Source organism: Prauserella sp. PE36 (genome assembly GCF_003311655.1).
Lineage (GTDB): Bacteria > Actinomycetota > Actinomycetes > Mycobacteriales > Pseudonocardiaceae > Prauserella_A > Prauserella_A endophytica.
This window is the reverse complement of the sequence record NZ_QEQT01000034.1, coordinates 1-191,434: the sequence shown is the minus strand read 5'-3', so window position 1 is coordinate 191,434 and position 191,434 is coordinate 1. Positions and strand designations below refer to the sequence as shown.

The following is a 191,434-nucleotide window of genomic DNA, read 5'->3' as shown; positions in this document are numbered from 1 at the left end:
TGATGATCGCGTGGTTCCAGTACAGGACCTTTTCCTGTGACTCGGTGTACCAGCGGCGGGCGTTGCCGGCGAAGGGCTCGTAGAAGTCGGCGTTGGCGCCGAGCGTGCCGAGGAAGGCGGCCTTGTAGTCGGGGCTGCGGCCCATCCAGCCGTAGGTCATCTTCGCCCACTCGGCGATCGCGTCGCGGTCGGCGAACAGGTCGGCACTGGTGTGTGGCGTGCGGAAGAACGGGTGGGTGAACCCGCTGCTGCCGGTGTCGGTGGGCGCGGTGAGCACCGACTGCCTGTCCGGGTCGTGCAGCGCGTCGTAAAGCCGAGCGGTCATCCGCACCGAGTTGCGGAACGCCGGGTGGGTGGTGACGTCGGCGACCCTGTCGCCGTAGATGAAGATCTCCCGGCCGTCACGCAGGCTCTCGATGTACTCGTCACCTGTCATCGGGCGCGTCGTGCGCGGGCCTTCGGTGCCGGTGGAGGTTTCCTGCTGTGCCGTCACTTTCTGCTCCTTTGCATGGTTCACGGCAGCTAAGCGAGCCCGGTTCAGCCTGCGGGGAACCAGGACAGGCTGGGGCAGTCGCCGGACTCCAGCCACGGGACGGTGCCGACGGCCTTGCCGAGGTGGCGAAACTTTCCGGCGTAGAACACGAGCGGATCACCGTCGCTGAACGAGATCTCGCGGATTTCGCCGAGGTAGAGCACGTGGTCGCCGCCGTCGTAGCTGCGCCACGGCGCGCAGGCGACCGTGGCGAGCGCGCCCGCGAGCCGAGGGGCGAGGTCGCCACCGGGGTGCTCCCACTCGGGCTCGTCGGCCATCGGTTTGCCCGCGAAGTGCAGCGCGAGGTCCTGTTGCCGCTCGCGCAGGACGTTGATCGTGAAGGGTTTGCCGTCGAGGTACTTGCACGCCTTCGTGTTGCGGTCGAGGGACACGAGGACGAGCGGAGGTTCGAGTGACACGGCGGTGAAGGAGTTCACGGTCGCGCCGTGTGCCGTGCCGTCGCCCTCGCACGTCACCACCGTGACCCCGGTCGCGAAGTGGCCGAGGCACGTCCGCAGCGTTCGCGGGTCTGTTCGCACGGCGCCTCCTCATCGAGTGCAGTCGAACGTGTACGCATTGCGTACGCTTTGGCCGCTATCCGGTTGTACGGCTAACTGTGACCCTCGACACACTCGCCTGTCAACCGCCGGCGTGCTACGCACACGGGGCAGTGCCGCTGCCCGGTCAGGTGCCAGGGGCAGCGGCACGCCGTCTGTGGGTTTTTCAGGGGTGGACGAGGATCTTGACGTTGGTCTCCTTGTGGTCGATGAGTTCGCGGAAGCCGTGTTCGACGATGTCGTCGAGGGCGATGCGGCCGGTGATGAACTGTTCGACGTCGACCACGCCGTCCTGGACGAGCCGGATGGTTTCCGGGTGGCGGTTGGCGTAGGCGAGCGAGCCGATGAGGCTGATCTCCGACAGCACGAGCGAGTTGACGTCGAGCGTCGCGGGGTGTCCCCAGATCGACACGTTGACGCACGTGCCGCCCGGTTTCGTCGAGGCGATGGCCGAGGCCAGCACCGCGTCGATGCCCGCGCACTCGAACGTCACGTCCGCGCCGGCGCCGCCCGTGAGCTCGCGGATCGCTTCCGCGACATCCACTTCGGACGGATCGAGCACCGTGTGGGCACCGGCTCCCGGCGCCTTGGCCTTCCGCGCGGCGGCCGGTTCCACCACGATCACCTGCCCCGCGCCGACCGCCCTGAGCGCGGCGGCGGTGACCAGACCGATCGGGCCGGACCCGAACACCGCCGCCGTCTCCCCCTCGCGCAGGCCCGAGAGCTTCGCCGCGTGGTAGCCCACCGAGAGCGGCTCGATGAGCGCGCCCTGCTCTGTGGTCAGGTCGCCGATGGGATGCACCCACCGCTGGTCGACCACGGCCTTCTCCGCGAAGCCGCCCTGGTCGCCGTCGAGCCCGATGAACCCGAGCGAGCGGCAAATGTTGTACCGCCCCGCCTTGCACGCGACGCAGTGCCCGCACACGTCGTAGGGCTCCACCACCACGCGGTCGCCCTCCTTCAGCCCGGTGACACCGTCTCCGAGTTCCGCCACGACCCCGGAGAACTCGTGCCCGAGCGTGATCGGCACCGCCCCGCCCGTGAGCGGGTGTGGCGACTCCGGCGTCGGCGCGAAGATCGGGCCGTCCAGGTACTCGTGCAGGTCGGTGCCGCAGATGCCGCACCACTCCACCGCGATCTGCACCTGACCCGGCCCCGGATGCGGCTCGGGCAGGTCGTCGACGCGGACGTCGCCCCGTCCGTGGAACCGTGCTGCCTTCACGGGTTTCCTCCTCAGGACGTGTGATGGGAGGGCTGCAGGCCGTAGACCGGCGTCGGGATGCCCTCGGCGCGGGCCTTGAGCTGCAGCGCGAGGTACAGCGAGTAGTGCCGCGACTGGTGCAGGTTGCCGCCGTGGAACCACAGCGCCTGCTGCTGCGTGGGCTTCCACATGTTGCGCTGCTCGCCCTCCCACGGGCCAGGGTCCTTGGTGGTGCCGGAGCCGAGGCCCCACACCTTGCCGACGCGGTCGGCCATCTCCTGCCCGACGATGTCGGCGGCGAGGCCGTTCATTGACCCGAAGCCCGTGGCGTAGACGACGAGATCCGCCTCGAGGCGCGTGCCGTCGTCGAGCACCACCTCGCGCTCGGTCAGCTCGGCCACCTGGCCCTTCGCGAGCTTCACGCTGCCGTCGGCGACGAGCTGGGCGGCGCCGACATCGATGTAGTAGCCCGATCCCCGGCGCAGGTACTTCATGAACAAGCCCGAGTCGTCGTCGCCGAAGTCGAGCTCGAACCCGGCTCGCTCCAGCTTCTCGTAGAAGTCGGCGTCCTGCTCGCGAATGGTGTCGTAGACCGGCTTCTGGAACTGCGCCATGATGCGGTACGGCAGCGAGGCGAAGATCAGGTCCGCGGTGCGAGTGTCCACACCGGACGCCACGGCCTGCTCGGAGTACAGCGGGCCGAGACCGTGCTCCATCAGCGAGTCGGACTTGATCACACACGTCGAGGACCGCTGCACCATCGTGACGTCGGCCCCGGCCTCCCACAGCGCACCGCAGATGTCGTGCGCCGAGTTGTTCGAGCCGATCACCACGGCCTTCTTGCCCGCGTACGCGTCGGCGCCGGGGTGCTGTGACGAGTGGTGCTGTTCGCCGAGGAAGCGGTCCTGGCCCGGGAACACCGGCACGTTCGGCTTGCCCGAAACCCCGAGGGCGAACACGAGCTGGCGGGGCCGCAGCGTCACCTCCTCGCCCGCGCGGTCGACCACGACCTCCCACTGTTGTGCGCGCTCGTCGTAGGTGGCGCTGCGGGCGGTGGTGGAGCTCCAGTAGTTGAGCTCCATGACCTTCGTGTACATCTCCAGCCAGTCGCCGATCTTGTCCTTCGGCGCGAAGACCGGCCAGTTGTCCGGGAACGGCAGGTACGGCAGGTGGTCGTACCAGACGGGATCGTGCAGGGCGAGCGACTTGTACCGCTTGCGCCAGGAGTCGCCTGGCCGCTCGTTGCGCTCGACGATGATAGTGGGCACGCCGAGCTGACGCAGCCGCGCACCGAGTGCGATCCCGCCCTGGCCGCCGCCGATCACCACCACCTCGGGCTGCCGGGTGTAGCCGAGCTCGGCCTGCTCCGCCTCGCGCTGTTCCAGCCAGGTCACGCGGTCGCGGTTGGCGCCGTGCTCGGTGCCCTTCGGCCGGTTGAGTTTGCGCGGCTCCTCGTGCCCCTTGAGCTCGTCGAGGGTGGTCAACAGAGTCCAGGCCTTGCCGTCGACGAGGCGCACGTGCCCGGTGCCACGACCGGTGGCGGTCTCGAAGCTCAGCCACGCCTCGGTGACGCCGTCGGCCTCGGAGGGTTCGCCGGTGATGGTGAAGCCCCGCGGGTCGGTGTGCTCGAGAGTGCCCCTGAGCAGGTCGGCGACGCCGTCCCGGCCTTCGACCGTCAGCAGGTTCCACGTGAACGAGACGAGGTCGCGCCAGTAGCACTCGTCGGCGAAGAGCGAGGCGGCTCGCTCGACGTCGCGGGCGCTGAGTGCGTCCTGGAAAGCGGTGAGCCAGGTGTCCGCGCGGGTGGTGGCCTCGGCGGGGTGGTCGATCGTCAACGGAGCCTCCGATCCAGCAATTCGCCACATTGCGAGCTGTGCGGGCTCCACTGTCGGCGCGCCCCGGCGCGCGCGACAAGGGTTGCAGGGGGTTGCAGCCCCTACTTCTCCAGCAAATGAGGGGCTTCGGCGCCCACCAGAGCCAGCAGCTCCTTCATGCTGGGGTTGACGAGCGCGTGCTCCCCGACGAACACGGTCGGCACCGTCTCGTTGCCGTTCGCGACCGACCGCACGCGGGCCGCGGCGTCCGGCTCCTCCCAGATGTTCACGGCACGCACCGGCAGTCCGCTGCCGTCCAGCTGCCGGCGCAGCATCGCGCAGAATCCGCAGCCTGGCCGCCAGTAGAACTCGATCTCCGTCACTCCCACGTCACCCACCCTAATCGCCGTTTCGCGCCGCCACGGCCGCCACGAAGGGGCAGGCTGGAGGGCATGGATTTCGAGTCGGTCGCCGATGAGCTGTACGAGCTGGACCGGGACGAGTTCACCCCGGCTCGCGACCGCCGGGCAGCCGAGGCCCGCAAGGCGGGTGACAAGGACCTCGCGACCAGGATCAAGGGCCTGCGCAAGCCGACGAGCGCGGCGTGGCTGGTCAACCGGCTCGCGAGGAGCCGCCCCGAGGACGTCGCCGAGCTGGCCGAGCTCGGCGACGCGCTGCGCCGGGCGCACTCCGAGCTGGCCGGCGAGGACCTGCGGGCCCTTTCACGGCGCAGGCACGAGCTTGTGCAGACGCTCACCGACCGCGCCGCGAAGCTGGGCGACGGCAAGCCCGGCGAGTCCGTGGTCAGGGAGGTCTACGACACCCTCGACGCCGCGCTCACCGATCCCGAGTCGGCCAGGGCGGTCACCGAGGGCAGGCTCACGTCCGCACTGCGGCCGGGCGACGCCTTCGCAGGCGACTGGATGGCCCTCGGCCCCGCACCGGCCAGGCCAGAACGGAAGCCGGAACCGAAGCCCCAGCCGAAGAGACCGGAACCGGAGAGGTCCGAGTCGAAGAGACCGAAACCGAAGGGGTCCGAGCAGAAGCGAGCGGAGCCGAAGAAGCGGCCGGAGCCGGAACGGGCCGAGCCCGAGAAGCCCGCGCCCAAGCGAGCCGAGCCGAAACAGAAGCAGCCGGAGCCCAAGGAACCCGAGCAGGAGGAACCGCGGGGCGACGACGACGCCCGCCGCCTGCGGGAGGAGCGCCACCGCGCCCGCGAGGCCCTCTCGAAGGCTCGCGCCGCCCGCAACGACGCCGCGCGCGAGCTGCGCCTCGCGGAGGAAGCGGAAGCCAAGGCACGCAAGCGAACCATGGAGGCCCGCAAGCGGTTCGCGGCCGCGGACGAACGCGTGGACGAGGCCGAGGCGGTGCTGTCCGAGCTGCTCTAGGACGCTCCGACGGCCACCGCCAGGTACTTCGTGTCGAGGTACTCGTCGATGCCCTCGTGCCCGCCCTCGCGGCCGAAACCGGACGCCTTCACCCCGCCGAACGGCGCGGCCGGGTTGGACACGAGGCCGGTGTTGATTCCGACCATGCCGGTCGGCAGGGCCTCGCCGACCCGGATCGCGCGGTCGAGATCCCGCGTGAACAGGTAGCCGACGAGCCCGAACTCGGTGTCGCCCGCCAGCGCGACGGCCTCGTCCTCGTCGGTGAACGTGGTGACCGGCGCGACCGGGCCGAAGACCTCCTCCCGCAGGATCCGCGCGCCCTCCGGTACGCCGGAGAGAACCGTGGGGCGGTAGAAGAACCCCTTTCCTTCCAGCGGCTCGCCACCGGTGGTCGCGGTGGCGCCGCGGCCGAGCGCGTCGTCGACCAGCTCGATCACCTTGTCCCGCTGACCCTGGTTGATCAGCGGCCCCACCGACACGCCCTCCTCGGTTCCGTGACCGATCCGCAGCTGTCCCAGCTTCTCGGTGAGCCGCCGCGTGAACTCCTCGGCGACCGGCTCGGCGACGTGGAACCGGTTCGCGGCCACGCACGACTCGCCGTTGTTGCGCATCTTCGCCGTGACGGCCCCCTGCACCGCGGCGCCGAGGTCGGCGTCGGCGAACACCAGAAACGGCGCGTTGCCGCCGAGCTCCATCGACATCCGCTGGAGGTTCGGCGCGCACTGCTCCACGAGCTTGCGCCCGACTTCCGTCGAGCCGGTGAACGACATCTTCCGCACCCGCGCGTCGCCGAGCACCGGGTTGACGATCCGCGTCGCCGAGGTGCTGGGCACGACGTTCAGCACGCCGTCGGGTAGCCCGGCCTCGGTGAGCAGCGCGGCCAGGTTCAGCATCGACAACGGCGTCAGCTGCGGTGGCTTGACGATCATCGTGCAGCCCGCGGCCACCGCCGGACCGATCTTGCGCGTACCCATCGCCAGCGGGAAGTTCCACGGCGTCACCAGCAGGCACGGGCCCACCGGCTGCCGGGTGACGATCGTCCGCCCACCACCCGCCGGGTTCGGCGAGTACCGGCCGTCGATGCGCACCGCCTCCTCCGAGAACCACCGGAAGAACTCGGCCGCGTAGGTCGCCTCGGCCCGCGACTCCGTGAGGCTCTTGCCCATCTCGAGCGTCATGAGCAGAGCCAGCTCGTCGGCGCGTTCCGTCATCAGCTCGAAGGCCCGGCGCAGGATCTCGCCGCGCTCGCGCGGTGGCGTGCGCGCCCAGCTCTCCTGCGCGGTGACCGCGGCCTCGACCGCCGCCTCCGCGTCGGCGGCCTGTCCGTCGGCGATCTCGCACAGACGCCGCTCGTTGCCCGGATCGTCGACGCCGAACGTGCTCGCGTCGGCCGAGTCCTGCCACTTGCCGTCGATGAGCAGCTGTTTGGGAATGCGTCCGATCACGTCGTCCATACAGCTGGGCTACCCCGGTGACGTCACCGTGACACGCGCGTTCCTGGCGCCCCGGAACGGTGCCAGCGTCTCGGCTTCCCTGGTTATCGCCTCCCTCACCTCGTCGTCGAGCGGGCCGAACCCCTCGACACCGATCGTCACCGTGTTCCCCTTCTTGCTGGGCCGCCAGAGCGCGACGACCTCGCCATCGGCGAGCACCACGCCCGGGTTGCCCTGGCTGCGCCAGACCTGCCTGCGAGCCCGGTCGCCGGCGACCAGCGCCGCGCGGTCCCTGGTCGCGAGCAGCGGATCGTGCGGCGGCAGTAGGCGCACACCCTGGGCCGCGGGCGGTTCCCGCAGCGTCGGCAGGTCCTCGGTGAGCACCCACGCCGAGCCGTCTCGGTAACCCACCTCGGTGAGCTCACCGGCCACCAGCTCCCACGACGCCGCCGCGAACGCGGGCGCCGTGCCCGACCACGTCGCGAACTCCGCCGAGGTGGACGGACCGTGGCAGCGCAGATACCGCCGCACCAGCTCCGCTCGCGCCCGGCCCGCTTCCCATGACGGCAACCGCCTGCCCAGCCACTGCTCGGTCAGCGCGAACCGCGCGTTGCCCCTGGGCTGGGAGGCAATGCACAGCACGCCGTGCAGGGACACCACGTACAGCGCGTACCGCACGACGCTCTGCCCGTAGGTGTTGGAGCCCAGCCCGTCCGGCTCCGTCCACGCCCCGCGCAGCCGCGGTGGCAGGTGCTCGCCCACCTTCTCGGCGAGCGCGGCGCCCAGCTCGTCCTTGCTCAGGTGCCGCCCGTCGAGCACCCCGGGCAGCGCCTCGCACGTGTACTCCACGGCGTCGGTCGCGCCGAGTCCGAACCGGGCGAGGTGGTCGGTCGCACCCTGGATGAAGTGCAGACACGACTCCTCGCCGTCGGGAAGCAACCCGGTGGTGTACACCGCCGCGTCCTCGACCGGCACCAGATGCGGCGCGCCACGCATCGCCCATAGCTGCACGAGCGTCCTGCCGGTCTCCACCTCCGCCTGGAGCCCGCGCGGGGTGAGCCCGGTGAGCCGGGCGTGCAACGCCTGCCCCGCCGAGCCGGGCGGTGTGTTCTGCACGGCCACCGCACCGGCGACGGCTCCCAGCTCGCTCTTCGGTGACCGCCGGCCGAGCGACTGCCCGGCGAGCCGGAACCGGAGTGCTCGCGGCCGATCCGTGGTCTCCATCCGAAAACGGTAGCCAGACGTGCAACCGGAGGCCGGGCTTCGACCGTCTTCGCGGCATGCGAAGACTTTCCCTGCTCGCGCTCCTGCTCGTCGCCGGATGCGGTACCTCGGCGGGCACCGGTGGTGGTCAGGTCGCGTGCACCGAGATCGGCGCCCCTCGCGGCGTGAGCGTCGACCTCGCACCGGGCCCGGCCGCCGCGGCGGCGAGCACGGCGGCACTCGAAGTCTGCTGGGCCGGGAAGTGCCGGACCTACCCGCTGGAGCTGTCCCCCTCGACGGAGGCGATCGACACCGGCTGCGGCGGCGACCAGCCGGACGCCGTCTGTTCCGCCGAGGTGCGGGAGACCGGAGGGAAGCACGGTTTCGCGACCGTCGACGACCTGCCCGAGCTGCCGGTGCGAGTGACGCTCACGATCACCGGTGACGACGGCGCGGAGACATCCCGTCAGACGTTGGACATCACCCCCGAACCGGTGTATCCGAACGGGCCGCACTGCCCGGCGATGGGACCGCAGGCGAAGCTCACCGTGGGCGCCGACGGCACCGTCCGCGACGGCACGTGAGCGCTCATGGTTCCAGCAGCTCGGCGGGATCGAGCTCGACCGGGAACGGCTCGGTGAACCGGAGCCGCTCGCCGGAGCCCGCTGCCACCCGCTCCTCGTAGTGCCCGTCGACGAGGCCGCTCAGCCGCACGTAGACCGATCTGGCCGGGTAGTCGATCTCGACCCACAGGTACCACGGGACACCGGCGTGGGCGCACAACTCCGGCTTGTCGATCCGGTGCTGCCCGTGCCGCTCGCCCTCCGCGAACTCGACGAGCAGCAGCACCTGTTCCGGCGACACCCACGTGACCCCGCCGGCGGGCTCGCGCAGCACCGCCAGCTCCGGCTGGATCCACGTGTCGTCGGCGAACCGCAGGTTCACGGTGCCGTACGGCACGAACCCGGCCGCGCGGACCGGCCCGTCCAGCAACGCCGCGAGCCGGAACTCCCCGTAGGAGTTGGCGGAACCGGCATGTGGGCTGGTGGTCAGGTAGCCCCCCAGGCATTCGTACTTGGCCGCACGAGCCAGGGGGAGCGGCAGGCAGTCCTCGGCACGCCCGGTGTTCCATCGGCCGTAGAACTCGACCAGCGGGTCGAGCCGCGACGGAAGGCTCATCGGCGCGGACATCGCACTCCTCCTCTCCGAATACTGGGGAACGTGCTTCTGAGTGTGCCCCGCGAACCCGTGACAAGGCCAGCGATCTGCGCGAACGGAGCCCTCACACCCACGTGTGCGACCGTCCACACGCGAGTCGAGCCCGGGCCCCCCGACGGAACCCGGGCTCGACTCACCCCAGCCGCTAACCGATGTCGCGACGGCGGAACCCGGCCAGACCCGCGCCGACGAGAACCACCGCGAGCCCGGTCAGCCACAGAAGCGGCGTCGCCGTGAACTCCGCGCTCGGCAGCTTCGGGATGTGCTGGAACGGCGAGAGGTTGAGCACCGTCTGGCTCAGGTTGGCGACCGGGCCGAACATGCTGATGAGCAGGAACAGCGCCGCGACCGCCCACGCCGCGGTGGAAAGCTTGGGCAGCAGCCCGAACAGGGCCACGGCCACCCCGGCCACGAGCCACACGGCGGGGAGCTGGGCCATCGCCGCGCCGAACACGGCGGGGAGCTGGCCGCTGAGGTCCTCCACGCGCAACCCGTGCAACAGGCCGACGGCGAACCCGGCGACAGCCAGCAGCAGGGCGCTGCCCAAAAGCGGGAACACGAGGTGGCTCGCTGCCAAGCGGAACCTGCTCACCCGCGTCGCCAGCAGGGGTTCCACCCGCACGGCCGTCTCCTCGGCCCGCAGCCGCAGGGTGGCCTGCACCACGTAGAGCGAGGCGATCATCGCCATGATCCCGCCCATCGACGCGAGAAAGGCGTCGACCATGCTCTGCGAACCGCCCAGTCGCGCCATCATCTGCTGCGTTTGCGCGCTGTCGCCGAGCAGGTCGCCGACCCCCGCCGCGAGCGAGCCGAACAGCGCGCCGAAGACCGCGAACCCGATTCCCCAGCCGAGTAGCACCCCACGCTGCATCCGCCACGCGAGGGCGAACGGCGTGCCCAGCCCGGCAGCCGCGTGCGGCGGACCCGGCTGGGCCGGGATCAGGCTCATGCCCACGTCCCGCATGGGCAGCAGCCGGTAGCCGACCGCGGCGAGCAGTACGGCGGCGAAGGCCAGCAGCCCGAGCACCCACCACCGCTCGTCGGCGAACGCCCTCACCTGCGTGGCCCAGCCGATCGGCGAGAGCCAGGACAGCCAGCTCGCGTCGACCGCGGCGTCACCGACGGCGCGGATCAGGAACGTCACGCCGAGCACGGCGGAAGCGATGCCGTTCGCGGTGCGCGAGTACTCCGCAACCTGAGCGGTGATCGCGGCGACACCGGTGAACACGAGCCCGGCGAGCGCCATGCTCGCTCCGAACGCGAGCGAGCCGGTCGCGGGCAGGCCGACGCCGATCAGGCTGGCGGCCATGAGCCCGCCGGTGAGCACCGCCCCGAACGCGGCGACGAGCACAGCGGCGGTCAGAGCGGCGTAGCGGCCCACCACGGCCGAGGAGAGCAGCTCCTGCCTCCCGGTGTCCTCCTCCTGCCTTGTGTGGCGCGTGACCGTGAAGATGCAGGCCAGAGCGATGAACAGGGAGAGGATGGCGCCGTAGCGCCACGCGGCGAACCCGCCTGCCGTGCCCAGGTCGAACGCGGGACCGTAGAGCAGCGTCAGCGACGGGTTGGCACCCATCGTCGCGGTCAGCGCCTCCCGCTCCGCCTGCGTGGGGTAGAGCGTCTCGTACGCGCCGGCGCCCGCGGAGGCCATCACCCCGAGCACCACGACCCAGATGGGCAGCACGACGCGGTCCCGGCGCAGGGCCAGCCGCACGAGCTGCCACGTGCCCGCGAGGTGGTTGCCCCTTCCGGAGACCTCGTGCGCGGCGGCGGGGCGCTCCAACGTCCTGGTCATGATGTCGAGCCCGCCTTCGCATGCTCGGTGTAGTGCCGCAGGAAGAGCTCCTCGAGCGTCGGCGGCTGGCTGGTCAGGCTGCGCACCCCGATGCTGGTGAGGCTGCGCAGCGCCTCGTCGAGCGAGTGGGTCTCGACGTCGAACTGCACCCGATTGCCTTCGATCCGCAGGTCGTGGACGTTCTCGAGCTTGGAAAGCCCGTTGGGGTGCCCGGCCAGTTCGGCGGAGATCGATGTCCGGGTCAGGTGGCGCAGGTCGGCCAGCGTGCCGGTCTCCACGGTGCGCCCGTTGCGGATGATGCTGACCCGGTCGCACAGCGCCTCGACCTCGGCGAGGATGTGGCTGGACAGCAGCACCGTGCGGCCCTGCTCGCGTTCCTCCTGGATCGCGTACTGGAACGTGGCCTCCATGAGCGGGTCGAGGCCCGAGGTCGGCTCGTCCAGCAGCAGCAGTTCGACGTTGGACGCGAGCGCGGCGACGATGGCGACCTTCTGCCGGTTGCCCTTCGAGTAGGTGCGGCCCTTCTTCTTCGGGTCGAGGTCGAAGCGCTCGATGAGCTCGTTGCGGCGCCGCTGGTCGAGCCCGCCGCGCAGCCTGCCGAGCAGATCGATCACCTCGCCGCCGGAGAGGTTGGGCCACAGGTTGACGTCGCCGGGCACGTAGGCGAGCCGCCGGTGCAGGCTCGCCGCGTCGCGCCAGGGGTCGCCGTCGAGCAGGCGCACCGTGCCCCCGTCGGCGCGCAGGAGTCCCAGCAGCACGCGGATGGTGGTCGATTTGCCCGAGCCGTTCGGACCGAGAAAACCGTGAACCTCGCCGGTGGCGACGGAAAGGTCGAGTCCGTCGAGGGCCACGGTCGACCCGAACGACTTGCGCAGGCCACTGACGGAGATGGCGTTTTCCATGCGACCGAAGCTACACTCATTTCACAAAGTTGTGAAGTTAAGAAAACGTATGGATTGGGTGATCGACCAGACCTCGGGAAGGATGGTTCGCATGTCGAGCAGACCGCAGTCGCAACGTGATCCGGCCGCAGACCGTGACGAGGAGCGAGTTCGCGCCTACGTCGAGAACCTCGCGCTGACCCTGTCGCAGATCGGCTTCCCCCGGATGCCGGCCAGGGTCTTCGCCGCGCTGACGGTCTCGGACAGCGGCCGGATGAACGCCGCCGACCTGGCAGGCACGCTCTCCGTGAGCCCCGCCGCGATCTCGGGCGCCGTGCGTTACCTCGAACAGGTCGGCCTGATCAGCAAGGAACGTCAGCCCGGCGAACGCCGTGACCACTACCGGCTCTACGACGACTTCTGGTTCGCCTCGTTCCTCAAACGCGACCGCATGCTCCGGATGTGGCTGGACGCGACCCTCGAAGGTGTCGACGCCGTCGGCCCGGAGACCCCGGCCGGGGTGCGCCTGACCCGCATGGCCGACTTCCTCGACTTCATCGTCAAGGAGATCCCCGCGCTGTTCGACCGCTGGCACCGGGAGCGGGTCCGGCGCGAGCGCGACGCCGAAGGGTGAGGTAGCCCCCGCCTCCTCACCCTGCCGACGGCCTCGAGATGAAAAAAGTCTTACCCGGGGTGTATCTGAGAGGGGTCGAGCCGCGTCCTATGGGCGACGGCGCGTTCCACCGCTCTCTGGAGGACCCACATGAGCCCCGACCACCCATGCGTGGCCGAGATCGCGGGCATTCGCGACTCGCTCGCCGCGCTGGGCGACCCGTGGCGTTGCGGTGAGACCCGGCTGAGCAGGCTGTCGAAGCACGCGCGCAAGGCGAGGCTGGGCGTTCCACCGCCCGCCGCGGAGGAGATCAGGGCGAGGTCGGACCTGCCGGGCCGGATGGCCGAGGTCGCGCTGGCGGTGTCCCGCGAGCCCGCGGAAGTGCAGCACGAGCCCACGCCCCACCTCCCGAGGCGGTTCGACCTGCGCGACGTCGATGGACGCGCCTACGTCACCGACGTCAAAGACCAGGGGGAGATCGGTTCCTGCAGCGCGTTCGGCACCATCGCCGCACTGGAGACCACCGCGGCCTACACGCGCAGGGCGCCGGGGCTGCGGCTGAACCTCTCCGAGGCGCACCTGTTCTTCGGGCACGCCGCGGCACGCGAGGCGATCACGCCCGACGGTACGTGGCCGGACGAGCTGTTCGTCGACTGCGAGCGGATCGGGGTCACCTTCGACGACCACTACCCGTACTACGACGACGACTCAGGGGCGCTCAACCCCGGGTGGCGCGACCGGCTGGCGAAGGCCGAGGGCGTGGTGGACCTCAGCCAGGACCCGGCCGCCATCAAGCAGCATCTCTACACGTACGGAGCTGTCACGGCCTGCCTCGTCGTCTATGACGACCTGTTCCACTACACCGGCGGCGTTTACCGGCACACCACGGAAGAGACGAGCGGTGGACACTGCGTCGCGCTCATCGGGTGGGACGACGACGCGGGCTGCTGGATCGCGAAGAACTCCTGGGGCCCCGACTGGGGTGAGAACGGGTTCCTCCGCATCGCCTACGGCGAGGCCTATATCGAGGACTACCCCGAGCCGAGGCCGACCACTCTCGGCTGCACCGGGGTGAGCCTGCGCGCGTGGCTGCCCGCGCAGCGCGCACTCGGTCTGTTCGCCACCGCGCACGACGCCAACGGCTGGGCCTACCTGGAGAACCTGGGCTGGACCCGGCTCTCCGGCGGGCCGGACGGCACCATCGCCACGCTCGCCCTGCTCAGCACCGCCAGGGCCAGCGGAAGAGCGTTCGTGCCGTTCATCGACGACGACGAGCTCAGCATGATCCACCCCGCCCACTGACGAACCACGGAGAAGGCCGATGACCGATGACACGGTGACCGAGAACCCGCCGGCGCAGGAGCAGCCTGCCGAACCGGTCGAGGACACACCGACCCAGACGCCGCCGCCCGCGCCGCCCACCGGCTGGGACCCGTACGCCCCGCCCGCGGCCGCTCCGGCGCCGATGGGCTGGGATCCGTACAGCCCGCCGCGCCCGGCTCCCGCGCCGATGGGGTGGGATCCGTACAGCCCGCCGCGCCCCGCTCCGGCGCCGATGGGCTGGGATCCGTACAGCCCGCCGCGCCCCGCTCCCACCCCGATGGGGTGGGACCCGTATGCGCCGCCGCGCCCCGCTCCCGCGCCGATGGGGTGGGATCCGTACAGCCCGCCGCCCGCGCCAACGGGCTGGGATCCGTACACCCCGCCGCCCGCTCCGGTGCCGATGGGCTGGGACCCCTACACGCCGCCTGTCGACGGCTCCGGCCAGCAGCGGCCCGCGCCCGTGCAGAACGGGCAGAACCCGCCGACCGGCTGGGTCACCGGCAGGGCGGTGCTGAACCTCTGGTCGGCGAGCGGCTCGCCGGGGGTGTGGATCGCGGTGCAGGGCGTCGGCTGGAAGCGGCTCTCGCCGGCTTCGGAGTCCGGCCACAGCCACCTGACGTTGCTCGCACTCCTGGCGAAGAACTACCGGCTGCCGGTGTCCTACCACGAAGACGCTCGCGGGGAGATCGACCAGCTGGTCGTCTGAGTTCCACGCGAGGAAAGCAGGTGGTGGCCGACAGTCGAGGGGGCCGTCGGCCACCACCGTCGCAGGGGGAAGAGGAACGGGAGGAGCAGTGGCACTGGTCCGGCTCGCGCAGTCCGATGCGGGGAAAACAGCGGAACTGCGTGTCGGGGACACCGTGGAGCTTCGGCTCCCGGAGACCCGGACGTCGGGTTACCAGTGGTCACTGCGCCTGCCGGAGGGGGTCCGGCTGGTCGTCGACGAGTACGTCCGTGGGGGTGTCGACCATCCGGCCCGGGGGTCTCAGGGGGAGGGACCGCCGGGAAAAGGTGGGGTCCGTCGGCTGGCGTTCGACGTTGTCGACGCCGGCCGGCACCTCATAGAGGCCGAGTTGGCGCGGCCGTGGGAGGACAGACCGCGCCGCTCGGTCACTTTCGTCGTAACCGCTACTCCAAACGAGTGACCTCATGTATCTGACAGCCGTCACCCCTCTCCTCTGTTCTCACGAGACCGAGATACTGCCTGCGCCGACTTGAAGAGTGCGACAGCGAAGGGCGGGTGCGGTGACCGACGCGAGAACCGCCGAGGCGGACCCTCCGTGGGAGGGACTGCACGGCCACGAGCTCTACGCGGCGTGCATGCACGAGGCACGCGCAGGCAACCGGCTGGCCATGAACCGCCTGGTCACCGAGTTGACGCCGCTGGTGTGGCAGGTCGCGAGGGGCAACGGGCTCGACCGCCACACCGCCGAGGACGTGGTGCAGACGGTGTGGCTCGCCCTATTCCGCAACCTCGACCGGCTCGCCGATCCGCGCGCGCTCGCCGCGTGGCTGATCACCACGGCCCGGCGCGAGTCGCAGCGGGCCGGTGGCCGCAAGCCGTCGCCGGTGCCGCTCACCGACGAGCTCGCCGAGACCGTGCCGAGCACGCAGCCCGCCCCGGATGCCGAGGTGCTGCGGGCCGAACGCGATCGCGGGCTGTGGGCCGCGTTCGCCCAGCTTCCGCAGCGGTGCCAGGAACTGCTGCGGCTGACCGTGCTCGCGGGACGCGTCGAGTACCGGCTCGTCGCGGACGTGCTCCGCATGCCGCACGGCAGCATCGGGCCCACGCGGGGCCGGTGCCTGCAACGCATGCGGGGACTGCTTGACGCTCAAGGGGGCAGCGCATGAACGAAGGCAGCACCTTCCCGGACGACCAGACGCTGCTCATGGAGCTCGACCGGCTCGTGCACGAACTCGATCCCCCGCCTGAGGGCCTGGTCGAGCGGGTGCAGTTCGCACTGGAGCTGGAGGACCTCGACGTCGAGGTCGCCCGCTGGGAGCGTGCCGACGAGCTGGTCGGCGTCCGCAGCGTCGCACAGGGCACGATCACGTTCACGGTCAGCGATCTCACCGTGATGATCAACCTGACCAAGGTCGGCGCCCGGCACCGCATCGACGGCTGGCTGGTGCCCGAGGGCGAGTACGGAGTTGAGGTCCGCGTCGCCGGGCACGACTCCGTCTCGACGGTCGCGGACGACGGCGGGCGGTTCGTCCTGCACGATGTTCCCTGCGGAACCACCCAGATAGTGGTGTACATCGACGGAAATTCGTGCCGTCGAACCGTTGTCACTCCGGCGGTTGTGTTGTAAGGGATCCAGCTTGCGTCGCGACGCGGTGGATGTGCTCCCATAGACCCCGTGCGTGGCGATCGACAACAGAATCGAGCCCTCGCCGCCGTTCTCGACGTGCACCGGCGAGCCAACGACGCGGCGGGCAGCGCGCACAACATGGAGGCCATCCGGCTGCTGCGCAAGGCGCTGCGGGCGCTCGAGGACGGCGGCGAAGGGCCCGAGTGGATCGGCGCGCGCGTTCGCGTGCTGATCAGCCTCGCGCTGGCCACGGCCGAGGTCGGCTCCACCGCTGAGGGCTTCCGTGGCCTCAAACGCGCGCAGGCGCAGCTCGACCTGCTGCCCGACGGGGTGCGCAGGCAGGAGCTGCAGGCCGTGGTGTCCGGCCAGCGCGCGCTGCTGCTCTTCCGCGTCGGCCGCCTCGCCGAGTCGCTCGCCCTGTTCGACGCGATCATCCCCACGCTGGAGCGTCTCGACGACGGCGACGGCCTGCTGCTCGCACGCACCGTGCTCAACCGCGCGCAGATCCACGCCGAGATGAGCAACCTCGACGCCGCGTCGCGCGACTTCGACCGCGCCATCAAACTCGCCGCCGAGCACGACCACACCCGGCTGGAGGGCAAGGCTCGGCACGGGCTCGGCGACCTCGCCCAGCTCGCCGGCGACATCCCCGGCGCACTGCGGCACTACGACGAGGCCACGCGAATACTCGAGTCGGCCGCACCGGGCTGGCTGGCGAGGGTCCGCATCGACCAGGCCAGGGCACTGCTCGTCGCGGGACTGGCCGCGGAGGCCGCCCGCCACCTCGACGAGGCGCTGCCCGAGCTGCGCCGCAACCGCGTGATCCAGGACGTCGCCGAGGCCGAGGTCGCCAGGGCGGCCGCGGCGCTGCTGGAGGGCGACATCGCGCTGGCCCGCAAGCTCGCCGTCGCCGCGCGCCGCCGGTTCCTGCGCCGAGGCAACGTGCCGTGGGCGGAGGTCGCAGCGCTCACCCGGCACCGGGCCGACGCGATGGAGGCACTCGAGTCGGGCACGCGCCCTCCCGCACGCCTGCCCTCGGGTCTCGTCCGGCTCGCGGAACGGCTCGCCGAGCTGGGGCTGCGTGACGAGGCGGCCGCGGCCCGGCTGCTCGCCGTGCGTCTGCTGCTGCGCAGGGGTGAGGTCGACGCCGCGACCGCACAGCTCGCCAGGGTGCCCCGGCCCCGCCGTACGACGCCTGTCGACCACCGCATGCTGTTGCGGCTGTGCCGGGCGGAGCTGGCCGTCGCGACCGGGCGGACGCGCTCAGCGCTCGCGCAGGCGAGGGGCGGGCTGACCGAGCTGGGCTGGGCCCGTGACCGCATGGGCGGGCTGGATTTGTTGTGCGGCACCGCCGTGCACGGCCAGGAGCTCGGCGCCCTCGCCGTCGGGCTCGTGCTCGACACCGCCAATGGCGAAGCCGGGGCGCGCAGGCTCTTCGCGTGGCAGGAGCGCACGCGCGCGCAGGTCTACCGGTACGAGCCCATGCCAGCCATCGACGATCCCGTGCTGGCCAAGCACATCACCGAGATGCGGCACGTCCAGCGCACCGTGCAGCAGCACCGGCTCGCCGGCCGCTCCGTCGCCGCGCTCGAACAGCGCTACGCCTGGCTCCAGCGGGAGGCCAGCAGGCTCGGCTGGTACACGAGCCGCTGGGGCAGGCCCCGGCCCGTGAGCTCGCCGGAGGAGGTCGCGGACACGCTCGGGCAGCGGGTGCTGGTGAGCCTCGTCGGCCACGGCGACACGCTCGCGGCCGTGGTGGTGCGTGACGGGCGGTTCCGGCTCGTGCGGCTCGGCTCGCTGGGTGAGGCCGAGGAAACCGCGCAGCAGCTGCACGCCGACCTCGACGCGCTCGCGCCCGACCACCTGCCCGCCCCGCTGGCCACCGCCGTGACGGCGTCGGCGCGGCGCAGGGCGGCGGCGCTCGACGAGCTGCTGATCCGGCCGCTGCGCGGCGTGCTCGGCGATCGGGAACTGGTGATCGTCCCGACCGGCTCCCTGCACGCGCTGCCGTGGGGCGCGCTGCCGACGCTGCGCGGGCGGGCGCTGTCGATCGCTCCGTCGGCGACGGCGTGGGTGGCCGCGGCCAGCAACCCCGGTCCCGAGTCGGTGGTGCTCGTCGGTGGACCCGGCGTGCCGGGGGCCGTCGGCGAGGTGCGGCAGCTGCGCTCGGTGTACCCGAGCGCGAGCATCGTCGACGGCGAGCTGGCGACGAGCGCGAACGTGCTCGCCGCCCTGGACGGCTCCGGAGTCGCGCACCTGGTGGCGCACGGGGCGCACGAGCCGGCGAACGCGCTGTTCTCGCGGCTGGACCTCGTGGACGGCCCGCTGTTCGCCCACGAGGCCGCCCGCCTGGCCAACCCGCCGGAGCGCGTCGTGCTGGCGGCGTGCGAGCTGGCGCTCAGCCACATCCGGCCTGGCGAGGAGGCACTCGGCTTCGCGGGCGCGTTGCTGGCCAGCGGTTCGCGCACGGTGGTCGGCGCGGTCGCACGGGTCGGCGACGGCGCCGCGGCGGAGGCGATGGCCGACCTGCACCGGCAGCTCGCGGCGGGCACCTCACCCGCCGTCGCGCTCGCCGAGGCGACCGCCGCGGACCCCTTGCGCCGCCCGTTCCTCTGCCTCGGCGCCGGCTGACTCCGTACGTCCCCCAAGGCCACCTTTGTTGCGTTCAACGCAACAAAGGTGGCCTTGGGGGGCGGTCACTCGCGTTCGGCGGCGGCGATCAGGCGGGTGGCGAGGAAGCGGACCGCCGCGTGCAGGACGGTACGCAGCGGCAGGCCGGTGCCAGGGACGCGCTCGGTGAACGAGCCGCGCCAGGTGAGGTCCGTGCCGCCCGCGTCGTTCGGCGTGAACAGCACCTCGGCTCGGTAGTCGCGCACGGGCGCGCTCCCGTCGGCGAAGGTGTAGACGTGCCTGCGGTGCGGCTCGTAGACCACGGTCTGCTCACCGAGCAGCACCGGCCACAGCCCGACCCTGCGCACGGCGCCCACGCCGCCCGGCGCGTGCTCGCCGTGACGGGCCCAGCTCGACTGCAGCACCAGTGGCCGTGCCCAGCTCGACCATCGCTCGCCGTCGGTCTCCAGCGCGAACAGGGTCTCCGGCGCGGCGGTGCTGGTCCGCCGCACCTCGAACGTGAACGTCTTGCCGACCATCGCAGCGAACATACTGGAATGGGCGAAGATGACGGGGTGAGCTCGACCCGTGCCGACCTGCCCGCGCCGCGCTGGCTCGTTCACCTCCTCCGCTCATCCCCCGCGCCGATCCCATGGGCGAGAGCGGTGCGCGCGGCACTCGCGCTGGCGGTGCCGATCGCGGTCGGCTTCGCGTTCGACGAGCTCCAGCTCGGTGCGCTCGTCTCCAGCGGCGCGCTGCCGACCGTGCTCGCCGACGCCGCGGGCCCCTACCGCTACCGCGCGGTGCGGCTGTGCGGAGCGGCGTCCGCCGCGGTCATCGGGTTCGCGCTCGGCCTGTTCACCGGTGGCGAGCTGGCACTGTCGATCCCGCTCGTCGTGCTCGTGTCGGCCATCTCGGCGCTGATCAGCGCGGCAGGCAACAACGCGTCGATCGCCGCGCTGCAGCTGTTCGTGTTCACCGTGCTCGGCACCGGCCAGCACACGATGGGCACGGAGGCCGAGGCCGCGCTCGCCTGCTTCGTCGGCGGCGCGGCGTGGGGACTGGTCGTGGCGCTCGCAGGCTGGACGGTGCACGCCACGTCGCCAGAGCGGCACGCGGTCGCCCAGGTCTACATCGAGCTCGCCGCGCTGCACTCGGCGCAGGACGAGGCGACCTCGCTCGCGTCGCGCCAGCAGCTCACGGCCGCCATGAACACCGCCTACGACCGGCTGCTCAACGCCCGGTCGTGGCTGTCAGGGCGGGACGTCACCTACCGCAAGCTGCTCAACCTGCTCTCCGCCAGCACTCCCGCCGTCGAGGCATCGGTGGCGATGGTCAACGCGGGCGCACGCGCGCCGAGGGACGTCATCGAGCACTTCACCGACCTGGCCACGGCCGTGCTCGCCGGTGCGCCGCTGCCCGAGCCGCCGCGCCGCGACCACGACGACCCCGCCGTCGCCGCGCTGTACCACGCCCTCGGCAAGATCAGCACCGAGCAGGAGCGGCAGCGCAGGGACCGCGTGCCGGCGCGCACGCGCATGCGGGAGTGGCTGAGCCTCTTGGCCTCCGGACCGCTCACCTGGATCGCCGCGCTGCGGCTCACGCTTTGCGTCGCGCTCGCGGAGCTGGTCAGCCTCCTGGTGCCGGTGGAACGCTCCTACTGGATCACGCTGACCGTCGGCATCGTGCTGAAGCCCGACTTCGGCTCGGTTTTCGGCAGGGCGGTCCTGCGCGGGCTCGGCACGGTGGTCGGCGTCGGGATCGGCGCCGCGGTGCTGGGCATCGGCACGAGCGGGCTCGGGCTGGTCGTGCTCGTCGCGCTGTTCGCCGCGGGCGCGGCCATCGGCAAGGTCCGCAACTACGGCATCCTCAGCGCCTTCGTGACGCCGCTGATCATCGTCCAGATGGACCTGACGGCGGGTGGGGACTGGCCGCTCGTGCTCGCGAGGCTCGTCGACACCGTCATCGGCTGCGCGATCGTGCTCGTGTTCGGCTACCTGCTGTGGCCGGGCAGCAGGCAGCCACGGGTCGGCGGGCGGCTCGCGGAGGTGGCCGACACCGTCGCGCTCTACGTCGAGTACGGGCTAAGGGCGGCCGAGACGCCGCAGGACCGGACAGAGCGGTCCAGGCGGCGGCGCCGCGCGTATCGCGGGCTCGCCGATCTGCGGACGGCCTTCCAGCAGCTCGTGGTGGAGCCCTCGCCCGCGGGACGGCAGGCCGCGGCGTGGTGGCCCGCGATCGTGGCGCTGGAGCAGCTCACCGACGCCGTCACCGCGGTGGTGGTGACGATCGAGCACGGCGCCGAGCCGCCGGCCGAGGAGGACGTCCGCCTGCTCGTCGAAGGGCTCGCCGTGCTGGCCGCCGCGGTGCGCGAGCAGCGCGAGCCCGCCGACGTCGACCTGCCCGGAGGCGACGAGCTCTCCGGCGTCGCAGACCAGCTGGAAAACGCGCTCGACGCGGTCCGGGGCCCGGATTTCAGCAGGTCACGCTTCACTTTCCGGCGCCGAGGGTGACCACGAAGGGAGTCCTCCCGTTGCGCTCGGCCCTGGATGCTGGTGGATTGGGTACATGGGCATCAACTTCAACGAGCTCAAGAAGAAGGCTCAGGACGCGCTGAGCAAGAACAGCGACAAGGTCGAACAGGGTCTCGACAAGGCGAGCGGCTTCGCCAAGTCGAAGTTCGGCAACAAGTCCGACCAGATCGACAACGCGACCAAGAAGGCCAAGGACTTCCTGCACAAGAACGCGGGCGGCGAAGGTGGCGGCCAGCCGGGCCAGGGCGGTCCGCAGACCCCGCCCCCGAACCCGCCGCAGCCGCCGAACCCGCCGCAGAACCCGTAGCGGCGGGCGCTACCCCACCTCACCGGTCAGGACGTCGCCGTCCAGGCCGGTGATCCGGCCACCACGCTCGCCCAGCGCGAGCAGCCCGTCGCGAGCGTCGGGCGCACCGAGGTCGACGCGGACCCCGGTGCGTGGTGCCGTTCTGTGCTTGTCCAGCCTCTGCAGACCCTCGTGCCCGGCGTCGATGGTCGCCGCGAGCCCACCGGTCGAGGCGAGTGACCCGCGCGCGGCGCCGAGCTTGCCGAGCGCCTCGTCGAGCACCGGCAGCAACGCCGCGCGGTTGCCCTCGGTCATCGCCCGCACCAGCTCGGGCCGGGTGCCCGCGACCCGGGTGCCGTCGGCGAAGGAACCGGCGGCGAGCGCGGCCGCGAGCGGTCCGCCGTACGCGCCGACGGAGGCGAGCACCGCCGCGAGCAGGTGCGGCAGGTGCGAGATGCGGGCCACCACCTCGTCGTGCGCGGCCGCACGCAGCGGCACCACGTGCGCACCCGCGTCGAGCGCGAGCGCGGCGACTTCCCGCCACGCGCCGAGATCGGTGTCCTCCTCCGCGCACACCACCCACGCGGCACCCGAGAACAGCGCCGGTGTGCCCGCGGCCCACCCCGACAGCGCCGTCCCGGCCATGGGATGCCCTCCGCAGTACCGGGTTCGCGGCGCGTGCCGCCGGACAGCGTCGAGCACGGGCATCTTCACGCTCGTCACGTCGGTGAGCAGGCATTCCGGCGCGTGCTCGCCGACGAGTGCCAGTACGTCCTCGACGGCGGGCAACGGCACCGCGAGCACGACGAGCGCGTCCCGTTCCCCGGCTCTGCGCACCGCCCCGGCCACGTCGGTGGTCGCGTCGTAGCCGTCGGCCACCGCCGCCTCGGTGTCCACAGTGGACCGAGTCGCGCCCCACGCGGTCCTGCCCGCCGCCGAGGCGGCCCGCAGCACCGAACCGCCGATGAGCCCGAGTCCGATCACGCATACGTCACGCACGGCGCCCATCCTGCCGCATCAGCGCAAGGCGTCCAGTGCGAAGGCCGCGTACATCGCCACGCCGTTCGCCATCGCGGCCTCGTCGTAGTGGACCCGGTTCGAGTGGTTGGGCGCGGCCTCGTCCGGTGTGGTGTCCGGCGGGCACGCGCCGAGGAACGCGAACGCGCCCGGCACCCGTTGCAGCACGTAGGAGAAGTCCTCTGCCCCCATGATCGGGTCGGGCATCTCGACGGCGTTGTCCGCGCCGAGTACCTCTCCGGCGAGGGCGAGCACCCGCGACGCCTCCTCCGCGTCGTTGACGGTCGTGGGGTAGCCGGGCTCGATGTCGGGCAGGACGCGGCAGCCGTGCGCTGCCGCGACACCCTCGCACACCTTGTGCAGCTCGGCGTGCACGAGTGAGCGTGTGCGCTCCGACAGCGTGCGGATGGTGCCCTCCAGCACGGCCGTCTCCGGGATGACGTTGGTGGTGGTGCCCGCCTCGATCCTGGTCACCGACAGCACGGCGGGGTCGAAGACACCGATCCGGCGCGTGATCATCGTCTGCAGCGCGCCGACCATCGCGGCCGCCGCGGGCACCGGGTCCACGGCGTTCTGCGGCATCGAGCCGTGCCCGCCCCTGCCGGTGACCTTGACGTGGAAGCTGTCGGCCGAGGCCATGATCGGCCCCGGCCTGGTGGCGATCCGCCCGCTCGGCAGGTTCGCGAAGATGTGCAGCCCCAGCGCGCGTTCCACGCGCGACCCCGCGGCGTCGAGCACACCCTCGTGGATCATGTGCCTGGCTCCGTGATAGCCCTCTTCGCCGGGCTGGAACATGAACACCACCGAGCCGGCCAGCTCCTCGGTATGTCCCGCGAGCAGGCGCGCCGCCGAGGCGAGCATCGCGACGTGCGTGTCGTGGCCGCACGCGTGCATCGCACCGGCTACTTCGGACGCGAACTCCGCGCCGGTGTCCTCGGGCATCGGCAGCGCGTCCATGTCGCCGCGCAGCAGCACGGCGGGTCCCGGACGCGCACCACGCAGCACGGCCGTGACCGAGGTGGTCGAGCGACCGCGCGTGATCTCCAGCGGCAGGTCGTCGATGGCCGCCAGCACCGCTTCCTGCGACCGGGGCAGGCTCAGCCCGATCTCCGGATGCCGGTGCAGCCGCCTGCGCAGAGCGATCGTCGTCGGCTGAAGGGCCTCGGCTTCGGCACGCAGCCCGGCGAAGCGGGCGTCCGGCAGGGAGGGCAACTCGGTGGGTCCCGTCATGGCTCGATATTGACACGGACCCGGTTGTGGTTTCGGCGATCGGGGAGGGGGCCTGCGGGTATACGGTGGGCCCATGGCGGTGAAGGAGCCGATCACGGGGTTCGCGGTGGCCGTCGTGCGCGAGGACGGCAAGTGGCGGTGCAGTCCGCTCGACACGGCCGCTCTCAGCGAACTGGATGCCGCGATCACGGAGCTGCGGAAGTTGCGCTCGACCGGAGCGGTCTTCGGCCTGCTCGCCGTCGATGACGAGTTCTTCGTCATCGTCCGGCCGACGCCTGGAGGCGCGGCGCTGCTGCTCTCCGATGCCGCGGCGGCGCTGGACTACGACATCGCGGCCGACGTGCTGGACCTGTTGCGCGTCGACCCGCCCGACGAGGACGACGACGTGATCTGGCCGGAGGGCGACCTCGAGGTGCTGGCCGATCTCGGCATGCCCGGCCCCGAGCTTGAGGTCATCGTCAACGAGGTCGAGCTGTACCCGGACGAGCAGCTGCAGATGATCGCCCAGCGCTGCGGGTTCGCCGACGAGTTCGGCAAGCTGCTCGACGACCTGTGAGGCCCGAAGACACCGATGCCGTCCGGGCGGCCATCCGCGCGGCGCGGCGCGCGCGGGGCACGGAGGACGTCCCGATCGGGGCGGTGGTCCTCGCCCCCGACGGCACCGAGCTGGCCGGTGCGCACAACGCCCGAGAGGAGCTCGGCGACCCCACCGCGCACGCCGAAGTGCTGGCGCTGCGGGCGGCGGCGAGCCGCTTCGGCGACGGCTGGCGGCTGGAGGGCTGCACGCTCGCGGTGACGGTGGAGCCGTGCACGATGTGCGCCGGCGCGTTGGTGCTCGCACGCGTGGCTCGGCTCGTGTTCGGGGCGTGGGAGCCGAGGACGGGCGCGGTCGGCTCGCTGTGGGACGTGGTGCGCGACCGGCGGCTGAACCACCGGCCGGAGGTGGTCGGCGGGGTCCTCGCCGAGGAGTGTTCGGCGCTGCTGGAGGACTTCTTCGCAGGCAGGCGCGCACCCGGCGACCCATTCGAAGCGCGTTGAGCCGATGCAGTATCGTATCCGGCGGTAGCGTGTCCGAGCGGCCGAAGGAGCACGACTCGAAATCGTGTGACGGGTGACCCCCGTCCGTGGGTTCAAATCCCACCGCTACCGCTCTCGATCGGGGCGGGCATTCCCATGCGGATGCCCGCCCCGATCGCATTTCTATGGGCTACCTGTTGTGGTCACAGTCGAATTACTTCACCCAGTCAGGTGAAACATTCTCACTCGATCTAGCGAAAAGCGGGCATGTCGTCCGCATGGAAGCGTTCGTTCTCGCGCGCGTTTGCGCTGTTCGGGGTCACCCTCATGGCCGTCGGCTTGCTCGTCGGCTTCGCTCCTCGCCAGGCCGCGGCCGCGCCGGCGCTGCCCGACGGATTCGTGCTCAGGGACCAGCAGAGCGGCCAGGACGCCTTCGACCTGACCGATTTCGCCTACCTGCCCGACGGCAGCGTGCTGACCACCGGCAAGCGCGGCAAGCTCGCCTGGGTCTCCGCGGACGGCTCCCGCACGAGGACGGTCGCGACGCTCCCGGTGGAGCCCGTGCAGGACATGGGCCTTGTCGGCCTCGCCGTCGCGCCCGACTACGAGACCTCGCGCAGGATCTACCTCGCGCGCTCGGTGCCCACCGGCGGCGGCGCCTACAACATCCGCCTCGCCGCCTGGACCGTCACGGGCTCCGGTGAGCCGACGGGCATCACCGGCGAGACCACGCTGCTGCAGGTGCCGGGCGACGCCACCGTGCACGGCATCACGGGCATCATCGCCGCCGCCGACGGCACGCTCTGGGTGTCGATCGGCGACGTCGCCCACTTCGTCGGCACCGACACCAGAGCGCTGCGCGCGCTCGACGTCAACGCCGTGCAGGGAAAGATCCTGCACATCCTCCCCAACGGCAACGGCGTGCCGGGCAACCCGTACTACGACGCCGCGAACCCCGGCTCGGCCAGGAGCAAAGTGTTCGCCAGCGGTTTCCGCAGCCCGTTCCGGTTCTCGCTCGACCCTCGCACCGGACACCCCGTGGTCGGCGACGTCGGCTATCAGACGTGGGAAGAGGTCGACCTCGTGAAGCCCGGCGCGAGCTACGGCTGGCCGTGCTGGGAGGGCAACTCGCGCACGCCCGGCTACAGCAGCCTCGCCGCGTGCACGGGCGTCGGCAACACACCGCCGCTCGTGGCCTACCGCCACGGCAGCGCCATCGACCAGGGCAACAGCGTCACCGGCGGCGTCTTCTACACCGGCACCTCCTACCCCGAGCAGTACCGGAACACGTACTTCTTCGGCGACTACGTCGGCAAGAAGCTGTGGACGATGCAGTTCACGCCGCAGGGCACCGTGACGAGGCCGATTGAGAACCCGCCGTTCGGCCTCGACATCGGCGGCCCGGTGAAGTTCGCGACCGGACCGGGCGGTGACATCGTCTACGCCGACATCCTCTCGGGCCAGCTGCGCAGGCTGAGCTACGTGCCGGGCAACTCCGAGCCGGTGGCGAAGGCGTCCACCAGCACCGACCCGGCCACCCGCACGGTGACCTTCGACGCCTCCGAGTCGATCGACTACGACGGCGACCGGCTCACGTACAGATGGGACTTCGGCGACGGCACCACCGGCACCGGCGTGCGGGCCACGCACACCTACCCGTCGACGCCGGACAGGTTCACCGCTCGGCTGACCGTGACCGACCAGCTGGGGCTGGCCGCGAGCCTCGACATCACCGTGGTGCCCGGCAACTACGCCCCCGTGATCACACCCGTGACCCCGGAGGGGCTCGATTTCGCCGTCGGCGAGCAGGTCCGGGTGACGGTGAACGCGACGGACGCCGAGGACGGCCCCCTCGACGTGGAATGGACCAGTGCCGTCGTGCACTGCGCGGAGGAGGACACCTGCCACGTGCACAGCGGCCCCGCGGCTGCGGGTCCGACGATCACCATGCCGTTCACCGACCATCCGGACTCGCGGATGGAGTTCACGGCCAAGGCGACCGACAGCGACGGAGTGTCCACGACATACACCTACGTCGCCGCGCCGAGGGAACACCGCGTGACGCTCACCAGCAACGTGCCGACCGCGCTGCAGATGCCCGACGAGGGGGTCGGCGGCAGCACCGCGATGGTCACCGAGGGCGCGCTGCTGAAGATCGAGGCCGCGGTCACGGCGAGCGACGGGCTCTCGAAGTTCGCGAGGTGGACCGACGGCCCGGCCACAGCGAGTCGCACGATCACCATGGGCGACAGTGATCTGACGCTCAACGCCGAGTACACGACCCCGGTGCAGCAGCGCTACGACTCTGATCCCGGGCTGCGCTCGGTGCTCGGCTCCCCCGTGGGACCCGAGGTGATCGAGGGCGGTGTGTACTACCAGCCGTACGCCAACGGGCGCCTCTACTGGTCGGCGTCGACGGGCACGAAGGCCGTCATCGGCGCGATCCACGACAAGTACGTCGCGCTCGGCGCGCACCGGACGCTCGGCCCGCCGATGACCGACGAGACGGCGACCCCGGACCGCGTCGGCCGGTACAACCACTTCGCCGGCCTGCCCGGCGGTGGCCCGGCGTCCGTCTACTGGACACCGAGCACCGGTGCCCACGGCATCTGGGGCGAGATCCGCAAGAAGTGGGCCTCGCTCGGGTGGGAGAACGGGCCGCTGGGCTACCCGACCACCGACGAGACGGCGACGCCGGACGGTCGTGGGCGGTACAACCACTTCTCCAAGACCGGGTCGATCTACTGGACCGCGGCCACGGGTGCGCACGGCATCTGGGGCGAGATCCGCAAGCGTTGGGCGGCGCTGGGCTGGGAGAACGGGCCGCTTGGCTACCCGACCACGGACGAGCGCGTGACGCCGGACGGTCGTGGGCGGTACAACCACTTCTCCAAGACCGGGTCGATCTACTGGACCGCGGGCACCGGTGCCCGCGACATCTACGGTGCGATCCGGACCCGCTGGGCCGCGCTCGGGTGGGAACGTTCCTACCTCGGTTACCCGACGAGCGGCGAGTTCGCCGTCACGGGCGGGCGCAGGAACAACTTCCAGCACGGCTACATCCAGTGGACCGCCTCGACGGGAGCCGTGATCGACCGGAGGTACTAGCCGACTGCAGTGAAGGCCACCTTCACTGCGTTCAACGCAGGCATGGTGGCCTTCACTGCGGGCGAGAGGCGAGCAGGGCGCGGAGCTGGGCCAGCAGGTCGCTGCGGCTCGTGGCGCCGAGGCGCTGGCGCATGCGGGCCATGTGGTGTTCGACGGTCTTCGCCGAGATGAACAGCTGGTCGCCGACCTGCTTGTACGTCATGCCGGACACGACGAGCTCGGCGACCTGGGCCTCGCGCTCGCTCAGCTTCGGGGCGCCGCCCGCGTCGGTCACCGCCTCGCCGGGCTCGCGGCCCCGCAGTTCACGGGCACAGTCCAACAGCGACACCATCGCGGAGCGGTCCGTGGTGCGGATCGCGGCCTGGCCCGCCAGTCGCGCCGCGTCCCAGCGGAGCCCGTTGTCGTAAAGCCCCCGCGCCGCCGACTCGACCCGGTCGGCGTCGACCTCGCCCGCCACCACGTGCAGCCAGCAGTCCGCGGCCGCGGCCACCACGGCGTGAAACGGGCTGTGCCCCGCGGCCGAGGTCAGCGCGGTGACATGCTCGCGGGCCTCGTCGGACTGCTCGGCCATGATCGCCGCGTGCAGACCGCTCCAGTGCAGCGGCGCTGTCCACAGTGCAGGGTTGCCCAGCGAGTCGAGCAGCCGCCACGCCTGGCGCAGGTGGTGGGCGAGCCGCTCGCGGTCGCCGAGCCGCGCGGCCGCCACCGCGAGCTCACCGAAGGGCAGCAGTGTGAACAGGTCGACGGGATGCCGGATGACGGCGTCGCACGCCTCGCCCCAGACGGTGCGCAGGCCGGCGAGGTCGCTCGTCCGGCGCGCGAGCGCGGCCCGCAGGCCGGCGGCGAACAGCCAGTCGCGCGGCGACAGATCGGTGCCCGCCGCGGCGAGACGCTCCGCCGCGAGCTCGGTGTTGCCGCGCAGCACGGAGATCCAGCCGAGCAGCAGCCGGTGGCGCGGGGCCAGCGCGGCGCCGCCGGACTCCGCCGCGACGGCCCGCTCCAGCAGTGTCTCGGCTACCCCCAGCTCGCCACAGTGGATGCCGACGAGCGCACCCAGTGCGGACGGGCTGTCGGGCAGCAGGGCCGATCGGCCCACGGGCTCCAGCATCTCCGCCGAGCTGACCAAGGTGGACAACGCGGCGGCCGGGGGGCCCGACACCGACTCGAGCACGCCCTGCGCCGCGGCGGTCATCGAGCCGGAGAGCAGCGTCGGCGGCTCGTCGGAGTCGGCAGGCGGGTCGAGTGCCCGCTCCGCTTCGGCGAGCCGCCCGTTGCCGAGCAATCCGATGGCGGCGTACACAGTGCACAGCCGGGTGCCGGACCAGCGGAACAACTCCGCGCTGCGGGCCAGCTGACCGAGGTGCACGAGCGCGATGCCCGCCACGCGTGCGCCGTCCCTGCGGTCGCGCGCCTCCGGATCGGCGATCACCTGGTCGGCCAGTCGCGCCGCCGTGGTGAGGTCACCCGCCCGCGCGGCGGCCTCCGCCCAGCGGGTGCCGACGCCGGTCAGGGGCAGGCCAGCGGCCACGGCGGCGTCGAAGAGGCGCGCGGCCAGCGCCGGGTCGGTCCCGGCGGCCTCGTCGGCCGCCGCCTCGAACGCCGCGGCGGGTTCCGGCCCGGTGAGCCCACTGCCGAGCAGCGGCCGCACGAGCGAGAGCACGGGGCCGCGCCGGTCGAGCTGGAGCCGCACGAGCCGCTGGTAGACGGCGAGCCGCCGGTCGGAGGGAACGAGCGCGGCGAGCGCGCGCCTCGCGATGGGCAGCAGCGTGCCGTCGGGGCCGAGGAGCCCGGTCGAGCGCGCGGCGTCGACGGCGCCGGCGACCTCGTTCTCGGCCTTGCCGAGCAGGCCCGAGAGCAGCCCGGTGTCGAGCCCGGCGCCGGCCTCGGCGGCGAGCAGGACCAGGAGCGTGTCGGGCGCGAGCCTGTCGAACTCGGGGCGGAACTCCGCGAGCGCGGCCGAGGGCACCTCCGCCTCCGGCTCGAGAACACCGGCGAGGCGGCTGACGAACCCCGGCACGCCGGCGGTCTCCGCCTGCACGAACTCCGCGAGCCCGGCGTGCGCCCTTCCGAGCAGGGCCGCGATCCGGCGCCGGTCCAGCGGGCGCAGGACGATCTGACCCCGCAGCCGCGTGAGCGCGGTGTCGAGCGCGGGGGGCCTTGGCCATGGCCGGGCCGCGATCACGAGCCCGGTGCGGTCGTCGGCCGCCAGCTCACTCAGCTTGGCGAGCCCGGTGTCGCCCAGTTCGTGGGCGTCGTCCACCAGCACCAGCTCCGAGCCGCCGGTGTGCTCGCCGAAGCGGGCGACCGGCAGGTCCGAGCGGGTTCGGGCACTGGCGAGGTGGTCGAGCAACGCGGTCTTGCCATAGCCGCCGGGCGCGACGATCGCCAGCCGCGCGGGGGCGAGCCGCCCGCTCGCGACGGCCGCGCACAGCTCGCGCGTCGGCTCGTCGAGCAGCAGCTCGGTCCTGATCCCGGTAAGGCTCACCGTTCCTCGTCTCGATCGGTGGTCGAAGCCGCCTTGCGGGCCAGCGAGAACCGGCGCCGCGGCGGCTCGAGCGGCGTGATCTCCACCGGCGGTCGCTCCGGTGGCGGTTCGATGTCGTCCAGGTCGTCGCCGCGGTACACCACGGGCAGCTCGTACGAGCCCGAGACGAGCGACGTCGACGTGCTCTCCCGGGTGGGCTCCGGCTCGGGCACGGGGCGGGCGGCGAGCGCCGCGCCCCGGCACAGGGCAGTGCCGGGGTCGTGGTCGACCGCGACCGGGCACGACAGCATCGTCTCCGCGAGCTGCGCCGCGAGCGGGGTGCGCGCCGTGCCACCCACCAGCACCGCCGCGGCGAGATCCCCGGACGGCACGGTGGAGGCCAGCCGCTCGAGCGACGAGATCGCCGAGGCCAGCACGGGCCGCGCCAGCTCGTCGAACTCGCTGCGGGTGAGGGGCACGTCGTCGAGCACCGTCGTCTCGGGCACCTGTGAGAGCCGCTCCTTGGCCGCGGTGCACGCGGCGCGCAGCCGTGCCATCGCCGCCGGGTCCTTCTCGTCCGCCCCGGCGGCGCGAACCAGGTGCCGGACGAGCAGGTCGTCCAGGTGCGTGCCCGCGGCGTGCTCGGGGCCCTCGGCGTGGGCGAGCAGCTCGAAGCCGCGTGGGCCCCTGCGCAGCAGCGCGGCGTCGGTGCCCTCCCCGCCGATGCGGCAGACCGCCAGCGTCGCGCCCACGTCCACGTGCTCACGGGCGTGGTGACTCTCCGCGGCTGCGATCGGGCTCGGCAACGCCAGCACAGCGGGCAGCTGGGCGGCGTCGAGCGCCTCGTGCAGGGCCCCGCGCCGGTGCCCTGACCAGCCGGGCGGGTGGGTCACCACGATCCGCTCCGGATCGGTGCCCTCGGCGTCGGCGACGCGGTCGGCGACCCAGCCGATCAGCGCCGCGGCCAGTGTCTCGGCCGGGTACGACATGTCGCCGAGCACGAACGGGACGGCGTCGCCGGTGCGGCGCAGCGGCCCGCGGGCGATCCGGTCTGGCTCCGTGGCCGCGCGCCGGAGCGCCGCCTGACCGGTGAGGACGTCGCCGTTCGGGCCGACGTGCAACACCGAGTCGAGCCATGGGAACCCACCCCCGAGGGGGACCGTCTCGGGCCGTCCCCAGTGGGGCCCACCGGATCGGCAGACGGCCGCGGTCGTGCGCGTGGTGCCGAGATGGACACCCAGGACATAGCGCATTTTTCCGCGGTTTCCTCACTTCTTCTCTGGTGGCCGGGCCTGATGTGCGTCCTTTCGTACCAAAGGCTTGCGGCCGGATGACAGCCCCCGCCCGGCCGGAGGCCGATCCCCTAACCCCCTAACGAATCCCCCAAGGTGCGGCGCCCACAACAGGGAGTGATCCCCGATGACCGCCTCGTAGCGGAGGCATAACTTGCTCGGGTCGGCGTCCCCGAGCGCCCAGATGATCCCCCCACGAAATGGAGATTTAGTTGTCCATCCACGAGGAGCAGACGCTGCACGACTTCGTGCTCGGCCTGCTGAACGACCCCGCCTCGCGGCTCGAGTTCACCCAGGACCCGACTCACGTGCTCGAGTGCGCGGGCCTCGGTGACATCACCGCGCAGGACGTGCAGGAAGTCGTCCCGCTCGTCATGGACTACAGCGGCCAGCTGCCCGGCGCCGACGCGCTCGGTGGCGACCTCCCCGCCGACGTCGCGGGCCTGGACGGCGCCATCGCGCAGCTGCGCACCGTCGCTGACGCCGCGGGCCAGGGCCGTTCCGACGACAGCCTCGACCTCGGCGGCTTCGACGCCGAGCTCGGCGGCACCGCCGAGGGCATCGCCGGTGCGGGCGAGCTTTTCACCGACCACCTCGACGCCGTTGGCGCCGCCACCGCTTCCACCGAAGGTGGCGCGGTCGCCTCGGCCATCGACTCCGACGCCGGTTCCGGCGAGTTCGCCGGTGAGGCGAGCGAGGACGGCGCCAGCTTCGCCTCCAGCGGCGACTCGCTCCTCGGCCACTTCGCCGGCATCGGCGGCGCCGGGCTGGAGAGCTCGGGCGGCGCGCTGGCCTACGAGGGCGACGCGGCGACCGGCAGCGGCATGCTCGACGCGAGCCTCGACGGCGTGACCGGCGACCTGTCGTTCGTCACCGAGCAGGGCGGCGTCGCGGGCTTCGCCGACGGCAGCGCCGACGGTGCCGCGGGCGGCGTGGCGCTGGAGAGCGAGGCCGTCGAGGCCGAGGGCATCGCAGGCGGTTCGACCGAAGAGTTCGCCGCCGGTGGTGAGCTGGAGTCGCCGCTGGGCACCTACGGTGTCGAGTTCGCCGGCGAGCCCGCCGACGCCCCGCTGCCGGACTTCGCCACCACGGGTGACCTCGCCGGCGCCCTTGACTCGGAGAGCCTGACCCGCGGCGCCGAGCCGGCCGCCAGCACGCTCGCCACCTACGTGACCTCGGACGGTGCCGCTCTCGGTGGTCTCGCCCCGGTGCAGCTGCCCGCCGCCGAGCAGCTCCCCGCCGAGCTGCCCGCCGCCCGCGGGGACCTGCCGGCCGACATCCCGGCCGACATCCCGGCCGGTGCGGGTGACCTGCCTGTCGACCTGCCCGCCGCTCCGGCGCCGGGACTGCCGGACGTCGGCTCCGTGCCGGTGGACGTCCCCGCGGACGTGCCCGCCGAGCTGCCGACGGACCTGCCCGCAGGGCTCCCGGCCGAGCTGCCCACCGAGCTGCCGGAGCTGCCGGTGGCCAACCCGCTGCCCGCCGCCCGCGGCGACCTGCCGGCCGACACCTGCGACCCGGCCGGCACCGTCACGGACAGCGTCGGCTCGAGCCCGCTGGGTGACGTGCCGAACGCCACCGAGGCGCTGCCGACCGACGTGCCGAACACGGGTGACCTGGGCCTCGGCCTCTGAGGGCAAACTGATATCGGAGTGGTAACGAGCTGGGCTCGGGCGAATCACGGGCCCAGCTTCCACTGCGGAGAGTGACCGAGGCACACTCTTCGTCCGATGATGGCTTCGCCCTGGCTCGGCGTCCTGGATGACACCATCCAGGCGTGCGGAGCGCACGCGCGACCAGACCTGGTCGAACGCCTTCGGGCCCGCCGCGCAGAGCTGGCGGGACCGAAGGTGCGCGTGCTCGTGCTCGGCGAGTCGGGCCAGGGCAAAAGCCAGCTGATCAACGGCCTCGTCAACGCTCCGGTGTGCGCGGTCGGCGACGACGTCACCACCTCGGTGCCCGCCATCGTCCAGCACGCCGAGGCCCCGGCGGGCGCGATCGTGACCGGCGACGACGCCCGCAACCTCGAAGGCCCCGGCCGCGTCCCGACTCCCGTCGAATCGGTGACCGCGCGGGCCAACCGCGACACCGGCGCCGTGCGGGCCGAGATCGGCCTGCCGCGCAAGCTCCTCGAAACGGGCCTCGCGCTCGTCGACTCCCCGCCCATCGGTTCCCCGGCCTCGCAGCACACCCACCGCACACTCGCGGTGCTCCCGCAGGCGGACGCGGCGCTGCTCGTCTCCGACGCGACGAAGGAGCTCACCACCTCGGAGCTCGACCTGATCGGCAGGGTGCAGCGGTTCTGCCCGACCGTTGCCGTCGTGCTCACCAAGACGGACCTGGTGCCCGGCTGGCGCCGCGTCGCCGAGCGCAACCGCGCCCGCCTCCAACAGGACGGCCTGCCCGCGACCGTGATCCCGGTGTCGGCGTCCCTCCGCCTCGCCGCTGCCCGCAGCGGCGACAAGGCCCTCAACGAGGAATCCGGCTACGGCGCGCTCGTCCGGTACCTGCACCAGGACCTGATGGGCCACGTCGACCTGTTGCGCAGGCGCTCTGTCGCAGCCCTCATCCACATGACCGTCGAACAGCTCGGCGCCCCGTTGCGGGAACGGCTCGCCGAACTGCGCGAGGGCGGGACCGACGAGCTGACGGCGCGCTGGCGGGCAGCGGGCCACCGGCTGGAGGAGCTGCAGCGTGAGTCGGCGCGCTGGCAGACGGTGCTCTCCGACGAGGTCGCCGATCTCATCGCAGACCTCGACTTCGACCTGCGCGAGCGCACGCGCCGGATCCTGCGGGAGGCCGAGGAGTACTTCGAGGTCGCTGATCCGGCGAAGGACTGGCCCGAGTTCGAGGGCTGGCTGCGCGAGAACCTGCGATCGGTCGCGGAGACGAACTCGGACTGGCTGCTCGACCGGTTCGAGTGGATCGCCCGCAAGATCGCGCGGCAGGTTGCTCCCCGCAGCGGTGACGTGCTGCCGGAGGCCCTGCTGGACGCGGAGTCCCGCGACCACATCGGTGACCTGCGGATGCCGAACGTCGAACGGTTCAGCCTCGGGCAGAAGCTGTTCGTCGGCATGCGCGGCTCCTACAGCGGCCTGCTCATGTTCGGGCTGGCCACGACGTTGGCGGGCATGCCGCTCATCAACCCGATCTCGATCGGCGCCGGTGCCGCGTTCGGTGCCAAGAGTGTCTTCGAGGAGCGCGGCGCCCGGCTCAAACGGCGGCAGGCCGCCGCGAAGACGGCCGCGCACCGCCACGTGGACGACTTCTTCCTCACCTACGGCAAGCAGAGCAAGGACACGGTCCGCCTCATCCACCGCGAGCTGCGGGACCGCTGCACCGCCGTCGCACACGAGCTGCGTGCCGAGATCGCCGACACGGCCAAGCGCATCAAACAGGTCATCGACGCCGAGACCGCCGAGCGCGGCGCGAGCGCGCGTGAGCTGACCCGCGCGATCGAGCAGCTGAACCTGCTGTACCGGCGAGGGCACGCGCTCGCGACCACGCAAGCCGCCCGCGGGTTGACGGCGTGAACCTGCCGGAGCTGACCTGGTCGCTGCTCAGCCGGGCACTGGACGCGTACGCGGACAGCCCGAGGGCGACGAACTGGCTGCGCGGGCACCTCGCGCGGTTCACGGAGCCGTTGCGGCTGGCCGTGACGGGGCCGCACGGATCCGGCCGGTCGACGCTGGTGAACGCGCTCGCCGGCGAGGTCGTGGCGAACGGGCCGGAGCCCACGCGCCACCACGTGCCGGCGAGCCGTTCGCAACCGGAACTGACGTTGATCGACACCCCGCCCGTCGACGCGGAGGGCGCCGACCCGGGATCGCTCGAGCGGATCTGCCTGGAAGCCGACGCGGTGCTGCACCTGATGGGGCACCCGCACAACGCCGACCTGTCGTTCCTGCGGACGGTGCAGGACCACCCGGTGGCGAGGGCCGCGCCCGTGAACGCGCTCGTGGTCCTCTCCCGCGCCGACGAGCTCGGCGGCGGCCGGGTCGACGCGCTGATCTCGGCGCGGCAGGTGGCGCGCCGCTACCGCAGGGAGACCGAGCTGGCCGGCCTGTGCCAGGACATCGTGCCGGTGGCCGGTCTGGCGGCGCAGGCCGGCCGGACGATCACCGAGGCCGAGTTCGAGACGATCGCGGCGCTCGCCGCGGTCCCGAAAGCCGAGCTGGAGCCGCTGTTGCTGTCCGCCGACCGGTTCGCCGCCGACGAGGCTCGCGCTGCGTTGCTGTCCCGGTTCGGGCTGTTCGGCGTCCGGCTCGCGACGACCCTGGTGCGAGGTGGCGTCGACAGTCAGGCGGCGCTCGCCGCGCAGCTGCTCCAGCGCGCCGGGCTCTCCGAACTGCGCGACGCGATCACCCGGTACTTCACCGACCGCGCGAGGGTCCTCAAGGCGAGGTCGGCGCTGATCGGGCTCGATGTGGTGCTGCGGATGGAGCCCCGGCCCGCCGCGGCGCCGCTGGTGACGGAGCTGGAGCGGCTGCTGGCGGGGGCGCACGAATTCGCCGAGCTGCGGATGCTCGCGGCGCTGAACACCGGTCGAGCGCGGTTGCCCGACGGGCTCAAGGACGAAGCGCTGCGGCTGATCGGAGGCTATGGCGACGACCCGCCGTCCCGGCTGGGAGTCGCGGGCCCGGAGCCGCAACTGCGGCAGGCGGCACTCGGTGCTCTGCGGCTGTGGCAGGAGTACGCCGAGAACCCGGTGCTCGGCGCGGCGGAGCGCAGGGCGGCCCTGACCGTCGTCCGGAGCTGCGAAGCGATGGCGATGGCACCGGGCCTGTAACCGGACGGCGTGCCGCTTCCTCGAAGACGCCGGCGACGTTGCTCGTCTCGAACGTGGTCGAGACCCATTCCCGATCTGTACCCGGGAATCCTTCCTTCGTTCACCCGACTGGGTAAAGATCTCCCGGTGACCACACTCTTCCGCCGTGCGACGGTCGTCGCCACCGTGGCCGGCCTGGCCGTGATCGCCGCGCCCGCCACCGCAGCCCCCAGCTCAGGCCCGGTGATCGCCGAGGTCTACGGCGGGGGCGGCAATTCCGGTGCCACCCTGACCAACGACTTCGTGGAGCTGGCGACCGTGGGAACGGCGCCGGCGAGCCTCGACGGGCTGAGCGTGCAGTACCTGCCGGGTTCGCCGAGTCCTTCGAGTCGCTGGCAGTCGACCGCGCTGAAGGGCAGCGTCGAGCCGGGCGGGAGCTACCTGGTGGCCCAGGCCAAGGGCTCTGGCGGCACGGTCGCCCTGCCGGAGGCCGACGCGGTGGGCTCCATTTCGATGGCCGCCGGGTCGGGCACCGTCGCGCTCGTGGCGGGAACGACGCCGCTGACGTGCCTGACCGCCGCCGACTGCGCGGCCGACTCCCGGATCGTCGACCTCGTCGGTTACGGCAGCGCGGTGGTGCGGGAGACGAGGCCCGCGCCCTCGGCGAGCAACACGACGTCCGTCGCGCGCGCGGCCCTGACCGACACCGACGACAACTCGGCCGACTTCGCCGCAGGCGACCTGACGCCGGTCAACGCGGCTGGCGAGGAACCCGGCGGTGGCGCGCCCGAGCCCACCGACGCCCGCATCCACGACGTGCAGGGCACCACGCGGCTGTCACCGCTGACCGGCGAGACCGTGCGGGTGCCAGGCATCGTCACGGCAACGCGGGCCTTCGGGTCCGCGCGCGGTTTCTGGTTGCAGGACCCCGAACCCGACGACGACCCCCGTACCAGCGAGGGGATCTTCGTCTTCACCGGTTCGAGCACACCCTCGGTGGCGCCCGGCGACGCGGTGACGGCCACCGGCCGGGTCGCGGAGTACTACCCGGCCTCGGGTGCGCAGTCGCTCACCCAGCTGACGGGTGCCACGTGGACGGTCGAGTCCCGCGGCAACGCGGTCCCCGAGCCGCGGGCCGTCACCGAGGACACGCTTCCCGGCGAGCTGGCACCGCAACCGGGCGGCAACATCGAGGGGCTGCCGCTGGAGCCGGAGAAGTACTCGCTGGACTTCTGGGAGGCGCACGAGGGTGAGCTCGTGAGCGTCACCGACGTGCGCGCGGTGAGCCGCAGCACCGACTACAACGAGCTGTACGTGACGACCAAGCCGGACCAGAACCCGAGCGCGCGCGGCGGTGCGGTCTACCTCGGCTATGACCGGCCCAACACGGGAATCGTCAAGATCGAGTCGCTGATCCCGTTCTCCCAGCGGCCGTTTCCGCAGGCCAACACCGGCGACACGCTCGCGGGCGTGACGTCGGGCCCGGTCGAGTACGACAGCTTCGGCGGCTACACGCTCATGGCCAACGTGCTGGGCGAGGTCAAGGACAACGGGCTCGAGCGAGAGGTCACGCGCAAGCAGCGGGCCGGTGAGCTCGCCGTGGCGACCTACAACGTCGAGAACCTGTCCGCCGTCGACGACCAGGTCAAGTTCGACGCGCTCGCCCGCGGTGTCGTGGAGAACCTGGCGGCGCCCGACATCGTGACGCTGGAGGAGATCCAGGACAACAACGGAGCCGAGGGTGTCGAAGACGGTGTGGTCGCGGCGGACCGGACGCTCGACCGGTTCGTGGACGCGATCGTGGCGGCCGGCGGTCCCCGGTACGAGTGGCGGCAGATCGATCCCCAGGACCTGACCGACGGCGGCGAGCCCGGTGGCAACATCAGGGTGGGCTTCCTGTTCAACCCCAAGCGCGTGTCCTTTGTGGATCGCCCAGGTGGTGACGCCACGACGCCCGTCGAGGTCGTTCGCAAGGCCGGCAAGGCGCGGCTGTCGATCTCGCCCGGCCGGGTCGACCCTGGCAACGACGCGTGGGAGGACAGCCGCAAGCCGCTGGCCGGCGAGTTCCGGTTCCACGGCCGGACGGTGTTCGTGGTCGCGAACCACTTCGCGTCCAAGGGCGGCGACCAGCCGACGCACGGCGTCAACCAGCCGCCGGTCCGCGGCTCCGAGGTGCAGCGACTGCGGCAGGCCGAGGTGCTGCGCGGGTTCGTGGACGAGCTGCTGGCCGCCGACCGCGGGGCCAACGTCGTGGTGGCGGGCGATCTGAACGACTTCCAGTTCTCGCCGACGATCGGCAAGCTCCGCGGTCCGCTGGAGGTCCTCGTCGACACCCTGCCGGAGCGGGAGCGCTACGGCTACGTCTTCGACGGCAACTCCCAGGTGCTCGACCACATGCTGATCTCGCGGGCGCCCTACGGCGTCGACTACGACGTGGTGCACATCAACGCCGAGTTCGCCGAACAGGCCAGCGACCACGACCCGCAGGTGGTGCGCTTCCGGCCGGGCGGCTGGTGGTCGTGGTGGTGGCTGTGAGTTACCGCGCGCGCCAGCCGAGCTTGAGGATGGCCTGCGTCAGCTCGTGGTAGGCGGGTCGGACGTCCTCGGCGTAGCGGTGGAGCCATTCGCCGCGCGCCGAGGCCGCCGGCTCCGGCGGAGCCCCCACTTCCAGCCAGGACAGCCGGGACACGTTGTCCTTCGCCATGCGCCACCAGCGGTTCGCCCGGTCGGTCATGGCTCGTTCGCGTTCCTCGGCGGCCGTGACGGCCTCCGCCCTGGCCGCGATCTCGCCGTTCAGCTGCTCCGCCCTGGCGAGCTCCCAGGTGCGGAGATCCTCGGCCGCTTTGCGGGCAAGGCCGATGATCTCCTTGTACCGCATCGCGGCGGTCGGTTCGTCAATCATCGGACGGCTCCGTGCGGTGGAAGGGGATGATCACTTCGGGCGACGAGTGGGTTGTCCGGTCGAAGAACAGCGCCCGATCCTGCCGCGGCGACCAGTGCACCACCTGGCCGGCGCAGAACGGCGCGAGCTCGTTGCCCTGCACGTCCAGCGCGGCCCACGCGCCGATGTCGTCGGTGCCCGCGAAACCGAGGGTGTCCTTGAGCCGGGCGACACCACGCCACCAGCCGAGGACGTGCAAACCTCGGCCGGGCCCCTGCTTGAGCAGCGTGCGCAGGTGGTCGAGGCCGCTCTGTTTGCCCGGCTCCTTGTGCTCCAGCGCGGGCAGGGCGGCATCCACGCCGTAGAGCACCAGGATGCGCGGCGTGTCCAGGTCGGCCAGCGCGGCTGCGGAGGTGGTCACCACCTCGGTGAGGTCGTCGGCGGCGATGAGGCCGGCCTTGTGCCCCTCCGCGACGAGCCGGTCGGTCAGTTCCCTGACCGCGGGCAGGCACCGGTCCACCAGGCAACACAGCACGAACTCCACGTCGCCCTGCCGGTACTGCCGGGCCAGTGAACGGGTCGCGGAGTCCAGGATCGACAGTGCCTCCTTGGCGCTCGTGCCCAGCACGGCGAGGTTGCGGCCGGGCGAAGCGGACAGCTCCACGCTGTGCGCCGTGTCGGCGACGTCGATGGACTGACCCACGAGCGCGCGCGGCCGCTCCGCTGGAGCGAGCGAGGTGAACGCGGCCGACTCCTCAAGTGCCGGAGCGTGCGCGCCGTCGAACAGCCTGGGCTGCCCGTGCCCGGCGTAGGCCTGCCACAGTTCCCGTTGCAGCGCGGGGAACACGCCCTTGCCGCTGGCGTCGGGCACGTGTGCGAGCTGGTTGCCGTGCGCGATGCCCGAGTCGTGGTTGACCACCGCGTGCCATTTGGGCGCGGTGACGGCGGCCTGGTTGGTCTCTGCGAGCACGCGGCGAGCCTTCGGCATCGCGATGCGCAGGGTGCACTGCTCGAACACCGCCGGTTTGCCCCAGAACGCATCGATGCCGGCGATGTCCTGGCTGGCCAGGATCAAGTGGATCCCCTGCGAGCGGCCCCGGCGGGCGAGGTCCTCCAGCAGCGAGGTGGCGAGCGAGGTGACCGTGTCCCGCTCGGCGAAGAGGTACTGGAACTCGTCGATCACGGCCACGATGCGCGGCCAGTGGCCCCCGGGGTCCTGTTCCCGCAGCTCGGCGAGGTTGGTCACCTCGTGGTCCTTGGCCGCGGCCGAGCGCCTCCGCAGTTCGTCGGCGAGGAACCGCAGCAGCGCGAGCCCGAACTCGCGGTCGGTGTTGACGTTGACACCCACCAGCCGGGCGTGCGGCAGCCAGCTCTCGTCCTTGCGCCCCGGCGCCAGGCCCGCGAACGACACGCCTTCCTTGAAGTCCAGCAGGTACAGTGCGAGCTCGTCCGGCGAGTAGCGGGCGGTGAGGCTGCCGAGCAGCGCGTAAAGGAAGTTCGTCTTGCCGGATCCGCTCGGTCCGCCGATCAGCGCGTGCGGGGTGGCGTCGCCGATCACCACCTCCACCGGCTCGCCCTCGAAGAAGCCGACGGGGGCGCGGAGCTCACGGGCCGAACTCTCGCGGCCGTACTCGGTCGGGAGCAGGTCGGCGAAGGAGCGCGGGCCGCCCTGCTTGGCCACGAGCGCCTCGGCGATGCGACCGGCGGCCGTGGTGACCTGGCCGGACGGCAGCGGCGGATCGAGCGTGACCACGAGGTCGGAGCCCGTCATGCTCGTGAGCGCGTGCCGTTCGCCGAGCATGCTGATCGTTTCCACGGAGCCACCGAGAACGGTGGGAACGTCCACCAGAATGAGTGAGATCCCGGCGTCCAGCGCGCCGCTCGCGACCCGTTTGAGGTCGCGGATCTGCTCGGGATGCAGGTCCTCGCCGTTGCCGTAGAGCACGGCGATGCGCCACGGCTCCGCCCGCTTGCCGGTCGCCGTGCGCAGTGCACGCAGTGACGGGAAACCGGCCTGCATGGTGTGGCTGTGGATGCGGCGGATATGCCCGGCGAACTCGTCGAGCAGGTCGACGAGCCGGGTGGGGTCGTGCACCGTGACCGCGCTGGTGCGGCTCAGCGCGTAGAAGCTCGGCAGCACGGCGGTGAGCTGGCCGACGTCCCACAGGTGGATCTTCACAGCGCCGGGCTCGAACGTGCTGAGCACCCGCATCAGGAGGTTCTCCACGATCGCGTCGACGGCGGGCCTGGTGTTCGGTGCCGACGTGATCGCGAGGTGGGACTCGTCCAGCAGCGGAACAGCGACGTCGAACGTCAGCTCCGTGCCCGGGGTGCGCCCGGCGGCCGAACCGTCCACTGTGGAAGTTCCGATGCGCCAGAGCTGCGGCGCGGAGACGCCCGGCGACGATCCGACACGACCGAGCCAGTCACCGGGTGGCCGACCGGCCGGGCCGGGGGCGCTGGCGGCGACGAGTTCGCGCAACCGGTTCGGTCCGTCAGCCCACTCCCGGTAGAACTCGCTGCGAACGCTGCGTAGCCAGGACAGGACCTCCGCCATGGCGGGGTCGTTGGCGCGCTCGGCGATCTGGGGGTCGTGGGCGGCCCGCTCGAACCCGGTGCGCACGACGAGCTGCTCGAGCTGGAGCCTGGCCAGCTCGTACTCCGCCGTCTCCCGGGCGTTGCGGGCCGCTCCGAGGGCCAGTCCGATCTGCTGCCGCAGGTGATCGAGCGCCGTCGTCACCCGCGCGCGTTGCTCGCCGGCCTTCCTGCCCATGTGTCGCCTACAGCCTCGCCTCGTAGTTGCTCAGCAGCTCGCCGGCGCCGGCGAGCCGTCCGGTCTCGGTATCGAGTTGCTCGAGCGCGCGGCCCAGCTGGGGCGGAAGCCACGGCTGGGCCTGAACCTGCGCGTCGACCATGACCCTGCGGTATTCCTCCAGCAGTTCCTTCGCTCGATCGGTGTGCGCGCGGGCATCGGAGAGCCCGCTGTGGACCTCGGCGAGCGACTGGCGCAGCTGGTCGAAGGACATCGCTAGAGCCGGGCGGAATAGTTCTCGGCGGACGAGATGCAGGCCTGGATGGTGCTCTGGGTGCCGTTGATGCCCTGCAGCGCTTCGGCCAGCAGGCCGTGAGCCTGGTTCACCTCCTGCTGGGTGCTGCCGGACGTCGCCATCGCCAGCGTCTGCTGGGCTTCTTCGAGAGACTGGGCGGCCTGCTGCAGTGCGGCAATGCCAGCGGAAGCCTTCTCGTTCGCGAGGGCGATCCCCGCGCGGATCTCTTCCACACCGGGCATGGGGCGGACTCCTTGATGAAGTCGGGTCTATCGGTAACAAACTTAGCGTGACCGATCGACTCCGGACAGATGAAGGTGGGGGACGTGCTGGTTACTCTGTGCGCCCGCCTACGAGAGAACGCCGGAGCCCAGAAGGGGTTCCGGCGTTCTGCTCAGCGCGCGGAGGATGCGGGATTCGAGCCCGTGAGGGGCGTTACACCCGACACGATCTCCAGTTCCGCATCCAGATGTCCACACCGACTCTGGCTTCGCTGAGCCGGAGTCCGTGCGACGGCAGAGACACTAGTAGACAGGTGGTACGGGCATGAACTGAGCCCCGAACTGAGCGCCGTCCCGCAAGGTCTGTTGCGATCGGGCTCGACCCATGGCTCCGGGGCGCTCAAGGTGTGATCGTTACCACAGGTTCTGAGGCGAAGCCAGACTTCTGTTGGATCGGCGTACAGCGCACTGCCCGTCCTGAAGGGCTCGGGCGGGGCACCGGCGGTTCAGGCCAGCAGGGCGGGGTGCGCCAGGAGGACGATCGCCGTGACGATGAGCAGGCCGCCAACCACCCGACTGACCAGCTCGCCATGTCGGGTGACCTTCTCCAGTGCGACGACGACCGCGAGCACGGCCATCCAGACCAGGTTCATCATTCCGGCGGCGAGCAGCACCGCCATCAGCGCCCAGCAGCATCCCAGGCAGTACGCGCCATGGCTGAGCCCGACCCGAAGGACACCGAAGCGGCCGTGCACCGCCGTCTTGCTGTGTTCGAGCAGCAGCGCCATCGGCGATCGACAATGTCGCAGGCACACCCGCTTCAACGGGGTCAACTGATAGACCCCGGCGACCAGCACCACCATTCCGCCGGCCCGCACGGCGGTCAGGCTGGGGCCGGTCACGACCGTCTCCAGCCCCCGCACGAACGCGAACGCCGCGATCCCCACTGCGGCCCACACGATGAAGTAGCCGACGAACAGGCCGTCGCCGCGCACGCCGCGGCTGCGGAGGAGTCGGCGCATGCCCAGGCTGAACGGCACGATGCTCGGCAGCATCATGGCCGCCATCATCACGACCCACACTGCGAGGAACAGTGCCGCTTCCCAGGGCCACGGCCGCATCGCGACGTCCATCTCGTTCATCGTGGGCCCGCCGGTCAGGACCCCGATGCGCATGTCCGCGGTCGCGAGCCGGCTCGTGAGTACCCAGGCGGCGGCCGCGAGCGCCAGTAGCACGACCACCAGCAGGGCCTCGGCGCGTGACCATTGCCGCATCAAGTCCGCACGCGACGTGCCACCGTGCGCCGCACCATCCGGGCCCGGTCGCGCGGTCATGCCGCGTCCGGTCCGCTCCACTCGAACGGGATGAGCTTGCTGGAGTTGCCGCTGCGCTCCCAGCGGAAGCCGAACGCGTCCGCGAATTCCTCGGTGACCCGGCCCCACACCGCTGGCGGTTGCCCAGGGCCCACCTCGGCGCCCGGAAGGTTGTGGACCTCCACTCGTGTGCCCGGCCCGCTCGTGGGTCCGGTCAGCGCCGCGACCCGCGCGGTCGCCTTACCGGGGATGCTGACGCTCCAGTCGGAATAGTCATCGGCGATCGACGCCTCGATGGCGGCGAACTCCATGCCGCGCATCTCACCGCCGAACATCTCGTTGAACTGAGCGGGCCAGCCCCCGGCCTGGCCGCCGAAGATCGTCTGCAGGGCGCCGCGCTGCGCCTCGTCGGCGCGCTCATCCAGGAATATCGCGCCGTAGGCGTCGCTGTGTTCGCCCCACACGTTGCCGACGAAGGACGCAAGCATCACGACGTTCAATCCGTCGAGTCGTGCCTCGCCGTAATTGCCGTCGCGAACATGCCACAAAAGGACACCGTCGCAATCGCCGTAGGTCGGCGGCTGGGCGAATGAACACGGGCACGGAATCGCGCATTTGCAGGCGTCAAACCACACCCCACGCAAGCGCCACGGCTGTACGGACAGATCAGTCATCGCCACACCCTCCCTTCGGGAATCAACCTACGTCGCATCAGTGTCCCTCCCGCCCCTCGCCCGAACAAGCGACGGACCGTCCGCGAAAACTATTCGCCAGGCGCATGTCAGATCGATTGTTTTTGACACGCAGAACAATTCGACCATTACTGGCGAGCGACCAATCAAGATTGTTGCCAGCGTGACCGTCGTCCGTTCGGCCGCGAAGCGACGGCCCAGTCTCGCAATACCTGTGGAGGGGTCGCTCCCTGTCTACCGCATGAGGGTGGCACGGGTGTTCCTACGCAGGGCACACCTGGGAAATCGTGTCTCTGGATGGCTTTCTGGGCCGGTTCCAGTATGGAAGCCGATCAGGTTTGGCGCGCCGGGACAACCGGTTCGTGCCGCGACCCTGTTCCTGTCAACGAAAGTTGGTTAGTCATCGTGCGTGAGCATAATGAGCTGTATCTAGACGGCGCTTGGCGTGCCCCGCTTGACCCGACGGTCATGGAGCTCGCAGACCCGGCCACTGGAAATCTCAACGCCCGGGTGGTGCTAGGTGGTGAGGCAGATGTCGACGCCGCCGTCGCCGCTGCAGAGCGAGCGTTCGTCTCGTACTCGCAGACGACTCCGCAGGAGCGGATCGCGCTGCTGGAGCGGGTGCTGGTCGAGTACGATGCGCGGTCTGAGGATCTGGCGCAGGCAGTCACCGAGGAACTGGGCGCGCCACTGGCGCTGGCTCGGGGCGCGCATGTGCCCTCCGGCCGGGTGCAGATCGCCACAGCGATCGAGGTTCTGAAGTCCTACGAGTTCACCGAGATGCGTGGAGAGACCTGCATCCGCAAAGAAGCACTCGGCGTCGCCGGGCTGATCACTCCGTGGAACTTCCCGGTTCTTCAGCCGGTCGGCAAGACCATGTCCGCCCTGGCCGCCGGGTGCACGGTAGTGCTCAAACCGGCTCAGCTGACACCGTACTCCGCGATCATCCTGGCGGAGATCATGGAAGCGGCCGGTGTCCCGGCTGGGGTGTTCAACCTTGTCAACGGTCGCGGTTCGGTAATCGGCGCGAGCTTGAGCTCACACCCGGGTGTCGGCATCGTATCGTTCACCGGTTCACTCGCGGCGGCCACTCAGGTGGCGATCGCTGCGGCACCGACGGTCAAGCGCGTCACCTCCGAGCTGGGTGGGAAGTCCCCGCACATCCTGCTGCCCGATGCCGATCTGGACGTGGCCGTGGATACTGCGATGACCTGGCTGATGGCCGTGACGGGTCAGCTGTGCAGCGCCCCGAGCCGCACCCTGGTGCCCCGGGCGCGGCTCGAGGAGTTCCTCTCCGTCTTGGTTCCGGTGGTCGAGAACATCGTCGTCGGCGACCCGCGCGCCGAGGACACCACCATGGGTCCGCTGATCTCCGCCGAGCAATGGAACACCGTCCAGGGCTACATCCGCCAGGGCCTGGACGAAGGTGCCCGCTTGGTGACCGGCGGGCTGGGCAAACCGGCCGGGCTGGAAGCAGGTCATTTCGCCAAACCGACCGTGTTCGCAGACGTCGAGAACTCCATGACCATCGCCCGGGAGGAGATCTTCGGCCCGGTGATGTCAGTGATCGCCTACGACACCGTCGACGAAGCGATCGAGATCGCCAACGACACCCCCTTCGGACTCGCCGCCTACGTCACCGGCGAGGATCTGCAGGCGGCCCGCGCGGTGGCGGAGCAGATCAGGGTCGGCTACGTCATGATCAACGACGCCGAGTTCGACTGGTCAGCACCCTGGGGCGGCTACAAGCAGTCCGGTAACGGACGCGAATTCGGGCTCGACGGCATGACCGAGTACCTGGAGACCAAGGTCATCCGCGGCGGTTGACCATCGCAGCCGCCGATCTCAGGGCTCTCCCAGGCCAGACACCATGGCTCGTCCCGTCAGCAAACCGGACGGTGGCGGGCCATGGGCGTCCGGCCGTTCCTATGGAAATCCTTCCCTGGCTGAGTCGATCGGAAGCGACCAGCCTGAGAAAACCACCACGCATGGTCCCTCGTTTTTCTAGGAGTAGTTCATGACTACTTGGTTCATCACTGGCGCTTCGCGCGGCTTCGGCCTCGAGATCGCCCGTCAGGCACTGGATCGCGGCGACAACGTCGTGGCCACTGCCCGTGATCCCGAGCCCGTGAAGGAAGCACTGCCCGGGTACGGTGCCCGCCTGCTTGCGGCCGGACTCGATGTCACTGACGAAGCACAGGCACGTGCGGCGGTCACCGCCGCGGTCGAGGCCTTCGGTTCGATTGATGTTCTGGTCAACAACGCCGGACGCGGCCTGCTGGGCGCGGTGGAAGAGTCCTCCGATGCCGCGGTCCGCGCGATCTACGACATCAACGTCTTCGGCCTGCTCAATGTTACCCGCGCAGTGCTGCCCGTCATGCGCGCTCAGCGCTCGGGCCGAATCCTCAACGTCAGCTCCCTGGGCGGCTTCAGCAGCTCGGCAGGCTTCGGGATCTACTGCTCCACCAAGTTCGCTGTGGAGGGGATCTCTGAGGCCATGCACGCCGAACTGGCGGGGCTGGGCATCGCGGTGACAGTGGTCGAACCGGGCTACTTCCGCACCGACTTCCTCGACGACCGGAGCCTGCACACCGAGGACACCGTGATCGATGACTACGCGAGCACCGCTGGTGTGGTTCGCGGGGCGGTCCCCGGCCTCAACCACGCCCAGCCCGGTGACCCCGTCAAAGGCGCCACCGCCTTCCTGACTCTCGCCGATGCGGCTGCTCCGCCGTTGCGTGCCCAGCTGGGCAGCGACTGCCTGGAGGAGCTAGACCGCAAGATCACCCAGCTGCGCACAGAATCGCAGGCCTGGCGGGACTTGGCGCTCTCTACCGACCACGACGACGCACTGGTCTGAGCGGAAGGACGGCAGGTGTTCCTCCGGAGGTGGCGACTCCTCCGTGATCGTCGCCTCCGGATGGAAGTAAACGCAGGATGGGCACGTTGGGGGAAGAAGAGTCCAGGAGAAGGGGAGGCCGTGACCGAACTGGGTGATTATCTGCGCTCGTGCCGGGCCCAGGTGAGCCCCGAGGCCGCCGGAATACCGAGTTCCGGGCATCGCCGGGTACCAGGGCTGCGGCGCGAAGAGCTGGCCATGCTGGCAGGGGTCAGTGTGGACTACATCGTGCGCCTCGAGCAGGGCAGAGCGAAAACCGCATCACCGGAAATTCTCCTGGCCCTGGCACGCGCACTCGACCTGCGCGCCGACGAACAGGAGTATCTGCTGCGGTGCGCGGCCGAGGCCACCAGCTCGTCGGCTACGCGGGCGGACACGGCGGCGCCTGCCGCGCAGCGTGTGTCCACCGCCATCCGCGTCCTGCTGGACAGCATGACCGGCGTGCCCGCGCTGGTGTTGGGGCGGCGGATGGACATCATCGGGTGGAATGCCTTGGGGGCGGCGCTCATCACGGACTTCGGTGCACTGGCGCCGCAGAATCGTAACCACATCTGGTTGACGTTCCTGGACCCGCGAGTCCGCGGGCTCTACCGCGATTGGGAGAAGGTTGCCCAGGAGTGCGTCGCTTACCTCAGGATGGATGCCGGCCGCTACCCCGAGGACCCGGCGCTGGCCCGCCTCATCGGAGAGCTGTCCATTAAGGACGAGGACTTCCGCCGCTGGTGGTCTACCCACCGTGTCCGCGCCCAACGCTCCGGCCGCAAGGAGTTCCTCCACCCCACCGCAGGGGAACTCTCCTTGGACTTCCAAGTCCTCGACGTCCGCGGTACAGCCGACCAAACTCTACTCATCTACACGGCTGAACCGCACTCACGCTCCGCACAGGCCCTCACCTTCCTCAGCGGATGGGCCGAGACCAATCACGAACCCTCAGCAAACACTGCCAGGCAATACACCAGGAGCTGACGGGGAACCCCGCGCAGCGGACAGGCAGTGCAGTTGCTCGACTGTGGTGACCGGCTCGCAGCGGCAAGCACTCGCGCTCACTGGGGCGCATCGGTCGACCTGACAGTATCGGCACCAGCCCCGGCCAGCTGTCACACTGCCGATACCCCAGGCCGAGCGAGCCTGCCCGCCACGGATCAGTGCTGAACCGCGACGGGTTTGATGGGGGCTCGGCCGGAATCGCATCGACTCGGCGGCGACGGCCCGAGCGCAACAACTCCAGAAGGCAGGCCACCGGCAGGTCTGGACAAGAAGCGTCGCTTGACAGCACCACCTAATCGCGGTTGCGGCGCGTGTGCCATGCACCTGGTGCGGCAATCCGCTGTCACGCCGTTCGGCGCGCGACAGGAGCCGAGGCGTAGCGGATTCCTCCGGGCCTTCGACGTAGAGCACGAACCAACCGCAGTCGTCGCGCTCGCGCGGCAGGCCTTCGGACACCGGGGAATGACTGTGACTGGACGTTTACGACCCTCCGGGGCCGGCCGATTGACCCAACTGACGACCACAAAGCCTGGAAGGCACTGTTCCGCACTGCGGGAGTCAGCGAGATTGCACGACGCCCGCCACGCGGCTGCGACGGTCCTCTCCTCGTCCTGAGGGTGCCGTTGCCGGCTGTGATGGAGCTCATGGGCTCGTCGGACGCTGCCGTGGCAAAGCGGTGTATGCGCGTGAATGACGAGGTGGTCAGGGTGTCGCCCACGAGGTTGGCGGCCACATCTGGGTAACGGCGGTGACGACGATGATCACGAAGCCGCAGGATGGTGCCGCCCCCGGCCTGATGTGCTCGTGGCGGCGTTGCCGCCGTCCCGTCGCGCAACAGGCACGACTTGAGCGCCAAACTGAGCCCCATGCGAAACGCCGGGCGACCCGACTCTGGCGGGTGACCCGGCGTTTCGCCTGTTCAGCTGGCGGAGGATACGGGATTCGAACCCGTGAGGGCTGTTACACCCAACACGATTTCCAATCGTGCGCCTTAGGCCGCTCGGCCAATCCTCCGTGGACGAGGGTAGCAGGGGCGCCGTTGACCAGCGGTTACGGGGTCTGAGCTGCGGTGATCCCGAGTAGCGGTAGGCAGGGCTCCAGTCCCTCCACGCTCACCGGCACCCGCCTGTGCAGCTCCCAGTCCGTCCGGGACAGGCGCATCCTGTGCTCGACCGACAGCTTGCCTCGGATGGTGTGCCGCTTCCTGCCGTCGGGCCGGTATCCCAGCTTGCGGGAGACCGTCAGCGACGAGAGGTTGTGCTCGAACGCGCCCGAAGCCGCCTCCGCGGCGCCCAGCCCGGCGAACGCCAGGTGCAGAACCGCTGCCCGCATCTCGGTGCCGATTCCTTTGCCCTGGTGTGCTTTCCCGAGCCAGGATCCGGTGCTCACCTCACGGGTGACGCCGAAGTCGTGACCGTTTATCGTCTGCTGGCCGACCGGGACCCCGTCCCGGAACACGACGAGGTTCAAGGACCAGCTCTGTGGCAGCCAGTCGCCGAGCCGCAGCCAGTGATACTGGATGACCGAGCGCGCCACCGCTTCGGGCGTCTGGTCGGTCCAGGGGACCACGAACGGCATCACGCTGGGGTCGTGCACGCCCTTGGCCGCGAGCTCGCCCAGTTCGGCAAGCTCCTCCTGCGACGGCAGCCGCAGTCCGAGCCGCGGCGTTGTCAGTCGCAGCCCGACAAGCGGGAAATGCTCGGCCAGCATGCGGCCATTCTCGACGTGACCTGATGCTGCGTCATGCCTTTTTTCGCTCTGTAGTTGTCCGGCCGGCCTTGCCCGCGGCCTTGTGCTTCGTTGACGCGCGCTGGTGGCACCTGATCCGCCGCGATGGCCCCGCCCGTCTGGTCGACACGCGGTGAGCGGTGTTGCGCATGGGACGTCGTCGTGAGTCTCGCCAGGCGGGCGGGACGAACTCCGGCAACCCGTCACCTCTGTTGATGCGCACCTGCCAGTCGGTGTGGTGGAGCATGCGGTGATGTCGACCGCAGACCAGCACCATCGTGTCGATATCGGTCGGGGCGTCGCCGCGCGGCCACCAGTCGACGTGGTGGGGCGCGCACCATTTCGGGCTACGGGTGCACCCGGGGAAGGCGCACCCTCCGTCTCGCAGGGCCAGCGCTCGCCGCTGTGCCTTGGTGGCGTGCGGGCTGGAGCGACCGAGGTAGAGCACCTCTCCCGGTGCGCCGAAGATCGCCGGAACGACGTGTGACTCACAGGCCAGGCGGCGGAGCTCGTCGAGTGAGGTGATCCCTGGTACGTCGAAGATCGCCCGGAAGGTACGGTCCTCGAGGTCGTGCAGCGAGATGGTGGCGGTGAGCACAGCCCGTTCGCCGCCCTGAACGGTCAGCTCGTCGGCGCGTGACGCGGCCTCGATGATCTCGGCAAGTGCATCACCCCGGCGGCGGCTCGCACTCCGGGGATCACGGTTGCCGTGCTCGTCTCGCGGCCGAGGTTTGGCAAGCGGCGCCAACAAGCTTTGGAGGGTTGCCGCGGTCTCCCTGTCGAGGGATCCGGAGAACTCCATGTGGCCCGCACCCGAGTAGCGGTAGCGGAACTCGCGTCGTGGTGATGCCAGGTCTTCCGGCGAGGGCAACTCGGTTCGCGTCGTCCAGGAGGCGAGCAGTTCGCGCCCGGCCTTCCGGACCGTCTCCGGTGCCGCCTGCGCCGCGAGAGCGAGCAGGCTCCGTTCGGCCTCGATGCGCTCGCCGACGGTCAGTTCGGCGGGTGCCCGCGAGAAGACGGTCGTGATGTCCCGCAGGTGTTCCCGGCTGATCCGCGCGGTGGCCAGAGCGGCGCCGGTGGCGGCGAGTGGCGCCGGACGAACCTCGCCGGTGATCGTGCGGACCGGCTCGGTCGCCGCGACCTCGCGAAGCCTGGCATGAGAGTCTCGTGTGGACAGACGAAGCTCCTCCTTGAGAAAGGCGAACAGGCCGCGATAGCCGAGCTTGCGCGCCATGTCCCTGCGCTCCGCTTCGCCGAGCATCGTCAACATTCGTGAGTACTGACGGCGAAGCGTGGCTTCGCACTCGACGAGTTCCGTCGCGAGCTCGGCGTCTGTGAGCCGGCTCGGTGCGGTGAGGGTGGTTGTCGTGTCCACGTGTCTGACGATAGCGGAATGGATCGAACATGTGTTCGACACGATCGAGTGAAAGGCTCATTCGAGCACGGCGAGGTCGAGGCTCTGCAGGCGGTCCGGGTCCGCGATCACGTCGATCTCCGTGACTTTCCCGTTCGCGACGGTGAAAGCGAGGACCAGCGAGAGGCGGCCACCGGGAGCCATCACGAGGCCGACAGCGCCGTTCACCAGCGCGGGCTCGGAAGACTTGGCTCGTTCGGAGGCAAGCCGCGCGCCCCTGGCGACGTGGTGGGCGCCCCGGATGACGATGGGCTCCGGGGTCGGACCCGCCTGCCGATCGGCGTGAAGCACCACATCCGGGTCGAGCACCGCCACCAAGGCTTCCAGGTCACCGCTTCGGGAGGCGGCCAGGAACGCCTCGACCACGCTCCGCTGCCGGGCTACGTCGGCCTCGCGCGCGGTGGTGCCACCCTTCACCCGGCGGCGTGCGCGGCTCGCGAGCTGTCTTGCGGCCGTCGGAGTGCGATGGATCATGGGGCCGATCTCGTCGAAGGGCACGGCGAACATGTCGTGCAGTACGAACGCCAGCCGTTCGGCAGGAGACAGGGTGTCGAGCACGACCAGCATGGCCGTACCGACCGAGTCGGCCAGCACCGCCTCCTGTTCGGGGTCGCCTACCTCGTCGGGTTGCGCGACCTGGTCCGATGTCTGCAGCTCGAGGCTCTCCTCGCGACGCGTCCGGCGGCTGCGCAGCATGTTGAGGCATACGCGCGTGATCACGGTGGTCAACCACGCGTCGAGATTCTGGAGACCCTCGGAGTTCGTCCGGTCGAGGCGCAGCCACGTCTCCTGAACGGCGTCTTCGGCCTCGCTGAGGGAGCCGAGCATGCGGAAGGCCACGCCTCGCAGCCGACCCCGCTGCGCGTCGAATCGCTCCGCCAGCCAGGTGCCCTCGTTCATCGCTCACGATCCTCGTCCGCAGGGGTGTCACAGTGGTAGACCCCGCGGTGCGCTCAGATGTGACCGGCGACGGGATCCGGCTGCTCAGGCACCTTCGACGCGCTTGCGAGCAATCCTTCCACGAGGTGTCGTCCGTATCCTTCCGGGATGGGCAGGTCGAATAGTGTGCGCAGCGTCAGCGGTGCCAGGATCCGGTCGAGTACCTGATCGGGTGTAGGCGGGTTCTCCTGTCGCTGGCCGGCGCGGTCGAGCACGGTCGTGATGTCACCGAAATGCCGCAGAACGTCCCGCGCGTGACCGGGGCTGTCGTCGGCGGTCGTGAGGGTGCGAAGCAGGGCGCGGCCCTCCGGTGTGCCCAGGTTGTGTTCGACGTCCGCGATCCAGTCCAGCAGGTCGCCGCGGAGCGAGCCCGTGTCCGGGGTTGACGAGTTTCTGCGCAGGTGAGCCGCCGTGGCGTCCAGTACGAGCTGGTCGCGAGTGCCCCACCTCCGATAGATGCTGGTGGGATTCACACCTGCCTCGTGTGCCACGGCGCTGATCGTGATGTCCAGATCGCCGCGGGAGATCAGGTCGACCACGGCCCGATGAACCGAAGCGACCACTCGTGCGCTGCGTCCACCTGGGCGTGGGGTCGACATGTGGGCAGCTTAAAGCAATAGGTGTTGCCTTTGCCGTGGCGGCACGCTAGCCTCCCCTTAAAGCAAGAGTCATTGCTTTAAGGGGAGGCGAAGATGACTCACTGGGAAGTAGGCGACGGCTCGTGCCCGTGTCGTGTTCCGATGTCGCCCGGGTGCTGCGAGCGAATCGTTCCTCCCTGAGTTCGTGGTCAGCGGAAGCAGTAGGAGTCTGACGACGCGTCGCCGCCCTGTAGCCGCACCTGATGTGCGCGCAGGCCGCGGAACTCGTTGCCGTGTGGGAAGAACCGGTCATCGATGGTCAAGCCACCGCCGCTGTCCGGATCGGTGTCGATCTTGGCGAACCAGGCGCCGACACCATCCGGGTAGAACTGGTCATCCCACGAGCCATACAGCGAGTTGGTCACGTAGATCCGCTGTCCGTCACGGCTGACCTCCACCATCTGTGGACCGCCCGCGAGCGACTCGTCCTTTGCGGACGGATGCGGAACGCGTCCGACGATGCCGCCGAGCCGGACGGACCCGGCCTCGCGCGGGTTCGTGGGGTCGCTGACGTCGTACTGCTTCAGCTCGCCCGTGCCCCAGCACGACACGTAGAGGAAGCGGTCGTCCACGGACAGGTTGATGTCCGAGACGAGCGGTGGCACTGCGCCGAAGGGCTTCAGCGCCGGCGGGAGCAGTTCGGGGTCAGCCGGTTCCGCCGGGATTGTGATCACCTTGTCGGCACGCCAGGTGGCGCCGTCGAGGTACCACCGCCAGACGGATGCCGATAGGTCTTCGGTACTGACGACCACGCCGACGAAGCCCCACGTCGCCTCGGGATCGTGCGAGGGACGCAGCTCCAGCACCATCTGGTGTTGCGCGCCGAGGTCGACCTGCTGGATATGACTGCCCTTGGCGAGGTCCCAGAAATGCAGACAGTGGCCGTACTTGTTGCCCAGCAGCAGATCCGGGTTGATGCCGTCTTCGATCATCGACGGCGTGCCCCATTCGGAGGTGATGGCGATGTTCTGATTGAGATGCCACCATGCGTCGTAGGCCAGGTACTGAGGGCCGCGATCCGTTTCCCAGGCGCGCAACACATCGAAGGTGTCGTGGTCGAGCAGCGCGATCCCGCCGGGGCCGTCGGCCCCGTTGGCGCCACCAAGGCATGACAGGAAGATGCCGTCGGGGCCGCAGTGCAGGGTGTGCGGCCGGGAATAGCCGGCCTTGTTGGCGAGCTCGCCGGCTTCAACCGTGCGTACGAGTGCCGGTTGCCGGGGGTCGGGTTTCGTGTCGAAAACGTGGATGTTGGACGAGCGGAGACCGGGAAGGAGGAGATAGCGGCGTTCCAGTCCGTCCGTATGGTGGCCTGCGTGCGCGAACGCACTGCTGCAGGCATTCCAGCCGAAGTGGTGTAGCTCGTCACCCCGTGTGGGCAGGTCGGCCCAGCCGACGATTTCGCCGTACGTATCGGAGTGCGGGTCGGTGTCCACCACGGTGAGTGCGTCCGGTCGTTCCGCCGTTCGGTCGAACGCGACGACGTAGGCGAGGCGCTCGGGCGGTGCCGCGATGGCGTCAGCTGGGCTGCGGTAGAAGGTCGGGTCGATGTCGTGACCGTTGGCGTGAGGCATGGCTCGTCTCCTCGCTGAGACGTCGGAAGCTTCAGCCTCTCCGTGAGGAGGGCTGCTGTCTAGGCCGGTGCAAAACTTGGCCCGGCTCCGGTGGCGTTTTCGCTCCGTCGGCTCGGGTACTCGCGGGCCATGGCGGCGACGACCCTCGACGTGGAGCAGTTGACTGAGCTCGGCCGGCAACTTCGCGTGGACGCGGTGAGGGCCGCTGCGGCGGCCGGCTCCGGGCATCCCACGTCGTCGATGTCGGCGGCGGACCTGATGGCGGTGCTGCTGGGCAGACACCTGCGGTACGACTTCGCGGAAACCCAGAATCCGGGAAATGATCATCTGATCTTCTCGAAGGGGCATGCGTCCCCGCTGTTGTACGCGATGTACGTCGCGGCGGGGGCCGTCTCCGACGACGAGCTGCTGACTTACCGCAGGGCGGGCAGCAGGCTGGAAGGGCATCCGACTCCGCAGTTGCCGTGGGTCGACGTGGCGACCGGGTCGCTTGGTCAGGGACTGCCCATCGGCGTCGGCCTCGCCATCTCGGGCCGGCACCTCGAACGGCGGGACTTTCGTGTGTGGGTGCTGTGCGGAGACAGCGAGCTCGCCGAGGGATCGATGTGGGAGGCGTTCGAGCACGCCGGCCACGCCGGGCTCGGCAACCTCGTCGCGATCGTGGACGTCAACCGGCTCGGGCAACGCGGGCCGACCCGCCACGGCTGGGACACGCAAGCCTATGCGCGAAGGATCGGGTCGTTCGGCTGGCACACGATCGAGATCGATGGCCACGACATCGACCAGATCGATCGTGCCTACGCCGAGGCGATCGGCACCACCTCCCGGCCCACGGCGATCCTTGCCCGTACGCGAAAGGGCAGCGGTGTCGCGGCAGTCGAGGACAGGGAAGGGCAGCACGGGAAACCGGTGCCGGACGCCGAGGCGGCGATCGCGGAGCTCGGTGGCAGGCGGTCGATGCGGGTCGAGGTGACGGCACCGAACGGGGAGCGCGAACGGCTGAGGCCGGACACGGGGTCGCTGCGGCTGCCGGAGTACGAGCAAGGTGACGAGGTGGCCACCCGGACCGCGTTCGGCGAAACCCTCGCGGCGCTCGGCAAGGCCCGCTCCGATGTCGTGGCTTTGGACGGCGAGGTCGGGGATTCCACTCGCAGCAGGTACTTCGAGGAGGTGCGACCGGAGAGATTCATCCAGTGCTACATCGCCGAACAGCAGATGGTCGCGGCGGCGGTCGGACTGCAGGTGCGGGGATGGACGCCGTACGTGGCGACATTCGCTGCGTTCCTGAGCCGGGCCGCGGACTTCCTGCGCATGGCGACGGTCAGCGGAGCGAGGCTGTGCGTGGTGGGTTCGCACGCCGGGGTCTCGATCGGGCCCGACGGCCCATCGCAGATGGGCCTCGAGGACTTGGCGTTCTTCCGCGCGTTGTGGCGGAGCACGGTGCTGTACCCGTGCGATGCGAACCAGACTGCACACCTGACGGCGGCGATGGCGGACCTCTCCGGGGTCAGCTATCTCCGCACCACCCGCGGGGAGACGCCGGTGCTGTACGGGCCGGCCGAATCGTTCCCGGTCGGTGGCAGCAAGGTCTTGAGGTCGTCGCCGGGTGATCGACTGACGATCGTGGCCGCAGGGGTCACGGTGCACGAGGCGCTGCTCGCCGCAGACCGGCTCGCCGACCTCGGCGTCGCGGTGCGGGTGATCGACCTGTACTCCGTCAAACCGGTCGATGTCGCCACGTTGCAGCAGGCGGCGGCGGACACGGGCCGCGTTCTGACCGTGGAGGACCACTGGCCGCAGGGCGGGCTGGGTGATGCGGTCTTCGACGCGTTCACCCGGGTCACCTGCGTGCCCCGGCTGGCGAAGCTCGGCGTGCTGGCGATGCCGGGGTCGGCGTCGCCGGTGGAGCAGCGGCAGCACGCGGGCATCGACTCGACGGCGATCGTCGAGGCGGCGCACGAACTGCTGCTGGACAGCTGACGGGGGCCTACTCCGTGGCAGAGCTGACGGGTGTGGGTGCCTACTCCGTGGCGCGGAAGGTGGCCGCGGTGACGAGGCCGTAGGCCACGTGTGGGACCACGTCGCTGAGCCAGTCGTCGGCGCTCCACCGGCGAGGGTCCGTGATGCCGAGGACAGTCATGGGCCCGGCCCCCGCGACCATGGCCGCCCCTGTGGCGGCGAGCGCGCCGACCAGCAGCGGGGGTCGCCAGCCGAGCCCGCGCAGGGCGCCGTAGGCCGCACCGACCGTCGTACCGGTCAGCGCACCCAGCAGGGAGCCCAGGCCCGACAACCGGCTCTGTCGTGTCTCGCCCCTGCCGGGCACCTGTACGCCGACGGTCGCCGCGAGCTTCTCGACGGATCGCTCGGGTGTGCTGCTGGCCTGCCTGCCGCGTACCGCCATGTCCAGGTAGGTGGTGGCGTTGAGCGCGGTGACCCCGGCGGCGCCTGCGGCGAGTCCGCGCGCGATGGACCTCAACATGTGAGCCGGATACCCGAGGTGGGCCCCGGGTAACAGGACATCGGGAGGTGGTTTCAGACATATAGTTGCCTCGTGGCTGCGGAGCAGCGGAACGCGAGGGAGCGGGTCGTCGAGCAGAGCAATGCGCTCGACGGGCTCCTTCGCGAGCGCGACGGCCTGCTCACCGTGCTCGACCGCGTGGTCGCCCTGCACGGCACCGCCCGGCTCATCCGGGAGCGGCTCGGCGCGGACTTCGGGTTCGTCGCCGACCTGGACGGGCCCGACCAGGCCGTCATCCGGTGGCTCGCCGGAAACCGGACCGACCAGCTGCACAACCTGATCGTGCCGGTGGGCCAGGGCATCGGTGGTCGCGTGCTCGCGCTCGGCCAGCCCGTGCGCGTGAGCGACTACGTCAGCTCGCCCACGATCACACACCAGTTCGACGCCCAGGTCCGCGGGGAAGGGCTCGGCGGGATGCTCGCGGTGCCGATCATCAGCAGGTTCGGGGACAAGGAGAAGACGGTCGCCGTCGCCTACGCCGCGATGCGCAAGGCCGCCGACTTCGGGGACGCGGCCGTGCTCAAGCTGGAAGGCATCGCCGACCGGGCCGCCACGGCGCTGCACCTCGCGGGGCTGGCCGAGTCGAGCACGGCGGACGCGGTCACGGCCGAGCGGCAGCGGATGCAGAGCGCGCTGCACGACTCCGTCGGTGCCCTGCTGTTCTCGATCGGGGTGCAGGTCAGGGACCTGCACGAGGCGATCCGGGACAACCCGGCCCTCGACGTGCGGCTGCAGCGGCTGGAGTCCGACGTCTCCGCCGCGTCGAGCGCATTGCGTGAGTCGCTGCTCGCTCTCGCCGACACCACGCCCGAACGGGCCTTGCCGGTCGAGCTCGCCGAGTACACCCGGTCGTTCGAGGCGCGTACCGGTGTGCCGGCGCGGTTCGTCCAGCTGGCGCCCGTGCCGCCAATGGACGCCGAGCGCACCGCGCTGCTCGTCGCCGTGGTGCGGGAGGGCCTGCTCAACGTGGAGAAACACGCCAGGGCGTTCTCGGTGGTGGTGAGTCTGGGCCCGTGCGACGGCGGTGTGCAGGTGGTGGTCGCCGACGACGGCACCGGAGAACCCGCCGAGCCCGGTGCCAGCACCGGCATGGGTGTGCGGTCGCTCGCGGAGCGGGCCGTGCGTGCGGGCGGCCGGGTGAGCCTCGTCCGGGACGAGGACGGTGGGTGCACTCTGCGCGCCTGGCTGCCGGACGTGGAGGCACGGTGAGCGACCATTGCGAAGCCCCGCGCGCCGGTGCCGGCCGGGAACGGGTGTCCCGCGGGGCACGGGAGGTGCGGTGAGTTCCACGGTCCTGGTGGTCGACGACCACCCCGTCGTGCGCGACGGCGTCACAATGCTGCTGCGCTCGGATCCGTCGCTCGCGATCGTCGGCTCCGCGGAGTCCGGGCATGCGGCGATCGAGCGCGTCGCCGAGCTGTGCCCGGACCTCGTGCTGCTCGACCTGCGGTTGCCCGACATGCTCGCGCCAGAGGTGATCGCGGGGCTGCGGCGCGAGCACCCGCGCGCCAAGATCGTGGTCTTCACCGCACACGGCGATCACCAGGGTGTGGTCGCCGCCCTGGAGGCCGGCGCGAACGGCGGGTTGCTCAAGGACGTCGCGGGCACCGATCTCACCGCGGCGTTGCGCAGGGTGCTGCACGGCGAGCGGGTGGTCGACCCCCGGATCATGCCCGACGACGGCGAGCGGTCCAACGCGCTCGCCCGCAGCGGGCTCACTCGCCGTGAGTACGAGGTGCTCCGCCTGGCCGCCCAGGGCAAGACCAACCCGGAGATCGCACAGGCGACCGGGCTGACGCGCAACACCGTCAAGACCTACCTGCAGTCCGCGCTGCACAAGCTCGGTGCGCGCAACCGTGTCGAGGCGATCGGGAAGGCAAGCGAAGCTGGCCTGTTGTGACCAGGCCGTATCCGGTTCGTTGCTGTTTACCTCTCCAAGTGGGGGTGTGCGTTTCAAACCGGCCCACGCAGGATAGCCGCCACTGGTAGTGACCTGAGTCACACGACCGGAGGTCCTGATGGGCAACGACGCCCCGAAGCGGGAGACGCCGTGTTAACCGTGCGTGACCTCACGGTCCGTTACGGCCGTTCGGTTGCCGCGCTGCACGGTGTCGACCTCGACGTTCCAGACGACGGCGTGCTGGCCGTGCTCGGCGGCAACGGCGCCGGGAAGTCCACCCTCCTGCGGACCATCTCCGGCACGCTGCGGATGCACCGTGGCACCGTCGCCGGGGGCGAGGTGCGCTACGGCAACCGCCGCATCGATCAGCTGGATCCCGCCGCGATCGTCGGCCTCGGCGTGGTCGGCGTCCCCGAGGGCAGGCAGGTCTTCGCCAGGATGACCGTCGCCGAGAACCTGCGTGCCGGGGCGATCGGTGCTCCCGCGTCAAAGCGGGCGGAGGCCCAGCGGCGCGTGCACGACCTGTTCCCCGTGCTCGCCGAACGCGCGAGCCAGCGCGCGGGCCTGCTTTCCGGCGGCGAGCAGCAGATGCTCGCCATCGGCAGGGCGCTGATGTCCGGTCCCCGCCTGCTGCTGCTCGACGAGCCCTCGCTCGGGCTCGCGCCCCGGATCGTCCAACGCATCGGCGCGACCATCCGCGAGATCCACGAGCAGGGCACCGCTGTGGTCCTCGTCGAGCAGAACGCCGTGATGGCGCTCGACGTCTCCGACCACGCCGTGGTGCTCGAGGTGGGCGGTATCGCCCTCGCGGGCACCGCCGCCGAGCTGTCGGCGAGCGAGGACGTACAGCGGCTTTACCTGGGCGGGCACGCCGAATCGGATGCCGCGGCCGAGCGGCAGGTCGCGGAGGCACGCAGGCAACGCGCGGGCGTTCGCCGGTTGTCGAGGTGGGGCGGATGACCGCGCCGGAACTCCTCGTGCGGGACGTGACGCTCCGCTTCGGCGGGCTCTACGCACTCGACGACGTGTCCCTCACCGTCGAGCCGGGCTCGCTGCACGCGCTCATCGGACCGAACGGCGCCGGGAAGTCCAGCTGCTTCAACGTCATCAGCGGGCTCTACCGCGCCAACGAGGGCAGCGTGACCTTCGGCGAGCACGACCTTTCCCACACTCGCCCGCACCGGCTGGCCCGCCTGGGCATCGGCAGGTCGTTCCAGAACGCCGCGCTGTCGCCGCACTCCACGGTGCTCGACAACGTGATGCTCGGCCGGTTCGCCCTCACCCACGGCGGCTTCCTCTCCTGCGGGCTTCGCCTGCCCTGGACGCGTCGTGAGGAGCGCAAGCACGCCGAGCGTGCCGCCGAGATCTGCGCCTTCCTGGGCATCGGCGCGGAACTGCACCAGCCCGTCGGCTCCCTGCCCTACGGCATCGTGAAACGGGTCGACCTCGCGCGAGCTCTGGCCGTCGAGCCGTCCTTGCTGTTGCTCGACGAACCGGCCGCCGGGACGAACGCGGCTGAGACCGCCGAACTGGCCAGCACGATCCACGACATCCGCGACGAGCTGGGCATCTCGATCCTTCTCGTCGAGCACGACATGGGCCTGGTGATGGGCATCGCCGACCGCGTGACCGTGCTCGACTTCGGCCGGGTCATCGCGGACGGCACTCCCGCCGAGGTGCAGGCCGATCCCGAAGTCATCAGGGCCTACCTGGGCAGCGAGAACGCGGAGGCCGGCTAGTGGAGACATTCGTCCAGCTCATCGTGAACGGCCTCGGCAAGGGCGCCGTGTTCGCGCTGCTCGCCCTCGGCTTCGTGATCATCTTCAAGGCGACCGAGGTGGTCAACTTCGCGCACGGCTCCCTCGTGCTGTTCGGCGGCTACCTCGTCGTGACCCTGCGCGAGAGCATCGGCTGGGCCGGAGCCGCGATCGTCGGCGTTGTCGGCGCCGGGCTGCTCGCCCTGGCGGTCGAGCGGCTGCTGCTGTCGCGCTCGAAACTCGCCGACCCGTTCAGCCTCGCCCTGCTGACCATCGGCGTCGACGTGATCGTCACCGAGGAGATCGTGCGAAGGCTCGGGGTCTCGTTGCCGTTCATCGGCGACGCCTGGGACGCCCAGCCGGTCCAGGTCGGCGGCATCACGCTCTTCCGCACGCACCTCGTGGCACTCGTCGTGGCGACCGTGCTGATCACGCTCTTCTTCCTCGCGTTCCGGTACTCGAACTGGGGCATCGCGATGCGCGCCCAGGCGGAGAACAAGGAGGCCGCCGCGCTCGTGGGCATCCGCAGCGGGAGGGTGACGGCGACCGCGTGGCTCGTCGCCGGGCTGCTTGCCGGTGTCGCCGTGCTGTTCATCGCCACGCAGGACTTCTCGGGAGCCGGCCTCTCCAGGGGCACGCACTCGATCGCGCTCGCCGCTTTCCCCGCGGCCATCCTCGGTGGGCTCGACTCCACGGCCGGCGCCGTGGTCGGCGGCATCACCGTCGGGCTGGTCGACGCGCTCGCGACCCACTACGTGTCCTTCGCCTTCGCCAAGAGCGCCGTGTTCCTGGTGATGCTCGTCGTGCTCGTGGTGCGACCGTCCGGCCTCTTCGGGACGAGGGAGACCATCCGTGTCTGACATCGCGACCAAAACGCCGCCCGAGGCGCCCGAGCGGGCACCGAGCCCGAAGCCGCGCCGCGACGCGCTGTGGTGGGTCCGGAAGGCGCTGTGGCTCGCGGTCCTGCTCCTGGCGCTCGCTCTGCCGCTCTACCTCGAGGCCGAATGGCTGAAGGCCGGCCAGTACATGATGGTCGGCGCCGTCGGCGCGATCGGGCTGACGCTGCTCACCGGCCAGGCGGGTCAGCTGTCGCTCGCGCACGCGTTCTTCCTGCTCGCCGGTGGCACGGCGTACACGGTGCTGGCGGGGCCGACCGGAGATCCGGAACTGGTGGGCTTCGGCCTCGACCCGCTGCTGGCCCTCCTCGGCGCGATCGCGATCTGCGCGTTGCTCGGCCTCGCCTTCGCTCCCGTCGCGGGCCGGTTGCGCGGCATCTACCTCGGCGTGGCCTCTCTCGCACTGGTGTTCCTCGGGCTGTACTTCGGGCAGGCCGCCGAGAACCTCACCGGCGGCACCTCCACGGGCCGCCCGCCCGCCGAGTTCTCACTGTTCGGCTTCCCGTTCTCCAACGAAGGCGACCTGGAGATCCTCGGTGTGCCCATCCGCGCGACCGAACGGGTCTGGTACCTGTTCCTCGCCCTCACCGTCATCGCGTTCCTGCTGGCGCGCGGCGCGGTCGGCGGCCGCGTCGGTCGCGCGTGGCGCGCGGTGCGGGACAACGAGCCCTCGGCCGCGGTGATGGGCGTGAGCGTCTGGCGGGCCAAAGCGGGTGCGTTCGCGGTGTCCTCCGCCTACGCCGGGCTCGCCGGCGTGATGACGGTGCTCTGGTTCGACCTGCTCAAGCCCGACGAGAGCGAGTTCGGCACCTACGGGATCAACGTGTCGATCGCCTACCTCGCCATGATCATCATCGGCGGCCTCGGCTCCGTTCCCGGCGCGCTCGTCGGCGCGCTGCTCGTGAACGGCCTGCCGCAGGTGCTCGCCCTCTACTCGACCGAGCTCGGCTGGTCCACGGGTACCGGCGAGCACGCGTTCACGCCCATCTTGATCAGTTCTTTCGTCTACGGCGCGGCGATCATCCTCGTCGTGCTCTTCGAGCCCGGGGGACTCGCCGCGATCGGCCGCAGGATCGCCGGTCGCCTGAGTGGGAAACAGCGGGAAAGGAAAGGCACATGAAGCGAATACTCGCGTTGGCGTGCGCCTCGGCGCTGGCAGTGGCCGCCTGCGGCACCAAGGGCGGCGGATCGGAGGAGACCGGAGAGGGCGCGGGCGGTGTGCAGGCCGGGGTCGGCGTGACCGACTCCGAGATCACGCTCGGCGTCATGACCGACCAGACAGGTCCGTTCAAGAACCTCTCGACGGGCATCACGCACGGCAACGAGCTGTGGGTGAAGGACGTCAACGCCTCCGGCGGCGTGTGCGGTAGGCAGATCAAACTGGAGATCGTCGACCACGGGTACAAGGCCGACACCGCGAAGACCCTCTACCCGCAGATCGAGCCCAAGGTCGCCGGGTTCGTCCAGGTCGTCGGCTCGCCGATCATGGCGGCGCTGAGCAGCGACCTCGAGTCCGACGAGGCGACCGTGACGCCCGCGTCCTGGTCGTCAGAGCTGCTCGGCAACCCCTACGTGATGGTGGTGGGCACGACGTACGACGTCGAGATGATCGACGGCCTCTCCTACCTGGAGGAGCAGGGCAAGATCAAGGACGGCGACACGGTCGGGCACATCTACATCGACGGCGAGTACGGCGCCAACGGCCTGCGCGGCGCGCGGCACTACGCGCAGCAGCACGACCTGAACCTGCGCGAGGTCAAGATCACCTCCAGCGACAACGACCTCACCAACATCGTCACCGGATTCAAGGGTGAGGGGGTTAAGGCGATCCTGCTGACCACCACGCCGACCCAGACCGGTTCGGTCGCCGCAGCGAACGAGGCGCTCGGGCTCAACGTGCCGATCCTGGGCAACAACCCGACGTTCGACCCGCTGCTGCACGACAGCCCCGCCGCGGGCGCGCTCGACAAGCTGTACGTGGTGGCGAGCAGCGTGCCCTTCTCCGCCGACATCCCGAAGATGAAGGAGGTCGCGGGCAAGTACGAGAAGGCTGGCTACAGCGAGCCGCCGAACGCGGGCGTGCCGTACGGCTACGCCGTTGCCGAGGTGTGGGGTGCGGTGCTGCGCAAGGCCTGTGAGAACAAGGACCTCACGCGGGCCGGCATCCACAAGGCGCTGCAGGAGACCACGTCCGCCGACACGGGCGACCTCGTGGCGAAGCTGGACTTCTCGCAGCCGGGCGCACCGGCGACGAGGCAGGTGTACGTCGCGCAGCCGGACGCGTCGGTGCCGGGCGGCATGAAGTACGTCAAGCCGCTCTTCGAGTCTCCGGAGGCCAAGGACTACCAGGCTCCCCACCAGGGAGGCTGACCTGATGCGGTGAAGGCCACCTTCGCTGCGCCCGCCGCTGCGTTCGATCCCACGCAGCACGGGTGGCCTTCACCGCGGGCGGGATTCCATCTGCCGGAAAGGGGGCTGTTCGGCTGTTGATGGGGTCGGCACGACGTGTGAGGATTCGGCAATGAGTCAGCGTTCGACACCTCCGTTTCGCGCCGACCACGTAGGCAGCCTGTTGCGGCCCGCCGAGTTGCACCGCGCTCGCGAACAGGCCGCGCGGGGCGCCATCACTCGCGACGAGCTCAAGGCCGTCGAGGACGACGCCATCCGCCGCGTCGTCGACCTCCAGCGCAAGGTGGGCCTGCGGTCCGCCACCGACGGGGAGTTCCGGCGCGCCTCGTGGCACATGGACTTCATCTACCAGCTCGACGGCATCTCGCAGAGCGACGAGCGCCTGCACGTCAAGTTCCACAACGCCGCGGGGGACCTGGAGTTCAGCCCGCCTGGCCTGCAGGTGGACGGCAAGGTCGGCCTGAGCGGGACGATCTTCGGCAAGCACTTCTCGTACCTGAAGTCCATTGTGGACCCCGGGGTGACGCCGAAGCTGACCATCCCCTCGCCCAGCATGGTCTACTACCGCGGCGGCAGGCACGCCGTCGACGAGCACGTCTACCCCGACCTGGAGGACTTCTTCGCCGACCTCGGCAACGCCTACGCGGCACAGGTCAAAGGCGTCGGCGAGCTCGGCTGCACCTACCTCCAGCTCGACGACACCAGCCTCGCCTACCTCAACGACCCCAAGCAGCGTGAGCTGGTCGCGCGCATGGGCGGCGACCCGGAAACCCTGCACCTGCGCAACATCAAGACGATGAACGCGGCCATCGCGGGCAAACCGGAGGGCATGACGATCACGACGCACCTGTGTCGGGGCAACTTCCGCTCGTCGTGGGCGGCGGAGGGCAGCTACGACTTCGTCGCCGAGGCGCTGTTCAACGAGCTGAACGTGGACGGCTACTTCCTGGAGTTCGACGACGAGCGCTCCGGCGGCTTCGAGCCGTTGCGGTTCGTGCCGAAGGGCAAGTACGTGGTGCTGGGCCTGGTGACCACCAAACGCGGCGAGCTGGAGCCGATGGAGTCGCTGGAGCGGCGCATCGAGCAGGCGGCGAAGTTCGTCGACATCGACCAGCTGTGCCTCTCGCCGCAGTGCGGGTTCTCCTCCACGGAGGAGGGCAACGACCTCACGGAGGAGCAGGAGATCCGCAAGCTGGAGCGGATCGTGGAGACGGCCGCGAAGGTGTGGGGGTAGCCATCAGGTCAGGTCCGCGAACGTCTCCACCTCGTCGCGACGGCCCGCGACCACGAGGATGTCGTGCGGGTGGATGACCGTCTCCGGCGTGGCGTAGGTGAACTCGCTGCCGGGCCGCTTGATTCCGACCACGGTGACGCCGTACTTGCTGCGCAGCCTTGTCTCCCCGAGCGGTTTGCCGAGCGCCTCCGCCGGAGCGGTCGTCTTCACGATCGCGTAGTCGTCCTCGAACTCGATGTAGTCCAGCATCCGCCCGGTCACCAGGTGCGCGACGCGCTCGCCCATGTCGTGCTCCGGCAGCACGACATGGTGGGCGCCGACGCGTTCGAGGATGCGCCCGTGCTGGCGGCTGACCGCCTTGGCCCAGATGTGCGGGATGCCGAAGTCCGCGAGCAGTGACGTCGTGAGGATGCTCGCCTCGACCTCGGTGCCGATGCCCACCACGGCGCGCTCGAACTCGGGCACGCCGAGCTGCGTCATGGCGTCGACGTCGGTGGTGTCGGCCACGGCGGCGTGGGTGAGCTCGTCGGCGTGCTTCTGCACCAGCTTGGGGTCGCTGTCGATGCCGAGCACCTCGCAGCCGCCCCTGACGAGCTCCATCGCCAGCGAGCTGCCGAACCGGCCGAGCCCGATGACGACGACGCGGCGACCCTGGTTGCGGTTAGCCAACGATCGGCCTCTCTTCCGGTAGTTCGTAGCGCCGCGACCGTTCGCGCAGGGCGAGTGCCGAGGCGAGGGTGATCGGCCCCACGCGGCCGAGGAACATCAGCAGCACGAGCACCAGATGGCCTGCCGAGCCCACGTCCGCGGTGATTCCGGTCGACATCCCCACGGTGGCGAACGCCGAGATCACCTCGAAGAGTACGACTTCCAGCCGGTACTGGGTGAGCGTGAGCAGGACCAGCGTGCCCGCCACGACGGCGCCGACGCTGAGCAGCGCGACGGCGAGCGCCTGCCGCTGCGTGCTGGCCGCGAGCCTGCGGCCCATGACGTGAACGGAGGGCTCACCGCGGATCTCGGCGTAGATCACGAACGCCAGCAACGCGAACGTGGTCACCTTGATGCCGCCGGCGGTGCCCGCGCTGCCGCCACCGATGAACATGAGAATGCTGTTGACGAGCAGTGTTCCGGACTCCAGCTGGCCGACATCGACGCTGTTGAAGCCGGCCGTCCGCGGCATGACGCCGTGGAAGAAGCCCGCGATCAGTTTGCCACCGGGGCCGAACCGGCCGAGTGTCTCCGGGTTGTTCCATTCGGCGATCGTGATCACGACGAACCCGACGAGTAGCAGCAGCCCCGAGGTGAGCACCGTGATCTTGGTGTGCAGCGACCAGCGCCGCCTGCCTGGCTCCCGGCGCCGGTGTCGCCAGATCTCCAGCCACACCGGGAAGCCCAGTCCACCGGCCAGCACCGCGATCGAGATCGGTACGCAGATCCACGCGTCGGTGGCGAACCGGGTGAGGCTGTCGGTGTAGAGCGCGAACCCGGCGTTGTTGAACGCCGACACCGCGTGGAAGACGCCGTGGTAGAGCGCCCTGCCCGGGCCGTAGTCGTAGCCGATCGCGAACCGCGCGGCGAGCACGAGGCTGGTCACGAGCTCGAACGTCAGGCTCACGAGCACGACGCCGCGCACGACGCGCCGCACATCGCCGAGGTCGAGCGCCTTCGTCTCGGCCTGCGCCGTGAGCTGCATCCGCAGCCCGAACCGGCGCGAAACCAGCAGACCGAGCAGCGAGGCGATGGTCATGATGCCGAGGCCACCCGCCTGGATGAGGCCGAGGATCACCAGCTCGCCGAACGCCGACCAGTAGGTGGGCGTGTCCACGACGGCGAGGCCCGTCACGCAGGTCGCGGAGGTGGCGGTGAACAGCGCTGTGACGAAATCCGTGCGCGTGCCGTTCTCAGCCGCTGCGGGCAGCATGAGCAGCACGGTGCCCAACGCCACCACGCCCGCGAACGCCAGCACCACGATCCGCGCGGGGTGCCGCCAAGTGGATAGGAACCGGCGAACCCGCCGCCGGCCCGAGACTCCGGCCACCGGACACTCCGTTCATTGATCACCCTCGGCGCCAAGCTAACCAGTTCCGGCCCCTGCCGCGCGGTTGCATCGGCGAGCCCGACGAAGTTGGCTGAGGGTGTGCGGCACAACGCAGGGGTCTCACCGACAGTGGTCGGTCGTGTGCTCGGCGTGCTCGACGCCTTCAGTGCCGAGCACCCAGTCCTCACCCTGTCCGAGTTGAGCCGCCGTGCGGGGCTGCCGCTGTCGACCACACACCGGCTGGTGCGCGAGCTGACCGAGCGCGGTGCCCTCGAACGCGACGCCGACGGCCGGTACCGCATCGGCCTGTGGCTGTGGGAGGTCGCCTCGCTCGCCCCGCACGGGGCGGGGCTGCGGGAGAGCGCGATGCCGTTCCTCGAGGACCTCTACGAGGCCACCCACCAGCATGTGCAACTCGCGGTGCTCGACGGGTCCGAGGTCGTGTACGTGGAGCGGATCTCCGGCCGCAACGCGGTCAGGATCCAGTCGCGGGTCGGGGGCAGGCTGCCCGTGCACGCCACGGGTGTCGGGCTGGTGCTGCTCGCCTTCGCCGTGCCGGAGTGGCAGGAACGGGTGCTCGCCTCGCCGCTCAAGCGCTTCTCGCCGAGGACGATCGCGTCGCCGGCCGAGCTGCGCCGCGTGCTCGCCAACGTCCGCCGCGACGGTTATGCGATCAGCGACGGGCAGATCGAGCCGGAGGTGCTGTCGGTCGCGGCTCCCGTCTACGGCGAGCAGGACACCGTGGTGGCCGCGTTGTCGATCGTCGTGCCGTCGGAGGGCACCGATCCGCGCACGCTCGTGCCCGCCGTCCGGGCGGCGGCGAGGGGCATCTCGCGGGCGCTCGGGGCGCCGAGGGCGGTTCGGGTCTCGGACGGCGCGCACTGGGAGACCCTCTGAAAGGCTTCCGCTCAATGGAAGCCCTGGTGGTTCCGAGCCGGGTGCACGGCGCACGCTTGGTCGCGGCAACGGCAATGACGACGTGGAGGCATCGGTGACGGACACCCAGGTGGGCATCATCGGAGCGGGACCGGCCGGCCTGGTCCTGTCGTACCTGCTGCACCTCGAGGGCATCGACGCGGTGGTGCTCGAGGCGCGCAGCCGCGAGTACGTGGAGAAGCGGGTGCGGGCAGGCGTGTGCGAGCAACCGACCGTCGAGCTGCTGCGCGAGCTCGGCGTCGGCGATCGGATGGCGGCCGAGGGGCTTCCGCACCACGGGCTGTCGCTGCGCTTCGACGGCGCCGACCACCGCATCGACCTCACCGCGCTCACCGGCAAGGCGATCACCGTCTACGGCCAGCAGGAGATCGTCAAGGACCTCATCGCGGCGCACGTCGGCAAGGGGCTGCCCATCGAGTTCGAGGTGTCCGATGTGGAACTGCACGACCTCGACACCGAGTCGCCGCGCGTGACCTACCGCGACGCCGATGGCAACGCGCGCGAACTGAACTGCGCCGTGATCGCGGGCTGCGACGGCTTCCACGGCGTGTCGAGGCCGTCGATCCCGGCCGCCGAGCTGACCGGCTACGACCACCAGTACCCGTTCGCCTGGCTCGGCGTGCTCGCGCGGACGCCGCCCTCGCACGAGGAGCTGATCTACACCCACCACGAGCGCGGGTTCGCTCTGCACAGCATGCGCTCGCCGGAGATCACCCGGCTCTACCTCCAGGTCGATCCCGCCGAGCGGATCGAGAACTGGTCCGACGACCGGATCTGGGCAGAGCTGGAACAGCGGCTGGAGACGAACGAGGGCTTCTCGCTGCGCGAGGGACCGGTGCTGGAGAAGAGCATCACGCCGATGCGCAGCTTCGTGGTGGAGCCCATGCAGTACGGCAGGTTGTTCCTCGCGGGCGACGCCGCGCACATCGTGCCGCCGACCGGCGCCAAGGGCATGAACCTCGCGATCGCCGACGTACGCAACCTCTCCCGTGCGCTTAAGGCACTGTTGCGGGACAAGGACGGCGAGCTCGCGTTGTCCTACTCGGACCGCTGCCTGCGCCGTGTCTGGCGGGCCGAGCACTTCTCCTGGTACATGACGTCGATGCTGCACACCGACCCGAACGCCGACGCGTTCCAGCGCCGGCTCCAGCTGTCGCAGCTGCGGTACACGGCGTCGTCCACCGCAGCCGCGACCAGCCTGGCCGAGAACTACGTGGGCCTGCCCTTCGAATGAGCCACCCCCTCGGCCCCGGCTGCAGTGAAGGCCACCTTCCCTGCGTTCAACGCAGGGAAGGTGGCCTTCACTGCGGTTGGGGGAGGATCAGGCCGGGCGCTCCGGGCGGGCTTCGGTGGCCCACTCGGTGTGGAAGGAGCCCTCACGATCGACTCGGCGGTAGGTGTGGGCGCCGAAGTAGTCCCGCTGGCCCTGGACGAGCGCGGCGGGCAGGCGGTCGGCCCGCAGCCCGTCGTAGTACGCCAGCGCCGTGGAGAAGCCCGGCGTCGGGATGCCGAGACGCACCGCGGTCGAGACCACCGAGCGCCACGCGTCCTGCGCGTCCTCGACGGCCTTGCGGAAGTCGCCGCTCGTGAGCAGCGTCGGCAGTCCGGGCTCGGCCTCGAAGGCGGCGCGGATGTCGTCGAGGAACTTCGCGCGGATGATGCAGCCGCCTCGCCACAGCGAGGCGACCGAGCCGAGGTCGACGTTCCAGCCGTACTCGGCGCTGCCCGCCTGGATCTGGTTGAAGCCCTGCGCGTAGGCGACGACCTTCGACGCGTACAGCGCCTGCTCCACGTCGTCGGCGAAGCGCTCGGCGTCGCTGCCCGACAGCGGCGTGCGCGACGGCCCGGCGAGCCCCTTGGTCGCGGCGCGCAGGTTCGCGTGGCCGGAAAGGGAACGCGCGAACGTCGCCTCCGCGATGCCGGTGATCGGGATGCCGAGGTCGAGTCCGATTTGGACCGTCCAGCGGCCGGTTCCCTTCTGCTCGGCCTGGTCGAGCACCACGTCGACGAACGGCTTGCCGGTGGCGGCGTCGGTGTGGGCGAGCACCTCGGCGGTGATCTCGATGAGGTACGAGTCGAGCCGCCCGGTGTTCCAGGTGCGGAAGATCTCCGCGATCTGTGCGGGTTCGTAGCCGAGCGCGCCGCGCAGGAGGTCGAAGGACTCGGCGATCAGCTGCATGTCGGCGTACTCGATGCCGTTGTGCACCATCTTCACGAAGTGCCCGGCGCCGTCGGGTCCGATGTGGGCGCAGCACGGCGTGCCGTCGACCTTGGCCGCGATGTCCTCCAGCAGCGGGCCCAGCGACTCGTAGGACTCCTTCGAGCCGCCCGGCATGATGCTCGGCCCGTGCAGCGCGCCCTCCTCGCCGCCGGAGACGCCGGTGCCGACGAAGTGCAGCCCGCGCTCACGCAGCGCCGCCTCGCGCCTGCGGGTGTCGGCGAAGTGCGCGTTGCCGGCGTCGACGATCACGTCACCGGGCTCCAGCAGCTCGGCGAACTCGTCGATCACGGCGTCCGTGGGGGCACCGGCCTTGACCATCACGACCACCTGCCGTGGCCGCTCCAGCGCGTCGACGAACTCCCTCGCCGAGTGCGCCGGGATGAATTCACCCTCGGAGCCGAACTGCTCCACCAGCTCGCGGGTGCGTTGCTCCGAACGGTTGTGCAGCGCGACGGTGTGCCCGTGCCGGGCCAGGTTCCGTGCCAGGTTCCGGCCCATCACCGCGAGGCCGGTGACGCCGATGCTCGCCTTCTTGGTCATGACCTGCACCCTACGCCGGAGAGGCGATTTCGAGTTGGGCGCCGAAAACGGTAACGTCGAGGCGCCATGGCCAGTACCGTCACCTCCCGAAGAAAGCAGCTCGGCAACGAGCTGCGGCACGCGCGCAACGCCGCGGGCCTCACGCAGCAGCGCGTGGCCGAGATCCTCGGTTGTACCCAGGGCAAGGTCAACAAGATCGAGTCGGGAGCCGTCGGGGTCAAGCTCGGCGACGTCCGGGCGATGCTCGACGCGTTCGGCATCGCGGGCGAGGAGGCCGACACCCTGCTCAACCTCGCGCGGGCCGCGGCCGGGCAGCGCGGGCACTGGTCCGGTTACCGATCCGTTGTGCCGCACTGGTTCCGCACGTTCACGGACCTGGAGCCCGCCGCCGCGGAGATCATGACGTGGCACGGCGAGCGCATTCCCGGGCCGCTGCAGTCCGAGCACTACATGCTCAAGCAGTTCACCGAGTTCGGAGCGACGGACGTCACATCACTGGTTCGCAACCGGCTCGACCGCAAGGCAGTCTTCGACCAGCAGCAGCCGCCGTACTACCGCTTCATCCTCAGCGAGTCGGCGCTGCGCAGGGCTCCCGGCGGCCGGTCACCGGCCGTGATGCTGGACCAGCTGGAGCACATGCTCGAGCTGGAGAAGCGGGCGAGGGTCTACCTACACGTGCTGCCGTTCGACGCGAAGCTGGCCTCGGTGCCCAACGACTTCACGATCATGCGGTTCCCCGACCGCACCCGGGACTTCGTCTACATCGAGCACTCGGCCGGCGGGATCTACCTCGACGACGTCAAGGACTTCCAGATCTTCGTGGACTCGTGGGACCGCCTGCGCGGCGCGGCGTTGGAGCGGCAGGAGACGCGGCAGTTCTTCAAGGAGCTGGCCGAGCACTACCGCGAGGAGCTGAACCGTCAGACGCGGCAGTAGCGCACCGAAAAGTTCGGTTCGAGGAGCCGGAGCGGGCGGGGCGGCCACACGCGGACGAAGCCGAGATCGAACCGGCGGGCGGGCTGTTCCGAGGGGGGCAGGTCGTCGTCTTTCGCAGGACCGGCCCGCTCGACACCCCTCGGTTCCAGGTCCAGTCGTACGGCCATGTCGTGCTCCATCCCCGGTCTTGCCTGTGTTGCCGATCTCTCATGAGACGGCCCCCGGATTGCGCCGGGCGCGGCCCCTATGGATAGTAATAATCCTAGTCTCAGATTAATCACGCTGTCGACCAGCTCGGCCGAACATCGCACGAATGGCGGCATCGGCCGGTGGGGATCGACTCTGGGGCATCGAGGAAGGTGTGACCCTGCGCACTCCTTCGCCGATGTCCTTCGACCGGGCACGGAGGTAACGCCATGGCCGATTACGCCGCTCAAGCGGATTATTACGACCCCGCCACGGCCGTGAGCATGTTCGACGCCGCCGGCTGGCAGAAGTCGTTCGCGAGCGAGCCCAACGGCGGCAGCTGTGTCGAGGTCAACCTGGGAGCGGACAAGGTCGGAGTGCGGGACACCAAGCTCGCCGACAGCCCGGTGTTCGTCTTCAACACGCGCGAGTGGGAGGCCTTCCTGATCGCCGTCAAGGCCGGCCAGTTCGACCTCCCGGCGTAGACCCACTCGGTTCGGCCCGGCGGGGCCACGGTCGGTCCGGCCCGCCGGGCGCGCCGGTGTCCCGGCGGAGAACCCCGCATCCCGCCGGGCTCGCGATCGTCGCCCCGTGGTGGCCGCCCCACCACGGGAACGTGGGCGTGAGCAGCGAGCCGGGAGCCACCGGGTTCACGGCGGCACTCCCCGTGTCGGCGTCCAGCGGAGGCGTCGCCTAGACTGGGCGACGGACCCCCGCGGCGTCCACCCTGTGAACCTCCCCAGGGCCGGAAGGCAGCAAGGATAAGCAGGCTCTGACGGGTGCGGGGGTCCCCTTTTGTCCCCGGACGGCCGGGCGGCCCCGGTGTCGGAGACTGCCGGTACCCTCGCCTCGTGGCTCTCGCGCTGTACCGCAAGTACCGGCCGGCAACCTTCGCCGAGGTGGTCGGGCAGGACCACGTCACCGAGCCCCTGCGCACCGCGCTCGCGGCAGGCCGGATCAACCACGCCTACCTGTTCTCGGGGCCGCGTGGCTGCGGGAAGACCTCCAGCGCGCGCATCATGGCGCGCTCGCTCAACTGCGTCGAGGGCCCGACACCGGACCCGTGCGGCAAGTGCGGCCCGTGCCTCGCGCTCGCCCCGGAGGGGCCGGGCAGTGTCGACGTCACCGAGCTCGACGCCGCCAGCCACGGTGGTGTGGACGACGCGCGTGAGCTGCGCGACCGTGCGTTCTACGCGCCCGCGGAGTCCCGCTACCGGGTGTTCATCATCGACGAGGCGCACATGGTCACCACGCAGGGCTTCAACGCCCTGCTGAAGATCGTGGAGGAGCCGCCGGAGCACCTGATCTTCATCTTCGCGACCACCGAGCCGGACAAGGTGCTGCCCACCATCCGCTCGCGGACGCACCACTACCCGTTCCGGCTCATCCCGCCGAGCTCGATGCGTGAGCTGCTGGAGCGCAACGTCGCGGCCGAGGGCGTGCAGGTGGAACCCGCCGTCTACCCGCTGGTGATCAGGGCCGGTGGCGGCTCCGCTCGAGACACCCAGTCGGTGCTCGACCAGCTGCTCGCCGGTGCGGGACCCGAGGGCGTCACCTACGCGCGCGCGGTGTCGCTGCTCGGCGTCACCGACGTCGCGCTCATCGACGCGATGGTGGACGCGCTGTCAGCCGACGACCACAAGGCCGTGTTCAACACGGTCGACCAGCTCGCCGAGGCCGGCCACGACCCGCGCCGGTTCGCGACCGACCTGCTCGACCGGCTGCGCGACCTCATTCTGCTGCGCTCGGTGCCCGACGCGGCGAGCGCGGGCATGGTGTCGGCGCCGGAGGAGCAGCTGAACCGGATGGTCGCGCAGGCTGAGCGCATGCAGCCCGGCACGCTCACGCGGTACGCCGAGATCATCCACAATGGACTTCTCGAGATGCGGGGGGCCACGGCGCCCCGGCTGCTGCTCGAGCTGCTGTGCGCGCGGATGCTGCTTCCGGAGGTCGCCGGGGACGAGGCCGCCATGCTGCAGCGGCTCGAACGGCTGGAGCGCCGGTTCACCGCGGGTGGCCCCGCCCCGGCCGCTGAGCCCGCCGCCGCTCCGCCTCCGGAACGGACCTTCGAGCGGCCGTCGCAGCGTGCCGTGTCCCCCGCTCCGGCCGGCGAGTCCCCCGCTCCGGCCGGCGAGTCCCCCGCTCCGGTCGGCGAGTCCCCCGTTCGGGCCCGCGAAGTGCCCGCTCCCGCGCCGAAACCGGCGTCGGCGCCCGCCGCGCGGGCGGAACCGGTCGCCGAGGCCGCGCCCGTCGCCGGGTCGGAGCCGGGTCAGATCGACGCCGCCGCGCTGCGCCAGTACTGGCCGCAGCTGCTTGCCGCGGTCCGCAAGCTCAGCCGCAGCACGGAGGCCATGCTCACCAACGCCACGGTGCACAGCGTCGAGGGCTCCACCGTGGTGCTCACCCACTCCGCGGAGCCGCTCGCCCGGCGCCTTTCGGAGCCCCGCAACGCCGACTGCATCGCGACCGCGCTCGGTCAGGTGATGTCGGGCCAGTGGACGGTGCGCTGTGTCCACGCCGGTGCCGTGCAGGCGAGCGCGGCGGCCGCACCGGCCAGGCAGGCGCCGGCCGCGCCCGCGCGCCAGGCGCCGCAACCCCCTCAGCCCCCTCAGCCCTCTCAGCGGCAGACCTCGGCGGAGCAGCAGCGCTCCTTCCAGCGGCCGCCTGCGGCGGAGCCGCCGCGCCGGGCGGTTCCTGCCACGACCGAGCCGGACATCCCGCTGCCGCCGGAGCCGGAAGACGAGGACGACCCCTACCCGGCGGGCCCCGACGCGGGCGGCCCCCCGGCCGCTCCCGCCCCGGAACCGGCGGACCCGGAAGCCATCGCCCACAAGCTCCTCTCCGACCACCTCGGCGCCCGCCCGATCGACTGACGAGGCTCCACCAGCCGCAGTGAAGGCCACCTTCACTGCGTTCAACGCAGTGAAGGTGGCCTTCACTGCGGTCGGCTACCGCCGCAGGTAGGTCAGGATTCCCGCCGTGATCGCGTCGGCGTAGCGCTGGCGGCCCTCCGGGGTCGACATCACCGCTGCCTCGTTCGCGTTGCGCATGTTGCCGCATTCGACGAGCACGGCGGGCCGCTCGGAGAGGTTCAGCCCGGCCAGGTCGTCCCGGCCGGAGAGGCCGCCCTCGCCGATGTAGTCGGCCACGGGGAACTCCGCCGCCAGGCTCGCGAGCACCGCACCGGCCAGGCGTTGCGCAGGCTCGCCCTGCGCCTCGTTGAGCGGCGGATCCGAGTAGGCGACGTGGAAGCCGCTGCCCTGTGCCGACGAGCCGTCCGCGTGGACCGACACCACGGCGTCCGCGAGCGCCTCGTTGCCGATCGCAGCGCGCCGGTCGACGCACGGGCCGACGCCGTCGTCGTCCTCGCGCGTGTAGACCACCCGCACGGCCTGCGCCGAGAGCGCGTCGCCCACCCGCCTCGCGACGTCGAGGTTGAACGCGTGCTCGGGGTAGCCGCTGTCGGTGGCGGTGCCGGTGGTGTTGCACGGCTTCATCCGCCCTCGCCCCGCCGGTACCTGCCGGTTGATCTCGGCGAGTGCCGTCGCGTTGCCGCCGTTGTGGCCGGGGTCGAGGACCACCACCGGAGCCTCGGGCTGGGGAGTGGTCCTCGTGGGCGCGGCGGACCGGCTCTGCGAGGTCTCGGGGCCGGGCGAGTTCCGGGTGGGCGAGGCGGTGACCCCACCGTCTCCGCCGCCCCCGCAAGCGCTCAGCACCAGGCCCACCACCAGTAGGACGACACCGCGACAACACACGGCTCACACGGTGCCACAGCCGCTGCGACTAGGCTGGAGACCACGTCACGCAAGCTACGAAAGCGGGAATCCGAATCATGGTGCAGCCCGGCGGCGGAATGCCCGACATGCAGCAGATCCTGCAGCAGGCCCAGAAGATGCAGGAACAGCTGGTCACGGCTCAGCAGGAACTGGCGGCGGCCGAGGTCACCGGCACCTCCGGCGGGGGCCTGGTGACGGCCACGGTCACCGGCGGCATGGAGCTCAAGAACCTCGTGATCGACCCGAAGATCGTGGATCCCGAGGACACGGAGACCCTCGCGGACCTCGTGGTCGCCGCGGTGCGCGACGCGACCCACAACGCGCAGAAGCTCACCGAGGAGAAGCTCGGCCCGCTCGCGGGCGGCTTCGGTGGTGGCGGCATGCCCGACCTCGGCGGGCTCGGCAACCTCGGTCTGCCCGGACAGTAACTTTGTACGAAGGCGTAGTTCAGGACCTCATCGACGAGCTGGGCCGCCTGCCCGGCATCGGTCCCAAGAGCGCGCAGCGCATCGCCTTCCACCTGCTGGCCTGCGATCCCGTCGACATCGGCAGGCTGCAGGACGTGCTGGGCAAGGTCAAGGAAGGCGTGCGGTTCTGCGACGTCTGCGGCAACGTCTCCGAGGAGGAGCGCTGCCGCATCTGCCGGGACGCCCGGCGCGACCCGGCACTGATCTGCGTGGTCGAGGAGCCCAAGGACGTGCTCGCCGTCGAGCGCACGCGGGAGTTCCGCGGCCGCTACCACGTGCTCGGCGGCGCGCTCGATCCGCTCTCCGGCATCGGCCCCGACCAGCTCCGCATCAAGGAGCTGCTCGCCAGAATCGGTGCGGAGGAGGTGAGCGAGGTGATCATCGCGACCGACCCCAACACCGAGGGCGAGGCCACGGCGACCTACCTCGTCCGGATGCTGCGTGACTTCCCCGGCCTCACCGTCACCCGGCTCGCCTCGGGTCTGCCGATGGGCGGCGACCTCGAGTTCGCCGACGAGCTGACGCTCGGCCGGGCCCTCTCCGGCCGCCGCGCGCTCTGACGCGTCCCGTGCCTGACGTCGCGGAGCTGGGGCGGGCCGTCGCGGAACGGGTGCTGCGTGCCGAGCCGAGGCTCGGCGACGTGCGGGTGCTCGCGATCGACGGCCCCTCCGGGTCCGGCAAGTCGACGCTCGCGGCGGCCGTCGTCGCTGCCCTGCGCGAACGCGGCGTGCCCACGGCGCTCGTCAGCACCGACGACTTCGCCACGTGGGACGACCCTGTCTCGTGGTGGCCACGCCTGCGGGAGGGCGTTCTCGACCGGCTGGCCCTCGGCCTGCCCGGTCGCTACCGGCGCATGGACTGGACCACTGGCGTGCCGGAGCTCGGCCCCGTCGTGGACGTCCCGGTGCCGAGCGTGCTCGTGCTCGAGGGGGTGTCGGCGGGCCGCGCGTCGGTGCGGCCGAAGCTGTCATACCTGTGCTGGGTGGAGGATCCGGATTCCACCGCCAGGCTCGAAAGGGCCGTCGCCCGTGACGGCGAGACGTCCAGACCACACCTCATCGCCTGGCAGAGCTTCGAGCGCGGGTGGTTCTCCGTCGACCGCACACAGCCGCACGCCGATGCGGCGGTAGGGCTCCACCCCGCCTGACAGAAGCCGACCAAAGCAGGTAGCGCGTAGTCGATTGGTCACCCAGCGTGGTGATTTCTCGACTGTTCGGAACTTTTTCACCTTCTGCGTAGCCCGATCGTAACCTCAGGACCTTAAGTAACCGCCCTCACACCCGCTAGGGTCAGCGACCATCGCGGACACGAGATTCGTGCCCGCGAACCGAACTGATGTTTCCTCAAGGGGTGCCAAAATGCTCCAACTGCGGGTGGCCCGAACGCGACGCACAGCCCTGATCGGGCTGGCCGCCGCGCTCGCGGTGTCCTTGACCGCCTGTGCCGAGTCCGAACGTGATACCGGCGGTGGCCAGGAAGGAGGCACGCTGGTCTTCGGGGCCACTGGCGCCCCGTCGAACTTCGACCCGTTCTACGCCTCCGACGGCGAGACCTTCCGCGTGACCCGGCAGATGTTCGAGAACCTCGTCGGCATCAAGCCCGGCACCGCCGAGCTGGAGCCCGAGCTCGCCACCAAGTGGGAGTCGAGCCCCGACGGCAAGACCTGGACGTTCACCCTGCGCGAGGGCGTGAACTTCCACGACGGCACCCCGTTCAACGCCGACGCCGTGTGCAAGAACTTCGAGCGCATGTACGGCCAGACCGGCGCCGGCGCCACCGCGGCTCTCTCCTACTACTGGATCGAGAACTTCGGCGGCTTCAGCGACGGGGCCAACCCCTCGCTCTACCAGGGCTGCACCGCCGAGAACCCCACCACCGTCAAGCTGGAGCTCACCCGCTTCACGGCGACGTTCCCGACGATGCTGTCCCAGGACTCGTTCGCCATGCAGAGCCCCAAGGCGATGGACGAGTTCCAGGCCAACAACGTCAAGGCGCAGGGAGACAGCTTCGTCTTCTCCGAGTACGCGCGCTCGCACCCGACGGGCACCGGGCCGTTCAAGTTCACCTCCTACGACGAGGCGAACGGCACCATCGAACTCGCCCGCAACGACCAGTACTGGGGCGACAAGGCCAAGCTCAACAAGCTGATCTTCCGCGTGATCGAGGACGAGACCGCCCGTAAGCAGGCGCTCGAGGCCGGCGACATCGACGGCTACGACTTCCCGGCCCCCGCCGACTGGGACTCGCTGAAGGCAGGCGGCTACAACCTCCAGATCCGGGACCCGTTCAACATCCTGTATCTGGGCATCACGCAGAAGAACAACCCTGCGCTCAAGGACCTCAAGGTGCGCCAGGCACTGGCCTACGCGATCGACCGCGAAAGCCTCGTCAAGTCGGTGATGCCGGAGAACTCCGAGGTCGCCACGCAGTTCTACCCGTCGTCGGTCGACGGATACGCCGACGACGTGCAGAAGTACTCGTACGATCCGGATCGCGCCAAGCAGCTGCTGCGCGAGGCCGGCCATCCCAACCTGACTGTCGAGCTGTGGTGGCCGAGCCAGGTCACGCGGCCCTACATGCCGAACCCGCAGGCGATCTTCGGTGCCATCAAGGAGGACCTGGAGGGCGCCGGCATCACGGTGAAGCCGATCAGCAAGCCGTGGGCCGGTGGGTACCTCGACCAGGTCGAGGTCGCCGACGCGCAGCTGTTCCTGCTCGGCTGGACGGGTGACTACAACTCGCCGGAGAACTTCATCGGCACCTTCTTCGGCACCACGGAGAACCAGTTCTGGACCTCGGGCTCGCCGTGGGGCCAGCAGCTGGCCACCGCGATCGAGGACGCCGACTCCACTGTGGACGCCGCCGAGCGCGAAGCGAAGTACCAGCAGATCAACCGGGACCTGATGTCGAAGTACATCCCGGCGATCCCGCTGTCGCACTCCCCGCCCGCGATCGTCGTCTCCCCCGAGGTGCAGGGGCTGGTGCCCAGCCCGCTGACCAAGGAAGAGTTCGCCGCGGTCTCGGTCTCGTCTCCCGAATAAGCGAGAACGGTGCTCCGATACACGATTCGGCGCGTGCTGCAACTCGCACTCGTCGTGGTAGTGCTCTCGGTGCTGATCTTCGGCTGGCTGCGGTTACTCCCGGGAGGGCCGGTCTCGGCCCTCCTGGGGGACCGCGGCACAGCCGAGAGCCGCGCCGAACTGACCGACGCCCTCGGGCTGAACGACCCGATCTTCGTCCAGTACTTCGCGTTCCTCGGCCGGGCGATCACCGGTGACTTCGGCACCTCCACCGGGGTCTCGCCGGGCAAGCCGGCGATGGAGCTGTTCCTGGAACGGTTCCCCGCGACCATCGAGCTCAGCATCGCGGCGATCCTCATCGCCCTGATCGGTGCGATCCCGCTCGGTTACCTCGCGGCCCGCCGCCGGGGCGGCTGGCTGGACAACGCCGGTGTGGTCGGCTCGATGATCGGCATCTCGATCCCGATCTTCTTCCTCGCGTTCCTGCTCAAGTACATCCTGTCGATCAAACTCGGCTGGCTGCCGACCGGCGGCAGGCAGAGCGCGGACATCGAGGCCACGCGCGTCACCGGCTTCTTCGTGCTCGACGGCCTGCTGACGCGCGAGTGGGACGCGGCGTGGGACGCGCTGGAGCACCTGCTGCTTCCTGCGCTGGCGCTGGCGTCGATCCCATTCGCGGTGATCTTCCGCATCACCAGGGCGTCCGTGCTGGACGTCATGGACGAGGACTATGTGCGCACGGCCCGGTCGAAGGGGCTGACCCGGCGGATCATCCGGGACCGGCACATCCTCCGCAACGCGATGCTCCCGGTGGTGACGACGGTCGGCCTGCAGACCGGCGCGCTGCTGTCGGGCGCCGTGCTCACCGAGACGGTGTTCTCGTGGCAGGGGGTCGGGCAGGCGCTGGCGATCGGGTTCGAGCGCAAGGACTACCCCGTGCTGCAGGTGGTGATCATCGCGGCCGCGATGGCCTACGTACTGGTCAACCTCCTGGTCGACCTGTCGTACGCGGTGATCGACCCGCGCATCCGCACGGCGCAGAAAGTGAGCTAGCTATGGCGTCGTCTCGTGCGACGAAAATCGACCGGCTCGCCAGTGTGGCCGCGCGGGGTCCGGAGTTCGAGGTCGGTCCCGACGGACAGGGCTCGCCGAACGGTCACGACGCCGGCGTCAGCCTCGCCGTGTCCGCGTGGCGGCGGCTGCGGCGCAACCCGGTGTTCATCGTCGGCGCCGTGATGATCGGCCTGTTCGTGCTACTGGCCGTGCTGGCACCGTTCATCGCGCCACACGATCCCGCGCTGCGGCTGCTGGAGGACCAGGTCTCCCGCGCCAACAACGAGATCCCGCCGCCGCAGGACGGCTACCCGCTCGGCGGCGACCAGTACGGTCGCGACCTCTTCTCCCGGATGCTGCTCGGCTCGCAGCAGACGCTGCTCGTGGCCGCGCTCGCCACGGTGATCGGGCTCGGCGGCGGGCTGGTGCTCGGCACGCTGGCCGGCGCGTTCGGCGGCTGGGTCGACTCGGTCGTCATGCGGATCGTGGACGTGCTGCTCTCGATCCCCTCGCTGCTGCTGGCGGTGTCGATCGGCGCGCTGTTCGCGGAACAGTCGCAGTTCACGGTGATCCTCGCGGTCGCGATCGTGCAGATCCCGATCTTCGCGCGGCTGCTGCGCGGAACGATGCTGAGCGTGCGCGAGAGCGACCACGTGCTCGCCGCGAAGGCGCTCGGCGTGAAGAGAAGGGCCATCGTGTTCCGGCACATCCTGCCGAACTCGCTCGGCCCGGTGATCGTGCAGTCGACGCTCGTGCTCGCCATCGCGGTGCTCGACGCGGCCGCACTGTCGTTCCTCGGCCTCGGCGCCGCGGACGACTCGACTCCGGAATGGGGCCAGATGCTCGGCAACGCACAGGACTTCTTCGACAGCCAGCCGCACCTCGCGTTCTGGCCGGCCGGGTGCATCATCGTGGTGGCACTGGGCTTCACGCTCGTCGGCGAGTCGATGCGCGAGGCACTCGACCCACGGCAACGGCGGTGATGGGGATGGCTCTGCTGGAAGTTCGCGACCTCTCGGTGGTGTTCCGCCGCAGGGGCGAGGAGCCGACCATCGCGGTCGACAACATCAGCTTTGACGTCGAACCGGGCCAGACGGTGGGTCTCGTCGGCGAGTCGGGCTGCGGCAAGTCGGTGACCTCGCTGGCGATCATGGGCCTGCTGCCGTCGCGGGGCGCCGAGGTGTCGGGATCGGTGACGTTCGAGGGCGAACAGCTGCTCGGGCTCTCCCAGCGGCAGCTCGACGAGCGGCGAGGGCGGGACCTCGGCATGGTCTTCCAGGATCCGCTGTCCTCGCTCAACCCGGTGGTGCCCATCGGCCTGCAGATCACGGAAGTGCTGGAGCGGCACCGGAAAATGTCGCGCAAAGAGGCCAAAGTGGAGGGCGAGCACCTGCTCAACCGGGTGGGCATCCCCGACCCGAACCGGCGGCTCGACGAGTACCCGCACCAGCTCTCCGGAGGAATGCGCCAGCGCGCGCTGATCGCCATCGCGCTGGCGTGCAGGCCGAGGCTGCTCATCGCCGACGAACCGACCACCGCGCTCGACGTGACCATCCAGGCCCAGATCCTGAGCCTGCTCTCGGAGCTCGTGTCCGGCACCGACACGGCGCTCATCATGATCACGCACGACCTCGGCGTGGTCGCCGGACTCTGCGACGAGGTGAACGTGATGTACGGCGGCCGGATCGTGGAGCGCGCGCAGCGGCACGCGCTGTTCGCCGAGCCGAGGCACCCGTACACGCACGGCCTGCTGGCCTCCATCCCCCGTCTCGATGCGCCGCGCGGCGAGAAGCTCGTGCCGATCCGGGGGTCCGTTGTGGACAACATCGCGTGGTCGCGCGGGTGCGCGTTCGCGCCGAGGTGCCCCAACCAGCTGGAACAGTGCTGGAGCGATCCGCCGGAGCTGGTCGAGGATCGCGGCGGGATGCTGCGTTGCCACAATCCGGTGGAGGTCGCACCACTGGCGGCGGAGGGAACACGATGAGCGACGACCCACTGGTCACGATCGATGACCTCAAGGTGCATTTCCCGATCAAGCGGGGCATCGTGCTCGACCGCACGATCGGCTACGTCTACGCCGTCGACGGCGTTGGCCTGCGGATCGAACGCGGCGAGACCTACGGTCTCGTCGGCGAGTCGGGGTGCGGCAAGACCACGCTCGGTCGAGGGCTGCTGCGGCTCGTGGAGCCGACGGGCGGGCGCGTGGTGTTCGACGGCACCGACCTCCGCAGCCTCAAGGGCGAGCAACTGCGCACCATGCGACGCCGCATGCAGATGGTGTTCCAGGACCCGCTGTCCAGTTTGGACCCACGGCAGTCGGTGGAGTCACTGCTCGTGGAGGGCATGCGCGCGCACGGGCTCGACAAGGGCAAGCAACAGACGCACCAGCGGCTCAAGGAGCTGCTCGCCGCGGTCGGTTTGCCCGAGAACGCGCTGCGCAAGTACCCGCACGAGTTCTCAGGAGGGCAGCGCCAGCGCATCGGCATCGCGAGAGCGCTCGCGGTGGAGCCGGACCTGATCGTGGCCGACGAGCCGGTGTCGGCGCTGGACGTCTCGGTGCAGGCGCAGGTGCTCAACCTCCTGGAGGAACTGCAGGACGAGTTCGGCCTCACCTACCTCGTCATCGCCCACGACCTCGCGGTGGTGCGGCACATCTCCGACCGGATCGGCGTGATGTACCTCGGCTCACTGGTCGAGGAGGCGAGCTCCGACGAGCTGTACCAGGACCCGCTGCACCCGTACACGAAGGCGTTGCTCTCGGCGATCCCGGTGCCGGACCCGGTGGTGGAGGACAGCCGGGAGCAGATTCTGCTCGCCGGAGACCTGCCCTCACCCGCCGCGCCGCCGAGCGGGTGCCGGTTCCACACGCGTTGCCCGTGGCGGCAGGAGACGCTGTGCGACACCGACCGGCCCGCGCTGCGGGAGATCGGTGAGGGCCACCGCGTGGCCTGCCACTACGCGGAGGACATCCGCGCCGGGCGGATCTCTCCGCACGAGGTGGAGGTGGAGCTGGTGCAGCCCGACGTCGTGGTGTCCTGACGCCCGCGGCGGCGCACCGAGCCGAGCAGCACGCCGCCGACCACGACGGCGCTCGCGACGATCTCGACCACGGTCGGGCGCTCGTCAAGCAGCACGAACGCCAGCGTCAGGCCGACGACTGGCACCAGCATGGAGAACGGTGCCACCGTGCTGGCCGGGTTGCGGCGCATGAGCGCGCTCCAGATGCCGGAGCCGACCACGGTGCCGAGCACGGCCGTGTAGGCCATCCCGGCCAGCGCGGGCAGGTGGAAAGTGCTCAGGCTCTCCCACTGCGCGGCGGTTCCCTCGAAGACCAGCGAGAGGCCCCACATGGGCAGCGGTGGCACCACCGACATCCAGAGCGTGAAGCGCAGCGGGTGCTCCGGTTCGGCCTTGCGGAGGCAGAGGTTGCCGCACGCCCAGCTCAGCGCGCCGAGCAGCGTCAGCAGCAGCGGAAGGAGCGCGGCGTACTCGGCGCGCTGCCAGCCGATGGCGCTCATCCCCGCGACCGCGAGCAAGATGCCCGCGACCTGCCACGCCGTGAGGCGCTCGCGCAGGAAGACGGCACTGAGCACCACCGTGAAGGGTGCCGACGCCTGGAGCACGAGCGAGGCGAGACCGGTCGGCATGCCGGCCTTCATGCCGACGAAGAGGAAGGCGAACTGGAGCGTGCCGAAGCCGATGCCGTAACCGATCAGCCAGCGCAGCTTCACCTTCGGCCACGGCACGAGCAGCATCGTCGGGATCGCGATCACCACGAACCGCAGCGCGCCGGCGAACAGCGGCGGGAAGTGCGTGAGGGTGGCGTGGATCGCGAGGAAGTTGCAGCCCCAGAGCAGGGCGGTGAACGCGGCGAGAAAGCGGTCACGTCCAGGCACACTCCAAGCTTGCGCCCGCTAACAATGAAGGACCAGCGAGTTTAATTTCAATGACCTTGTAGCTGTGCTTCACTGTGCTGGTGGACCTGGGCAGACTGCGGACGCTGCGAGAGTTCGCCGATCGGGGCAGTGTGACCGCGGCCGCACGGGCACTGCACTGCACGCCGTCGGCGGTGTCGCAGCAGCTGCGGGCCCTGCAGGCCGAGGTCGGGCTCGCGCTGACCGAACCGGCGGGGCGGGGGCTGCGGCTCACCGACGCGGGCAGGGCGCTCGTGGCCAGGGCCGACGAGGTGCTTTCCGCGCTCGACCGGGCCGAGGCCGAGCTGGACACCTACCGTCGCTCGCCGCGTGGCCGTGTGCGGTTGGCGATCTTCCCGTCGGCGGGGCTGCTGTTGCTGCCCGGCCTGCTGCCGCGGTTCGCCGCGAGGGACGGGCTCGACGTGGACGTCCGCGACGTCGACATGACCCCGCCCGAGGTGCCGGGGCTGCTCGCCGACCACGACGTGGTGGTGACCCACCGCGACGAGCACGCGCCGCCGTTCGCCGGTGAGCGCATCGACGTGGTGCCCCTGCTGAGGGAGCCGCTCGACGTGGCACTGCCGCCGGGGCACCCGCTCGGCGACCGGGCCCACGTCGAGCTGACCGATCTGGCGACGGAGCAGTGGATCAGCGTCGACGTGGGGTTCCCCGTCGACGACGTCCTGCTCTCGCTGGCGACGCGAACGGGCGTGCGACCGCGTGTGGCGTACCGCTTCAACGACTTCCGGATCACCGAGGCCCTGGTCGCCTCCGGACACGGCATCGCATTGCTGCCCAGGTACACGATGGACACCCGCCGGGTGCTCCGCAGGCCCTTGGCGGGGATCCGGGCGGCGCGGGTCGTGGAGGCGGTGTTGCGAGCGGGCACCCGGCGTCCCGCCGTGACGGCGGTCCTCGACGCCCTGCGCACCGAAGCCGCCGAGGTGGGCGCCGACCCACCCGCCTGACGCCCCGTCCGCGAGTCCCCCGTTCCTGCCCGCGAGTCCCCCGTTCCTGTCCGCGAGTCCCCCGTTCCTGCCCGCGAGTTCTGCGCTCCCGTTCGCGAGTCGTGCGTTCCCACGCCGAGTTGTGCGTTCGGAACAGGGACGGCTCCGACCTGAGCGGGCAACTCGGCGGCCCGAGCGGGGGACTCGCGAACCGGAGCGGGGGACTCGCGAACCGGAGCGGGGGACTCGCGAGACAACCGGTTCCAACCATGACGGGAACTGACAGGGTTCGGCGGCATCGTCGGGTGCATGGGTAACGAACTGGCAGGGAAGGTGGCCGTCGTCGCGGGAGGAACCCGCGGGGCGAGCAGGGGGATCGCGATCGAGCTGGGCAGGCGCGGTGCGTTCGTCTACGTCACGGGAAGGACGTCGGGACAAGAGCGGTCTGAAGTGGACCGGCCGGAGACCATCGAGGGCACCGTCGAGAAGATCGCCGAGGCGGGCGGCGAGGGAGTCGCCGTGCGGGTGGACCACCTCGATTCCGCGCAGGTCGCCGCACTCGCCGAACGTATCGACCGCGAGCACGGCCGGATCGACGTCCTCGTCGACGGCATCTGGGGCGGTGACGAGTACATCGGCTGGGGCAAGCCGGTGTGGGAGATGCCGCTCCACGACACACTGCGCATGATCCGCCTCGGCATCGACGCGCACGTGATCACCAGCCACCACCTCCTCCCGCTGGTGATCCGGCAGCAGGGCGGCCTGGTGGTGGAGATGACCGACGGAACGGCCGAGTACAACGCCAAGTTCCGGGTGGGCACGTCGCTCGGGTTCTACGTCGCGAAGGCCGCCTCGCACAACGTCGCGCGAGCCGAGGCGCACGAGCTGCGCGAGTACGGCTGCACCGCGGTCGCCATGACCCCCGGCTGGCTGCGTTCCGAGGCCATGCTCGAGCACTACGGCGTCACCGAGCAGAACTGGCGCGACGCGCTGGTGAGGGAACCGCATTTCTGCATCTCGGAGTCGCCCGTCTTCGTCGGCCGCGCCGTCGCCGAGCTCGCCGCCGACCCGGACCGGCACCGCTTCACCGGGCAGACCCTCAACAGCGGGCAGCTCGCGAGGATCTACGACTTCGACGACGTCGACGGCAGCAGGCCCGACGCCTGGCGTTACGTCGACGAGGTGCAGGACCCCGGCAAGCCCGCGGACGCCACCGGCTACCGGTGACGGTCGGCCATCCGCTGTGCGGCGTCGGCGAACGCCGCCCGCACGGCGGGTGGTGCCAGCACCTCCACCCCGGTGCCGAGGCCGAGCAGCTGGCCGGCCGCGATGTCCCCTTCCTCCAGCGGCAGCTCCACCTCGGTCCAGCCGTCGGCGTCGGGAGGGCCCGCGGCCTCCAGCGCGGCGAGCGCGACATCGGGCTCGATGTACCTCGGCAGCGCGCGCCGACCGCCCCTGCTCAGCCGCACCCGCACGCGTTGCCGTCGCAGGGAGCGCTCGAACTCCGCCGACGACCGGTGCCACCAGCCGGCCAGGTCGAAATCGGCAGGCCGCTCGAACGTCTCGTCCAGCGGTTCCGACTCGGCGATCCGGCTGACGCGGTAGGTGCGAACGGCGTCGCCGACCCGCGCGACGAGGTACCAGACGCCGGCCTTGAGCACGAGGCCGAGCGGGTCCAGCAACCGGTCGATCACGTCGTCGCCGCGCCGGTAGCTGACCCTGGTCCGGCGCTGCTCCCACACGGCCTGCGCGATCGTCGCGAGGTGCTCGGTGTCGTCCTCCTCGCGGAACCAGCCCGGCGCGTCGAGGTGGAACCGCTGGGCGAGATGCTGGGCCTGCTCGCGCAGCGGGGCGGGCAGGGTAGCCGACACCTTCGCGTGCGCCGCCGAGACGGCGGTGCCAAGGCCCAGCTCGGCGAGCGCGCGCGGCACGCCCATCGCGAAGATCGCCACCGCCTCGCGGGAGGTGAGGCCGTCGAGCCTGGTCCGCCAGCCCTCGACGAGGCGAACCCCGCCGTAGCGGCCGGGTTCGGTCCACAGCGGAACCCCCGACGCCTGCAGCGTGGCGATGTCGCGGTGCATGGTCCGCTCGGAGACGCCGAGCGCCTCGGCCAGTTCGGGGACCGTGGCGCTACGCCTGCTCTGCAGGGTGAACAGCAGTGCCACCAGACGTTCCGCGCGCATAGTCCAGATGATGCCCGGTCCGGCGCCGCCACACCGCGGCGACCAGTGCTGTGAGCACGGCGGCGACAGCGAGCGACAGCAGCAGGCTCGTGAGTGACTCGTCGACCATCGTGCCGCCGAGGTAGCCGAGCAGGACGGCGTAGGTCGACCAGAGGATCACCCCGATGACGGACGCGGTGAGGAACGCCGCGCGTGGCCAGCGCAGCGATCCTGCGAGCAGCGAGCCCGCCGTGCCGCCCGCGGGCAGCCAGCGCGCGATCACGAGGACCGCGACGGGCCGCCGTTCCAGCCGGGCGGTGAGCCAGCGGATGGTCGTGTCGGCGCTGCGCCGCCTTCGCACGCGCGCCAGCGCGCGCGAACCGCCTCGCCTGCCCGTGACGTAGAGCAGGTAGTCGCAGAGCAGGCAACCCGCGGAGGCCACGAGGATGGTCGGCGCGATCGGCCCGTCCTTGGCCGCGGCGACGACGCCCATGCCGATCAGCGTCACCTCGGTCGGGGCCAGCGGCACCGCCGCGATGACGAACAGCGCCAGCAGCGAGAGCGTCGAGACGTCCACGTACCGCTCAACGCAGCCACCACTGAGAACCCCTCAGGGTTGCTCCCTGCTGCCGGACGCACCGAAGGCCACCTTTGTTGCGTTGAGCGCAGCAAAGGTGGCCTTGGGGGCCGACGGCCGGAAGGGTCAGCGGTGCGCGCGGTTCACGGCGGAGACGACGGCGCGCAGGGAGGCGGTGACGATCGACGGGTCGATGCCGACTCCCCAGTACACCTTGTCGTCGATGGCGCACTCGATGTACGAGGCGGCCTTCGCGTCGTCGCCCGGGGTCAGCGTGTGCTCGCTGTAGTCCATCAGCCGCAGGTCGTAACCGACCGTGCTCAGGGCGTCGAAGAACGCGGCGATCGGGCCGTTGCCGCGTCCGGTGATCTCCTGCTCCTCGCCGTCGACGCGAACCGTGGCGGTGAGGTCGTACTCACCGTTCGCGGTCACGTGCTGGCGGACCAGCTCCAGCGGCGTGCGTGGCTCGAGGTACTCGGCCGAGAAGGCGCTCCACATCGTCTCCGGGTCCACCTCGCCGCCCTCGGAGTCGGTGTGCCGCTGGACGGTCTGCGAGAACTCGATCTGCAGCCTGCGCGGCAGGTCCAGCTGGTGCTCGGTCTTCATGATGTAGGCGATGCCGCCCTTGCCCGACTGCGAGTTCACGCGGATCACGGCCTCGTAGGTGCGGCCGATGTCCTTCGGGTCGATCGGCAGGTACGGGACCTCCCACGGGAACTCCTCCACTGGCACGCCCGCCTTCTCGGCCGCGGCGTTCAGCGCGTCGAAGCCCTTGTTGATCGCGTCCTGGTGGGAGCCGGAGAACGCGGTGAACACCAGGTCGCCCGCCCACGGGCTGCGCTCGTGCACCGGCAGCTGGTTGCAGTACTCGACGGTCCGCTTGATCTCGTCCATGTCGGAGAAGTCGATCTGCGGGTCGATGCCCTGGCTGAACAGGTTCATACCCAGCGCCACCAGGTCGACGTTGCCGGTGCGCTCACCGTTTCCGAACAGGCAGCCTTCGATGCGGTCGGCGCCGGCCTGGTAGCCCAGCTCGGCGGCGGCGACGCCGGTGCCCCGGTCGTTGTGCGGGTGCAGGGAGAGGATCACGCCGTCGCGGCGGTCCAGGTTGCGGTTCATCCACTCGATCGAGTCGGCGTAGACGTTGGGGGTCGCCATCTCCACGGTCGCTGGCAGGTTCATGATCACCGGCCGCTCCGGCGTCGGCTGCCAGATGTCGGAGACGGCGTTGCACACCTCGGCGGCGTAGGACAGCTCCGTGCCGGTGTACGACTCGGGCGAGTACTGGAACCGGAAGTCGGTGTCGGAGTACTTCGAGGCGTACTCCACCACCAGGTCGGCGGCCTGCAGCGCGATCTTCTTGATGCCCTCGCGCTCCTCGCGGAACACCACCCGCCGCTGCAGGATCGACGTCGAGTTGTAGATGTGCACGATCGCCCTCGGGGCGCCCTCCAGCGAGGCGAAGGTGCGCTCGATCAGCTCGGGGCGGCACTGCGTCAGCACCTGGATGCGGACATCGTCCGGGATCGCGCCGTCCTCGATGATCTCGCGGACGAAGTCGAAGTCGGTCTGACTCGCGGCCGGGAAGCCGACCTCGATCTCCTTGAAACCCATGCGCACCAGCAGGTCGAAGAACTTGCGCTTGCGGGCGGGCGACATCGGGTCGATCAGGGCCTGGTTGCCGTCGCGCAGGTCGACCGCGCACCACAGCGGGGCGCGGTCGATGCGCTTGTCCGGCCACGTCCGGTCGGGCAGCTGGATGTCCTCGACCAGGCGGTACCACGGCTGGTAGCGGTGGACCGGCATCGACGAGCCGCGCTGGGTGTTCCACACCGGCTGGCCGTCAGGCGCGGGCCGGGACGGCGTGCGGATACGGCTGGCGGGCGATACCGAAGGTTCGGGGGTGCTCATGTCTGGAAATGCTCCTGCTCGGTTGTGGGCTCGGTTACGACCGGCGGCACCACAAAGCCCCGCGACGGGGAGCCGGTCTGATCAGGCCCCGTCGCGGCAGCGAAGCAGGAGAGCACGTGCCACGTCGGCCAGCTTAACCACGGCGTGATCGCGTTGAAAAGCCGGGGCGAGGCCGAACCGTTATCGCCCGGTCGTTCCGTCGAGTTACTGGCGCGTAGCTTTTCGCCGGGAGCCGTGGGAAACTGCGGGGCATGGCTGAGCACGCCGAGAAAAAAGCGCAGGGCAGTGACGCCAGCGACGCCGAGGCCACGCAGGCGCTCCCGCCCAGCCCTTCCGTGTCGACCTTCCGCAACTCCCCCGAGGAGCAGGAGCCGGCGCCGAAGCGCAAGACGGACTGGAAGGCTGTCCGCGACCAGGTCGTCGGCCTGCTGGCCGGCGTGGCCCGCTGGGTCGGCCTGCTGTTCGCGCTGGTGCTGGTCCTGCACGTGATCTTCGTGATCGGCGAGGCCAACCCCGACAACGGCATCGTGTCGTGGGTCGCCGACTGGTCCGAGGGCCTCTCGCTGGGCTTCAAGGACCTCTTCACACCCGACGACCCGAAGCTCTCGGTGCTGGTGAACTACGGCATCGCCGCGATCTTCTGGCTCGTGGTGTCCTCGATCGTGGCCCGCATCATCCGCAGGGTGGGCGGCGCCTCCTGAGCGGAAAACCGGTCCGTGCTCGCGCGGCCTTGTCATAATCGGGCGGCGCATTCGCCCGAATGACGCCCAGCCGCGCACCGCATGGGGTACCGATGTCCGCCCACATGGATCAGCTGATCGCCCAGTTCGAGAACTTCCGGAGCAAGATCCGTCAGGCCGAGGCCAACTTCGCCGGCGTAGGAGAGATGCAGGCGCGGATCGCCGAGATCGAGAGCACCGCGACCTCGCCGGACGGCGGTGTCACGGTGGTCGCGGGCGCCGGAGGCGCCGTCACCGACCTGCGGCTGACCCCCGGCGCGCTGCGTCAGGACCCGGGCCAGCTCTCCGCCACGATCATGAGCACCATGCGGCAGGCGGTCGCGGGTGCGGTCCAGCGGCAGGCCGGGATCGTGGACGACGCGTTCGGTGACACGTTCGGTGTCAACACCTCGGAGCAGGTTCGCCAGGCTCAGGCAGAGGCGTTCGGAACCGCCGAGGAGGAACCTGCGTCGCAGCAAACGCCGCCGCCGACCCGGAGGTCCCGCCCTTCGGACGACGACAACGACGACTACTTCGACCAAGGTTCGATCCTGCGCTGACCGATCCCGACCGAGGGGGCCCGATGCCCGACGGCATACAGACCAACATCGAGGCGATCTCCGCTTACGCCAGGCAACTCCCGCACTACGAGGGGGAGGCCGACAAGTTCGGCAACCTCATCGACGCCGCCGACGTGACAAACGAGGCCTGGGGCGTCATCGGGATCTTCGCCAAGCAGGGTTACACCGATCGCCTCGCGGAGCTGCGGTCCCTGCTGAACGACATGAAGGACGGCGTCGACGGGTTCATCACCAAGCTGAACAGGGCCGCCGAGATGTACCAGGAGGCCGAGGACGCGGGGACGATCACCTTCGGGCGGCACCAGGGGCAGATCGACGCGGCGGGAGGGCACGGCTCATGACCGAGCGGGAGAGCATCGCCGACACGCTCGACGTCCAGGCGTACGACGAGAGCACGGGCGCCAACATCGACCGCGCGATGGGCCACGTGCCGGTGTTCGGCACGGCCTACGACTCCGGCAAGTCGATCGCCGCGCACGCCCAGCAGGCGGCGCAGGCGGACAATCCGCAGGAGCTGGCCTCCGCGGGCGCCGCGCTGGTCGGTGACGGCGCGGCGTTCGTCGGCGCCGCGGCCGGGGACATCGTCACCTTCGCCATGGACCCCATCGGCTGGCTGGTCAGCCACGGGCTCAACATGCTGCTGGAGCTGGTTCAGCCGCTGCAGGACGCACTGCACCAGGTCACCGGCGACGGCCCCGCCATCGGGCACGCCTCCGACAACTTCGTCACCATCGCGCAGGGCTTCGTCGCGCTCGCCGACGACTTCGAGCAGGCGGGCGACACCGCGCTGGCCGAATGGGTCGACGAGGCGGGCAACGCGGCGAAGGAGGCGCTCGGCGACTTCTCCTCCGGCATCCGCGGCATCGGCTCGGCGGCCGGTTCGGTGGCCGAGGTGCTGCAGATGTGGTCGATGGTCATGCAGGTCATCGAAGAGGTGATCAAGGCGATCATCACCGAGCTGGTGTCGTGGCTGATCACCATCTGGCTGCCCGCCCTGGCCGCGTCGGTCATCAGCTTCGGCAGCTCGGTCGCCGCCGCGATGACCGCCTCGATCGCCAAGGCCGCTAGCGTGCTCAAGAAGGTCACCGGCTACCTCGGCAGGTTCGGCAAGCTGCTCGACACCTTCATCGACTTCCTGGCGAAGTACTCGACGAAGGTCATGGAGATGACCAGGAAGTTCCGCCTCGGGACCTACGCCGGTGAGTCGAAGTTCTCGCTCGAGGTTCTCGAGCACACCGCCGGGGTGCCGTTCAACCCGAGCAACCGGGCGCTCACCACGATGTTCCAGACCTCGGCCGGTGTTCAGCCGTTGGTCGCCGGTGCCGGAGCCAAGGCCGGTGTAGCGGCGGGGCGGACCGCCTACAGCGAGGGCACGGAAGACGTCAGCGTCGGAGGGGACGAGCCGTGGTTCGACAAGAGCGAGATCGGCGGGGACCAGAGCGCGGAGGAGACCCGAGGGAACCTCGACATCTAGCCGGCACGCCGGAGGAGCTGATCGCCCAGGCGCCCACCGAGGCCAGGCGGCGGGCGGCGGAGAAGATCTTCGCTCACGAGGAGCGGCTCGACGCGAAGCGCGACAAGACGCTGGTCCGCCCCGGTTTCCGGGAACGGGTCGAGGAGCTGCTTCGCGGTCAGTGGCGCGAGCCGGTGATCGTGCTGCGCCTGAGCGACGACGGACTCGGGTTCGAGGTGCCCGGCAGGCGCATGGACGGCACGGTCAAGGGCAAGAAGCTGATCCGTCGCTTCTGCTGGAACATCGTGCGCGGCATCGGCGTCTCGGTGCTCTCCGTCTTCGCCTTCGTCAACGGCGCGGGCAGCGGCGGAGGCAAGTGGGGGAACCCGTTCAAACGGCAGATCCGCGTGAAGGGCCCCGAGAACGCGATGGTGCTCGACCTGGTGGACCGGCTCCGCGGGGCGAAGGGACCGTGGCTGGCCTGCTCGCCGTCGTGGCTGGCGATCGTTGACACCGGATCGACCTTCACCGACCCGGCCGACGCGCCCCCGCCGCGGATCCTCTGGCAGGCGCGGCGGCCGCAGGCGCCGGAGGTCGACCTCCGCGGGCGGACCATCACCTGGCCGGACGGGTCGACGTTCGAGTTCCCCCTGCACGGCCGCGCCGAGGACCGGCACCTCCGGACGTTCCTCGGCCCGGGGGGCGCGATCAACTGGCCTTAGAACGCGGGGGTGCCCCAGCTGCCCGTGAAAGCGAAGTCCTCCAGCGGCACGCGTTTGCGCGGTGCGCTTTCCCTCGTGATGTCGCGCTCCTCGCCGAGCACCTCCGGCTCGGCGAGGCCGCCGACGGCGATCGCGACGAGTGGCCGGACCTCGTCGGGCAGGCCGAACTCGCGGCTCACGGCCTCGTGGTCGAAGCCGGCCATCTGGTGCGCGACGAGCCCCTCGGCCACGGCCTGCAGCACGAGGTTCTCCGCCGCGAGCCCGGCGCCGTACTCGGCGTAGGGGATCGCACCCTTCTCGTTGTGTGTGAGCGCGAGCACCACGAGCAGCGCCCCCGCGCGGTGAGCCCAGGACTGGTTGCGGCGCGTGAGCGTGCCGAGGATGCGGTCGTAGGTGTCCGCGCCCCTCCTGCCGACCAGGAAGCGGGCGGGCTGGGTGTTGCCGAACGACGGCGCCCACCGCGCGGCCTCCAGCAGCGCGCGGAGCTGGTCGGCTGTGACATCGGCCATGTCGTCGAGGGCCCTCGGGCTCCATCGCCGCGCGATCAGCTCGTGCACCGGGGCGCTCGTCTCGGCTTCCTTGTCACTCATGGGCTCACTGTAGGTCAGCGGTGTGGTACGCGTGGCGCTCGGCGAGTGGCCGGGGCCACAAAGCGAGATGTCCTCGGTGCACACCCCCGGTACTCTGTCCCGAAGGTATGGAGCGGGCCCTTCGCAACAGAACCGTGAGGTGTGCTCGCTCCGGCGAGGAGGTTCGGCAAGTGGCGCTCGTGGTCCAGAAGTACGGCGGTTCGTCGTTGGAGAGCGCAGACCGGATCAAGCGCGTTGCCGAGCGGATCGTTGCCACCAAGAAGGCGGGCAACGAGGTCGTGGTGGTGTGCTCGGCGATGGGTGACACCACCGACGAACTGCTCGATCTCGCGGAACAGGTGAACCCGGTTCCCCCGGAACGCGAGATGGACATGCTGCTGACGGCAGGAGAGCGGATCTCCAACGCGCTTGTCGCGATGGCGATCTCGGCGCAGGGTGCCGAGGCGTGGTCGTTCACCGGTTCGCAGGCGGGGGTCGTCACCACGTCGGTGCACGGCAACGCGCGCATCATCGATGTCACGCCCAGTCGCGTGACCGACGCGCTGGAGCAGGGCTACATCGCACTGGTGGCCGGGTTCCAGGGCGTCGCGCAGGACACCAAGGACATCACCACGCTCGGCCGGGGTGGCTCCGACACCACCGCGGTGGCGCTCGCCGCCGCGCTCAACGCCGATGTGTGCGAGATCTACTCCGATGTGGACGGTGTGTACACCGCCGACCCGCGGATCGTGCCGAACGCGCGCAAGCTCGACACGGTGCCCTATGAGGAGATGCTCGAACTCGCCGCCAGCGGCTCGAAGATCCTGCACCTGCGCTCGGTGGAGTACGCCCGCCGCTACGGCGTGCCGATCCGGGTTCGTTCTTCCTACAGTGACAAGCCGGGCACGACCGTGGCCGGTTCGATTGAGGAGCTCCCCGTGGAACAAGCGTTGATCACCGGTGTGGCCCACGACCGCTCGGAGGCCAAGATCACGGTCACCGGGGTCCCGGACCACGCGGGCGCGGCAGCGAGGATCTTCCGCACCGTCGCGGACGCGGAGATCGACATCGACATGGTGCTGCAGAACATCTCCAACACCACCGGCCGCACTGACATCACCTTCACGCTGTCGAAGGCGAACGGCCCCAAGGCCGTGAGCGAGCTCGAGAAGATCAAGGCGGAGCTGGACTTCTCGGCCGTGCTCTACGACGACCACGTCGGCAAGGTCTCGCTCGTCGGCGCGGGCATGCGCTCGCACCCCGGTGTCACGGCGTCCTTCTGCGAGGCGCTCGCGAAGTCGGGCGTGAACATCGAGATCATCAACACCTCGGAGATCCGGATCTCGGTGTTGATCAGGGACGCGCAGCTCGACGACGCGGTGCGCGCGATTCACGAGGCATTCGAGCTCGGCGGCGACGAAGAGGCCGTCGTTTACGCAGGGAGTGGACGCTAGATGACTGCACAGGGCCCCACGCTGGCTCTGGTCGGCGCGACCGGAGCGGTCGGCACCGTCATGATCGACATCATCAACGGGCGCGAGAGCGTGCCGTGGGGTGAGATCCGGCTGATCGCCTCCGCGCGGTCGGCGGGCAAGAAGATCGTGGTGCGCGGTGAGGAGCTGACGGTCGTCGAGCTGAAGCCCGAGGCGTTCGACGGCGTCGACGTCGCGATGTTCGACGTGCCCGACGAGGTCTCCGCCGAATGGGCTCCGGTCGCCGCCGCGCGCGGCGCCGTGGCCGTCGACAACTCCGGCGCGTTCCGCATGGACGACGAGGTGCCGCTCGTGGTGCCCGAGGTCAACGCGGACAAGGTCGCGCAGCGACCCAAGGGCATCATCGCCAACCCCAACTGCACCACGCTGTCGATGATGGCCGCGCTCGGCGCGCTGCACCGCGAGTTCGGGCTCACCGAGCTGGTGGTGGCGTCCTACCAGGCCGCTTCCGGTGCCGGGCAGGGCGGCATCGACCGGCTGTACGCCGAGCTGGAGGCCGTGGCGGGCAAGGGACTCGGCTCGAAGGCCGGCGACGTCCGCGCCGCGCTCGAGTCGGCCGGACTGTCCATGGCGGACACTCCGTTCGCCGGAACTCCGTTGGCGCTCAACGTGATCCCGTCTGCTGGCTCCTACAAGGGCGACGGCTGGTTCTCCGAGGAGCTGAAGGTGCGCAACGAGTCACGCAAGATCCTCGGCATCCCGGACCTGAAGGTGTCGGCCACCTGCGTGCGCGTACCCGTGGTCACCACGCACTCGCTCGCGGTTCACGCCACGTTCTCCCGTGAGGTGACCGTCGAGGCCGCGCACAAGGTGTTCGAGCAGCAGCCTTCGATCGTGCTCGTCGACGACCCGGAGAAGGGCGAGTTCCCGTCGCCCGCCGACGTGGTGGGTGGCGACCCGACCTACGTCGGCCGGGTCCGCCAGGCGCTGGACTTCCCGAACACGCTCGACTTCTTCGTGTGCGGCGACAACCTCCGCAAGGGTGCCGCCCTGAACACGTACGAGATCGCCGAGGAGCTCGCGCAGACCCTCGCCTGAGTCACCTACTGCAGTGAAGGCCACCTTGCCTGCGTTCAACGCAGGCAAGGTGGCCTTCACTGCAGCTGGGCACGGCTGACCTCGCCGTGCGGTCAGTGCGCCGTCGCGTCCACGCGCTCGCGGGATCGTTGCGGCGCCTGGTAAGCCCAGTGCCACACCTGCTCCAGCGGGCCGCGCGAGAACCGGGACAGCCACCACGACGCCAGCAGCATCAGCAGCGCGCACACGCTGACGAAGAGCGCGGCGACCCACCACGGGCGGGCGTCGGCGAACATGGCCGCGAGGCCGAACCCCCAGCCGTAGCACAGGATCGAGCACACGACGTTCTGCCCGACGTAGCACGACAGCGCCGAGCGCCCCACGGCCGTCAGGCCACGCCGCAGCGGTCCGGCCTCGTCGCGCATCCGGTGCAGCAGCCACGGCACCAGGCCGAGCAGGCCGAACGCCACGAGCGGAGCGGCGAGGTATCGGTCGGCCAGGAACCACTCCGTCCCGGCGAACGACGTGAGCAGGTTCAGCGGGACGCCGACGCCGAGCCCGATCCGCATCAGCCGCACCTGGACAGCACGCCCTGACGACGTCAGCGCCCCCGCCCGCCACAGCCGCACCCCGGCCAGGAACAGCACCGTGCTGAGCGGGATCGCGAACAGCGCCTCGGCGCGGTACGTGGCGAAGTCGGAAAGCCGCGTGCTCACCTGCTCGGGCCAGCTGTCGGTGCTCGTGGCGGCGCCGCCGGAGACCGTCGCGTCGGAGAGCACGAGAGCAGCCGTGAGCAGGCCGATGACCGTGACGTGCAGCGCGGCCACGCCGATGAGCCAGCCGCGCTGCACCCGGGCACTCCGGCCGACGAGGAACGCCACGAGCACCGATACCACGGCGTAGTACATGAGGACGTCGAACTCGAAGATCAGGACGTAGTGCAGAAGGCCCTCGACCAGCAGCAGTGCCGAACGCCACAGATACCAGCCGGGCCAGCGCCTACCGCGCCGCATCGCCGCGCGGTACTGCAGTTCGAGCCCGATCCCGAACAGCAGCGACAGCAGTGCCAGGAACTTGCCGTTGGTGAGGAAGCGCAGCACCGTCTCGGTGAACCCGGCGACCGAGTCCGGTGCGGGACCGGTGAGGAATCCCGCTGCCCCCAGCGGGTCGGTGAAGATCCAGATGTTGGTGCCCAGCGTGCCGAGGATCGCGATGCCCCGGATCACGTCCAGGGCGGTGACGCGCCCACTACCTGCCATGATTCCCTCCCGCGACGAAACTAGGGCCGCGGGGCGCCGAGGGCGTCGTCCTGAAGTCGGAGGCCGGGTGGGCAAAAGGGAGGAACCCGGTAGGTTCTGCGGCATGCTGAAAAGGTGCGCGCCGGTCGCGCTGGGACTGTTGCTGCTCACGGGCTGCTCCGAGGTGAACGAGGCCGTCGACCAGGTGAACTCGGCGACGAGCAAGGCGAGCGTGTGCAGCCAGGCTCTGGGCATCGTCGACCTGAACCCGAACGTGGACCCGCAGGAGGTGCAGGCGCGCGCCGAGGAGAAGGCGAACCAGCTGCAGGACCTGGCCAACCAGGTCGCCGAACAGGACGTCAAGCAGACGCTCGGCGCGATGGCCGACGGCTACCTCGAGCTCGAACAGCAGAAGCTGGACAACATGAACGCGTTCAACCAGTGGTTGCAACGGAATCTGAACAACCTGGAGCAGTTGCGCCAGGCCTGCCTGTAACCGACGGCCGCGCTGGGCGGCGCTGCAGCAGCCAGCCTGCGAGGGCGAACAGCAGCCCGCCCAGCCCCGCGGCCACGAACCCCCAGCCTGGCTGGGAGTGATCGATCACGAAGCCCACCACCGGCGCGCCGATCGCCATCCCGATCCGGGTCGCCGAGTCCTGCAGGCCCATCGCCTCGCCGCGTACGGACACCGGTGCGAGCCTGCTCACCGACTCCGTCGTCGCGGCCAGCGTCGGCGCGCACGCCAGGTTCGTCGGCACGAGTGCGAGCGCCAGCAGCCACCACGGATCGGTCACCAGCGCGACCGGAATCACCAGCACGGCGAGCAGAACCATCAGCGGTAGCTGGGAGAGCGACCTCGGCACCGCGCCGTGGATGAGCCCGCCCGTCAGCGACGCGACGCACATCACGGCAATCACGACACCGGTCCAGCCGACCTCGCCGGACTCGCGAAGGGCCGCGAGTGCCGCGAGCTCCGTGCCCATGAGCACGAACAGGGCGCCCATGGCGACCAGCAGCGTGCCGATCAGCGGCGCGCCGAGCCACGCGCGGATCCTCGGCCGCGTGCCCGGTGTCGCGCCGCGCTCCTCCTCGGTGCGGATGGGCGGATCCACCAGGTACAGCGCCGCGGCGCACGCCCCGAACACGATGCCGATGCCCGTGAGCGCCACGGTGGACGAGAGCTGCGTGCTCGCCGCGATGCCGAGCGCGGGGCCGATCATGAAAGTGGTCTCGAGCGAGATGGTGTCGAGCGAGTAGGCCGCGCGCCGCCGGGGCTCGGGCACGAGTGCGGTGATCACCTGGCGGGCGATCGAACCGGCCGGCAGCACGAGCGCCCCGGCGGGCAGGGCCACGACGAGCAGCGCCTGGTACGGCAGGTACGGCACGCTCACCCAGAACGCCGTCGACGCGAGCCCGCACACCGCGACCACGGGGCGCAGGCCGTGCCGGTCGATCAGCCTGCCGATCAGCGGCGCCGCGAGTGCCGTGCCGGCCGTGGTGGCCGTGCCGACGAGCCCGGCCGCGCCGTAGCCGTGCCCAAGCTCGCTGACGATGTGCAGCGTCAGCGTGATGCTTGTCGCCGTCATCGGCAGCCGGGCCAGTGTCATCAGCAGGAAGGACGTTTTCGTCCCTGGCAGGCGGAGGACGTCGAGGTAGGGCTGCAGCGGCACAACGTCCAGACAAGCGCAACCTGGTACGCCCGTGCAACTTCTTTTCGGTGGCGCCGGACGAAAAATGGTAGCTACTATCAAAAGGTAGTTACTGTCGAAAGGTGGTCGCCATGGCTGCTCCCGATCCACGCCGCTGGTGGGCCCTCGGTGCGCTGGTGTTCGCGGTACTCGCGTTCGGCCTGGACGTCACGGTGCTCAATGTCGCGCTGCCGACGCTGGCCGTGGACCTGCAGGCCTCGACGAGCGAGCTGCAGTGGTTCGCGAACTCGTACACGCTCGTGCTCGCCGCAGGGCTCCTTCCCGCCGGCCTGCTCGGCGACCGGTTCGGACCCAAACGGCTGCTCGTCGTGGCACTCGTGGTCTTCGGTGTGGCGTCGGTGGCGTGCGCCTACGCGGGCACGCCCGAGCTGCTGATCGCCGCCCGCGCGCTGCTCGGCGTCGGTGGCGCGCTGCTGGTCCCGCTGTCGATGTCGGTGCTGACCGTGCTGTTCCCCGGTGAGGAGCGGGCGCGTGCGATCGGCGTGTGGTCGGCGGCGATCGCACTCGGCATCCCGCTCGGTCCGGTGGTCGGTGGCTGGCTGCTCGACAACTTCTGGTGGGGCTCCGTCTTCCTGATCAACGTGCCGTTCGTCGTGGTCGGGGTCGTCGCGGTCGCGTTCCTCGTGCCGCGCCTGCCCGGGAGGCCGGATCAGGGCATCGACGGTGTCGGCATCGCGCTCTCCAGCGCAGGCCTCGTGTCGCTCACCTACGGGCTGACCGAGGCGGGCGAGCGCGGCTGGAGCTCTGCCGTCGCGCTCGTCCCGCTGGTCGCCGGCGTGGTGCTGCTCGTGGGGTTCGTGCTGTGGCTGCGGCGAGCGACGCACCCGCTCGTGGACCGGGAATTGTTCCGTTCGGCGGGGTTCACGTGGGGTGCGGTGCTGGCGACACTCGCGTCGTTCGCCCTCATGGGCGCGATGTTCGTGCTGCCCCAGCTCTTCCAGGCCGTGAACGGCGCCGACGCGCTCGGCACCGGGCTGCGGCTGCTGCCCATTGTCGGCGGCCTGCTGGTCGGCGTGCAGGTGGCAGAGCGGCTGCGCGAACGGCTCGGCGCGAAGGTCGTGGTCGCCGCGGGATTCGCGATCATGGCGGTGGGCGGGGTGCTGGGTACCGCGACGGATGCCGCCGACGGCTACGGCTTCATCGCGACGTGGATCACCGTGCTCGGGCTTGGCCTCGGGTTCGCCCTGCCGCCAGCCATGGACATCGCGATGGGCTCGCTGGACACCGAGCGCAGCGGGGTCGGCTCGGGCCTGCTCCAGGCGATGCGGCAGGTTGGGGGCACGCTCGGGGTCGCGATCCTCGGGACCGTGCTGAACGCGGGCTACACCTCCGCCGTCGACGTCACCGGGCTGCCGCCCACCGCGGCCGACGCCGTGCGTGACAGCGCCGCCGCTGGGGTGCAGGTCGCCAGGGAGGCGCCGGGTCTGCTGGGCTCCGTGCGCGACGCGTTCGTCAGCGGCATGACCGCGACCCTGTGGGTGAGCGCGGCGTTCGCGGTGGCCGGCGTTGTGCTCACATTGAGGTTCCTGCCGAGGCGGCCAGAGGATGTCGTGCGGGCAGAATCAGGGCATGACTACGTCGCCAGCTGACAAGCCGGTCGGGCTCCGGGAACGCAAGAAGGCCAGGACGCGCGCGGCGATCCAGGACCACGCGCTCCGGCTGTTCACCGAGCAGGGCTACGCGGCGACGACCGTCGAGCAGATCGCCGAGGCCGCCGAGGTCTCGCAGAGCACCTTCTTCCGGTACTTCCCGACCAAGGAGGACACGGTCCTCTACGACCGGCTCGACCCGGTGCTGATCGAGCATTTCGTGAACCAGCCCGCCGACGTCGGGCCGATCGCGGCGATCAAGGCGGCGGTGCACGCCGTCTTCCGCGGCCTCTCTGCGGAGGAGGCCGAGCTGGAGGCCGTGCGGCAGCGGCTCGTCATCTCGGTGCCCGACCTGCGGGCCAAGCTCTTCGAGCAGTTCACCGAGGGCATGCGGATGCTGCACGACGCGATCCTGCGGCGGCTCGGGCGCGAACGTGACGACTTCGCGGTCCGGATGTGGACGGGTGCGCTCACTGGCGTGATCCTGGCTGCCTATGTCACGTCGATCGAGGAGGGCGGGGACTTCCTCGAGTACATCGACCGGGGCCTGACCCAGTTCGAGCGGGGCCTGCCGCTGTGAGGTGAGGGCCGTTCGTGTGTGTCCGTTAGGCCCTCCGTGGTCCACGCGACACGCACGCACCACGGGGTGATGGGTGAGTGGGGCACCCGAATGCGCCCGCACGGATGACCTGCCCGTACCACCGGGTGACGCGACTGCGGAGCGTGGTTTTCATGCTGATCTTCCGGATGAAGCGCAACAGTTCAAGGTTCATCAGTTGCGGGCGACTATCGCTCGGCGAATTCGGCACGTGAGGGTTGGAAACTGTCGTGTCCTCGGATCGGCTGGTGGATCACTGACCCGGTTGGTATCCATGGTCCCGTCGGGCTTTCAGGAGGGCCGGGAGGTTTTACGAAATGAAAAGCAAATTCGCTCGCGTGGTGGCCGCCGTCGCGACAGGTGCGATGCTCGCGCTGACCACGGCAGGGGTGGCCGCGGCGAGCAATTCAGGCGGGGGTAAGGGCTCCACGTCGACCGAGGCGGCCGGGGCGCAGGTCCTCGAACTACGGGACCAGCTCGCCAAGGTGGCCTACTCCGGGGACGTGCGGGGGACGCAGGACACGCTCGCGGACCTCGATCCGCTGCTCGCCGACCTGGCGGCAGGCCAGATCTACACGATCCAGGCCGACGCGCAGAACCAGGCCGGCACCGCGAAGTCGCAGAACAGCGAGGTCAGCGAGGTGCTGGCCGACCCGGCCGCCGAGCCGAGGGCCTACACCCAGCAGGTGCCGGGGCTGCCGCCGCTGCCCGACCCGCTGAGCATGGTCAACGGCTTGCTGCAGGGTCTGCTGGAGAGCCTGCAGGCGCTGCTGAACTCGCTGCTCGGCTCCGTTCCGCCGCTGCCGGCGGTTCCCGAGGTCCCCGGGGTGCCCGTGCCGGTGCCATGATCCTCACCAAATGAGGGGGACCGGAATCCGGCGTGGAATTGCTTCCACGCCGGATTCCGCTATTTCGGGGAAAGAAGCCTCACGGCTTGAGGCTGAGGCCCATTCTCAGTGCGCCCGCCGCTTCCGCCGTCGCCTCGCGGAATCGCTTGCCGACGCCGAGGAAATTGACGTAACCGTGGATGAGATCGGCCTGCCTGCTGAGCGCGACGGGCACGCCGGCGGCGGACAGCTTGGCGGCGTAGGCCTCGCCCTCGTCCCGCAGCGGGTCGAACCCGGCGGTCGCGATGTAGGCGGGTGGCAGCCCGGAGAGGTCCTCGGTGAGCAGCGGCGAGAGCTTCCGGTCGGTGCGGTCGACGCCCTCGGGCGCGTAGTGGTCGAGGAACCACGTCATGTGCTCGTCGGTGAGGAAGAAGCCATTGCCGAACAACTCGCGCGAGCGGCGGCGCACGCTCGCGTCGACACCTGGATAGAGCAGTAGCTGGAACGCGGGCGCCGGGCCGCCGCGCTGCGTGGCGACCTGTGCCGTCACGGCCGAGAGGTTGCCGCCCGCGCTGTCGCCGCCCACCGCGATGCGGTCGGGGTCGGCGTCGAGATCGGCGGCCTTGGCGTGGGCGAAGTCGAACGCCGTGAGCGCGTCCTGCTGGGCGGCGGGGAACGGGTGCTCGGGCGCGAGCCGGTACTCCACCGACAGCACGCGCACACCCGCGTGCTTGGCGAAGAAGCGCGCGGTGTTGTCGTGGCTCGCTCGGGTGCCGATCACCCAGCCGCCGCCGTGATAGAAGACCAGCAGCCCGGAGCCGGGGGCGAGGCCCTCCGGGGTGTAGAGGGTCGCGGGGATCTCGCCGTGCTCGGCCGGGATCGAGACGTCGCGCGTGGTGACGGGTTGGATGGGCTTGCCGCTGACGAGCTGCCGCGAGACGTCCAGCGCCGCCCTCGACTGCTCCACGGTGGCGTCCCTGCTGACCAGTGCCGCGCCGGAGAGCTGCTGCATGCGGAGCAGGAGCTGGGCGTCGAGCGCGAGCTCCTGGCCGTCGAGCCGGATCGGTCTGCCCGCGACGGCCCGGCGCAGCGGGCGGGGAAGCGCGTAGAGCAGCTGTGCGGCCGCGGCCTGCACCCGGATCTGGAGCGGAATCGCCATTCTTCCTCCCGTCAGCGATGACGGGACCGAGGCTACTGATCGGTAGCTTCGGGCGCCAGATGTGACCGATGTCCCGGCCGTTCGGGCTGGCCCTCGACCTAAGTCGAAGGTCTAGCCTCGGAGGCGTGACTTCCACGCGTGCGATCAAGGTGCTCGGAATCGGCGGCTCTCTTCGGGACGGCTCCCAGTCCGAACGCGCCTTACGCATCGCACTGGCCGGGGCGGAGGAGGTAGGCGCCGAGGTCTCGGCCATCACCGGCAGTGCCCTGATGCTGCCCTTCTACGACGCCGGCATCGACGAGCGCACGCCCGAGGCACTCGAGCTGGTCGAGGAGGTCCGCGCCGCCGACGGCATCGTGGTCGTGTCGCCCGGCTACCACGGCGCGCTGTCCGGCCTGGTGAAGAACGCGCTCGACTACGTGGAGGACCTGCGCTCCGACACCCGCCCCTACCTCGACGGCCGTGGCGTCGGTCTCATCGCGGTCGCGTACGGCTGGCAGGCGGCCGTGACCACACTCAACCAGCTCCGCACGATCGCGCACGCGCTGCGCGGCTGGCCGACCCCGCTCGGCGGTGCGGTGAACACGGCGGAGGTCAAGTTCGACGAGGCCGGCGGGGCGTCCGAAGAGAAGGTGGTGGCCAACCTCCGCCTGATCGGGCGGCAAGTTGCCGAGTTCGGCCTTGCCCGGCGCACACTGGGGTAGGGGTTTCGCCCTGACCTGGAACGGGTAGCCGTCGGCCGGACGCCGTGCGCCACGTTGACGCTCCCACCACAGTGCGAAGAGAGGACATGAAGATGGCCAACTCGCCGGTCACGAGCCCGCTCAAAGAGAGCGACAAGGAGCATACGGCGAACGCTCTGCAATCCACCCTCGTTGACCTCGTCGACCTTTCGCTGATCGCCAAGCAGGCGCACTGGAACGTCGTCGGTCAGCACTTCCGCAGCGTGCATCTCCAGCTCGATGAGCTGGTCGACGCCGCGCGTGGGTTCACCGACGACGTCGCCGAGCGTGCCAACGCGATCGGGGTCTCGCCCAACGGCAAGGCTAAGACCGTGGTCGAGAGTTCCGGGCTGCCCGAGTACCCGGACAACTGGCAGACCACAGAGGCCACGGTCAACGCGATCGTGGAGATCCTCGGCAAGATCATCGAGCGGCTGCGAGCGCGCATCGACGAGACCGACAAGAGCGACCTGGTGACCCAGGACCTGCTGATCGAGATCGCCGCCGAGCTGGAGAAGCAGCACTGGATGTGGCAGGCCCAGCAGGCGTCCTGACCCACTGAGCCCCAAACTGGGAGCAAGGGAGCTTTACTACCGGAAAACGGTAGTAAAGCTCCCTTGCTCCCTTCTCACGTCAGGTTCAGGGCGCGGCGGGCGAAGTCGACCTCGATGGCGACCTGCTTGATCGTCTCCGCGATCACGAGCGAGCCGTGGCCCGCGTCGTAGCGGTAGAACTCGTACGGCACCTCGCGCGCGGCGAGGCGATCCAGGTAGTTCTCGATCTGCCGGATCGGGCAGCGCGGGTCGTTGTCGCCCGCCAGCACCAGCACCGGGACGTCGACGTTCTCGATGTAGCTGATCGGCGAGCACTCGTCGTAGACGGCTGGCACGTCGGTGGGTGACCCGCCGAAGAGCGCGCGGTCGAACGCTCGCAGCTGCTCCATCTCGTCCTCGTAGGCGGCCACGTAGTCGGCCACGGGCACACCGGCGACACCCGCCGCCCACCGGCCGGGCTGGGTGCCGAGCGCGAGCAAGGTCAGGTAGCCGCCCCAGGAGGCCCCGGCCACCACGCACCTCGCGGGGTCCGACAGTCCACTGCGGACCGCCCAGTCGTGCACCGCGGCGACGTCCTCCAACTCGGTGAGCCCTGGACGGCCCTCGATGGCGTCGCGCCACGCCGAGCCGTAGCCGGTCGAGCCCCGGTAGTTCACCTCCACCACGGCGAACCCGGCGTCGAGCCACACCGCGCGGTACGCGGAAAACCGGTCCTCGTCGGCGGCGTGCGGTCCCCCGTGCAGCAGGAAAACCGTCGGCTGCGGACCCTCCGCGCCCGGTGGGCGGGAGACGAGCGCGTGGATGCGGCCGCCGGGACCGTCGACGAACGCGTCGGTCACCGGCTCCGAACCGGGTGCCTTTTCGCCGGGCGGTTCGAGCAGCACGCCGTCCGAGCCGTCGGCGGCACGCACCCGCACCACGGGCGGTTCCGCCGCACTCGACCACGAGTATTCGATGGTGCCGTCGGGGCGCACGCCCGCGCCGCCGATACGGCCCGGCGGCGTTTCCACCGCCGTCAGCTCACCGGAGGCGAGATCGTAACGGTGGAGCGAGCTGCGGCCCTCGTGGAAGTGCACGATCAGCAGCGCGCTCGCGTCCGGGTACCAGTCGCCGACCACCTCGCCGGGCAGCCCGAGGTCGATCTCCTGCTCGGCGCCGCTCTCGACGTCCCAGATCAGCAGTTCCTCGCGGCCGTGCCGCTCGTGCAGCAGGAGCAGCCGGGTGTCGCCGTGCTTCGGCGAGAACGCCAGCGCGGACAAACCCTTGCCCTCTCCGTCCCACTTGTCGGCGACGGTGGTGAAGTCGTCGCTCGCGAGCACGCGAACGGCTGGGTGCCGGGAGTCGCCGTGCTCGGAGTGCGAGATCGCCAGCAACCGCTCGTCCCGGGACAACGCGGACACGCCGGCGTCGTCCTCGCTGCTGTAGAAGCGCATGGTCTCGCCGTCGCGGTGGGCGTAGAGGGTGGAGCCGTCGTCGGTCGAGACGCCGACGGCCACCAGCCGGTGACCGATCTCCAGGCCCGCCGGGTAGCCGTCGGGCACGTCGGTGAGCGCCTTGGCCGCCGCGCCGCCGCCCGCGTACGGCTCCCTGACCCAGGAGCCGAACTCGTCGCCGTCGGTGTCGTCGAACCACCAGATCCACTGGCCGTCGGGCGAGGGCGTCGCGTGCAGGGTTCCGTTGGGCCGGTCGGTGACCTGGCGATGGGTGTCCGCCGCGCGGTCCCACGCGTAGACCTCCCAGACGCCGCTCGCGTTCGACACGTACAGGCTGGCGTCCGGGGCGTCGAGGGCCCATTCGGGCACCGAAACCCTCGGCGCCTTGAAGCGCGCGCGCCAGCGTTCCTCTGCGGCCGGGTCGGCGAAGAGCTGGTCGGGGACCTGAGCTGCCGGATGCTGTGTGGTCACACGTGAGATCCTGCCAGGTCCGTACTGTTGTGGGCGTGCTGGAGGGTTACGCGGGCTTCGCCCTGCCGAGGCTGGAGCCGGGCATGCGGGTGGTCGATGTCGGCTGCGGGCGTGGCGCGATCACGCTGAGTCTCGGCACGGCTGCGCATCCGATAAGCGTGCTGGGTGTCGACGCCGACGTCGCCGAAGTCGCGCTGGCGCGCAAGTCGGCCGAGCGGGCCCGTGTATCCACAGTGGACTTCATCGCGGCGTGCCCCGAAGGGCTGCCCCTTCCATCGTCCTCAGTGGACTTGGTCTTCTCGCACGCGCTGCTCGAGCACGTGCCGCAGCCGCAGGCCGTGCTCGCGGAGTGTGCACGCGTCCTGCGGCCCGGTGGCACCCTCGCGGTGTCCACATCGGACTGGAGCAAGGCGAAGCTGCGGCCGAAGACGGCGAACGTCGACGCGGCGCTACGGGGACGGCACCTGCTGCACCGCAGGGCGGGAGGCGATCCGTTCGCGGGCAGGCACGTGGCCGACTGGGTGGTGCGAGCCGGTTTCCGCGACGTCCGGGCGAAGGCGCGATTTCACGCGGAGATCGGCTACCGCGAGCTGGCGGAGCGGGTGGAGGCCGAACTGGCCGAGGCCATCCACATCCGGCAGGACCAGCAGCTCGCGAGCGCGGCCCGCTCGGCGTGGATGTGGGTCCGCAACGGAAACGGCGAGTTCGCCCAATGCTGGATGGAGGTCCTGGCCACCAGGTGACCCCACCCGCAGTGAAGGCCACCATGCCTGCGCCCGCCCGTCTCCCACCACCACCCAAACGGAGGCGCGCCGCGCCGCTGTGTTCGATCAACGCAGTGAAGGCCACCATGCCTGCGTTCAACGCAGTGAAGGTGGCCTTCACTGCATCCGGCAACCCCACTCCCCAAAGGTCTACCTACGGGGGGTCCGGGGGGCGAAGCCCCTCCGGGTGGGGCGTGGGGGCTCCGCCCCCACAAGACACAAAGGAAGAGCCGTGTCCGCGCTTTCCGCGGACACGGCTCTTCCAGATCTTCCGTCGGGGTGGCGGGATTTGAACCCACGACCTCCTCGACCCGAACGAGGCACGCTACCAAGCTGCGCCACACCCCGATGTACTGCTCAATGGGTCGGGAGACAGTCTAGCGGACGTCGCTGGCGGCCTTTCGCCGGGCTGCCTTCCTCGCCTTCGCGGGCGCCTCGTCGCGCGGGACGAGCGTCAACAGGCTCGCCTCCGGTGGGCACGCGAAGCGCACCGGCGCGTACGGCGATGTGCCGAGGCCTGCCGAGACGTGCAGCCACATGTCGGCGCCCCAGCGCGAGGCGCCGCGGGCGCGGGAGCGGTCGAGCTCGCAGTTGGTCACCAGTGCGCCGTAGCCGGGGATCCGGAGTTGCCCGCCGTGGGTGTGGCCGGCGAGCACGAGGTCGTAGCCGTCGGACGTGAACGGGTCGAGCACGCGCGGTTCCGGCGAGTGCGTGATACCGAGCCGGAGCACGGCGTCCCGATCGGGTCGGCCAGAGATGTCGACATATCGATCTCGGTGCAGGTGCGGGTCGTCCACGCCTGCCGCGAAGATCCGCTGGCCCCCGACCGTGATCGTGCGCCGGACGTGGGTCAGGTCGTGCCAGCCGTGCTCGAGGAACGCCGCGCGCAGGTCGCGCCACGGCAGATGCCTGCCGTGGATGCGCTTCTTGCGGCCCCTCGGCATCAGGTACCTGGCGGGGTTCTTCGGCTTGGGCGCGTAGTAGTCGTTGCTGCCGAACACGAACAGGCCGGGCCGGTCGAGCAGCGGGCCGAACGCACGCAGCACCGAGGGCACCGCCCGCCGGTGGGCGAGGTTGTCGCCCGTGTTGACGACCAGGTCGGGCTCCAGCCGGTCGAGCTCGGCGACCCAGCGCTGCTTGGAGACCTGGCCGGGCAGCATGTGCAGGTCGGAGACGTGCAGGATTCTGATCGGCCGGGCTCCGCTGGCCAGTACGGGCAGCTCCGCCGTGCGCAGTGTCCAGTGCCGCCGCTCGATGCCGACGGCGTAACCGAGGGTTGCGGCGCCGAGTGCCGCCGTACCCGTCACGAGACGTTTCATCATCATCCTTGAGCGTGCCTGTGTTACCCAGCGTACACGCGTGATGCAGAAAACGTGTTCGTCCGTGGCAACGATTCAGCCGATCGTCGCCGATGTGCTCAGCCGGGCTTCAGTTGACCCGCTCGTACTTCGGGTCGGCCGGGGGCAACGGCGGGGCCGGCTGCCCCTCGAGGATCTTGCTCACGGCTCCGAACCACGTCCTGGCCGGCGTCTTGCCGCCGAACATGTTGCCGCTGTCGCCGTCGACCGCGATCACGTTGCCGGGCCCGCCGTCGACCAGACCGCCGTTGGGCAGGTCGGGCCGGAACACCATCGACGCGCCCGCGATCTGCGGGGTCGCGCCGATGAAGGCGGCCGAGCCGTTGTTCTGGGTGGTGCCGGTCTTACCGATCATCGGCCGGCTCCAGCCGACGCCCTGGGCCGCGGCCGCCGCGGTTCCGCCTGGCAGATCGTCCTTGCTCAGCCCCACCACCATCGTGTTGGCGAGCCCCTCCGGCACGGCCTGCTCGCAGGGCTCCTCCTTGATCGGCACCGGGTTGCCGCTGCGATCCCGGATCTCGCCGATCGGCGTCGGCGGGCACCACACGCCGCCGCTCATCAACGTCGCCGCGACGTTGGCCAGCTCCAGGCCGCTCGTCGGGCTCACCCCGAGCGTGAACGAGCCCTTGCCCGGGGACCGTTCGCTCGGTCCGAAGAACTGGGTCTGGCTGAGCCTGACCTCCTGGCTCTCCGCGTTCGGGTCGGGCGGGCCGCCGGTCGCGGCGTTGGACGCCATCGTCTTGCGCAGCCCCAGTTTGCTGGCCATCTCGACGATCGGCCCCATGCCGGTCTGCTCCTCGAGGATCACGAAGGCCGTGTTCGGCGAGGTCTGCAACGCCGTCTGCAACGACATGCTGCCGCTGTAGCCCTCGCTCGCGTTCACCACGCAGTAGCCGCGCGTGTAGGGCGCGATGTAGGGACACGGCGGAGGGCTGCCGCTGAAGATCTGCGACACGTGCGACGGCGGCGACTGGACGGTGTCGTAGATGCCGACCACACCGCGTTCCACGGCGGCCGCGGCAGTGAACATCTTGTAGCTCGATCCCGCGCCGGTCACGTTCGAGATGGCCGAGGGCAGCGCGTACTCCGTCTGCCCCGCCTCCGCGTCGGGCCCGTAGTCGCGGTTGGCGGCCAGCGCCACCACCTCGTGCCGGTCCTTGCCCGGCTTGACCAGCGACAACGTGTTGGCGACGTTGTCCTCCATCTTGTCCACCTGCTCCTCGGCCGACTGCTTGGCGAGGTGGTTGGACCTGGGGTCCATGGTGGTGCGGATGGTGTAGCCGCCGGTGTAGAGATCTTCCTTGGTCATCCCGTGCTCGAGCAGGTAGTCCTCGACGTACTGGCAGAAGAAGCCGTGTTCGGGGCCCGCGCCGACGCAGTTGGCGGCCGGCTTGTTGGGTCCCTCGGGGACCACGCCGAGCGGTTCGGCCTTGATGCGTTCGGCGTCCTGCGGCGAGAGCTTGCGGTTCTCCACCATCTTGTCGAGCACGAAGTTGCGCCGCTCCGTGGCGCGCTCGGGGTTGTTCCACGGGTCGTAGGCGGGCGGGTTGTTGGCCATGCCCGCGAGCAGCGCGCCCTGCGCGACCGTGAGCTTGTCCGGCGTGGTGTTGAAGTAGGCGCGCGCGGCACCACCGACCCCGTAGATCTCGCGCGAGAACTCCACGACGTTGAGGTAGCCGGCGAGGATCTGCTCCTTGCCCATCTTCGTCTCGAGCTGGATGGCGATCCGGGCCTCGTTGAGCTTGCGGGCGATGGTGACCTCCTGCGCCCGCTGCTGGCCCAGCTTGTCGCCCCGGTAGATGACGTTGATGAGGTAGTTCTTGACGTACTGCTGCGTGAGCGTGGACGCGCCCTGCGTGTCGCCGCCCGAGGTGTTGCTGATCGCCGCTCGGATGGTGCCCTTCCAGTCGACTCCGTGGTGCTCGTAGAAGCGGCGGTCCTCCACCGAGATCAGCGCCCATTTCATGGCGTCCGAGATCTGGTCGGGGGCGGTGGGTATGCGGTACTGGTCGTACAGCGTCGCGATCGGTTGGCCGTCCCGGTCGGTAATGGTGCTGACCAGCGGCGGCGGCTCGTCGGCCAGGCCAGTGGACATGGCCTCGACGGTGTCGCTGGCCTGGTTGGAGAGCACCCCCATGCCCCCGACGACCGGGAAGAGGATCCCCGCGACCAGCACCCCCGCGAGCAGGCAGAGGCCGAGCATCTTCAGCAGACCGTCCCTCATGCGCACCCATATCAGGGTAGCCACGAGTGGCGTATCTCACCTGATTCGTTCACTGGGCCGAGCGGGTTGCGTTCTCCGGATACCGCATTGACAGGAAAGTGACATCTGGTAACAAAACGCGGTTTGGGGGTTGGCGGACGGAACCGAGGCCCCCTACAGTCCGTCAACATCTCACGAATACGGCGCCTGGGGAGGCGCTACTGGAGGGACGTGAGCACAGGAGACCTGCTCGCGGGGGGCGAGGCCGAGGAACTTCGCTGCCTGCCTGCGGTCACAACAGGGTAGGAGCTGGGGGTATGGAGACCAACCAGTCGGACTGGCGGATCTATGCGTACTGCAGGGACACCGACCCCGACGGCCTGTTCGTCAGGGGCGCGGAGCAGAACCGGGCCAAGGTCGTCTGCATGGGGTGCCCGGTGCGCACCGAATGCCTGGCCGAGGCGCTGGACAACCGGATCGATTTCGGTGTCTGGGGCGGGATGACCGAGCGCGAGCGGCGCGCGCTCCTGCGCAGGCGGCCCGAGGTGGGCAGCTGGCGCGACCTGCTGGAGTCGGCCAAACGCGAGTACGAGCCCGCCGCGGGAGCCTGAACGCTGAAGGGGGCCGCCTCAGCTTCCGGCCAGGCGGTCCCCGATTTCCCTCAACCCGGCGAGGTCGTGCACGTCGCTGGGCAACGCCGGAACCCGCACGACCGACACCCCTGGGTGAGCCCGGGTGAAGCGCGCGAGCAGGCGCTTCTCCCGTTCGGCCAGCGCGACGCGGTCGGCGTGCAGGCGCAGGACCGCGGCGGCGAGCGGAGCGCTCTTGCCTCCGCGGTCGAGCGCGTCGGCCGCGGCCAGCGCGTCGATGGCCGAGAGATCGGCGAGCACCGGATGGGTCCGGTTCGCGACGAGCCCGGCCAGCGGCATGGACTCCTCGGACAGCCGCTCCACGAAGTAGCTCGCCTCCCGCAGCGCGTCCGGTTCGGGCGCCGCCACCACCAGGAACGCCGTGCCCTTCGAGCGCAACAGCTCCGCGGTCTTGCGGGCCCGCTCGCGGAACCCGCCGAACGTCGTGTCGAACGCCTGCATGAACGCCGACGCGTCGGCGAGCAGCTGCCCGCCGAGGATGGTCGACACGGCCTTCGCGAACATCGAGAATCCGGCGCTGACGACCTTGCGAAGGCCCCAGCCGCCCGCCTTCGCCGGTCCGGTGAGCAGGCGGATCATCCGGCCGTCGAGCGCGGCGGAGAGCCGGGTCGGCGCGTCGAGGAAGTCCAGCGCCGACCGGCTCGGCGGTGTGTCGACGATGATCAGCTCCCAGTCGCCCGCAGCCGCGAGCTGGCCGAGCTTCTCCATCGCCATGTACTCCTGCGTGCCGGAGAACGACGTGGAGATCGTCTGGTAGAAGCGGTTGGCCAGCAGCTGCTCGGAGCGTTCCGGCCCGGCGTGGCGGCGCACCATGTCGTCGAAGGTGCGGCGCATGTCGAGCATCATCGCCCACAGCTCACCCTTCGGCTCGAAGCCGGCGACCGAGACCTTGCGCGGGTGGTTGCCCAGTTCCCGCAGGCCCAGCGCCTGTGCGAGCCTGCGGGCCGGGTCGATCGTCAGCACCACGGTCTGCCTGCCGCGTTCCGCCGCGCGCAGGGCGAGCGCCGCCGCCGTCGTGGTCTTGCCGACCCCACCGGAGCCGCAGCACACGATCACGCGCGTCTCGGGGTCGTCGATCAGTGTGTCCACGTCCAGGCTCGAGGTCGGGAAGGTCATCGAACCCCCTGTTCGACCAGTGCCTCGGCGAGTTCGTAAAGAGCGGCGACGTCGACGCCACCGTTGAGGTCGGCCAGCTCGAGCGTAGGCAGGTCGCTCTCTGAGAGCTGCTCGCGCGCGCGTTGCTCGGCGGCCAGCCGGATCGCGTGCTCCACGGTCTCCTCGACGAGCCCGTCCAGGGTCGCCTCGGGCAGCTCCAGCCCCGCTGACGCGAGCCCGCCGCGGACGCGGGAGGCGTCGACCCTGCCGTCCGCGGCGGCGGGCACCGACCGCGCGGGCAGCCTCGGCGGGCGAACCCGGTTGATCAGCACCGCTCCCGGCCGCAGGTCGGCGCCGTCGAGCTCGGCGACCGCGTCGAGGGTCTCCCGTACCGGCATCTCCTCCAGCAACGTCACGAGATGCACGGCCGTCTCGCCGGAGTGCAGCAGCCGCACCACCCCTTCGGCCTGCGCGCGGATCGGACCGGTCTTGGCCAGGTCGGTGAGGGCCTTGGTGACGTCGAGGAACTTCACCACGCGGCCGGTCGGCGGCGCGTCGACCACGACGGCGTCGTAGGTGTGCCTGCCGTCGGACTCGGTCCGCCCGACGCACTCCTTGATCTTGCCGGTCAGCAGCACGTCACGAAGACCCGGCGCGAGGGTGGTCGCGAACTCGATGGCGCCCATGCGGCGCAGGGTCCGGCCGGCGAAGCCGAGGTTGTAGAACATCTCGAAGTACTCGAGCAGAGCGGCCTCGACGTCGATGTGCAGAGCCCGCACCTCACCGCCGCCGGGCGCGGCGGCGATGCGCTGCTCGGCGTAGGGCAGGGGCTCGGTGTCGAAGACCTGGGCGAAGCCCTGTCTGCCCTCCACCTCGATGAGCAGCACGCGTCTGCCGTGGCTGGCCAGCGCGAGTCCGAGGGAGGCGGCGAGGGTGGTCTTGCCGGTCCCGCCCTTGCCTGTGACGAAGTGGAGCCGGGTCCGTGTGAGCTCGTCGGTCCAGCCAGCCGGTGTGGTCACCTAGGCAGGGTAAGCCAGAAATCCCGATCATCGCGGCTCAGGAGGCGAGTGTGAGGACGGTGACGACCAGCGTGACGAGCCCGGCGACACCCCAGGCCACGGCACCGGGCAGCACCGTGAGTGTGAGCACGCACAGCACGGCCACCGTGGTGAAGGACACGAGGCCGGCGACGGCGACGGTCGGCGAGCTGTCGGTGCTGTCGCGCGCCTTGGCCATGATGATCAGCACGCCTGCCACGCCGGCCACGGCCAGCAGGATCGTCGCGAGGATGCGCCATGTCTCCACGCGCTCAGACGGTACTGGCTAGGGTGTGCCGCATGAGTGCCACGAAGTGGGAGTACGCCACGGTTCCACTGCTGATCCACGCGACCAAGCAGATCCTCGACCAGTGGGGTGAGGACGGCTGGGAGTTGGTGACCGTGCTGCCCAACCCCAGCGGCGAGCAGCACGTCGCCTACCTGAAGCGACCGAAGGGCTGAGCCCGTGAGCTGGAGCGCGAGGCTCGCCGACCTCGGCATCGAGCTGCCCGGCGTCGCCGCACCGGTCGCCGCCTACATTCCCGCCATCCGCAGCGGCTCGCTCGTGTTCACGTCGGGCCAGCTGCCGTTCGTCGAGGGCTCGCTCGCCGCGACCGGCAAGGTCGGCGGCGAGGTGAGCCCCGAGGAAGCCAAGCAGCACGCACGCACCGCCGTGCTCAACGCGCTCGCGGCCGTGCACGATCTGGTGGGCATCGACTCGGTGGTCCGGGTGGTCAAGGTGACCGGTTTCGTGGCCTCCAGCGAGGGATTCACCGGTCAGCCCGCCGTGATCAACGGTGCGTCCGAGCTGCTCGGAGAGGTTTTCGGCGACGAGGGCAGGCATGCCCGGTCCGCCGTGGGCGTCGCGGAACTGCCGCTCGGAGCCCCAGTCGAAGTCGAGCTGACCGTGGAGGTTTCCTGATGGACCCCGACATCGAGTACGCGTGCCACGAGCTGCTGCTGCGGCTGGCCGGGCGCATGCCCGACCAGATGCTGTGGCGGTTCCGGGACTGGCTGGGTGAGGGCGCGATGGGCACGCTCTCCCGCACTCTCCCGAAGTCTTTGCTTAAGCACAGGATCGATCTCGACCAGGCGGAGTACCGCCTGTTGGTCGCCGGTCTGATCCCCCACGGTGCCGATTGGCATCAGGTGAGTTCGACGCTTGGGGTAGACGCCTCCGCCGAGAACCGGTACACATTCACGACGGGTGCACCCGATTGGGTGAACACCGTCGATTCGGTGTCCGTGGTGGTTCACGCAACGTTGCGTGGTCGCCCGGATGTGGGAGAGGTTCGGGAGAGCTGGCGGCACGACCGTGGGTCCGAAGACGAGGCGAAGCGGATCCTGCTGGTCACCGCGGTTTCCGGCCTCCCACGACTTACTGGGGAGCTACAACGAGTCCTCCGGGTGCTCGGTGACGAGGCGCCGAGCGTGGAGGTCTTGCCGGTGCAGTTCGACGTGCCCGCCTACCACCGGGCGGCGCTCGAGAACTCACGGTTCGTGTGCGTGGGCTCCGTGGACGCCGGTCACCACAAACTCGTACCCGCGTAACGCTCGCTCGGCCAGCGGGCTGGAGGGAGATCGGCGATGGTGGATGTCCACGATGGCCTGCCGAAGGACGGCTTCGCGGTCCCGCTGCGACTGCACAACGTCCTGCTGGCGCTGGCGGGCCGACTGGACGACAGCGCGCTGTCGGAGGCACGTGAGCTCGTCGCTCGTTCGCACCTGGACGACGCGGCCGAACTCGCCGTCGGCGCGCTGATCTCCGGCCGGATCATGGTCCGGCCTGCCGAGCAGCGTGAGCTGGCGCTCGTGCTGGAGATGAGCAGGTCGGACGCGACGCTGGCCGATCAGCTCACCGTCGGCGACGCCATCCCCGGCTACGCCCACCGGTTCAGCCGCGAGAACGAGCCCGAGCGCGGCATCTCCGAGGCGCTCGACCGCACCCTGCAGGTGCTGCCGGATCTGCGCTCCGTGCACGCCGTGTGGCGCAACACGCCCGCGGGCAGCGTGCCGGGCCCGCTGCCGCAGCGCGTGGTGCTCGTCGAGATCGGCCCCGAGGCGCACCCGCCCGCGGTCGCGTTCCGCGTCGACGACGCGCTGCGCAAGGGCGGCATCCGCTCGGTCGTCGAGGTCACCGGACCCGGAGCCGAGCGCACCGAGTACCACGAGGCGGCGCTGGCCGCGGCGACGCCGGTGTGGCTGGCCACGGGCCAGTCGGCAGGCGGCTCGGCCTCGTGGAGCGCACGCGGGCCGCGTCCGGTCGGGGGCGCCCACACGGTCGCCGAGGCGCCGACGCCGCGCGAGCCGTCCCATGCGGCTCCCGACTTCGAGGAGCCTGCCGTAAAGGTCTCCACCGAGGAGAAGGACACCGGCGAGGCGCCCGAGAAGGAGCCGGAGCCCACCCCGGCGGAGCGGGAGAACCGCGCCGCGGCGACCACCGAGATGACCAAGGAGGAGGTCGCGCAGCTGCGCGCCGCTATCGCCGAGGACCCCGAGAAGGGGCGCGCGATCGCCGCCGTCAACCTGCGTTCCGACGAGATCGTCGAGCTGCCCGAACTCGACCTCGACGACCCGCAGCTGTCCGACCGCGACCGCCAGCTGCTGCGTGAGCTGCACGCCGAGCTGGCCGAACGCGAGCGCGCTGAGGCCGCGAAGAGCGCCAAGAGCAGGACGAACGGCAGCGAGCACCGCTGGGCGGACGGCTTCTCCGGCGGCTGAAGGTATGTTTCGGGGCGTGCCAGCGAACTTCCACGTGCCGAAGCAGTCTGTGCTGTCGTTGCCGGCCGAGCCGCCGGAGCGGCCCGCCGCCGCCAAGGACGCGGCGACGGTTTTGCTCCTTCGCGACGCGGGTGACGGCGTCGAGGTCTTCCTCCAGCGCCGTGTCACGGCGATGGCCTTCGCGGGCGGGATGACCGTCTTCCCAGGCGGGGGTGTCGACCAGCGCGACGCCGACGCGTCGGTGAGCTGGGCAGGTCCGCCGCCCGCGCGGTGGGCGGAGTGGTTCGGCTGCTCCGAGTCGGTGGCGAGGGCGCTGGTGTGCGCGGCCGTCCGCGAGACGTTCGAGGAGTCGGGCGTGCTGCTGGCGGGCTCCGAGTCGAGCACGGTCACCGACACCTCGCAATACGCGGCCGCCCGTGAACAGCTCGTCTCGCGGGAGCTCTCGCTCGCCGGCTTCCTCGCAGGCGAGGGCCTGACCCTGCGCGCGGACCTGCTGCGGCCGTGGGCGAACTGGGTGACCCCAGAGCAGGAGCCGCGCCGCTACGACGCGCGGTTCTTCCTCGCCGCACTGCCAGAGGGCCAGCACGCCGACGGCAGGACCACCGAGGCCGAGTCGTCCGGCTGGAGCAGGCCCGCCGACGCCATCGCCGACGCCAAGGCGGGCCGGAGCACGCTCATGCCCCCCACGTGGTTCCTGCTGGACGAGCTCATCTCGTGCGCGTCGGTCGCCGAGGCGCTGGCGCAGGAGCGGTCGGTGCGCAAGATCACGCCTCGGCTCGTGCCCGACGGTGACGCGGTGAGGGTGGAGTTGCCATGACCCATCCCGCGTACGGCAAGCTGCGCGAGGTCTCGACCGCCGCCTCGGTGCTGCTGGAGAACAACCCCTCGATGATGACGCTCGAGGGCACCAACACGTGGGTGCTGCGGGCGCCCGGCTCCCGCTCGTGCGTGGTGGTGGACCCCGGTTACGAGGACGTCGAGCACCTGGAGCGGGTCGCCGCCGTCGAGCCCGTCGAGCTGATTCTGCTCACCCACCACCACCCCGACCACTCCGAGGGCGCTCCGTGGCTCGCCGAGCGCGTCGGCGCGCCGGTGCGCGCGTTCCAGGCCGACCTGTGCCTCGGCGCGGAGCCGATCGCGGACGACGACGTCGTGACCGCCGCCGGGCTGGAGATCGCCGTGCTGCACACCCCCGGCCACACCGACGACTCGGTGAGCCTGCGGTTCGACGCGGCAGGGCGCACCCACGTGCTCACGGGCGACACCGTGCTCGGCCGGGGCACCACTGTGCTGACCGATCTCGGACACTACCTGCGCTCGCTGAAACTGCTCTGCGCGTTGCCGGAGGGGGCACTCGGGCTGCCCGGTCACGGGCCGGAGCTGGCCGACCTCACGGCCACCGCGCGCGAGTACTCCGCACACCGGGAACAGCGGCTCGACCAGGTGCGAACCGCGCTGCGGCAGCTCGGCCCCGAGGCGACGCCGCGGCAGGTCGTCGAGATCGTCTACGCCGACGTCGACCCCTCGCTGTGGGGTCCGGCCGAGTCCAGCGTGGTGGCTCAGTTGGAGTATCTGCGGTCCGAGGGATAGCGCTTTCAGCGCGAATCCCGTTACCGTGGTGGCGTTTTCATCGACATCCCAATGGAGGGAGGCGCACCGTGGTCGAGTCGGGCGAGCTGGAGGTCTGGACCACCCCGGACTTCGAGGAGTACGAGACGCCGATGGAGGTCACCGCGTACTTCGGCCGTATGGAGTGACGAGTGTTTCGGCGTGGCCGATGGGAAAGCGCTTACAGCCGTTCCGTCGGCCACGCCCCACCGACCCGGGAGGACGGCAGTGCGGCCGATCGAGCCGAAGCCACCGATGACCGAGCAGGCCTTCGTCGCCGCGCTCAAGGGACTCTCGCACCGCTACTGGGGCACCCATCCGTTCCACCACCGGATGCACGCCGGTGAGCTGACCGAGCACGAGCTGCGGGTCTGGGCCGCCAATCGCTGGTACTACCAGCGCATGCTGCCGCAGAAGGACGCGGCGATCATCAGCAACTGCCCGCTGCCGGAGGTGCGCAGGCAGTGGCTCGACCGCATCGTCTACCACGACGGCCGGGCCGAGGGCGAGGGCGGAGCCGAGCGCTGGCTGCGCCTGTGCTCGGCGGTCGGCCTCGACCGTGAGGAGGTGCTGGACGAGCGCCACGTCGCGCCGGGCGTGCGGTTCGCCGTCGACGCGTACGTGAACTTCGCGCGCACCAGGCCGTGGGCCGAGGCGGTCGCCTCCGGGCTCACCGAGATGTTCTCCGGGCACCTCATGCGCCGCCGGGTCGGCGACATGCTGGCGCGGTACGAGTGGATCCGCAGCGAGGACCTGGCCTACTTCACGAACCGGATCGACGCCGTGAGCGGCGAGGGCGAGGAGACGCTCGCGATCGTCGTGGCCCACTGTGTCACCCGCGAGCAGCAGGAGGCGGCCGTGGCGGCACTGTCGTTCAAGTGCGACGTGCTGTGGTCGATGCTCACCGCCATCGAGCACGCGGCGGCGAAGCAGTGACGCCCCGGCTGCGCCGCGGCGTGCGGCTGACCTACGACCGCACCAGGCAGACCCACGTGCTGCTGTTCCCCGAGGGCGTGCTGGTGCCCAACGCGACCGCGGCCGCCGTGCTCGAGCTGTGCGACGGCGAGCGGACGGTGCCCGACATCGCCGCAGCGCTCGGCGAGCGCTACGCGGGTGTGCGCGAAGGCGACGTCGGCGACGTGCTCGCCAGGCTCGTCGACCGGCAGGTGGTCGAATGGGCGTGACGGAGGAGGCGCAGGGGGTGCGGCCGCCGCTGGGCATGCTCGCCGAGCTGACCCACCGCTGCCCGCTGCACTGTCCGTACTGCTCGAACCCTGTCGAACTGGTCACGCGCGAGCGGGAACTGGGCACCGTGGAGTGGTGCTCGGTGCTCGACCAGGCCCGCGACCTCGGCGTCCTGCAGGTGCACCTCTCCGGCGGTGAGCCGCTGGCCAGGCCGGACCTGCCGGAGCTGGTCACCCGCGCTTCCGGTCTCGGCTGCTACGTCAGCCTCGTGACCAGCGGGCTCGGGCTCACCGAGGCGCGCCTTGCCGACCTCGTGGACCGGGGACTCGCACACGTCCAGCTGTCCGTGCAGGGTGCCGACGCCGCGCGGGCGAACCTGCTCGCGGGCGCGAAGGCCCACGACCACAAGCTCACCGCCGCGGCGCTGGTGAAGAGGTTCGAGCTGCCGCTGAGCGTCAACGTCGTGCTGCACCGGGCCAACCACGACCAGCTGGAAGGCATGATCGCGGTCGCCGAGCGGATGGGCGCCGACCGGCTGGAGCTGGCCAACACGCAGTTCTACGGCTGGGCGCTGCGCAACCGCGACGCGCTTCTGCCGACCCGCGAGCAGCTCGCGGCGGCGGAGCCGGTGGTGCGGGCGGCGATCGAGCGGCTCAAGGGCTCGATGCAGGTCGTCTACGTGCTCTCCGACTACTACGAGCAGTACCCCAAGCCGTGTATGTCCGGCTGGGGCGCGCAGCAGCTGACCGTGGCTCCGGACGGCACCGTGCTGCCCTGCCCCGCGGCCACGGCGATCACGACGTTGCCGCTGGAGAACGTGCGAGAGCGGCCGCTGGCGGAGATCTGGTACGACTCGGAGTCGTTCAACGCCTACCGTGGCGAGGACTGGATGCGCGAGCCGTGCCGGACTTGCGAGCGGCGGACCGTCGACTTCGGCGGTTGCCGCTGCCAGGCGTTCCAGCTCACCGGCGACGCCGCCGCGACCGACCCGGTGTGCCGTCGCTCGCCCGACCGGGGATTGGTGGACGTGCTGCTGGAGCCGCCGCACGGCTCCGGCGAGTTCGTGATGCGGGGTGTGCGGTGAGGGTGATTCTGCTCGGCACGGCCGCGGGCGGCGGGGTGCCTCAGTGGAACTGCGCGTGCGCGAACTGCGAGGCCGTACGCGACGGGAGTGCTCCCGCGCGGACGCAGGACTGCCTCGCGGTGAGCGCGGACGGCCGGGCCTGGTACCTGCTCAACGCTTCGCCGGACGTTCGCACGCAGCTGACGTCCTGCGCGGCCCTCGCGCCGGGTCCGGGCCCGAGGGAGACGCCGCTGCGGGGTGTGTTGCTCACCGACGGCGAGCTCGACCACACGCTGGGACTGTTCCAGCTCAAGGAGGCCGCAGGCCTGCGCGTGTGGGCTCCCGGCGCGGTGGCGGCGACCGTGCCGGCGCGGGAGATCGCGGGGCGCTACCACGGCTGGGAGTGGCCACGGCTGAGGGAGAGGTTCGAGCTCGACGGCCTGGTGGTCACCGTGTTCCCGGTGAGCGGCAAGCGCCCGAAGTACGCCGGGGACTCGACCCTCGACGGTCCGTGGGTCGTGGCGTACCGGATCGAGGACCCGGCGACCGGCGGCTCGCTCGTGTACGCGCCGTGCGTCGCGCAGTGGCCCGCCGGGTTCGACGAATTCTGCGCGGGGGCGAGCTGCGTGCTGCTGGACGGCTCCTTCTTCGCGCCGGACGAGATGGCGGGCGCGACGGCCGGGGGCGTCGGCTCCGGCGCCCAGCTCGCGATGGGTCACCTGCCGATGGCGGGCGAGCACGGCAGCCTCGCGCGCATCCGGCGTTCGCGGGGCACTCGCTGGCTGTACACGCATGTCAACAACACGAACCCGGTGCTGAACCCGGCGTCGCCAGAGCACGCCGCCCTTCTCGAAGCCGGTGCCGAACTCCCGCCGGACGCCACGGAACTGCTCCTCTAACGGCCCCCAAGGCCACCTTTGTAGCGTTCAACGCTACAAAGGTGGCCTTGGGGGCAGGCGGGGTCAGGTGAGTGCGGGTGCGGTGGGAGTGGGTTTGACGGGCCGCGGTGGGCGGATGGTGTGGCGGAGGAGCCAGACCACGGCCGCCAGGGCCAGCGCACACGCCGCCGCGGCCAGGAACGCGGCGGGCGGGCCGCTGTGCTCCACCAGGTAACCGCTCACGGACTGGCCGAAGGCGAGACCCAGCGTCACCGCCGTGAGCACCCAGCCGAACGCCTCGGCCGCGGTGCCCTTCGGCGCGACGATCTCGATCGCCGTCGAGTGCGCCGTCGACTGCGGTGTGATGAGGGCACCGGCGCCGAGCATCGCGATCGCCAGTGCCCACAGCGTCGTCGGCAGCGCGAGCAGCGCCACCAGCGCGCCGAACAGGGCGAGCAGCACGGGCAGGCGGAGCCGCATCGGCCGGGGCCACGGGCGCAGGCTGTAGGCGACGCCGAAGCCGACCGAGCTCACCGACCACGCCGAGAGCAGCAGCCCGCCGAGCGCGAGGTGGCCCGCCTCCTCGGCCGCCGCGGGCACCGCGACCTCGACGAACCCGATCACCATGCCGAAGCCCAGCGCCGCGAGTGCGAGTGTGCGCATGCCGGGGCTCGCGAGCGCGCCGAGCAGCCGCCCCCCGGTGCGCTCCTCGGCGGGCCCCCACGCCCGGACCGCCGGGCTCAGCGCGAACAGCACCGCACCGGTGACCATGCACGCGGCGCCCAGCACCATGCCGGTGCCAGGCCATGGCGCGGCGATCAGCAGTCCGGCCAGGCCGGGGCCGAGAATGAAGAACGTCTCCATGCTGATGGCCTCGTAGGAGAACGCCGCGTCCCGCGCGGGACCCTCGGGCACGAGCCGCGCCCACAGCGCCCGTGACGCCGAGCCGGTCATCGGCTCGGTCAGGCCGATGCCAACGGCGAGCGTCACCAGCAACGGCGTGGGGGCATGCGCCTCGATCGCGAGCACGAGAATGGTCATCGCGACCGAGAACAGCGCCGCCACCAGTAGCAACGGCCGCGTGGGGCCGAACCGGTCGATGATTCGGCCCTGGACCACCGAGCCCGCCGAGACGCCGACGAGCGCCCCGGCCGACACGAGCCCCGCCGCGGCGAACGACCCCGTCTCCCGCTGCACGAACAGCAGCGCGGAGATACCGATCATGGCGATGGGCAGCCGTGCGAACAGGGAGGCCACCATGGGCCTGCGGGCGCCCGGCGTGCTCAGCGCGATGCGGTAGTCGGCCAGCGTCGTGCGGCCGTGGGACTCGGACTGGGACACGCGTACCAGTATGCCTCGCAGTGGTACGCGAGTACCACTTGTATACCGGAAAAGCGACACGCCGACTCGAAGAGGTGTGAGATCCGTCCCGGATGGGTACTTCTGTCTCAGTTGGGTAACAGAGTGCGGATTCCGGGCATCAAACCATCACATTGGGCGTCCTTGAGAGTGAACGGCCTTGAGTTGGTGGGTAGGGGTCGTGGATCGTGGAAGTTACGAATAGCGCCGCAGTCTCCCTCCGGGAATCGGGTCGGGGCCTACAACCGGAGGGCGGGGAGCGCGGACTGTCGGGGGATGGTCCGCGCACAGCAAGGGGCCGGTGCGCCACGTCGGGGGTGGCGCCCGGCCCCTTGTTATGTCTGGAGCTGCGTGCTCAGCGAGCCCGGCGGGCGAGCCGCTCGGGGTCGAGGATCAGCACGCTCTTGCCTTCGAGTCGCAGCCAGCCACGGTGCGCGAAGTCGGCGAGCGCCTTGTTGACGGTCTCGCGCGACGCGCCGACGTACTGGGCGATCTCCTCCTGCGTCAGGTCGTGAGTGACCCGCAGCAGGCCGGCCTCCTGGCTGCCGAAGCGCTGTGCGAGCTGCAACAGCGCCCTGGCGACGCGGCCGGGAACGTCGGTGAAGATCAGTTCCGCGACCATGTTGTTCGTGCGGCGCAGCCTGCGCGCGACCACGCGCAGTAACTGCTCGGCGATCTCCGGACGCGTCGAAATCCACTGCCGCAGGGCAGGCCGGTCCATCGTCACGGCGCTGACCTCGGTCACGGTCGTCGCGGTCGAGGTGCGGGGGCCGGGGTCGAAGATCGACAGCTCACCGAACATGTCGGAAGGGCCCATGATCTGGAACAGGTTCTCGCGGCCGTCCGCGGACTTGCGCCCGATCTTCACCTTGCCCGACTTGATGATGTACAGCTTGTCGCCCGGCTCGCCCTCGTTGAAGATCACGTGGCCGCGGGGAAACTCCACAGTCTCCAAGGTCTGCGCAAGCGCCTCGGCTGCTGCCGGTTCCACACCCTGAAAAATGCCCGCGCGGGCCAGGGTCTCGTCCACCTCGTGCCTCCTTTGAGAAGCGACCGCGATCCTCGAACTCAAGGAGCGTGTCGCCGATCACTACGTGCAGTGTAGGGCGTGCTCCCGAGATCGCCTCCCGGCTCGCCGTGCCGAGGTGAACCCGCCCTGCGCGGGTGATACCTCAGCGCATTCGCGCCAATACCGCCTGTCAGAGCGGTGTGGAATCGATCTCGTCCGATCGGCCAGTGTAACCGTGACGCGCGGCGTCTCCGCTTGGGCGGTGGTGGGAGAACGCGCGGGACCGGCTCACTGTCAACCGCGGACGCGGCGCGGCTTCAGTTTGGCGGTCTTCCCGCCGAGCCTGCGCAGCCGGAAAAGCTCGAGCGCACGGCCGATTCCGTGCCCGTACAAGGCCCTGACCTCGTCGGGCTGGGCCTGCTCGAGGAACTCCTCGACGTCCTCACCGCGGACGGACACGTGCCGGAGCCTGTTCTCGACGCGCTCCATGCCGAGCGCGAACAGCATGACCACGAGGGGCACCGCGATGACGAACCATACGGTCATGAGTCTCCTCATCCTCGCTCGTGGCTGGCCACGGGGCCGACCTTAGCCAAGCACGTATCCGTCTGCTCGGACGGCGCACGTAGGCTAGCGGTGTGTCGTCAGCCGTCGGTCGCGCCCCCCGGAAGCGGCGCTCGTTCGCTGAAGAGAGCCGATTGTCGTTGGTAAGACGCGCCCGGCGTATGAAACGTTGCCTCGACGAGGCATATCCAAACGCCCACTGCGAGCTGGATTTCACGACGCCGCTGGAACTTCTCGTCGCGGTGATCCTTTCCGCACAGTGCACCGACCAGCGCGTCAACCTGACCACGCCCGCGCTGTTCGCCCGCTACCGCACCGCCGCCGACTACGCGGGAGCCGACCGCACGGAGCTGGAGGAGCTGATCCGGCCGACCGGGTTCTACCGCAACAAGGCGACGTCGTTGCTGGGGCTCGGCGCCGCGCTCGTCGAGCGGCACGGCGGTGACGTGCCTGGCAAGCTCGACCAGCTCGTGAAGCTGCCCGGCGTCGGGCGCAAGACCGCGAACGTCGTGCTGGGCGAGGCGTTCGGCGTTCCCGGGATCACTGTGGACACCCACTTCGGCAGGCTCGTGCGCCGCTGGGGCTGGACCGGCGACGAGGATCCCGTCCGCGTCGAGCACGAGATCGGCGAGCTGATCCCGCGCAAGGAGTGGACGATGCTCTCCCACCGCGTGATCTTCCACGGCAGGCGGGTGTGCCACGCTCGCAAGCCCGCCTGCGGCGCCTGCCCGCTCGCGAACGACTGCCCTTCCTACGGAGCGGGTCCGACCGAGTTCGACGTCGCGGCGAAGCTCGTGAAGGGTCCCGAGCGCGACCATCTGCTTTCACTGGTGACGAAGTTTTGACCACTGCGACCAAATGGGCGCTGGCCGTGGGCGTGCTCGCCCTCGCCGTGCTGGTGGCCGTGCTGCCGAACATCGGTGACGATCCGGCGCCGCCGCGGGCGGGTGAGGACCTCGGACCCGCCCGCTCGGCCGCCGCGCTGGAGCCGTGCCCGAAGGGCAGCGGCACCGTCCAGCGGCTCGCCGGCGTGGAGGCCTCGTGCCTCGGCGACGGCTCGCGGGTCGACCTCGGCAGTGCGCTGGCCGGCGAGACGACGCTGGTGAACGTGTGGGCCACCTGGTGCCAGCCGTGCCGCGAGGAGTTGCCGCTGCTCCAGTCCTACGCCGCGGAGCCGGGTGCCGCGCGCGTGCTCGCCGTGCAGGTGCAGAGCGACGCGGAGGACGGCCTGGAACTGCTGGCCGAGCTCGGCGTGCACCTGCCGTCCGTGCACGACGGCGAAGGCCCGACCGGGCCGGTGCGGGAGGCGCTGAGGGTGCCGAGGGCGCTGCCCGCGTCGTACCTGGTCACCGAGGACGGGCAGGTCCGGTTCGTCGACGATCCGCGCCTGTTCACCTCCGTGGCGCAGATCCGCGAGACCGTGGAGGCGGCCAGGTGACCGGTCCGCTCGTCGACCCTGGCGACGTCCCGGAGTGGCTGCGCGGCCTCGTCGAGGTCAGCGGCGAGCTGGACGCGAAGACGTTCACGCGCTTCGCCGCGCCGTCCGGCACCAGGACGAGGTCCGCGGCCGTGCTGATCCTCTTCGGCGACGGGGGCGAACGGGGCCCCGACGTGCTGCTGCTGCGCAGGGCCGACACGCTCGGCTCGCACGCGGGCCAGGTGGCGTTCCCCGGCGGAGGCGCCGAGGACGGAGACGACGGGCCGGTCGGCACGGCCCTGCGCGAGGCCGAGGAGGAGACCGGGGTCGTCCCGTCGGGCGTGCGCCCGCTCGCCGTACTGCCGGAGCTGTACGTCCCCGTGTCCGGTTTCGCCGTCACGCCCGTGCTCGCCCACTGGCGCGAGCCGTGCCCGGTGCACGCCGTCGACCCGGCCGAGACGGCCGCCGTCGCGCGGGTGCCGGTGGCGGAGCTCACCGACCCCGCCAACCGCTTTCTGGTACGCAGGTCCGGTGCCGACTGGAAGGGCCCGGCCTTCGAGGTCGGCGAGATGTTCGTGTGGGGCTTCACCGCGGGCCTGCTCTCCGTGCTGCTCACCCTCGGCGGCTGGGAGCGGGAGTGGGACCACACGGACGTACGAGACCTTGACGTAGCGTTGGCGCGACACGAGGCCCGCGTCAGGCGCGCGGAGGCCGGCTCGCGCGAGTAGGGAGAGACGTTGAACTGGGTCGACGTGCTGGTGATTCTGCTGGCATTGCTGGCGGCGGTCTCCGGCGCTCGCCAGGGGGTCGTGATCGCGCTGCCCGCCTTCCTCGGGGTGATCGCGGGCGCGGTGGTCGGGATCCAGCTGGCGCCGATGGTCGTCGACTTCTTCGACCATCCCGCCGCGCGCGTCGCGTTCGCGGTGGGCACCGTGGTCTTTCTCGTCGCGCTGGGCGAGACGCTCGGCGTGTGGCTCGGCAACAAGCTCAAGAGCAGGATCCGCTCGCCGAAGCTGTCCGGCGTGGACAGTTCGCTCGGCGCGGTCGTCCAGGGCGTCGTCGTGTTCGTGGTGGCGTGGCTCATCGCGTTGCCGCTCACCAGCGTCGCCGCGTTGCCGGGGCTGGCCAGGGCGATCAACAACTCGGTTGTGCTCGGCGGAGTCAACTCGATGATGCCCGACGCCGCGCAGGGGCTGCCCGGTGAGCTGCGCCAGCTCCTCGACGCCTCCGGCTTCCCGTCCATTGTGGACCCGTTCCAGAAGGCGCCGGTGCGTGAGACCGGCCCGCCCGACGCGGCGTTGCAGAACAGCGCCGTCGTGCAGGACCTGCGGCCGAGCGTGCTGAAGATCCGCGGCATCGCGCCGTCGTGCTCGCGTTCACTGGAGGGCAGCGGCTTCGTGGTCTCGCCGGAGCGGGTGATGACCAACGCGCACGTGGTGGCCGGCACCGAGGAGGTGGCGGTCGAGACCGACGCCGGACGCCTCGACGCCAGGGTCGTGTACTACGACCCGGAGACCGACCTCGCGATCCTCGCTGTGCCCGGGCTCACCGCCGCGCCGCTGGCGCTCGACCCGCAGCCTGCGCAGGAGGGCGACGACGCGATCGCGCTGGGCTACCCGCTCGACGGCCCCTACACCGCGTCCGCCCTGCGCGTGCGCCAGCGCATCAACCTGCGCGGCCCCGACATCTACGACGCCAACACCGTGGAGCGTGACGTCTTCACGGTGCGCGGTCAGGTCCGTAGCGGGAACTCCGGCGGGCCGATGGTGGATCCCGACGGCGACGTGATCGGCGTGGTCTTCGGCGCGTCGGTGGAGGACCCCGAGACCGGGTTCGTGCTCACCGCCGACGAGGTGCGTGCCGAGGTGGAGGCGGCTCCGGGGCTGGGCGCCCAGGTCAGCACCGGCCCCTGCACGTCCTGACCGGATCCTCGCCCTGCAGTGAAGGCCACCCTCACTGCGTTCAACGCAGTGAGGGTGGCCTTCACTGCGGTTGCCCGCTCCCGCGCAGGAAGCTCACGAGCGCCTTCGCCGTGTTCTCCGGCTCCTCCAGTTGCGGGTAGTGCCCCACGCGCGGCATCGTCTCGAAGCGCGAGCGGGGGCCGAGCCACGGCGCGGAGTCATGCGCGGTGCCGGGGAGCACGACGGGGTCGGCGGCGCCGTGCAGCTGCAGCACCGGCATCCGCAGCCGTGCGTCGACGGCGTCGGCGAACCGCCTGCCCTCGCCCCGGAACTGCGCGCGGAAGGCCCACCGGTAGTACTCGAGCGCGCTGTGCGCGACGCCGGGGACGAGCATCGCGTTGCGGAACGCCCTCGCGGTCTCGGCGAAGCCGGGCCCGCGCCGCCACGTCTCGCCCGACCAGTCGTGGAGCAGCCGTTCGACGGCGGCGGCGTCTTCCTTCACGAGCCAGCGTTCCGGCCGCATCGGCACCTGGAACCGCAGCAGGTGGGACATCGCGCGGGCCTGGCTGCGCCGCCTGCGCAGGGCGGAGCGCCCGAACGCGGAGCGCAGCGCGAGCGGGTGCGCCCCGCCGAGCACGCTCACCGAGCTGACGACGCGGGGATGCAGGGTCGCGGCGGTCCAGGCGAGCAGGCCGCCCCAGGCGTGGCCGACGAGGTGCGCACGCCGCTCGCCCAGCGCGCGGACCAGGCCCGCGACGTCGCCGGCGAGCGTCCAGGCGTCGTAGCCCCGCGGTGGCTTGTCGGAGTCGCCGTAGCCCCGCAGGTCGGCCGCCACCACGCGGAACCCGGCCTCGGAGAGCGAACGCAGCTGGTGGTGCCACGTCCACCAGAACTCCGCGAACCCGTGCAGCAGCAGCACCAGCTCACCGGATCCGGCCTCGGCGACGTGCAGGCGGATCCCGTTCGCGGAGACGTCGCGGTGGGTCCAGGGACCCACCAGCCGGACGGTCGACGGGTCGGGCGCGGGCACGGCGACCTGCGGCACCGCCGTCAGCGCTGCGCCGGCAGGCCCGGCTCCGCCGCGGCGGGCTCGGGCTCGCGCCGGGGCTTCAGCGCTGCGGCCGTCTCCTTTAGGCTGTCGATCGAGCGTTGCGGCGCCCTGACCTTCTTCCACTTGCGGTAGCCGAGCAGGCCGAACAGCGCGGCGGTGACCAGCATCAGCAGGAACACGATGCCGAACGCCGCCCAGCGCTGCAGCCACTCCGACAGCAGCTCGCCGAGGAAGAAGAAGAAGAAGAACGAGCTGTACAGCGCGACGACGCCGGCGATCACGAAGAAGACGCTGCCCTTGGCCGCCTTCTTGGCCTCCCCGACGGTCTCCGCCTTGACCAGCTCGACCTCGGCCCTGAACAGGGTCGACAGGTGCGCCGTCGCGTCCTTGACGAGCGCACCGATCGACTGGCCGTCGGCCGCGGATTCGTTCTCTTCGGACAGCGGGATGTAGGGCACTGAGCCCACACGATCGCCGCCGACCGGTTCGTGTTTGGGGCTGCTCACGGGCCTCATCGTGCCATGTGATCAATCCGAGGGCTCGGTGGGCGCGCCACTCGCGTGCACCTTGCTCCGCCTGATGAGCAGCAGGGCGGCGGTGAGGGACGCGACGGCCGACGCGATGAGCACGGCCGCCTTGGCCAGCTCGGCCGCCTCGCCCTCCAGGGAGAGCTCCGCGATCAGCAGGCTCACGGTGAAGCCGACCGCGCCGAGCATCGAGAGTGCCCCGATATCGAGCCAGGTCAGCGAGCCGGGCAGCCGCGCGATGCCGAGCCGGACGGCCAGTGCGGAGAAACCGAGGATGCCGACGAGCTTGCCGCCGAGCAGGCCCGCCATCACCGCGAGCGGGATGGGGCTCGTGAACACCGCGCTCAGCGCGTCGGCGCTGACCGCGATGCCCGCGGCGAACAGCGCGAACATCGGCACGGCGAAGCCGGCCGACCACGGCTGCAGCCGGTGTTCGAGCCGCAGGGCGGGAGCCTCGTGCTCGCCCCGGTCGGCCCGCACCCGCGTGAGCAGTCCGAGCGCGACACCCGCGATCGTCGCGTGGACGCCGGCCGCGTGCACCGAGGCCCAGACGACGAGGGCCAGCGGCACGTAGATCCACCACGCCCGGACGCGGCGGTGCTGCAGGTAGGCGTAGCAGGCCAGCCCCGAGACGGCGATCGCCGCGGCGACGAGGCTGAAGCTCTCGGTGAAGAGCGCGGCGATCACGATGATCGCGCCGAGGTCGTCGACCACGGCAAGCGAGAGCAGGAAGACGCGGGCGGCCGTGGGCAGGTTCGAGCCGGTCAGCGCGAGCACCCCGAGTGCGAACGCGATGTCGGTCGCCACCGGGATCGCCCACGCCTGCTCGATGCCCGGCTCGCCCCACGCGATGCCGACGGCGATCAGCGCGGGCGCGATCATGCCGCCCGCCGCGGCGATGATCGGCAGAGCCGCGGACTTGAGGTTGGACAACTCGCCGACCACGAGTTCTCGTTTGAGCTCCAGCCCGGCGACGAAGAAGAACACCGCCAGCAGGCCGTCCTTCGCCCAGTCCCCGATGGAGAGGTTCAGGTGCAGCGACTCGGGTCCGATGCGGAAGTCGCGGACGGTCCGGTAGACGTCGTCGAGCGGCGAGTTCGCCCAGAGCAGCGCGATGGCCGTGGCGGCGAGCAGTAGCATGCCGCCGGTCGTCTCGACCCGCAGGAAACGGGCGAACTCGGATACGGCCTGCGCAGGGCGGCGAGAAGTGTTCACGGGCGGCTCCAGGGATCGGCGATGAGACCGCCGACCAGACTTCCCGGCACACCTGCCTACCACCCTAACTGGTCGCCCGGCGTGGCCTGACCCCCGTCGGTCCGGAATTTACCCAGCAGTAACCTATCGTGTTGGTGGTTTTCCATATCCGGCAGGACAAGGGCGGACGCACGTGAACTCCGTGGAAACGGCCTCCACCGAGGCCAACAGGGACACCAGGTTCTTCGGGCACCCACGAGGGCTCGCGAACCTCTTCGGCGTCGAGATGTGGGAGCGGTTCTCCTACTACGGGATGCTCGGCATCCTCCCGCTGTACCTCTACTACGCGGTGGCCGACGGCGGCCTCGCGATGTCGAAGGCGACGGCGCTCAGCATCGTCGGCGGCTACGGCGGGCTCGTCTACCTCTCGACGATCGCGGGCGCATGGGTGGCCGACCGGCTGCTCGGACCCGACCGGACCCTCTTCTACAGCGCGATCCTGATCATGATCGGGCACGTCAGCCTCGCGGTGCTGCCCGGCTACGCCGGGATCGGCGTCGGTCTCGCGTGCGTCGCACTCGGCAGCGGCGGGCTCAAGGGCAACGCCACCGCCGTGGTCGGAACCCTCTACAGCGAGCAGGACCAGCGCCGCGACGCCGGCTTCACGCTCTTCTACATGGGGATCAACCTGGGCGCGTTCGTCGGCCAGATCCTCACCGGCCTCGCGCAGAAGGAGGTCGGCTTCCACCTCGGCTTCGGGCTCGCCGCGATCGGCATGGCCCTCGGGCTCATCCAGTACACGCTGGGCAGGAAGAACCTCGGCGAGAAGGCCCGGGAGGTGCCCAACCCGCTGCCGTCCTCGCGGCTGCCGCTCGTGGGTGTCGGCCTGCTGGTACTGGCCGTCGTGATCGCGGTGCTCGTGTTCGGCGGCGTCATCACCGCGGCGAACCTCTCCGACGTCACCGTGTGGGTCGTCGGTGTCGCCTCGGTCGCCTACTTCGCCGTCATCCTCACCAGCCGCAAGATCACGGCCGTCGAGCGCAGCCGGGTGCTGTCGTTCATCCCGATGTACATCGCCAGCGCGGCGTTCTTCGCGCTGTACCAGCAGCAGTTCACGGTCGTCACCGTGTACTCCGACGAGCGGCTCGACCGGAACCTCTTCGGCTGGGAGATGCCCGTGTCGTGGGTGAACTCGGTGATCCCGGTGTTCATCATCGTGCTGGCGCCGGTGTTCGCGACGATGTGGACCAAGCTCGGCGAGCGGCAACCGTCCACGCCGATCAAGTTCGCGCTCGGCACCGCGCTCATGGGCGTCGCGTTCCTGCTGTTCCTGCCGATGGCGGGCGGTACCGGCAACACGAGCCCGGTGCTCGCGCTCGTCGGCATCCTGCTCGTCTTCACGCTGGCCGAGCTGCTGCTGTCGCCAGTGGGGCTCTCGCTGTCGACGAAGCTCGCGCCGAAGGCGTTCCGCACGCAGATGGTGGCGCTCAACTTCCTGTCCGTGTCGCTCGGCACGGCACTGTCGGGCTCGCTTGCGGAGTACTACAGCCCCGACTCCGAGGGGTCGTACTTCGGCATCGTCGGCGCGGTGGCCGTGGTGATCGGTGTGCTGATCGCCCTGCTTTCGCCGTACATCCGCAGGCTGATGCGGGGCGTGCGCTGAGGCGTTCGGCCAACGCTGACCCGGCTAACCCGTCGTCACGCCGAACAGCAGGCCCACCAGGTACGTCACCAGCATCGTCAGCACGCCGACGCCGATGTTGCGGGCGACTGCCCTGAACTTGCGGGCGTTGCCGAGCTTCGCGCTCGCCCATCCGGTGAGCGCGAGGCCGGCGACGACGCCGCCCATGCACGCCCACACCCGCAGCGACACGGGTGGCAGCGCGATCGCCAGCAGCGGCAGCAACGCCCCGATCGTGAAGGCCGCCATCGACGCGAACGCCGCCTGCCACGGGCTGGTGAGGTGGTCGGGGTCGATGTGCAGCTCCGCCTCGGCATGCGCCTGCAGCGCGTCCTTCTCGGACAGTTCCCTCGCCACCCTGGCCGCGAGCTCGGGGGAGAGCCCCTTCTCCTCGTAGATCTCCGCGAGCTCCCGCTCCTCGGCCTCGGGCATGGTGCGCAGCTCGTACTTCTCCAGCCGCAGCATCGCGCGCTCGGTGTCGCGCTGGGTGCTCACGGAGGCGTACTCGCCGCCCGCCATCGACAGCGCACCGGACACGAGCCCCGCGATGCCGGCGATCATGATCGCGGTGCGGTCGGCGGTGGCGCCCGCGACGCCGACGACGATGCCCGCGACGGAGACGATGCCGTCGTTCGCGCCGAGCACGCCGGCCCGCAGCCGGTTGAGCTTGCCGCTGAAGTCCTCGTGGTGGTGCTCGCCGGAGTGCGGCTCGGTTTCCGATTGGTTGCTCACGGCGACATTCAACGCGTTGCGGGGCGAGCCGCAAGTGCGAAAACCCGTACGGCCGAGCGCTTCCACTGCGGTATACCGGGCCTATGGGACAACGCGAGCATTCCTACGCACTCACCGTGCGGTGGACGGGAAACCAGGGCACCGGCACGTCCAGCTACCGCTCCTACAGCCGCGAGCACGAGATCAGCGCGGAGGGCAAACCGGTGCTGACCGGCTCCGCCGACCCGGCGTTCCGGGGCGACCCCGCCCAGTGGAATCCCGAGGATTTGCTGGTCGCTGCGCTCTCCGAGTGTCACCTGCTGTGGTATCTCGCCCTGTGCGCGCAGGCGGGGGTCGTGGTGACCGACTACGTCGACGCCGCGTCGGGGACGATGGCCCAGCAGGCCGACGGCGCCGGGCAGTTCACCGAGGTGGTGCTGCGGCCGACGGTGACGGTCGCCGACGCCGCCATGGTGGAGAAGGCCGCCGAACTGCACGGCCCAGCGCACGAGAAGTGCTTCATCGCACGCTCGGTGAACTTCCCCGTGAAGCACGAGCCGACGATCCTCTGCGACACCGCGGCCTGAATCCATGAAAGAGGACGGCCCCGGCCCCGGAGTGCTCAGGGACCAGGGCCGTCAGGAGGAAGGTCTCAGTTCTCCAGCTCGGCGAGCGCCTGCTTGGCCTGCTCCAGCTGGGCCTCGAGCTCTGCGACCTTGGCGGCCTGCTGTTCCCTCGCCGCGTTGATCACCTCGTCGATGGGGGCCGACAGCTCCTCGTGGAGTTCCCTTGCCGCCCGCGACACCGCGGACGCCGGGATGTCGAGGCCGCGCGCGACCCACTTGCTGCCGTGCTTGAGCTCCGCCTGCCACTCGCCGTCGGCGGTGCCTGTGACCGTGAGCGTCAGCTCGACGGTGCGGGTCTTGCGCGCGCTGCTCGAGCCCTTCGGGCGGCCCCGCTTCGGCTTGCTCTCCTCGGCGGGAGCCGGCGTCTCCGCGTTCGCCGTGGGCTCAGGGGACTCCGAGGACGCCGAGGACGCCGAGGACTCGGCGTGCTGCGCCGCCTCTGGATCCTGCGCAGCCTGCGCGGGTGCCGCGTCGGCGGAGTTCACCTGCTCGTCCGGCGTGATGGATGTGTCCAAGCTCATGCGGGGTGGTCTCCCTGTCGGTGGCGTGCGGCTACGACGGCCGAAAGTATAGAACACACGTTCGAGATCAAGACTGCCAGGGCTGGGGTGGCCGCGATTGTTCCGTTTCGATCGAGGCCGGCCAATGTGGCGCTGCTCGCACTTTCCGGGTAGGAATTCCACGGGAGAAGGAGCCCGGACCGGTGACATTGCGCCGCAGCGGGTGACGACGATCCTCAAGATCGCGTTGTGTCGCCTGACGAGGGTTAACACTATCGGGTGATCCACTGGCGAGTGGCTGGCCTGCGTAAACGCGCCGTTTGCGCTGCTGCCGGGGTTGTGGTGGAAAACCAACGAGTTTGATCCGCCGTTCTTCACGGGATAACAATGCGAGTCGTCTCGTACGCATGCGGTAGTCAGCGCGATTTCTGGCGCTGTCGTTGGGGTTCCGCGTGTGTGTACCCGTGTACCTACTGCTTCAGGACAAGTGATCGATGGATAGATCTGGCACCTCCCGTGCCCTCGGGAGGAAAAGGTCGGCACGACTGCTGGCGGTCGCAAGCGCGGCACTGCTGGCGTTCCTCGTCTCCGCGTGTGGCGGCGGAGAGGAGCAGAACACGGTCCAGCCATCGGCGGTGAGCCAGGAAGACCTGACTCGCCTGCCCGACGCCACGACATACGGCGACCTCGCGGATGCACCCCTCGACCCCGGCGCCGCCCCCACCGGGCAGGTGCTGCACCCGAAGAAGGACCTCGTCGTCTACAAGGCCGTGAACGGGGAGCCGTTCGCGAAGCTGCCGACCCGCCAGATGGGTTCCCCGACCTGGGTTCCCGTGATCGCCACGCAGGGCGAGTGGGCGCAGGTTCTGCTGCCGACGCGGCCAAACGGGGCGAGCGGCTGGATCCACGCCGGAGACTCCGATGTGGAGTCGGCGCGCAACAACTTCGTGGTCAACGTGAACCGCGAGGCGTTCGAGCTCGAGATCACCGAGGACGGCAAGTCACTCGGGAAATGGACCATCGGCATCGGTAAGGACGAGCACCCGACGCCGGAGGGGCGTGCGTACATCATCGCCTCCATCGAGGAGACGGTGAACGACTACAGCCCCATCGTGCTTCCGTTGAGCTTTCACTCGGATTCGCACGAGACGTTCGGCGGTGGCCCCGGCACCGTCGGCATTCACACCTGGCCGGACGACAGCTTCGTCGGCCAGGCGAACAGCGACGGGTGCATCAGGGTGACGCAAGAGGCCCTCGACGAACTCGTCAAGCTTCCGCTCGGCACGGTCGTCAACATCGTCTGACGCCTTTTCCGGAAGCTTTCTTTCGCACGAAGAACCGCTTTCCGCGGTAATTGTACGCAATTTCTTTGAAGGGTAGTTCATTGTCCAAGAGAAGACTGGCCGTGACCGGTGTCGGCGCCCTTTCGGCCGTGCTGACCGCTGGTGTCCTGCTCGCCCCCACCGCTTCGGCCACCGGTGGCGAGAACTCGGCCTTCGCGATCTCCGCCAACGGTCTGCTCAAGATCGCCCCGACGCCGTACGTGGACGACACGAACGGCGCCACGGAGGAGTCGGTCGTCAGGCTCGACGTGCCGCAGAACCTGCTGAGCCTGGGCGTGCTCAACGCGCGTGCCGGTGACGGCTACGCCAAGTCGAGCATCGCCGACCTGCGCGTGAGCCTCAACGCGCTGCCCGACCTCGGCCTCGGCCTCTCGCAGCCGCTCGTCGCCGCCGAGGCCATCGAGGCCAACTGCGAGGACGGCGTGGCGTCCTCGTCGGTCGCCGGCGCGTCGGTCGCCGGGATCGCCCTGGACGTGGCCGCTCCCCCGAACACCGCCATCGAGGTGCCGGGCCTGGCCTCGGTCACCCTCAACAAGCAGGTCACCAACGACGACGGCTCGACCACCGTCACCGCCATCTCGATCAAGGTCAACAAGCTGCAGAGCCTCGACCTCGCGTCGGCGACCTGCACGAAGGCTGACGACGACGGCGGAAAGCCTTCCACCCCGCCGACCACGCCCGGTGACGACGACGGCGACAACGGTGGCGACAACGGCGACGACTCGAACGGCGGCTCCGGCTCGCAGGCCGACAAGGACGGCATGGCCCCGGTGCCGACCCCGGTGAAGGGCCACCTGGACGTGACCGGCTGATCGGCTGATCGGCTGAGCGCACAACGAGAAGCGGCCTCCACCCACGCCGGGTGGAGGCCGCTTTCGCTTGCGCTGTCGGGTTACTCGTCGCCCTTGCCGGACTTGAGACCGCTGGAGATGAGGTCCATGACCGAGCTGTCCGCCAGCGTCGTCACGTCGCCGACCTCCCGGTTCTCGGCGACGTCGCGCAGCAGCCGGCGCATGATCTTGCCCGAGCGCGTCTTCGGCAGCTCCGGCACGATCATGATCTGCCTCGGCTTGGCGATCGGCCCGATTTCCTTCGCGACGTGGTTGCGCAGGGCCTGGATGGCCTCCTCGCCGCCCGCCTGATCCTCCACGCCGCCGCGCAGGATCACGAACGCGACGATGCCCTGCCCCGTCGTCGGGTCGGTCGCGCCGACCACGGCCGCCTCGGCGACCGTCGGGTGCGAAACGAGAGCCGACTCCACCTCGGTGGTGGAGATCCGGTGCCCGGAGACGTTCATCACGTCGTCGACGCGGCCAAGCAGCCACACGTCGCCGTCGTTGTCGTACTTCGCGCCGTCACCGGCGAAGTAGTAGCCCTGGTCGGCGAACCGGGACCAATAGGTGTCGCGGTAGCGCTCGTCGTCGCCCCAGATGCCCCGCAGCATCGACGGCCACGGCTTGTCGAGCACGAGGTAACCACCGCCGCCCTTGCCGACCTCCTCGCCCTTGTCGTCCACGACCTTCGCGGAGATGCCGGGCAGCGGCCGCTGTGCGGAGCCCGGCTTGGCGTGGGTGACGCCGGGCAGCGGGGAGATCATGATCGCCCCGGTCTCGGTCTGCCACCACGTGTCGACGACAGGGCAGCGGTTGGCGCCGACGTTCTCCCGGTACCACATCCACGCCTCGGGGTTGATCGGCTCGCCCACGGAACCCAGTACACGCAGCGACGACAGGTCGTACTTCGCCGGGATGTCGGCGCCCCACTTCATGAACGTGCGGATGAGCGTCGGCGCGGTGTAGTAGATCGAGACCTTGTACTTCTGGACGATCTCCCAGTGCCTGCCCTCGTGCGGGGTGTTGGGCGTGCCCTCGTAGACCACCTGCGTCACACGGTTGGCGAGCGGCCCGTACACGATGTAGGAGTGCCCGGTGACCCAGCCGATGTCGGCGGTGCACCAGTAGACGTCCTCGCCGGGCTTGTGGTCGAACACCGCGTGGTGCGTGTAGGCGGCCTGCGTCAGGTAGCCGCCCGAGGTGTGCAGGATGCCCTTCGGCTTCCCCGTGGTGCCCGAGGTGTAGAGGATGTAGAGCGGGTGCTCGGAGTCGAACGCCTCCGGCGTGTGCTCGTCGGGCTGCCCGTCGACCAGCTCGTGCCACCAGAGGTCGCGGCCATCGGTCCACGGCACCTCGCCGTCCAGGTCGTCGCCGGTGCGGCGCACCACCACGACCTTCTCGACGCTCTCGGCGCCCGCGAGCGCCTCGTCGACGTTGGCCTTCATCGGCGCGGCCTTGCCCCGGCGGTACTGCCCGTCGGAGGTGATCACGACCTTGGCCTGCGCGTCGTCGACCCGCTGGCGCAGCGCGCTCGGCGAGAAGCCGCCGAACACCACGCTGTGCAGCGCGCCGATCCGGGCGCACGCGAGCATGGCGACGATCGCCTCGGGGATCATCTGCAGCTGGATGGCGACGCGGTCGTTGGCGGAGACGCCCAGCGAGAGCAGGGCGTTCGCGGCCTTGGATACCTCGCGCTTCAGCTCGGCGTAGGTGATGTCACGCGTGTCGCCCGGCTCGCCGACCCAGTGGATGGCGACCTGGTCGCCGTGCCCGGCTTCGACGTGCCGGTCGACGCAGTTGTACGCCACGTTCAGCCTGCCGCCGACGAACCACTTCGCGAAGGGAGCGTCTGACCAGTCGACGACCTGGGTCCACTTCGTGTCCCAGTGCAGTCGTTCGGCCTGCTCGGCCCAGAAGGCGTCGCGGTCCTGGTCGGCCTTCGCATACCACTCGGAGGTCGCGTTGGCGTTCGCGGCGAACTCCTCACTCGGAGGGAAGGTCCGGCTCTCGGTCAACAGGTTGTCGAGTGCCGGCGACTGCTCTGTCATGGTGCTTGGCCTCCTGATACGCGAATCGTGGCGGCGTCCGTAGTGACGTTAGTACGGCATGTAGAAGGTTGCAGCCAGGCTGCCGGTGCGACAAGGAGCGGGCGACGAGCGGCTGACAAGCGGTTGACGGGCGCTGCCTATGCTCGTCGTACCCGGTAGTAGGCGAAAGGGACGGCGCGGATGGCTGAGCGCGAGGAGCTCACGTGGGAACTGTTCGGCACGGCCAGCCGTGAGCTGGCGACGCAGGTGGCCGACAGCGGGTTCCGGCCCGATCTCATCCTGTCGATCGCGCGCGGCGGCCTGTTCGTCGCGGGCGCGCTCGGGTACGCGCTGGACGTGAAGAACCTGCACGTCATGAACGTCGAGTTCTACACGGGCGTCGACCAGCGGCTCGACCTCCCGGTGATGCTGCCGCCGGTGCCCAACGCCGTCGACCTTGCCGGTGCCACCGTGCTCGTGGCCGACGACGTCGCCGACACCGGCGCCACGCTCAAGCTGGTTCGCGACTTCTGCGCCGACCAGGTGGCCGAGGTGCGCTGCGCCGTCGTCTACGAGAAGCCGACGTCGGCGGTCGCGTGCGAGTACGTGTGGCGGCGCACCGACAGGTGGATCAACTTCCCGTGGTCGACGCTGCCGCCGGTGGTCGAGAAGAAGGGCCAGGTGCTCGACGCATGACGGACCCGCTCGCGCCTCTGTTGGAGCTCGACGGCGTCGCCACTGCCGCCAAGACCGCGCAGGACGCCATTTTCGCGGTGCACCGGCACCGCGCGAACCTGCGCGGCGGATCGGCCACCGCGGCGGAGGCATCGGTGCGTGCGGCCCGAGCGTCGGCAGGCACCGAGGGCGCCGACCCGGACCTGCCCGACGAGGGTGCCGTGACCGACCCGGTGCTGGCGGGCGCCCTGCGCGTGGCCGAGGCCGCGGAGTCGCTGCTGCCGACGTGGCGGCGGGCGCCGCTGCAGGCGCTGGCGAGGATGCACGTGCTCGCGGCCGCCGACCTCACCGCCGACGCCGACGCGCTCGGCAGGCCCCGCACCGGCGCGGGGGTCGGCGCGCGGCTGGAGCTGCTCGCCCAGCTCGTCACGGGCGCGACGGCCGCGCCGGGGCCGGTGCTGACCGCCGTGGTGCACGGCGAACTGCTGACGCTGCGGCCGTTCGGCTCGGCCGACGGCGTGGTCGCGCGTGCCGCTGCCAGGCTGACCATGATCGCGACCGGTCTCGACCCGAAGGCGCTGACCGTGCCCGAGGTGGCCTACTTCCGGCGCACCGGCCGCTATCACGAGGCCGCCGAGGCGTTCGCGAGCGGCGAGCCCGAGGGCGTGCGGCAGTGGCTGTTGTTCTCGTGCGAGGCGTTCGAGGCGGGAGCGCGGGAGGCGACGAGCATCGCCGATGCCGCCGCCTCCTGAGCCGGTTAAGAGGCCCGCGCCCGCACGGACTCCAGTGCCTTGCGGACGTGCCCGTCGGTCGCGGCCAGCGCCTTGCCCGCCGCGGCGACGTCCACTCCGGACAGCAGGTGGACGAGTGCGACCTTCAGGTCGCCGTCCGCCTTGGTCAGTGCCTCGTCGCAGTCCTGCGCGCTGAGCCCGGTGGCCTCTTGCAGGATGCGCAGCGTGCGACCCCGCAGCTTCGCGTTCGTCGCACGCATGCTGACCATCAGGTTCGAGTAGGTCCGGCCGAGCTTGACCATCGTCGCCGTGGAGAAGGCGGTGAGGACGATCTTCTGCGCGGTGCCCGCCTTCATGCGGGTGGAGCCCGCGATGGTCTCGGGTCCGGTGTCCACGGCGATCAGCACGTCGACACCCGGCGGCTTCGGCGCACCCGGGTTGCCGGACACGAGCCCGGTCCGTGCGCCGCGCCGCTTGGCGGCCTGCACCGCGCCCAGCACGTAGGGCGTGCGGCCGGACGCGGTCAGCCCGAGCACGAAGTCGCCCGCCGCCACCGTGGAGCTCAGCTCCGCGGCGCCCGCGCTCTCGTCGTCCTCCGCGTTCTCGACGGCGTGGCGCAGCGCGCGCTCCCCGCCCGCGTGGTGTGCCACGAACCAGTCGGGCGGCACGTTGAACGTGGGCACCAGCTCCGCGGCGTCCAGTACGGCGAGCCTGCCGGATGTGCCCGCGCCCACGTAGTGGACGCGGTGCCCGCCCCGGAGCGCCTCGGTGGCGTAGTCGACGGCCGTCGCGAGCTGCGGCAGCACCGCGTGCACGGCGCGGGGGACACGGCTGTCCTCGGCGTTGATCGCCGTGAGAATGCCCGCGGTGGACATCTGGTCGATGTCCGTGGTGCGGGGGTTGCGTTGCTCGGTGGGCGAGTCGACGTGCACCACCTGGGGTGGTACCGCACCGACCATCCTGCGGCTGGTTGTCATTGGCCTCACCGTCTTCGCAGTTCTGCTGTCGGAACGCGCAGCCGTATCCACCGCGTCGCTCATTTGCCGGTGTCCCTCGGCCGCCTCCTGCCGTCGGGTCTGACCCCGAGCCGGTGGGTGCCCACCGCGTCGCGGGTGGCGTCGAGCGCGCTGACGGCGTCGTCCATGTGCCGCTGCGCGACCCCGATGAACAGGCAGTCGATCACCGTCAGCTGGGCGATCCGGCTGGCCGTCGCACCGGAACGGAACGTGGTCTCGCGGGCCGCCGTGGTGAGCACGTGGTCGGCGACCTCCGTGATCGGCGAGCGCGGGAAGTTCGTCACCGCCACCGTGGTCGCGCCGTGCTCCCTCGCCACGCGCAGCGCCTCGACGGTGTCGGTGGTGGCGCCGGTGTGGGACATGCCCACGGCCACGTCACCGGCCTTAAGCACGGCCGCGGAGGTCAGCATGATGTGCGTGTCCGACCAGGCGAAGCTGACGCGCCCGATGCGGTGCAGCTTCTGCTGAAGGTCCGCGGCGACGAACGCGCTCGCGCCGACGCCGTAGACGTCGACCCTGCCCGCCGCGGCGAGGAGGTCGATCACGCGCTCCAGCTCGGCGACGTCAAGCTGCTCCGCCGTCTCCTCGACGGCGCGCGCGTCGGCGAAGCTCACCTTGCTGACCACGGAGGCCAGGTCGTCTTCCCTGGTGATGTCGCCGCCGAGGTTGCGTGTGGAGCGTGCGGCCGACCGGGCGGTGTCCGCGGCGAGCGCGATGCGCAGCTGCGGGTAACCGCCGACCCCGATGGCCTTGCAGAACCGGGTGACGGTGGTCTCGCTGGTGTTCGCGGCGAGTGCGACCTCGGTGATGCTGCGCCGGGCGACGGCCGAAGGGTCGTCGAGCACGACCTTCGCCACGCGCTGCTCGGCCCGCGCCAGGCCCGGGAGTAGCGAGCGGATGCGCACGAGCGGGCTGGCGTCCGCGTCGAGACCCTGGCCGACGGCTGCCTCGGGACCGTCGGGAGACGGCTCCGGAACGTCCTGGTCGTCAGGGTGGACACTCATCGTGGGAAACTTACTAACCGTAGGCATCTGCGACAAGGTTACCCACACCTTTCGGAATGATCGCAACCTGAGAGTGTTCCCACGTCCCGTGCTGCTGCTTCGTAGTTGCTGAGAAAGTCGCCAACCGGGTCGTGGTCGTTAACCTCCCCAGGCTAACGACTTCGCAACTAATTACCGGCTGTGCAACGAGAAGCCCACGGCGTCGAACGCGTCGGGGCTCCGCTCCCCGTCCAGCAGAGTGCCTTCTGCGTCGGCCACCTCGATGGCGTCGATGGCCACACCGCGGGCCGTGTAGTTCCCATCTGTTGTGAATCGCCAACGAAGAGTGAGATTTTCAGCGCGCGGAAGCTCCGCGCGCACGGACCACCACGCGCGGTGATCGGTTCCGGCCAGAAAAGGGACGGCCTCCCGCGGTGCGCCGGGACCCGTCGCGGTGACCGTGACCGGTTTCCACGTCGTGCCGTCGGTGCTCGCCTCGAGCACGAGCGGGTCCGTCTGCTCACAGTCGACGAAGGCCGAGAACCGCACCGACGTGTAACGGCCACCCGTCGTAATGGGCCGTGTCGTCAGCGTTGCGGTGCTGTCGTCGCCGAGTCCGCTGAACCAGAACGTGCGCCCCTCGGCCGGCAGCACCGCCATCGCACGGGAGAGCGCGGTCGCCCACGCCTGCCGGGCCACGTTGATCGAGCCCCACTCGCGACTGGGATGCACGCGGTTGGTCAGCAGGATCGCGATCGAGCGGGACTTCGGGTCGACGACGAACGACGTTCCGGCGTATCCGGTGTGCCCGGCGGTGACCTTGGACGTGAGCCCGCCCATGTACCACAGCTGGTTCAGCTCGAAGCCGAGCCCGTGGTCGTCACCGGGGAAGTCGACGTTGTAGTTGGTGAACATGGCGCGCACGCTCGCCTCGCTGAGGATCCGCTCGCCCGCGTACGTTCCGCCGTTCAGCAATGCCTGGCCGAGCACGGCCATGTCCGTCGCCGTGGAGAACACCCCGGCATGCCCGGCGACGCCGCCGAGCGCCCACGCGTTCTCGTCGTGCACCTCGCCGCGGATCATGCCCCGCCTCGGCTCCGTCTGGTACTCGGTGGCGGCGATGCGGTCGCGTTTCGACGCGGGCGGGTTGAAGCCGGTGTCGGTCATGCCGAGCGGCCGGGCGATCCGTTCGGCCACCACCCTGTCCAACGTGGACCCGGTGAGCCGCTCGACCAGCACGCCCAGCGTGATCAGGTTGAGGTCGGAGTAGGTGTAGGTGCTGCCGGGTTCGTTCTGCGGCGCGACGTTCATGACGGCCTTGATGCGCGACGCCTTGTCCGGCCAGTCGCGCCACAGCAGCAGGAACGGTTCGAGCCCCGAGGTGTGGGTGAGCAGCTGCTCGACGGTGATCGACCGTTTGCCGTTGACGCCGAACTCGGGCAGGTAGCGGGCGACGGGCGCGTCGAGGTCCACGCGGTCGCGTTCCACGAGCTGCATCACCGCGATGGACGTGAACAGTTTCGTCACCGACGCCATGTCGAAGATCGTGTCGGCGCGCATCGGCACCTGCTCCGACCTCGGCAGCTCCCGCCCGCTGCCGTCGGCGTAGCGCACGGCGCCGCCCGTGGCGTGGGTGTCGACGATCAGGCCGTTGTGTACGAGCAAGCCCACGGCCCCGGAGAACAGCGGATGCCCGTCGGCGGCGTCGGCCCGGGTCCAGCCGGTGAGCTGCCGTTCGGCGGCCCTGATCGGCTCGGGGTCCAGCCCCGCCTGCTCCGGCAGGGCCTCCATCAGCACGGTCGACGCGGGGGCGAAGCCCTCCCTCGGGCGGTCGAACCGCCCGCCGTCCTCAGGAAGGGCAGAAGCCATCGCCGTCGCTCCCGTGAGCACCATGACCGCGGCCAGCGCCGCAATTCTCCCCCGCACGATCGTCCCCACCTATCGGTAGATCAAGTACTCCTGCCGTCTGCGCTCGAACTCGGCGAGCTCCCCCTGCCATGCCCCGACGATCTCGTCGGTGCCCGCGCCCGCGTCGACCATCGTGCGCAGTCGCGCCGAGCCGGCGAGCTTGTCGATGAAGTTGTCCGGCCGCCAGCCGAACAGCCGCGGATGCACCCGCTTGGCCGTCACGAGCATCGCGACGGCAGTGCGGACGGGGTCGAAGGCGTGCGGTTCGGTGACGCTGAGCTGCACCCCGCCGCACGTCTCGCCGGAGAACTTGCCGAACGTCGGCACGAAGTAGGTCTCCCGGAAGCTCGCCCCGGCCAGGTGTTCCTCCGTCAGCGCCTCACGCCACCGCCAGTCCACACCGGGTGCGCCCACGATCTCGAACGGTCGCGTGGTGCCGCGCCCCTCGGAGAAAACCGTGCCCTCGAACAGGCACGTGCCCGGGTAGACGAGCGCGGTCTGCTCGGTCGGCACGTTCGGGCTCGGCGGCGTCCACACGAGGCCGGTCTCGGCGAAGAGCTGGGAACGCCGCCAGCCCTGGGTCTCCACGATCTCCAGTGACTCCAGGCTGCCGCCGTCGTCAGGCAGGAACTCGGCGTCGAAGAGGCGGGCCAGCTCCCCCACGGTCATGCCGTGCTGCTGCACGATCGGCTTGAGCCCCACGCCGGAGCTGAACGCGGGGTCCAGCATCGGCCCCCTGGCCTTGCCGCCCACCGGGTTCGGCCGGTCCAGTACCACGAACGCGGCGCCCGTGCGCGCGGCGGCGGCCATCGCCGTGTACATCGACCAGATGTAGGTGTAGAAGCGGGCGCCGATGTCGGCGATGTCGAACACCACCGTGTCCACACCCGCCTTGGTGATCATCGCGGCGAGCGAGTCGGCCGTGGCCCCGTACGCGTCGTAGACGGGAACGCCCGTGCGCGGGTCGGCGTAGTCGCCCTCGGAACCGCCCGCCTGCGCGCTGCCCCGGAACCCGTGCTCGGGACCGAACGCGGCGACCGGCCGGATCCCGGCAGCGACCAGCGAGTCGACGATGTGGTCGCGGCTGGCGAGCACACCGGTGGGGTTGGACAGCACGCCCACCTTTCGCCCGGCGAGGCGCTGCCAGCCCTCCGCGGCGAGCACGTCGGCGCCGGGCGTGACCCTGCCAGCCTGCGGGATCGGCGCGGCCGTGGCGAGCTGCGATCCCGTGGTGAGCATCGGGGTCGCCAGCGCGCTCGCGGCGAGGAAGAGCCGCCTGTTGACCATCACCACGTCAGTCCGTGGCCGAATGGGTAGAGCACCGTGCCGGGGTCGTCCCCGGCCGGGATCGTCACCGGAAGCCTGCCCTGCGGCGACAGTTCGCCGAAGAGCACCTTCGCGAGGGAGGACATGGTCACGCTCCGCCAGTCGTAAGTGGCGACCCACGTCGGCACATCCGCGTACCCGGGGTCGTACGGTTCCTGAACCGACACTGCCACGACGGGCTTGCCGGTGGCCATGAGTTCTTCGACGAGCGCCTGCTGGCCTTCGCTGCCGCGCAAGTTGTTCGTCAACACGATCACGACGTTTGCGCTGGTAGCAGCGGCCGTGGCACGGTCGATGGCCGCCGCGTCGGGGTTGGTGCCGGTGGGCAGGGGCGTCGCGAACGGGCCGATCGCGTCGGCGAGAGCGTCGACCGGCTCGGCCGGATAGCCGGGGTAGTCGGGCCGGTTCCAGCCAGTCACGAGCACCTTGCCCGCCTCGGCGATCGGAAGCACGCCGGCGTCGTTGCGGAGTACGGTCGTCGTCCGGTCGGTGACCTCCTGGATCCGCGCGAGGTGCTCGGGGTTGCCCACCGTGCGCTCCACCGCCCGCTCGTTCACGAACGGCTTCTCCACGATCCCGCGCTTGGCCTTGAGCTCCAGGATCCGCAGCACGCTCTGGTCGATCCGCTCCTCGGTGAGCCTGCCGCCGCGCACCGCGTCCAGCACGCCCTCCATCGCGACGCCCAGGTCCGGCGGCATCAGCATCTGGTCGACCCCGGCCTCCAGCGCGCGTACCGGGATCTCGGCGTCGGAGTACAGCTCGCGCACCCCCTGCATCTGCAGCGAGTCGGTCACCACGACACCGTCGTAGCCGAGTTCCTCGCGCAGCAGGCCGTCGATGATCGGCTTCGACAGCGTCGCCGGATCGCCCGACGGGTCGAGACTCGGCACCGCGATGTGCGCCGTCATGATCGAGTCGACGCCCGCGTCGATCGCGGCCCGGAACGGCGGCAGGTCAATCTCGCGCCACTCCTGTTCCGTGCGCTCGATCGTGGGCAGGCCGGTGTGGCTGTCGGTGGCGGCGTCGCCGTGGCCGGGGAAGTGCTTCGCCGCACCGGACACGGTTTCAGTGGGGCTGCCCGAGTTCTGGTAGCCCTCCACCTGCGCGGCCACCAGCTCGCTCGCCAGCGTGGGATCGGCCGAGAAGGACCGCGAGCCGATCACGGGGTTGAGCGGGTTGGAGTTCACGTCGGCGTCCGGCGCGAAGTCCTGCGCGATGCCCATCGCGCGCAGCTCGGCGCCGTTGATCGCGGCGGCGGTGCGGGCGCCGTCGGCGTCGCGGCCCGCGCCGAGCGCCATCGCGCTCGGGTACTCGGTGGCCGGGTCGCCGATGCGGGTGACGCGCCCGCCCTCCTGGTCGATCGACAGCACCAGCGGCACATGCGGCTCCGCCGAGACCGCGGCGCGCTGCAGTCCGTTGGAGAGGCGCGCGACCTGCGTGGGGCCGTCGACGTTGTCGGTCCCCGCGTTGTTGAAGTAGATGACGCCGCCGACCTGGTAGCGGCGCACGACCTCGGCGGGGGTGTCGACGCCGTACTTCTCCTGGTTCGAAGGGTGGGCCTCGTCCGCGCGCTTGCCGAACACGTCGGCGACGAAGAGCTGGCCCACCTTCTGTTCGAGGGTCAGCCTGCTCAGCGTCTCCTCGGCCCAGCTGTCCGGCCGCGGGTCCTCCGCCGCGGCGGGCACGGCACTCGCGGTCACCGCGAGCAGTCCGGCGATCGAGGCGGTGGCGCATTTCCTGGCATACGTCGTCCTGTGCCGGGCGCGGGGGATGGTCACGGAAAGCCTCCCAGGGCGTGTGCGTTCGTGGGATTTCCACGAGAACTCGCCGACGCCGGAAAGCTACTAACGAAACGGGAGCCGGTCAACGACCGAAAGGCGGCACTACCGAGGGAAAACCGGCCGCATACGCTGGCGGCGCCCGTGACGCTGAGCGTCAACGGGCGCCGCCTGCTCGCGCGGACTGCTCGGGTGACCAAGCTGCAACTTGTGTCGCACTCAATGGGGTCTCGGCGTCCGGCGTCCCGGTACGCAGTCCCTCGGCGACAAGCCTCCCGCGGCGTGCCCAGCGTGGGTGCCCGGAGTCCGCGCACGGAGATCGATCGGGGTGGATCGGGCTTATCTTCGCCGGATCCCTGGCCGACTCGATGTCCGCACCTCCTTTCTACCGAGTGATGGCCGTCACTTCAAGAGTGCTGTGAAGTGCACCGGTACAGACCCGCGATCCAGTGACTTTCACGTGTGTGAGCAGGTCTGTTTCCGTGACACACCAAGCCGGACAAGCCGCCGGGCGGGTGGTCTACGGGGCGTCCTTACGGCGACGCCGCGACAATCCGTAGAGCGTCGCCCCCGCGGCCACCGCGCCCACTCCGAGCCCCACCGCCATCACGGCAGGCGACGGCGCCGGGATACGGGCGCGCAACGAGACCGGGTTGGTGAACGAGTGCACGGGCCAGTCGCGCTCGACGGCCAGCTTGCGCAACGCCCGGTCGGGGTTGACGGCGTGCGGGTGCCCGACCACCTCCAGCAGGGGCACGTCAGTGCTCGAGTCGGTGTAGGCGTGGCACGCGGTGAGGTCGTAGCCGTACTCGGCGGCGAAGCGTTTCGCCGCCACGGCCTTCTGCTCGCCGTAACAGTAGAACTCCAGCTCACCCGAGTAGCGGCCGTCGACGATCTCCATCCGGGTGCCCATGCTCCTGGTGGCGCCGAGCATCTCGGCGATCGGCGCCACCACTTCCTCGCCCATCGCGGACAGCACGATCACGTCCTCGCCGCGCGCCTTGTGCTCGGCGATGAGCTCCGCGGCCTCCGCGTACACGAGCGGAGCGACGACGTCGTGCAACGTCTCGTTGACGACTGCCCGTACCTGGGCCACATCCCAGCCCGCGCACTGTGCCGAGATCGCCGCCCGCAGGCGCTCGGTACGGTCGGCGTCGGCTCCGGACAGCGAGAAGATCAGCTGTGCGTAGGCGCTCTTGAGCGCCGCGCGCCGGTTGATCAAACCCTGGCGGAGAAAGGGTTTGCTGAACGCGAGCGCGCTGGACGAGGCGATGATGGTCTTGTCGAGGTCGAAGAACGCCGCCACCGAGGCAGGTGCTCCTGACGTGCTCCGCGGTGAGCTGCTGGGTTCGGCCACGGTTCCACCATAGTGATCTGGTGTCCGGCCACCGTTACCCGGCGAGTGAGCGATCGGCGACGATGGGTGTCAGGCAGGGGATTCCCGCCACGCCGCGACAACGGAATGGAGCCTCCGCGCCGTTACCGAATTGCGGTACTCGGCGGCACGAGACCGGCGTTGCCGGCGTTAGAGTTGAAGAGTCCGGTTCAGCCGGACCCCGGTTCAGTCCGACCCCCCGGGACTGAACCCCAGGCGGTCCCCGCTCCTCCCCCCTGGCGGGGGCCGCCCCTTTATCCACGGAGTTGTCCACAGCGGGGCGGTTGTCCACAGGTTCGCGAACTCGGGCTTGCCGTGCCCCCGCGCGCCGCGTGACCGTGGGACGCGATCGGGAACCGGGTTTTGGGGGTAACAAGTGCAGCAGGCCGACCGTCCGCTCGTCGTGGCGCGCGACGACGCCGTTGCCGACGAGATCCAGCGGATCGCGGCAGCGGTGGGGTGCGAGAGCGAGTGGGTGAGCGATCTCGACGCGGCGCGGGAGTCGTGGGCGGACGCCCCGCTCGTGCTGATCGACGACTCCGTTCTCGTGGACGACCCCGGCCAAGCGTTGCCGCGTCGCGAACGGGTGCTGCTCGTCTGCAAGGGCGCTCCCGGCCCGGCGTCCTGGCAGCGAGCGTTCGTGCTCGGCGTCGAGAAGGTCGTCGCCCTCCCGGAAGACGAGGACACGCTGGTCGCCGCGTTCGCGGACGTCGCTGAGGGACCGAGCCAGGGGAAGGGCCAGGTGCTGGCCGTCGTCGGTGGATGCGGCGGGGCGGGCGCGTCGGTGCTCGCCGCGAGCGTGGGGCTTCGCGTTGCGAGGACCGGTGGTTCCGCGCTACTCGTCGACTGTGATCCGCTCGGCGGGGGCGTCGATCTGCTGCTCGGGTCCGAGCGCGCGGAGGGCGTGCGCTGGCCGCAGTTGCGTGTGCGGTCGGGGCGGGTGTCGTTGTCGGCGCTGGAAGCCGCCCTTCCGGCCAGGAAGCACGGCGAGGGAAGGCTTTCCGTGCTGTCGTGCGACCGCGAGGGGCCCGGTCCGACGGCTGACGCGGTCGCGGCCGTCGTCGAAGCGGGCAGGCGAGCGGGCCGGGTGGTGGTCTGCGACGTGCCCCGGCAGACCGAGTCCGCCTCGGAGGAGGCGCTCCGGCGCGCCGACCTGGTGGTGCTGGTGGTGCCGGCCGAAGTACGGGCGTGCGTCGCGGCGACCCGGGTACTCGCCCGGCTCGGTGAGCTGACCGGCGAGGTGCGCGTGCTCGCGCGCGGCCCCGCGCCCGACGGGCTGACCGCCCACGACGTCGCTGACGCCGTGGGCGTGCCCCTGCTCGGCCGGATCCGTACCGAGCGCAGGCTCGCGCGCGCCGTCGAACGCGGTGTGTTCAACCCACGACCGGGCGGTGCGCTCGGCACCGCGGCCCGTGCGGTGCTGGAGACACTCGCTAGCTGCTGAAGCCACCGTCCACATTGAGCACCGTGCCGGTGACGTACGCGCCGCCGTCCCCGGCGAGGAAGGCCACCGCGGCGGCGATCTCGTCGGGTCGGGCGTAACGGCCGAGCGAGGTGAAGCCGCGGATCGTGTCCGCGTTCGGCCCGTCGGCGGGGTTGGCGTCGGTATCGGTCGGCCCCGGGTGGACCAGGTTCACGGTGATGCCGCGCGGCCCCAGTTCCCTGCCGAGTCCCTTCGTCAGCCCGATGAGGGCCGTTTTGCTGAGCGAGTACAGCGACATCCCGGGGAACACCGCACGTTCGGCCACGTTGCTGCCGATGTTGATGATCCGTCCGCCGTCGGTCAGGTGCCGCACCGCGGCCTTTGCCGCGGCGAACGGGGCGCGCACATTGACGGCGATGGTCCGGTCGAACTCCGCGATGTCGAGTTCTTCCAGCGGTGCCACGGGAAATCTGCCGACGTTGTTGACGAGGACGTCCAGCCTGCCGAACTCGGTGACGGCCGAGTCGACGGCCGCCGCCACGGCTGCCTCGTCGGCACTGTCCGTGCGGAGGATGAGCGCCCGCCGCCCCGCCGCCTTGATCCGGTCGGCCACCGCGTGTGCCCGGTCCTCGTCTTGCTGGTAGGTCAGTGCCACGTCGGCGCCGTCCTCGGCGAGGCGGCTCGCGATCGCCGCACCGATTCCCCGGCTGCCGCCCGTCACCAGCGCGACCTTGTGGTCGATTCTTCGCTCCATGGCTACAGCTTCGCTCTTTCCCTCGCTGTGGTCCGGCGGGAATCGGACACGTCGTTCACCGCGGTTATCCACATCGGACCGGTTATCCACAGCCTTGTGAAATGTGTCTTGTGGTGCCTCGCTGCACCCTCGATCGTGGACGTACAGCCGATCCGAGGGGGTCCCGATGGATGCGACCAAAGTCCACTCACGACAGTCGAGCGCGACGGCCGACACCGCGCTGGTCGAGCGCGTTCGCAAACGGCTCGCCGGTGCGGGCTCCGGCACCGATCCGCGCGCCGTCGCCGATGCCGTGCGCGCCGAAACCGGCGGCGTGGCGGGACATCTGGACATCCTCGACGCGCTCCGCCTGCTCCGGCACGAGTTCGTCGGCGCAGGGCCACTCGAACCGCTGCTGACCGATCCCGGAGTTTCCGACGTGCTCGTCACGGCCCCCGACGAGGTGTGGGTCGACGGCACGCAGGGCCTGCGCCGGACCGAGGTGCGCTTCACCGACGAGGAGGCCGTCCGGCGGCTCGCCCAGCGTCTCGCGCTCGCCGCGGGCCGCAGGCTCGACGACGCGCAGCCGTTCGTCGACGGCTGGCTGCCCGGCACGGGTCCGCACGGCCGGGTGCGGCTGCATGCTGTGCTGCCGCCGATCGCGGCAGAGGGTACCTGCCTGTCCCTGCGGGTACTCCGCCCCGCGGTGCACGACCTGCGCGCGCTCCGCAGGCTCGGCACCGTCGACGACAACGGGCTCGCGTTGCTGCGCGCGACCGTCTCCGCGCGGCTGGCCTTCCTCGTCAGCGGGGCCACCGGATCGGGCAAGAGCACGCTGCTCGCGGCGCTGCTCGGCGAGGTGTCGCCTGCGGAGCGCATCGTCTGCGTCGAGGACGCCGGTGAGCTGCAGCCCTCGCATCCGCAGTTCGTCCGGCTCGTCGCCCGTCCGCCGAACGTCGAGGGCGCTGGCGAGGTGACGCTGCGCGAACTCGTGCGCGAGGCACTGCGCATGCGCCCCGACCGTCTCGTGGTGGGGGAGGTTCGGGGGAGAGAGGTCTGCGAGCTGCTGACCGCGATGAACACCGGACACGACGGTGGCGCGGGCACTCTCCATGCCAACTCGCCGAGCGAGGTGCCTGCCAGGCTGGAGGCGCTTGCCGCTCTCGGCGGGCTTTCCCGTTCCGCGCTCCACAGTCAGCTCGCCGCGGCCGTGCAGCTCGTGCTCCACATGCGCCGCCTGCCGGACGGTCGTCGCGTGCTCGCCGAGATCGGGATCGTGCAGCGTGACGGCGACACCGTGCGGGTCGCGCCAGCGTGGCGGCCCTCCGGTTGGACCGCGCGCAAGCAGCTGGTGGCCGATCTGCTCGTCGCGAAGGGAGTGGAGGTGCCGTGCTGACCTGCTCCGCGGTCAGTGCCGCGCTCGCTCTGCTGAGCTGGCCGCCGCCGACGGGGTCCCGCAGGCTCGCCCGTTTCCGTGCGCGGGGGTGCCCGGTCCCGCGGCATCGGTTCGACCCGAAGCGGTGGGCCGTCGCCTTGCCGACCGTCGGTTCGGTTCTGGCCATCGTGCTGTTCGGCCCGGCTGTCGCGGTCGCCCTGCTGTTACTGGTGTGTGCCGTCTTCCTGCAACGGCGCGCCCGCCGCCGAGCGAGGGCGCGGGTCGAGGCAGCGGCCGCGCTTGCCGAGGCCGTACGCACGATGGTCGGCGACCTGCGCGCGGGGGCGCATCCCGCGACCGCTGCGGAAGCCGCTGCGGCGGATGCCGATCCCGTTACGGCGAAAGCACTGCGCGCGGTCGCGGCCTCGGCCCGGCTCGGCGGAGATCTGGACGGTGCGCTACTGGCCCGGTCGGCCTCGAGCCCCGGCGGTGACGTACTCGCCCAGCTCGCCCGCACCTGGTCCCTCGCCCGCGAGCACGGCCTGCCGCTCGCGACCGTGCTCGACGCCGTCCAACGCGATGTGGATGCCAAGGTCCGCTTGGCCAACCAGGTCGACGCCCGCATGGCGGGCCCACGCGCCAGCGCGGGGATCCTGGCCATGCTGCCGGCGGCGGGAATCCTGCTCGGCGAGGCCATGGGCGCGCGGCCGCTTCACGTGCTCGGTACAACCTCGGCGGGGCAGCTCCTGCTCGTTCTCGGTTCCGCACTGGTGCTTGCCGGGGTGTGCTGGAGCGCTGCCCTCACGAACCGGGTGTTGCCGCGATGACTCGGCCGAGCGCGGTCAGCACGCTGCCACCGCGGGGGACACCGCGCCGATCTCGCGAGGTACTGCGTTTCGTCCCGGTGTCGCCCGGACGCGGGCGGTTGGTGATCAGGGCTGTTTTGTGGCGATCCAGGCTCCGGGGGTGGTCGACCCTCATGGTGGTGTTGCCGCTGCTCCTCTCGGAGGCGGTGAGCCGATCTCGCGGGATAGTGCGTCCCGTCCCGGCGTCGCCCGAACCTGAGCGGCCAGGGAGCACGGCTGCCCTGTGGCGATCCGGGCTGCGGGGGTGGTCGCGGTGACCACGCCGAGCCTCATCGCGGCGCTGCTGGGCACCGCGGCGCTGGTAGCCCCACCGCCCCGGGCCAACCGCCTGCGTGCGGTACTACCTCGCCCGGCTCCCCGACGGGCCACGCCCGCGCCGGTACGGACGACGCGCTCTCCGACAGGGCGCGCCAGCTGTGTGGCCGTCGCCGCGGCGGTGTTGGTGGCCGCGGGCGGGAGCTGGGCACTGGCGCTGCCGGCCGGTGCGCTCGCCGGGTTCGCCGTTCGGAGGCTGCTCTCCCGTGACCGCGCCCCCTCGGCGGATCCGCTGCGACTCGCCGCGACCGGCGACCTGCTCGCCGCCTGCCTCACCGCGGGGCTACCGGTGCCGACGGCCGTCCGGGCGGTCGCGGGAACGGCGCCGCCGGAGGAGGCGGCGGCGCTGCGGGCGACGGCCGACCTCCTCGCTCTCGGCGCCCAACCAGCCGAAGCGTGGGAACCGTCGCGCCGTTGTCCCTCGACCGCGGAGCTGGCCCGTGCGGCGTGCCGCACCGCCCGCTCTGGCAGCGCACTCGCCGAGGTGGCATCGGGAATGGCCGAACGAGCGCGCTCCGCCGTCGGCGACGAGGCCGAGGCCCGCGCGCAGCGTGCGGGCGTCCTGATCACCGGGCCGCTCGGCCTGTGCTTCCTGCCCGCCTTCCTCTGTCTCGGAGTCGTCCCCGTCGTCCTCGGCCTCGCCGAACGGCTGACCGTTTTCTGACCCCGCTCAACAGAAAGGAACCACCACCATGAACACCCTGCTCCGCCGACGCGGTCCGCAGCCCCGCGACCTCTTCGGCTCCGACGACGGAATGAGCACCGCCGAGTACGCCATCGGCACGCTGGCCGCCGCGGCCTTCGCCGCGCTCCTCTACACGGTGATCACCGGCGACTCGGTGGTCAGCGCGCTCACCTCGCTCATCGAGCGAGCGATCTCGGTGAGCTTCTGATGCGCCGGTTCCGAAGGGCGGGCGACCGCGGCACCGCCACTGTGGAGGGCGCCATCGCGCTCTGCTCGCTCCTGACGGTCTTCGGTTTCGTGCTCATGGGGATCATGGCGATCTCGAAGCAGGTGCGGTGCACCGACGCGGCGATGGAAGCGGCGAGGCACCTCGCGCGCGGACAGCCCGCGCTCGCCGAGGAGGCCGTCCGGAGGCTCGCTCCCGGCGGTGCCACGCTCGACGTGCGAACGCGCGACGGAACCGTCGAGGTGACGGTCGAGGCTCCAGCGATGAGCGCGTTGCCGGGCGTCGCGGTGCGGGCGGAGGCCTTCGCCGAACTGGAGCCAGGTGAACGGGAGGCGGGCGCCGGTGCCGCGGCCAGCGGATGAGCCCGACGGCGGATCGGCAACCGTGTGGGCGGCTGGTGCGATCGCGGGCCTGCTCGTGGTGGCCGGTCTGCTGTGGCTGCTGGGCGGTGCCGTGGTGACACGGCACCGGGCCGCGAACGCGGCGGACCTGGCCGCACTCGCCGCCGCCGGTCACGCCGACCGGGGCAGTGCCGAGGCGTGTGCGCACGCTCGCCGGATCGCCGAGCGCATGCGTGCCCGCATCCGGGACTGCCGCTTCGACGGCTGGGACGCGCTGGTGGTCGTCGAGGCACCGGGTGCAGGGCCGCTCACCGGGTTCGGGCCCGCCACCGCTCGCGCTCGGGCCGGGCCGGTCGATTCGCCCGCGGTGAACGGGCGAATGGAGCCGGACTGACCTGCCGCGCGAAGCGGTCACCGGCGAGCAGCGGTCATCGGCGTGCGACGAGCGGTCTTCGCCCGGGACGAACTGACCGAACGGCCGCAGGACGAAGCTGATCACTGCCGGGTGGGTGAGGTGCGGCGGCTGCGACGAACGGCCAGCTCAAGGGCTCCTGACGCCGACGATTGACACGCGGGGTTCAGCCGAGCCGTTGTGTCAATGCTCACTCATCGTCTGTCAAGCACCGGTTGCCGACGGGGGCCTTCCGGCCAAGTGCAACTTGCCGTTTATTCATATGCGACACCGCGTACGAGGCGGTGGAAGTTTCTGAGGAGGCTCGAGAAAGAAATGTTGGACACGGAGTGGTCGGACAGCTGGCGCGGCGCGTTCCGCATCGAGTTGCGCGCCGAAGCCATCGGCCTGGCCTGGCGAGGCTGGCCGGTGCTGCCGGGTACGTACCCCGGCGCCGGTGACGACACGGAGTCCGGCTCCGCGTGGACGCGGCCGGTGCCGGCGCACGAGGACTGGCGCCAGCGGATCGGTGCCCACCCGCAGCAGGTCGCCGCGTGGTGGACCGGCAGGCCCTACAGCCTGCTCGTCGCCACCGGGACGATGATCGATGCCATCGAGGTGGACGACCAACTCGGCCGTCGCGCCGCCACACTGTTGCGGGCGACCGGGCATCCGGCGCCGATCGTCGCGATGCCGAACGGCCGGTGGCTCTTCCTCACCACGTCGACGGACCACGTGCCGTCGGTGCTTGCCACGAACGAGAACGTGCGGTGGCACGGCGAGGGCAGCTATGTCCCGCTTCCGCCGACGCCGTTCGAGCACGGTGTCGTGCACTGGCGGGTCAAGCCGGAGATCTGGGGCTGGCGGCTTCCCGCCGCCGGCGCGGTGCACGAGGTCCTGGTGCGCGCGCTGCTCGGCGAGGCCGCCGACCACGTGACCGCTCAGCCTGTCTTCGTCGCGGGATCCTCCGCGGCGTGATCCACCCCGTGACCGTGCCGACCATCGTGGTTCACCGCCCCGAGCACGATGTCCAGCACGGTCACCGCCCCCGCCTTGTCCAGCGGATCGTTGCCGTTCCCGCATTTCGGCGACTGGACGCAGGACGGGCACCCAGCCGGGCACTCGCAGGAGACGATCGCCTCCCGCGTAGCGGCCAGCCAAGGGACGAGCGCGGCGAAGCCGCGGTCGGCGAATCCGGCACCCCCGGGATGACCATCGTGCACGAACACCGTCGCCTCCCCGGTGTCCGAGTGCATCGCGGTCGAAACTCCGCCGATGTCCCAGCGGTCGCACGTAGCGAACAGCGGTAGCAGGCCGATCGCCGCGTGCTCGGCGGCATGCAGGGCGCCGGGGATGCGCGCCGGTTCGAGACCGGCGCCCCCCGGCGCCCTGTCGCCATCGTTGGCCTTCTCAAGCAACTCGTCGCTGATCGTGTACCAGACGGCGCGGGTGCGCAGCACCTGCTCCGGCAGGTCCAGCGCGACGTGGTCGAGCACCTCGCCCGACGGCAGACGGCGCAGGTAGCCCACCACCTGCGAGGTCACCGCCACCTCGCCGAGACACACGGTGACGCCGCCGTACCGCTCCTCGCGCACCGTGTCGAGCACCGCGATGTCGACGATCTCCCTCGCCGAGGTGTTCCACTCCGGGTCCTCGGCGTGCACGAGTGCGAGGCCCTGTTCCAGATCGAGATCGTCCACGACGTACGACGAACCCTGGTGCAGGTACACCGCTCCCTGATGCACCGTGCTGCACGCCGAGCCGGGGTCCACGGTGCCCAGCAGCCGCGACGTGTCCGCCTCGACCACGGCGATCTGGTCGCCGCCCGAGCCGCGGATGTCCACCTGATGCTGCGGGCGGTCCCTAGTCGTCCAGTACCAGCCGCTCGGCCGTCGCCGCAGCACCTTGTCGGCCACCAGCTCGTCGAGCACCTCGCGGGCCGCCGCGCCGCCGAACGCGTCCAGTTCCTCCGCGGTCAGCGGCAGCTCCGCCGCCGCGCACGCCAGCTGCGGCGCCAGCACGTACGGGTTGGCGGGGTCCAGCACCGCCATCTCCACGGGACGGTCCAGCAGCGCCCCCGGGTGGTGCACCAGATAGGTGTCGAGCGGGTCGTCCCTCGCGACGAACACGACGAGCGCGTCGTCACCGGCCCGGCCCGCGCGGCCGGACTGCTGCCAGAACGACGCGAGGGTGCCCGGATAACCCGCGAGCACCACGGCGTCCAGGCCCGCGATGTCGACGCCCAGCTCCAGCGCGTTCGTGGTGGCGACCCCCAGCAGGGTCCCCGACAGCAGGGCCTTCTCCAGCGCGCGCCGCTCCTCGGGCAGGAAGCCCGCGCGATACGCCGCCACGGCCTCGCCCAGCTCGGGGTCCACCTCGGACAGGATCCGCTTCGCACCGAGCGCGGTCAGCTCCGCTCCACGCCGCGAACGCACGAACGCGAGGCTGCGGGCGCCCTCGATCACCAGCTCCGCCAGGATCCGCGCGGCCTCGGCGCCCGCGGAACGCCGCACGGGGGCGCCGTTCTCCCCGGCCAGCTCCTCCAGCAGCGGCGGTTCCCACAGCGCGACCGTGCGCGCTCCCCTCGGCGAGGCGTCCTCCACGACGGGCCTGCACTCGCGCCCGGTGAGCCGCGACGCGAAACCGGCAGGCTCCGCGGTGGTGGCTGAGGCCAGCACGAACACGGGGTCCGCGCCGTAGTGCCTCGCCACGCGCCGCAGCCTGCGCAGCAGCAGCGCCACGTGCGAGCCGAACACGCCCCGGTAGCTGTGGCACTCATCGACGACGACATAGGCGAGCTTGCGGAAGAACTTCGCCCAGCGCGCGTGTGCCGACAGCACCCCGCGGTGAAGCATGTCGGGGTTGCTGAAGACCCAGCGCGCGTGGTCGCGCACCCAGTCGCGCTCGTTCAGCGGGGTGTCGCCGTCGTAGGACGCGGGCCGCACGCCGTCGAGGCCCAGCGCGGACACCGCGCGCAGCTGGTCCGCGCCCAGCGCCTTGGTCGGCGCCAGGTAGAGAGCCGTGGCCTTGGGGTCGGCGAGCAGCTTCGAGAGCACGGGCAGCTGGTAGACGAGCGACTTGCCCGACGCGGTCCCGGTGGCGACCACGACGTCGCTGCCCGACCACGCCAGCTCCGCGGCCTCCGCCTGGTGCGTCCACGGCCGCTCGACGCCGGTGGCCCTGATCGCGTCGACGACGGCGGCCGAAGCCCAGTCCGGCCAGTCCGCGAAGCTCGGCTCCCTGGCCGGGAGGTCGGCCACGTGAGTGACCGGGTTGCGCCGTTCGGGAATGCCCGCGGTGGCACGGCTCAGCAGGCGTCGCGCCCGCAGCGACTCGCCTCGACCGCTCATGTGTTCGAGCATCGCACACCGGCCACTGCGCGCCGATCGGCGGTGCCGTGAGCGGTTTCACACGAATACGCAGCGTATGTGACATGGGACGCCCTGCCGGGTCGTCCGTCTCTACCAATAGACTCCGCCAAACCACACCAGAAGTGGTGTAGATCCCATGTCAGCGTCGGCACAGTGGTCAGCCCGCTCGTCGGCGCTGGCAACAGGCGACGTTTCCAGGAGGACGAATGTCCCGGCACTTCCTCGCGGAGGGTTCACCCGAGCTCTCCGGAGGTGACTACGGCATCGTGGCCGTGGTCGCCGTGGTCGCCCTTGCTGCGCTCGTCATTGGTTATCTGCTGTTGAAGGAGGTCCTGGCCGCCGGTCAGGGCACCCAGAAGATGCAGGAGATCGCCAAGGCGGTGCAGGAAGGCGCGGCTGCCTACCTCAACCGGCAGCGGAACACCCTCGCCGTTTTCGGCGTGGTCGTGTTCCTCCTGCTGTTCGCACTCCCCGCGGAGGACTGGAACGAGCGGATAGGCCGTTCGCTGTTCTTCTTGGTCGGTGCGGTGTTCTCGTTCTCGATCGGCTACCTGGGCATGTGGTTGTCGACGAGAGCGAACGTCCGCGTCGCGGCAGCGGCACGCGAGTCCGGCGGCCGGGAGAAGGCGATGCGGATCGCGTTCCGCACCGGTGGCGTAGTCGGCATGATCACGGTGGGACTCGGCCTCTTCGGCGCTGCCGTCGTTGTGCTCGTGTACGCGGGTCAGGCCCCGAAGGTCCTCGAGGGCTTCGGCTTCGGTGCGGCCCTGATCGCGATGTTCATGCGTGTCGGTGGCGGCATCTTCACCAAGGCCGCCGACGTCGGCGCCGACCTGGTCGGCAAGGTCGAGCAGAACATCCCCGAGGACGACCCGCGCAACGCGGCCACGATCGCCGACAACGTGGGCGACAACGTGGGTGACTGCGCCGGCATGGCGGCGGACCTGTTCGAGTCGTACGCGGTGACGTTGGTCGCCGCGCTCATCCTCGGCAGCGCCGCGTTCGGGGCGACGGGCTACGGCCTGGTGTTCCCGCTGATCATCCCGGCGATCGGCGTGATCACGGCCGTGATCGGCATCTACATCACGCGGGCGAGGGCGGGCGAGAGCGGCCTGACGACGATCAACCGCTCCTTCTACATCTCGGCGGTCATCTCCGCGGTGCTCTCCGCCATCGCGGCGTTCGTGTTCCTGCCCAGCTCGTTCGACGGCGCCGAGGGCAACCCGGCCGTCATCGCGACGGTCTCCGTGATCATCGGTATCGCGCTCGCCGGCGTGATCCTGTGGCTGACGGGCTACTACACCGGCACCGAGCACGGGCCGGTCAAGAACGTCGGCAAGACGTCGGAGACCGGTGCCGCCACGGTGATCCTCTCCGGCATCTCGGTCGGTTTCGAGTCGGCGGTGTTCACCGCGCTCGTCATCGGAGGCGCGGTGTACGGGGCCTACCTGCTCGGTGGTGCCGTGGCGCTGTTCGCCGTCGCGCTCGCCGGGACGGGCCTGCTGACCACGGTCGGCGTCATCGTCGCGATGGACACGTTCGGCCCGGTGTCGGACAACGCACAGGGCATCGCCGAGATGTCGGGCGATCTCGAGGAAGGCGAGGGCGTCCAGATCCTCACCGAGCTCGACGCGGTCGGCAACACGACGAAGGCGATCACGAAGGGCATCGCGATCTCGACCGCGGTGCTCGCCGCGACCGCGTTGTTCGGGTCCTACTCCGAGGCCATCCTCGGCGCGCTACGCGACGTGGGCACGGGTCTCTCGGACGTCCCGGAATCGTTCATCGACAGCATCATCGTGCCGAACACGCTGGTCGGCGTGATCGTCGGCGCGGCGGTCGTGTTCCTGTTCTCCGGTCTCGCCGTCAACGCGGTCTCGCGGGCTGCGGGCGCCGTGGTCTACGAGGTGCGGCGCCAGTTCCGCGACATCCCGGGGATCATGGAGGGCACGACGCGGCCCGAGTACGGCAAGGTCGTGGACATCGTCACGCGCGACTCGCTGCGGGAGCTGGCCACGCCGGGTCTGCTCGCGGTGTTCGCGCCCATCGCGGTCGGCTTCGGTCTCGGTACCGGGGCGCTGGCCGGTTACCTGGGCGGTGCGATCGCCACCGGCACGCTGATGGCGGTGTTCCTCGCCAACTCCGGTGGTGCGTGGGACAACGCGAAGAAGCTGGTCGAGGACGGCCACCACGGTGGCAAGAACTCGGAGGCGCATGCCGCGACGGTCATCGGTGACACCGTCGGTGACCCGTTCAAGGACACGGCTGGCCCGGCGATCAACCCGCTGCTCAAGGTGATGAACCTGGTGTCGCTGCTGATCGCGCCCGCGGTCGTGCAGTTCACCGTCGGTGAGGACGCCTCGATCGGCGTCCGCATCGCCATCGCCCTGGTGTCCGTGGCCATCATCGTGGCCGCGATCGTGGTGTCGAAGCGCCGCGGTACGGCCATCGCCGAGACGCCTGCTCCCCAGCAGGCGACGAAGGCGTAGCGCCACGGTGTCCGGGCCCGGAGCGCTCGTCGCTCCGGGCCCGGCTTGTGTCCGCGGCGGGGTCGCTTGCGGGCTGTGACGCGACCGGTACCGTCGGACGGGATCGTGCTCGATTGGACACCGTGTGTCAGGAGGTGTGGGCGTGCGGCCGCGGATGACCGTTCTCGCCGCTGTGATGCTGGCCCTTGGGGGCCTGGGACTCGCAGGGTGTGGTCAGCCGAGAACGCAGCCCGGCGCCCAGCAGGCGGCCGAGTCCTCGGGCCCCGGCCTGACGGCCGAGGAGGTGCGCCGGGAGGACGCCACCACCGCGTGGGCGGGCGGCTACTGCGCCGCGGTGTCGGAGCTGGTGCGCTCGTTCTCGCGGATGCCGAGCATCGACCCGACCACGCCGCAGCAGGCCTCGCGGACGTCGAGTGAGCTGCTCGGCGTGATGATCGGGGGCCTCGACCGCACGATCGAAGGGCTTGACCGGCTCAGCCGGGCCCCGTTGTCCGACGGGGAGCGCATCAAGGCGCAGGCCGTCTCCAGGTACGTGGGCATCCGGGACCGTGCCGTGGGAGCGAAGCAGCAGCTCGACGCGGCCACCACCGAGGAGGCCAGCAGGGCGGCGATCGGCTCGGTGCGCGCGCCACTGGAGGAGATCGGCCGGATCAGCCTGCTGGACGGTTTCGACGCCGTGCCGGAGCTAAAGGAGGCGAGCCTGCGGGCGCCGCAGTGCAAGGAGCTCACCGACTCCCGTGAGACGGCGAGGTTCGACCCGGGGGCCTCGTAGCGCGAGCCTGGGGACCGCGGTTCCCCAGGCCCGGTGCTAACTCAGGCGGGCCTGCGCGTAGGCCGCCATGGTGTCGCGCAGGTAGGCCGCAAGGCCCGGCGCGACCTCGTCGATGCTCGCGGTGAACCGCGGGTCGTCGACGTAGAGCCTGCCGAGGCCCGTGTAGGACTCCCGGTTCGGCGTCCAGAAGTGGCACAGCCACCGGTAGTGGGCGTCGGTCGCCTCGATCGCACGCGGGTCGTCCGGCGCGACGCCCTCGCGCATCAGCTCGGCGAGCCGCGCCGAGGCGTCGGCTCCCGCCTGCTGGACCGCCTGCCACTTCTCGTCCGACCAGCCCTTCACGCGCTCGTGGGACGCGAGCGAGCCGGGCCAGCGCTCCTCCGCCTCCTCGGCGAGCCGCTGTGCCTGCTCGGAGTGCCGCTCGAAGCCGGTGTACAGCTCATCGGCGTTCACAGTGTTCCCTCCCTCCAGTTTCTCGATCGTTCTCCGTACGGTCCTGGCGAGCCGGTCGAACCGGTCCCGTTCCGCCGTCAGCCACTCGTGGTGCACCTTGAGTGCGGCGAGCCGGTCGGTCTGCCGATCGAGGATGTCCCCGATCGCGTCCAGCCCCAGGCCCAGCTCCCGCAGCACGAGGATCTGCTGCAGGCGCAGCAGTTGGTCCTCCTCGTAGTAGCGGTAGCCGTTGCCGCCGACGTAGGCGGGCGGCAAAAGGCCGATCTCGTCGTAGTGCCGCAGGGTGCGCGAGGTCACTTTCGCGATCCGCGCGACCTGGACGATCGAGTAGGCCATGCGGACAACGGTAGAGGTTGACGCCGCGTCAACCTCAAGTCCGAAAATCGGAGCCGATCAGGCCGGCTTGGGCAGTGTGCAGGCCGGGCGCTCCAGTTCGATCTCGCTCGCCGGCGTCAGGCAGCCGTAGAGGCGGTACGTCTGCTGGCCGTACTTGGCGCCGTGCCGCACCGTGACCTGCCCGTTCGCGCCGACCTCGCACGGGTTGTTCATCGTGCACCGGTCGCCGTTCTCGTTGGCCGTGTTGTTCACGCCCACGACCTGGCCGCTGGCGGTGTCGATGATCGGGGAGCCGGACGTGCCGCCGATGGTCTGGCACTCGGGCGTGTACCGGATCGAGTCGCGCCAGGTGTAGCCGCCCTCGCGCAGCTCGCGGACGAACCCGTCGACGGAGCACGCGTACGTCTTCTTCCAGTATCCGGAGGCCACGGTGATGCCCGTACCCGCTCCGGGTCGCTCCTCGGAGAGCTCGAGCGGGGCGATGCCGTGGTCGCGCTGGATGTCGGCGTAGGTGGTGCCGAGCTGGTACACCGACGCGTCCGTGCCCGTCATCGTCGCGTACAGCAGCTTCGTCGCCCGCAGGGTCGTCACCTCGCGCCCGTCACCGGCGAGCAGGGTGAACGTCCGCTGCGACGGCCGGTCGACGATTACCTCGCCCGGCTGCGGGAAGCCTTCCTCCAGGCAGTGCCCGTTGGACAGCACCAGCGCGGGCGCGGTGGCCGGGGCGCCGGCGAGCCGCACGACCGAGCCCGAGCAGTTCGACAGGGCGACCGTGCCCGTCAGGTCGACGGTCTCCGCGCTTGCCGGAGGCGCTGTGACCAGTGCGAACGTGAAGATCGTGGCCAGCAGCACGCCGAGCGGGCGGCGGAACATCGAGGAGGTCCTTTCGGTCGGCGGGCACGTGGGACGGAGCGTAGTGGTTCGGCTACCCGGGAGCCTGGGCGACGTGAGGTCCACGTCACGTGCTAGGTGTGGAAGGGAAACGTCACGGCTGCACACGGCGATGCGCTTGACACACGCTTTACGGCGTGTTGAGCCACCTGAGAAGACGCCGTCGCCCGTGAGAGTGCACACTGGCGGGTCGAACAGGTGAGTTACCGAGCGGAGAGCGGACAGCGTGGCTGGATCGACAGAGAGCACTGCGGCGCGCGGCGCCACCGCGGGGGGCGGTGGTCGGGCGAAGGGCAGGCCGAAGAAGAGTGCCGCGGCCAACGGCAGCGGCCGTCGACGGCTGGTGATCGTCGAGTCGCCCACCAAGGCGCGCAAGATCGCCCCCTACCTCGGCCGTGACTACGTCGTCGAGTCGTCCCGTGGGCACATCCGCGACCTGCCGCGTGGAGCCGCCGACGTGCCTGCCAAGTACAAGGGCCAGCCGTGGGCGAGGCTTGGCGTGGACGTCGACAACGACTTCGAGCCCCTCTACGTCGTCTCACCGGACAAGAAGGCCACGGTCACCGAGCTGAAGAGCCTGCTCAAGGACGTCGACGAGCTCTACCTCGCCACCGACCCCGACCGCGAGGGCGAGGCGATCGCGTGGCATCTGCTCGAAGCGCTCAAGCCCAAGATCCCGGTCCGCAGGATGGTGTTCCACGAGGTCACCGAGCAGGCCATCCGCTCAGCGGCCGAGAACACCCGTGAGCTCGACCCCGACCTGGTCGACGCGCAGGAGACCCGCCGCATCCTCGACCGGCTCTACGGCTACGAGGTCTCACCGGTGCTGTGGAAGAAGGTCATGCCGAGGCTCTCGGCGGGCCGCGTCCAGTCGGTGGCCACGCGGGTGATCGTCGAGCGCGAACGCGAGCGGATGCGCTTCACGTCGGCGTCGTACTGGGACATCTCGGCGACGATGGACGCCGGTGCGGAGGCCAGCCCGCGTACCTTCCCGGCCCGGCTCACCGCCGTGGCCGGCTCCCGGCTCGCGACCGGCCGCGACTTCGGCCCCGACGGGCAGCTCAAGGCGTCCGCGCGCGACGTCCGCATCCTCGACGAGGCCGAGGCCGGCCGGCTGGCGCAGGCGCTGCACCAGCGGGACTTCGCGGTCACCAGCGTCGAGGAGAAGCCGTACACGCGGCGGCCGTACGCGCCGTTCATGACCTCGACACTGCAGCAGGAGGCGGGCCGCAAGCTCCGCTTCTCGTCCGAGCGCACGATGCGCATCGCGCAGCGGCTCTACGAGAACGGCTACATCACCTACATGCGTACCGACTCGACGACCCTGTCGGAGACGGCGCTGACCGCGGCCCGCAACCAGGCGACCGACCTCTACGGCTCCGAGTACGTGTCGCCGAGCCCCAGGCAGTACACGCGCAAGGTGAAGAACGCGCAGGAGGCCCACGAGGCGATCCGCCCCGCGGGCGAGGTGTTCCGCACGCCGGGCCAGGTGGCCGGCGAGCTGGAGACCGACGAGTTCCGGCTCTACGAGCTGATCTGGCAGCGCACCATCGCCTCGCAGATGGCCGACGCCAAGGGCACCACGATGTCGGTGCGCATCACCGGCACGGCCACCAGCGGAGAGGAGTGCGTGTTCTCCGCGTCCGGCCGCACCATCACCTTCGCGGGCTTCCTCAAGGCCTACGTCGAGTCGGTGGACACCGAGACGGGCGGCGAGGCCGACGACAAGCAGAGCAGGCTCCCGCAGCTGCGTGAGGGCCAGGAGCTGACGGCGACGGAGCTGTCGCCGGACGGGCACGCGACGTCGCCGCCCGCGCGCTACAGCGAGCCCGCGCTGGTGAGCAAGCTCGAGGAGCTCGGCATCGGCAGGCCATCGACGTACGCCTCGATCATCAAAACCATCCAGGACCGCGGCTACGTGTGGAAGAAGGGCTCCGCGCTGGTGCCCTCGTGGGTCGCGTTCTCGGTGGTCGGCCTGCTGGAGCAGCACTTCGAGCGGCTGGTCGACTACGACTTCACGGCCGCGATGGAGGACGAGCTCGACCGGATCGCGTCGGGCGACGAGCAGCGCACGCGCTGGCTGTCGAAGTTCTACTTCGGCGGCGACATGGGTGTCGACGGCTCGATCGGGCGGCTCGGCGGGCTGAAGAAGCTCGTCGGCTCCGGGGTCGAGGACATCGACGCGCGCGAGATCAACTCGATCAAGCTCTTCGACGACAGCGAGGGGCACGCGGTCGTGGTGCGGGTCGGCCGCTACGGCCCGTACCTGGAGCGCGAGGTCGACGGCGAGTCGCAGCGCGCGAACCTGCCGGAGGACCTGCCGCCGGACGAGCTGACCCTGGAGATCGCCGAGCGGCTGTTCGCGACGCCGCAGGAGGGTCGCGTACTGGGCACCGACCCGGTCAGCGGCCACGAGATCGTGGCCAAGGAGGGCCGGTTCGGGCCGTACGTGACCGAGATCCTGCCGGAGCCCGAAGAGGCCGAGGGAGGCACTGCCGGCAAGAAGACCAGCAAGGCCAAGAAGCCGAAGCCGCGCACGGCGTCGCTGTTCAAGTCGATGACGATCGAGGAGATGACCCTCGACGACGCGCTGAAGCTGCTGTCGCTGCCAAGGGTGGTCGGCAAGGACCCGGAGAGCGGCGACGAGATCACCGCGCAGAACGGGCGCTACGGGCCGTACCTGAAGAAGGGCACCGACTCGCGCTCGCTCTCGACGGAGGAGCAGATCTTCGACATCACGCTCGAGGAGGCGCTCAAGATCTATGCCGAGCCGAAGCGCAGGGGACGCCAGGCGGTCGCGAAGCCGCCGCTGAAGGAGCTCGGCGAGGACCCGGCCTCCGGCAAGCCGATGGTGGTCAAGGACGGCCGCTTCGGCCCGTATGTCACCGACGGTGAGTACAACGCGTCGCTGCGGAAGTCGGACACGGTTGAGGACCTGACCGTGGAAAGGGCTGCCGAGCTGCTGGCCGAGAAGCGGGCGAAGGGTCCGGCGCCGAAGAAGAAGAGCACCACCCGCAAGAAGGCGTCCACGGCGAAGTCCAAGTCGTGACGCTGGGTGAGCGGTAGTGCGCCCCGTTGGCGGATGCGCGCCGTGACCGGGTCGCTACCCTTGAGGAGCACGACAAGACCCGGCTAGGAGGACGCGTGGCCAACGGGGACGGTACTCAGGCGCCCGAGCCTCCGCAGTCGTTCAGCGACCCGCTGTCGGGCCTGGTCACCAGCGGCAAACCGGACTTCACGGCCACGACCCAGCGCGACCAGCCGACCGCGATGCCGCTCGCCATGCCGGTCGAGCCGGACCCGGACATGGTCAAGGGGATGGTCGACGCGGCGCTGGGCGACGAGACCCCGAAGCCGGAGGGGGCCGAGGCGACGGAGGTGACCGTCGAGGGCGGCGAGTCCCCGCCGCCGGGCGCTCCTGCTGGCGCCGCGCTGTCGGGCGAGGGCGGCCCTCCCGGTGTGTACTCCGGTCCCGATCGCTCACGCTGGCCCGCGCGTACCCAGCTGCTGCCCGAGATCCTGCGCAGGCGGCAGCGCAACCGGGTACGGGAGAGCAGGCCGTGGTCCGAGCGGCAGCTGATCCGCAGGCCGTCGAGCGGTTCGGCCGGGCTCGCCGTCGCTCTCGTATTGCTCACGGTGTTCGGGATCGTCGCGATTCAGTTCATTTCGAGTCTGGTCGAGAGCATTACCGGGCTCTTCAACTGATCGAGCGGGCTGTTCGTCAGCGCTCGGTGCTGAATTGATCACCGCGGGTGTTTTACCCGGTACTCCGGCGCACGGTGCGTGTTGCGGGCTACCCTGACCACACAACCGTGCCGGTGGTTATTGGGGTGGGGCACATCAGCGAGGCAGCACAGGGGAAAGCAGACGCCGACGCGAAGGAGTCGGTGCGGGGAGAGGCGTCCACGGTCCACCGCGTGCGCCGAGTCCTCGCTATCCGGCCCTTCCGGAGGCTGTGGGGCGTCACCTATCTGTGCAGCGTCGCCGACTGGCTATCCTTGCTCGCCCTGGCCGGTCTGGTCACCAAGTTCACCGACAACTACATGGCGCAGAACTTCGCGTTCGCCGGCGTCGTGCTGACCAACCTGCTGCCGGGTCTGCTGTTCGCGCCGGTCGGTGGGCTGCTCGCCGACCGCTTCGACCGGCGCAAGGTGATGATCGTCGCCGACCTGGTGCGCTTCGGCCTGCTGCTCTCGATCGCGATCGTCGGTTCACCGATCTGGCTGTTCGTCGCCAACTTCCTGGTGGGTTCCGCGGCCATGATGTGGATCCCGTCGAAGGACGCGGCGGTGCCGAACCTGCTGCGCAGGCCCGACCAGGTGGAGACGGCCAACCAGCTCGGCATGGTGATGACCTACGGCCTCGCCGTGGTTACCGGCGCCGGCCTCTACTCGATCCTCACGGGTATCCCGACGACGTTCAACCTGTCGCCGAACGTGTTCGGTGTGTTCGGCATCGCCAACGCCGTCGTGATCATCAACAGCTTCCTCTACCTGGCAAGCGCCCTGATCGTCGCCACGCGGATCCCCGAGCTTTCGCTGCGCAACGTGCACCCGGTGCCCGCGTCCGGTGCCGTGCCCGAACCCAAGCCCGAGGCCGACGAGGACAAGTCGTCGGGCGGGCTGTTGGGGATGATCCGCGACGCGTTCCGGTTCATCCGCACGACGCCGCTGGTGCGCGGGCTGCTGATCGGCATGATGGGCGCGTTCGCCGCGGGTGGTGCTGTGATCGGGGCGGCCAAGCCGTACTCCTCGAGCCTCGGCGGCGGTGACTCCGCGTTCGGTCTGCTCTTCGTCGCCGTGTTCGTCGGCGCGGCGGTAGGCCTCGCGGGGGTGCCCAAGCTCGCGCAGCGCCTCCCGCACGACCGGATGTTCGGCATCGGGATCGTGCTCGCCGGCCTCGCACTCATCGTCGTGGCGCTCTCGCCACACCTCGCCGTCTCGCTGGTGGCCGTCGCCGTGGTCGGCGCGTGCGCCGGTGCGGCGTTCCTCACCGGCGTGACGATCATCGGCTCGCAGGTCGACGACTCGATCCGGGGCCGGATCAACGCGATCTACCAGTCGTTGATGAAGATCATCATCTTCGGCTCCACGGCGCTCGTGCCCCTGCTGATCGGTCTCGTTCGTCCGCACAAGGTGACGGTGTGGGGCAACGTTCTCACGATCGACGGCACGCGGCCCGTGCTGCTCGGCGGAGGCCTCTTGGCCGCGCTGGTCGGCATAGTCGCCTACCGGCAGATGGACTCGCGCCGTACCGAGCCGATCCTCGCCGACCTGCGCAACGTGATCCGCCGCAGGCCGCGGCGGGTCAACGGCCTGCTGATCGCGCTGGAGGGCACCACCGCCACCGACACGGCGGCACAGGCGGCGCGGCTCGCCGAGTGGCTGAGCAAGGGGCCGCGCCGGGTCGTGCTCGCCGCCGACCCCGCACTCGACGACTCGCGGCTCGCGTCGCTCGTCTCCGGGGCGTCGCTGTCCGGCGCGCGGGCACAGGCGCTCGCCGCGGCGGCGGTGCGGGCCGACATCGTGGAACGCGACGTGCAGCCCGCTTTGAACGCGGGCGCGGTCGTGGTGATGGAGCGGTTCGTGGACTCGCCCCTCGCCCACCTGTCGGCGGTCGCGGGGTTGGACGCCAAGGAGCTGGAGGGCCTCGCCGACTGGGCCACCGGACGGCTGCGGCCCGACCTCACGGTGCTGCTCGACGCGGAGCCGGGGGCCGACGCGGAGTCGACGAACTCGGCACAGCACCATTGGCGCGTGCAACAACTGCTCACCGAGATGGCCTCCGCGGACCCCGAGCGCTACGTCGTCGTCGAGGCCGACGGCACCGAGGACGAGGTCGCCGACCGCGTGCGGATCGCCGTGCAGACCACCCTCGTGGGAAGGGTCGCCGGCCTGGCGCCGCCGCCGGTCGCCGCCGTGCAGGCGACGTCCGTGAAGGCGACGTCGTGACGCAGCCGGTGTGGTCGCAGCTGGTGGGTCAGGAACCGGCTGTCGAGACGCTTTCCGCCGCCGCGAGCTCGGCCGCGGCGCTCGTGGCCGGCGAGACGGCCGACGCGGGCGCGATGACGCACGCGTGGCTGTTCACCGGGCCCCCCGGCTCGGGCCGGTCCGTTGCCGCGCGCACGTTCGCCGCCGCGTTGCAGTGCAGCCTCGGGCTCGGCTGCGGCGGCTGCACGGGCTGCCGGACGGCGCTGGCAGGCACCCACGCCGACGTGCGGCTGGTCGTTCCGGAGGGGCTGTCGATCTCGGTAGCCGAGATGCGGGCGCTCGTGCAGGCCGCCGCGCGCAGGCCCACCACCGGCCGCTGGCAGGTGGTGATCATCGAGGACGCCGACCGGCTCACCGAGGGCGCGGCCAATGCGCTGCTCAAGGCCGTCGAGGAGCCGCCGGAGCGCACGGTGTTCCTGCTGTGCGCACCGTCGGACCACCCCGAGGACGTGTCGGTGACCATCCGCTCGCGCTGCCGTCTCGTCACGCTGCGCACGCCGCCGCCGGAGGCGATCGCGCAGGTGCTGGTGGAGCGCGACGGCGTCGACGAGGCGATGGCGCGATGGGCGGCCTCGGTGTGCGGCGGGCACGTCGGCAGGGCGCGCAGGCTCGCGACCGACGAGAGCGCGCGCAAGCGGCGTGACGCCGTGCTGCGGATCCCGCTGGGACTGCGCAGACCCGCCGACGTCTTCGTATGCGCCGACGAGCTGATCAAGACGGCCGAGGCGGACGCGACGGACGAGAGCAAGGCGCGCGACGAGGCCGAGCAGGACGCGCTGCGCACCGCGATGGGCTCCGGCGGCACCGGCAAGGGCGTCGCCGCGGCGAAGCGGGCTGCCGACGCCGCCGTGCGGCAGCTGGAGAAGCGACAGAAGTCGCGGGCGACGCGGACCCAGCGCGACACGCTGGACCTGGCGCTCGTGGACCTGGCGGGCTTCTACCGGGACGTGCTGGTGACGGCGAGCGGGGCGGGCGCGGCGCTCAACCACCCCGACCACGCCGAGCAGAGCCGCTCCGCCGCGGAGCAGTGGACCCCGGCGTCGGCGCTGCGCAGGCTGGAGGCCGTGCTGGCCTGCCGCGAGGCGATCGAGTGGAACGTCAAGCCCCGCATCGCCGTGGAAGCCATGGTGACCACTCTCCGCGAAGGCTGACCTCTCTCAGGTAGCTGCAGTGAAGGCCACCTTGCCTGCGTTCAACGCAGGCAAGGTGGCCTTCACTGCAGTTGGTGCCTACTCGTCGCGGGGGCGCGGTGACGGCTTGCGCGGGTCGGCGGCCGTGACCGGGGCGGGCCTGCGGCGGTACGGAAGGCCGGCCACGAGCACCGCTCCGAGCAGCAGCATCGCCGTGCCCGTCCAGAACAGCGGCACCGACGAGTACGCCGCGCTCGTGTACGCCAGCTTGTCGGGGCCACCCGGCTGCTGCTCGCCACCACCCGGCGGCGGCGGCGGGGCCTGCGGCGGCGTCGTGAAGCCGCACTCGACGCCGCCCTCCGGCGCGTAGGCCCTCGCGACCTGTTCGCCGAGGGACAGCTGTGCCAGCGACGACGGCAGGTTCTTCGCCGCCTCGGCGGGCAGGGCGTCCTTGAGCGCCTTCGTCGGCAGAATCTGCAGGTCGAGCAGCCTGGCCGAGGCGCCGAGCTGGAAACCCTTGAACGGCTCCTCCAGGTGCGTGCCCTTCTGGTCGAGGCCCGCGATGCTCAGCCGGAGCACGCCGAGGTCGGCCACGAACCCGTTCGCGGCGTCGGTCAGCGGCTTGAGCAGGCCGTTCGCCAGCTCGGCGACGCCGCCGATCACCGGCAGGTCCTTGGCGTTCTCGAAACCGGGCACCTGCTCAAGGCCCGGCAGCGGGATGCCGACCGGAATGTCCTTGGTCGGGTTCGCCGCGTCCAGCTCGAACAGCTTCTGGCCATTGCGCTCCACCGACAGCACCGGCGCCGTGTACTCGACCTTCGAGGTCGCTTCGTCACCGGTCGAGGTGACCGTCAGTGTCGGCTGGCTGGCGACCTTGATCGTCAGCCCGAGCGGGGTGCCCTTGAGGATGTTGATGTCGGCGGCCTGCAGTGTCGACGTCGACTGGACGGCTTTGCGGTCGGTGCCGGGGATGTCGACGAGCTGCACGGCCGAGCGCGTCGACAACGTGTTGGGCATGCTCAGGACCGAACCGGTGCCGTCGGCGTTCGGCTTGGCGCCGCCCGAGCCCGAGAGCAGCCCGCCGAGGCTCGCGAGCGGACCCGGCAGTGAGCTGAGGCCCTCCTTGAGCCGGGTGTCGGCGACCTGGCTCAGGTCGGGCATCGTCGGGATCACGTTCAGCAGCGAGATGCTCGCGACGGAGGTGCTGGCGTCGGAGATCGTGCCGACACACGGCCCCTCCGTGGGGCTCCACCGCGCGTGCGCGCTCCCGTTGAGCGCGCCGACGTTCAACAGCGGGTTCTCCGGCGCGTTGAACCCGGACGTCACGGGCTCCGGGTTGTCGGGCAGCGCCGTCTGCACGAGCGAGCCGGGCGTCTGCGGCGCGTTGCCCCCGACGGAGAGCCCGAAGGGCGAAGCCTGAGCGATCGCGCGCTCGTAGGTCAGGTAGGACTCGGAGTTGGCCTGAGCGCTGGAGATGCCGAACCCGCCCTCGAGCACCGACTGCCTCGGCAGCTCGTCCTCCATGCCGGGCAGAATCGCGTCGGTCGGCACCGCCTCCGGCAGCAGCCGCAGCATCCCGAGCGCCGTGCCCGCCTCGCCGACCGCCTTGCCCTTCGGCATCGGGTTGGGCGGCGAGGTGATCGGCGCCTGACCCGGATCGGCCGGTTCGGGAATCGGCGTCGTCGGGATCGTCTGCCCGGCCGCGGGCGCGGCTGACAGGAGGAGCACCGCAGCTGTGACGGGAAGTGCCAGCGTGCGGGGCAGGCGTCGGCGCATGTACCAGTCCTCCAGACCACCAGTGGGACCGCTCACGGAGGTGGGCGGTGTCCTGGCGTCCTAACGACCCAGGGGTGGAAAAGTGACGCGCGAGGGCATCGTTATACTGGGTTGCACCGGACGCGGTCCGGGCCGCCTTAGCTCAGTCGGCCAGAGCGGCTCACTCGTAATGAGCAGGTCAGGGGTTCGATTCCCCTAGGCGGCTCCACAAGATCGGGGCTCCTCGCGAACAGCGAGGAGCCCCGATCTTTTTCATGGCCCTGCCGGAAGGTCGAGCTGGGCGATGCGCTGCGGGTCGGCCAGGATGTTGATCTCCACGATCCTGCCGCCGCGCACCGTGGGGCTGAACACCGCGACCGGTTTGCCCCTGACCACCGAGACGAGCCCGAGCGCGCCGTTGACGACCGCACGGCGGGCCAGCGGGCCGGTGCGGGAGAACAGCAGCGCCTGCTTGGCCACGTTCTTCGCGCCACGCACCAGCCGCGACGGCGCCGCCGCGCCGGTGTCCACCCGCAACACCACGTCCGGGTCGAGCACGGCGACCAGCGCATCGAAGTCGCCCGCTCGCGACGCCGCCAGGAACGCGTCGATCACCTCGCGCTGGGCGGGCAGGTCGGCATCGGGCAGCGCCGCGCCCCGCACCCGGCGCCGCGCGCGGCTCGCCAGCTGCGTCGCCGTGGCCGGGGACCGTCCGACGATCGGGGCGATGTCGCCGAAGGGCACGCCGAACATGTCGTGCAGCACGAACGCCAGCCGCTCGGCCGGGCTGAGCGTCTCCAGCACGACGAGCAGCGCCAGCCCCACCGAGTCGGCGAGCACGGCCTGCTCAGCCGGGTCCGGCTCGGCGGCCGCGACGATCGGGTCCGGCACGTGCGTGTCGAGCGACTCCTCGCGCCGGGACTTGCGCGAGCGCAACATGTCCAGGCAAACCCGGCTGACCACAGTGGTCAGCCAGCCGGCCAGGTTAGCCACTTCGCTCGTGTCGGATCGGGCCAGCCGCAGCCACGCCTCCTGCACCGCGTCGTCGGCCTCGGTCAGCGAGCCGAGCATCCGGTAGGCCACCGCGCGCAGGTGCTCGCGATGGGCCTCGAACCGCTCGGCGAGGAAGTCGTGCTCGGCCATGTCAGGTTCCTCCGTCGTCATCCGTCATGGCGTTGACGGACCGAATCCGACCGATATGACAAGTGAGGACGAACATGCAGGCACGGATGACCCACCCCGCCTTTCTCATTCCCGCCGCGATGAAGGGCCTCCAGGCATACGGCCGCTCCGCGGACGACCAGGGCGTGCCCGCCACCACGCTGGAAATGGTTCACCTGCGGGCGAGTCAGATCAACGGCTGCAGCGTCTGCGTGGAGCTGCACGCGAACGCGCTCAAGAAGGCCGGCGAGTCCGACGAGCGGATCTTCGCGGTCGCCGCGTGGCGGGACGCGCCCTACTTCACCGATGCCGAGCGGGCCGCGCTGGAGCTCGCCGAGGCGACCACCCGGGTGGCCGACCGCGGCGACCCGGTGTCGGACGAGCTCTGGGCCGAGATCAGCAGGCACTACGACGAGCGGGGCATCTCCGCGCTGCTCATCGCGATCTCCGCGGTGAACGTGTGGAACCGGCTCAACGCCGCCACCCGCCAGCCGGCCGGCCAGTGGAAGCCTTAGGGAGGCACCGATGACGGAGCTCCGTGCTCTCTCCGACCGGCTCGAGATCGAGGCGTTGCGCGGTGAGTTCACCGACGCCGGGATGATGCGCGACTACGACCGGTTCGCGTCGCTGTTCACAGACGACGGAGTGTGGAAGATCCCCGGCGCGGGCGTCGAGCTCCGCGGCAGGGCGGAGATCCGCGCCGGGATCGAGCGGTTGCGAGGCGGCTGGGACTACTTCGTGCAGACCGTGCACCCCGGCTGGATCGGCATCGAGGGCGACACGGCGGCGGGCCGAGCCTACGTCGCGGAGTTCGGGCGCCTGCGCGATGGCGGCTCGCATTCGAACCACGCCCTCTACCACGACCGCTACCGGCGCACTCCGGAAGGCTGGAAGTTCGCCGAGCGCGTCTACGAGGTCAGGTATCTCGACACGACCCCGCTGGCAGGCTCGGCGCCGTAGTGGATCGCGCGACGCCCTGGCCGGGCCGATACCTGGCTAGGGTGTCGCACATGCCGATGTTCGCCTTCGAGGGCAAGACTCCGCAGGTCCATCCCGACGCCTGGATCGCACCCACCGCCACTCTGATCGGCGACGTTGTCGTCGAGAAGGGCGCCTCCGTCTGGTATGGCGCGGTGATCCGCGCGGATTTCGGCAGGATCGTCATCCGCGAGGGCGCCAACGTGCAGGACAACTCGGTGCTGCACGTCGGCGACGGCGTGTGCGAGGTGGGTCCGAACGCGACGGTCGGCCACTCGTGCGTCGTGCACGACTGCACGGTCGGTGAGCAGGCCCTCATCGGCAACCACGCGACGGTGCTCGACAAGGCCACGGTGGGCGCGCGCACTCTGGTGGCGGCGGGGTCGACCGTCCCGCCGAACGCCGAGGTGCCCCCGGACGTCGTCGCACTCGGCAGCCCGGCGACGAAGTTCCTGCCGCACTCGGAGTCCGCGCGTGGGTGGGTCGAGTACAACGCCGAGATCTACCGGCAGCTCGCCCGCAGGCACGCCGAGACCATCGAGCCGGTCGAAGAATCCTGACCCTCCACGTCAAGGGTCGACCTTCCCCCAAGGCCACCTTTGGTGCGTTCAACGCAACAAAGGTGGCCTTGGGGGCAGTCGGCACCTGGCGTTGGGGTGCGCGTCACCCGGTAGACCACCTCGGCTGGTAGACCGGCGGCGTGGACTGGGGCGCGTACGTCGACGGCTACTGCGAGCGGCTCGGTCCCGGGCTGTGGGGCGAGCCGCTCAACACCGTGAGCAACCTGGCGTTCCTTGCCGCCGCCGTGGCTGTGTGGCGGCAGGCGCGCGGCGCGACCGGGCCGAGGGTGCTCGCGGTGCTGCTCGGCCTGATCTTCCTGGCCAGCACGGCCTTCCACGCGCTCGCGACGCGCTGGGCCGGCGCCGCCGACACGTTCTTCATCCTCGTGTTCGTGCTCGCCTACACGGTGGTCTTCACCCACGTCTTCCTCGGCGTCCGCTGGGCGAGGGCGTGGCTCGCGGCGCCGGTTTTCCTCGCCTTCACCGTGGTCGTCACCGCCGCGCTCGCGCCGCTGGACTTCGACGGCGCGAGCTACGTCGCCCCCCTGCTCGGCCTCTTCGGACTCGCCGCGCTGCTCGCCACGGCGCGGAGCCGGCGCGTGCGCCGATACTGGCCGAGGTTCGCGCTGACCGGTGGGCTCTTCGGCGTCTCGCTGTCGCTGCGCTCCGCGGACCACTCCGTGTGCGGCGGTTTCCCGCCCGGCACCCACTTCCTGTGGCACCTGCTGAACGCCGTCGTGCTGTACGTGGTCTCCCTCGCTGCACTGCGGGAATGGGCCCCGCGTCCACTACCATCGAGGGCGCAGTAGCGACTGGCGCCATCGAGGTGGAGCACCACCGGGGAGCGAAACAGGGCCGGCACCGCGCGCCTGGGTGTCCGCACCGCCCTACGCATGCCAGGAGTCCGTGACATGACGCATCAGCCAGCGATTCCAACGTTGTCCTCCGCCGACCCCGAGATCGCCGGGTTGATCGAGGCGGAGGCCGCTCGTCAGCACGACAAGATCCGTCTCATCGCGTCGGAGAACTACGTGTCGCAGGCGGTGCTCGAGGCCACCGGCACGGTGCTCACCAACAAGTACTCCGAGGGCTACGCGGGCAAGCGCTACTACGAGGGCCAGCAGCTTATCGATCCCGTCGAGCTGCTCGCCATCGAACGCGCCAAGGCGGTGTTCGGCGTCGAGCACGCCAACGTGCAGCCCTACTCCGGCTCCCCTGCCAACCTCGCCGCCTACCTCGCGTTCGCGAAGCCCGGCGACACGGTGCTCGGCATGGCGCTGCCCGACGGCGGTCACCTCACCCACGGCTGGTCGGTCTCCGCCACGGGCAAGTGGTTCAACGCGGTGCGCTACGGCGTGCGCAAGGAGACCGGCAGGGTCGACCTCGACCAGGTGCGCGACCTCGCCCGCGAGCACCGGCCCAAGCTGATCTTCGCGGGCGGCACGGCCATCCCGCGCACCATCGACTTCCCCGCGTTCGCCGAGATCGCCCGCGAGGTCGACGCGGTGCTCGTGGCCGACATCGCGCACATCGCGGGTCTCGTCGCAGGTGGCGCGCACCCGTCGCCCGTCGGCCACGCCCAGGTGATCACCACCACCACGCACAAGACGTTGCGCGGTCCGCGCGGCGCGATGATCCTCTCCGACGCCGAGCACGCCAAGGCCGTCGACAAGGCCGTGTTCCCCGGCCTGCAGGGCGGTCCGCACAACCACACCACGGCCGCGATCGCCGTCGCGCTCGGCGAGGCCGCGAAGCCCGGCTTCCGCGACTACGCCCACGCGATCGTCGCCAACGCCAGTGCGCTCGCCGAGGCCCTCATCGAGCGCGGCTACGACCTCGTCTCCGGTGGCACCGACAACCACCTGCTGCTGGTGGACCTCACCAACAAGCAGATCGGCGGCAAGCCGGCCGCGAGGGCGCTGGACGAGGCAGGCATCGAGCTGAACTACAACACCGTGCCGTTCGACCCGCGCAAGCCGTTCGACCCGTCCGGCATCCGCCTCGGCACGGCCGCGATCACCACCCGCGGGCTGAAGCCGGAGCACCAGCCGCTGATCGCCGAGTGGATCGACCGCACCATCACCGCTGCCGTCGCCGAGGACACGGCGGCGCTGCAGAAGATCTCCGCCGAGGTCCGCGAGCTGCTCTCGGCGTTCCCGATCCCTGGCTACCGGGCCTGAGTACGCCGAACGCCCCGTGGCCTGCCGGCCACGGGGCGTTCGGAAGTGCCTTGGAGATCAGTGCTCGCCGTTGTCGGCGGCCTGCTTCTCGCGGCGCTCGGCCTCACGCTCGTAGGAGCGCTTGATCTCGGTCTCCGCGTCGACGCGGCTGACCCACGTGGAGCCCTCCACGCTCTTGGCGGGCTCGAGGTCCTTGTACACCTGGAAGAAATGCTCGATCTCGAGCTTGTGGAACTCGTTCAGGTGGTGGATGTCGCGCAGGTGCTCCAGGCGGGGGTCGTCGGAGGGCACCGCGAGGACCTTGTCGTCCGGGCCCTTCTCGTCACGCATGCGGAACATCCCGATGGCGCGGCACCGGATCAGGCAGCCCGGGAATGTGGGCTCCTGCACCAGCACCAGCACATCCAGGGGGTCACCGTCCTGGCCGAGCGTGTCGTCGATGAAGCCGTAGTCGGCCGGGTACTGGGTGGCCGTGAACAGGGTGCGGTCGAGCTTGATGCGCCCCGTCTTGTGGTCCACCTCGTACTTGTTGCGCTCCCCCTTGGGGATCTCGATCGTGACGTCGAATTCCACGCCGTCCTCGCTGCCTCGTCGCCTGCGTGCCGCGTCCGGGCGGCTCACATTGTCCAGTTACCGTCCTCACTAGTGTGGACCACGGATCGGACGGGTGCCGCACTGCTGGCCGCAAGTGTGACGTTGGCCCCGTCGAAGGCGGCGAGGAGGGGTGTGTGCCCGGCACGGACGAGACGCCAGAGCCCGCGTGGCCGTCGGCCGACCACGACACGGCAGGCGAGAACGAGCCGGAGGGCAGAACCCACGAGCTGCCGATGCCGAACGCGAGCCTGCCGGAGCAGCCCACGGTCTTCGTGCCCAAGCCTCCCGCTGCGCCGGTGCCCCGGCCGCAGCAGCCGCCACGCCCGCAGGCCCGACCCCAGCCCCGACCCCACGCACAACCTCAGCCACGGCCTCAGCAGGCGCCACCACCTCCGGCTCCGGATCCGCGACAACAGCAACAGCAACAACAACAGCAACAACAAACACAGGCACAGCCGGCGCAGGCCCCCGGGCGCATCGAGATCAAGCCCGCGAACGCTCACGCCGTGCCCATGCGGATCGAGCCGACCGGGCAGCAGCACCCCGCCGAGACGAAAGCCGAGGCCGGGGAGCCGCAGCGGGAGCCGGCCGCCGAGGGCCCGCCCAAGCGCGGGCGCCGCGCGTGGTGGATAGCCGGTGCGGCCGTGGTGCTCGTGGTGGCGCTGGGCGTCGCCGCGGCGTTGCCCTATGTCTCCAACCGCCTCGGCCTGCCGTGGGCTCCGAACGCGCCGAAGGGCGACCCGCCGCGGCCGATCGCCGTCAGCCGCGACCTCGCGGGCCCGTCGACCTCGGGTCCCGCGCCGACCCCCTCAGGGGTCTCGCAGGCCATTTCCGGGGCCGTGAGCAACCCGGCGCTCGGCACGCTCACCGGCACGGTGATCGACCCGGTCAGCGGCACGACGCTGTGGGAGAAGAACGCGGGACAGCCGATCACGCCCGCGTCCACCACCAAGGTCCTCACCGCCGCGGCCGCGCTGCTGGCCCTCGATCACGGCACCCAGTTCTCGACCAAGGTCGTCGAGGGCTCCCAGCCGGGCAGCGTCGTGCTGGTCGCAGGCGGTGACATCACCCTCTCCTCGCTGCCAGACGGGCAGGAGTCGGTCTACCGGGGCGCAGCGCACCTCGACGACCTCGTCGCCCAGGTGAAGGAGGCCACCGGCGGCGACGTCAGCCAGGTCCAGCTCGACCTCAGCGCGTTCACCGGGCCCACGTCGGCGGAGGGCTGGGCGCCAGAGGACGCGCCGTCCACGTACATGGCCCCCGTCGAGCCCGCCATGCTCGACGGCGGACGCAGCGTGCCCGACGACGACGGGTCGATGCGCACCGGCAGGCCCGCCGAACAGCTCGCCGGTGAACTCGCGAGCAGGCTCGGCGCGCAGGTCGCGAGCACCCCGGCCACCACGGCGCCACAGGGTGCCCGCGTGCTCGGCGAGGTGAAGTCAGCGCCGCTGACCGAGCTCGTCGACACCGCCCTGTCGATCTCCGACAACCTCCTCGCCGACGTGATCGCGCGGCACGTCGCGATCGAAGAGGGCGCCGAGCCGTCGTTCACCGGCGGCGCGCAGGCGACGCTCGACGTGCTCTCCCGCAACGGGTTCGACGTCACCGGAGTCGAGCTGAGCGACGGCAGTGGATTGTCCCTGCGCAACAAGGTCCCCGCGAAGCTGCTCGGCGAGCTGCTCTCGGTCGCGGCCGCACCGGACGGCAAGGGCGACCCGCGCACCGCGAAGCTGCGCCCGCTGCTCGGCGGCCTCCCCGTCGCCGGTGGCAGCGGCACGCTGGCCGAGCGCTACACCGAGGGCGCTGCCGCCGAGGGCAAGGGATGGGTCCGCGGCAAGACCGGCACGATCCCCTCCGACGGCATCAACTCCCTCGCCGGACTCGTGCTCGACACCGACGGGCGGGTGCTGGTGTTCGCGCTCATGACCGTGGGCTCGCAGACCGAGGCCGGACGGGCGGGGCTGGACGCGATCACGGCGACTCTGCGCGGGTGTGGCTGCGGCTGACGAACGGGTAGCGTCGGGAACGTGAACACGGTGAACCAGCAGTCGCAGGCGAATCCGCTGGTCGACTGGTCCGTGGCCGCTTCGGCCGGCGCCTACCTCGTGCGTGGTGGTCCCGTCGTGCCGAGGGAGGAGGCCGAGCGCGCGGTCACCGAGCTGCGCGAGCTGACCGTCGACGCGGAGCGGCACGTCCGCGACCTGACCGGCCTCGGCGCGGGGCTGCCGCTGCTGCCCGGTGACGTCGTCGACCGGCCGGGCTGGGTGCGCGCCGCCGCGGCCGGGCTCGACGAGCTCACCAGCCGCGCACTGCCGAGCGGACCGGGTGGCCCGTTGACGCCGCTCGTCGCGGGCGGCGCCGGCCTCCAGACCGGTGTGGTGCTGGCGTTCCTCGGCGCCCGCGTGCTCGGGCAGTACGACCCGTTCGGCGGCGAGGACAAGGAGGGCAGGCTCCTGCTGGTCGCCCCCAACGTCGTCACCGCGCAGCGCGCGATGGGCGTGTCCGGACGCGACTTCCGGCTGTGGGTGTGCCTGCACGAGTGCACTCACCGGCTGCAGTTCACCGCGGTCCCGTGGCTGCGCGACTACTTCGCCGACGAGGTGGCGGCGCTCGTCGGCGGGCTCGCCGACAGCGACGGCCTCGGCACCGTCCTCAGCAGGTTGCCCGAGACGCTCAAGGAGGCGCGGCGTGCCAAGTCGGACGGCTCGATGGGCCTCGCCGAGCTGCTGCAGTCGCCGCAGCAGCGGGCCGTCTTCGACAAGCTGCTGGCGCTCTCCACTCTGCTGGAGGGCCACGCCGACTACGTGATGGACGCCGTGGGCCCCGATGTGGTCCCCAGCGTCGCGACGATCCGCCGCCGGTTCACCGAGCGCCGCAAGGGCGGCGGCCTGCTCGACCGGCTGCTGCGCAGCCTGCTCGGCGTCGACGCGAAGATCCGGCAGTACGCGCTGGGCGCGAAGTTCACGAAGCACGTGATCGACGAGGTCGGCATGGAGGGTTTCAACGCCGTGTGGCGCTCGCCCGGCACCCTGCCGACCCGGGCCGAGATCAGGGATCCGCAGGCGTGGGTTCGCCGGATGCGCTGAGCGCCGTCCGCAGGGCCGTGCGGGACTTTCTGGCCCGCCACGAGTACCTGGTCGCGGGCGGAGAGCTGTTCGTCGCGGTTTCGGGCGGAGCCGACTCGCTCGCGCTCACCGACGCCGCCGCGCGGGCGGCGCACCGGGCCGGGCTGCGCCTGACCGCACTCGTCGTCGACCACCGGCTGCAGGACGGCTCCGCCGAGGTCGCCGCGACGGCCGCCGCCACCGCGCGCAAGCTCGGCGCCGACGAGGCGAGGGTGCTCACCGTGACCGTGTCCGGTCCCGGCGGGCTCGAGGCGGCCGCCCGCACCGCGCGCTACTCGGCACTGCGCCGCGCCCTGCCGGAGGAGGGCGGGCTCGTGTTGCTCGGCCACACCCGCGACGACCAGGCCGAGACCGTGCTACTCGGGCTGGGCCGGGGCTCGGGGCCGAGATCGGTCGCCGGGATGCGACCGCTCGACCCGCCGTGGGGTCGGCCGCTGCTCGCGCTGCCGAGGTCGGCCACCGCCCGCGCGTGTGCCGAGCTCGGCGTCGAGCCGTGGACCGACCCGCACAACGCCGACCCCCGCTACACGCGGGTGCGGCTGCGGCGCGAGGTGCTGCCCCTGCTGGAGGACGTCCTCAACGGAGGTGTCGCCGCCGCGCTCGCCCGCACCGCGGCGCAGTTGCGGGAGGACAGCGATGCCCTCGACGGCCTCGCCGCGGAGCTGCTGGAGCGGGCGCGCGACGGGGCGACGCTCGACGTGGGCGTGCTCGCGCAGGCGCAGGCGGCACTGCGGCGGCGTGCACTGCGCACGTGGCTTCTCGACGCCGGCGTGCGCGAGCTGACCGACGCCCACCTGCGTTCGGTCGACGCGCTCGTCGGTGAATGGCGGGGGCAGGGAGGCGTGTGGCTACCCGGCAATTTTGAAGCGCGCAGATCACGTGGAAAGCTCTGCGTGGAAGCGTGAAGGCTCCCGAACCCACCACAAGAGGGGACTGGCCCGTGTACGAAGGCGACATCGCCTCCGTGCTCATCACCGAGCAAGAGATCAAAGACAAGATCGCGGAGCTGGCCGAGAAGGTCGCTGCCGACTACCCGCAGGAAGGCCGGGCGTCGGACCTCGTGCTGGTCGGCGTGCTGAAGGGCGCGGTCATGTTCATGACCGACTTCGCAAGGGCGCTGCCCATTCCGGCGCAGATGGAGTTCATGGCCGTCTCGTCGTACGGCTCGGCGACCTCCTCGTCGGGCGTCGTGCGGATCCTCAAGGACCTCGACCGCGACATCGCGGGCAGGGACGTGCTGATCGTCGAGGACATCGTCGACTCGGGACTGACCTTGTCGTGGCTGCTCAAGAACCTGAGCGCCCGCAACCCGGCATCGCTCAACGTGGTCTCGCTGCTGCGCAAGCGCGAGGCCGTGCAGGTGGACGTCCCCGTGCGCTACATCGGTTTCGACATCCCGAACGAATTCGTGATCGGGTACGGGCTCGACTACGCGGAGCGTTACCGCGACCTGCCGTTCATCGGGACGCTGGATCCGAAGGTTTACTCCTCGTAGTCGCAGGTGAACGCATTGCGTCACCATCAGTGATGCGGAACCCTGAGCACCGAGAACGCGTCATACGGGCACAGCTGTTGCGTTAACCTAAGCGAAGATCACAGGCGTTTTTCTGGCTGTGCTGGGGACAGGAGAGAGCGGAAAAGATGGGGAACAGCAGCTACGCGGATGCCGCCGCGTTCCGGGCCGCGGCCGCGACCGGTCAGGTCGGCGTCGATCCCGACGCCGCACAGGGTGTGTTGAACAAGATCCGCACCGGCAAGGACGAGGTCGAGGCGCTGCTGGCGAACGCGGGAGCGCTCGCGACGCAGCCCAAGCTGGGAGCCAACCCGGTGGGCAACGCCATCGCCGCGAAGTTCTCTGAGCGCGCCGACGGGGGCGGCGACTCGTACGCGCAGGCGCTGCAGAACCTCTACACCCAGTACGAGCAGGCCGAGCAGGCCATCCTCACGGCGATGAGCCGTTACCACGAGATCGACGAGGCCGGCGCCGACCCGTTCCGCGGTCAGGCGTAATCCAGGGGGAGCGAAGACATGGCATTCGAGAACTCCGGTCAGCCGCAACCGGGCTCCACGGTTCCGCTGGGGGACAACTCCGAGGTCGCGGACATCGTCCAGCAGGCGAGGGGCCGTGCCGACGGCTTCGCATACGGCGACGACCGCGCGATCGGCGACCGGCCGAACTGGCACGCGCAGGAGAGCCAGCAGCTCTACAACTTCGCCACGGTCAACAACGAGCCGGGCACGGCCGAGGAACTCGGCCATTCGTGGTCGAACCACAGCGCGAGCCTCAGCAGGGCCTCCGAGGATCTCTACAACGCGATCTCCGAACTCGGTGCCGCGTGGATCGGCCAGGGTGCCGGTGCGGCGCAGGGCGCCCTCGTCGGCATCGCCAACTCCAGCGCGCAGGCCTCCGAGGCGGCCAACACGATGAGCTCGCGGCTCGCGCAGCAGGCCGCGGCCGCCGCCGAGCTGAAGAAGATGCCGCAGCCGGTCGAGTTCGACCCCGGTCAGCAGACCGCGGCCATGCTGGCGGGTGGGCCCGCCGCGATGGTCAAGGACATGAAGCCGCAGTTCGACGCCGCCAACGACGTGAAGGCCCAGCAGGTCGCGTACCTGGAGGCCTACACCACGGCGATGTCGGAGATCGACGGCACGACCCCGAGCTTCGGGCCCGAGTCGCTCGGCCTCAAGCCGCTGGCGGGCACGTCCGGCTCGTACGCGGGCCCGGTCGGCGGCGTCGGCGGCTACGGGGGCCCCGGCGCGGGTGCTCCCGGCGCAATGCTCGCCGGCCTCGGCGCAACCCCGCCCATCGTCACCCAGGGCGCGGACAACGGCGTCGCCGCCTCCGGCTTCACCGGTGGCCCGCACCAGGCGCCGCCGCAGGCGCCCGCCGCGGCCGCACCGGCTCCGGGACCGGGCGCGGGCACGGGCACCGGGGCGGGCTCCGTTCCCGCCGCACCCCCGGCGTCCAGCGGCGGTCCGAACCTCGCCGCGCTCGGCGGCGCGGTCGCCGGTGGCGCTCTCGGCTACGCGGGGGCCCGCTCTCTGGCCAAGGGCAGCCGCAGTGGCAGCACCAAGCAGTCGTCCACCGACACCACGGCCTCGGGCAACAGCCAGCAGGCAGGCAGCGCCGCCTCGGTCGCGCCGCAGCAGCAGGGTGTCGTGAACCCGGCGGGCACCATCGGCGGTGCCGCCACGCCGCCCGCCGCCCCGATGGGGGGCATGGGCGGTATGGGTGCTGGTGCCGCGCAGCAGGAGGAGGACAAGGAGCACACGCACGCCTCCTTCCTCATCGAGGCGGACCCCGACGAGACCTTCGGCGCCACGCAGGCCACGCCGCCGCCGGTGCTCGGCGCCTGGGGACCCGACGACGACGAGGAGCGGTAGGCGGTGTCGGTGCGGCTCACTCCGCTGGAGTTCGACTTCCTGTGGGAGTCCGCCGGCATCGGTGAACTGCCCTACCCACTCCAGGTCCGCTCCCACGGCGAGACGATGGAGGAGCGCGCCACGCTGCGCCAGCAGGTGCTCGCCGAGCTGGCGCGGCGCGGCATCGTCGACGACCAGGGCAGGCCGCAGCCGCACATCGAGGACCTGCTCGGGGTGATCGCCGGCTCCGACGTGAGCCTGGACTCCGTGCAGATCAGCGCGCCGAGCGCCGAGCCGCAACTGGCCGTCGTCGCCGCGCTGGGCTCGCAGGGCACCATGCTGATCAGGGATCCGCAGGGGTTCTTCGTCGACCGGGTGCCCTCGGACGGGCTCGCGAGCGCGATCGTCGGCCTGCTGCCCGCCGCCCCGCGTGGCAAGGAGAAGTCGATCACGGTCCCGCTCGAGCAGCTGCTGTCCGGGCCTGGTGTCGACTTCATGCAGCGCAGGGCGCCCTCCCCCGACGGAGGACGGGCGAGCGTGGACGAGGACCGCAAGGCGCTGGCCCGGCTGCACGCGCAGCCGCGCCAGCGCGGTGGGCAGATCGGTGCCAACGCGCGCAGCCGCACCGGCAGCAAGAGCCGGATGCCAGTGCTGAGCTGGTTCGACACCGAGACCGGGCGGTACTTCACACAGGCGACACGGGGCCGGGACGGTCGCGACTGGATCACGATCGCGCCCGCCGACGCCGCGACCCTGCGGCACCGGCTCTCCGAGATGCTGGCCGGGGCGGTGAGCTCCACCGCGGCACCGCTCTGAGCCCGACCCCGTCAGCTAGTCTTCCCAGCGAACCGTGGCTGACATGGGGAGGATCGTGCCCACGCAGGAGTTCTTCACGCCGGTCGCCTTCGACTTCCTCTGGGAGTCGGCCGGCATCGGTGAGCTGCCTTACCCGCTGCGGGTCCGCTCGCACGGCCGTACCGAAATGGAGCGCAGGGAGCTGCGCAGGCGCGTCGACGCCGAGTTCGCCGCCCGCGGCATCCAGGACTCGCCGGTCGAGGAGTGGCTCGCGCTGCTCGCGCGGCCGTCGACCAGCATCGACGCGCTGTTCATTCCCGAGTTCCAGGCCCCGCCGGTCGGGGCGCTCGCCGCCTCGGACGGCAGGCAGGCGGTGCTGGCGATCCAGGACGCGAGCGGTATCTGGCTGCGCCCGATCTACCCGGAGGGCCTCGCGTCCGCGGTGGTCGAGCTGCTCCCCCCAGCGCCGCGCGGCAGCGAGGCGTCCATCACGCTCCCCATCGACGAGGCGCTGCGCACACAACCCGCTCGCTCCGGTGTCGTGGCGGGTACGTCGGCGTCGGCCGAGAGAGGTGGCGCACGCAGGCGCACGGGCCTGTCAGAGCGGACCACCGACCCCCGTCAGGCGTACGCCCAGCTGATCGCGCAGCCGAGGTCGCGTGGAGGTCAGCTCGCCGCCAACAGCCGTGACGACCTGGGCGGCAAGCGTCGTTCGGCGGTGCTCGCGTGGTTCGACACGGGCACGGGCCGCTACCTCAGCCTCTCCCGCGCCGGCACCGACGGCAGGGAGTGGGTGACGGTGTCGCCCGCCGACGCGAAGACCCTGCGTACCCGGCTCGGCGAGATGGTGGCGACCGTCTCGCGGTAGGGGTGACGGCTCCGTTCGCGCCCGCGCATTGAGTTGCGTGTCAGCCGGTGGGAACATCGGGTCGCTGGTGGCCGTTGTCCTCCTGGAGGATCGCCCGGCTGCCTCGTCAGGCCGGGCGGTACCCTGGTGGGACGGCTAACCCCGTGCCCATCGCAGTTGTCAACACCGTGACGGCGGATGTGACATGTACCGCCTAGCCAGGGAGGGTCGAGGCCACCACGGCCGGATCTAATGGACCGCAAGCGCCTGCTCAAGAACCCACTGCTGTGGATAGTCGCGGTTCTGCTGCTCTATTTCGCCTTCAGCATGATCTTCGACAGCGACCGCGGGTACACACACGTACCCACGTCGCAGGCCGTCCAGCAGATCGAGTCCGGCAACGTCACGGAAGCGAACCTGGAGGACAAGGAACAGCAGCTCAAGCTGCACCTGGCCGACGCGATCGAGGTCGACGGCCAGCAGGTCAACCAGGTCATCACCAAGTTCCCTGCGGGTGCCTCGGGGCAGCTGTACAACGGGCTGATCGACGCGCGCAACGGCGACTCGGGCGTCCGGTTCGACACCACCGTCACGCAGGACTCGTTCTTCACGCAGCTGCTCATCTACATGATCCCGCTCGGGATCCTGCTGCTCCTGCTGATGTGGATGATGAACAACGCGCAGGGCGGCGGTAACCGGGTCCTCAACTTCGGCAAGTCCAAGGCCAAGCAGCTCAACAAGGACATGCCCAAGACCACGTTCACCGACGTGGCCGGCGCCGACGAGGCCGTCGAGGAACTGCACGAGATCAAGGACTTCCTGCAGAACCCGGCGCGCTACCAGGCACTCGGCGCCAAGATCCCGAAGGGCGTGCTGCTCTACGGCCCGCCCGGCACCGGTAAGACGCTGCTCGCGCGTGCCGTCGCCGGTGAGGCGGGCGTGCCGTTCTACACGATCTCCGGTTCCGACTTCGTCGAGATGTTCGTCGGTGTCGGCGCCTCCCGCGTGCGTGATCTCTTCGAGCAGGCGAAGCAGAACGCGCCGTGCATCATCTTCGTCGACGAGATCGACGCGGTCGGCCGCCAGCGTGGCGCCGGCCTCGGCGGTGGGCACGACGAGCGCGAGCAGACGCTGAACCAGCTGCTCGTCGAGATGGACGGCTTCGACTCGCGCGGCGGGATCATCCTCATCGCCGCCACCAACCGGCCCGACATCCTCGACCCGGCGCTGCTGCGCCCCGGCCGCTTCGACCGGCAGATCCCGGTGTCCGCGCCCGACCTGCGCGGCCGCAGGGCGATCCTGGAGGTCCACTCCAAGGGCAAGCCGTTCGCGCAGAACGTCGACCTCAGCTCGCTGGCCAAGCGCACCGTGGGCATGTCCGGTGCCGACCTCGCCAACGTGATCAACGAGGCGGCGCTGCTCACCGCGCGGACGAACGGCAACGTCATCACCGACGCCGCGCTCGAGGAGTCGGTCGACCGCGTGATCGGCGGACCCGCGCGCAAGAGCCGGATCATCTCCGAGAAGGAGAAGAAGATCACCGCCTACCACGAGGGCGGGCACGCGCTGGCGGCGTGGGCGATGCCGGACATCGAGCCGGTCTACAAGCTCACGATCCTGCCCCGTGGCCGCACCGGTGGGCACGCGCTGCTCGTCCCCGAGGACGACAAGGAGCTGATGACCCGCTCCGAAATGATCGGCAGGCTCGTTTTCGCGATGGGCGGGCGCACCGCCGAGGAGCTCGTCTTCCACGAGCCCACCACGGGTGCGGTCTCCGACATCGAGCAGGCGACCAAGATCGCCAGGGCGATGGTCACCGAGTACGGCATGAGCCCGCGCCTCGGCGCCGTCAAGTACGGCCAGGAACAGGGCGACCCGTTCCTGGGGCGCTCGGCGGGCAGGCAGGCCGACTACTCCCTCGAGGTCGCGCACGAGATCGACGAGGAGGTCCGCAAGCTCATCGAGACCGCCCACACCGAGGCGTGGCAGGTGCTCAACACCTACCGCGACGTCCTCGACGAGTTGGTGGTCGAGTTGCTGGACAAGGAGACCCTGCAGCGCAGGGACCTCGAGCGCATCTTCGCGACGGTCGAGAAGCGCCCGCGCATCACCGCCTTCAACGAGTTCGGCGAGCGGCTGCCCTCGGACAAGCCGCCGATCAAGACGCCGGGCGAGCTGGCGATGGAGCGGGGCGAGCCGTGGCCGCCGCCGCAGCCGGAGAAGGAGCGGGAACCGGAACCGGAGCCGGAGAGGGAGCCGGAGAGGGAGCCGGAGCCCGAGCCCACGCCCGTGGCGACCGCGCCCGGCGGCAGCGACCTGCCCGGCGGTCCGCCGTACAACAATCCGAGGCCGAGCAACCCGCCGTCGTCGTACAACCCGTACGCGCCGCCGGGTGGCGGCAGCGGTGGGTACCCGAACGGCACCCGCAGGCACAACGGCGGCCACGGCCAGGGCTCGCGGCCGCAGCAGCCCTACGGTGGCGGACAGTCCGGCGACTACCCCGCCGGCCCGCCGAACTACGGCGCGCCTCCGGGCTGGACCCCCGCCACCTCACCCGGTGGCAGCAGGCCCAGCCAGCCGTGGCGCCCCGCGCCCGGCAACGGTCCCGACCCGGCGCAGCCGCAGGGCGGCCAGCATCGCCAGGGCGATCCCGACGATCAGGACGGTCACCATCGGCAGTGAGTTGAGCGGCAACGGTCACGGGGCGCTGAACGAGGACACCCCCGTGGCGACGGGCCGGATGTTCGATCAGGCACGTGCGGAGAAGGCGGTGCGCGAGTTGTTGCTCGCGTGCGGCGAGGACCCGGACCGCGACGGGCTGACGGACACGCCGGCCCGTGTCGCGCGTGCGTACCGGGAGATGTTCGCGGGGCTCTACAACGACCCGGACCACGTGCTGGACCGGACCTTCGACGAGAGCCACGAGGAAATGGTGCTCGTCACCGACATCCCGATGTACAGCACCTGTGTGCCGAGCAAGCAGACTGTCAATGCGGTCGGCGGGCGCAAGCAGGCTCGTGAGGTCGAGGTCGGTGACAAGCTGTGGACCCTGGCCGGAGGCCGGGTCGAGGAGACCACCGTGGTCGGGATCAGCTCGCACCAGACGCGCGAGCTGGTCGAGGTGAAGACCTCTGGTGGGAGCTTCGTCGTGACCCCGGACCATCCGCTGGCGACGCCGGCTGGCTGGATGGAGGCCAAGGATGTCGAGGGCACGTTCATCGAGTGGACGTCGGCCAGGAAGCTGTGCCGGGACCGCTGGAGGCCCACCCTCGGTTACGACTTCGGCTACGTCGTCGGCAGTGTGTGTGCTGACGGGACCGTGGCGGAGCGGTACGTCTCGCTCGTCGTGAACGACCGCGACTACGCGAAGAAGTTCGCCGAGTCGCTGTACCGCGCCTTCGGTGTCGACGCCGAGCTCGAGCCGGTCGAGCGTCCCTCCGGTTACCTCGGGCGGCCCGTCCCGGGCTTCCGGGTCAGGGTCGTCTCGTCCTACCTCGCCGACCTGCTGAGGCAGTACGTCGGCGGCGATGCCCACCATATGAGGCAGCGGTTCCCGATGGTGGTGCTGAACGACCGGGAGACCTTCAACGGCTTCCTCGACGGGTACATCGACGGGGACGGCTGCCGCAGCAAGCAGAGTGCCGGCCAGATCGTGGTCAGCGGGAACACGGCGTTTCTCGAGGATCTCGCGACCGTGGTGGGTGCCCGTTTCACGCCGAAACTCGACCGGGCCTCGCACCTGTACATCGCGGACAGTTGGTTCCGGCGCCACGGTTTCCCCCAGGACGACTACGCGACGGACCTCATCGAGTCGGAGTACGTCGAGGTCGAGTCGGTCGAACCGGTGACGGCTACCGGCGCCAAGCCGTACACGGTTTACAGCTTCAAATGCGAGCCGCACCCGACGTTTTTGATCGCCGGTCATTTGACGCACAACTGTGAACACCATTTGGTGCCATTCCACGGCGTCGCGCATGTCGGTTACATTCCCAATTCACAGGGCAAGGTCACGGGACTGTCCAAACTGGCCCGGCTCGTCGACCTCTACGCCAAGCGTCCGCAGGTGCAGGAGCGGCTCACCTCGCAGATCGCCGACGCGCTCGACCGCAAGCTCAAGCCGCGCGGCGTGATCGTGATCGTCGAGGCCGAGCACCTGTGCATGTCGATGCGCGGCATTCGCAAGCCCGGTGCGCGCACCACCACGTCGGCCGTCCGTGGGTTGCTCAAGACCTCGGCCTCCTCGCGGGCGGAGGCGCTGGACCTCATCAAGGGCCGGCGGTGACCGAGCGGCTTCCCTCGCCGGGCAGGTGCGCCGTCATGGGCGTGCTGAACGTCACCCCGGACTCCTTTTCGGACGGTGGCCGGTACCTGAGCCGGGAGGACGCGCTCGCGCACGCACACGCGATGTGGCGGCGGGGCGCCGACATCATCGACATCGGCGGCGAGTCCACGCGGCCCGGTTCGCAGCGCGTCGACGCGGAGACCGAGACGGCGCGGGTGCTGCCCGTGGTGCGCGCGCTCGCCGCCGACGGGCTCGTCCTGTCCGTCGACACCACGCGTGCCGCCGTCGCCGCGGCCGCGATCGAGGCGGGCGCGCAGGTGATCAACGACGTCTCCGGCGGGCTCGCCGATCCGGACATGGCGAAGGTCGCCGCCGAGACGGGTGCGCCGTTCGTGCTGATGCACTGGCGCGGCCACAGCAAGGACATGAACGCGCTGGCCGAGTACAAGGACGTCGTCGCCGAGGTGCGCGACGAGCTGTGCGCGCGGGTCGACGACGCGCTCGCCGCGGGCGTCGCCACGGAGGCGATCGTGCTCGACCCGGGGCTCGGCTTCGCCAAGCGCGCCGAGCACGACTGGGCCCTGCTGCACAGCCTCGACGTGTTCCTCGACCTCGGCTTCCCGGTGCTGGTCGGGGCCTCGCGCAAACGTTTCCTCGGGCGGCTGCTGGCCGACGCCGAAGGCGAGCCGCGCCCGCCGTCCGGCCGCGAGGTCGCCACAGCGGCGGTGTCGGCGCTCGCCGCGCAGGCCGGCGCCTGGGGCGTGCGGGTGCACGACGTCGGCGCTTCGCTCGACGCCGTGAAGGTGGCCGCCGCCTGGCGGGAGGCGTCCGGTGGGTGACCGGATCACGCTGACCGGCCTCAAGGTCTTCGGCCGCCACGGCGTCTTCGACCACGAGAAGCGCGACGGGCAGGAGTTCGTCGTGGACGTCACGGCCTGGCTGAGCCTCGCGCGCGCAGCCGCGTCCGACGAACTGGCCGACACACTCCACTATGGCGAGCTGGCGCAGCTCGTGGCCGGCATCGTGGGCGGCGAGCCGTACGACCTCATCGAGAGCGTCGCGGGCCGGATCGCCGACGAGGTCATGGAGGACGAGCGGCTCTCCGCGGTCGAGGTGACCGTCCACAAGCCCTCGGCGCCGATCCCGCTCGACTTCGCCGACGTGGCCGTGACCGTCCGGCGTGACCGATGAGCAGGGCGGTCCTCTCGCTCGGCTCCAACCTCGGCGACCGGCTCGGCTACCTCCGACTTGCCGTCGACGGCCTTCGGGACGTGCTCGTCGCCGTGTCCGGGGTGTACGAGACGGCGCCGTGGGGCGTCGAGGACCAGCCTGACTTCCTAAACGCCGTCTGCGTCGTGGACGACCCCGCCCGCGACCACTGGGCGTGGCTGCGGAAAGGGCAGGAGCTGGAGCGCCAGGCCGAGCGAGTGCGGGAACAGCGCTGGGGCCCGCGCACGCTCGACGTCGACGTGGTCACCGTCGACGGTGTCCGCTCCGACGATCCCGAGCTGCTGCTGCCGCACCCCGGAACCGGCGACCGCGCGACCGTGCTGATCCCGTGGCTGGAGATCGACCCCGAGGCCGAAGTGCCCGGCAGGGGCAGGGCGGCCGACCTGCTCGCCGCCCTGCCGGAGCCCGACCGCGCCGGGGTCCGCCTCCGCGAGGACCTGATCCTCTAGTGCCCCCCGCCGGAAGTTCGCCACATAATTCGGCGGCCCAGCTTCCCGCCGGCTGC

At 70.6% G+C, this 191,434-nt stretch carries 180 protein-coding genes, 4 tRNA genes, 1 other RNA gene and 2 pseudogenes; 117 read left to right on the top strand and 70 right to left on the bottom strand.

Going from position 1 to position 191,434, the window contains the following annotated elements; all coding sequences use genetic code 11:
* The 5 genes from DI005_RS04325 to DI005_RS04305 all read right to left on the bottom strand — a co-directional run.
* The coding region (locus tag DI005_RS04325; protein WP_304481725.1) for a 4-hydroxyphenylacetate 3-hydroxylase N-terminal domain-containing protein at positions 1-436 on the bottom strand (436 nt) is incomplete at its 3' end.
* A gap of 101 nt (positions 437-537) precedes the next feature.
* The gene (locus DI005_RS04320; protein ID WP_113641315.1) at positions 538-1,071 is read right to left on the bottom strand and encodes a flavin reductase family protein; all 534 of its coding nucleotides are present in this window, start codon (positions 1,069-1,071) and stop codon (positions 538-540) included.
* Between the two features lie 184 nt (positions 1,072-1,255).
* The gene (locus DI005_RS04315; protein ID WP_113641314.1) at positions 1,256-2,311 is read right to left on the bottom strand and encodes a 2,3-butanediol dehydrogenase; all 1,056 of its coding nucleotides are present in this window, start codon (positions 2,309-2,311) and stop codon (positions 1,256-1,258) included.
* 11 nt (positions 2,312-2,322) lie between these two features.
* Positions 2,323-4,155 (bottom strand): NAD(P)/FAD-dependent oxidoreductase, encoded by a 1,833-nt coding sequence (locus tag DI005_RS04310; RefSeq protein WP_113641313.1) that lies wholly within the window; start codon positions 4,153-4,155, stop codon positions 2,323-2,325.
* Between the two features lie 71 nt (positions 4,156-4,226).
* Positions 4,227-4,493, bottom strand: coding sequence for a glutaredoxin domain-containing protein (locus tag DI005_RS04305; protein ID WP_112265147.1), 267 nt, complete (start codon positions 4,491-4,493; stop codon positions 4,227-4,229).
* 63 nt (positions 4,494-4,556) lie between these two features.
* Between DI005_RS04305 and DI005_RS38130 the strand changes: the two genes are divergently transcribed.
* Positions 4,557-5,492, top strand: coding sequence for a hypothetical protein (locus DI005_RS38130; protein ID WP_158559774.1), 936 nt, complete (start codon positions 4,557-4,559; stop codon positions 5,490-5,492).
* Here the strand turns inward: DI005_RS38130 and DI005_RS04295 are convergent.
* Both DI005_RS04295 and DI005_RS04290 read right to left on the bottom strand, forming a co-directional pair.
* The gene (locus DI005_RS04295; RefSeq protein ID WP_113641312.1) at positions 5,489-6,946 is read right to left on the bottom strand and encodes an NAD-dependent succinate-semialdehyde dehydrogenase; all 1,458 of its coding nucleotides are present in this window, start codon (positions 6,944-6,946) and stop codon (positions 5,489-5,491) included. The two genes, DI005_RS38130 and DI005_RS04295, sit on opposite strands and share 4 nt — an antisense overlap.
* A gap of 9 nt (positions 6,947-6,955) precedes the next feature.
* The gene (locus tag DI005_RS04290) at positions 6,956-8,149 is read right to left on the bottom strand and encodes a winged helix DNA-binding domain-containing protein (protein ID WP_113641311.1); all 1,194 of its coding nucleotides are present in this window, start codon (positions 8,147-8,149) and stop codon (positions 6,956-6,958) included.
* Positions 8,150-8,205: 56 nt separating this feature from the next.
* On the opposite strand from DI005_RS04290, the gene DI005_RS04285 reads away from it, so the two are divergent.
* Positions 8,206-8,712, top strand: coding sequence for a hypothetical protein (locus DI005_RS04285; protein WP_113641310.1), 507 nt, complete (start codon positions 8,206-8,208; stop codon positions 8,710-8,712).
* 4 nt (positions 8,713-8,716) lie between these two features.
* Here DI005_RS04285 and DI005_RS04280 read toward each other — a convergent pair whose 3' ends face one another.
* The 3 genes from DI005_RS04280 to DI005_RS04270 form a co-directional block, all read right to left on the bottom strand.
* The gene (locus DI005_RS04280; RefSeq protein WP_113641309.1) at positions 8,717-9,319 is read right to left on the bottom strand and encodes a Uma2 family endonuclease; all 603 of its coding nucleotides are present in this window, start codon (positions 9,317-9,319) and stop codon (positions 8,717-8,719) included.
* A 172-nt stretch (positions 9,320-9,491) separates the two neighbouring features.
* Positions 9,492-11,138 (bottom strand): ABC transporter permease, encoded by a 1,647-nt coding sequence (locus tag DI005_RS04275; protein WP_113641308.1) that lies wholly within the window; start codon positions 11,136-11,138, stop codon positions 9,492-9,494.
* Positions 11,135-12,040: an ABC transporter ATP-binding protein gene (locus DI005_RS04270; protein ID WP_112265137.1), complete on the bottom strand. Its 906-nt coding sequence runs from the start codon at positions 12,038-12,040 to the stop codon at positions 11,135-11,137. The genes DI005_RS04275 and DI005_RS04270 overlap by 4 nt, the downstream gene beginning before the upstream one ends.
* Before the next feature lie 91 nt (positions 12,041-12,131).
* On the opposite strand from DI005_RS04270, the gene DI005_RS04265 reads away from it, so the two are divergent.
* From DI005_RS04265 to DI005_RS04235, 7 genes are all read left to right on the top strand, one after another.
* Positions 12,132-12,653 (top strand): GbsR/MarR family transcriptional regulator, encoded by a 522-nt coding sequence (locus DI005_RS04265; protein WP_113641307.1) that lies wholly within the window; start codon positions 12,132-12,134, stop codon positions 12,651-12,653.
* 129 nt (positions 12,654-12,782) lie between these two features.
* A complete protein-coding gene (locus DI005_RS04260) occupies positions 12,783-13,934 on the top strand; it encodes a C1 family peptidase (RefSeq protein ID WP_113641306.1) in 1,152 nt (383 codons plus the stop codon).
* Positions 13,935-13,953: 19 nt separating this feature from the next.
* A complete protein-coding gene (locus tag DI005_RS04255; protein WP_113641305.1) occupies positions 13,954-14,661 on the top strand; it encodes a hypothetical protein in 708 nt (235 codons plus the stop codon).
* Positions 14,662-14,749: 88 nt separating this feature from the next.
* Positions 14,750-15,100: a protease inhibitor I42 family protein gene (locus DI005_RS04250; protein WP_112265129.1), complete on the top strand. Its 351-nt coding sequence runs from the start codon at positions 14,750-14,752 to the stop codon at positions 15,098-15,100.
* 100 nt (positions 15,101-15,200) lie between these two features.
* A complete protein-coding gene (locus tag DI005_RS04245) occupies positions 15,201-15,806 on the top strand; it encodes an RNA polymerase sigma factor (RefSeq protein WP_112265127.1) in 606 nt (201 codons plus the stop codon).
* Entirely contained in the window at positions 15,803-16,267 is a 465-nt protein-coding gene (locus DI005_RS04240; RefSeq protein ID WP_112265125.1) for a carboxypeptidase regulatory-like domain-containing protein, read from the top strand. The genes DI005_RS04245 and DI005_RS04240 overlap by 4 nt, the downstream gene beginning before the upstream one ends.
* Positions 16,268-16,405: 138 nt before the next feature.
* Positions 16,406-18,898, top strand: coding sequence for a CHAT domain-containing tetratricopeptide repeat protein (locus DI005_RS04235; RefSeq protein WP_113641330.1), 2,493 nt, complete (start codon positions 16,406-16,408; stop codon positions 18,896-18,898).
* Between the two features lie 65 nt (positions 18,899-18,963).
* Here the strand turns inward: DI005_RS04235 and DI005_RS04230 are convergent, their stop codons facing one another.
* Positions 18,964-19,416: an SRPBCC family protein gene (locus tag DI005_RS04230; RefSeq protein WP_113641329.1), complete on the bottom strand. Its 453-nt coding sequence runs from the start codon at positions 19,414-19,416 to the stop codon at positions 18,964-18,966.
* Between the two features lie 36 nt (positions 19,417-19,452).
* Between DI005_RS04230 and DI005_RS04225 the strand changes: the two genes are divergently transcribed.
* Positions 19,453-21,390 carry an FUSC family protein gene (locus tag DI005_RS04225; protein ID WP_112266632.1) on the top strand — a complete coding sequence of 646 codons (1,938 nt, stop codon included), beginning with the start codon at positions 19,453-19,455 and terminating at the stop codon, positions 21,388-21,390.
* A gap of 55 nt (positions 21,391-21,445) precedes the next feature.
* Entirely contained in the window at positions 21,446-21,718 is a 273-nt protein-coding gene (locus tag DI005_RS04220; RefSeq protein WP_112265123.1) for an antitoxin, read from the top strand.
* 9 nt (positions 21,719-21,727) lie between these two features.
* Here DI005_RS04220 and DI005_RS04215 read toward each other — a convergent pair whose 3' ends face one another.
* Together DI005_RS04215 and DI005_RS04210 are read right to left on the bottom strand one after the other, a co-directional pair.
* Entirely contained in the window at positions 21,728-22,705 is a 978-nt protein-coding gene (locus DI005_RS04215; protein ID WP_255565661.1) for a prephenate dehydrogenase, read from the bottom strand.
* Positions 22,706-22,714: 9 nt separating this feature from the next.
* On the bottom strand, positions 22,715-23,944 hold the full coding sequence (locus DI005_RS04210) for a M20 family metallopeptidase (RefSeq protein WP_112265121.1): 1,230 nt from the start codon (positions 23,942-23,944) through the stop codon (positions 22,715-22,717).
* Between the two features lie 73 nt (positions 23,945-24,017).
* Between DI005_RS04210 and DI005_RS04205 the strand changes: the two genes are divergently transcribed.
* From DI005_RS04205 to DI005_RS04190, 4 genes are all read left to right on the top strand, one after another.
* The gene (locus DI005_RS04205) at positions 24,018-24,500 is read left to right on the top strand and encodes a tRNA adenosine deaminase-associated protein (RefSeq protein ID WP_112265119.1); all 483 of its coding nucleotides are present in this window, start codon (positions 24,018-24,020) and stop codon (positions 24,498-24,500) included.
* Complete coding sequence (locus tag DI005_RS04200; protein WP_112265117.1) at positions 24,497-24,982, top strand: nucleoside deaminase; 486 nt, start codon at positions 24,497-24,499, stop codon at positions 24,980-24,982. Before DI005_RS04205 ends, DI005_RS04200 begins: the two co-directional genes overlap by 4 nt.
* A gap of 23 nt (positions 24,983-25,005) precedes the next feature.
* Positions 25,006-25,093 (top strand) — tRNA-Ser (locus tag DI005_RS04195).
* Between the two features lie 135 nt (positions 25,094-25,228).
* Positions 25,229-28,069: a PQQ-dependent sugar dehydrogenase gene (locus tag DI005_RS04190; protein ID WP_113641304.1), complete on the top strand. Its 2,841-nt coding sequence runs from the start codon at positions 25,229-25,231 to the stop codon at positions 28,067-28,069.
* A 52-nt stretch (positions 28,070-28,121) separates the two neighbouring features.
* On the opposite strand, the gene DI005_RS04185 is transcribed toward DI005_RS04190, so the two are convergent.
* Positions 28,122-30,554: a LuxR family transcriptional regulator gene (locus DI005_RS04185; RefSeq protein ID WP_199542498.1), complete on the bottom strand. Its 2,433-nt coding sequence runs from the start codon at positions 30,552-30,554 to the stop codon at positions 28,122-28,124.
* On the bottom strand, positions 30,551-31,786 hold the full coding sequence (locus DI005_RS04180) for an Hsp70 family protein (protein WP_113641303.1): 1,236 nt from the start codon (positions 31,784-31,786) through the stop codon (positions 30,551-30,553). The genes DI005_RS04185 and DI005_RS04180 overlap by 4 nt, the downstream gene beginning before the upstream one ends.
* A gap of 251 nt (positions 31,787-32,037) precedes the next feature.
* Here DI005_RS04180 and DI005_RS04175 point away from each other — a divergent pair, with 251 nt between their 5' ends.
* The 4 genes from DI005_RS04175 (at position 32,038) to DI005_RS04160 (ending at position 39,128) form a co-directional block, all read left to right on the top strand.
* Positions 32,038-33,459 (top strand): IniB N-terminal domain-containing protein, encoded by a 1,422-nt coding sequence (locus tag DI005_RS04175; protein ID WP_113641302.1) that lies wholly within the window; start codon positions 32,038-32,040, stop codon positions 33,457-33,459.
* A 96-nt stretch (positions 33,460-33,555) separates the two neighbouring features.
* Positions 33,556-35,358: a dynamin family protein gene (locus tag DI005_RS04170; protein WP_113641301.1), complete on the top strand. Its 1,803-nt coding sequence runs from the start codon at positions 33,556-33,558 to the stop codon at positions 35,356-35,358.
* Positions 35,355-36,614 (top strand): GTPase, encoded by a 1,260-nt coding sequence (locus DI005_RS04165; RefSeq protein WP_113641300.1) that lies wholly within the window; start codon positions 35,355-35,357, stop codon positions 36,612-36,614. The genes DI005_RS04170 and DI005_RS04165 overlap by 4 nt, the downstream gene beginning before the upstream one ends.
* Before the next feature lie 126 nt (positions 36,615-36,740).
* On the top strand, positions 36,741-39,128 hold the full coding sequence (locus DI005_RS04160) for an endonuclease/exonuclease/phosphatase family protein (RefSeq protein WP_233519984.1): 2,388 nt from the start codon (positions 36,741-36,743) through the stop codon (positions 39,126-39,128).
* Between the two features lies 1 nt (position 39,129).
* On the opposite strand, the gene DI005_RS04155 is transcribed toward DI005_RS04160, so the two are convergent.
* From DI005_RS04155 to DI005_RS04130, 6 genes are all read right to left on the bottom strand, one after another.
* A complete protein-coding gene (locus DI005_RS04155) occupies positions 39,130-39,495 on the bottom strand; it encodes a hypothetical protein (protein ID WP_113641299.1) in 366 nt (121 codons plus the stop codon).
* Positions 39,488-42,247 (bottom strand): FtsK/SpoIIIE domain-containing protein, encoded by a 2,760-nt coding sequence (locus DI005_RS04150; RefSeq protein WP_113641298.1) that lies wholly within the window; start codon positions 42,245-42,247, stop codon positions 39,488-39,490. Before DI005_RS04150 ends, DI005_RS04155 begins: the two co-directional genes overlap by 8 nt.
* Before the next feature lie 7 nt (positions 42,248-42,254).
* A complete protein-coding gene (locus DI005_RS04145) occupies positions 42,255-42,500 on the bottom strand; it encodes a hypothetical protein (RefSeq protein WP_112265101.1) in 246 nt (81 codons plus the stop codon).
* Positions 42,501-42,502: 2 nt separating this feature from the next.
* Positions 42,503-42,763, bottom strand: a complete 261-nt coding sequence (locus DI005_RS04140; protein ID WP_110340774.1) for a hypothetical protein — start codon at positions 42,761-42,763, stop codon at positions 42,503-42,505.
* A gap of 485 nt (positions 42,764-43,248) precedes the next feature.
* Positions 43,249-44,097 carry a DUF2182 domain-containing protein gene (locus DI005_RS04135; RefSeq protein WP_112265099.1) on the bottom strand — a complete coding sequence of 283 codons (849 nt, stop codon included), beginning with the start codon at positions 44,095-44,097 and terminating at the stop codon, positions 43,249-43,251.
* Positions 44,073-44,729, bottom strand: coding sequence for a DUF1326 domain-containing protein (locus tag DI005_RS04130; protein ID WP_112265097.1), 657 nt, complete (start codon positions 44,727-44,729; stop codon positions 44,073-44,075). The genes DI005_RS04135 and DI005_RS04130 overlap by 25 nt, the downstream gene beginning before the upstream one ends.
* 486 nt (positions 44,730-45,215) lie before the next feature.
* Between DI005_RS04130 and DI005_RS04125 the strand changes: the two genes are divergently transcribed.
* From DI005_RS04125 to DI005_RS04115, 3 genes are all read left to right on the top strand, one after another.
* Positions 45,216-46,574 carry an aldehyde dehydrogenase family protein gene (locus DI005_RS04125; protein ID WP_199542495.1) on the top strand — a complete coding sequence of 453 codons (1,359 nt, stop codon included), beginning with the start codon at positions 45,216-45,218 and terminating at the stop codon, positions 46,572-46,574.
* 190 nt (positions 46,575-46,764) lie between these two features.
* Positions 46,765-47,607 (top strand): oxidoreductase, encoded by an 843-nt coding sequence (locus DI005_RS04120; protein ID WP_113641296.1) that lies wholly within the window; start codon positions 46,765-46,767, stop codon positions 47,605-47,607.
* 120 nt (positions 47,608-47,727) lie between these two features.
* Positions 47,728-48,612 carry a helix-turn-helix domain-containing protein gene (locus DI005_RS04115; RefSeq protein ID WP_113641295.1) on the top strand — a complete coding sequence of 295 codons (885 nt, stop codon included), beginning with the start codon at positions 47,728-47,730 and terminating at the stop codon, positions 48,610-48,612.
* A 945-nt stretch (positions 48,613-49,557) separates the two neighbouring features.
* On the opposite strand, the gene DI005_RS04110 is transcribed toward DI005_RS04115, so the two are convergent.
* From DI005_RS04110 to DI005_RS04085, 6 genes are all read right to left on the bottom strand, one after another.
* Positions 49,558-49,647: transfer RNA gene (locus DI005_RS04110), tRNA-Ser, on the bottom strand.
* A gap of 36 nt (positions 49,648-49,683) precedes the next feature.
* A complete protein-coding gene (locus DI005_RS04105) occupies positions 49,684-50,343 on the bottom strand; it encodes a GNAT family N-acetyltransferase (protein WP_113641294.1) in 660 nt (219 codons plus the stop codon).
* Positions 50,344-50,374: 31 nt separating this feature from the next.
* Positions 50,375-51,736, bottom strand: a complete 1,362-nt coding sequence (locus tag DI005_RS04100) for an HNH endonuclease signature motif containing protein (protein ID WP_158559773.1) — start codon at positions 51,734-51,736, stop codon at positions 50,375-50,377.
* Between the two features lie 57 nt (positions 51,737-51,793).
* The gene (locus tag DI005_RS04095) at positions 51,794-52,675 is read right to left on the bottom strand and encodes a sigma-70 family RNA polymerase sigma factor (RefSeq protein ID WP_113641292.1); all 882 of its coding nucleotides are present in this window, start codon (positions 52,673-52,675) and stop codon (positions 51,794-51,796) included.
* 53 nt (positions 52,676-52,728) lie between these two features.
* A complete protein-coding gene (locus DI005_RS04090) occupies positions 52,729-53,253 on the bottom strand; it encodes a TetR/AcrR family transcriptional regulator (RefSeq protein ID WP_233519982.1) in 525 nt (174 codons plus the stop codon).
* A 248-nt stretch (positions 53,254-53,501) separates the two neighbouring features.
* Positions 53,502-54,923 (bottom strand): selenium-binding family protein, encoded by a 1,422-nt coding sequence (locus DI005_RS04085; protein WP_112265087.1) that lies wholly within the window; start codon positions 54,921-54,923, stop codon positions 53,502-53,504.
* 129 nt (positions 54,924-55,052) lie between these two features.
* On the opposite strand from DI005_RS04085, the gene DI005_RS04080 reads away from it, so the two are divergent.
* Positions 55,053-56,903, top strand: coding sequence for a transketolase (locus DI005_RS04080; RefSeq protein ID WP_113641291.1), 1,851 nt, complete (start codon positions 55,053-55,055; stop codon positions 56,901-56,903).
* Between the two features lie 40 nt (positions 56,904-56,943).
* Here the strand turns inward: DI005_RS04080 and DI005_RS04075 are convergent, their stop codons facing one another.
* Positions 56,944-57,402 carry a hypothetical protein gene (locus DI005_RS04075; RefSeq protein WP_112265083.1) on the bottom strand — a complete coding sequence of 153 codons (459 nt, stop codon included), beginning with the start codon at positions 57,400-57,402 and terminating at the stop codon, positions 56,944-56,946.
* Between the two features lie 72 nt (positions 57,403-57,474).
* Between DI005_RS04075 and DI005_RS04070 the strand changes: the two genes are divergently transcribed.
* From DI005_RS04070 to DI005_RS04035, 8 genes are all read left to right on the top strand, one after another.
* On the top strand, positions 57,475-58,650 hold the full coding sequence (locus DI005_RS04070) for a GAF domain-containing protein (RefSeq protein ID WP_112265081.1): 1,176 nt from the start codon (positions 57,475-57,477) through the stop codon (positions 58,648-58,650).
* A gap of 70 nt (positions 58,651-58,720) precedes the next feature.
* Positions 58,721-59,341: a response regulator transcription factor gene (locus tag DI005_RS04065; RefSeq protein WP_113641290.1), complete on the top strand. Its 621-nt coding sequence runs from the start codon at positions 58,721-58,723 to the stop codon at positions 59,339-59,341.
* 150 nt (positions 59,342-59,491) lie between these two features.
* A complete protein-coding gene (locus tag DI005_RS04060) occupies positions 59,492-60,301 on the top strand; it encodes an ABC transporter ATP-binding protein (protein ID WP_112265077.1) in 810 nt (269 codons plus the stop codon).
* Entirely contained in the window at positions 60,298-61,080 is a 783-nt protein-coding gene (locus DI005_RS04055; protein ID WP_112265075.1) for an ABC transporter ATP-binding protein, read from the top strand. Before DI005_RS04060 ends, DI005_RS04055 begins: the two co-directional genes overlap by 4 nt.
* Positions 61,080-61,958 (top strand): branched-chain amino acid ABC transporter permease, encoded by an 879-nt coding sequence (locus tag DI005_RS04050; protein WP_112265073.1) that lies wholly within the window; start codon positions 61,080-61,082, stop codon positions 61,956-61,958. Before DI005_RS04055 ends, DI005_RS04050 begins: the two co-directional genes overlap by 1 nt.
* Positions 61,951-63,114, top strand: coding sequence for a branched-chain amino acid ABC transporter permease (locus DI005_RS04045; RefSeq protein WP_113641289.1), 1,164 nt, complete (start codon positions 61,951-61,953; stop codon positions 63,112-63,114). Before DI005_RS04050 ends, DI005_RS04045 begins: the two co-directional genes overlap by 8 nt.
* Positions 63,111-64,364 (top strand): ABC transporter substrate-binding protein, encoded by a 1,254-nt coding sequence (locus tag DI005_RS04040; protein WP_113641288.1) that lies wholly within the window; start codon positions 63,111-63,113, stop codon positions 64,362-64,364. The genes DI005_RS04045 and DI005_RS04040 overlap by 4 nt, the downstream gene beginning before the upstream one ends.
* Positions 64,365-64,515: 151 nt before the next feature.
* Positions 64,516-65,637 carry a 5-methyltetrahydropteroyltriglutamate--homocysteine S-methyltransferase gene (locus DI005_RS04035; RefSeq protein ID WP_113641287.1) on the top strand — a complete coding sequence of 374 codons (1,122 nt, stop codon included), beginning with the start codon at positions 64,516-64,518 and terminating at the stop codon, positions 65,635-65,637.
* 3 nt (positions 65,638-65,640) lie between these two features.
* Here DI005_RS04035 and DI005_RS04030 read toward each other — a convergent pair whose 3' ends face one another.
* Positions 65,641-66,306: a TrkA family potassium uptake protein gene (locus tag DI005_RS04030; protein WP_112265068.1), complete on the bottom strand. Its 666-nt coding sequence runs from the start codon at positions 66,304-66,306 to the stop codon at positions 65,641-65,643.
* A complete protein-coding gene (locus DI005_RS04025; protein ID WP_233519992.1) occupies positions 66,299-67,603 on the bottom strand; it encodes a TrkH family potassium uptake protein in 1,305 nt (434 codons plus the stop codon). Before DI005_RS04025 ends, DI005_RS04030 begins: the two co-directional genes overlap by 8 nt.
* A gap of 171 nt (positions 67,604-67,774) precedes the next feature.
* Between DI005_RS04025 and DI005_RS04020 the strand changes: the two genes are divergently transcribed.
* Positions 67,775-68,572, top strand: a complete 798-nt coding sequence (locus DI005_RS04020) for an IclR family transcriptional regulator (RefSeq protein WP_112265067.1) — start codon at positions 67,775-67,777, stop codon at positions 68,570-68,572.
* Positions 68,573-68,666: 94 nt separating this feature from the next.
* A complete protein-coding gene (locus DI005_RS04015) occupies positions 68,667-69,845 on the top strand; it encodes a 4-hydroxybenzoate 3-monooxygenase (RefSeq protein ID WP_113641286.1) in 1,179 nt (392 codons plus the stop codon).
* Positions 69,846-69,932: 87 nt separating this feature from the next.
* On the opposite strand, the gene gndA is transcribed toward DI005_RS04015, so the two are convergent.
* Positions 69,933-71,372 carry an NADP-dependent phosphogluconate dehydrogenase gene (gene gndA / locus DI005_RS04010; protein WP_112265065.1) on the bottom strand — a complete coding sequence of 480 codons (1,440 nt, stop codon included), beginning with the start codon at positions 71,370-71,372 and terminating at the stop codon, positions 69,933-69,935.
* 66 nt (positions 71,373-71,438) lie between these two features.
* On the opposite strand from gndA, the gene DI005_RS04005 reads away from it, so the two are divergent.
* Entirely contained in the window at positions 71,439-72,308 is an 870-nt protein-coding gene (locus tag DI005_RS04005) for a helix-turn-helix transcriptional regulator (RefSeq protein ID WP_112265064.1), read from the top strand.
* Here DI005_RS04005 and DI005_RS04000 read toward each other — a convergent pair.
* Positions 72,293-72,475 carry a hypothetical protein gene (locus tag DI005_RS04000; RefSeq protein ID WP_137095646.1) on the bottom strand — a complete coding sequence of 61 codons (183 nt, stop codon included), beginning with the start codon at positions 72,473-72,475 and terminating at the stop codon, positions 72,293-72,295. The genes DI005_RS04005 and DI005_RS04000 overlap by 16 nt on opposite strands.
* A 249-nt stretch (positions 72,476-72,724) precedes the next feature.
* On the opposite strand from DI005_RS04000, the gene DI005_RS03995 reads away from it, so the two are divergent.
* The 3 genes from DI005_RS03995 to DI005_RS03985 all read left to right on the top strand — a co-directional run bounded on the left by DI005_RS03995 (position 72,725) and on the right by DI005_RS03985 (position 75,367).
* Positions 72,725-72,979, top strand: coding sequence for a DUF397 domain-containing protein (locus tag DI005_RS03995; RefSeq protein ID WP_112265062.1), 255 nt, complete (start codon positions 72,725-72,727; stop codon positions 72,977-72,979).
* 219 nt (positions 72,980-73,198) lie between these two features.
* Positions 73,199-73,291: signal recognition particle sRNA small type (ffs, locus tag DI005_RS03990), an RNA gene on the top strand.
* 54 nt (positions 73,292-73,345) lie between these two features.
* Positions 73,346-75,367 (top strand): DNA polymerase III subunit gamma and tau, encoded by a 2,022-nt coding sequence (locus tag DI005_RS03985; RefSeq protein ID WP_113641284.1) that lies wholly within the window; start codon positions 73,346-73,348, stop codon positions 75,365-75,367.
* 75 nt (positions 75,368-75,442) lie between these two features.
* On the opposite strand, the gene DI005_RS03980 is transcribed toward DI005_RS03985, so the two are convergent.
* Complete coding sequence (locus tag DI005_RS03980; protein ID WP_233519980.1) at positions 75,443-76,249, bottom strand: N-acetylmuramoyl-L-alanine amidase; 807 nt, start codon at positions 76,247-76,249, stop codon at positions 75,443-75,445.
* A gap of 77 nt (positions 76,250-76,326) precedes the next feature.
* On the opposite strand from DI005_RS03980, the gene DI005_RS03975 reads away from it, so the two are divergent.
* The 8 genes from DI005_RS03975 (at position 76,327) to DI005_RS03940 (ending at position 83,849) form a co-directional block, all read left to right on the top strand.
* The gene (locus DI005_RS03975) at positions 76,327-76,698 is read left to right on the top strand and encodes a YbaB/EbfC family nucleoid-associated protein (RefSeq protein WP_112265060.1); all 372 of its coding nucleotides are present in this window, start codon (positions 76,327-76,329) and stop codon (positions 76,696-76,698) included.
* Positions 76,699-76,700: 2 nt separating this feature from the next.
* A complete protein-coding gene (gene recR, locus DI005_RS03970) occupies positions 76,701-77,297 on the top strand; it encodes a recombination mediator RecR (protein WP_112265057.1) in 597 nt (198 codons plus the stop codon).
* An 8-nt stretch (positions 77,298-77,305) separates the two neighbouring features.
* Positions 77,306-77,884 (top strand): uridine kinase, encoded by a 579-nt coding sequence (locus tag DI005_RS03965; protein WP_233519978.1) that lies wholly within the window; start codon positions 77,306-77,308, stop codon positions 77,882-77,884.
* A gap of 211 nt (positions 77,885-78,095) precedes the next feature.
* The gene (locus DI005_RS03960) at positions 78,096-79,778 is read left to right on the top strand and encodes an ABC transporter substrate-binding protein (RefSeq protein WP_112265055.1); all 1,683 of its coding nucleotides are present in this window, start codon (positions 78,096-78,098) and stop codon (positions 79,776-79,778) included.
* Positions 79,779-79,787: 9 nt separating this feature from the next.
* Entirely contained in the window at positions 79,788-80,810 is a 1,023-nt protein-coding gene (locus DI005_RS03955) for an ABC transporter permease (protein ID WP_112265053.1), read from the top strand.
* Positions 80,811-80,812: 2 nt separating this feature from the next.
* A complete protein-coding gene (locus DI005_RS03950; RefSeq protein WP_113641283.1) occupies positions 80,813-81,793 on the top strand; it encodes an ABC transporter permease in 981 nt (326 codons plus the stop codon).
* 5 nt (positions 81,794-81,798) lie between these two features.
* Positions 81,799-82,794: an ABC transporter ATP-binding protein gene (locus DI005_RS03945; RefSeq protein WP_113641282.1), complete on the top strand. Its 996-nt coding sequence runs from the start codon at positions 81,799-81,801 to the stop codon at positions 82,792-82,794.
* Entirely contained in the window at positions 82,791-83,849 is a 1,059-nt protein-coding gene (locus DI005_RS03940; protein WP_113641281.1) for an ABC transporter ATP-binding protein, read from the top strand. The genes DI005_RS03945 and DI005_RS03940 overlap by 4 nt, the downstream gene beginning before the upstream one ends.
* Here DI005_RS03940 and DI005_RS03935 read toward each other — a convergent pair.
* Positions 83,765-84,706: an EamA family transporter gene (locus DI005_RS03935; RefSeq protein ID WP_113641280.1), complete on the bottom strand. Its 942-nt coding sequence runs from the start codon at positions 84,704-84,706 to the stop codon at positions 83,765-83,767. The two genes, DI005_RS03940 and DI005_RS03935, sit on opposite strands and share 85 nt — an antisense overlap.
* Before the next feature lie 80 nt (positions 84,707-84,786).
* Between DI005_RS03935 and DI005_RS03930 the strand changes: the two genes are divergently transcribed.
* Both DI005_RS03930 and DI005_RS03920 read left to right on the top strand, forming a co-directional pair.
* The gene (locus DI005_RS03930) at positions 84,787-85,692 is read left to right on the top strand and encodes a LysR family transcriptional regulator (protein ID WP_112266618.1); all 906 of its coding nucleotides are present in this window, start codon (positions 84,787-84,789) and stop codon (positions 85,690-85,692) included.
* A gap of 288 nt (positions 85,693-85,980) precedes the next feature.
* Complete coding sequence (locus DI005_RS03920) at positions 85,981-86,898, top strand: SDR family oxidoreductase (RefSeq protein ID WP_113641279.1); 918 nt, start codon at positions 85,981-85,983, stop codon at positions 86,896-86,898.
* Here the strand turns inward: DI005_RS03920 and DI005_RS03915 are convergent.
* From DI005_RS03915 to leuA, 3 genes are all read right to left on the bottom strand, one after another.
* Positions 86,889-87,854, bottom strand: coding sequence for a YafY family protein (locus tag DI005_RS03915; protein WP_113641278.1), 966 nt, complete (start codon positions 87,852-87,854; stop codon positions 86,889-86,891). The two genes, DI005_RS03920 and DI005_RS03915, sit on opposite strands and share 10 nt — an antisense overlap.
* Positions 87,802-88,410, bottom strand: coding sequence for a DedA family protein (locus DI005_RS03910; protein ID WP_112265037.1), 609 nt, complete (start codon positions 88,408-88,410; stop codon positions 87,802-87,804). The genes DI005_RS03915 and DI005_RS03910 overlap by 53 nt, the downstream gene beginning before the upstream one ends.
* 126 nt (positions 88,411-88,536) lie before the next feature.
* Entirely contained in the window at positions 88,537-90,321 is a 1,785-nt protein-coding gene (gene leuA, locus DI005_RS03905) for a 2-isopropylmalate synthase (RefSeq protein WP_112265035.1), read from the bottom strand.
* Between the two features lie 251 nt (positions 90,322-90,572).
* Between leuA and DI005_RS03900 the strand changes: the two genes are divergently transcribed.
* From DI005_RS03900 to DI005_RS03880, 5 genes are all read left to right on the top strand, one after another.
* Positions 90,573-91,022, top strand: a complete 450-nt coding sequence (locus tag DI005_RS03900) for a hypothetical protein (RefSeq protein ID WP_228714023.1) — start codon at positions 90,573-90,575, stop codon at positions 91,020-91,022.
* A gap of 92 nt (positions 91,023-91,114) precedes the next feature.
* Complete coding sequence (locus DI005_RS03895) at positions 91,115-91,600, top strand: YbaB/EbfC family nucleoid-associated protein (protein ID WP_113641277.1); 486 nt, start codon at positions 91,115-91,117, stop codon at positions 91,598-91,600.
* A gap of 23 nt (positions 91,601-91,623) precedes the next feature.
* A complete protein-coding gene (locus DI005_RS03890; protein WP_113641276.1) occupies positions 91,624-91,962 on the top strand; it encodes a hypothetical protein in 339 nt (112 codons plus the stop codon).
* Positions 91,959-93,095, top strand: a complete 1,137-nt coding sequence (locus tag DI005_RS03885; RefSeq protein WP_113641275.1) for a hypothetical protein — start codon at positions 91,959-91,961, stop codon at positions 93,093-93,095. Before DI005_RS03890 ends, DI005_RS03885 begins: the two co-directional genes overlap by 4 nt.
* Positions 93,026-93,796 carry a hypothetical protein gene (locus DI005_RS03880; protein WP_323808362.1) on the top strand — a complete coding sequence of 257 codons (771 nt, stop codon included), beginning with the start codon at positions 93,026-93,028 and terminating at the stop codon, positions 93,794-93,796. The genes DI005_RS03885 and DI005_RS03880 overlap by 70 nt, the downstream gene beginning before the upstream one ends.
* On the opposite strand, the gene DI005_RS03875 is transcribed toward DI005_RS03880, so the two are convergent.
* The gene (locus tag DI005_RS03875; RefSeq protein WP_113641274.1) at positions 93,793-94,386 is read right to left on the bottom strand and encodes a nitroreductase family protein; all 594 of its coding nucleotides are present in this window, start codon (positions 94,384-94,386) and stop codon (positions 93,793-93,795) included. The two genes, DI005_RS03880 and DI005_RS03875, sit on opposite strands and share 4 nt — an antisense overlap.
* 170 nt (positions 94,387-94,556) lie before the next feature.
* Here DI005_RS03875 and DI005_RS03870 point away from each other — a divergent pair, with 170 nt between their 5' ends.
* Together DI005_RS03870 and DI005_RS03865 are read left to right on the top strand one after the other, a co-directional pair.
* Positions 94,557-95,819, top strand: a complete 1,263-nt coding sequence (locus DI005_RS03870) for an aspartate kinase (protein ID WP_112265027.1) — start codon at positions 94,557-94,559, stop codon at positions 95,817-95,819.
* Positions 95,820-96,896 carry an aspartate-semialdehyde dehydrogenase gene (locus tag DI005_RS03865; RefSeq protein ID WP_113641273.1) on the top strand — a complete coding sequence of 359 codons (1,077 nt, stop codon included), beginning with the start codon at positions 95,820-95,822 and terminating at the stop codon, positions 96,894-96,896.
* 92 nt (positions 96,897-96,988) lie between these two features.
* On the opposite strand, the gene DI005_RS03860 is transcribed toward DI005_RS03865, so the two are convergent.
* Positions 96,989-98,134 (bottom strand): DUF418 domain-containing protein, encoded by a 1,146-nt coding sequence (locus DI005_RS03860; protein ID WP_112265025.1) that lies wholly within the window; start codon positions 98,132-98,134, stop codon positions 96,989-96,991.
* Positions 98,135-98,237: 103 nt separating this feature from the next.
* On the opposite strand from DI005_RS03860, the gene DI005_RS03855 reads away from it, so the two are divergent.
* A complete protein-coding gene (locus DI005_RS03855) occupies positions 98,238-98,609 on the top strand; it encodes a hypothetical protein (RefSeq protein WP_112265023.1) in 372 nt (123 codons plus the stop codon).
* Here the strand turns inward: DI005_RS03855 and DI005_RS03850 are convergent.
* On the bottom strand, positions 98,548-99,783 hold the full coding sequence (locus DI005_RS03850) for an MFS transporter (RefSeq protein WP_113641272.1): 1,236 nt from the start codon (positions 99,781-99,783) through the stop codon (positions 98,548-98,550). The genes DI005_RS03855 and DI005_RS03850 overlap by 62 nt on opposite strands.
* A 110-nt stretch (positions 99,784-99,893) precedes the next feature.
* Here DI005_RS03850 and DI005_RS03845 point away from each other — a divergent pair, with 110 nt between their 5' ends.
* The 3 genes from DI005_RS03845 to DI005_RS03835 all read left to right on the top strand — a co-directional run bounded on the left by DI005_RS03845 (position 99,894) and on the right by DI005_RS03835 (position 102,857).
* A complete protein-coding gene (locus tag DI005_RS03845; protein WP_113641271.1) occupies positions 99,894-101,411 on the top strand; it encodes a DHA2 family efflux MFS transporter permease subunit in 1,518 nt (505 codons plus the stop codon).
* Positions 101,392-101,991, top strand: coding sequence for a TetR family transcriptional regulator (locus DI005_RS03840; protein ID WP_112265018.1), 600 nt, complete (start codon positions 101,392-101,394; stop codon positions 101,989-101,991). The genes DI005_RS03845 and DI005_RS03840 overlap by 20 nt, the downstream gene beginning before the upstream one ends.
* Positions 101,992-102,326: 335 nt before the next feature.
* On the top strand, positions 102,327-102,857 hold the full coding sequence (locus tag DI005_RS03835) for a hypothetical protein (protein WP_112265016.1): 531 nt from the start codon (positions 102,327-102,329) through the stop codon (positions 102,855-102,857).
* Positions 102,858-102,936: 79 nt separating this feature from the next.
* Here the strand turns inward: DI005_RS03835 and DI005_RS03830 are convergent, their stop codons facing one another.
* Positions 102,937-103,995, bottom strand: a complete 1,059-nt coding sequence (locus DI005_RS03830) for an alpha/beta hydrolase (RefSeq protein WP_113641270.1) — start codon at positions 103,993-103,995, stop codon at positions 102,937-102,939.
* Between the two features lie 125 nt (positions 103,996-104,120).
* Between DI005_RS03830 and DI005_RS03825 the strand changes: the two genes are divergently transcribed.
* Together DI005_RS03825 and DI005_RS03820 are read left to right on the top strand one after the other, a co-directional pair.
* Positions 104,121-104,699: an NADPH-dependent FMN reductase gene (locus DI005_RS03825; RefSeq protein ID WP_112265012.1), complete on the top strand. Its 579-nt coding sequence runs from the start codon at positions 104,121-104,123 to the stop codon at positions 104,697-104,699.
* Positions 104,700-104,791: 92 nt separating this feature from the next.
* On the top strand, positions 104,792-105,271 hold the full coding sequence (locus tag DI005_RS03820) for a Dps family protein (protein ID WP_112265010.1): 480 nt from the start codon (positions 104,792-104,794) through the stop codon (positions 105,269-105,271).
* Positions 105,272-105,345: 74 nt separating this feature from the next.
* Here the strand turns inward: DI005_RS03820 and DI005_RS03815 are convergent, their stop codons facing one another.
* On the bottom strand, positions 105,346-107,175 hold the full coding sequence (locus tag DI005_RS03815) for a prolyl oligopeptidase family serine peptidase (RefSeq protein WP_113641269.1): 1,830 nt from the start codon (positions 107,173-107,175) through the stop codon (positions 105,346-105,348).
* Positions 107,176-107,210: 35 nt separating this feature from the next.
* On the opposite strand from DI005_RS03815, the gene DI005_RS03810 reads away from it, so the two are divergent.
* Positions 107,211-107,918 carry a bifunctional 2-polyprenyl-6-hydroxyphenol methylase/3-demethylubiquinol 3-O-methyltransferase UbiG gene (locus DI005_RS03810; RefSeq protein ID WP_112266615.1) on the top strand — a complete coding sequence of 236 codons (708 nt, stop codon included), beginning with the start codon at positions 107,211-107,213 and terminating at the stop codon, positions 107,916-107,918.
* A gap of 295 nt (positions 107,919-108,213) precedes the next feature.
* Here DI005_RS03810 and DI005_RS03805 read toward each other — a convergent pair.
* The 3 genes from DI005_RS03805 to DI005_RS03795 all read right to left on the bottom strand — a co-directional run bounded on the left by DI005_RS03805 (position 108,214) and on the right by DI005_RS03795 (position 111,527).
* Positions 108,214-108,287, bottom strand: a tRNA-Pro gene (locus tag DI005_RS03805).
* A gap of 29 nt (positions 108,288-108,316) precedes the next feature.
* Positions 108,317-109,258 (bottom strand): metallophosphoesterase, encoded by a 942-nt coding sequence (locus DI005_RS03800; RefSeq protein WP_113641268.1) that lies wholly within the window; start codon positions 109,256-109,258, stop codon positions 108,317-108,319.
* A gap of 109 nt (positions 109,259-109,367) precedes the next feature.
* Positions 109,368-111,527 (bottom strand): transglycosylase domain-containing protein, encoded by a 2,160-nt coding sequence (locus DI005_RS03795; protein ID WP_112265004.1) that lies wholly within the window; start codon positions 111,525-111,527, stop codon positions 109,368-109,370.
* Between the two features lie 290 nt (positions 111,528-111,817).
* Between DI005_RS03795 and DI005_RS03790 the strand changes: the two genes are divergently transcribed.
* The gene (locus DI005_RS03790; RefSeq protein WP_112265002.1) at positions 111,818-112,111 is read left to right on the top strand and encodes a WhiB family transcriptional regulator; all 294 of its coding nucleotides are present in this window, start codon (positions 111,818-111,820) and stop codon (positions 112,109-112,111) included.
* Positions 112,112-112,129: 18 nt separating this feature from the next.
* Here DI005_RS03790 and DI005_RS03785 read toward each other — a convergent pair whose 3' ends face one another.
* The 3 genes from DI005_RS03785 to DI005_RS03775 are packed head-to-tail and all read right to left on the bottom strand — an operon-like array spanning position 112,130 to position 114,550.
* Positions 112,130-113,266, bottom strand: a complete 1,137-nt coding sequence (locus DI005_RS03785) for an ArsA family ATPase (RefSeq protein ID WP_112265000.1) — start codon at positions 113,264-113,266, stop codon at positions 112,130-112,132.
* Entirely contained in the window at positions 113,263-114,264 is a 1,002-nt protein-coding gene (locus DI005_RS03780; RefSeq protein WP_112264998.1) for an ArsA-related P-loop ATPase, read from the bottom strand. Before DI005_RS03780 ends, DI005_RS03785 begins: the two co-directional genes overlap by 4 nt.
* A gap of 37 nt (positions 114,265-114,301) precedes the next feature.
* On the bottom strand, positions 114,302-114,550 hold the full coding sequence (locus DI005_RS03775; RefSeq protein WP_112264996.1) for a hypothetical protein: 249 nt from the start codon (positions 114,548-114,550) through the stop codon (positions 114,302-114,304).
* 32 nt (positions 114,551-114,582) lie between these two features.
* Between DI005_RS03775 and DI005_RS03770 the strand changes: the two genes are divergently transcribed.
* From DI005_RS03770 to pqqB, 11 genes are all read left to right on the top strand, one after another.
* A complete protein-coding gene (locus DI005_RS03770; protein WP_003068074.1) occupies positions 114,583-114,744 on the top strand; it encodes a DUF4177 domain-containing protein in 162 nt (53 codons plus the stop codon).
* A 4-nt stretch (positions 114,745-114,748) separates the two neighbouring features.
* Entirely contained in the window at positions 114,749-115,204 is a 456-nt protein-coding gene (locus tag DI005_RS03765) for a RidA family protein (RefSeq protein WP_113641267.1), read from the top strand.
* Positions 115,204-115,833: a hypothetical protein gene (locus DI005_RS03760; RefSeq protein WP_112264993.1), complete on the top strand. Its 630-nt coding sequence runs from the start codon at positions 115,204-115,206 to the stop codon at positions 115,831-115,833. The genes DI005_RS03765 and DI005_RS03760 overlap by 1 nt, the downstream gene beginning before the upstream one ends.
* 36 nt (positions 115,834-115,869) lie before the next feature.
* Positions 115,870-117,003, top strand: a complete 1,134-nt coding sequence (locus DI005_RS03755; protein WP_112264991.1) for a hypothetical protein — start codon at positions 115,870-115,872, stop codon at positions 117,001-117,003.
* A gap of 4 nt (positions 117,004-117,007) precedes the next feature.
* Positions 117,008-117,820, top strand: coding sequence for an NUDIX domain-containing protein (locus DI005_RS03750; protein WP_228714024.1), 813 nt, complete (start codon positions 117,008-117,010; stop codon positions 117,818-117,820).
* Positions 117,817-118,593: an MBL fold metallo-hydrolase gene (locus DI005_RS03745; protein WP_113641266.1), complete on the top strand. Its 777-nt coding sequence runs from the start codon at positions 117,817-117,819 to the stop codon at positions 118,591-118,593. Before DI005_RS03750 ends, DI005_RS03745 begins: the two co-directional genes overlap by 4 nt.
* A gap of 68 nt (positions 118,594-118,661) precedes the next feature.
* On the top strand, positions 118,662-118,760 hold the full coding sequence (gene pqqA, locus DI005_RS03740) for a pyrroloquinoline quinone precursor peptide PqqA (protein ID WP_110340926.1): 99 nt from the start codon (positions 118,662-118,664) through the stop codon (positions 118,758-118,760).
* A 106-nt stretch (positions 118,761-118,866) separates the two neighbouring features.
* Complete coding sequence (pqqC, locus tag DI005_RS03735) at positions 118,867-119,547, top strand: pyrroloquinoline-quinone synthase PqqC (protein WP_170200566.1); 681 nt, start codon at positions 118,867-118,869, stop codon at positions 119,545-119,547.
* Positions 119,544-119,795, top strand: a complete 252-nt coding sequence (pqqD, locus tag DI005_RS03730) for a pyrroloquinoline quinone biosynthesis peptide chaperone PqqD (protein WP_113641265.1) — start codon at positions 119,544-119,546, stop codon at positions 119,793-119,795. The genes pqqC and pqqD overlap by 4 nt, the downstream gene beginning before the upstream one ends.
* Positions 119,786-120,880, top strand: a complete 1,095-nt coding sequence (pqqE, locus tag DI005_RS03725; protein ID WP_113641264.1) for a pyrroloquinoline quinone biosynthesis protein PqqE — start codon at positions 119,786-119,788, stop codon at positions 120,878-120,880. Before pqqD ends, pqqE begins: the two co-directional genes overlap by 10 nt.
* The gene (pqqB, locus tag DI005_RS03720; protein ID WP_113641263.1) at positions 120,877-121,758 is read left to right on the top strand and encodes a pyrroloquinoline quinone biosynthesis protein PqqB; all 882 of its coding nucleotides are present in this window, start codon (positions 120,877-120,879) and stop codon (positions 121,756-121,758) included. The genes pqqE and pqqB overlap by 4 nt, the downstream gene beginning before the upstream one ends.
* Positions 121,759-121,821: 63 nt before the next feature.
* On the opposite strand, the gene DI005_RS03715 is transcribed toward pqqB, so the two are convergent.
* The 3 genes from DI005_RS03715 to DI005_RS03705 all read right to left on the bottom strand — a co-directional run bounded on the left by DI005_RS03715 (position 121,822) and on the right by DI005_RS03705 (position 124,651).
* A complete protein-coding gene (locus DI005_RS03715) occupies positions 121,822-123,078 on the bottom strand; it encodes an MFS transporter (RefSeq protein WP_199542489.1) in 1,257 nt (418 codons plus the stop codon).
* Between the two features lie 373 nt (positions 123,079-123,451).
* Complete coding sequence (locus DI005_RS03710) at positions 123,452-124,126, bottom strand: Crp/Fnr family transcriptional regulator (RefSeq protein WP_005441764.1); 675 nt, start codon at positions 124,124-124,126, stop codon at positions 123,452-123,454.
* Positions 124,127-124,399: 273 nt separating this feature from the next.
* Positions 124,400-124,651, bottom strand: coding sequence for a hypothetical protein (locus DI005_RS03705; protein ID WP_110340936.1), 252 nt, complete (start codon positions 124,649-124,651; stop codon positions 124,400-124,402).
* A 92-nt stretch (positions 124,652-124,743) separates the two neighbouring features.
* Between DI005_RS03705 and nth the strand changes: the two genes are divergently transcribed.
* From nth to DI005_RS03685, 4 genes are read left to right on the top strand one after another with little or no spacing between them, the layout of a single operon-like run.
* The gene (nth, locus tag DI005_RS03700) at positions 124,744-125,514 is read left to right on the top strand and encodes an endonuclease III (protein WP_199542486.1); all 771 of its coding nucleotides are present in this window, start codon (positions 124,744-124,746) and stop codon (positions 125,512-125,514) included.
* Positions 125,511-126,107, top strand: coding sequence for a TlpA disulfide reductase family protein (locus tag DI005_RS03695; RefSeq protein ID WP_113641261.1), 597 nt, complete (start codon positions 125,511-125,513; stop codon positions 126,105-126,107). The genes nth and DI005_RS03695 overlap by 4 nt, the downstream gene beginning before the upstream one ends.
* Entirely contained in the window at positions 126,104-126,814 is a 711-nt protein-coding gene (locus tag DI005_RS03690; RefSeq protein WP_112264975.1) for a CoA pyrophosphatase, read from the top strand. Before DI005_RS03695 ends, DI005_RS03690 begins: the two co-directional genes overlap by 4 nt.
* Before the next feature lie 9 nt (positions 126,815-126,823).
* Positions 126,824-128,008: a MarP family serine protease gene (locus DI005_RS03685; protein WP_112264973.1), complete on the top strand. Its 1,185-nt coding sequence runs from the start codon at positions 126,824-126,826 to the stop codon at positions 128,006-128,008.
* A 61-nt stretch (positions 128,009-128,069) separates the two neighbouring features.
* Here the strand turns inward: DI005_RS03685 and DI005_RS03680 are convergent, their stop codons facing one another.
* From DI005_RS03680 to nhaA, 3 genes are read right to left on the bottom strand one after another with little or no spacing between them, the layout of a single operon-like run.
* The gene (locus DI005_RS03680; protein WP_112266610.1) at positions 128,070-129,017 is read right to left on the bottom strand and encodes an alpha/beta fold hydrolase; all 948 of its coding nucleotides are present in this window, start codon (positions 129,015-129,017) and stop codon (positions 128,070-128,072) included.
* 20 nt (positions 129,018-129,037) lie between these two features.
* Positions 129,038-129,553 carry a phage holin family protein gene (locus DI005_RS03675; protein ID WP_199542483.1) on the bottom strand — a complete coding sequence of 172 codons (516 nt, stop codon included), beginning with the start codon at positions 129,551-129,553 and terminating at the stop codon, positions 129,038-129,040.
* A 12-nt stretch (positions 129,554-129,565) separates the two neighbouring features.
* A complete protein-coding gene (gene nhaA / locus DI005_RS03670) occupies positions 129,566-130,780 on the bottom strand; it encodes a Na+/H+ antiporter NhaA (protein ID WP_112264970.1) in 1,215 nt (404 codons plus the stop codon).
* 181 nt (positions 130,781-130,961) lie between these two features.
* Between nhaA and DI005_RS03665 the strand changes: the two genes are divergently transcribed.
* Positions 130,962-132,422 carry a peptide MFS transporter gene (locus DI005_RS03665; RefSeq protein WP_112266608.1) on the top strand — a complete coding sequence of 487 codons (1,461 nt, stop codon included), beginning with the start codon at positions 130,962-130,964 and terminating at the stop codon, positions 132,420-132,422.
* A gap of 24 nt (positions 132,423-132,446) precedes the next feature.
* Here DI005_RS03665 and DI005_RS03660 read toward each other — a convergent pair whose 3' ends face one another.
* The gene (locus DI005_RS03660; RefSeq protein WP_113641260.1) at positions 132,447-133,172 is read right to left on the bottom strand and encodes a VIT family protein; all 726 of its coding nucleotides are present in this window, start codon (positions 133,170-133,172) and stop codon (positions 132,447-132,449) included.
* Positions 133,173-133,255: 83 nt separating this feature from the next.
* On the opposite strand from DI005_RS03660, the gene DI005_RS03655 reads away from it, so the two are divergent.
* Complete coding sequence (locus DI005_RS03655; protein ID WP_113641259.1) at positions 133,256-133,738, top strand: OsmC family protein; 483 nt, start codon at positions 133,256-133,258, stop codon at positions 133,736-133,738.
* 65 nt (positions 133,739-133,803) lie between these two features.
* On the opposite strand, the gene DI005_RS03650 is transcribed toward DI005_RS03655, so the two are convergent.
* On the bottom strand, positions 133,804-134,298 hold the full coding sequence (locus tag DI005_RS03650) for a DUF6319 family protein (protein ID WP_112264964.1): 495 nt from the start codon (positions 134,296-134,298) through the stop codon (positions 133,804-133,806).
* Positions 134,299-134,771: 473 nt separating this feature from the next.
* On the opposite strand from DI005_RS03650, the gene DI005_RS03645 reads away from it, so the two are divergent.
* Positions 134,772-135,581, top strand: coding sequence for a L,D-transpeptidase (locus tag DI005_RS03645; protein ID WP_199542480.1), 810 nt, complete (start codon positions 134,772-134,774; stop codon positions 135,579-135,581).
* Positions 135,582-135,661: 80 nt separating this feature from the next.
* Positions 135,662-136,432, top strand: a complete 771-nt coding sequence (locus DI005_RS38125; RefSeq protein ID WP_158303137.1) for a choice-of-anchor P family protein — start codon at positions 135,662-135,664, stop codon at positions 136,430-136,432.
* Positions 136,433-136,512: 80 nt separating this feature from the next.
* Here the strand turns inward: DI005_RS38125 and acs are convergent, their stop codons facing one another.
* A complete protein-coding gene (gene acs, locus DI005_RS03635; RefSeq protein ID WP_112264962.1) occupies positions 136,513-138,501 on the bottom strand; it encodes an acetate--CoA ligase in 1,989 nt (662 codons plus the stop codon).
* A 180-nt stretch (positions 138,502-138,681) separates the two neighbouring features.
* On the opposite strand from acs, the gene DI005_RS03630 reads away from it, so the two are divergent.
* Positions 138,682-139,176, top strand: coding sequence for a phosphoribosyltransferase (locus DI005_RS03630; protein WP_113641258.1), 495 nt, complete (start codon positions 138,682-138,684; stop codon positions 139,174-139,176).
* Positions 139,173-139,907, top strand: a complete 735-nt coding sequence (locus tag DI005_RS03625; RefSeq protein ID WP_113641257.1) for an oxidoreductase — start codon at positions 139,173-139,175, stop codon at positions 139,905-139,907. Before DI005_RS03630 ends, DI005_RS03625 begins: the two co-directional genes overlap by 4 nt.
* A gap of 5 nt (positions 139,908-139,912) precedes the next feature.
* Here the strand turns inward: DI005_RS03625 and murQ are convergent, their stop codons facing one another.
* The 6 genes from murQ to DI005_RS03595 all read right to left on the bottom strand — a co-directional run bounded on the left by murQ (position 139,913) and on the right by DI005_RS03595 (position 148,254).
* Positions 139,913-140,863 carry an N-acetylmuramic acid 6-phosphate etherase gene (gene murQ / locus DI005_RS03620; protein WP_228714025.1) on the bottom strand — a complete coding sequence of 317 codons (951 nt, stop codon included), beginning with the start codon at positions 140,861-140,863 and terminating at the stop codon, positions 139,913-139,915.
* 59 nt (positions 140,864-140,922) lie between these two features.
* Entirely contained in the window at positions 140,923-141,933 is a 1,011-nt protein-coding gene (locus tag DI005_RS03615) for a MurR/RpiR family transcriptional regulator (protein WP_369973554.1), read from the bottom strand.
* A gap of 144 nt (positions 141,934-142,077) precedes the next feature.
* Positions 142,078-143,778: a serine hydrolase domain-containing protein gene (locus DI005_RS03610; RefSeq protein ID WP_112266603.1), complete on the bottom strand. Its 1,701-nt coding sequence runs from the start codon at positions 143,776-143,778 to the stop codon at positions 142,078-142,080.
* 45 nt (positions 143,779-143,823) lie between these two features.
* A complete protein-coding gene (locus tag DI005_RS03605) occupies positions 143,824-145,083 on the bottom strand; it encodes an exo-beta-N-acetylmuramidase NamZ domain-containing protein (protein ID WP_113641320.1) in 1,260 nt (419 codons plus the stop codon).
* The gene (locus DI005_RS03600) at positions 145,080-146,897 is read right to left on the bottom strand and encodes a glycoside hydrolase family 3 protein (protein WP_113641256.1); all 1,818 of its coding nucleotides are present in this window, start codon (positions 146,895-146,897) and stop codon (positions 145,080-145,082) included. Before DI005_RS03600 ends, DI005_RS03605 begins: the two co-directional genes overlap by 4 nt.
* 520 nt (positions 146,898-147,417) lie before the next feature.
* Positions 147,418-148,254 (bottom strand): HAD-IB family hydrolase, encoded by an 837-nt coding sequence (locus tag DI005_RS03595; RefSeq protein WP_112264952.1) that lies wholly within the window; start codon positions 148,252-148,254, stop codon positions 147,418-147,420.
* A 394-nt stretch (positions 148,255-148,648) separates the two neighbouring features.
* Here DI005_RS03595 and ssd point away from each other — a divergent pair, with 394 nt between their 5' ends.
* Positions 148,649-149,716, top strand: coding sequence for a septum site-determining protein Ssd (gene ssd, locus DI005_RS03590; protein WP_113641255.1), 1,068 nt, complete (start codon positions 148,649-148,651; stop codon positions 149,714-149,716).
* Here the strand turns inward: ssd and DI005_RS03585 are convergent.
* Positions 149,706-150,449, bottom strand: coding sequence for a glucose 1-dehydrogenase (locus DI005_RS03585; RefSeq protein WP_112264948.1), 744 nt, complete (start codon positions 150,447-150,449; stop codon positions 149,706-149,708). The two genes, ssd and DI005_RS03585, sit on opposite strands and share 11 nt — an antisense overlap.
* Before the next feature lie 166 nt (positions 150,450-150,615).
* Between DI005_RS03585 and DI005_RS03580 the strand changes: the two genes are divergently transcribed.
* The 7 genes from DI005_RS03580 (at position 150,616) to DI005_RS03550 (ending at position 155,605) form a co-directional block, all read left to right on the top strand.
* A complete protein-coding gene (locus DI005_RS03580) occupies positions 150,616-151,824 on the top strand; it encodes a TadA family conjugal transfer-associated ATPase (RefSeq protein WP_113641254.1) in 1,209 nt (402 codons plus the stop codon).
* On the top strand, positions 151,818-152,630 hold the full coding sequence (locus DI005_RS03575) for a type II secretion system F family protein (RefSeq protein ID WP_113641253.1): 813 nt from the start codon (positions 151,818-151,820) through the stop codon (positions 152,628-152,630). Before DI005_RS03580 ends, DI005_RS03575 begins: the two co-directional genes overlap by 7 nt.
* 292 nt (positions 152,631-152,922) lie before the next feature.
* A complete protein-coding gene (locus DI005_RS03570; protein ID WP_233519975.1) occupies positions 152,923-153,648 on the top strand; it encodes a type II secretion system F family protein in 726 nt (241 codons plus the stop codon).
* Positions 153,649-153,676: 28 nt separating this feature from the next.
* The gene (locus DI005_RS03565) at positions 153,677-153,877 is read left to right on the top strand and encodes a DUF4244 domain-containing protein (protein WP_112264940.1); all 201 of its coding nucleotides are present in this window, start codon (positions 153,677-153,679) and stop codon (positions 153,875-153,877) included.
* Positions 153,877-154,257, top strand: coding sequence for a TadE family type IV pilus minor pilin (locus DI005_RS03560; protein ID WP_112264938.1), 381 nt, complete (start codon positions 153,877-153,879; stop codon positions 154,255-154,257). The genes DI005_RS03565 and DI005_RS03560 overlap by 1 nt, the downstream gene beginning before the upstream one ends.
* Positions 154,217-154,630: an Rv3654c family TadE-like protein gene (locus DI005_RS03555; RefSeq protein WP_112264936.1), complete on the top strand. Its 414-nt coding sequence runs from the start codon at positions 154,217-154,219 to the stop codon at positions 154,628-154,630. Before DI005_RS03560 ends, DI005_RS03555 begins: the two co-directional genes overlap by 41 nt.
* Before the next feature lie 333 nt (positions 154,631-154,963).
* On the top strand, positions 154,964-155,605 hold the full coding sequence (locus tag DI005_RS03550; RefSeq protein WP_112264934.1) for a bifunctional DNA primase/polymerase: 642 nt from the start codon (positions 154,964-154,966) through the stop codon (positions 155,603-155,605).
* Here the strand turns inward: DI005_RS03550 and DI005_RS03545 are convergent.
* Positions 155,569-157,977, bottom strand: coding sequence for a DEAD/DEAH box helicase (locus DI005_RS03545; protein ID WP_113641318.1), 2,409 nt, complete (start codon positions 157,975-157,977; stop codon positions 155,569-155,571). The genes DI005_RS03550 and DI005_RS03545 overlap by 37 nt on opposite strands.
* A gap of 227 nt (positions 157,978-158,204) precedes the next feature.
* Between DI005_RS03545 and DI005_RS03540 the strand changes: the two genes are divergently transcribed.
* On the top strand, positions 158,205-160,487 hold the full coding sequence (locus DI005_RS03540; protein ID WP_112264932.1) for a sodium-translocating pyrophosphatase: 2,283 nt from the start codon (positions 158,205-158,207) through the stop codon (positions 160,485-160,487).
* A 142-nt stretch (positions 160,488-160,629) separates the two neighbouring features.
* The gene (locus DI005_RS03535) at positions 160,630-161,259 is read left to right on the top strand and encodes a hypothetical protein (RefSeq protein WP_137095674.1); all 630 of its coding nucleotides are present in this window, start codon (positions 160,630-160,632) and stop codon (positions 161,257-161,259) included.
* 36 nt (positions 161,260-161,295) lie between these two features.
* On the opposite strand, the gene DI005_RS03530 is transcribed toward DI005_RS03535, so the two are convergent.
* Together DI005_RS03530 and DI005_RS03525 are read right to left on the bottom strand one after the other, a co-directional pair.
* Complete coding sequence (locus tag DI005_RS03530) at positions 161,296-162,048, bottom strand: MerR family transcriptional regulator (protein ID WP_112264928.1); 753 nt, start codon at positions 162,046-162,048, stop codon at positions 161,296-161,298.
* 57 nt (positions 162,049-162,105) lie between these two features.
* Positions 162,106-162,921, bottom strand: a complete 816-nt coding sequence (locus DI005_RS03525; RefSeq protein ID WP_113641252.1) for a serine protease — start codon at positions 162,919-162,921, stop codon at positions 162,106-162,108.
* A 361-nt stretch (positions 162,922-163,282) separates the two neighbouring features.
* Between DI005_RS03525 and topA the strand changes: the two genes are divergently transcribed.
* The 4 genes from topA to DI005_RS03505 all read left to right on the top strand — a co-directional run bounded on the left by topA (position 163,283) and on the right by DI005_RS03505 (position 170,080).
* A complete protein-coding gene (topA, locus tag DI005_RS03520) occupies positions 163,283-165,988 on the top strand; it encodes a type I DNA topoisomerase (RefSeq protein WP_233519987.1) in 2,706 nt (901 codons plus the stop codon).
* 95 nt (positions 165,989-166,083) lie between these two features.
* Complete coding sequence (locus tag DI005_RS03515) at positions 166,084-166,644, top strand: hypothetical protein (protein WP_113641250.1); 561 nt, start codon at positions 166,084-166,086, stop codon at positions 166,642-166,644.
* A 125-nt stretch (positions 166,645-166,769) separates the two neighbouring features.
* A complete protein-coding gene (locus DI005_RS03510; RefSeq protein ID WP_113641249.1) occupies positions 166,770-168,890 on the top strand; it encodes a dTMP kinase in 2,121 nt (706 codons plus the stop codon).
* Complete coding sequence (locus DI005_RS03505; protein WP_112264918.1) at positions 168,887-170,080, top strand: DNA polymerase III subunit delta'; 1,194 nt, start codon at positions 168,887-168,889, stop codon at positions 170,078-170,080. Before DI005_RS03510 ends, DI005_RS03505 begins: the two co-directional genes overlap by 4 nt.
* A gap of 78 nt (positions 170,081-170,158) precedes the next feature.
* On the opposite strand, the gene DI005_RS03500 is transcribed toward DI005_RS03505, so the two are convergent.
* On the bottom strand, positions 170,159-171,835 hold the full coding sequence (locus DI005_RS03500) for a hypothetical protein (protein WP_113641248.1): 1,677 nt from the start codon (positions 171,833-171,835) through the stop codon (positions 170,159-170,161).
* Between the two features lie 131 nt (positions 171,836-171,966).
* Between DI005_RS03500 and DI005_RS03495 the strand changes: the two genes are divergently transcribed.
* A tRNA-Thr gene (locus DI005_RS03495) sits at positions 171,967-172,043 on the top strand.
* Positions 172,044-172,087: 44 nt separating this feature from the next.
* Here DI005_RS03495 and DI005_RS03490 read toward each other — a convergent pair.
* Entirely contained in the window at positions 172,088-172,957 is an 870-nt protein-coding gene (locus DI005_RS03490) for a sigma-70 family RNA polymerase sigma factor (protein ID WP_112264914.1), read from the bottom strand.
* A gap of 74 nt (positions 172,958-173,031) precedes the next feature.
* Between DI005_RS03490 and DI005_RS03485 the strand changes: the two genes are divergently transcribed.
* From DI005_RS03485 to glyA, 5 genes are all read left to right on the top strand, one after another.
* Complete coding sequence (locus DI005_RS03485) at positions 173,032-173,490, top strand: carboxymuconolactone decarboxylase family protein (RefSeq protein ID WP_113641247.1); 459 nt, start codon at positions 173,032-173,034, stop codon at positions 173,488-173,490.
* A 10-nt stretch (positions 173,491-173,500) separates the two neighbouring features.
* Positions 173,501-173,935 carry a nuclear transport factor 2 family protein gene (locus tag DI005_RS03480; protein WP_113641246.1) on the top strand — a complete coding sequence of 145 codons (435 nt, stop codon included), beginning with the start codon at positions 173,501-173,503 and terminating at the stop codon, positions 173,933-173,935.
* 50 nt (positions 173,936-173,985) lie between these two features.
* Positions 173,986-174,513, top strand: coding sequence for a gamma carbonic anhydrase family protein (locus DI005_RS03475; protein WP_112264908.1), 528 nt, complete (start codon positions 173,986-173,988; stop codon positions 174,511-174,513).
* Between the two features lie 140 nt (positions 174,514-174,653).
* Entirely contained in the window at positions 174,654-175,322 is a 669-nt protein-coding gene (locus DI005_RS03470) for a hypothetical protein (RefSeq protein WP_113641245.1), read from the top strand.
* A 102-nt stretch (positions 175,323-175,424) separates the two neighbouring features.
* Positions 175,425-176,693, top strand: coding sequence for a serine hydroxymethyltransferase (glyA, locus tag DI005_RS03465; protein WP_112264905.1), 1,269 nt, complete (start codon positions 175,425-175,427; stop codon positions 176,691-176,693).
* 57 nt (positions 176,694-176,750) lie between these two features.
* On the opposite strand, the gene DI005_RS03460 is transcribed toward glyA, so the two are convergent.
* Positions 176,751-177,266, bottom strand: coding sequence for an inorganic diphosphatase (locus DI005_RS03460; protein ID WP_113641244.1), 516 nt, complete (start codon positions 177,264-177,266; stop codon positions 176,751-176,753).
* Positions 177,267-177,421: 155 nt separating this feature from the next.
* On the opposite strand from DI005_RS03460, the gene dacB reads away from it, so the two are divergent.
* The 14 genes and pseudogenes from dacB to folK all read left to right on the top strand — a co-directional run bounded on the left by dacB (position 177,422) and on the right by folK (position 191,378).
* Positions 177,422-179,293 carry a D-alanyl-D-alanine carboxypeptidase/D-alanyl-D-alanine-endopeptidase gene (gene dacB / locus DI005_RS03455; RefSeq protein WP_233519973.1) on the top strand — a complete coding sequence of 624 codons (1,872 nt, stop codon included), beginning with the start codon at positions 177,422-177,424 and terminating at the stop codon, positions 179,291-179,293.
* Positions 179,294-179,314: 21 nt separating this feature from the next.
* A complete protein-coding gene (locus tag DI005_RS03450; protein WP_112264903.1) occupies positions 179,315-180,373 on the top strand; it encodes a zinc-dependent metalloprotease in 1,059 nt (352 codons plus the stop codon).
* Positions 180,352-181,317 carry a tRNA lysidine(34) synthetase TilS gene (gene tilS / locus DI005_RS03445; RefSeq protein WP_112264902.1) on the top strand — a complete coding sequence of 322 codons (966 nt, stop codon included), beginning with the start codon at positions 180,352-180,354 and terminating at the stop codon, positions 181,315-181,317. The genes DI005_RS03450 and tilS overlap by 22 nt, the downstream gene beginning before the upstream one ends.
* A gap of 35 nt (positions 181,318-181,352) precedes the next feature.
* The gene (gene hpt / locus DI005_RS03440; protein WP_112264901.1) at positions 181,353-181,907 is read left to right on the top strand and encodes a hypoxanthine phosphoribosyltransferase; all 555 of its coding nucleotides are present in this window, start codon (positions 181,353-181,355) and stop codon (positions 181,905-181,907) included.
* Positions 181,908-182,053: 146 nt separating this feature from the next.
* Positions 182,054-182,422, top strand: coding sequence for a hypothetical protein (locus tag DI005_RS03435; protein ID WP_112264900.1), 369 nt, complete (start codon positions 182,054-182,056; stop codon positions 182,420-182,422).
* A gap of 18 nt (positions 182,423-182,440) precedes the next feature.
* The gene (locus DI005_RS03430) at positions 182,441-183,796 is read left to right on the top strand and encodes a hypothetical protein (protein WP_112264899.1); all 1,356 of its coding nucleotides are present in this window, start codon (positions 182,441-182,443) and stop codon (positions 183,794-183,796) included.
* Between the two features lie 3 nt (positions 183,797-183,799).
* On the top strand, positions 183,800-184,591 hold the full coding sequence (locus tag DI005_RS03425) for an ESX secretion-associated protein EspG (protein ID WP_113641243.1): 792 nt from the start codon (positions 183,800-183,802) through the stop codon (positions 184,589-184,591).
* A gap of 55 nt (positions 184,592-184,646) precedes the next feature.
* Complete coding sequence (locus DI005_RS03420; RefSeq protein ID WP_113641316.1) at positions 184,647-185,438, top strand: ESX secretion-associated protein EspG; 792 nt, start codon at positions 184,647-184,649, stop codon at positions 185,436-185,438.
* 231 nt (positions 185,439-185,669) lie between these two features.
* Complete coding sequence (gene ftsH / locus DI005_RS03415) at positions 185,670-188,099, top strand: ATP-dependent zinc metalloprotease FtsH (protein WP_113641242.1); 2,430 nt, start codon at positions 185,670-185,672, stop codon at positions 188,097-188,099.
* Between the two features lie 58 nt (positions 188,100-188,157).
* Positions 188,158-188,385, top strand: a pseudogene (locus tag DI005_RS03410) (GTP cyclohydrolase I); the annotation flags it as partial.
* Positions 188,386-189,354: 969 nt separating this feature from the next.
* A pseudogene (folE, locus tag DI005_RS03400) lies at positions 189,355-189,699 on the top strand (GTP cyclohydrolase I); the annotation flags it as partial.
* Between the two features lie 35 nt (positions 189,700-189,734).
* Positions 189,735-190,538: a dihydropteroate synthase gene (folP, locus tag DI005_RS03395; protein WP_112264894.1), complete on the top strand. Its 804-nt coding sequence runs from the start codon at positions 189,735-189,737 to the stop codon at positions 190,536-190,538.
* Positions 190,531-190,890 carry a dihydroneopterin aldolase gene (folB, locus tag DI005_RS03390; protein ID WP_112264892.1) on the top strand — a complete coding sequence of 120 codons (360 nt, stop codon included), beginning with the start codon at positions 190,531-190,533 and terminating at the stop codon, positions 190,888-190,890. Before folP ends, folB begins: the two co-directional genes overlap by 8 nt.
* On the top strand, positions 190,887-191,378 hold the full coding sequence (gene folK / locus DI005_RS03385) for a 2-amino-4-hydroxy-6-hydroxymethyldihydropteridine diphosphokinase (RefSeq protein WP_112264890.1): 492 nt from the start codon (positions 190,887-190,889) through the stop codon (positions 191,376-191,378). The genes folB and folK overlap by 4 nt, the downstream gene beginning before the upstream one ends.
* Positions 191,379-191,434 lie beyond the last annotated feature (56 nt).

Bases quoted from the DNA above. Each gene is read 5' to 3' on its own strand.
- DI005_RS04310 (WP_113641313.1), bottom strand. From the start codon at position 4,155: ATGTGGCGAATTGCTGGATCGGAGGCTCCGTTGACGATCGACCACCCC.
- DI005_RS38130 (WP_158559774.1), top strand. From the start codon at position 4,557: ATGGATTTCGAGTCGGTCGCCGATGAGCTGTACGAGCTGGACCGGGAC.
- DI005_RS04295 (WP_113641312.1), bottom strand. From the start codon at position 6,946: ATGGACGACGTGATCGGACGCATTCCCAAACAGCTGCTCATCGACGGC.
- DI005_RS04290 (WP_113641311.1), bottom strand. From the start codon at position 8,149: ATGGAGACCACGGATCGGCCGCGAGCACTCCGGTTCCGGCTCGCCGGG.
- DI005_RS04285 (WP_113641310.1), top strand. From the start codon at position 8,206: ATGCGAAGACTTTCCCTGCTCGCGCTCCTGCTCGTCGCCGGATGCGGT.
- DI005_RS04280 (WP_113641309.1), bottom strand. From the start codon at position 9,319: ATGTCCGCGCCGATGAGCCTTCCGTCGCGGCTCGACCCGCTGGTCGAG.
- DI005_RS04275 (WP_113641308.1), bottom strand. From the start codon at position 11,138: ATGACCAGGACGTTGGAGCGCCCCGCCGCCGCGCACGAGGTCTCCGGA.
- DI005_RS04270 (WP_112265137.1), bottom strand. From the start codon at position 12,040: ATGGAAAACGCCATCTCCGTCAGTGGCCTGCGCAAGTCGTTCGGGTCG.
- DI005_RS04265 (WP_113641307.1), top strand. From the start codon at position 12,132: ATGTCGAGCAGACCGCAGTCGCAACGTGATCCGGCCGCAGACCGTGAC.
- DI005_RS04260 (WP_113641306.1), top strand. From the start codon at position 12,783: ATGAGCCCCGACCACCCATGCGTGGCCGAGATCGCGGGCATTCGCGAC.
- DI005_RS04255 (WP_113641305.1), top strand. From the start codon at position 13,954: ATGACCGATGACACGGTGACCGAGAACCCGCCGGCGCAGGAGCAGCCT.
- DI005_RS04240 (WP_112265125.1), top strand. From the start codon at position 15,803: ATGAACGAAGGCAGCACCTTCCCGGACGACCAGACGCTGCTCATGGAG.
- DI005_RS04235 (WP_113641330.1), top strand. From the start codon at position 16,406: ATGGAGGCCATCCGGCTGCTGCGCAAGGCGCTGCGGGCGCTCGAGGAC.
- DI005_RS04230 (WP_113641329.1), bottom strand. From the start codon at position 19,416: ATGGTCGGCAAGACGTTCACGTTCGAGGTGCGGCGGACCAGCACCGCC.
- DI005_RS04220 (WP_112265123.1), top strand. From the start codon at position 21,446: ATGGGCATCAACTTCAACGAGCTCAAGAAGAAGGCTCAGGACGCGCTG.
- DI005_RS04215 (WP_255565661.1), bottom strand. From the start codon at position 22,705: ATGGGCGCCGTGCGTGACGTATGCGTGATCGGACTCGGGCTCATCGGC.
- DI005_RS04210 (WP_112265121.1), bottom strand. From the start codon at position 23,944: ATGACGGGACCCACCGAGTTGCCCTCCCTGCCGGACGCCCGCTTCGCC.
- DI005_RS04205 (WP_112265119.1), top strand. From the start codon at position 24,018: ATGGCGGTGAAGGAGCCGATCACGGGGTTCGCGGTGGCCGTCGTGCGC.
- DI005_RS04190 (WP_113641304.1), top strand. From the start codon at position 25,229: ATGTCGTCCGCATGGAAGCGTTCGTTCTCGCGCGCGTTTGCGCTGTTC.
- DI005_RS04180 (WP_113641303.1), bottom strand. From the start codon at position 31,786: ATGCGCTATGTCCTGGGTGTCCATCTCGGCACCACGCGCACGACCGCG.
- DI005_RS04170 (WP_113641301.1), top strand. From the start codon at position 33,556: ATGATGGCTTCGCCCTGGCTCGGCGTCCTGGATGACACCATCCAGGCG.
- DI005_RS04155 (WP_113641299.1), bottom strand. From the start codon at position 39,495: ATGATTGACGAACCGACCGCCGCGATGCGGTACAAGGAGATCATCGGC.
- DI005_RS04150 (WP_113641298.1), bottom strand. From the start codon at position 42,247: ATGGGCAGGAAGGCCGGCGAGCAACGCGCGCGGGTGACGACGGCGCTC.
- DI005_RS04145 (WP_112265101.1), bottom strand. From the start codon at position 42,500: ATGTCCTTCGACCAGCTGCGCCAGTCGCTCGCCGAGGTCCACAGCGGG.
- DI005_RS04140 (WP_110340774.1), bottom strand. From the start codon at position 42,763: ATGCCCGGTGTGGAAGAGATCCGCGCGGGGATCGCCCTCGCGAACGAG.
- DI005_RS04130 (WP_112265097.1), bottom strand. From the start codon at position 44,729: ATGACTGATCTGTCCGTACAGCCGTGGCGCTTGCGTGGGGTGTGGTTT.
- DI005_RS04125 (WP_199542495.1), top strand. From the start codon at position 45,216: ATGGAGCTCGCAGACCCGGCCACTGGAAATCTCAACGCCCGGGTGGTG.
- DI005_RS04120 (WP_113641296.1), top strand. From the start codon at position 46,765: ATGACTACTTGGTTCATCACTGGCGCTTCGCGCGGCTTCGGCCTCGAG.
- DI005_RS04105 (WP_113641294.1), bottom strand. From the start codon at position 50,343: ATGCTGGCCGAGCATTTCCCGCTTGTCGGGCTGCGACTGACAACGCCG.
- DI005_RS04095 (WP_113641292.1), bottom strand. From the start codon at position 52,675: ATGAACGAGGGCACCTGGCTGGCGGAGCGATTCGACGCGCAGCGGGGT.
- DI005_RS04085 (WP_112265087.1), bottom strand. From the start codon at position 54,923: ATGCCTCACGCCAACGGTCACGACATCGACCCGACCTTCTACCGCAGC.
- DI005_RS04080 (WP_113641291.1), top strand. From the start codon at position 55,053: ATGGCGGCGACGACCCTCGACGTGGAGCAGTTGACTGAGCTCGGCCGG.
- DI005_RS04075 (WP_112265083.1), bottom strand. From the start codon at position 57,402: ATGTTGAGGTCCATCGCGCGCGGACTCGCCGCAGGCGCCGCCGGGGTC.
- DI005_RS04055 (WP_112265075.1), top strand. From the start codon at position 60,298: ATGACCGCGCCGGAACTCCTCGTGCGGGACGTGACGCTCCGCTTCGGC.
- DI005_RS04040 (WP_113641288.1), top strand. From the start codon at position 63,111: ATGAAGCGAATACTCGCGTTGGCGTGCGCCTCGGCGCTGGCAGTGGCC.
- DI005_RS04035 (WP_113641287.1), top strand. From the start codon at position 64,516: ATGAGTCAGCGTTCGACACCTCCGTTTCGCGCCGACCACGTAGGCAGC.
- gndA (WP_112265065.1), bottom strand. From the start codon at position 71,372: ATGACCAAGAAGGCGAGCATCGGCGTCACCGGCCTCGCGGTGATGGGC.
- DI005_RS04005 (WP_112265064.1), top strand. From the start codon at position 71,439: ATGGCCAGTACCGTCACCTCCCGAAGAAAGCAGCTCGGCAACGAGCTG.
- DI005_RS04000 (WP_137095646.1), bottom strand. From the start codon at position 72,475: ATGGCCGTACGACTGGACCTGGAACCGAGGGGTGTCGAGCGGGCCGGT.
- DI005_RS03995 (WP_112265062.1), top strand. From the start codon at position 72,725: ATGGCCGATTACGCCGCTCAAGCGGATTATTACGACCCCGCCACGGCC.
- DI005_RS03975 (WP_112265060.1), top strand. From the start codon at position 76,327: ATGGTGCAGCCCGGCGGCGGAATGCCCGACATGCAGCAGATCCTGCAG.
- DI005_RS03960 (WP_112265055.1), top strand. From the start codon at position 78,096: ATGCTCCAACTGCGGGTGGCCCGAACGCGACGCACAGCCCTGATCGGG.
- DI005_RS03950 (WP_113641283.1), top strand. From the start codon at position 80,813: ATGGCGTCGTCTCGTGCGACGAAAATCGACCGGCTCGCCAGTGTGGCC.
- DI005_RS03945 (WP_113641282.1), top strand. From the start codon at position 81,799: ATGGCTCTGCTGGAAGTTCGCGACCTCTCGGTGGTGTTCCGCCGCAGG.
- DI005_RS03940 (WP_113641281.1), top strand. From the start codon at position 82,791: ATGAGCGACGACCCACTGGTCACGATCGATGACCTCAAGGTGCATTTC.
- DI005_RS03920 (WP_113641279.1), top strand. From the start codon at position 85,981: ATGGGTAACGAACTGGCAGGGAAGGTGGCCGTCGTCGCGGGAGGAACC.
- DI005_RS03915 (WP_113641278.1), bottom strand. From the start codon at position 87,854: ATGCGCGCGGAACGTCTGGTGGCACTGCTGTTCACCCTGCAGAGCAGG.
- leuA (WP_112265035.1), bottom strand. From the start codon at position 90,321: ATGAGCACCCCCGAACCTTCGGTATCGCCCGCCAGCCGTATCCGCACG.
- DI005_RS03900 (WP_228714023.1), top strand. From the start codon at position 90,573: ATGGCTGAGCACGCCGAGAAAAAAGCGCAGGGCAGTGACGCCAGCGAC.
- DI005_RS03895 (WP_113641277.1), top strand. From the start codon at position 91,115: ATGTCCGCCCACATGGATCAGCTGATCGCCCAGTTCGAGAACTTCCGG.
- DI005_RS03890 (WP_113641276.1), top strand. From the start codon at position 91,624: ATGCCCGACGGCATACAGACCAACATCGAGGCGATCTCCGCTTACGCC.
- DI005_RS03885 (WP_113641275.1), top strand. From the start codon at position 91,959: ATGACCGAGCGGGAGAGCATCGCCGACACGCTCGACGTCCAGGCGTAC.
- DI005_RS03875 (WP_113641274.1), bottom strand. From the start codon at position 94,386: ATGAGTGACAAGGAAGCCGAGACGAGCGCCCCGGTGCACGAGCTGATC.
- DI005_RS03865 (WP_113641273.1), top strand. From the start codon at position 95,820: ATGACTGCACAGGGCCCCACGCTGGCTCTGGTCGGCGCGACCGGAGCG.
- DI005_RS03860 (WP_112265025.1), bottom strand. From the start codon at position 98,134: ATGGCAGGTAGTGGGCGCGTCACCGCCCTGGACGTGATCCGGGGCATC.
- DI005_RS03855 (WP_112265023.1), top strand. From the start codon at position 98,238: ATGCTGAAAAGGTGCGCGCCGGTCGCGCTGGGACTGTTGCTGCTCACG.
- DI005_RS03845 (WP_113641271.1), top strand. From the start codon at position 99,894: ATGGCTGCTCCCGATCCACGCCGCTGGTGGGCCCTCGGTGCGCTGGTG.
- DI005_RS03840 (WP_112265018.1), top strand. From the start codon at position 101,392: ATGACTACGTCGCCAGCTGACAAGCCGGTCGGGCTCCGGGAACGCAAG.
- DI005_RS03835 (WP_112265016.1), top strand. From the start codon at position 102,327: ATGAAAAGCAAATTCGCTCGCGTGGTGGCCGCCGTCGCGACAGGTGCG.
- DI005_RS03830 (WP_113641270.1), bottom strand. From the start codon at position 103,995: ATGGCGATTCCGCTCCAGATCCGGGTGCAGGCCGCGGCCGCACAGCTG.
- DI005_RS03820 (WP_112265010.1), top strand. From the start codon at position 104,792: ATGGCCAACTCGCCGGTCACGAGCCCGCTCAAAGAGAGCGACAAGGAG.
- DI005_RS03800 (WP_113641268.1), bottom strand. From the start codon at position 109,258: ATGAAACGTCTCGTGACGGGTACGGCGGCACTCGGCGCCGCAACCCTC.
- DI005_RS03790 (WP_112265002.1), top strand. From the start codon at position 111,818: ATGGAGACCAACCAGTCGGACTGGCGGATCTATGCGTACTGCAGGGAC.
- DI005_RS03785 (WP_112265000.1), bottom strand. From the start codon at position 113,266: ATGACCTTCCCGACCTCGAGCCTGGACGTGGACACACTGATCGACGAC.
- DI005_RS03770 (WP_003068074.1), top strand. From the start codon at position 114,583: ATGAGTGCCACGAAGTGGGAGTACGCCACGGTTCCACTGCTGATCCAC.
- DI005_RS03760 (WP_112264993.1), top strand. From the start codon at position 115,204: ATGGACCCCGACATCGAGTACGCGTGCCACGAGCTGCTGCTGCGGCTG.
- DI005_RS03755 (WP_112264991.1), top strand. From the start codon at position 115,870: ATGGTGGATGTCCACGATGGCCTGCCGAAGGACGGCTTCGCGGTCCCG.
- DI005_RS03750 (WP_228714024.1), top strand. From the start codon at position 117,008: ATGTTTCGGGGCGTGCCAGCGAACTTCCACGTGCCGAAGCAGTCTGTG.
- DI005_RS03745 (WP_113641266.1), top strand. From the start codon at position 117,817: ATGACCCATCCCGCGTACGGCAAGCTGCGCGAGGTCTCGACCGCCGCC.
- pqqC (WP_170200566.1), top strand. From the start codon at position 118,867: ATGACCGAGCAGGCCTTCGTCGCCGCGCTCAAGGGACTCTCGCACCGC.
- pqqE (WP_113641264.1), top strand. From the start codon at position 119,786: ATGGGCGTGACGGAGGAGGCGCAGGGGGTGCGGCCGCCGCTGGGCATG.
- DI005_RS03705 (WP_110340936.1), bottom strand. From the start codon at position 124,651: ATGACCGTATGGTTCGTCATCGCGGTGCCCCTCGTGGTCATGCTGTTC.
- DI005_RS03675 (WP_199542483.1), bottom strand. From the start codon at position 129,553: ATGAGGCCCGTGAGCAGCCCCAAACACGAACCGGTCGGCGGCGATCGT.
- DI005_RS03655 (WP_113641259.1), top strand. From the start codon at position 133,256: ATGGGACAACGCGAGCATTCCTACGCACTCACCGTGCGGTGGACGGGA.
- DI005_RS03650 (WP_112264964.1), bottom strand. From the start codon at position 134,298: ATGAGCTTGGACACATCCATCACGCCGGACGAGCAGGTGAACTCCGCC.
- DI005_RS03645 (WP_199542480.1), top strand. From the start codon at position 134,772: ATGGATAGATCTGGCACCTCCCGTGCCCTCGGGAGGAAAAGGTCGGCA.
- acs (WP_112264962.1), bottom strand. From the start codon at position 138,501: ATGACAGAGCAGTCGCCGGCACTCGACAACCTGTTGACCGAGAGCCGG.
- DI005_RS03630 (WP_113641258.1), top strand. From the start codon at position 138,682: ATGGCTGAGCGCGAGGAGCTCACGTGGGAACTGTTCGGCACGGCCAGC.
- DI005_RS03625 (WP_113641257.1), top strand. From the start codon at position 139,173: ATGACGGACCCGCTCGCGCCTCTGTTGGAGCTCGACGGCGTCGCCACT.
- murQ (WP_228714025.1), bottom strand. From the start codon at position 140,863: ATGACAACCAGCCGCAGGATGGTCGGTGCGGTACCACCCCAGGTGGTG.
- DI005_RS03615 (WP_369973554.1), bottom strand. From the start codon at position 141,933: ATGCCTACGGTTAGTAAGTTTCCCACGATGAGTGTCCACCCTGACGAC.
- DI005_RS03610 (WP_112266603.1), bottom strand. From the start codon at position 143,778: ATGGTGCTCACGGGAGCGACGGCGATGGCTTCTGCCCTTCCTGAGGAC.
- DI005_RS03585 (WP_112264948.1), bottom strand. From the start codon at position 150,449: ATGGAGCGAAGAATCGACCACAAGGTCGCGCTGGTGACGGGCGGCAGC.
- DI005_RS03580 (WP_113641254.1), top strand. From the start codon at position 150,616: ATGGATGCGACCAAAGTCCACTCACGACAGTCGAGCGCGACGGCCGAC.
- DI005_RS03565 (WP_112264940.1), top strand. From the start codon at position 153,677: ATGAACACCCTGCTCCGCCGACGCGGTCCGCAGCCCCGCGACCTCTTC.
- DI005_RS03560 (WP_112264938.1), top strand. From the start codon at position 153,877: ATGCGCCGGTTCCGAAGGGCGGGCGACCGCGGCACCGCCACTGTGGAG.
- DI005_RS03550 (WP_112264934.1), top strand. From the start codon at position 154,964: ATGTTGGACACGGAGTGGTCGGACAGCTGGCGCGGCGCGTTCCGCATC.
- DI005_RS03545 (WP_113641318.1), bottom strand. From the start codon at position 157,977: ATGAGCGGTCGAGGCGAGTCGCTGCGGGCGCGACGCCTGCTGAGCCGT.
- DI005_RS03540 (WP_112264932.1), top strand. From the start codon at position 158,205: ATGTCCCGGCACTTCCTCGCGGAGGGTTCACCCGAGCTCTCCGGAGGT.
- DI005_RS03530 (WP_112264928.1), bottom strand. From the start codon at position 162,048: ATGGCCTACTCGATCGTCCAGGTCGCGCGGATCGCGAAAGTGACCTCG.
- DI005_RS03525 (WP_113641252.1), bottom strand. From the start codon at position 162,921: ATGTTCCGCCGCCCGCTCGGCGTGCTGCTGGCCACGATCTTCACGTTC.
- DI005_RS03500 (WP_113641248.1), bottom strand. From the start codon at position 171,835: ATGCGCCGACGCCTGCCCCGCACGCTGGCACTTCCCGTCACAGCTGCG.
- DI005_RS03490 (WP_112264914.1), bottom strand. From the start codon at position 172,957: ATGGCCGAGCACGACTTCCTCGCCGAGCGGTTCGAGGCCCATCGCGAG.
- DI005_RS03485 (WP_113641247.1), top strand. From the start codon at position 173,032: ATGCAGGCACGGATGACCCACCCCGCCTTTCTCATTCCCGCCGCGATG.
- DI005_RS03480 (WP_113641246.1), top strand. From the start codon at position 173,501: ATGACGGAGCTCCGTGCTCTCTCCGACCGGCTCGAGATCGAGGCGTTG.
- DI005_RS03475 (WP_112264908.1), top strand. From the start codon at position 173,986: ATGCCGATGTTCGCCTTCGAGGGCAAGACTCCGCAGGTCCATCCCGAC.
- glyA (WP_112264905.1), top strand. From the start codon at position 175,425: ATGACGCATCAGCCAGCGATTCCAACGTTGTCCTCCGCCGACCCCGAG.
- DI005_RS03435 (WP_112264900.1), top strand. From the start codon at position 182,054: ATGGGGAACAGCAGCTACGCGGATGCCGCCGCGTTCCGGGCCGCGGCC.
- DI005_RS03430 (WP_112264899.1), top strand. From the start codon at position 182,441: ATGGCATTCGAGAACTCCGGTCAGCCGCAACCGGGCTCCACGGTTCCG.
- ftsH (WP_113641242.1), top strand. From the start codon at position 185,670: ATGGACCGCAAGCGCCTGCTCAAGAACCCACTGCTGTGGATAGTCGCG.
- folP (WP_112264894.1), top strand. From the start codon at position 189,735: ATGGGCGTGCTGAACGTCACCCCGGACTCCTTTTCGGACGGTGGCCGG.
- folK (WP_112264890.1), top strand. From the start codon at position 190,887: ATGAGCAGGGCGGTCCTCTCGCTCGGCTCCAACCTCGGCGACCGGCTC.